This is a genomic window from Flavobacterium sp. SP2, from assembly GCF_057626655.1.
Genome location: NZ_JBVHBT010000001.1, coordinates 115,343 through 346,028 on the forward strand (window position 1 = coordinate 115,343; position 230,686 = coordinate 346,028).

General features: G+C 33.2%; 226 protein-coding genes, 5 tRNA genes and 1 riboswitch (2 of these 232 cut by a window edge). Of the genes, 127 read left to right on the forward strand and 104 right to left on the reverse strand.

Features of this window, described 5'->3' with window-relative positions; genetic code table 11:
- The 5 genes from ACZ098_RS00625 to ACZ098_RS00645 form a co-directional block, all read right to left on the reverse strand.
- Positions 1-456, reverse strand: partial view of an HAD family hydrolase gene (locus tag ACZ098_RS00625; RefSeq protein WP_487309794.1) — the 5' portion only. The gene continues 204 nt to the left of window position 1, outside the view; 456 of the gene's 660 nt are visible here — the first part of the coding sequence; it begins with the start codon at positions 454-456; the stop codon falls past the left edge of the window.
- On the reverse strand, positions 453-1,121 hold the full coding sequence (locus tag ACZ098_RS00630) for an HAD family hydrolase (RefSeq protein WP_487309795.1): 669 nt from the start codon (positions 1,119-1,121) through the stop codon (positions 453-455). The genes ACZ098_RS00625 and ACZ098_RS00630 overlap by 4 nt, the downstream gene beginning before the upstream one ends.
- 131 nt (positions 1,122-1,252) lie before the next feature.
- Complete coding sequence (locus ACZ098_RS00635; protein ID WP_487309796.1) at positions 1,253-1,969, reverse strand: tRNA threonylcarbamoyladenosine dehydratase; 717 nt, start codon at positions 1,967-1,969, stop codon at positions 1,253-1,255.
- 21 nt (positions 1,970-1,990) lie between these two features.
- Entirely contained in the window at positions 1,991-2,644 is a 654-nt protein-coding gene (locus ACZ098_RS00640; RefSeq protein ID WP_487309797.1) for a TatD family hydrolase, read from the reverse strand.
- Positions 2,644-3,246: a DUF1684 domain-containing protein gene (locus ACZ098_RS00645; protein WP_487309798.1), complete on the reverse strand. Its 603-nt coding sequence runs from the start codon at positions 3,244-3,246 to the stop codon at positions 2,644-2,646. Before ACZ098_RS00645 ends, ACZ098_RS00640 begins: the two co-directional genes overlap by 1 nt.
- A gap of 263 nt (positions 3,247-3,509) precedes the next feature.
- On the opposite strand from ACZ098_RS00645, the gene ACZ098_RS00650 reads away from it, so the two are divergent.
- The 6 genes from ACZ098_RS00650 (at position 3,510) to ACZ098_RS00675 (ending at position 8,578) form a co-directional block, all read left to right on the forward strand.
- On the forward strand, positions 3,510-4,730 hold the full coding sequence (locus ACZ098_RS00650) for an MFS transporter (protein ID WP_487310520.1): 1,221 nt from the start codon (positions 3,510-3,512) through the stop codon (positions 4,728-4,730).
- A gap of 339 nt (positions 4,731-5,069) precedes the next feature.
- The gene (locus ACZ098_RS00655; RefSeq protein ID WP_487309799.1) at positions 5,070-5,429 is read left to right on the forward strand and encodes a BlaI/MecI/CopY family transcriptional regulator; all 360 of its coding nucleotides are present in this window, start codon (positions 5,070-5,072) and stop codon (positions 5,427-5,429) included.
- Positions 5,413-5,583 carry a hypothetical protein gene (locus ACZ098_RS00660; protein ID WP_487309800.1) on the forward strand — a complete coding sequence of 57 codons (171 nt, stop codon included), beginning with the start codon at positions 5,413-5,415 and terminating at the stop codon, positions 5,581-5,583. Before ACZ098_RS00655 ends, ACZ098_RS00660 begins: the two co-directional genes overlap by 17 nt.
- A gap of 36 nt (positions 5,584-5,619) precedes the next feature.
- The gene (locus ACZ098_RS00665; protein WP_487309801.1) at positions 5,620-7,266 is read left to right on the forward strand and encodes a M56 family metallopeptidase; all 1,647 of its coding nucleotides are present in this window, start codon (positions 5,620-5,622) and stop codon (positions 7,264-7,266) included.
- Between the two features lie 187 nt (positions 7,267-7,453).
- The gene (locus ACZ098_RS00670) at positions 7,454-8,368 is read left to right on the forward strand and encodes a hypothetical protein (protein ID WP_487309802.1); all 915 of its coding nucleotides are present in this window, start codon (positions 7,454-7,456) and stop codon (positions 8,366-8,368) included.
- Between the two features lie 6 nt (positions 8,369-8,374).
- Positions 8,375-8,578 (forward strand): SsrA-binding protein, encoded by a 204-nt coding sequence (locus tag ACZ098_RS00675; RefSeq protein ID WP_487309803.1) that lies wholly within the window; start codon positions 8,375-8,377, stop codon positions 8,576-8,578.
- Here the strand turns inward: ACZ098_RS00675 and ACZ098_RS00680 are convergent.
- Complete coding sequence (locus ACZ098_RS00680; RefSeq protein ID WP_487309804.1) at positions 8,575-9,087, reverse strand: adenine phosphoribosyltransferase; 513 nt, start codon at positions 9,085-9,087, stop codon at positions 8,575-8,577. The genes ACZ098_RS00675 and ACZ098_RS00680 overlap by 4 nt on opposite strands.
- Positions 9,088-9,159: 72 nt before the next feature.
- On the opposite strand from ACZ098_RS00680, the gene ACZ098_RS00685 reads away from it, so the two are divergent.
- Positions 9,160-9,233 (forward strand) — tRNA-Arg (locus tag ACZ098_RS00685).
- Between the two features lie 523 nt (positions 9,234-9,756).
- Here the strand turns inward: ACZ098_RS00685 and ACZ098_RS00690 are convergent.
- Complete coding sequence (locus ACZ098_RS00690) at positions 9,757-11,607, reverse strand: tetratricopeptide repeat protein (protein ID WP_487309805.1); 1,851 nt, start codon at positions 11,605-11,607, stop codon at positions 9,757-9,759.
- A 114-nt stretch (positions 11,608-11,721) separates the two neighbouring features.
- Between ACZ098_RS00690 and ACZ098_RS00695 the strand changes: the two genes are divergently transcribed.
- Genes ACZ098_RS00695 through ACZ098_RS00705 form a run of 3 tightly spaced genes read left to right on the forward strand, consistent with a single transcriptional unit; the run spans position 11,722 to position 13,185 of the window.
- Entirely contained in the window at positions 11,722-12,213 is a 492-nt protein-coding gene (locus ACZ098_RS00695; RefSeq protein WP_487309806.1) for a hypothetical protein, read from the forward strand.
- Positions 12,203-12,658, forward strand: a complete 456-nt coding sequence (locus tag ACZ098_RS00700) for a hypothetical protein (RefSeq protein WP_487309807.1) — start codon at positions 12,203-12,205, stop codon at positions 12,656-12,658. The genes ACZ098_RS00695 and ACZ098_RS00700 overlap by 11 nt, the downstream gene beginning before the upstream one ends.
- Entirely contained in the window at positions 12,655-13,185 is a 531-nt protein-coding gene (locus ACZ098_RS00705) for a hypothetical protein (RefSeq protein ID WP_487309808.1), read from the forward strand. The genes ACZ098_RS00700 and ACZ098_RS00705 overlap by 4 nt, the downstream gene beginning before the upstream one ends.
- Here the strand turns inward: ACZ098_RS00705 and ACZ098_RS00710 are convergent, their stop codons facing one another.
- From ACZ098_RS00710 to ACZ098_RS00815, 22 genes are all read right to left on the reverse strand, one after another.
- Positions 13,186-13,668: a hypothetical protein gene (locus ACZ098_RS00710; protein WP_487309809.1), complete on the reverse strand. Its 483-nt coding sequence runs from the start codon at positions 13,666-13,668 to the stop codon at positions 13,186-13,188.
- 67 nt (positions 13,669-13,735) lie between these two features.
- The gene (locus tag ACZ098_RS00715) at positions 13,736-14,254 is read right to left on the reverse strand and encodes a hypothetical protein (RefSeq protein ID WP_487309810.1); all 519 of its coding nucleotides are present in this window, start codon (positions 14,252-14,254) and stop codon (positions 13,736-13,738) included.
- A 35-nt stretch (positions 14,255-14,289) separates the two neighbouring features.
- Positions 14,290-14,838: a hypothetical protein gene (locus tag ACZ098_RS00720; RefSeq protein WP_487309811.1), complete on the reverse strand. Its 549-nt coding sequence runs from the start codon at positions 14,836-14,838 to the stop codon at positions 14,290-14,292.
- Between the two features lie 24 nt (positions 14,839-14,862).
- Positions 14,863-15,705 carry a hypothetical protein gene (locus tag ACZ098_RS00725; RefSeq protein ID WP_487309812.1) on the reverse strand — a complete coding sequence of 281 codons (843 nt, stop codon included), beginning with the start codon at positions 15,703-15,705 and terminating at the stop codon, positions 14,863-14,865.
- Positions 15,706-15,792: 87 nt separating this feature from the next.
- The gene (locus ACZ098_RS00730) at positions 15,793-17,460 is read right to left on the reverse strand and encodes a hypothetical protein (RefSeq protein ID WP_487309813.1); all 1,668 of its coding nucleotides are present in this window, start codon (positions 17,458-17,460) and stop codon (positions 15,793-15,795) included.
- 295 nt (positions 17,461-17,755) lie between these two features.
- Positions 17,756-18,169 (reverse strand): hypothetical protein, encoded by a 414-nt coding sequence (locus tag ACZ098_RS00735; protein WP_487309814.1) that lies wholly within the window; start codon positions 18,167-18,169, stop codon positions 17,756-17,758.
- A 118-nt stretch (positions 18,170-18,287) separates the two neighbouring features.
- On the reverse strand, positions 18,288-18,752 hold the full coding sequence (locus tag ACZ098_RS00740) for a DUF6691 family protein (protein WP_487310521.1): 465 nt from the start codon (positions 18,750-18,752) through the stop codon (positions 18,288-18,290).
- 43 nt (positions 18,753-18,795) lie between these two features.
- On the reverse strand, positions 18,796-19,365 hold the full coding sequence (locus ACZ098_RS00745) for a YeeE/YedE family protein (RefSeq protein ID WP_487309815.1): 570 nt from the start codon (positions 19,363-19,365) through the stop codon (positions 18,796-18,798).
- A gap of 24 nt (positions 19,366-19,389) precedes the next feature.
- Positions 19,390-19,713, reverse strand: coding sequence for a rhodanese-like domain-containing protein (locus ACZ098_RS00750; RefSeq protein ID WP_487309816.1), 324 nt, complete (start codon positions 19,711-19,713; stop codon positions 19,390-19,392).
- A 21-nt stretch (positions 19,714-19,734) separates the two neighbouring features.
- The gene (locus ACZ098_RS00755) at positions 19,735-21,156 is read right to left on the reverse strand and encodes an MBL fold metallo-hydrolase (RefSeq protein ID WP_487309817.1); all 1,422 of its coding nucleotides are present in this window, start codon (positions 21,154-21,156) and stop codon (positions 19,735-19,737) included.
- A gap of 94 nt (positions 21,157-21,250) precedes the next feature.
- Positions 21,251-22,045, reverse strand: coding sequence for a sulfite exporter TauE/SafE family protein (locus ACZ098_RS00760; protein WP_487309818.1), 795 nt, complete (start codon positions 22,043-22,045; stop codon positions 21,251-21,253).
- Between the two features lie 72 nt (positions 22,046-22,117).
- Positions 22,118-22,744 (reverse strand): Crp/Fnr family transcriptional regulator, encoded by a 627-nt coding sequence (locus ACZ098_RS00765; protein WP_487309819.1) that lies wholly within the window; start codon positions 22,742-22,744, stop codon positions 22,118-22,120.
- A gap of 104 nt (positions 22,745-22,848) precedes the next feature.
- Positions 22,849-23,853, reverse strand: coding sequence for an LLM class flavin-dependent oxidoreductase (locus ACZ098_RS00770; protein ID WP_487309820.1), 1,005 nt, complete (start codon positions 23,851-23,853; stop codon positions 22,849-22,851).
- A gap of 110 nt (positions 23,854-23,963) precedes the next feature.
- The gene (locus ACZ098_RS00775) at positions 23,964-24,860 is read right to left on the reverse strand and encodes a lysophospholipid acyltransferase family protein (RefSeq protein ID WP_487309821.1); all 897 of its coding nucleotides are present in this window, start codon (positions 24,858-24,860) and stop codon (positions 23,964-23,966) included.
- Between the two features lie 19 nt (positions 24,861-24,879).
- On the reverse strand, positions 24,880-25,071 hold the full coding sequence (locus tag ACZ098_RS00780) for a hypothetical protein (RefSeq protein ID WP_487309822.1): 192 nt from the start codon (positions 25,069-25,071) through the stop codon (positions 24,880-24,882).
- Positions 25,072-25,138: 67 nt separating this feature from the next.
- Entirely contained in the window at positions 25,139-26,551 is a 1,413-nt protein-coding gene (locus ACZ098_RS00785) for an efflux transporter outer membrane subunit (RefSeq protein WP_487309823.1), read from the reverse strand.
- 502 nt (positions 26,552-27,053) lie between these two features.
- Positions 27,054-30,224 carry an efflux RND transporter permease subunit gene (locus ACZ098_RS00790; RefSeq protein WP_487309824.1) on the reverse strand — a complete coding sequence of 1,057 codons (3,171 nt, stop codon included), beginning with the start codon at positions 30,222-30,224 and terminating at the stop codon, positions 27,054-27,056.
- A 207-nt stretch (positions 30,225-30,431) separates the two neighbouring features.
- Positions 30,432-31,562: an efflux RND transporter periplasmic adaptor subunit gene (locus ACZ098_RS00795; protein ID WP_487309825.1), complete on the reverse strand. Its 1,131-nt coding sequence runs from the start codon at positions 31,560-31,562 to the stop codon at positions 30,432-30,434.
- 212 nt (positions 31,563-31,774) lie between these two features.
- On the reverse strand, positions 31,775-32,353 hold the full coding sequence (locus ACZ098_RS00800; protein WP_487309826.1) for a TetR/AcrR family transcriptional regulator: 579 nt from the start codon (positions 32,351-32,353) through the stop codon (positions 31,775-31,777).
- A 408-nt stretch (positions 32,354-32,761) separates the two neighbouring features.
- Positions 32,762-34,177, reverse strand: coding sequence for an MATE family efflux transporter (locus ACZ098_RS00805; RefSeq protein WP_487309827.1), 1,416 nt, complete (start codon positions 34,175-34,177; stop codon positions 32,762-32,764).
- A 998-nt stretch (positions 34,178-35,175) separates the two neighbouring features.
- Positions 35,176-35,466, reverse strand: coding sequence for a GIY-YIG nuclease family protein (locus tag ACZ098_RS00810; protein ID WP_487309828.1), 291 nt, complete (start codon positions 35,464-35,466; stop codon positions 35,176-35,178).
- Between the two features lie 1,117 nt (positions 35,467-36,583).
- Entirely contained in the window at positions 36,584-36,808 is a 225-nt protein-coding gene (locus ACZ098_RS00815; RefSeq protein ID WP_487309829.1) for a hypothetical protein, read from the reverse strand.
- Between the two features lie 616 nt (positions 36,809-37,424).
- Here ACZ098_RS00815 and ACZ098_RS00820 point away from each other — a divergent pair.
- The 11 genes from ACZ098_RS00820 to ACZ098_RS00870 all read left to right on the forward strand — a co-directional run bounded on the left by ACZ098_RS00820 (position 37,425) and on the right by ACZ098_RS00870 (position 51,096).
- Complete coding sequence (locus ACZ098_RS00820) at positions 37,425-38,177, forward strand: hypothetical protein (RefSeq protein ID WP_487309830.1); 753 nt, start codon at positions 37,425-37,427, stop codon at positions 38,175-38,177.
- A gap of 343 nt (positions 38,178-38,520) precedes the next feature.
- Positions 38,521-40,554, forward strand: a complete 2,034-nt coding sequence (locus ACZ098_RS00825) for a hypothetical protein (protein ID WP_487309831.1) — start codon at positions 38,521-38,523, stop codon at positions 40,552-40,554.
- Positions 40,555-40,702: 148 nt separating this feature from the next.
- Positions 40,703-41,554 (forward strand): DUF4328 domain-containing protein, encoded by an 852-nt coding sequence (locus ACZ098_RS00830; RefSeq protein ID WP_487309832.1) that lies wholly within the window; start codon positions 40,703-40,705, stop codon positions 41,552-41,554.
- Positions 41,555-41,707: 153 nt separating this feature from the next.
- A complete protein-coding gene (locus ACZ098_RS00835) occupies positions 41,708-42,046 on the forward strand; it encodes a nucleotide pyrophosphohydrolase (RefSeq protein WP_487309833.1) in 339 nt (112 codons plus the stop codon).
- Positions 42,043-44,247, forward strand: coding sequence for a DNA/RNA helicase domain-containing protein (locus ACZ098_RS00840; protein ID WP_487309834.1), 2,205 nt, complete (start codon positions 42,043-42,045; stop codon positions 44,245-44,247). Before ACZ098_RS00835 ends, ACZ098_RS00840 begins: the two co-directional genes overlap by 4 nt.
- A 137-nt stretch (positions 44,248-44,384) precedes the next feature.
- Positions 44,385-45,620, forward strand: a complete 1,236-nt coding sequence (locus tag ACZ098_RS00845; protein ID WP_487309835.1) for a hypothetical protein — start codon at positions 44,385-44,387, stop codon at positions 45,618-45,620.
- Positions 45,621-45,623: 3 nt separating this feature from the next.
- Positions 45,624-46,655 (forward strand): hypothetical protein, encoded by a 1,032-nt coding sequence (locus ACZ098_RS00850; protein WP_487309836.1) that lies wholly within the window; start codon positions 45,624-45,626, stop codon positions 46,653-46,655.
- A 7-nt stretch (positions 46,656-46,662) separates the two neighbouring features.
- On the forward strand, positions 46,663-48,525 hold the full coding sequence (locus tag ACZ098_RS00855) for a hypothetical protein (RefSeq protein ID WP_487309837.1): 1,863 nt from the start codon (positions 46,663-46,665) through the stop codon (positions 48,523-48,525).
- Positions 48,518-49,021 carry a CinA family protein gene (locus ACZ098_RS00860; RefSeq protein ID WP_487309838.1) on the forward strand — a complete coding sequence of 168 codons (504 nt, stop codon included), beginning with the start codon at positions 48,518-48,520 and terminating at the stop codon, positions 49,019-49,021. The genes ACZ098_RS00855 and ACZ098_RS00860 overlap by 8 nt, the downstream gene beginning before the upstream one ends.
- Before the next feature lie 2 nt (positions 49,022-49,023).
- Entirely contained in the window at positions 49,024-50,274 is a 1,251-nt protein-coding gene (locus tag ACZ098_RS00865) for a phospholipase D family protein (protein ID WP_487309839.1), read from the forward strand.
- Positions 50,275-50,292: 18 nt separating this feature from the next.
- On the forward strand, positions 50,293-51,096 hold the full coding sequence (locus ACZ098_RS00870) for a hypothetical protein (RefSeq protein ID WP_487309840.1): 804 nt from the start codon (positions 50,293-50,295) through the stop codon (positions 51,094-51,096).
- A 113-nt stretch (positions 51,097-51,209) separates the two neighbouring features.
- On the opposite strand, the gene ACZ098_RS00875 is transcribed toward ACZ098_RS00870, so the two are convergent.
- Positions 51,210-51,611, reverse strand: a complete 402-nt coding sequence (locus ACZ098_RS00875) for a helix-turn-helix domain-containing protein (protein WP_487309841.1) — start codon at positions 51,609-51,611, stop codon at positions 51,210-51,212.
- 172 nt (positions 51,612-51,783) lie between these two features.
- Here ACZ098_RS00875 and ACZ098_RS00880 point away from each other — a divergent pair, with 172 nt between their 5' ends.
- From ACZ098_RS00880 to ACZ098_RS00895, 4 genes are all read left to right on the forward strand, one after another.
- The gene (locus ACZ098_RS00880; protein ID WP_487309842.1) at positions 51,784-52,662 is read left to right on the forward strand and encodes a hypothetical protein; all 879 of its coding nucleotides are present in this window, start codon (positions 51,784-51,786) and stop codon (positions 52,660-52,662) included.
- Between the two features lie 326 nt (positions 52,663-52,988).
- Complete coding sequence (locus ACZ098_RS00885) at positions 52,989-53,645, forward strand: Yip1 family protein (RefSeq protein ID WP_487309843.1); 657 nt, start codon at positions 52,989-52,991, stop codon at positions 53,643-53,645.
- A 1,554-nt stretch (positions 53,646-55,199) separates the two neighbouring features.
- Entirely contained in the window at positions 55,200-55,808 is a 609-nt protein-coding gene (locus ACZ098_RS00890) for an outer membrane beta-barrel protein (protein WP_487309844.1), read from the forward strand.
- Between the two features lie 143 nt (positions 55,809-55,951).
- Positions 55,952-57,004, forward strand: a complete 1,053-nt coding sequence (locus ACZ098_RS00895) for a hypothetical protein (RefSeq protein WP_487309845.1) — start codon at positions 55,952-55,954, stop codon at positions 57,002-57,004.
- A gap of 257 nt (positions 57,005-57,261) precedes the next feature.
- Here ACZ098_RS00895 and ACZ098_RS00900 read toward each other — a convergent pair whose 3' ends face one another.
- On the reverse strand, positions 57,262-58,026 hold the full coding sequence (locus ACZ098_RS00900) for an XRE family transcriptional regulator (protein WP_487309846.1): 765 nt from the start codon (positions 58,024-58,026) through the stop codon (positions 57,262-57,264).
- A 103-nt stretch (positions 58,027-58,129) separates the two neighbouring features.
- Here ACZ098_RS00900 and dinB point away from each other — a divergent pair, with 103 nt between their 5' ends.
- The 7 genes from dinB to ACZ098_RS00935 all read left to right on the forward strand — a co-directional run bounded on the left by dinB (position 58,130) and on the right by ACZ098_RS00935 (position 66,309).
- A complete protein-coding gene (gene dinB, locus ACZ098_RS00905) occupies positions 58,130-59,293 on the forward strand; it encodes a DNA polymerase IV (protein ID WP_487309847.1) in 1,164 nt (387 codons plus the stop codon).
- Position 59,294: 1 nt separating this feature from the next.
- Positions 59,295-62,351, forward strand: coding sequence for a DNA polymerase III subunit alpha (locus ACZ098_RS00910; protein ID WP_487309848.1), 3,057 nt, complete (start codon positions 59,295-59,297; stop codon positions 62,349-62,351).
- A gap of 136 nt (positions 62,352-62,487) precedes the next feature.
- Positions 62,488-63,066: a YdeI/OmpD-associated family protein gene (locus tag ACZ098_RS00915; RefSeq protein WP_487309849.1), complete on the forward strand. Its 579-nt coding sequence runs from the start codon at positions 62,488-62,490 to the stop codon at positions 63,064-63,066.
- Between the two features lie 178 nt (positions 63,067-63,244).
- The gene (locus tag ACZ098_RS00920) at positions 63,245-63,967 is read left to right on the forward strand and encodes a sterol desaturase family protein (RefSeq protein WP_487309850.1); all 723 of its coding nucleotides are present in this window, start codon (positions 63,245-63,247) and stop codon (positions 63,965-63,967) included.
- A gap of 145 nt (positions 63,968-64,112) precedes the next feature.
- Entirely contained in the window at positions 64,113-64,616 is a 504-nt protein-coding gene (locus ACZ098_RS00925) for a DUF2911 domain-containing protein (RefSeq protein WP_487309851.1), read from the forward strand.
- A gap of 108 nt (positions 64,617-64,724) precedes the next feature.
- A complete protein-coding gene (locus ACZ098_RS00930) occupies positions 64,725-65,507 on the forward strand; it encodes an RMD1 family protein (RefSeq protein WP_487309852.1) in 783 nt (260 codons plus the stop codon).
- 85 nt (positions 65,508-65,592) lie between these two features.
- Positions 65,593-66,309, forward strand: a complete 717-nt coding sequence (locus ACZ098_RS00935; RefSeq protein ID WP_487309853.1) for a 3-ketoacyl-ACP reductase — start codon at positions 65,593-65,595, stop codon at positions 66,307-66,309.
- 1,234 nt (positions 66,310-67,543) lie between these two features.
- Here ACZ098_RS00935 and ACZ098_RS00940 read toward each other — a convergent pair.
- Positions 67,544-67,834 carry a GIY-YIG nuclease family protein gene (locus ACZ098_RS00940; protein ID WP_487309854.1) on the reverse strand — a complete coding sequence of 97 codons (291 nt, stop codon included), beginning with the start codon at positions 67,832-67,834 and terminating at the stop codon, positions 67,544-67,546.
- A gap of 679 nt (positions 67,835-68,513) precedes the next feature.
- Between ACZ098_RS00940 and ACZ098_RS00945 the strand changes: the two genes are divergently transcribed.
- Positions 68,514-69,008 carry a YfbM family protein gene (locus ACZ098_RS00945; RefSeq protein WP_487309855.1) on the forward strand — a complete coding sequence of 165 codons (495 nt, stop codon included), beginning with the start codon at positions 68,514-68,516 and terminating at the stop codon, positions 69,006-69,008.
- 146 nt (positions 69,009-69,154) lie between these two features.
- On the opposite strand, the gene ACZ098_RS00950 is transcribed toward ACZ098_RS00945, so the two are convergent.
- Positions 69,155-70,612: a MoxR family ATPase gene (locus ACZ098_RS00950; protein ID WP_487309856.1), complete on the reverse strand. Its 1,458-nt coding sequence runs from the start codon at positions 70,610-70,612 to the stop codon at positions 69,155-69,157.
- A gap of 88 nt (positions 70,613-70,700) precedes the next feature.
- On the reverse strand, positions 70,701-71,819 hold the full coding sequence (locus ACZ098_RS00955) for a vWA domain-containing protein (RefSeq protein WP_487309857.1): 1,119 nt from the start codon (positions 71,817-71,819) through the stop codon (positions 70,701-70,703).
- A gap of 108 nt (positions 71,820-71,927) precedes the next feature.
- On the opposite strand from ACZ098_RS00955, the gene ACZ098_RS00960 reads away from it, so the two are divergent.
- The 3 genes from ACZ098_RS00960 (at position 71,928) to ACZ098_RS00970 (ending at position 74,730) form a co-directional block, all read left to right on the forward strand.
- The gene (locus ACZ098_RS00960; RefSeq protein ID WP_487309858.1) at positions 71,928-72,500 is read left to right on the forward strand and encodes a pentapeptide repeat-containing protein; all 573 of its coding nucleotides are present in this window, start codon (positions 71,928-71,930) and stop codon (positions 72,498-72,500) included.
- A gap of 67 nt (positions 72,501-72,567) precedes the next feature.
- Positions 72,568-73,842, forward strand: coding sequence for a peptidase T (gene pepT, locus ACZ098_RS00965; protein ID WP_487309859.1), 1,275 nt, complete (start codon positions 72,568-72,570; stop codon positions 73,840-73,842).
- A gap of 21 nt (positions 73,843-73,863) precedes the next feature.
- Positions 73,864-74,730 (forward strand): alpha/beta fold hydrolase, encoded by an 867-nt coding sequence (locus ACZ098_RS00970; protein ID WP_487309860.1) that lies wholly within the window; start codon positions 73,864-73,866, stop codon positions 74,728-74,730.
- A gap of 66 nt (positions 74,731-74,796) precedes the next feature.
- Here ACZ098_RS00970 and yajC read toward each other — a convergent pair whose 3' ends face one another.
- From yajC to ACZ098_RS00990, 4 genes are all read right to left on the reverse strand, one after another.
- On the reverse strand, positions 74,797-75,072 hold the full coding sequence (gene yajC, locus ACZ098_RS00975; protein ID WP_487309861.1) for a preprotein translocase subunit YajC: 276 nt from the start codon (positions 75,070-75,072) through the stop codon (positions 74,797-74,799).
- An 8-nt stretch (positions 75,073-75,080) separates the two neighbouring features.
- Positions 75,081-75,506 (reverse strand): DUF1573 domain-containing protein, encoded by a 426-nt coding sequence (locus tag ACZ098_RS00980; protein WP_487309862.1) that lies wholly within the window; start codon positions 75,504-75,506, stop codon positions 75,081-75,083.
- 16 nt (positions 75,507-75,522) lie between these two features.
- Positions 75,523-76,431: a transcription antitermination factor NusB gene (nusB, locus tag ACZ098_RS00985; RefSeq protein ID WP_487309863.1), complete on the reverse strand. Its 909-nt coding sequence runs from the start codon at positions 76,429-76,431 to the stop codon at positions 75,523-75,525.
- A gap of 125 nt (positions 76,432-76,556) precedes the next feature.
- The gene (locus tag ACZ098_RS00990) at positions 76,557-77,660 is read right to left on the reverse strand and encodes a Glu/Leu/Phe/Val family dehydrogenase (RefSeq protein WP_487309864.1); all 1,104 of its coding nucleotides are present in this window, start codon (positions 77,658-77,660) and stop codon (positions 76,557-76,559) included.
- Between the two features lie 193 nt (positions 77,661-77,853).
- On the opposite strand from ACZ098_RS00990, the gene ACZ098_RS00995 reads away from it, so the two are divergent.
- From ACZ098_RS00995 to ACZ098_RS01005, 3 genes are all read left to right on the forward strand, one after another.
- A complete protein-coding gene (locus tag ACZ098_RS00995) occupies positions 77,854-79,611 on the forward strand; it encodes an ABC transporter ATP-binding protein (protein WP_487309865.1) in 1,758 nt (585 codons plus the stop codon).
- 67 nt (positions 79,612-79,678) lie between these two features.
- Entirely contained in the window at positions 79,679-80,056 is a 378-nt protein-coding gene (locus ACZ098_RS01000; RefSeq protein WP_487309866.1) for a PUR family DNA/RNA-binding protein, read from the forward strand.
- An 83-nt stretch (positions 80,057-80,139) separates the two neighbouring features.
- The gene (locus ACZ098_RS01005; RefSeq protein WP_487309867.1) at positions 80,140-81,051 is read left to right on the forward strand and encodes a hypothetical protein; all 912 of its coding nucleotides are present in this window, start codon (positions 80,140-80,142) and stop codon (positions 81,049-81,051) included.
- Here the strand turns inward: ACZ098_RS01005 and ACZ098_RS01010 are convergent, their stop codons facing one another.
- Positions 81,052-81,399, reverse strand: coding sequence for a tRNA-binding protein (locus tag ACZ098_RS01010; protein ID WP_487309868.1), 348 nt, complete (start codon positions 81,397-81,399; stop codon positions 81,052-81,054).
- 96 nt (positions 81,400-81,495) lie between these two features.
- Here ACZ098_RS01010 and ACZ098_RS01015 point away from each other — a divergent pair, with 96 nt between their 5' ends.
- Complete coding sequence (locus ACZ098_RS01015; RefSeq protein WP_487309869.1) at positions 81,496-82,389, forward strand: alpha/beta fold hydrolase; 894 nt, start codon at positions 81,496-81,498, stop codon at positions 82,387-82,389.
- 56 nt (positions 82,390-82,445) lie between these two features.
- On the opposite strand, the gene ACZ098_RS01020 is transcribed toward ACZ098_RS01015, so the two are convergent.
- Entirely contained in the window at positions 82,446-82,910 is a 465-nt protein-coding gene (locus ACZ098_RS01020) for an Mpo1 family 2-hydroxy fatty acid dioxygenase (RefSeq protein ID WP_487309870.1), read from the reverse strand.
- A gap of 125 nt (positions 82,911-83,035) precedes the next feature.
- Between ACZ098_RS01020 and ACZ098_RS01025 the strand changes: the two genes are divergently transcribed.
- Together ACZ098_RS01025 and ACZ098_RS01030 are read left to right on the forward strand one after the other, a co-directional pair.
- Positions 83,036-84,451, forward strand: coding sequence for a glycogen synthase (locus tag ACZ098_RS01025; protein WP_487309871.1), 1,416 nt, complete (start codon positions 83,036-83,038; stop codon positions 84,449-84,451).
- A 3-nt stretch (positions 84,452-84,454) separates the two neighbouring features.
- Positions 84,455-85,729 carry a glucose-1-phosphate adenylyltransferase gene (locus ACZ098_RS01030; protein WP_487309872.1) on the forward strand — a complete coding sequence of 425 codons (1,275 nt, stop codon included), beginning with the start codon at positions 84,455-84,457 and terminating at the stop codon, positions 85,727-85,729.
- A gap of 52 nt (positions 85,730-85,781) precedes the next feature.
- Here ACZ098_RS01030 and ACZ098_RS01035 read toward each other — a convergent pair whose 3' ends face one another.
- Together ACZ098_RS01035 and ACZ098_RS01040 are read right to left on the reverse strand one after the other, a co-directional pair.
- Complete coding sequence (locus ACZ098_RS01035) at positions 85,782-86,171, reverse strand: hypothetical protein (protein WP_487309873.1); 390 nt, start codon at positions 86,169-86,171, stop codon at positions 85,782-85,784.
- Positions 86,172-86,263: 92 nt separating this feature from the next.
- Positions 86,264-87,196, reverse strand: a complete 933-nt coding sequence (locus ACZ098_RS01040; RefSeq protein WP_487309874.1) for a peptidylprolyl isomerase — start codon at positions 87,194-87,196, stop codon at positions 86,264-86,266.
- Between the two features lie 110 nt (positions 87,197-87,306).
- Here ACZ098_RS01040 and ACZ098_RS01045 point away from each other — a divergent pair, with 110 nt between their 5' ends.
- From ACZ098_RS01045 to ACZ098_RS01075, 7 genes are all read left to right on the forward strand, one after another.
- The gene (locus tag ACZ098_RS01045) at positions 87,307-87,765 is read left to right on the forward strand and encodes a GNAT family N-acetyltransferase (protein ID WP_487309875.1); all 459 of its coding nucleotides are present in this window, start codon (positions 87,307-87,309) and stop codon (positions 87,763-87,765) included.
- Between the two features lie 20 nt (positions 87,766-87,785).
- A complete protein-coding gene (locus ACZ098_RS01050; RefSeq protein WP_487309876.1) occupies positions 87,786-88,229 on the forward strand; it encodes a DUF1569 domain-containing protein in 444 nt (147 codons plus the stop codon).
- A gap of 21 nt (positions 88,230-88,250) precedes the next feature.
- The gene (locus ACZ098_RS01055; RefSeq protein WP_487310522.1) at positions 88,251-89,051 is read left to right on the forward strand and encodes a class I SAM-dependent methyltransferase; all 801 of its coding nucleotides are present in this window, start codon (positions 88,251-88,253) and stop codon (positions 89,049-89,051) included.
- Between the two features lie 247 nt (positions 89,052-89,298).
- On the forward strand, positions 89,299-89,976 hold the full coding sequence (gene trmD / locus ACZ098_RS01060; protein ID WP_487309877.1) for a tRNA (guanosine(37)-N1)-methyltransferase TrmD: 678 nt from the start codon (positions 89,299-89,301) through the stop codon (positions 89,974-89,976).
- A gap of 32 nt (positions 89,977-90,008) precedes the next feature.
- Positions 90,009-91,019 carry a Gfo/Idh/MocA family oxidoreductase gene (locus ACZ098_RS01065; protein WP_487309878.1) on the forward strand — a complete coding sequence of 337 codons (1,011 nt, stop codon included), beginning with the start codon at positions 90,009-90,011 and terminating at the stop codon, positions 91,017-91,019.
- Positions 91,020-91,148: 129 nt separating this feature from the next.
- Entirely contained in the window at positions 91,149-91,505 is a 357-nt protein-coding gene (gene rplS / locus ACZ098_RS01070) for a 50S ribosomal protein L19 (protein ID WP_487309879.1), read from the forward strand.
- 278 nt (positions 91,506-91,783) lie between these two features.
- The gene (locus tag ACZ098_RS01075; protein ID WP_487309880.1) at positions 91,784-94,003 is read left to right on the forward strand and encodes an NADP-dependent isocitrate dehydrogenase; all 2,220 of its coding nucleotides are present in this window, start codon (positions 91,784-91,786) and stop codon (positions 94,001-94,003) included.
- Between the two features lie 91 nt (positions 94,004-94,094).
- Here ACZ098_RS01075 and ACZ098_RS01080 read toward each other — a convergent pair whose 3' ends face one another.
- Entirely contained in the window at positions 94,095-94,790 is a 696-nt protein-coding gene (locus ACZ098_RS01080) for a hypothetical protein (protein ID WP_487309881.1), read from the reverse strand.
- 143 nt (positions 94,791-94,933) lie between these two features.
- Here ACZ098_RS01080 and ACZ098_RS01085 point away from each other — a divergent pair, with 143 nt between their 5' ends.
- The 6 genes from ACZ098_RS01085 to uvrB all read left to right on the forward strand — a co-directional run bounded on the left by ACZ098_RS01085 (position 94,934) and on the right by uvrB (position 102,536).
- Positions 94,934-97,306, forward strand: coding sequence for a TonB-dependent receptor (locus ACZ098_RS01085; protein WP_487309882.1), 2,373 nt, complete (start codon positions 94,934-94,936; stop codon positions 97,304-97,306).
- Positions 97,307-97,316: 10 nt separating this feature from the next.
- Positions 97,317-98,132 carry a DUF4249 family protein gene (locus tag ACZ098_RS01090; protein ID WP_487309883.1) on the forward strand — a complete coding sequence of 272 codons (816 nt, stop codon included), beginning with the start codon at positions 97,317-97,319 and terminating at the stop codon, positions 98,130-98,132.
- 29 nt (positions 98,133-98,161) lie between these two features.
- The gene (locus ACZ098_RS01095; protein ID WP_487309884.1) at positions 98,162-98,824 is read left to right on the forward strand and encodes a thiamine diphosphokinase; all 663 of its coding nucleotides are present in this window, start codon (positions 98,162-98,164) and stop codon (positions 98,822-98,824) included.
- Between the two features lie 10 nt (positions 98,825-98,834).
- The gene (nudK, locus tag ACZ098_RS01100; protein ID WP_487309885.1) at positions 98,835-99,422 is read left to right on the forward strand and encodes a GDP-mannose pyrophosphatase NudK; all 588 of its coding nucleotides are present in this window, start codon (positions 98,835-98,837) and stop codon (positions 99,420-99,422) included.
- Positions 99,423-99,536: 114 nt separating this feature from the next.
- The gene (rlmF, locus tag ACZ098_RS01105; protein ID WP_487309886.1) at positions 99,537-100,481 is read left to right on the forward strand and encodes a 23S rRNA (adenine(1618)-N(6))-methyltransferase RlmF; all 945 of its coding nucleotides are present in this window, start codon (positions 99,537-99,539) and stop codon (positions 100,479-100,481) included.
- A gap of 60 nt (positions 100,482-100,541) precedes the next feature.
- The gene (uvrB, locus tag ACZ098_RS01110) at positions 100,542-102,536 is read left to right on the forward strand and encodes an excinuclease ABC subunit UvrB (RefSeq protein ID WP_487309887.1); all 1,995 of its coding nucleotides are present in this window, start codon (positions 100,542-100,544) and stop codon (positions 102,534-102,536) included.
- 134 nt (positions 102,537-102,670) lie between these two features.
- Here the strand turns inward: uvrB and ACZ098_RS01115 are convergent, their stop codons facing one another.
- Positions 102,671-103,072, reverse strand: coding sequence for an excinuclease ABC subunit B (locus ACZ098_RS01115; protein ID WP_487309888.1), 402 nt, complete (start codon positions 103,070-103,072; stop codon positions 102,671-102,673).
- 59 nt (positions 103,073-103,131) lie between these two features.
- Between ACZ098_RS01115 and ACZ098_RS01120 the strand changes: the two genes are divergently transcribed.
- Positions 103,132-103,932: an alpha/beta hydrolase gene (locus ACZ098_RS01120; protein ID WP_487309889.1), complete on the forward strand. Its 801-nt coding sequence runs from the start codon at positions 103,132-103,134 to the stop codon at positions 103,930-103,932.
- A gap of 11 nt (positions 103,933-103,943) precedes the next feature.
- Positions 103,944-104,402 (forward strand): DUF1456 family protein, encoded by a 459-nt coding sequence (locus ACZ098_RS01125; protein ID WP_487309890.1) that lies wholly within the window; start codon positions 103,944-103,946, stop codon positions 104,400-104,402.
- A 60-nt stretch (positions 104,403-104,462) separates the two neighbouring features.
- Here the strand turns inward: ACZ098_RS01125 and ACZ098_RS01130 are convergent, their stop codons facing one another.
- Positions 104,463-105,368, reverse strand: a complete 906-nt coding sequence (locus ACZ098_RS01130) for an FKBP-type peptidyl-prolyl cis-trans isomerase (RefSeq protein WP_487309891.1) — start codon at positions 105,366-105,368, stop codon at positions 104,463-104,465.
- Between the two features lie 80 nt (positions 105,369-105,448).
- Here ACZ098_RS01130 and ACZ098_RS01135 point away from each other — a divergent pair, with 80 nt between their 5' ends.
- Both ACZ098_RS01135 and ACZ098_RS01140 read left to right on the forward strand, forming a co-directional pair.
- Complete coding sequence (locus ACZ098_RS01135; RefSeq protein WP_487309892.1) at positions 105,449-105,823, forward strand: RNA-binding S4 domain-containing protein; 375 nt, start codon at positions 105,449-105,451, stop codon at positions 105,821-105,823.
- Positions 105,824-105,845: 22 nt separating this feature from the next.
- Positions 105,846-106,343: a phosphoribosyltransferase family protein gene (locus ACZ098_RS01140; protein WP_487309893.1), complete on the forward strand. Its 498-nt coding sequence runs from the start codon at positions 105,846-105,848 to the stop codon at positions 106,341-106,343.
- Here ACZ098_RS01140 and ACZ098_RS01145 read toward each other — a convergent pair.
- On the reverse strand, positions 106,335-106,853 hold the full coding sequence (locus ACZ098_RS01145; protein WP_487309894.1) for a shikimate kinase: 519 nt from the start codon (positions 106,851-106,853) through the stop codon (positions 106,335-106,337). The two genes, ACZ098_RS01140 and ACZ098_RS01145, sit on opposite strands and share 9 nt — an antisense overlap.
- A 126-nt stretch (positions 106,854-106,979) precedes the next feature.
- On the opposite strand from ACZ098_RS01145, the gene ACZ098_RS01150 reads away from it, so the two are divergent.
- The 7 genes from ACZ098_RS01150 (at position 106,980) to ACZ098_RS01180 (ending at position 111,144) form a co-directional block, all read left to right on the forward strand.
- Positions 106,980-107,052, forward strand: a tRNA-Lys gene (locus tag ACZ098_RS01150).
- Between the two features lie 26 nt (positions 107,053-107,078).
- Positions 107,079-107,151 (forward strand) — tRNA-Lys (locus ACZ098_RS01155).
- A 40-nt stretch (positions 107,152-107,191) separates the two neighbouring features.
- Positions 107,192-107,275 (forward strand) — tRNA-Leu (locus tag ACZ098_RS01160).
- A gap of 100 nt (positions 107,276-107,375) precedes the next feature.
- On the forward strand, positions 107,376-108,272 hold the full coding sequence (locus tag ACZ098_RS01165) for a MerR family transcriptional regulator (RefSeq protein WP_487309895.1): 897 nt from the start codon (positions 107,376-107,378) through the stop codon (positions 108,270-108,272).
- A 34-nt stretch (positions 108,273-108,306) separates the two neighbouring features.
- On the forward strand, positions 108,307-109,770 hold the full coding sequence (locus ACZ098_RS01170; protein WP_487309896.1) for a phytoene desaturase family protein: 1,464 nt from the start codon (positions 108,307-108,309) through the stop codon (positions 109,768-109,770).
- Positions 109,771-109,788: 18 nt separating this feature from the next.
- Positions 109,789-110,628: a phytoene/squalene synthase family protein gene (locus tag ACZ098_RS01175; RefSeq protein ID WP_487309897.1), complete on the forward strand. Its 840-nt coding sequence runs from the start codon at positions 109,789-109,791 to the stop codon at positions 110,626-110,628.
- Between the two features lie 72 nt (positions 110,629-110,700).
- Positions 110,701-111,144 (forward strand): sterol desaturase family protein, encoded by a 444-nt coding sequence (locus tag ACZ098_RS01180; protein ID WP_487309898.1) that lies wholly within the window; start codon positions 110,701-110,703, stop codon positions 111,142-111,144.
- Positions 111,145-111,199: 55 nt separating this feature from the next.
- Here ACZ098_RS01180 and ACZ098_RS01185 read toward each other — a convergent pair whose 3' ends face one another.
- Together ACZ098_RS01185 and ACZ098_RS01190 are read right to left on the reverse strand one after the other, a co-directional pair.
- Positions 111,200-112,021: an energy transducer TonB gene (locus ACZ098_RS01185; protein WP_487309899.1), complete on the reverse strand. Its 822-nt coding sequence runs from the start codon at positions 112,019-112,021 to the stop codon at positions 111,200-111,202.
- 103 nt (positions 112,022-112,124) lie between these two features.
- A complete protein-coding gene (locus ACZ098_RS01190) occupies positions 112,125-112,568 on the reverse strand; it encodes a DUF4268 domain-containing protein (protein ID WP_487309900.1) in 444 nt (147 codons plus the stop codon).
- Between the two features lie 54 nt (positions 112,569-112,622).
- Between ACZ098_RS01190 and ACZ098_RS01195 the strand changes: the two genes are divergently transcribed.
- Together ACZ098_RS01195 and ACZ098_RS01200 are read left to right on the forward strand one after the other, a co-directional pair.
- Positions 112,623-113,261 carry an NUDIX hydrolase gene (locus ACZ098_RS01195; protein ID WP_487309901.1) on the forward strand — a complete coding sequence of 213 codons (639 nt, stop codon included), beginning with the start codon at positions 112,623-112,625 and terminating at the stop codon, positions 113,259-113,261.
- Positions 113,262-113,305: 44 nt separating this feature from the next.
- Positions 113,306-114,115 (forward strand): lysophospholipid acyltransferase family protein, encoded by an 810-nt coding sequence (locus ACZ098_RS01200; RefSeq protein ID WP_487309902.1) that lies wholly within the window; start codon positions 113,306-113,308, stop codon positions 114,113-114,115.
- 36 nt (positions 114,116-114,151) lie between these two features.
- Here the strand turns inward: ACZ098_RS01200 and ACZ098_RS01205 are convergent, their stop codons facing one another.
- Together ACZ098_RS01205 and ACZ098_RS01210 are read right to left on the reverse strand one after the other, a co-directional pair.
- Positions 114,152-114,775: a hypothetical protein gene (locus tag ACZ098_RS01205; protein WP_487309903.1), complete on the reverse strand. Its 624-nt coding sequence runs from the start codon at positions 114,773-114,775 to the stop codon at positions 114,152-114,154.
- Positions 114,776-114,779: 4 nt separating this feature from the next.
- Complete coding sequence (locus tag ACZ098_RS01210) at positions 114,780-115,274, reverse strand: RNA polymerase sigma factor (protein WP_487309904.1); 495 nt, start codon at positions 115,272-115,274, stop codon at positions 114,780-114,782.
- Between the two features lie 300 nt (positions 115,275-115,574).
- On the opposite strand from ACZ098_RS01210, the gene ACZ098_RS01215 reads away from it, so the two are divergent.
- Positions 115,575-116,879: an NAD(P)/FAD-dependent oxidoreductase gene (locus tag ACZ098_RS01215; RefSeq protein ID WP_487309905.1), complete on the forward strand. Its 1,305-nt coding sequence runs from the start codon at positions 115,575-115,577 to the stop codon at positions 116,877-116,879.
- Between the two features lie 8 nt (positions 116,880-116,887).
- On the opposite strand, the gene ACZ098_RS01220 is transcribed toward ACZ098_RS01215, so the two are convergent.
- Positions 116,888-117,787: a Kelch repeat-containing protein gene (locus ACZ098_RS01220; protein WP_487309906.1), complete on the reverse strand. Its 900-nt coding sequence runs from the start codon at positions 117,785-117,787 to the stop codon at positions 116,888-116,890.
- 58 nt (positions 117,788-117,845) lie between these two features.
- Entirely contained in the window at positions 117,846-118,910 is a 1,065-nt protein-coding gene (locus tag ACZ098_RS01225; RefSeq protein WP_487309907.1) for a DUF3810 domain-containing protein, read from the reverse strand.
- A 170-nt stretch (positions 118,911-119,080) separates the two neighbouring features.
- On the opposite strand from ACZ098_RS01225, the gene ACZ098_RS01230 reads away from it, so the two are divergent.
- Positions 119,081-120,544, forward strand: coding sequence for an aminoacyl-histidine dipeptidase (locus ACZ098_RS01230; protein WP_487309908.1), 1,464 nt, complete (start codon positions 119,081-119,083; stop codon positions 120,542-120,544).
- 56 nt (positions 120,545-120,600) lie between these two features.
- Here the strand turns inward: ACZ098_RS01230 and ACZ098_RS01235 are convergent, their stop codons facing one another.
- Positions 120,601-121,467, reverse strand: coding sequence for an AraC family transcriptional regulator (locus ACZ098_RS01235; protein WP_487309909.1), 867 nt, complete (start codon positions 121,465-121,467; stop codon positions 120,601-120,603).
- Between the two features lie 91 nt (positions 121,468-121,558).
- On the opposite strand from ACZ098_RS01235, the gene ACZ098_RS01240 reads away from it, so the two are divergent.
- Positions 121,559-121,921: a DUF983 domain-containing protein gene (locus ACZ098_RS01240; protein ID WP_487309910.1), complete on the forward strand. Its 363-nt coding sequence runs from the start codon at positions 121,559-121,561 to the stop codon at positions 121,919-121,921.
- Positions 121,922-121,953: 32 nt separating this feature from the next.
- On the opposite strand, the gene ACZ098_RS01245 is transcribed toward ACZ098_RS01240, so the two are convergent.
- From ACZ098_RS01245 to ACZ098_RS01260, 4 genes are all read right to left on the reverse strand, one after another.
- Entirely contained in the window at positions 121,954-122,787 is an 834-nt protein-coding gene (locus tag ACZ098_RS01245; protein WP_487309911.1) for an alpha/beta hydrolase, read from the reverse strand.
- 87 nt (positions 122,788-122,874) lie between these two features.
- A complete protein-coding gene (locus ACZ098_RS01250) occupies positions 122,875-123,423 on the reverse strand; it encodes a PepSY-associated TM helix domain-containing protein (RefSeq protein WP_487309912.1) in 549 nt (182 codons plus the stop codon).
- A 4-nt stretch (positions 123,424-123,427) separates the two neighbouring features.
- Positions 123,428-125,629, reverse strand: coding sequence for a TonB-dependent siderophore receptor (locus ACZ098_RS01255; protein WP_487309913.1), 2,202 nt, complete (start codon positions 125,627-125,629; stop codon positions 123,428-123,430).
- Positions 125,630-125,819: 190 nt separating this feature from the next.
- Complete coding sequence (locus ACZ098_RS01260) at positions 125,820-126,317, reverse strand: DUF6265 family protein (RefSeq protein ID WP_487309914.1); 498 nt, start codon at positions 126,315-126,317, stop codon at positions 125,820-125,822.
- Positions 126,318-126,579: 262 nt separating this feature from the next.
- Between ACZ098_RS01260 and prfA the strand changes: the two genes are divergently transcribed.
- Positions 126,580-127,653, forward strand: coding sequence for a peptide chain release factor 1 (gene prfA / locus ACZ098_RS01265; RefSeq protein ID WP_487309915.1), 1,074 nt, complete (start codon positions 126,580-126,582; stop codon positions 127,651-127,653).
- Between the two features lie 54 nt (positions 127,654-127,707).
- On the opposite strand, the gene ACZ098_RS01270 is transcribed toward prfA, so the two are convergent.
- The 7 genes from ACZ098_RS01270 to ACZ098_RS01300 form a co-directional block, all read right to left on the reverse strand.
- The gene (locus ACZ098_RS01270) at positions 127,708-127,983 is read right to left on the reverse strand and encodes a YtxH domain-containing protein (RefSeq protein WP_487309916.1); all 276 of its coding nucleotides are present in this window, start codon (positions 127,981-127,983) and stop codon (positions 127,708-127,710) included.
- Positions 127,984-127,994: 11 nt separating this feature from the next.
- Entirely contained in the window at positions 127,995-128,147 is a 153-nt protein-coding gene (locus tag ACZ098_RS01275) for a lmo0937 family membrane protein (protein ID WP_487309917.1), read from the reverse strand.
- 17 nt (positions 128,148-128,164) lie between these two features.
- Positions 128,165-128,719, reverse strand: coding sequence for a hypothetical protein (locus ACZ098_RS01280; protein ID WP_487309918.1), 555 nt, complete (start codon positions 128,717-128,719; stop codon positions 128,165-128,167).
- A gap of 126 nt (positions 128,720-128,845) precedes the next feature.
- Positions 128,846-130,564: a sensor histidine kinase gene (locus ACZ098_RS01285; protein WP_487309919.1), complete on the reverse strand. Its 1,719-nt coding sequence runs from the start codon at positions 130,562-130,564 to the stop codon at positions 128,846-128,848.
- An 89-nt stretch (positions 130,565-130,653) separates the two neighbouring features.
- Positions 130,654-131,100 (reverse strand): response regulator, encoded by a 447-nt coding sequence (locus tag ACZ098_RS01290; RefSeq protein WP_487309920.1) that lies wholly within the window; start codon positions 131,098-131,100, stop codon positions 130,654-130,656.
- Between the two features lie 5 nt (positions 131,101-131,105).
- The gene (locus ACZ098_RS01295; protein ID WP_487309921.1) at positions 131,106-131,663 is read right to left on the reverse strand and encodes a helix-turn-helix domain-containing protein; all 558 of its coding nucleotides are present in this window, start codon (positions 131,661-131,663) and stop codon (positions 131,106-131,108) included.
- 109 nt (positions 131,664-131,772) lie between these two features.
- Positions 131,773-132,243 carry a Dps family protein gene (locus ACZ098_RS01300; RefSeq protein ID WP_487309922.1) on the reverse strand — a complete coding sequence of 157 codons (471 nt, stop codon included), beginning with the start codon at positions 132,241-132,243 and terminating at the stop codon, positions 131,773-131,775.
- 163 nt (positions 132,244-132,406) lie between these two features.
- Between ACZ098_RS01300 and pyrF the strand changes: the two genes are divergently transcribed.
- The 3 genes from pyrF to ACZ098_RS01315 are packed head-to-tail and all read left to right on the forward strand — an operon-like array spanning position 132,407 to position 134,847.
- Positions 132,407-133,225 carry an orotidine-5'-phosphate decarboxylase gene (gene pyrF / locus ACZ098_RS01305; RefSeq protein ID WP_487309923.1) on the forward strand — a complete coding sequence of 273 codons (819 nt, stop codon included), beginning with the start codon at positions 132,407-132,409 and terminating at the stop codon, positions 133,223-133,225.
- Between the two features lie 15 nt (positions 133,226-133,240).
- A complete protein-coding gene (locus ACZ098_RS01310; RefSeq protein WP_487309924.1) occupies positions 133,241-134,050 on the forward strand; it encodes an ABC transporter substrate-binding protein in 810 nt (269 codons plus the stop codon).
- A gap of 11 nt (positions 134,051-134,061) precedes the next feature.
- Complete coding sequence (locus ACZ098_RS01315; protein WP_487309925.1) at positions 134,062-134,847, forward strand: alpha/beta fold hydrolase; 786 nt, start codon at positions 134,062-134,064, stop codon at positions 134,845-134,847.
- Positions 134,848-134,860: 13 nt separating this feature from the next.
- On the opposite strand, the gene ACZ098_RS01320 is transcribed toward ACZ098_RS01315, so the two are convergent.
- From ACZ098_RS01320 to ACZ098_RS01335, 4 genes are all read right to left on the reverse strand, one after another.
- The gene (locus ACZ098_RS01320; RefSeq protein ID WP_487310523.1) at positions 134,861-136,015 is read right to left on the reverse strand and encodes an MFS transporter; all 1,155 of its coding nucleotides are present in this window, start codon (positions 136,013-136,015) and stop codon (positions 134,861-134,863) included.
- Positions 136,016-136,398: 383 nt separating this feature from the next.
- On the reverse strand, positions 136,399-137,424 hold the full coding sequence (locus ACZ098_RS01325) for an iron chelate uptake ABC transporter family permease subunit (protein ID WP_487309926.1): 1,026 nt from the start codon (positions 137,422-137,424) through the stop codon (positions 136,399-136,401).
- 179 nt (positions 137,425-137,603) lie between these two features.
- Complete coding sequence (locus tag ACZ098_RS01330) at positions 137,604-138,740, reverse strand: ABC transporter substrate-binding protein (protein WP_487309927.1); 1,137 nt, start codon at positions 138,738-138,740, stop codon at positions 137,604-137,606.
- 25 nt (positions 138,741-138,765) lie between these two features.
- A complete protein-coding gene (locus tag ACZ098_RS01335; RefSeq protein ID WP_487309928.1) occupies positions 138,766-139,608 on the reverse strand; it encodes a T9SS type A sorting domain-containing protein in 843 nt (280 codons plus the stop codon).
- Between the two features lie 65 nt (positions 139,609-139,673).
- Positions 139,674-140,053, forward strand: a riboswitch (cobalamin riboswitch).
- A 30-nt stretch (positions 140,054-140,083) separates the two neighbouring features.
- On the opposite strand from ACZ098_RS01335, the gene ACZ098_RS01340 reads away from it, so the two are divergent.
- Positions 140,084-141,913 (forward strand): TonB-dependent receptor plug domain-containing protein, encoded by a 1,830-nt coding sequence (locus tag ACZ098_RS01340; protein ID WP_487309929.1) that lies wholly within the window; start codon positions 140,084-140,086, stop codon positions 141,911-141,913.
- Positions 141,914-141,917: 4 nt separating this feature from the next.
- Positions 141,918-142,991, forward strand: a complete 1,074-nt coding sequence (locus ACZ098_RS01345) for a YncE family protein (protein ID WP_487309930.1) — start codon at positions 141,918-141,920, stop codon at positions 142,989-142,991.
- Positions 142,992-143,042: 51 nt separating this feature from the next.
- On the opposite strand, the gene ACZ098_RS01350 is transcribed toward ACZ098_RS01345, so the two are convergent.
- On the reverse strand, positions 143,043-144,458 hold the full coding sequence (locus ACZ098_RS01350) for a S41 family peptidase (protein ID WP_487309931.1): 1,416 nt from the start codon (positions 144,456-144,458) through the stop codon (positions 143,043-143,045).
- Positions 144,459-144,583: 125 nt separating this feature from the next.
- On the opposite strand from ACZ098_RS01350, the gene ACZ098_RS01355 reads away from it, so the two are divergent.
- From ACZ098_RS01355 to ACZ098_RS01390, 8 genes are all read left to right on the forward strand, one after another.
- Complete coding sequence (locus ACZ098_RS01355; RefSeq protein WP_487309932.1) at positions 144,584-145,093, forward strand: RNA polymerase sigma factor; 510 nt, start codon at positions 144,584-144,586, stop codon at positions 145,091-145,093.
- A complete protein-coding gene (locus ACZ098_RS01360; protein WP_487309933.1) occupies positions 145,080-145,565 on the forward strand; it encodes a hypothetical protein in 486 nt (161 codons plus the stop codon). The genes ACZ098_RS01355 and ACZ098_RS01360 overlap by 14 nt, the downstream gene beginning before the upstream one ends.
- 111 nt (positions 145,566-145,676) lie before the next feature.
- The gene (locus ACZ098_RS01365) at positions 145,677-146,192 is read left to right on the forward strand and encodes a DUF4252 domain-containing protein (protein WP_487310524.1); all 516 of its coding nucleotides are present in this window, start codon (positions 145,677-145,679) and stop codon (positions 146,190-146,192) included.
- Between the two features lie 5 nt (positions 146,193-146,197).
- Complete coding sequence (locus ACZ098_RS01370; RefSeq protein ID WP_487309934.1) at positions 146,198-146,740, forward strand: DUF4252 domain-containing protein; 543 nt, start codon at positions 146,198-146,200, stop codon at positions 146,738-146,740.
- A gap of 195 nt (positions 146,741-146,935) precedes the next feature.
- Positions 146,936-147,805 (forward strand): lipoyl synthase, encoded by an 870-nt coding sequence (lipA, locus tag ACZ098_RS01375; RefSeq protein ID WP_487309935.1) that lies wholly within the window; start codon positions 146,936-146,938, stop codon positions 147,803-147,805.
- A 10-nt stretch (positions 147,806-147,815) separates the two neighbouring features.
- Positions 147,816-148,685 (forward strand): cation diffusion facilitator family transporter, encoded by an 870-nt coding sequence (locus ACZ098_RS01380; protein WP_487309936.1) that lies wholly within the window; start codon positions 147,816-147,818, stop codon positions 148,683-148,685.
- Positions 148,678-149,676 carry a type I glyceraldehyde-3-phosphate dehydrogenase gene (gap, locus tag ACZ098_RS01385; protein ID WP_487309937.1) on the forward strand — a complete coding sequence of 333 codons (999 nt, stop codon included), beginning with the start codon at positions 148,678-148,680 and terminating at the stop codon, positions 149,674-149,676. Before ACZ098_RS01380 ends, gap begins: the two co-directional genes overlap by 8 nt.
- A gap of 39 nt (positions 149,677-149,715) precedes the next feature.
- Positions 149,716-151,893, forward strand: coding sequence for a tetratricopeptide repeat protein (locus ACZ098_RS01390; RefSeq protein ID WP_487309938.1), 2,178 nt, complete (start codon positions 149,716-149,718; stop codon positions 151,891-151,893).
- Here ACZ098_RS01390 and ACZ098_RS01395 read toward each other — a convergent pair.
- Both ACZ098_RS01395 and lpxK read right to left on the reverse strand, forming a co-directional pair.
- Entirely contained in the window at positions 151,890-152,702 is an 813-nt protein-coding gene (locus ACZ098_RS01395) for a purine-nucleoside phosphorylase (protein ID WP_487309939.1), read from the reverse strand. The two genes, ACZ098_RS01390 and ACZ098_RS01395, sit on opposite strands and share 4 nt — an antisense overlap.
- Positions 152,674-153,693 carry a tetraacyldisaccharide 4'-kinase gene (gene lpxK / locus ACZ098_RS01400; RefSeq protein ID WP_487309940.1) on the reverse strand — a complete coding sequence of 340 codons (1,020 nt, stop codon included), beginning with the start codon at positions 153,691-153,693 and terminating at the stop codon, positions 152,674-152,676. Before lpxK ends, ACZ098_RS01395 begins: the two co-directional genes overlap by 29 nt.
- A 70-nt stretch (positions 153,694-153,763) precedes the next feature.
- On the opposite strand from lpxK, the gene ACZ098_RS01405 reads away from it, so the two are divergent.
- The 5 genes from ACZ098_RS01405 to ACZ098_RS01425 all read left to right on the forward strand — a co-directional run bounded on the left by ACZ098_RS01405 (position 153,764) and on the right by ACZ098_RS01425 (position 158,981).
- On the forward strand, positions 153,764-154,858 hold the full coding sequence (locus tag ACZ098_RS01405; protein WP_487309941.1) for a Nif3-like dinuclear metal center hexameric protein: 1,095 nt from the start codon (positions 153,764-153,766) through the stop codon (positions 154,856-154,858).
- A 3-nt stretch (positions 154,859-154,861) separates the two neighbouring features.
- A complete protein-coding gene (locus tag ACZ098_RS01410) occupies positions 154,862-155,641 on the forward strand; it encodes a zinc ribbon domain-containing protein (RefSeq protein ID WP_487309942.1) in 780 nt (259 codons plus the stop codon).
- A 119-nt stretch (positions 155,642-155,760) separates the two neighbouring features.
- Positions 155,761-156,636, forward strand: a complete 876-nt coding sequence (locus ACZ098_RS01415) for an alpha/beta hydrolase (protein ID WP_487309943.1) — start codon at positions 155,761-155,763, stop codon at positions 156,634-156,636.
- A gap of 214 nt (positions 156,637-156,850) precedes the next feature.
- On the forward strand, positions 156,851-157,660 hold the full coding sequence (rluF, locus tag ACZ098_RS01420) for a 23S rRNA pseudouridine(2604) synthase RluF (RefSeq protein WP_487309944.1): 810 nt from the start codon (positions 156,851-156,853) through the stop codon (positions 157,658-157,660).
- A 115-nt stretch (positions 157,661-157,775) separates the two neighbouring features.
- Positions 157,776-158,981 (forward strand): NAD(P)/FAD-dependent oxidoreductase, encoded by a 1,206-nt coding sequence (locus tag ACZ098_RS01425; RefSeq protein WP_487309945.1) that lies wholly within the window; start codon positions 157,776-157,778, stop codon positions 158,979-158,981.
- A 13-nt stretch (positions 158,982-158,994) separates the two neighbouring features.
- Here ACZ098_RS01425 and ACZ098_RS01430 read toward each other — a convergent pair whose 3' ends face one another.
- From ACZ098_RS01430 to ffh, 3 genes are all read right to left on the reverse strand, one after another.
- Complete coding sequence (locus ACZ098_RS01430) at positions 158,995-159,486, reverse strand: N-acetyltransferase family protein (RefSeq protein WP_487309946.1); 492 nt, start codon at positions 159,484-159,486, stop codon at positions 158,995-158,997.
- Positions 159,487-159,488: 2 nt separating this feature from the next.
- Positions 159,489-160,376 carry a bifunctional 5,10-methylenetetrahydrofolate dehydrogenase/5,10-methenyltetrahydrofolate cyclohydrolase gene (locus tag ACZ098_RS01435; RefSeq protein WP_487309947.1) on the reverse strand — a complete coding sequence of 296 codons (888 nt, stop codon included), beginning with the start codon at positions 160,374-160,376 and terminating at the stop codon, positions 159,489-159,491.
- Between the two features lie 83 nt (positions 160,377-160,459).
- Entirely contained in the window at positions 160,460-161,788 is a 1,329-nt protein-coding gene (gene ffh, locus ACZ098_RS01440) for a signal recognition particle protein (RefSeq protein WP_487309948.1), read from the reverse strand.
- Between the two features lie 140 nt (positions 161,789-161,928).
- Between ffh and ACZ098_RS01445 the strand changes: the two genes are divergently transcribed.
- Positions 161,929-162,714, forward strand: coding sequence for a hypothetical protein (locus ACZ098_RS01445; RefSeq protein WP_487309949.1), 786 nt, complete (start codon positions 161,929-161,931; stop codon positions 162,712-162,714).
- A gap of 196 nt (positions 162,715-162,910) precedes the next feature.
- On the opposite strand, the gene ACZ098_RS01450 is transcribed toward ACZ098_RS01445, so the two are convergent.
- The 3 genes from ACZ098_RS01450 to ACZ098_RS01460 form a co-directional block, all read right to left on the reverse strand.
- Positions 162,911-163,270, reverse strand: coding sequence for a hypothetical protein (locus ACZ098_RS01450; RefSeq protein ID WP_487309950.1), 360 nt, complete (start codon positions 163,268-163,270; stop codon positions 162,911-162,913).
- A 191-nt stretch (positions 163,271-163,461) separates the two neighbouring features.
- A complete protein-coding gene (locus ACZ098_RS01455) occupies positions 163,462-163,977 on the reverse strand; it encodes a hypothetical protein (protein ID WP_487309951.1) in 516 nt (171 codons plus the stop codon).
- Between the two features lie 26 nt (positions 163,978-164,003).
- Positions 164,004-165,035 (reverse strand): hypothetical protein, encoded by a 1,032-nt coding sequence (locus tag ACZ098_RS01460; protein WP_487309952.1) that lies wholly within the window; start codon positions 165,033-165,035, stop codon positions 164,004-164,006.
- 111 nt (positions 165,036-165,146) lie between these two features.
- Here ACZ098_RS01460 and ACZ098_RS01465 point away from each other — a divergent pair, with 111 nt between their 5' ends.
- From ACZ098_RS01465 to ACZ098_RS01475, 3 genes are read left to right on the forward strand one after another with little or no spacing between them, the layout of a single operon-like run.
- Positions 165,147-165,653 carry an RNA polymerase sigma factor gene (locus ACZ098_RS01465; protein ID WP_487309953.1) on the forward strand — a complete coding sequence of 169 codons (507 nt, stop codon included), beginning with the start codon at positions 165,147-165,149 and terminating at the stop codon, positions 165,651-165,653.
- A 44-nt stretch (positions 165,654-165,697) separates the two neighbouring features.
- On the forward strand, positions 165,698-166,603 hold the full coding sequence (locus ACZ098_RS01470) for a FecR family protein (RefSeq protein WP_487309954.1): 906 nt from the start codon (positions 165,698-165,700) through the stop codon (positions 166,601-166,603).
- Positions 166,600-169,146, forward strand: coding sequence for a TonB-dependent receptor (locus ACZ098_RS01475; RefSeq protein WP_487309955.1), 2,547 nt, complete (start codon positions 166,600-166,602; stop codon positions 169,144-169,146). The genes ACZ098_RS01470 and ACZ098_RS01475 overlap by 4 nt, the downstream gene beginning before the upstream one ends.
- Before the next feature lie 37 nt (positions 169,147-169,183).
- Here ACZ098_RS01475 and argS read toward each other — a convergent pair whose 3' ends face one another.
- Positions 169,184-170,959: an arginine--tRNA ligase gene (gene argS, locus ACZ098_RS01480; RefSeq protein WP_487309956.1), complete on the reverse strand. Its 1,776-nt coding sequence runs from the start codon at positions 170,957-170,959 to the stop codon at positions 169,184-169,186.
- Positions 170,960-171,180: 221 nt separating this feature from the next.
- On the opposite strand from argS, the gene ACZ098_RS01485 reads away from it, so the two are divergent.
- A complete protein-coding gene (locus tag ACZ098_RS01485) occupies positions 171,181-175,758 on the forward strand; it encodes a T9SS type B sorting domain-containing protein (protein ID WP_487309957.1) in 4,578 nt (1,525 codons plus the stop codon).
- A gap of 48 nt (positions 175,759-175,806) precedes the next feature.
- Here ACZ098_RS01485 and ACZ098_RS01490 read toward each other — a convergent pair whose 3' ends face one another.
- Positions 175,807-176,814 carry a 3-oxoacyl-ACP synthase III family protein gene (locus ACZ098_RS01490; RefSeq protein ID WP_487309958.1) on the reverse strand — a complete coding sequence of 336 codons (1,008 nt, stop codon included), beginning with the start codon at positions 176,812-176,814 and terminating at the stop codon, positions 175,807-175,809.
- Between the two features lie 229 nt (positions 176,815-177,043).
- Here ACZ098_RS01490 and ACZ098_RS01495 point away from each other — a divergent pair, with 229 nt between their 5' ends.
- On the forward strand, positions 177,044-177,682 hold the full coding sequence (locus ACZ098_RS01495) for a DUF6705 family protein (RefSeq protein WP_487309959.1): 639 nt from the start codon (positions 177,044-177,046) through the stop codon (positions 177,680-177,682).
- Positions 177,683-177,749: 67 nt separating this feature from the next.
- Here the strand turns inward: ACZ098_RS01495 and ACZ098_RS01500 are convergent, their stop codons facing one another.
- On the reverse strand, positions 177,750-178,076 hold the full coding sequence (locus tag ACZ098_RS01500) for a YegP family protein (RefSeq protein WP_487309960.1): 327 nt from the start codon (positions 178,074-178,076) through the stop codon (positions 177,750-177,752).
- 85 nt (positions 178,077-178,161) lie between these two features.
- Entirely contained in the window at positions 178,162-179,430 is a 1,269-nt protein-coding gene (locus tag ACZ098_RS01505) for a T9SS type A sorting domain-containing protein (protein ID WP_487309961.1), read from the reverse strand.
- Between the two features lie 225 nt (positions 179,431-179,655).
- Here ACZ098_RS01505 and ACZ098_RS01510 point away from each other — a divergent pair, with 225 nt between their 5' ends.
- On the forward strand, positions 179,656-182,058 hold the full coding sequence (locus tag ACZ098_RS01510; RefSeq protein WP_487309962.1) for a S9 family peptidase: 2,403 nt from the start codon (positions 179,656-179,658) through the stop codon (positions 182,056-182,058).
- Between the two features lie 44 nt (positions 182,059-182,102).
- On the opposite strand, the gene ACZ098_RS01515 is transcribed toward ACZ098_RS01510, so the two are convergent.
- The 5 genes from ACZ098_RS01515 to ACZ098_RS01535 form a co-directional block, all read right to left on the reverse strand.
- Positions 182,103-183,023: an ABC transporter ATP-binding protein gene (locus ACZ098_RS01515; RefSeq protein ID WP_487309963.1), complete on the reverse strand. Its 921-nt coding sequence runs from the start codon at positions 183,021-183,023 to the stop codon at positions 182,103-182,105.
- Positions 183,024-183,123: 100 nt separating this feature from the next.
- Positions 183,124-184,434: an ABC1 kinase family protein gene (locus ACZ098_RS01520; protein WP_487309964.1), complete on the reverse strand. Its 1,311-nt coding sequence runs from the start codon at positions 184,432-184,434 to the stop codon at positions 183,124-183,126.
- 1 nt (position 184,435) lies between these two features.
- Positions 184,436-185,104 carry a TetR family transcriptional regulator C-terminal domain-containing protein gene (locus ACZ098_RS01525; protein WP_487309965.1) on the reverse strand — a complete coding sequence of 223 codons (669 nt, stop codon included), beginning with the start codon at positions 185,102-185,104 and terminating at the stop codon, positions 184,436-184,438.
- Between the two features lie 156 nt (positions 185,105-185,260).
- Positions 185,261-185,953: a YiaD family glycine zipper/OmpA-like lipoprotein gene (locus tag ACZ098_RS01530; protein WP_487309966.1), complete on the reverse strand. Its 693-nt coding sequence runs from the start codon at positions 185,951-185,953 to the stop codon at positions 185,261-185,263.
- Between the two features lie 16 nt (positions 185,954-185,969).
- Positions 185,970-186,440 carry a lipocalin family protein gene (locus ACZ098_RS01535; RefSeq protein WP_487309967.1) on the reverse strand — a complete coding sequence of 157 codons (471 nt, stop codon included), beginning with the start codon at positions 186,438-186,440 and terminating at the stop codon, positions 185,970-185,972.
- Positions 186,441-186,610: 170 nt separating this feature from the next.
- Between ACZ098_RS01535 and htpG the strand changes: the two genes are divergently transcribed.
- Together htpG and ACZ098_RS01545 are read left to right on the forward strand one after the other, a co-directional pair.
- Positions 186,611-188,497 (forward strand): molecular chaperone HtpG, encoded by a 1,887-nt coding sequence (htpG, locus tag ACZ098_RS01540; protein ID WP_487309968.1) that lies wholly within the window; start codon positions 186,611-186,613, stop codon positions 188,495-188,497.
- Positions 188,498-188,662: 165 nt separating this feature from the next.
- On the forward strand, positions 188,663-190,243 hold the full coding sequence (locus ACZ098_RS01545; RefSeq protein WP_487309969.1) for an NADP-dependent glyceraldehyde-3-phosphate dehydrogenase: 1,581 nt from the start codon (positions 188,663-188,665) through the stop codon (positions 190,241-190,243).
- Positions 190,244-190,252: 9 nt separating this feature from the next.
- On the opposite strand, the gene ACZ098_RS01550 is transcribed toward ACZ098_RS01545, so the two are convergent.
- Entirely contained in the window at positions 190,253-192,346 is a 2,094-nt protein-coding gene (locus ACZ098_RS01550) for an outer membrane beta-barrel protein (protein ID WP_487309970.1), read from the reverse strand.
- Positions 192,347-192,477: 131 nt separating this feature from the next.
- Entirely contained in the window at positions 192,478-193,248 is a 771-nt protein-coding gene (locus ACZ098_RS01555; protein WP_487309971.1) for an outer membrane beta-barrel protein, read from the reverse strand.
- Positions 193,249-193,479: 231 nt separating this feature from the next.
- Between ACZ098_RS01555 and ACZ098_RS01560 the strand changes: the two genes are divergently transcribed.
- Complete coding sequence (locus ACZ098_RS01560; RefSeq protein WP_487309972.1) at positions 193,480-193,884, forward strand: DUF2721 domain-containing protein; 405 nt, start codon at positions 193,480-193,482, stop codon at positions 193,882-193,884.
- 55 nt (positions 193,885-193,939) lie between these two features.
- Positions 193,940-194,827, forward strand: coding sequence for a hypothetical protein (locus ACZ098_RS01565; protein ID WP_487309973.1), 888 nt, complete (start codon positions 193,940-193,942; stop codon positions 194,825-194,827).
- A 195-nt stretch (positions 194,828-195,022) separates the two neighbouring features.
- Here the strand turns inward: ACZ098_RS01565 and ACZ098_RS01570 are convergent, their stop codons facing one another.
- On the reverse strand, positions 195,023-195,616 hold the full coding sequence (locus ACZ098_RS01570; RefSeq protein ID WP_487309974.1) for a murein L,D-transpeptidase catalytic domain-containing protein: 594 nt from the start codon (positions 195,614-195,616) through the stop codon (positions 195,023-195,025).
- A 98-nt stretch (positions 195,617-195,714) separates the two neighbouring features.
- Between ACZ098_RS01570 and ACZ098_RS01575 the strand changes: the two genes are divergently transcribed.
- The 9 genes from ACZ098_RS01575 (at position 195,715) to ACZ098_RS01615 (ending at position 204,161) form a co-directional block, all read left to right on the forward strand.
- Positions 195,715-197,112: a DUF1800 domain-containing protein gene (locus ACZ098_RS01575; RefSeq protein WP_487309975.1), complete on the forward strand. Its 1,398-nt coding sequence runs from the start codon at positions 195,715-195,717 to the stop codon at positions 197,110-197,112.
- Between the two features lie 25 nt (positions 197,113-197,137).
- A complete protein-coding gene (locus ACZ098_RS01580) occupies positions 197,138-198,304 on the forward strand; it encodes a DUF1501 domain-containing protein (protein WP_487309976.1) in 1,167 nt (388 codons plus the stop codon).
- A gap of 70 nt (positions 198,305-198,374) precedes the next feature.
- Positions 198,375-199,289: an EamA family transporter gene (locus tag ACZ098_RS01585; protein ID WP_487309977.1), complete on the forward strand. Its 915-nt coding sequence runs from the start codon at positions 198,375-198,377 to the stop codon at positions 199,287-199,289.
- A gap of 379 nt (positions 199,290-199,668) precedes the next feature.
- A complete protein-coding gene (locus ACZ098_RS01590; RefSeq protein ID WP_487309978.1) occupies positions 199,669-200,271 on the forward strand; it encodes an alpha-ketoglutarate-dependent dioxygenase AlkB family protein in 603 nt (200 codons plus the stop codon).
- 103 nt (positions 200,272-200,374) lie between these two features.
- Positions 200,375-200,653 carry a DUF2805 domain-containing protein gene (locus ACZ098_RS01595; RefSeq protein ID WP_487309979.1) on the forward strand — a complete coding sequence of 93 codons (279 nt, stop codon included), beginning with the start codon at positions 200,375-200,377 and terminating at the stop codon, positions 200,651-200,653.
- 53 nt (positions 200,654-200,706) lie between these two features.
- A complete protein-coding gene (locus ACZ098_RS01600; protein ID WP_487309980.1) occupies positions 200,707-200,988 on the forward strand; it encodes a TIGR03643 family protein in 282 nt (93 codons plus the stop codon).
- 84 nt (positions 200,989-201,072) lie between these two features.
- Positions 201,073-201,417: a hypothetical protein gene (locus tag ACZ098_RS01605; RefSeq protein WP_487309981.1), complete on the forward strand. Its 345-nt coding sequence runs from the start codon at positions 201,073-201,075 to the stop codon at positions 201,415-201,417.
- Between the two features lie 64 nt (positions 201,418-201,481).
- Positions 201,482-203,356 (forward strand): M61 family metallopeptidase, encoded by a 1,875-nt coding sequence (locus tag ACZ098_RS01610; RefSeq protein WP_487309982.1) that lies wholly within the window; start codon positions 201,482-201,484, stop codon positions 203,354-203,356.
- 91 nt (positions 203,357-203,447) lie between these two features.
- Positions 203,448-204,161 (forward strand): DUF4369 domain-containing protein, encoded by a 714-nt coding sequence (locus ACZ098_RS01615; RefSeq protein WP_487309983.1) that lies wholly within the window; start codon positions 203,448-203,450, stop codon positions 204,159-204,161.
- Positions 204,162-204,268: 107 nt separating this feature from the next.
- Here ACZ098_RS01615 and ACZ098_RS01620 read toward each other — a convergent pair.
- The 6 genes from ACZ098_RS01620 to idi all read right to left on the reverse strand — a co-directional run bounded on the left by ACZ098_RS01620 (position 204,269) and on the right by idi (position 207,187).
- Positions 204,269-204,342: transfer RNA gene (locus ACZ098_RS01620), tRNA-Thr, on the reverse strand.
- Positions 204,343-204,421: 79 nt separating this feature from the next.
- On the reverse strand, positions 204,422-204,688 hold the full coding sequence (locus tag ACZ098_RS01625) for a hypothetical protein (protein WP_487309984.1): 267 nt from the start codon (positions 204,686-204,688) through the stop codon (positions 204,422-204,424).
- Positions 204,689-204,743: 55 nt separating this feature from the next.
- Positions 204,744-205,712, reverse strand: a complete 969-nt coding sequence (locus ACZ098_RS01630; protein WP_487309985.1) for a type I phosphomannose isomerase catalytic subunit — start codon at positions 205,710-205,712, stop codon at positions 204,744-204,746.
- 63 nt (positions 205,713-205,775) lie between these two features.
- Complete coding sequence (locus ACZ098_RS01635; protein ID WP_487309986.1) at positions 205,776-206,234, reverse strand: peroxiredoxin; 459 nt, start codon at positions 206,232-206,234, stop codon at positions 205,776-205,778.
- On the reverse strand, positions 206,234-206,644 hold the full coding sequence (locus tag ACZ098_RS01640) for a 6-pyruvoyl trahydropterin synthase family protein (RefSeq protein ID WP_487309987.1): 411 nt from the start codon (positions 206,642-206,644) through the stop codon (positions 206,234-206,236). Before ACZ098_RS01640 ends, ACZ098_RS01635 begins: the two co-directional genes overlap by 1 nt.
- 15 nt (positions 206,645-206,659) lie before the next feature.
- Positions 206,660-207,187, reverse strand: a complete 528-nt coding sequence (idi, locus tag ACZ098_RS01645) for an isopentenyl-diphosphate Delta-isomerase (protein WP_487309988.1) — start codon at positions 207,185-207,187, stop codon at positions 206,660-206,662.
- Positions 207,188-207,535: 348 nt separating this feature from the next.
- Here idi and msrB point away from each other — a divergent pair, with 348 nt between their 5' ends.
- From msrB to ACZ098_RS01660, 3 genes are all read left to right on the forward strand, one after another.
- A complete protein-coding gene (msrB, locus tag ACZ098_RS01650) occupies positions 207,536-207,967 on the forward strand; it encodes a peptide-methionine (R)-S-oxide reductase MsrB (protein ID WP_487310525.1) in 432 nt (143 codons plus the stop codon).
- 3 nt (positions 207,968-207,970) lie between these two features.
- Positions 207,971-208,582 carry a peptide-methionine (S)-S-oxide reductase MsrA gene (gene msrA, locus ACZ098_RS01655; protein WP_487309989.1) on the forward strand — a complete coding sequence of 204 codons (612 nt, stop codon included), beginning with the start codon at positions 207,971-207,973 and terminating at the stop codon, positions 208,580-208,582.
- A gap of 83 nt (positions 208,583-208,665) precedes the next feature.
- Positions 208,666-209,448 (forward strand): hypothetical protein, encoded by a 783-nt coding sequence (locus ACZ098_RS01660; protein ID WP_487309990.1) that lies wholly within the window; start codon positions 208,666-208,668, stop codon positions 209,446-209,448.
- On the opposite strand, the gene ACZ098_RS01665 is transcribed toward ACZ098_RS01660, so the two are convergent.
- Together ACZ098_RS01665 and ACZ098_RS01670 are read right to left on the reverse strand one after the other, a co-directional pair.
- The gene (locus ACZ098_RS01665) at positions 209,445-211,007 is read right to left on the reverse strand and encodes an NAD(P)/FAD-dependent oxidoreductase (RefSeq protein WP_487309991.1); all 1,563 of its coding nucleotides are present in this window, start codon (positions 211,005-211,007) and stop codon (positions 209,445-209,447) included. The genes ACZ098_RS01660 and ACZ098_RS01665 overlap by 4 nt on opposite strands.
- Before the next feature lie 103 nt (positions 211,008-211,110).
- Complete coding sequence (locus tag ACZ098_RS01670; protein ID WP_487309992.1) at positions 211,111-212,625, reverse strand: T9SS type A sorting domain-containing protein; 1,515 nt, start codon at positions 212,623-212,625, stop codon at positions 211,111-211,113.
- A 117-nt stretch (positions 212,626-212,742) separates the two neighbouring features.
- Between ACZ098_RS01670 and ACZ098_RS01675 the strand changes: the two genes are divergently transcribed.
- On the forward strand, positions 212,743-212,982 hold the full coding sequence (locus ACZ098_RS01675) for a hypothetical protein (RefSeq protein WP_487309993.1): 240 nt from the start codon (positions 212,743-212,745) through the stop codon (positions 212,980-212,982).
- A gap of 17 nt (positions 212,983-212,999) precedes the next feature.
- Here the strand turns inward: ACZ098_RS01675 and ACZ098_RS01680 are convergent, their stop codons facing one another.
- Positions 213,000-213,818, reverse strand: coding sequence for a purine-nucleoside phosphorylase (locus ACZ098_RS01680; RefSeq protein WP_487309994.1), 819 nt, complete (start codon positions 213,816-213,818; stop codon positions 213,000-213,002).
- A 61-nt stretch (positions 213,819-213,879) separates the two neighbouring features.
- Between ACZ098_RS01680 and ACZ098_RS01685 the strand changes: the two genes are divergently transcribed.
- The 6 genes from ACZ098_RS01685 (at position 213,880) to ACZ098_RS01710 (ending at position 218,642) form a co-directional block, all read left to right on the forward strand.
- On the forward strand, positions 213,880-214,629 hold the full coding sequence (locus ACZ098_RS01685; RefSeq protein WP_487309995.1) for a DUF547 domain-containing protein: 750 nt from the start codon (positions 213,880-213,882) through the stop codon (positions 214,627-214,629).
- A 5-nt stretch (positions 214,630-214,634) separates the two neighbouring features.
- Positions 214,635-214,970 (forward strand): arsenosugar biosynthesis-associated peroxidase-like protein, encoded by a 336-nt coding sequence (locus ACZ098_RS01690; RefSeq protein ID WP_487309996.1) that lies wholly within the window; start codon positions 214,635-214,637, stop codon positions 214,968-214,970.
- Positions 214,967-216,034: an arsenosugar biosynthesis radical SAM (seleno)protein ArsS gene (gene arsS, locus ACZ098_RS01695; protein WP_487309997.1), complete on the forward strand. Its 1,068-nt coding sequence runs from the start codon at positions 214,967-214,969 to the stop codon at positions 216,032-216,034. Before ACZ098_RS01690 ends, arsS begins: the two co-directional genes overlap by 4 nt.
- A 34-nt stretch (positions 216,035-216,068) precedes the next feature.
- Positions 216,069-217,040, forward strand: a complete 972-nt coding sequence (gene arsM / locus ACZ098_RS01700) for an arsenosugar biosynthesis arsenite methyltransferase ArsM (protein ID WP_487309998.1) — start codon at positions 216,069-216,071, stop codon at positions 217,038-217,040.
- 57 nt (positions 217,041-217,097) lie between these two features.
- The gene (locus ACZ098_RS01705; protein ID WP_487309999.1) at positions 217,098-217,691 is read left to right on the forward strand and encodes a TIGR04282 family arsenosugar biosynthesis glycosyltransferase; all 594 of its coding nucleotides are present in this window, start codon (positions 217,098-217,100) and stop codon (positions 217,689-217,691) included.
- Positions 217,692-217,757: 66 nt separating this feature from the next.
- Entirely contained in the window at positions 217,758-218,642 is an 885-nt protein-coding gene (locus ACZ098_RS01710; protein ID WP_487310000.1) for a 1-acyl-sn-glycerol-3-phosphate acyltransferase, read from the forward strand.
- 1 nt (position 218,643) lies between these two features.
- Here the strand turns inward: ACZ098_RS01710 and ACZ098_RS01715 are convergent, their stop codons facing one another.
- The 4 genes from ACZ098_RS01715 to recQ are packed head-to-tail and all read right to left on the reverse strand — an operon-like array spanning position 218,644 to position 223,393.
- Positions 218,644-219,672, reverse strand: coding sequence for a VOC family protein (locus ACZ098_RS01715; protein WP_487310001.1), 1,029 nt, complete (start codon positions 219,670-219,672; stop codon positions 218,644-218,646).
- Between the two features lie 11 nt (positions 219,673-219,683).
- Positions 219,684-220,478 (reverse strand): SDR family oxidoreductase, encoded by a 795-nt coding sequence (locus tag ACZ098_RS01720; RefSeq protein WP_487310002.1) that lies wholly within the window; start codon positions 220,476-220,478, stop codon positions 219,684-219,686.
- A complete protein-coding gene (locus ACZ098_RS01725) occupies positions 220,468-221,172 on the reverse strand; it encodes a TIGR04283 family arsenosugar biosynthesis glycosyltransferase (protein ID WP_487310003.1) in 705 nt (234 codons plus the stop codon). The genes ACZ098_RS01720 and ACZ098_RS01725 overlap by 11 nt, the downstream gene beginning before the upstream one ends.
- 25 nt (positions 221,173-221,197) lie before the next feature.
- A complete protein-coding gene (recQ, locus tag ACZ098_RS01730) occupies positions 221,198-223,393 on the reverse strand; it encodes a DNA helicase RecQ (protein WP_487310004.1) in 2,196 nt (731 codons plus the stop codon).
- Between the two features lie 89 nt (positions 223,394-223,482).
- Between recQ and ACZ098_RS01735 the strand changes: the two genes are divergently transcribed.
- The 5 genes from ACZ098_RS01735 (at position 223,483) to ACZ098_RS01755 (ending at position 226,762) form a co-directional block, all read left to right on the forward strand.
- Positions 223,483-224,448 (forward strand): KpsF/GutQ family sugar-phosphate isomerase, encoded by a 966-nt coding sequence (locus tag ACZ098_RS01735; protein WP_487310005.1) that lies wholly within the window; start codon positions 223,483-223,485, stop codon positions 224,446-224,448.
- Positions 224,448-225,278, forward strand: a complete 831-nt coding sequence (gene tatC, locus ACZ098_RS01740) for a twin-arginine translocase subunit TatC (RefSeq protein WP_487310006.1) — start codon at positions 224,448-224,450, stop codon at positions 225,276-225,278. Before ACZ098_RS01735 ends, tatC begins: the two co-directional genes overlap by 1 nt.
- Positions 225,271-225,618, forward strand: coding sequence for a carboxymuconolactone decarboxylase family protein (locus ACZ098_RS01745; RefSeq protein ID WP_487310007.1), 348 nt, complete (start codon positions 225,271-225,273; stop codon positions 225,616-225,618). Before tatC ends, ACZ098_RS01745 begins: the two co-directional genes overlap by 8 nt.
- A gap of 167 nt (positions 225,619-225,785) precedes the next feature.
- A complete protein-coding gene (gene lptB, locus ACZ098_RS01750) occupies positions 225,786-226,526 on the forward strand; it encodes an LPS export ABC transporter ATP-binding protein (protein WP_487310008.1) in 741 nt (246 codons plus the stop codon).
- Positions 226,527-226,537: 11 nt separating this feature from the next.
- The gene (locus ACZ098_RS01755; RefSeq protein ID WP_487310009.1) at positions 226,538-226,762 is read left to right on the forward strand and encodes a DUF5808 domain-containing protein; all 225 of its coding nucleotides are present in this window, start codon (positions 226,538-226,540) and stop codon (positions 226,760-226,762) included.
- A gap of 8 nt (positions 226,763-226,770) precedes the next feature.
- Here the strand turns inward: ACZ098_RS01755 and ACZ098_RS01760 are convergent, their stop codons facing one another.
- Together ACZ098_RS01760 and ACZ098_RS01765 are read right to left on the reverse strand one after the other, a co-directional pair.
- A complete protein-coding gene (locus ACZ098_RS01760; protein WP_487310010.1) occupies positions 226,771-227,613 on the reverse strand; it encodes a glycoside hydrolase family 25 protein in 843 nt (280 codons plus the stop codon).
- Between the two features lie 10 nt (positions 227,614-227,623).
- The gene (locus ACZ098_RS01765) at positions 227,624-228,355 is read right to left on the reverse strand and encodes a CDP-alcohol phosphatidyltransferase family protein (protein WP_487310011.1); all 732 of its coding nucleotides are present in this window, start codon (positions 228,353-228,355) and stop codon (positions 227,624-227,626) included.
- Positions 228,356-228,507: 152 nt separating this feature from the next.
- On the opposite strand from ACZ098_RS01765, the gene ACZ098_RS01770 reads away from it, so the two are divergent.
- Both ACZ098_RS01770 and ACZ098_RS01775 read left to right on the forward strand, forming a co-directional pair.
- The gene (locus tag ACZ098_RS01770) at positions 228,508-229,575 is read left to right on the forward strand and encodes a putative type IX sorting system protein PorV2 (protein ID WP_487310012.1); all 1,068 of its coding nucleotides are present in this window, start codon (positions 228,508-228,510) and stop codon (positions 229,573-229,575) included.
- A gap of 9 nt (positions 229,576-229,584) precedes the next feature.
- Positions 229,585-230,686 carry the 5' portion of a lipoprotein N-acyltransferase Lnb domain-containing protein gene (locus ACZ098_RS01775; RefSeq protein ID WP_487310013.1) on the forward strand. The gene runs 20 nt beyond the window's last position, so only the first 1,102 of its 1,122 coding nucleotides appear in the window; it begins with the start codon at positions 229,585-229,587; the stop codon falls past the right edge of the window.

Consider the following 230,686-nt stretch of genomic DNA (forward strand, 5'->3'; position numbering starts at 1 on the left):
CGCTTTTAAGAAAATAGCTGGATGGGGTTTCGATTCAGGAAAATCGTTTCCACTTACTTTATATGAGAAATACCGATTCAAATCGAACCGTTCAAATACCTTATTGATAATTTGCATTTCAGAAGAAGATGCCACCACCAATTGCATTCCGTTTTGGTACAAATCAACAATTAAATCTTTCACTCCCGGCAACAATTGTAAATTTTCACTTGTATCGAATGCTTCAAGGAAGAGCGTGTTTTTTTGCAAGATCAACGCTTCAATTGCATGCGGAAGTCCAAATCGGTCTTTAATTTTTTGATAAATCATCTTGTTTGAATTACCTGTAAATGTCGAGTACAAGTCGTCAGTTACTTCGATATTCAACTCTTTAAACTGAACTAAGCTGACTTCGTGATGCAACGGTTCGCTATTTACCAACACGCCATCCATATCAAAAATTACCGTTTGTATCATGCTACTTCCGATTTTATATTCTGAATTCTTTTAAAAGACAATTCGTTAAAGTGGTTCACAATCAATTGTGCTTTCGATAAATCTTGCAATTTCGAATGCTCGCTGTTGTAACCAATGCAAAAAATTCCAGCTGCTACTGATGCTTCAATTCCGTTGGATGAATCTTCAATAACAATACAGTCCTCTTTCGGTGCAATTGATAAGGAAGCTGCATGTTCAAAAATTGCAGGATGTGGTTTTGACTTCGGAAAATCTTCACCACTTACAATATGTGTGAAATAGTGATGCAAATTGAAACGTTTAAAAACTCGATCAATAGTAACTTTCGATGCTGAAGAAGCTAAAATCAATTGCATGGCATTGTGGTGCAAATCTTTAATTACATCTTCAACACCTTCAAGCAAATACAAATCGGTTTTCGTATCAAAAGCATCATTAAATAGGTCTCTTTTTCTTTGAATTAAGTCTTCAACCTCATGAGGTAAATCAAAAAGGTCTTTCAATTTCTGAAAAACGTTTCGTGTTGAATTCCCTGTTAACGAAGTAAAAAGTGTCTCTGAAACCGAAATATTTAATTCTTCAAAATGCTTATAATAGGCATAACGATGCACCGGTTCGGTATCTACAATTACGCCATCCATATCGAAAATTACGGTTTGTATCATTTTTTTGGGGTTGTGAGTTTAGGAGTTTAGAAGTTTAGGAGTTATAGGAGTTTATAGGTTGTAAGTTCTAAGACAATCTCTTTTAAACTTTTCACCTTTTAACCACCTAAACTATTTTTAAATTTTAACTTCTAAACTTTTTTTATTAAATAACGAATCACAGTTTCGGCCATATACAATCCAAAAAGCCCTGGCATATAACTGTTGGTTCCATAAAACGATTTTTTATAATTGCTTCCATCGGTCATTTTCAAACTGCTTTCATCTTGAATTTCTGAAGAAAAAACAACTTTGAGTTTGTCAATTTTATGTTCTTTCAAACGTCTTCTGATGGTTTTGGCAAACATACAATTTACGGTGTTAGTAATGTCGGCAACTTTTACTTTTGCTGCTTCCATTTTTCCGCCTGCGCCCATACTTGAAATGATTTTAACACGTTTGCGTTTGGCCGCAATGATCAAATTTAATTTTGGTGTTACGCTGTCGATGCAATCCAAAACGTAATCATATTTTTCGTCCACAATTTCAAAAGCGCGTTCTGGAGATAAAAATTCTTGGACTTTCGTCAAATGTAACTCCGGATTGATATCCATCAATCGGTCGCCAACCACATCAATTTTAGTTAAACCAACCGTAGAGTGTAAAGCTGGTAATTGTCTGTTAATATTGGTAATATCCACAACATCACCGTCAACAATAGTTAAATTTCCAACACCTGCTCGAGTTAAAAATTCGGCTGCAAACGATCCTACTCCGCCAACACCAACTACTAAAACATTTGCATTTCTTAAATTGGTTAATCCTTCTTCTTTAAATAATAATGCTGCTCTTTCTTGCCACTTTGCCATTTGAATAGTATATTTTTGATATTAGATATTAGATTTGAAAACGGTGTTGAAATTGGAATTTACAATTTCAATCACGTTTTCTATTGTAATGTTTTTATATTTTGCTGCAAGCTGATAGACTTCTTCAAGACTTTCGTCGATGGTATCGGTTTCTAGGAAAAATTTATTGTTTGGAACCGATTTGAAAACGGCTTCTAGCTCGGGATTTTGAATTAAATATTTTCCAAACGAAAGATAAAAACCATTTTTAACTAATTCATTTGCCACTTGTTCGTTTTTTGAAAAACCGTGAATGATTATTGGAACTGAAATTTTCAACCGCTTTTTTATTGCTATCAATTCCTGAAAAGCAGCTACCAAATGCAAAACTAATGGCTTTTGGTATTGTTCTGCTAAGGCAATTTGCTTTTCGAAAACTTCAATTTGCAAACGCATTGGAACTTCAATTCGTTTGTCTAAACCACATTCTCCCAGAGCTAAACATTCATTCAGTTGCAGTTTTCCTTCAATAATTTTTAAATCTGACTGCAAGCGAGATTCGTCAATAAACCAAGGATGAATTCCAATGGAATATTGTGGAATAGTTGCATCAAACTCCCATGGATATTGATTTACCAACTCCAAAACATCAGAATTATTGGTGAATTTATGAGTATGTAAATTAAAGAATTTCATTAATCGTGAAACTTTTTTACACCTGCCAACACCGAAACATTCAAATCGTTTTCTAGCGGAACGATCGGACAAGAATACTTGTGATTGTAAGCGCAATAGGGATTGTATGCTTTGTTGAAATCGATTTTCCAAATGCTTCCTTTTTGAACTCTTAAATCAATATAGCGACCACCAATGTAGGTTTCTTTTCCCGAAGATAAATCAGAAAACGGAAGAAACAAATAGTCTTCGTAACCGGGCTTTTTGCTTAAGTCAATGTTTTTATAAACATTCAATTTGCAAGATACACCATCTAAAACAAACTGTAATTCGCCATATTTTACATATTCTGGAAGTCGATCGGTAGAGGTTTTCATTTTGAAAACTTTCTCTTTTTTGGTTCGTACAAATTGAGCCTTGACAATATAGTTTTCGTTGATGGGAAAAAAGTCTAAACTCTTAAATGCTTTAAAATCTTCTTCGGTTAACGGACTTTTAGCTTTGTCAGCATAATCATAATTGAGGTTGTCTTGAAATTCTTTTGAGCTTTCTTCAACCTGCGCTTTTTGACCTTGACCAAGTGAAAAACTCAAAACTAACAAAAAAGTAACTATTCGTTTCATGATTTATTTTTTGCAAAAATAATTGATTACAAACAGATTTCACAGATTTTCACCAACTTTAAATTAGCTAAAACTTACTAGACAGTAGGAACTAAATCAATTCAAAATATGTTTTTTCAATTTAAGTGCTGTACTCTTTGCTTACGATGGCTTCTTTTTTAATCATTACATGTCATTTTAATCTTATAATTTTTAAAAAAGATATAATAAAAAGCTGGAAATAGCTCCTGAAAAAAGTTTAAATTTGCGGCTTTAAACCTGCTATTATTTTGAACGCTTTTCAGAAATACATCAACAACTTTAAAGGATTTTCGAGAGAAATTTGGATTCTGACACTGATTACTTTTATCAATCGTGCTGGAACTATGGTTTTGCCGTTCCTATCGAAATATTTGAAAGAAGATTTGCATTTCAGCTACAGCCAAGTGGGTTGGATTATGGTGAGTTTTGGTTTTGGCTCAATGTTGGGTTCGTGGCTCGGCGGCAAATTGTCGGACAAGATTGGATTTTACCGCATCATGATTTTTAGCTTGTTTGTAAGTGGACTACTGTTTTTTGTATTAGAATTTATCACCTCTTTTATTGGTCTTTGTATCGGAATGTTTGTGATAATGGTGGTTGCCGATATGTTTCGACCAGCTATGTTTGTTTCGCTTGGCGCGTATGCCAAACCCGAAAACCGCACGCGCGCATTAACTTTGGTGCGTTTGGCTGTAAATCTTGGATTCGCAGCTGGACCAGCTTTGGGCGGATTGATAATTATGAATTTAGGATACCGTGGCTTGTTTTGGGCTGATGGTGGTACGTGTATTTTAGCCATTATAGTTTTTGCTGCATTGGTAAAAGAGAAGAAAAAATCGAAATATACCGATAAAAAAGATCCAGATTCGGTGTTGACCGACTCGGTTTTTAAAGACAGACCTTTTTGGATTTTCTTAGGAAGCTGTGTAATAACTGGAGTGCTATTTTTTCAGTTATTCACCACAATGCCGTTGTATTATAAAGAGCAATTTGATTTATCAGAACTCGAAACTGGATTGCTTTTAACCTTAAACGGACTGATGATTTTTGCCTTAGAAATGCCGATTGTAGGCTATATTGAACGCAATAAACTGAACAAACTTAAGATTATAAACTTAGGTTGTTTGGCAATGGCAATCAGTATGTTTTTGATGTTAATCAACTTTTGGGTTGGCATCTTAATTATTATGATGCTGTTTATGACGTTTGGTGAAATGTTTGCTTTTCCCTTCTCGAACTCGTTTGCAATTGGTCGCGCTCCAAAAGGTCATGAAGGTCGATATATGGCTATTTTTACCATGAGCTTCAGCATGGCACATATTCTTAGTGCTAAAATTGGTATGTCGGTTATCGAGAAGTATGGCTACCAAGTCAACTGGCTTTTTATGGGTGTTTTAGGATTGTTTGGCGTTTTTCTTGGCTATTGGGCTTTACTTTTAGTTCGTCGAGAGAAAATAGTTTAATTTACTCGACACGAATTTCACGAATTCTCACTAATTTAGTGCTTGTTATAATTTCACAAACTTTCTCAACGAGTCTATTCCCTATTCAGAAGTTTCGGAAGAATTAAATCATTTCAGCTACTGATTTTACGAATTAAACAGATTCGTACTCCTTATTTTCAATCATTTTTACTTCACTTAATAAAAATTGCAAGACAATTAAAATAAATACTATCTTTACTTTACGTATTGATTATAAGCTATTTATTTGTTTTAAACTTAAAAAATAGTTAAATAACTATAAAAATAGTTGCGTAACTAAAAATATAGTTATATGTTTGCTTCATCAAATAAGATACTATGCAAAAGTTAACAAATAAAGAAGAAGAAATCATGCACATTTTATGGAAGCTTAAAAAAGCTTTTGTAAAAGAGGTCATGGCAGAAATTACCGAAGAGCAACCGCATTACAATACCTTATCTACAATTATTAGAAATTTAGAAGAGAAAGGATATGTTGGACATAATGCATTTGGAAACACCCATCAATATTTTCCAGTCATTGCACTAGAAGATTACAGAAAGACATTTATGAGTACGGCAATTGATAATTATTTCAACAGTTCTTATAAGAATATGGTGTCCTTTTTTGCCGAAGAAGATAAAATTTCCGCAGATGAATTGCGTGAGATTTTGGATATTATTGAGAAGAGAAAATAGAGAAAAGAGCAAAGAGAAAAGAGAAAAGAGAAAAGAGAAAAGAGAAAAGAGAAAAGAGAAAAGAGAAAAGAGAAAAGAGAAAAGAGAAAAGAGAAAAGAGAAAAGAGAAAAGAGAAGAGAGAAAAGAGAAGAGAAGCAAGAAATAAGAAACTAGAGAAAAGACTTTAGATAACAATAAATAAGAGTACAGATGCAAGAACTATTAATTTATCTTTTGAAATCGAGTGGATTGATTACAGCTTTCTACCTATCATATCATTTTCTATTACGAAAAGAAACATTCTTTACTACAAATCGCTGGTTTTTATTAACAGGATTAGTAGCTTCTGTAACTTTACCGCTATTTTTTATAAAGAAAATTGTTGTTATTGACACTCCGCGAACAATTCCAACTTCAATTCCAGAGATAATTCCAAATGCAATTGAAACTAGTGAAGTAATCGAAAAATCATTCGAAATGGATTGGTTTCAAATCGGAATTTATGTGTATGGTATTATTGCACTTTTACTATTATTTAAAATAGTTATCAATTTGATTTCCTTATTTAAAATTTTAGGCAATAGACCAGTTATCAATCAAGAACAATTTCAATATATTGATGTTAAAGAAAATCTTGCACCTTTTTCATTCTTTAATTATATTGTCTTAAACTCCAGTTTGTACACCGAAACCGAATTGCGAAGTATCTTGTTACACGAGAAAATACATAGTGCTCAAAAACACTCTTTAGACGTTTTAGTAACCAATTTATTCGCCGTAATTTTCTGGTTCAATCCGTTTATGTACTTATACAAAAAAGCAGTTGTTCAAAATTTAGAATACATTGCCGATAGCGAAGCTATTGTGCAAATAGACGATAAAAAGTCCTATCAAATGGCACTTTTAAAGGTAGTTTCTCATCAAAATTGCCTTCCAATTACTAATCATTTTTATCAATCATTAATCAAAAAACGAATCGTTATGTTAAACAAAAATCAATCCAACAAGAAAAACTCTTGGAAGTACGCAGTGATCATTCCTGCTTTAGTAGCCTTTGTAATTTTCTTTCAAGTGCAAGTCATCGCACAAGAAAAAGAAGTCATCAATCAAGAAAAAAATGAAACGTATGCCGAACTAGTTTCGTTCACCATCGACAAAAATTCATCAGATGCAGAAATGAAAAGCGATGCTGAAATTCTAAAAAATCAAAGCGGTATTGAAGTTAAGTTTTCAAAAATTAAAAGAAATGCGCAAGGTGAAATTATTGCTATCAAAATTGACTACAAAGACAAAAATGGTAATAAAGGAAACAGTTATACTAATGGTGACACACCTATTCATCCGATTACTATTTTTAAAACCAATAACGCTGTAGGAATTCGATCTGACGAACCTAGAAATAGTAGAAAAACTGCAATTACGGTTGAAGCAGAAGATGAAAATGGAGCAGAATCAGATGAAGATGAAGTAGCGGCAGTAGCAGTGGAAGAACTATCGGATTTTCCAGTTCCTCCTACACCACCAACACCACCTACAGCGCCAATTATTAATGTAAATGTGGCTGCTTTTCCAAACATGCCGCAACCACCAACAGCGCCAACAAGTTCGCCACTAACCAACAAAAAAGAATGGGATAAGTTCGAAAAGAAAATGGCCGAATTCGAAAAGAAAATGGAAGCCATTCAACCCGAAATTGATGCTTATGCCGAAAAAATGGCCAATGTTGACGAACAAATGAAACCATTTGAAAAAGAAATGGAAGTTTTTGAAAAAAAGATGGAAGTTTTTGAAAAACAAATGGAAGAATACGGCAAAAAAGTAGAAGCTTACCAAGAAAAGAAGCATAGAAAAAATTAAAAAATACTAGTTGAGTTAGCTATTTTTTTACCACAGTTTACAAATTATCAATCACGGGATAATTTGTAAATTGTGGTTTTTACTTTCAAAAAAGTTAAAGATTTGTAAATGTAGTTTACTGTAAAACAAAAAAATATAATTTTGAAATAGAAATACAAACTAATAATAACCCATAAATTTAAACACTATGTCTTTTAAAAATTGTATTGCTTTAGTGTTGGTGCTACTTTTCAGCAACGCTACCATTGCTCAAGACAAAAAAGAGTTCCTTTCTACCAAAAATAACGATGATTTGGTAATGACTTGGAACAAGAATACGCCAGAAAGTGAAATGAAAGACGACATTAAAGCTTTGGCAGAAAAAGGAATTACCATCAAATATTCCAATGTGAAGCGCAATTCAAAAAACGAAATCACTGGTCTTAAAGTAGAATACACAGATCGAAAAGGAAACAAAGGTAACTTGAGTTACGAAAATGAAACTCCGATTGGAACAATCAAATTCTTCAAACAAGGTGATACTGTTGGTTTTGGTGAGCCTAATTTTGGTAACGATGCTTTTGCTGGCAATTCGATGCTTCGTGGTTTTGGTGCTGAAGATCTAATCAAACAATTCAAATTTAACGGTTCTGGAGGCGACGCACAATCTTTTAGCTTCAATTTTCCTGACAAAATGGAATTTGGTGATACCGTAACTCGAATTCAAATTCAAAAAGACGGAAAAAAACCACTGGTAATTCAAAATGGTGAAGTTATAGAAGGTGGTGACGATTACACACCAGAAGAATTGGAGCAAATAAAAAAAGAACACAAAGTAGAAAGCTTTAATTTTGATGGATCAAATGCAAAAATTAAAGAGTTTGATTTCAGAAATCAAGAAGGTTTGGACAATTTCAAAAAGAAAATGGACGAGCTAAAAAGTGAAATGGAACAAAAATTTGCTACTCCAAAAAGCCAAAGTAACGAACAAGTAGAACTCAATAAAACTACAGAAGATTTGCTTAAAGCAAAAGACGAAATGAACAAAGCCAAAGCCGAGTTGGAAAAAGCCAGAAAAGAACTTGAAAAAACTAAAGCCACAATGAAAACTAAAAAGGCTTAACAAAAAATGATAAAGAAGACCATTCTTAACGAATGGTCTTTTTTTATCTTTGTAAAAAATAATTACGATATGTTTAAATTTTTAGCGTTGGTAAACAAAGTAGTGTTGCCTAGTTTCACCAAACAGCGGTTGGATTTATCTAAAGCAGCAAAATGGCAATTGGCTATCATCGCCTACCGATACTACGTAACTTGCAGAGCTATTGACTAGTAGGTCACGGCTGCAAAAATAGGTTTTCCAGCAATTTTATCACGACCGTTTAAGAAGGTCAATTCCATAATAAAATTACACTGCACCACTACTCCACCAAGTCGCTCCACCAATTCGCAAACGGCTTTGGCTGTTCCACCAGTTGCCAAAACATCATCGTGTATTAAAACCCGATCACCTTTTTGAATTGCATCAGTATGAATTTCTAGTGTATCGGTACCATATTCTAAATCATAAGATGCTGCAATAGTTTCATAAGGTAGTTTTTTAGGCTTACGCACCGGTACAAATCCTACGTTCAATTCTTCAGCCAACAACATTCCGAAGAAAAAACCACGACTTTCGACTCCAATTACCTTATCAATTTGTTGTTCTTTAAGATTGGAAAGCAATAATTGTAGTGTTTCTGTTCTTGCAATTGGATTCAATAACAGTGGTGTGATATCTTTAAACACAATTCCTGGTTTGGGAAAATCCTGAATATCACGAATGTACTTTTTTAAAGGCATATTTTTTTAATTTAATAGTGATTTTGATTTGCAAGTTAAACATTTATTCCTATATTTGCACTCACAAAAAAAGGCCTTGTGGCGCAACTGAATAGCGCACTTGATTACGGCTCAAGAGGTTACTGGTTTGAATCCAGTCAAGGTCACTTAAGAATGGAAGCTCTGATGAAAGTCAGAGCTTTTTTTGTGTAAAAAATTGAGGTTGAGCTTGCTCAAAAATCAATTTTTTACACAAAAAAAGTTTTTCAATCTTGGATTGAAAAGTAGCTTTCATTTCCACTACGGAGTTTATTCTGGAAACTGCGGAGCAAAATCCAGTCAAGGTCACTTAAGAATGGAAGCTCTGATGAAAGTCAGAGCTTTTTTTGTGTAAAAAATTGAGGTTGAGCTTGCTCAAAAATCAATTTTTTACACAAAAAAAGTTTTTCAATCTTGGATTGAAAAGTAGCTTTCATTTCCACTACGGAGTTTATTCTGGAAACTGCGGAGCAAAATCCAGTCAAGGTCACTTAAGAATGGAAGCTCTGATGAAAATCAGAGCTTTTTTTGTATAAAAAAGTGATGTTGCGCTTGCTCATAAAATCATTTTTTATACAAAAAAAGTTTTTCAATCTCTGATTGAAAAGTAGCTTTCATTTCCACTACGGCGTTTATTAATGATTTTTTATTCTAATCCAATTTATAATTTCTAGAAATCGGAATTAAATCATTGTTTTTCATTAAGATTTCTTTTGCATTTTTACTTTTTATGTAATTTGTATTTATAATGTGTGATTTATGGCATCTTACAAAATTTGCTGGTAGTTGATCCTCCAGCTGCTTCAAACTGCCTCTCGTAATTTCCTTTTTTGATTTAGTAATTAATTCAAGATAATGATCATCAGAACGAATGTAAAAGATGTCTTCTAATAGCACTTGAGTTTTGTTTTTAAGCACAATATAATCAACAACTGCCTTCTTTTTCTCTGCTTCTAGTTCTACTAGTGTTTGTTCGTGCTGTTCTTCAATTTTATTTTTTTCCATAAGAAGCTCTTTCTTCTTATAGTCTAATTTTTTCCACCTTACAAAAGAATAAAGTGCTATCAAAAAAACGCCAAATAATAATAGAGCAAAAACCAATCGATTGATATTATATTTAGATTTAAAACTTTCTGCTTTTTGAATTTCTTCATCCTTTTTTTCTATCTGGTACTCATGGTTTTTAGATAAAACTTCAACAACTTCATCACTTTGCAACAGCGAATCTTTAAGATTCATCGCGGCTTGCTTTTCTGCAAGAGCATTTTCTAAATCGCCTTTTAATTTGTAATGATCTGAAAGTGCGTTCAAGAGAAACGCTTTATTTTCGGTCTTTTCATTTTTCACCAACGCTTTAGCTTTCAATAGATAGTGTTCTGCTAATGGATAGTCTTTTTCTTTATCCGCTAGTATTCCTAAACTAGTTTGAGTTGAAGCTATATCTATATCATTTTTAATCTTTAAACGTTTTTCTAAAGCTTTATTTAAATATTGCTTAGCTTCTGATAACTTGTTTTGTAGTAGGAAATAGTGACCTAAATTATGGTAGCAACGTGCTAAATTTTTCTCATCATTCAATTCATCAAATAATTTGATAGCCTCTTTTCTATACCAAACTATCGAGTCGCTTTTGTTAGTTAAATCATAGAAGTTCGCCAAATTATCATAACTAACAGCCATACTATTTTTTACACCATTTTTTTTGGATATTTCTAACGATTGCTTCGCGTAATAAATGGCCTTATCAAAACGCTTCGCTTTTTTAAACAAAACACTTAAATTGTTATAGGATTGCAACTTTCCTTTTTCATCGTTAAGATTTTCATTTATTTTTAGCCCAGCATAATAATTATCAGCTGCTTCCTCAAGCCGCATTAATTCACTTAAAGAATTACCTTTATTCATATAGATCAAGGAAAGTAACCTAGAGTTTTTAGTTTGTTTTAAGGCTTCATTAAAAACTTCTAAAGATTCATCAAATTGACCGTTTACGCGATACAATATCCCTAATGCATTATTAACTGAAGCATATTCTTGAGTTAGATTTTCTTTAAGCGCAATCTCTTTTGCCAAAATTGTTTTTTGAATAGCTTCTCCTACTTTTCCCAACGACTTTAAATTCCTTCCTATATTCCTGTAAGAAGTAACTTTGCCCAAAGCATCATCATTTCTTATGGATAATGTCAATGCTTCAGTATCATTTTCTAAAGCTTCTTCATACTTGTTTTCTCTAAAATTTACACCAGAAATCTGACTTAAGGCTTCTATTTGAATTTTATAATCATTAGCCTTCTTAGCTAAATCTAGTGCAAGAACCGCATCACTTTTTGGCTCGATAGTTTTAATTAAAGGATAGGCTTTGCTTCGTTTGAGAAGTAATTTGGCTTTTTCAATTGGGTTAGTAGCATCTGTAATTAATGTAGTTAGACTATCTATTTTAGCTTCTTGCGAAAAGGAATTAAGCGATACAAATAGAACAAAGGTAAAATAAAGGTGCTTCATACAAAAATGGTTTATGATTTTGCAAAATTTTTCTAAAATTACTAACTTTTTTACTATATTTAAATTCAAAACAAAGAGAAATCCATAAAATTAAAGATATCAATAAATTAATTTATGATAAGAGATATGAAATATTGGGAAAAAAGGTTGGGTTCAGAAACCACCGATTCAAGTTTTCAAGAACATATGGATTTTCGAGGAATTCCAGAATTAAATGATGCTGGCTTGGCGTACTATTTAAGAGATGTTTCAGGTGTAATCATGCTGGACTTAAATGAAACTGAGGTCACCAATGAGGCTATTAAAGAATTGACAAATTTGCTGTATGTAGATGAATTGCGATTAAAAGGTTGCACTGATATTGATGATGACTGCATAACCGATTTAAACAAATTAATCACTTTAAAATTTTTGCACCTAAAAGATACTAGCATTACGATTGATGGAATTTTGCAATTAAGAGATCTGACTGACCTTAACACACTTTTATTTTCAGTTGATGATATAAATGCAATAAAAGACAAAATGCTATTATTAAAAGAAATGTTGCCCGATTGTAATTTTGTTGTAAACGGAGTACCCTATGTTTTTACTGATGAGATTTAGTATTGGTACTACAACTCGTTATCCAAGAGTATTTAAGTACTTTTCACTACTTCTGTTTGCACTAAATAGTTCTTGCAATAATTTTGAAAACAAAAAGCAAGAAATTTATGCATTACCAGAAGGAAAGTGGAAAATTATTCAATTAAAAAATGGACATCAAAATAGTATTTTTGATTCAACAAGAACGTATCTTTTAGACCATAGCATACCAAGCAACATCACACTATTTGCAGAAGATAACAACTTATCTGGAAAATTAATTTTTATAAATAAAAACAGTTTTACATTAGAAAATAGTACGATTACAGATGTATGTTGCAATACCGATGCTGCGAAGTTGTTGTTTACTTTTTTGGATGACACGATCCACTACAAACGAGTAGAGGACAAGCTAATTTTATCGTCTAATAAAACGGTTGTAACGCTTGAAAAATCAATGAAATGAACTTAACTGAACTATATACCGCATCATTAAACAATCACTTGTTAACCAATGGTAATTGGGAAAAAGCGGATTTTTATGAGTTAGAAACTAGCAATTCTTTTTGGAATAAAGCTATAATTATCACTTTACATAAAGCAGTTGCAAAAACTAATGTTGAGGCACTTATTTATTTACTTCAGAAACAAACCAAAGAACTAGGAATTTGGGGAAATGAGTGGAATACAACCACGCCAACACTATCTCAATTCTTTAATTTTTTTATCACAGAACAAGGTTTTTCAAACACTATTGGCAAAAAAGTTCCAACAGAGCTATTCTATAAAAACTACAACGAAAATATAAAAGCTATCACCGCCGAACCTTGTTTTGAATTTTCAAAAAATGACAAGCCTGAATTTTATGTTGAATTGCTAGACCCAAAAACAATTCTAAATGTGATTTGCTTTGATGATGATTGGCAAGAACACAATTATTTAATTGAAACAGAAACGCATTGGGTGCTTTATCATTGGAGTTCAGTAACGTAACTAATTCAAAAACTCCAAAAACTTTACTAAAAGCTTTTCCAGTTTTTTTCGTTCTTTCCGTCCGTCTTTCAGTGGAGTTCCAATGTGAAAGTAGTTTTGTTTTGTAGTAGTTTCTATTGCACTGCTATTGGGCAGATAGTGCTGATTTGTTACTTCATCGGTTTCAAATTCTAAAACTAAATAATGGTCGTAATTAACGGATTTAATTTTATTTACTGGAGCTTGCAGGAGAACATTAGTAATACTATCACCATTTTTATAATTAATTGATACGCTTAAAATACCATTATTTATCGCAAAAGGTTTTTCGATTTTTACTGTTTCCGCTTCTTGCATAAAATAATTCCAATCATATTCTTTAGAATTTTGCAAAATACTATTTAACTCTTTTAAAAATGCTGTTTGAGCTTTTTCTTTAGATTGAGCTAAAGAAAGAGAACTACTAAATAATAGTAAAAATAAAAGTAGTCCAATTTTGCTCATGATAAGTTTGGTAAAATGGTTTTTAATAATAATCAAATATAATAATTTTGAATAGTTCCTGCTTAGTTTAAGGTTTCTTTTTTGGCTTTATGTAGGTAGCTTTTGGTTTTCGTATTGCCTTTTCGTACATAGTTTCTAACAACTTTTGTAAAGCCGCAGTTCGCTCCTCACCTTCATATAGAGGAATACCAACATTCCAATCTTGTGTTTTGTAAACCTCAGTTTTTCCAGTTGCAACCGCAGTTTTGTAAACAGTCGAATCAGTATCATTAAAACTCAAAATAGTATAAATATCAATATAAACTTTTATTATTTTATGAAAGGGCACTTCCATTTTTAGAGTATACAAAGTGTCATTTATTTTTTTTTGATACGTTGTTGATAATATGTTTTTATTAATTTCATAGGGTTTTACTACTACAATAGAATCGTGCTCGTTAAAATCGCTTTTTGGAACTTTGTAAGTATAAGTAGCGATATTGTTTAATTCTTTTAAAAACGCTGTTTCAAGATTTGGCTGCTCTTGTGAAAAGCATATAACAGAAAAACTTATAAAAAAGAATATAAGTAGTGTTTTGGTTTTCATTTGAAAATGATTTGTGTTTTTGCAAAAAATAGTTACTACATTTTATTTAATTTTCTAACAATTTCTTCGATACGATCTATAGTATTAACACTACAACTACCAATAGATATTTTTTTTATAACTGCTAATTTTTGCTCTTTAAAAGGAATGTCAGAAGATGGGCTATAATAGTTGGGAATATTTACCCATTCAAATTTAGATCCTACTTGTCTGCCACTAAATTGTTTTCCATTGTGATATATTTTCCCGTCATATTCCCAATCGATTCCAAGTGTAATATTCGAAACTATAGTTTCGTTACACAAACCGTTGAGTTGTGCACAAGTATAATATTTGCCCTTCGGTTGTGCGTAATATTTTTTAAAATAGCCTTTGTCAAAATTAATTTTCATTGATTTTAGCACTATTATGGTAGATTTGGAATCTGGTGTTAACCCTTGTGCTTCAAATTCAAAATCGATATAAAAACCGAAACCTTCATCTTTAAAACTTGTAGTGGGATCATAGGTTGCTTTGAAGGTTTGACTGTTTGCAAAATGGCTTACTAATAAAAATAGTACTATTCTAAAAATTTGTTTTTTCATAATCTTTGTTTTTAATAGTTTATTTTATCCTCTAACACCAACACCCACCATTTTTCCTATAGTGCCATCGGGTTTTTTGATATAATTTCTTATAATTTCTTTAGTCTTATCTATCAAGCCTTGTTCTTCTTTTGTGGGTGCTTTTTGTATAATTCGTATTTCAAAACCGCTCGCTTTATCAAAAGTAGTATTGGCTGTCCCACCTGGTTCTAATGTGATGCTGGTTTCGCCTGTTTTAATCATTTTACTCAGGTCGGTTTCATTTCCTGTAGTAACAGTTGCTCCTTGTTTATACTGCACAATAGTTACCTGCAGTGCTGCATCCTTGCGGGTATTTTTCATTTGTAAAAATTGCTTTTTGTCTAAAGTCTTCCATTGTACATCCAAATCGCTTTCGCTAATTGCAACAGGTGTAAGATTTGTAGGTTTGCCCCAGCGAAATACTTCTTTAAAACTGGTATTTTTATACTCGGCTTGGTAGTTGGCAAATGCTTTTTCGGCAGCTAACAAATCTTTCCCTTTAATACAACCATATTGTGTGTTGGTACAATCCCAACCGTCTTTTTGTGGTGTGTATGTTTTTTCAAATTCAAAAAATATAATTGCAGTAGTGGCAGGAATCAACTCTACGTAAATATTTGTGTGGTCTTTACCAAGGCTGTATCTAAAGTCTTTTTGCAATTTATCGCGATACAAAAGTGCTTCTGCTGGTTGTAGTACTATTTCTTCTTTTTTTAATATTATTTTTTGTCCACAAACAAGATTAATTCTCTTTTGACCGTAAGCCAAGAGAAGGTAGGTTTGATTTTGGGCAAACCCAGTAAAAAATGAGAATAAAAAAATAGTGAGTAAGATTTTAATTTTCATATTGATTTGTTTAATACATCGAGGCGTTCAAAAGCTTTAATAATACGCTCTTCTTGACCAAAGGTTACAAGTATAGAAATAAAATTATCATCGATTTTTTATGATAAAACTAAAACCAATAGAATTGTATTTTAGTCGATCTAAAGATGAATTATTACCAGGCCCTAAACCATATATGTCTTCTAATCCTCTTGATCGATCAATTACATCAACTAAACTTCCTTCTAGTAATTTCTCTCCATTTACACCATTCATGCAATAGTAAACACCAATGCCTATAGTTGTTTTTGGAATCCTATAGAAAATACCAGCCTTAAGCTTACTAATTGGAGTAGTTCCAAAGGCATCTTTAAAATCACCTCTGTATTCATAGCCAGTGGTATAAGAGGTCCCACTTAATACGAATGGAAAATAATACCCATACATTACGTAAAACGCTAAATTTTTACTGCCACCACCTAATCCAAGTAATAATTCCGGACCAAGTGTTGTATTACTAGCTTCCACATCCTTACCAATGTATTGCCCATTATTATCCTCTAATCCGAATTTATAAACAGGAGATTCTTGGTATTTAAGTCCAACTTCTAAAGCAAGTAGTCTATAAAATCCGTAACTGATCGAATATGCTTTTGGAACAATTACTTTCTGTGTTTCAAAACCTTTAAATGAAGGTGCTAAAGCTTCATAAGAAAAAGACGCTACACGCCATCGAGGCCAACCTGCATCATCAAATGTTTGTTGTGTATCTGATAAAAATTCATCTACTTTTTCCATACCCTCATTAACCAAATTAACGGCGGCCTTAATTCCATTTATTTTATCTATTTTGACTTGTACAGCTGCTGAATAATAAATAAGTTGTGCTTGATTGTATTTCTCTAAAGCGCTGTTAATAAATATACTACCTAAAGAATAAAACGTATCTCCTTCTGCTTCTAATGCTTTTGCTTGAGATTCTTTCTGGCGTCTTTCAAATTCTAATCGAGCTGCTTCTATTTCCGCATCAGTCTTTTGCTTTTCTACTTTTTTATCAGATTCAACATTTTGATTTTTTTTTGTTCTTTCAATTCTTTCTTGCTCTATTTTTTTTAATTCTTCAGATTTTTTAACTTCGTCCTCATTAAGTTCTACCCTATCTTCTCTTTTAGTATTTTCTTCTTTTGCTATTTTTGATTCCAATTCTTGTTTTTCTTTGTTTTCTTTTTCTTTTCTTAAATTATCTTCACGTTCCTTGTTTTCAGCTTCTTGCTTTGCAATTTTTTCTTTCTCTTTTTTTTCTTTCAGAACTTGTTGCTCCTTTTCTTTTTTGTCTCTTTCTTCTTTAATTCTGTTTTCTTCTTCTGTTAAATTTTTAAAAGATATAACTCTACAATACACAGATGAAATTCCAAATTTTTTATCTCCGTTGCTTTTTAACTCTTTACAAGAAGCCGCTAAAGCATAGATTTCATTCTCACTAGCTCCAGGTTCAAGTATTAGTCCACCGGGCCAGTATACTATTCTTGAATTCCCGCAATAATCGTTAATCGTAAATTCTATACCAAAAGATATAGTCGCATTTGAATAATTACGAACATATGAAGAAGCAAAATCATCTCCAAGCGATCGCCCTTTATCAGTAAATGAAATGTCTAGGTAAGTTGGGTAATCGTGTGAAGAATTCAAATTAAAAGTATTTGTATTTTGAGCTTCTAATTCATTAAAGAATGAAATAAGAATTATGGAGATACAGAATAATTTAAAATTTTTCATAGTTATTATTTTTAGTTATTAATTACAGGAAAAAGATACTTTGTTGAGTTAATAAATAAAGTAAAAACGACCTACTTAATAAATGATTGAAAATTATAAACTTTTTCTATCAGTTTAATCAAATACTTAAGTTCTTTTACGAAGCACGTTTTAACTTTACAAACAATAAAAATCTTTATCTCATATTATAAAGTTTTCCACCAAATATGCTACTATTTCTAATTTAACAAAAAAAAATGTCGTCAACGACATAAAAAACAACGTGAAATGCTACACTTTTCACATTACTTATTCCTTATTTACGGCTTTGGAAATAATCATCCTTTGAAAAATGGTTTATAATCAAGTAAAAAAAAACGTCTTCCGCTATCCTTTTTGCATTTTCAGCTTTCTCAACTTTTACATAGTTTAGAAATACTCGTTCCGATTTATGTCCACGTATTGCCATAATATGCTTAATAGCCATACCTGCTTTAAAGGCATTTGAACAAAAAGATTGTCTGGCACTGTCATGGTGCATATTTACATCAAAATTTTGTGACCGTTTTTGTGACCATTCTGCACATTTCAAGTCCATTTCTGTCCACTCAAATAAAAATTTGGTTTTGAAAATGTCTTTAAAAAAGTCGTGATGTGAGTAAAAGTTCGAAAAAACTATGCGTAAAAACACTTCAGTCAAGGTCATAAAACAAAAAAAGCTCTGATTCATTCAGAGCTTTTTTTGTGTCCAAACTAATTGGTACAAGATTTAGTAAATCAATCTTTAAGAATAATTAAGAAAATACATTTATCAATTGTTTTATCATATTTGACATTAATTTTTCAAATTAATGTGGCAATTTATCTCTAAAATAACCATAAACCCATGTTCCAACTATGGCGAAGAACAATGTGACTAACATAACCGTTACGCCTGTTCCAATTTGAGCAAAAATAGGTCCAGGACAAGCACCTGTTATTGCCCAACCCAATCCAAATAGAAAGCCTCCAATAATTTGACCTTTATTGAATTTTTTATCGTGGAATTCTATTTTTTCACCATAAATAGTTTTGATACCAAACCGCTTAATTATAAAAACCGAAATAGCACCAACCACCACGGCACTGCCAATAACTCCGTACATATGAAACGATTGAAATCGAAACATTTCCTGAATTCTGTACCAACTAATTATTTCAGCTTTGATGAATACGATACCAAACAGTAAACCAACCAGTAAATATTTACCATTATGATACCATTTATGTTCTAGGTGACTTTCGTTTACACAAACAGTATCCAACGAACGCATTTCGAAGTCGGTATTTTGATTTGTATTTTTCATTAGTATTTAATTAAAGTGATAAAATGATTGGTAAAATGACATTTGCCATAATTAAACCTCCAATAAAGAAACAACACGTAGCAATTAACGACGGCACTTGCAAGTTGGATAATCCAGAAATAGCATGCCCGCTGGTACAACCGCCAGCATAACGCGAGCCAAAACCAATCATAAATCCGCCTACTACCATCATTAAAAATCCTTTAAGTGTTAGTAGTTGTTCCCAAGAGAAGATTTGCGACGGCAACATACCATCAATTGCAGTAATACCGTAGGAAGCTAATTCTGATCGTAAATTTGCATCAATTTCAATTGGATTCGGATTGCTCAAAAACGAAAAGGCAAGAATACCGCCAAGTAAAATTCCAATTACAAAAAAAACATTCCAAATTTCTTTTTTCCAATCGTATTTAAAGAAAGAAATATTGGCTGGTAAACAAGCAGCACACGCATGACGCAAATTAGCGCTAATTCCAAAGTTCTTATTTCCTAAAATTAATAAGGAAGGTACGGTCAATCCAACCAAAGGACCAGCAACATACCAAGGCCAAGGTTGTGTAATAAATTCAAATGTAGACATATCTCGTTGTGCTGTTTGCTACTATTAATAGTAAAGTTTTACTAGGACTTGCACCTCTTGCCAAGTACCACCATTAGTCACATTGGTAAAACCATTTTGCTCTAAAATTGCCTTAGCTTGACCACTGCGGTTGCCGCTTTTACAAAAAACAATGATGTGTTCTTTATTTTCAAACTTTGCTACTTGTTGAGCAACTTGATCTAATGGTATGTTAGTTGAACCTACCACATGACCGTCTGCAAATTCTGCTGGCGTACGAACATCGACTAAAAAGGCGTTGTCATTTAGTATTGATGCTAAATTTTCATTAGCTTTTGTTCTTCCAAAAAGTGTGTTTAAAATTCCCATTTTTCTTTATTTATTACTAGTTTATTCTACTTTAAGTACTTTGCTTTGGCATACGAAATCGGTTTTAGGAATGCTAGTTTTACTAATTGCTGCAAATCCACCTTCAATTTCTGTAAAGTTGCGGTAACCTCTTGCTTGCAATATCGAAGCCGCCATCATCGAACGATAACCGCCAGCACAATGAAGATAAAAATGTTCTTCGGGATTGATGTCTTTTACCCATTCGTTGATTGCCGCCAAAGGACGACTGTAGGCTTCTTCCACATGTTCGGCTTGGTATTCACTTTCTTTCCGAACATCAATTACTTTGCTTTCTCCGATCTTTACTTCATTGGCAAATGTATCGGCAGTTATTTGGTTAATTGCATCGGTATCGTAACCTGCTTCTTTCCAAGCTTTAAAACCATTTTTCAAATGTCCAATGATGTGGTCAAATCCTACTCGAGTCAATCGTGTCACCGTTTCTTCTTCCATTCCTAAATCGGTTACTAATAAAATAGGTTGTTTTACATTACCAATTAAGGCACCAACCCATGGAGCAAAATCGCCATGAATTCCAATATTGATGGATTGTGGTACGTAACCTTTAGCAAAATCGGTAGTATTTCGGGTATCTAATATCAAAGCACCTGTTTCTTCTGCAATTGCTTCAAATTCGGTTGCATTTATTGCTGTCATTCCGTTATGAAAAACAGTATCAAAACTCGCTATACCGCTTTTATTCATGGCTACATTCATACCGAAATACGCTGGTGGTGGTAGCAAGCCATCGGTTACTTCTTTAATAAACTCCGCTTCGGTCATGTTGGCACGTAGCGCATAATTGGTAGCTTTTTGATCCCCTATGGAGCCTATTGTTTCTTTACTCATGTTTTTTCCACAAGCCGAACCTGCACCATGTGCTGGATAAACTATCACATCATCTGCCAAAGTCATTATTTTATCTCTTAAAGAATGGTACAACAATCCGGCTAATTGTTCTTGCGTCATGTGTGCTGCTTTTTGAGCTAAATCGGGTCTTCCCACATCGCCCAAAAATAAAGTATCACCCGAAAAAATAGCATGATCCTTGCCTGCAGCATCTATGAGCAAGTAAGTCGTACTTTCCATAGTGTGTCCTGGCGTGTGTAGTACTTTTATTTTTAGGTCTCCAATTTCAAAAATCTGATTGTCTTGAGCTGAAATGAATTCAAATTCGGGCTTTGCAGTTGGTCCATAAACTATTGCAGCGCCTGTCTTTTTGCTTAAATCCAAATGACCTGAAACAAAATCTGCATGAAAGTGTGTTTCAAAAATGTATTTCAATTGTACGCCATCTTTCTCTAGTCGGTCTAGATAAGGTTGCGTTTCGCGAAGTGGATCAATAATGGCAGCTTCGCCATTGGAGGTTATGTAATACGCTCCTTGTGCTAAACATCCGGTGTATATTTGTTCTATTTTCATGATTGTTTATTTTTTATACTGCAAAATTACTGCTTGCTTTTGGGTTGGTTTGTGACATTAGTTACATTGCAAAAAACTATTTCTAAATTGTACTTTACGAGTTCAGAAAAAACTCTTTTGCAACAATATACAAACCCATTACCAAAACAAAATATCCAAAGGCAGGTTTTAATTTGGCACCGTCTATTTTTTTGGATAATGCAGTTCCTAGTACCATTCCGATAATTGCAAGTAGTGCTATGGTAAAGAGCAATTGGTAATTAAGCGGTACATTACCTTCTAAATCACCCAAAAACCCAATAGACGAGTTCATAAAAATAATGAGTAATGAGGTACCAACGGCTTGCTTGATGGGAAGCTTTGCAAAGAATAGCAAAGCCGGAATAATTAAAAAACCGCCACCTGCACCTAAAAAACCGGTTATGAATCCGACTAGGAATCCTATGAAGGCAAGTTTATTATAATTGATTACAATAATTTTATCGGAAAGTACTGCTGTTTTTTTAATCATGAATGCGGATGCCGCTATCATTAAAATTGCAAAAACTAGCATGATTAATGTGTTCTTGGTTAGTACAAAATCACTTAGTGTAAAAATCTCACCAGGCAATACAGGAAGTACAATTTTACGTACAATCAACATCGATACGATGGATGGTAACGCAAAAACTAGAGCCGATTTTACTTTTAAATTTCCGAGTTTGTAGTGTTGTACAGAGCCAACTAAAGCCGCAATCCCTACTACAAATAGAGAATAGGTTGTAGCGTTTTCGGGATGTACTTTGAATAAATAAACTAATATTGGGATGATTAAAATACTACCGCCACCGCCAATAAGACCTAAAACAATTCCTATTACTAATGACGCAAAATAACCTAGGTATTCCATAATTGTAAAATTTAGAATACAAAGATTGTGTGTTTACTTTTTACCGTTGGTAACTTTTATCACACAGGTCGATTATTTTACCAATTCGATGTGGTTGCGGTGTAATTTTACAGCGCCGCGTTGCTCTAACTTCTTGAGTAGTCGCGAGATTACTTCGCGCGAAGTGTTGAGTTCGGTTGCAATTTCTTGATGGGATAATTTTAAATCATGGCAGCCGCACGCTTCTTGGTGTCGTTTTAAATAAAACTCCAATCGTTCGTCCATGGCGCGAAAAGCAATACTGTCAACCACTTCTAGCACTTCTTCAAAGCGGCTGCGGTAGGTATCGATAACAAATTCATACCAACTGCGGTGTTGCATCATCCATTTGTCCATAAGTGGCAACGGCACCATAACCACCTCTACATCCTCTACAACCTTAGCCATAATTTGACTTTGCTCGCTTTTGGTAGCGCAAATCATTGAAATAGCACAAGCCTGACCTGGTTTTAGGTAGTACATAAAAAACTCACCGCCGTCGTCGTCTTCACGATAAATCTTGATGCTACCGCTTAACACCAAAACCGTATTTTTGATGTATTGTCCAGTTCGCATAATAACATGACCCGCTCCAAAGGATTGCTCAATTGCCTGCGAGGCGATATCTTCTACAAGTGCTGGTGAAAACGAAGGGAAAAGTTTTTTTACGTCGGTTTGCATGGTATCAATGGTACTTTTTTTGTTCTGAAACAAAATTAGCTATAAATTTATAGTTCCGAGCAATCAAAAATAAAATTAGTTTTTAGCAACTTAACTATCTGAAATTATGCATTAATTTCCTCAATTACTTCCTTAGCAATAGTAAAACTTTTCAATTTGTCAGCGTGATCATAAATCGGACTCGTAATCATTACCTCATCAATGCGTGTGTAGTCGAGGAACTTTTTCAATTCCTTGACTAAATGGGTCTTATCACCAACAAACGAGCAAGCGGTCATTTGGTTGACATGAAAGCGTTCGGTTTCATTCATACTTTCGTAGAAACCGACAACAGGTGGTTGCAATGGCTTTCTATTATTGGTTACCAAGTTGCGAAACATTTGGTACAAACTGGTCGAAAGCAGTTCGGCTTCGGCTTGCGTGTCGGCAGCAATTACATTCACACAAGCCATCGTTTTGGGTTCCGAAAGGTATTCGGAGGGTTCAAAGTTTTCTCTGTAAAACTCAAAAGCTTGCAGCATTTGCTTGGGAGCAAAATGTCCGGCAAAGGCATAGGGCAATCCGTAGGCAGCAGCCAATGCGGCGCTATCCATACTGGAACCTAAAATCCAAATGGGTACATTCAAGCCTTCGGCAGGAAATGCTCGTACTTGTCCGGTGCTGTTTTCTTTAGAAAAATAGGTTTGTAACTCAGAAACATTTTTAGGAAATTGCTGCGACTCTGCCACAAAATCTTTGCGAATGGCTTGTGCTGTGAGTCCGTCGGTTCCTGGAGCGCGACCCAAACCCAAATCGATACGACCGGGATACAAAGTTTCTAGCGTACCAAACTGCTCGGCAACTATAAGTGGTGAATGGTTGGGTAACATAATACCACCAGAACCTACGCGAAGGTCTTTCGTTTGACTCGCAATGTAACCTATTAAAACTACGGTCGCCGTGCTGGCAACGTGTGCCATATTGTGGTGTTCGGCCAACCAAAAACGGTTATAACCCAAACTGTCGGCAAGTTGTGCTAGCTCTTTGGTTTTCGTTAAGGTTTCGCTGGCGTTGCTGCCTTCAGAAACTATGGCTAATTCTAGTAGGGATATGGGAATGTGTTTTGACATTTTTAGTAGTTGAATCTTGATGTAAAATTAAATTATTACGACGAATCGCAATTTTAAAAGCACGAACTTTAACAGAAATATAAGCTATTTTAAAAAGATAAAAAGTGTACTTACAGTTGCAATTCCATTTCGGAATCTATCCAACGTTTATTGTACTCGTTCTTGTATTGGTGCTTCCATCTTTTGTGGCTCCATAGGTAATTTTCGGGATTGGCTTTTATGGCATTCTCCAATTTTTTTGTAAAAATACTAGTAATGCTACCCAAATTATATTCCTGTGAAAAATCGAAGATTGGCGTTAAGACAAATTTATAGTACCCTCTTTTTTCTCTAATAATTTTAGCAAATAGTGTCGGTGTTTTGTGCGATGCCGTATACAGTTCAGAACCACTTATGAACGCTGTCGGCTGTGACAAAAACGAAGTCCAAAAACTTCGTTTCGGAATCCTCGGATTTTGATCGGCAACCAAAATTAATACATGCTGTTGTGTGGCAAACACGTCCATTTCATGCTTCATGTTTTTGGAAGAAACCATTTTAGAACCAAAACGACTTCGCACCTTAAGCATAAAATCGTTAAACAACTTGCTGCTTAAGGGTTTGTAAGCAACTGCAATATTGGTATTTTTAAAAGTCGATCCAATATGTGCATTCGCCCATTCCCAATTGAACTGATGCCCAAGATATATATGGCAGTTTTGATTTTCTGAAAGTATTCGTTCTAGTTCGGAATAATCGGCAGTAATGTGCGACTGCAAACTACGTTCTGACATCGATAGTAGTTTTACAGTTTCTATAAAATTGTCACAGAAGTTTTTGTAAAATTGTTTTTCGATGGTAATTTGTTCTTTTTTATCTAAATTGGGAAACGATTTTACGATGTTTTCTCTTACCACATTTCGTCTATATTTAAAAACATGATACAACAAATAAGCACAACAATTCGAGAAAAGGTATAAAATCCGTAACGGAATTAATGCTATTGGATATAATAAAACAGTAATCATTATAGCTTGGCTTTTAATTTTAATTCGCAAATACTTTATCTATATCAATCAAGTGAAAATTGAGTTTGTTATTTCCATCAATTTCCCTTACTTGATTCATAGTTCGTTCCTTTTCAATGTCCTCAGTAATTTCAGTTTTGAAAAAATCGGTATTGGTACACTTTCTTTTTCCAAAAAAAGCAAGGTGACTCGAGCAGTTTTCGTTTTTCATTTTTTATTGTTTTTTAAAGTTAGCATCTTGTTTGTAAACAAGTAGAAGCGTAAATTTTTTATTTTATTTATTCCCAACCACCACCTAAAGCGCGGTACAATGCAACATTAGCAACAAGTCGGTTCTTTTTGATTGAAGCCAATTGTAATTCGGCTTGCAAAAGATTGCTTTGTGCAATAATCACTTCAAGATAAGTTGCCATCCCATTTTTAAAAAGCATAGTGGCATTTACAACTGACTTTTTTAAGGTCTCGACACGCTCATTGGCTATAGTATATTCCTTTTCTTGCTTATCGATTTTTACTAAGGCATTAGAAACTTCTCCAACGGCAACCAAAACCGATTGCTTGAATCGTAAAACCGATTGTTCTCTAGCTACTTTTGCAATTTCATATCGGGTTTTAAGTTTTTTACTGTTTAAAAGCGGTGCCACCAATCCTCCTGTAATCGAACCAAATAAAGAGGCCGGAATGTTGAACCAATTATTGAATTCAAACGAATTTACACCAGTAACAGCTGAAATAGTTAATGAAGGATACAGACTTGCTTTGGCAATTCCTACTTGTGCATTAGCCATTTCCAATTCCAATTCGGCACTTTTAACATCAGGTCGCTTACTTAGCAGTTGCGATGGAATTCCCGCAGATAAATTGCCTCTTACCAGTAAGTTGTTCAGCAAACTTTTTCGTTTTTGTGCTTCTGGAAAAGTACCCGTCAAAATACTCAAGGCATTTTCTTGCAATTGAATATTCTGCTCCAATTCTTGAATAAGTTGCGCCGCTATTAATCGCTGTGCCTCAGTTTGCTGTTTAGCAAGCAAATTTACTTGACCCGCATCGTATTGAAGATTTACAACAAATACTGTACTGTCGTTTAAAACCAATGTTTTCTTAGCAATTTCCAGTTGTGCATCCAGCATCAGCAAATCATAAAAGCCATTAGATACAGCCGCAACAACCGAAGTTTGCACGGCTTTTTTGGCTTCGGCAGTTTGCAGATAAGATGCTAAAGCACTTTTCTTTTGGTTTTTAATTTTACCCCAAATATCGGCTTCCCAAGATAAATTGAATCCAGCAGAAAAATCTTCAATATGGTTTTTGCCAAGAAATTGATTTGTACTTAATCCGTTAAGACTATTTTCAGAAAGTCGATTGGTCGTAGCATTTGCGTAAGCGTTCACTTGCGGAATAGTACCCCATTTGGCTTGTTTGTATTGCAAATTGGCAATGGTAATGTTCTTTTCGGCAATTTGCAAATCGTTGTTTTTTGCTAAAGCAACATCGATTAAATCGATTAAATCGTTTTCCGAGAAAAACGACTTCCATTTTATATCAGCTATAGTTGTTGTGTCGGTTACAACTGAATTTCTGAAACTTTCGGGAAGTTCGAATTTAGAATTTTCTTGAGAAAAAATAGGCAATCCTGTTAATAGTAATACTACAACAACAGCGTTCTTTAGATAGTTAAGTATGTAATTCATTTTTGATGATTTTTATTTTTTTTTATGTAGCTCTGTCTAGGTTTTGAACCCTGACAGAGTTCTAGCTCTATTTAAAAACTACTTTTTAAATAGATAGTTATTTATGTACCTCATTTGAGATGATTTTATTTAATAACTCTGTCTAGGTTTTGAACCCTGACAGAGTTCTAGCTCTATTTAAAAACTACTTTTTAAATAGATAGTTATTTATGTACCTCATTTGAGATGATTTTATTTAATAACTCTGTCTGGGTTTTGAACCCTGACAGAGTTCTAGCTCTATTTAAAAACTACTTTTTAAATAGATAGTTATTTATGTACCTCATTTGAGATGATTTTATTTAATAACTCTGTCTGGGTTTTGAACCCTGACTGAGTTCTGGCTCTATTTAAAAACTACTTTTTAAATAGATAGTTATTTATGTACCTCATTCGAGATGATTTAATTTAGTAACTCTGCCTGGGTTTTGAACACTGACAGAGTTTTAGGGCTATTCCTAAATTACTCTTTAGAATGGTTTTCGTTGTTCACAACTGCTAACGGTTTTCCACTCACTTTTTCTTGCAAATATTGGAATACAATAAACAACACAGGAATGATGAATATTCCCAAAAGAACTCCAGATACCATTCCACCAGCCGCACCAATACTTATAGAGTGGTTACCTAAAGCCGATGGACCAGTAGCACGCATCATCGGAATTAATCCAACAACAAATGCAAATGAAGTCATGATAATTGGACGCAAACGTAATTTTGCCGCTTCCAATGCTGATGCCAAGAGCGATTTACCTGCACGTCGTCGTTGAATGGCATATTCTACAATAAGAATCGCATTTTTCGCCAACAATCCGATAAGCATAATTAAGGCAACTTGTACGTAAATATTGTTTTCAATTCCAGCTAAACCAATGGCAACAAACACTCCGAATATTCCTGTTGGAATCGATAAGATTACCGCTGCTGGAAGAATATAACTTTCATACTGCGCTGCCAATAAGAAGAATACAAACAACAAACTCAACCCGAAGATTACTGCTGATTGTCCAGACGAAGTAATTTCTTCTTTGGTTAAACCTGAAAATTCTATGGTATATCCTTTTGGTAATTGTGTTTCTGCTACTTCTTGTACCGCTTTTATTGCCGCACCAGAACTATAGCCAGGTTTCGCAATGGCATTTACACTAATCGAATTAAAAAGGTTGTATCTTGAAGCGGTTTCCGAACCTAAAATCGGTTTTAATTGTACTAAAGTGGCAACTGGAACCATTTCGCCTTGACGGTTCTTGACAAACACACCGTTTAAGGTTTCAGGCTTGTTTCTTGCATCGGCTTCAGCTTGAACTACAACGCGGTAATACTTTCCAAATCGATTGAAGTCTGACGCTTGCGAACTACCAAAATAAGCTTGCATGGTTTGTAATATATCGCGAACATTTACACCAAGTTGTTCGGCTTTTACATCGTCAACTTCCATTTCCAACTGCGGATAATCGGCTTTAAAACTTGTAAAAGCGACTGCAATTTCCGGGCGTTTCATTAATTCGCCGATAAATTGCATACTGATACCACTGAACTTACTAATGCTACCTCCTGTTTTATCTTTTAGAACGATATCCAAACCATCCACGTTATTGAACCCTGGAACTGTTGGAAACGTGAATACAAAGAAATTAGCGCCTTTGATGGAACTCAAGCGTCCTCTAACATCGTTCATTATGTCATTGATATCCATCAATTTGCCACGTTCCTTAGCAGGTTTTAGTAATATAAAAACCACACCAGCAGACGGACTACTCGATTGAGTTAGCAAATTAAATCCAGAAAGTACATTTAAGGTTTTTTGCGAAGGCAAGGTTCCCAAAGTTTTTTCCACTTCGGTCATGGTGGCTTTGGTTCGTTCCAAAGAAGCTCCTGCTGGCATCGACATTGAAATAGCAATAAAACCTTGATCTTCCGATGGAATGAAACCCGTTGGTGTAGTTTTTACCAAATAAAAAGTAGCTACAACAACTACAGCCAATCCACCAAGGCTTAACCATTTATTTTTGATTAAAAACTGAAGACTTTTTACATACTTTGTGGTTAATTTATCAAATCCGGTATTGAAACCAATAAAGAATTTTTCTTTGAAGTTCTTAGGTTTTTCAGGCGCTCCATGTACATCATGAGGAACGTCTTTTAAGAATAAAGCCGCTAATGCTGGACTCAATGTTAGCGCATTTACCGCCGAAATTACAATGGCAATGGCTAAAGTAAACGCAAATTGTCTATAAAATACGCCTGTAGAACCTTGCATAAATCCTACGGGAAGAAAAACCGCCGACATTACTAAGGTAATCGAGATAATCGCGCCAGTAATTTCGCTCATGGCAGAGGTTGTCGCTGCTTTGGCAGATAACTTCTTGCTGTGCATTTTCTCATGAACGGCCTCGACGACTACAATGGCGTCATCCACAACAATTCCGATGGCTAATACTAGTGCGAAAAGTGTTAATAGGTTGACCGAAAATCCGAATACTTGCATGAAAAAGAACGTTCCTAAAATAGAAACCGGAACTGCAATGGCCGGAATTAACGTGGCTCTAAAATCCTGAAGAAATAAGAAAACTACAATAAATACCAAAATAAAAGCTTCAATCAATGTAGATTTTACTTGCGCTATAGACAAGTCTAACGAGTCTTTGGTATTATACAGAATTAGGTGTTTGACATCTTTTGGAAAATCTTTAGAAGCTTTGTTCATCATTTCTTTAATCGCAATTTGAACATCACTAGAATTGGAACCCGGCAATTGATAAATTGCGATATTCAAACCCGCTTTTCCATCAATGCGAGTGCTACTTGAATAAGTGTACGAACCCAATTCGATGCGCGCGACATCTTTCAATCGCAACACAGAACCATCCGAATTGGAGCGAATTACAATATTTTCATATTCTTCGGGCTTATTCAGTTTTCCTTTATATTTTAGGACATATTCAAAGGCTTCGTTGCTGCTTTCTCCAAATCGACCTGGTGCAGCTTCCAAATTTTTATCCTGAATAGCACCCATGACTTCTTTGGGCGTTAGGTTGTAATTAGCCATTTTGGCTGGATTCAACCACACACGAAGAGAATAATCTTTACTACCTCCAAAAATTAGAGCCTGACCTACTCCAGGAATTCTTTTTAAATCGGGAATTAAATTGATTTGAGCATAATTGGCCAAAAACGTTTGATCGTATTGTTTTTCGTTTTCCGATAACAAATCTACTACCATCAACAAACTATTTTGCTGTTTGGTTGTTGAAATTCCGGCTTGAACTACCTCAGCGGGTAACTGACTTGTAGCTTGTGAAACTCTATTCTGGACATTTACAGCCGCTTGATCCGGATTGGTTCCCAATTTAAAATTTACAGTAATGACCAACGAACCATCGTTACTAGCGGTCGAACTCATGTAGCTCATGTTTTCTACACCATTGATCGCTTCTTCTAAAGATGGGGCAACCGAACGTAAAACGGTCTCGGCATTGGCTCCAGGATATAGGGCTACCACTTGAACCGCTGGTGGTGCAATATCAGGAAATTGTTGTAACGGAAGTGACGTCAGTCCTATAGTTCCTAGGATAACTATAAGAATAGCGATGACCGTTGACAGTACTGGCCTGTCAATAAATTTTTGTAACATAATGATTGTTTGTTAGGTTATTGTTTTAACAAATGGTGTTAGTACTATTCTAAACACATAGAAACACAGATTTAAAACTTTATAAAAAAGTGTTTCACTTTATTTTAATTGACATAGTGATGCGAATAAAGACCCGAGCAATAGCGAATTGGCGAAGCAATTGGTCTATCGAATTCTTTTTTTCTATTTGGTTAAATAGTTTTATAATTATAATTTAGCTATTACTTTCTTAGCGCTATCGGGAATAATAGTTGCGCCATCAGGCAGGTTTTCAAAACCTTTAAGTACAATTCGGTCGCCAGTTTTAATGCCTTCTTTTACCAAATAATTGGTTCCACTTTTTCCAGAAACTTGGATGGGTTGTCTTGCTATAGTGTTCTTTTTGTCTACAAGAACAACATACAACTTATCTTGAATTTCAAGAGTAGCCTCTTGCGGAATCACAATAGAATTATCGTGTTGCATGCTGATTTTTACCCTACCCGTATTTCCTGATCGTAACAAACCGTTGGCATTTGGAAATTTTGCTCGTAACGTAATTGCTCCAGTAGTTTTGTCAAATTGACCATCTACCATATCAATTTTTCCTGTTTGTGAATAAATAGAATTATCCGATAAAACCAATGAAACTGGAGGCAAGTTTTTCAACTTATCGTTGATGGTAGTACCTTGATAATTGGACTTGAAATTGATGAAATCGTTCTCACCTAAAGAGAAGTACGCATATATTTCTTTGGTATCGGATAATTTAGTCAGCGCTTCCGGATCGTTCTGACTGATTAAGCTTCCTTGTTTTTTTGGCAATCTTCCAATGTATCCACTTACAGGAGCTTTGATTACCGTATAATTTAAGTTAATCTGCGCAGCCTCTACTGCTGCTCTATTTTGAGCTACATTGGCTTTTGCAATACTAACATTGGCTTTTGCCGTTTTCAATTGGTAATCGGAAACAACTTTATTTTGAACCAGAGGCGTCAGCTTGTCAACTTCCAATTGGGCATTGATTAAGGCTGCTTGAGCGGCGTTCCAACTAGCGGCGGCGTTATTCAATTGTTGACGGTACGAATTGTCGTTGATTTTGAATAGTGGCTGACCTTGGTTTACATAGGCACCTTCATCTACATAAATCTTGTCTAAAGTTCCGCTTACTTGCGGACGAATTTCTACATCATTTTTACCTTGAATGGCTACTGGAAACTCCGTTTCGGTGGCAGCCGATTGGTATGCAATGGTTAAAACGGGTAGCGTGGCAGGCGCACTGGCAGGCATACCTTCATTTTTATTAGCACAACTTACTAAAAGTAAGGAAATTATGCTTAAATAGATACTTGTTTTCATGTTAGGATTAGAATTAAATTAATGTTAAGTTTTGGTTATTATTCTGAAACAATCGTTCCAGAATTAAGCGTGTTCTAGTGTATTTATGCTGTGCAATATTTTATGTAATTCTGAAACAATCGTTCCAGATAATAGGATGATTATGAATCAAATAGATTTATTTTATGTTCGAAATTCTGAAATAAACGTTCCAGAATTAGTTAAAAAAAAAGCTAACGTGTAATTTGTTTGATCAGGTAGGCTGCCATCTTTTTGATACGCATTGGGTTTCGGTCCAAAATGTACGATTGCTTCCAACCGGTGAACGAGGTCATGATGTATTCCGCCATCAAGATTGCATCTTCTGAATCGTCCAATTCTTTATCGTCGATAGCTTTCTGCACTACTCCAGCCAAAAATTGAAGAAAGATTTCATTGTTTTGACTCATCACACGTCGCACTTCATTGTCTTCAGGTGCAATTTCAAAAACAGTTTTAATTCCTAGACAGCCCTTTTCGCAATCTACAATCCAAGCTGCTTTATCGTTTATGATGTTGATGAGTGCTTGTTTGGACGAAGTCTGTTGGGCAACTTTTTCTTTTATTTCAACCATAGCGTTGTCAAAATAACTGCTGATGCATTTCATGAACAACTGGTGCTTATCGCCGATGGTATTGTACAAACTACTTCTGTTAATTTGCATGGCATCAACGAGATCTTGCATAGAAGTTGCTTGATAGCCTTTTTCCCAAAAGACATTCATCGCTTTTTCTATGATTTCACATTCGTTAAATTCGACCGTACGAGCCATGGTATTTTTAAATTATGAGGCAAAGATAAAAAACATTTTGAAACAGTCGTTCCAGAATTAACAATTATTTTTATTATTTTTTTAAAAATGCAGTAAAATCAATAGATGAGGAATAAAAAATAGTAAGAAATTGAAACGAAATAAAGTATAAACTAGTAAACGACACCGCTCTACTACCATCACTTTGAGTGATTTTGTGGAATGTATTGGAGCAAAATTAACCCGAGGTTTACCGAACAGAGCGAAGCTAATCGAGAACTTTCATAAAAAACACTAAAAGTGACGAAAATAGAAAACTGAACACTGAACACTAATTATTGAACACTGAACACTGATTACTGAACACTAATTACTGAACACTGAACACTAATTACTGAAAACTGATTACTGAAAACTGATTACTGAAACCTAAACCTCAACAACCTTCCATTTCCCTTTCTTAAAAAAATAAAACGCAAGAAATGCCAAGACCGTTTCTGCAGTAGGAATTGCAATAAATGCGCCAATTGGTCCCATTTTGAAATGCACGGCCAGTAACCAGGCAAGTGGAATTTGAATCATCCAAAAACAAAAGAAATTGATATAGGTTGGCGTTTTGGTATCGCCTGCTCCGTTTAGCGATTGAATTAAAACCATTCCCATTCCATAGAATACAAAGCCGAAGCCCATTATTCGGAGGGATTGAACGCCGTACGCAGCAATGACGTTATTCGAAGTATAGAAGCTGATTATCGTTTCTGGTAAAAAAACAAACAATAAGGATACCAATCCCATAAAAAGCATTGTATATTTAGTAGTTAGATAGACACTTTGCTCGGCTCTTTCGGTTTGTTGTGCTCCTAGGTTCTGCCCTACTAAGGTTGCAGCAGCATTACTAAATCCCCATGCGGGTAGAATAAAGAAAACTACATTCCGAATAGCTATTTGATAACCAGCACTAGCATCGGTGCTTCCTGTTATAGAAACTAGGTAGGTCAATACAATCCAACTGCCACTTTGTATAAAAAACTGTAACATAGCCGGTGTAGCAATGCCTAATAGTGATTTTATGATTGCTAAATTGGGTTTAAAATACGATTGAAAAATTTGAATAGTGCTATCTTTTAGAAACAAATGATAGCACTGATACATTACTCCTGTGGTTCGTCCGATAGCGGTTGCTATGGCTGCACCTGTTAATCCGAGTTCTGGAAATGGACCTACACCATAAATTAGAATCGGGCATAAAACGATATTGAGGATACTGGCAATCCACAGACTTCGCATGGCCATGGCGGCATCGCCAGCACCACGGAATATTCCGTTAATGAGGAATAATAAGATAATGGCTGGACTACTCGCGAAGATTATTCTTGAAAAGGTGGCACCTTCATCAATTACGGCTTGCTTTGCTCCCATCAATCCTAAAATATTGGGTGCAAAATAATAACCTAATAGGGCAACTACTATAGCGATCAAAACGGAAACAAGAATGGCTTGCGCACCTGATTGTGAAGCGCCCAAAACATCTTTCTCGCCTATTCGTCTTGATACTATTGCGGTTGCTCCAACGCTCAACCCGATTCCGATGGTGTACACTAAAGAGATTACGGCTTCAGTTAGACCTACTGTCGCGACGGCTAGGTCAGCATTGGGTAAATGACCTACAAAATAGATGTCGACCACGGCGAAAAGCGATTCTAAACTCAATTCTAATACCATCGGAATTGCTAAGAGTACGATGGCTACTTTTACGTTGCCTTGGGTGTAGTCGTGTTCTTCTCCCTTGATGGATTGCTTTACTAGCTTAAAAAAATGGTTTAGTTTGTTGGTGTTGAATGCCATTTTATTTTTTGTTTCTGTGTCAAAAATAGGATTTTAATACCTAATTGTTTCTTCTCTTTGCATTTTTTTGGAACACAAATAACAGGGTTACTTTATAATGCGATTTTTTGGGTTGTGGGTTGTGGGTTCTATGTTGTAGGTTGTGGGTTGTGGGTTGTAGGTTGTAGGTTGTAGGTTGTGCGTTGTAGGTTGTGCGTTGTAGGTTGTGGGTTGTAGGTTGTGCGTTGTGGGTTATTTTGAAATTGATTTTTGAAATTGACTTTTGAAATTGACTTTTGAAATTGAAGTTGAAATTGCTATTACTATTAAAATTGATATTGATATTGATATTGAAATTGATTTTTGAAATTGATTTTTGAAATTGAAATTGATTTTTGAAATTGAAGTTGATTTTTGAAATGTGTTAACTTTAATAGAACTGTAAGGTGCTTTTGGAATGCAATGGAGCATAATTAACCCGAGGCTTTTTTGCCGAACTGAGCGTAGCTAATCGAGAACTAACTTGCATAAAAGTTCTCGATACATTTTTTATAAAATGGCTGGACGCAATTTTATAAAAAACACTCGAAGTGACGGTGGTAGTGAGTTGAAATTCATTATTCAAAAGTTCTCGATACATTTTTTATAAAATGGCTAATCGCAATTTTATAAAAAACACTCGAAGTGACGATAGTAGTAAACTGTGACTGAAAACTGAAAACTGAAAACTGTGAACTGAAAAAACTACCGTCACTTCGAGTGATTTTGAGGAATGAAATGGAGCAAAATTGACCCGAGGCTTGCCGAACTAAGAGAAGCTAATCGAGAACTTTTGAAAAAATGAAACCTATGCTTCCATGTTCTCAATTAACTTCTTTTCACTACTACCGTCACTTCGAGTGATTTTGTGTTTTAAAAACGATAGTTTTTGAAATATAAAATTGTATCGAGAACTTATTTGCAGAACATTAAAGCTACAAAACACAAACGCTACACTACAATCAATTCGATTATCAAAACTATTTAAAGTTCTTTTTAGCAAGATTAGGTAGCTCGTCGTAAAGTTCGTTAATCAGAGCTTCTTTCTTCGCTCTAGACCATTTTTTTATTTGTTTTTCTGTTTCTATTGCCAAATTAATATCCGTAAACTCGCAGTAAAAAACCAATTCTAATGGTCTCCTTCTTGCAGTATAACAATCTGGATAAAAGCCTGTATTATGTTGAAACATTCTTTGTTCAAGGTTACTTGTTACGCCTGTATAATAACTATTATCAGCGCATCTTAAAATATAAACATAAGATTGTTGCATAAAACAAAAATAGAAAATAATTTATATTAGTTCTCGATTAACTTCTTTTCACTACTACCGTCGCTTCGAGTGATTTTGTGGAATGAAATGGATCAAAATTAACCCGAGACTTTTTTGCCGAACTGAGCGTAGCTAATCGAGAACTGAGATTTTCAGTAGCTCTCGATACATTTTTTATAAAATAGCTAATCGCAATTTTATAAAAAACACTCGAAGTGACGTTGGTAGTGAGTTGAAATTCATTATTCAAAAGTTCTCGATACATTTTTTATAAAATGGCTGAACGCAATTTTATAAAAAACACTCGAAGTGACGGTGGTTGTGAATTGATGATTAGAATATCAAAGTTTAAGTGAAATTTAAAGCTACAAAAGACCACTATACTACTAACGTCACTTCGAGTGATTTTGTGTTTTAAAAACGCTAGTTTTTGAAATGTAAAATATTATCGAGAACTAACTTACACAAAAGTTCTCGATTAGCTTCGCTCAGTTCGGCAAGCATTGGGTCAATTTTTATAAAATGGCTAATCGCGATTTTATAAAAACCACTCGAAGTGACGGTGATGGTGAATTGATGATTAGAATATTAAAGTTGAAGTGAAATTTAAAGCTACAAAACACCACGATACTACTACCGTCACTTCGAGTGATTTTGTGGAATGCAATGGAGCAAAATTGTATCGAGAACTTTATAGCACTAAACTCCTTTTCATTACTATCGTCGCTTCGAGTGATTTTGTGGAATGAAATAGATCAAAATTAACCCGAGACTTTTTTGCCGAACTGAGCGTAGCTAATCGAGAACTGAGATTTTCAGTAGTTCTCGATACATTTTTTATAAAATGGCTGGACGCAATTTTATAAAAACCACTCGAAGTGACGGGATAATGATAAATTGAATTGTGGTTTTATAAATGTAACGTTGCCATACGGTAGCGAGTTGCTTCGTGCTTATTTGATTTTAATCTTTTATAAAGTTGAAAAGCTTGTGACTAACCAATTTGTTAGTTGAATGATTTCGCTTTGCATTTTGGAGGTTTTACAAAACGCGAAATCGTAGCGATTTTAGAGACTAGTGTAGTAATGGAAAGGAAAATAGAAATGGTTTTAGCGTATTATGCTGCAGAAATTCTTGTTTTTGTTCGAAAAGGTATAAGGTCTTCAAGTGGAATTCCAGAATACAATGAGTACTCAGTGAAGGTGATTTTACAGCGCTTTTCTTCTTTTTTAAAGAAAACACGCATGTCGTTCATCCGCTGTGATGCGGTTCTTGCTGAACATTCTTCTATGTTACTTATGTCATTTGTAGTAATACAAATTCGTAATAAATGGTTTTTCATTCTTAACTCCCTTTCGATTTCTTGTTTTTCTGATGTAGTAATTCATAGTTATGGTTGGTTAATTTTAATTTGTTGATTATGGCAAATTTAGTTTAATAAAGTGCTTCTTAAAATTGATTTTTAAAAAAAACCACGAAAGTTTTTAACAAACTTATTAAATAATTAACAATTTAAAACCTACATTTTTTTGTAGCCCTTATTTGGCTTGGTTTCATCTTTATTTTAGGTAAATGGCTTGTTGTTTACCTTTTACAGGATTTGAAATGCGTTTTTGATACCTCACCTGTAATGCATCTATACTTCATCTATACTTCTGGCATACACTCGGCATACACTCTTCATACATTCGGCATACACTCCTCATACACTAAGGGATTCTTTTACTACAATTTTAGTATTTTTTTATTACTATCATCGAAAAATCTATTTTATTGATTTTAAATCACTTAAGCTTATATTTCGGCAAAAACGGCAACTTAATGCATTTTTGGAAGTATTCGGTTAAAAACTGTTATTAGAGCAAATTGATACTGGTTTGGTGCGTAATCGGCAAGTTTGACAAGTGCGGATTTGGATTGAAAATATCTTTGTCTCATAATTTTAAATATATATCATTATGGCAAAGTTGAGAAGCTTGATCAAGATGGAAGGTACGATGGATGATCTTACCTTTTACAAAGGAACCGATGGATTCTTTGTACGCACCAAAGGAGGTGTAAGTAGAAACCGCATTATGAACGACCCGGCGTTTGCTCGAACACGAGAGAACGGAACTGAGTTTGGTAGTATTGCAGGTTCTGGAAAATTGTTGCGGTCGGCACTAGGACCGATGTTGTTTAAAGCGAAAGACAGTAAACTGACGAGTAGGCTTGTGAAAGTTATGGGACAGATTAAAAATCTGGACACAGTGAATTTGCGTGGCGCTCGCAATGTGGCAACTGGATTGAATAATTCGTTTTCGGTGGCTTTATTGGAAGGATTTGACTTTAATGCTCGTGCTGGGTTGAGCACGGTATTGAACGCTCAGGTTAGTGTGGAAGTAGTGGATGGCAGTATCAGTATTGCGGAATTTGATCCATTGCAGCAGATGCGCGCTGCCGATGGTGCTACCCATTTTAGTTTGCAAGCAGGTTATTTGAAAGTTGATTTTGCCAATGCTGTTTATGAGTTGACGCAAAGTGCCGAACTGATTTTTCCTCTTGCACCTGGATTGATTGCACCTGTGCTTACACCAACAAGTGTTCCTACAGTAGCAGGAACAGGTTTTCATGTATTGTTGATTGAATTTTTTCAAGAAATTAACGGTGTGAAATACATGTTGAACAACGGTGCTTTTAATGTTTTGAATGTGGTGAAATTGAATTCGTAATGTTTTTTAGTGTTCAAAATTAAAATCACATTTGTAGCTTTTACAGCGTAAAAAATCTTTTTAGTAACTGCGAGAAGCGTCCTTTCTATATGATTGGACGTTTTTTTTATGCTTAATTCGAAACCAATTTTATGAATTAATCAAAACTTACTGCTTTTAAAAAATTTAAATACATCTTTTTTTCAAATTATTGAAAATTCCACAATTCTTAAAAAAAATACGTACTTCATTGAAAATCAGGTATAAATACGGGGTTAAAAATTAAAATTTATCATTAGTTTTGTTGTAGCTATGAAAATTTTTATTGAAAAATTAACAAATGTAAACCTTAACCTATTTACTTATGAGAAAATTTTTAGCTATTTTATTTCTTTTTACAATTACAGTACAGTCGCAAAACACTTTTGATGAAATTAAAAATTTAACCGTATCTAAAAAAAATGATATTGAATATAAATTGGGACGAATTAGGACCTTTGCCGCAGTTATACCCAATTATAAAAATTCGCAGTCTGAAAAAACTCTTGATAATTTGGGATTATTTATTAGAAATCCGTTTGATCCATCTATAACTAATTTTTCCTTGGTAGTTGCTTTGAAAACACTTGAAGAAGTGATTTTAATCACGCCAGAAGCGCAAGTAGCAGCAATGATAAAAGGCGATCCAAACAAGGGTACTTATTTTGATACTGATAAAGATGGGATAACCGACAATTTAGAAAAATTAGAGCCATTAACTTCCGTTCTGCCGACTGGATATTCATTAAGTACCAAAATGATTGATGCTGTTTCGAAATTCTTAGTGGAACGCACGAAACAAGAATTGACACTAACATTTTATGAAAATTTTAAAGGTGAATTAGAAAAAGACTATACTATTAAAATTGATGACACGCATTCCATAACATTCCAATTTAAAAATCTTTTCCCCAATACCTATTTACTCTTTAAGAGTAAAAATTATTTCGAAACTCCATCACTTGGTCAAACTTGGATCATCGCATTTAATAAAGATTTAAACGCTTTGCCTTTTAAAATTGAAGAACAAATTCGTTCAACAGCAGGACTTTCTAATCTAAAAGAGTTTCATTTTGCTGTAGTTTCTTATGATCTATTGAAAGAAATTAAAAATGGAGTTCATCCAAGTATCGTATTGATGGAATTAAATGAACGATACAATGTTACTACCAATTATGTATATGAATATGAAATAGACAAAATTATTGGGTTGTTGCACTTGCTATCAGAAAATCTATCTAAAGAGGAACCCATTGGTTTTAACAAAGTTCGTACATGGATTAACGCTACAGATTTAAGCAATTTAACTGAAGAACAAACTAAATATTTGATTGGCGCAATTTATCAAATGGGTAGAGCTAATGGATTGTTTTCAAAGTTGAAAATTAATACTATCCCTATTGAAAATTTAATTACACAAAACAATTACAAATTGTTATACACATTAATTAGAAAAACGGTAACCAATTTCACTAGTATTTCAAACAAATTAGATAGTTTAAAACAAGATTCACAAACTAATGAAGTAAAAAAATACATTGACTATCTTTCTGCCTTTTATAGTGTGTTTGATCAAGTACTTGAAAATTATTACACATCGATGAATAGTGCCGAATACTATAACTCTGATTATTATTTGAAGTATAAAAAAATAGCTGATGATATTATACTTTTTAATAAGGCGTCCAATGAAAACAATTATGCTGAATGCTTATTAATAACGACTAGTTTTCTACAGCATTTAATTCCTAAATTAGAAAATGACAATGAGATCATCAAGAAAATAACATTTTGTGGTAACTTTATGATTGATGTATTAAATACTGCAAAAAACAATGGTGATTTAAAATTAGTAATCGAAAAATATGTGATGCCAGTTAGTTCCTACAGAATAAAAAGACAATTCAAATCAAGTTGGGATGTCAATGCCTATCCCGGTTTGTATTTGGGCTATGAATTTTCTGGCAGTAATAGCCTGAGCTATGGAGTAACCACACCTATTGGTTTTTCTTATTCTTTCAAGAACAAAAATAAGTTGAATGCTGATTTAAAATCGAGTTCTTCAACTCTTTTTCTATCTGTAATTGATATTGGAGCTCCGTTTAGCTATCGTTTTACCAATGATGAAGCTGAAGGTTTACCGGAAGATATAAAATGGGAACAAGTATTTTCGCCAGGTTTCTTTTACATTTATGGATTATCTAAATCTCCGCTATCATTAGGCATTAGCGCACAATTTTCTCCATTACTTAGAAAAATTAGTACCAACAATGAGTTGGACAGTAAAAACATTTTTAGAATTGGTTTGTCACTTTTAGTTGATATACCTTTATTCAACTTAAAAACCAGTACTAAATAACTATAAGCACCAATTGTTTTAAAAACCGTAAAAGCAACTTTACGGTTTTTTAATTTTGTCAAAAACTAACTGTAACCAACAAAAACTAGAATTCTTGCTCAAACAAATTATTTTTGATAGGTTTGACAAATCGTAACCACCAATTGCTATGACCCACGCACAACTAGAACAATGTAAAGCTTGCCACAACAGAAAAAAAGGCACTTTTGAAGGCGATATCCTATGTTCCATCCCTGATTTTACTCCGAAAGACGATGCCGCTTGTATACATTTTGAACAAGACAAACTACGCCTTCCTTCACTCTCCTACCCAACTGCCGCTTTGAAACCCAACGCCAACAGAGCGAAATATGCCATGATCGCTATTGCAGTGGTCCTGTTTTTGGATGTAGTTTCGGCACTTGCGGACTATTACCAATACAACGTCCTGATTGATTTGCAAGACGGTATCTTTGTATCTGACGACAAGCTACAGAACAACGATTTGGTGCAACAAGGTATTGCTATTACCTACAGTGCAGCTTTTATAACCAGCGCAGTGTTTTTTATCCTGTGGTTTCGTAGAGCCTATTATAACCTTGGAGTTCGAACCGAAACTACGTATTACAGTGAGGGTTGGGCTGCCGGAAGTTGGTTTGTACCATTCATCAGCTTGATCCGACCGTTCCAGATTATGAAGGAACTCGATGAAGATACTAGCGAATTACTCGGTAAAGCGAGCAGCAATGAAGTCAACACCAATTCGTTCCTAATTGACACGTGGTGGACGCTTTGGATCATCACCAATTACATTGGGCATACCGTGATCAAACGGGTGTTTCAAGGAGAAACCATTGAAAATTACATCAATCTCACACTGCTTGACCTGACTACGAGTTGTTTTGGAATACCGCTAGCACTTGTTACGGTATACATGATTAAAAACTACGCCACCAAAGAAGCGGCCTTAGTTGCAGAAGAAAATAAAATACTGCAACCACTATCCAGAAATGCTTTTTAAACATTTTTTTAAATAATTTACCCCAATTACGGAAAACCGTAAAATGGTAGGAATTGCGTTTTTTATATTTGGTGCAAATCAGGTAGAACTACGTGGATATAACTTGCCTAAACCGATTATATTTGCTAGGTTTGAACTAATAAATAAATCCTTATGGAAAAATATAAAGAAGTTATTGACGAGTTAATAAAGTTTCGAGATGCTAGAGATTGGCAACAATTTCACGATTCTAAAAATTTAGCCTTAGCAATTTCCATTGAAGCGGCAGAACTAAACGAACTTTTTCTTTGGAAAAAAGGAGAAGAAGTTGAAAACCTTAAAATTGACCGATTGAAAGAGGAATTGGCAGATATACTTTCTTTTTCATTCCTATTGGCAGAGAAACATAATTTAGATGTTTTTCAAATTGTATTAGATAAAATAAAAAGCAACAACGAAAAATACCCAGTAGATAAAGCTAAAGGAAATGCAAAAAAATATAATGAACTATGAATATATCGTTCGAATTATCTATAGAAGTTTCTGAACAATATGACTTTAATAAAGCCTCATTGCATAAAATCGAACAAAATACTTGGGTTAAAAACCAATGGCCTTTAGTTTATTTTATTCAAAATGATACGCAACGAATTGCTTATGTTGGCGAATCAACAAACGCTTCAAATCGAATTAAAAACCATTTGGCAAACCCAAAAAAAGCCGATGTATTTAATAAATTATCTATTATTGGCAGTGATAAATTTAATAAATCAGCAACATTAGATATTGAATCTAATTTAATACAATACATCACGTCAGAAGGTACTTTTCAACTTCTTAATGGAAATTACGGATTAATCAATCATAATTATTATCAACAAGATTTATACAAAGACCTTTTTAAAGAAATATGGAATCAACTAATTGATAAAAAGATAGTCAGTAAGTCACTTTCTGAAATTGAAAATTCCGAACTATTCAAATATTCACCATACAAATCCTTAAATGAAGACCAATACGCATCTGTACTTGAAATTTTAGACGGGTTATGCGTGAAGGAAACCAATAGAATATTTATAAAAGGAAGTGCTGGTACAGGAAAAACGATACTTGCCACTTATTTAATCAAATTACTGTATTCTGATATTTACGAATCGGGTTTAGAAGAATTTAATGACGATGAATTAAAAGAGATAAATTATATAAGAGCTTTTCAATCCAAATATCCCAATGCAAAAATCGGATTAGTTATCGCTATGACCTCGCTCAGAGAATCGTTACAATCAGTATTTAGGAAAATCCCAGGACTCAAGGCTTCAATGATCTTGAGCCCATCTGATACTTTCAAAATAAATGAAAAATATGATTTATTGATTGTAGATGAAGCACATCGTTTAAGACAATACAAAAACATTGGCTGGCTAGGAGCATTTAAAAAGAATAATCAAAAACTAGGACTAGACGATACTGGGAATGAATTAGATTGGATTTTAGCAAACAGTAAAAATCAAATATTTTTTTATGATGCTGCGCAATCAGTGAAACCATCAGATATTGATGAAATTCATTTTGATAAATTGTTGAACGACTCAAACACATTAAATCTTGAATTAAAATCTCAGATGCGAGTAAAAGGTGGTAACAATTACATTTCATTCGTAGATGAATTGCTCCATGTAAAACGCAGAACTATCGAACCTTTTAAAATCGAAAATTATGAATTACTAGTTTTTGATTCAATGAAAGATTTATATGAAGAACTTGGTAAAAGAGAATATCTATATGGCTTAAGTCGCTTAGTTGCTGGATACTCCTGGCCATGGTTGTCAGACGCAAGGTTAAAGCCATCACCAGAAACAACAGACATAGAATTAGATGGACTAAAATTCAAATGGAATTCTACCCAAAAAGATTGGGTTAATTCACCAAATGCATTCAAAGAAGTTGGAAGTATACATACAATACAAGGTTATGACCTCAATTATACTGGAGTAATTTTTGGTAGAGAGATTGATTACAATCATGTTACAAGAGAAATTGAAATAAATCCAAAATTATATTTTGATAAATATGGAAAAAATGGAGCCGATGCATCTAATCTCAAAGCATACATTATAAACATCTACAAAACAATAATGTATAGAGGAATAAAAGGAACTTTTATCTATGCTTGTAACAAAAATCTCAGGGATTACTTAAAAGGAAATATGGAATCATTCAAAATCGAAAAAGTTCCTTTTAGAGTTTTGCCTTTTGACGATGTAAAACCATATGTAAATTCTGTCCCTCTGCTTGACATTACTGTGGCGGCTGGTAATTTTAGCGAATTACAAATTCATTCAGAAATGACTTGGATTGAACTACCCATGCACGTTAGCGCAAAAGAAGGCTATTTTGTATGCCAAATAGTTGGTGAATCAATGAATAAAAAAATTCCTAATGGTTCATATTGTCTATTTAAGAAAGATTTTGGTGGCACTAGAGATGGCAAAATTGTCTTAGTACAACATTATTCCATCCAAGATCCCGATTTTGGAGCTAGTTGCACTGTAAAAGAATACCGCAGTACAAAAAAAATAGAAGATGAATCTTGGAGTCATGAATCTATTACATTAAAACCGCTTTCAAACAATTTAGATTATACTGATATAGTACTGAGCAAAGAACAATTAGTTGAATTGAATGTTATGGGAATTTTTGAGTGTGTTTTATAATTTTTTAGTAAACAAGAAGAACTTAAAAAAAGTCATGTTTTTATTAATCTATAAAATATTAAAGTAACATATATTTTAGTTAATAATTAAGTCAAAATGAAATTTTTAAATTAAATGAAATTATACATAGTTTTTAAATGGAGAATATAATAAATATTACGCAAGAAAGTGAGAGTAAATTTACTTCTTTTAAATTTTACAACCGTCTTTTAAAAGAGGTTTCCTTTTATTATAGAGAAAATAAGTATTATAAAGAAACTAAAAACCCACCTGATTTTTCTTTTTTTGAGAAATCATTTATTGACCCTATTACTCTACCTTTGATAGTAACTTTGGGAGAATATTTAAAAAAATTTCATGAAAAAAGTAGTCCTGAAAACTCAAAAATCAAATTATGTTTAGATAATGATCTCCATAATAATGATATTCTTAAATTCTTGAATTCTTCAGATTTTTTTAAAATAGTTGGAAATGATCATAAATATGGAAGAGATATTTTTTCATACGATTCAAGAATGCTTGGTGCTTTTTCAAACAAAAAAATTCAAAATCCAGATCATAAAGTTAGAGGGTATTCATTAAATGATGACGATATATGGTTTAATTTAATTAATACAGAAGGTAATGAAAATAGAAGAGATTTTCTAATTCAATATTTTACTCATATTGTTAATGATCATTTCAAGCTACTACTAAATTCAACACATGCTATCGAATATAAGAATGAATTTATTGATATACTTTCAGAATTAATAACAAATGGATTAATCCATTCGGATTCTGATGCATTTGCAATGATGTTTACCAACCAGCATAAAACAACATTTTCAATATCAGATTGTGGCAAGGGTTTGTATAATACAATTTCAACAAAGCCCACTGACAAATTTTATGAGGCGTTGAATTTGTTCAATATTTTAAAGCAAAATAAGAATTGTAAAATTAATGAAGCATTTGAAAAATCAGCTTATTCTATATTTGAAACATTATACTTTTCAACATTAAAGCACAGAAGAGGATTAATAGATCTAATTATTAATGTGGTAAATAAATATAATGGGACTTTTAGACTTCATAATTTTAATGTACAAATAATTATTTCATCAAGAATGTTTAATGAAATAGAACCAATTATAGCAATACGGGAAGAAATACTTGAATTATGGAATACAAAGAAATTTAAAATGATTGAAGAAAAAGATTTTGAGAAAGAAATGATTGAAAAATCAGAATTAGCTTTAAATCTTTTTGTGGCACTAGCTGAAAGCATATTTAAGAAACATAGTGAAGACGTTAAATTTTCATCTGTAAGATTTTTTAATATTAATTTTAATGGCGTTCATTTAGAAGCTGAAATCCCTCAAAAAAAATAAGTTATGGTTATATCAGCAATTTTTGACCCACAGACTGAAGGTTTTTACATTGATTTGCATGCCGAACAATCTTTTACTGGAACTTTTTTAATATTTAATGAAATTAGTGAATTCAATATAACAGACGGAATTTATCAAAGTTTATTAATGGATGAAACCGTTGAGCATATAAATGAATTTTTTGACCAATTTCAAAAAAGCAAAATGATTGTTTTAGATTTTAAAGACATTAATGATGTTCAAATGAATAAATCCGATTTATTCGCTGAATTGATAGATAAAACTGAATTATTAATTTTTAAAAACGTAAGTAAAGAAATTATTGAAAAAATAGGATTAAAAATATTTAATTCCTCATCAAATACTTTAATCGATAATAAATATCCAAACTTTTTTTTAACCAAAGATTCAAGAGATGAGGTTGAAATAAATCATTATGAGGATTTATTCAACAATGAATTATTATCAAATATAATTAAATGTAAAATTGATAAAGCAAATGATAAAAAGCATCATTCTTCATCAGTTTATTTACCAGTTTTTATAGATTTAAAAATGATGATAGTTAACAACAAATCTTTTTTTACTTATGTTGTCTATAAACTTGCTATGAAGATGAAAGAAAAATGGAACTTAAATGATAATCCAAATAAGGAATTTAAAAATCCAGTTTTATTTTGTCAAAATTTGAATAGTTCCTTTATTACTTCGTTGTTATCTAGTTTTTTAAAATTAGATATTCTCTCAATGGATCATATTGGACCAATAAACAAAGTTTATAGTAACTTAAAAAACAGAATTCAAGAAGGTTCTGATTACATTGTAATTTCTGATTTTGTTTGTCTTGGCACAGAAGTGAAAATTTGCAAAAATGTAATTAATTATTCTGGAGGAAATTACATCGGTAATGCATCAATAATAAGGGTTGAAACTTTAAAACCTGAAGATGACTATACAGACTATGAGTATGTTTTTAAAATTACTAAAAAAAATAATACTGAGATTAAATATAAAATTAAAACTGCTTTAAAATAAAATAATTATGAAGAAGAAAGCAATTATTCATATCTCAGATTTACATGTAATGTTACCAACATTAAGGAATGGGGAACCAAAAAAAGTTATCAAATCTTGGTTTAATACAGACTCAAAAGATCAAACCGTTAATAATTATTTAAATGGACTTATTACTTTTATTCAAGAAGCATATAATAGTGATGAGTATGAATTTCATTTAATAATTACAGGAGACATAACTGATGAAGCACAAGACCAAGAATTTATAAAAGCAGCTGAAATAATTAACAAATTTAAGTCTGATTTAAAAATAAGAATTGAAAACTTGTTAATTGTACCTGGTGATCATGACATAAATAGAATTGATTCTGAAAATGCATATAATAACGATAATAAAAGACTGAATTCACATTTATACAATGAAAAATACAACCGATTTGCAATTTTTTACGAGAAATTTTTTAAAACACCATTTGTAAGAGAAAAAATCATTTTAAAACCCTTGGTAGTTGATAATGTAGTTTTTATTGGAATGAATTCTAATTTTAAAATTGATTTTACTGGTGGTCTGGGGTTTATTGATGTAGAACTGTTGAAAGAAGAGTTAATTAGTATTGAAGAAAAATATAAAACTCATTCTAAAATAGCTGTTTTTCACCACAATATTTCGGCATTTTTTGAGAATAATGTTACAGGTCAATGGGATAAGGAAAATAGAGTTATTGTTTTAAAATTATTAAAATCCTTTCAATACAAAGCAGTTTTATTTGGTAATGAACATACTTCAGGTTCAGTTGAGGAAGATCAATTTTATTTTATTGGAGTAGGCTCTATAGGGATGAAATATATAAGTGATAAGGATACACTACCCTCATTTAAAGTATATACAACTAATGAAAACACTAATAACATAACACTTGAACAAGATTTATTTCATTTAATCAATAGCAATAAAAATAATGCTAGTATTTATGGAAATTGGGGAGTACAAAACACAATTCAATTAGGTGAACTAAAACAGTTTAATTTATTGATAAAACCAACATTAACAGATACCAGCACTACTGTTTCGTTATTAGAAAATGACTTGCAAGAAGAAGAAAAGCCAAAAATTGAAGTAACAAAAACTGATGATAAATATCCATATCTTAATTATTTAGATAATGAATATCACCACAAAGTGTTTAATAGAGTTAAAGAATTAAAAGTTTTTCATTCGGGCCATTTTCATTGGAGTGATAATTCAAAAGCACACAATTGGATTGAGGTTGCAAAACTACTTAATGATAAAGAAGATGTTTTGTTTTGTAAAAAAGCAATATTAGACATTATAGAAAAAAGTGAAATTGATTTTGATTTTATCATTGGTTTGGGAATAGAAGGCAATATTTTAGCATCAAGAACAGCAATGGTACATGGTGAAGTACCGTATTCATATCTTCCTTATTCATATCGTTATGAAGATCATGCAGATTATGAACAAAGGTTAAGTGTTGAAAATTCAGGATTTAAAAAAGTTTTAATCATCACAGATGTTGTACATGACGGAAACACAATTAGAAAATTAATTAACGAAAAAGAACCTATCTTTTTTAAAGAGGTTGAAGAAATCTATGTAATTTCATTGTTTTACTCTGGAAAAGATGAATACAGATTTGATTTGATTAATATCACTGATGAAAGAAAAAAAATAGAGCGACAAAAAGGTATTCTCAAGTATGAACATCAACCAATTGAGGAAAGAATAAGATTTTATTTTGTTTCAAAAATGGTTGTCGAAACTTGTCCATATGGAGCTGATTTTAGAGAAACATGTATGATTGTGAAACATAAACTAGATTGTGTCCATGAGTTTTATGATGCAAAAAAACAAATAACCAATGATTAATGTAAATATTTTTAACAAAGCCTTAAGTGATAAAGGTTTATCAATTGTTTGTGCTGAAAGTATAACTGCAGGTTTACTCTCAAGTACAATTGCTTCAATACCTGGTGCATCAAGCATATTAAAAGGAAGTGTTGTTACGTACAATAGAGAATTAAAATCAGGTATATTAAAAGTTGACCCTAGAATTATTGACAAATATACTGCAGAATCTATGGAAACAACTATTGAAATGGTCTACGGTTTAATAAATGTATTCCCAAGTTCAGATATTTATGTTGCAATAACTGGCATTGCATCTCCTTCAACTCCTGAATATCCTATAAAAGGTAACGTAGGAGATATTTTTATAGCCATTTATTATAAACATGCCCCACCAAATAAAAGGCTAATCAAAATTAAGACTAAAATAAATGAAACAGATAGAAATAAAATTAGAGAAAAAGCTGTTTTAAAAATTTTTAAATCTATTCTAAAAGTCATTAATTCTAAAAATTAATTATGATAACTGAGAAGATTTATAACAATTTAAAAGAACATCTAACTAGTGCATGTGAAATATGGATTGCTGTTGCGTTGATGAAGGAAAGTGCTTTAAATAAAATACTTGAAGCAACTCCGGAAGATGCAATTCAGCATTACATTGTTGGAATTGATTTGCCAACTTCTCCAAATGTATTTCAATTACTTAAAGATAAAACACAAGTCAATTTTGAAGCATTTGTTTATAAAAACAGATACAATTTTCATCCTAAAGTATATCTAATTAAGAAAGACCGTTCTTATGTAGCTTTTGTGGGTTCTGCCAATGCCACACACGGTGGGTTTTCAAATAATATTGAATTAAGTATTGAAATTAATCAACAAGATGTTTGCGTAGATATATTAAATTGGTTTAACTCTTTAAAAATAGACAGCCATGATATAACACAAGATTTTATTGATAAATACAAACTAAGTTATGTAAAAAACTTAGCCTTGAGATCAACTCAGAAATCAAACATTGATAGTGTAATTCAAGTACATAATATAGGTAAAACAATTAAAATATCTCCACATCAATTTTTTAGGCAAACTGATTTTGATGCTTTTGGGTCTAGCCACCAAACAAATGTCAGTACTAATTCAATTAGTATTAGAAGTAAAGTTAGGAATAGATTGATAGAATTAAACAATAAAATTATTAAACGCTTTTCTGAGTTCGGTATTTCTGATTTACATTTGCCTCTTCGCAGTAACAATTATACTTCTCAACATTTCCATTCAAGAGGAAGTAGAGCTCCAAAAGATGCTATTTGGCTAAATTATGGAAAAAGCAATACTCAACTTTCCAAATCAATTGAAAAATCATTTACTGATAATGTTAGAATACAAATTATTCTTATTAATAGATCAATTGGAAATCTTATTGGAATTTGGTTGTTCATTGGAAAAGAGAATCGATCAATAGTCGATAGAAAAAAAATGCTTTCTAACATCAACGATGCAAATTTTTTATCATTATTCTATAAATACTTAATTGACCTAGGAGCAGAATATTATATCAATATTCACTCTTCAATAATTTTTTTATCTGATATAAAAAATGAAAAAGATTTGTATGATATAATGGTTAAAGATGATTTTAAGAAATCATATTTCATTGGTAAAAATTTTAACCCAAATGATGATTATTTATCAGCAGAAAATATTGAAGAAACTGTTTTAACGGAATTTTCTAAGCTTTATAAACTTTATAATTTAATTAGATAATTCATAAATATTTAAATCATGTTGGAAAAAAATATTTACAACGTAGGAATTGATTATCTGTTAAGTCATGAAGTCATCACTAAACAAGAAATAAATAAACATTTAATACCTATCCATCAAAAACCCAATGACTTCAAAATACTTTTTGAACGCTTATGTGAAACAGCTCAAAACAAACAAATGAGTGTTAAAGTGATTGGCGGCTCTATTGGTGAGATTCATAATCTTGGCAAAGTATTATTTGATTTCGATCCACATAAAGTAGCACTAACCTATTCGAAACAAGATAGTGAACTATTGCTTGATTCAATAAAAAGTACTTTAAAACCTACTGGAAAAATAAGAGATACTAATAGAAGTCTGTGGCCATTATATTGTAAAACAGTTATTGATTCTGCACATTTCTTAGCAAATTTTGAATCAATTGAAGCTTTTTATGATTGGACTATTTTTTTTGCAAATGATACGAAATCAAAACCTGCCTTACCATTGTTAATTAGTATGGAAATAGCTGGCATAGGATTTCCTTTGGCATGTGATTTTTTAAAAGAAATTGGTTTCGAGCAATATGGAAAACCAGATGTTCATATTAAAGAGATTTTTAAAGCATTAGATATAATTGATGCTAATGAAAAGTCAAGTTCTAAACTAGATTATGAATCATTAAAAGCTTTGGATAGAATTGCTATAATTAATAATGTAAGTCCCTATGCTGTCGATAAAGTGTTTTGGTTAATTGGTAGTGGGAATTTTTATCTTTCGAAAATTAATATTAAATCAAATAGAAATATTTTCATTGAACGCGTCAAAAGTCAATTATAATAACTTCAAAAATTTAAATGAAAGTTATTTTTTAACTTGAAAAAAATACTTCGTAGTTTTTAAAACCAAAATTTAAATAATATGCAATAAAAAAGAGGCAGGCGCCTCTTTTCTTATTTCTTCAATTGCTCCAAGTAAGCAACTTTTTCTTTTTCAGCCTGCAACAAACGTTCATATAATTTCTCCTTCTCTTCAAATAGAGCTACCACCTTATCTAGTGGATTAAAAGTACAACCATAATTTACAGCTGATGAATTATCAACATTATAAGTATTTCCAATAATATTCAGTACCGCTTCCTCACTAAAATTCTTAATCCCTTCCACACTAACATCCAAAGCTTGGGCTACTTTTTCCAGCAAAGCCTCATCAATCGTTTCACTATTCTCCAAATTACTCACCGTTTGTTGGCTCACACCAATTGCCTGCGCCAAAGCCTCTTGCTTAATACCGCGTAGTTCTCTAATCTTACTAATCTTGCGCCCTATGTGGCTTGGTTTGGTGGCTGTGCTCATAATGTAAAGATAATTAATAGTTGGGTTAGTGGTCGTCTGTAAAATACCAACCAATCGTGGTACGATACAAAGCATTGTGGTTCCATACAGCAAATGCCCTAGCTAACTTGCAGTTCTGATACTACAAAAATAGACAATTTTCAAATAAGTTGAACACCTAACAATCCAAATTATGAAAAACTTTCATACAATGCCAGAGGTAACCACAGTACTAGAGCAAGCGGCTGAGGTAATCAAACAATTTATAAAAACAAGCGCCATCTACTGCTTTGCAACCAAATCAGAAAATGAGATAAAAAGCAATGTGTTCAATCAAGAAAATACAATTGCATCGGCTAAAACCCACCTATTCTTGCTAGTAATTACAGAAGAAACAAAAAACAACGCCACCGCCGACCTAGCCGATCTAATTGCTGGCACAGTCCCAAACTGCAACGCAACACTACTACTCCACAAAGCAACCGCATTACGCCAACTAACGGCCAACCAAAAATGGTGCTTCAACCACATCATGACCAACACAACCCCAATTTGGATAAACAAAAATCAACCACCCTACCTCCACCTAGACAAAGAACCAACAAGAAAACCAGAACTCTCAGAAATCTACTGGAACAACCGTGTAAGAATAGCAAAAACATTCCTAGAATCCGAAAACCAAATTGAAGTATCAGGAATGGAATGCGTACAACACAGCATGCAACACATCGCCGTAGAGCAGATCTGCTTAGGTCTAATAGAAGTATTCCTAGGTTACCACCCCAACCACTATGCACTCGCCTACCTGTTCAACTTATGCAGTACATTCACCACACTCACCGAAGAATACTTCCCAACAAAAACCGAGGAAGACCAACTACTCTACAAACTCCTAACCACAAATTTCCACACACTAAGACACACTCAAACCAACTACCACAGCTTCACCTACACCGAACTACTATCAAAACGCTGCGGCGAATTCCTAGAAAACGCACAAATAATAGCCAATAAAGAACTAGTCAGACTAGCAACACTAAAAACCACCACAGAAGAAACACCCAACAAGTAAAACCCTAAAAAACCAAAAAGAAGCAGCACGGTAAAAGCTAAAATTAGAAAAAAACAGTTGTAGTAAATTTAGGATTAAAAATTATATTTGTATAATTATAATAGGATGTATTTAGTAAGCTGTATAGTTATTTTAGGACGGGTCATAGTGTAGGGATACTGTAGGGATCGTGTAGGGATACTGTACGGATAGTGTACGGATAGTGTATGGATAGTGTATGGATAATGCATGGATGGTGAAAGTAGGAACCAATGGTCAATTAAGCTAATACCGAAACAAAATTAAAGTAGACACAATCCTTCTAAGGGTTAAATTAAGAGAACAAGATGAGTGATTTCCCAGAATTTGTAGACGAAACAAATACCATTAACGCCGGTGCGGTACTAGAAAAAGTACTAACAGCTCCACAACGTGCCTTTGCCTTTATTGTAACCTACCAGTACCAAAGACACTTGCATGTGTTATTGATTCTTGCAGGTATAGCACGGTCGTTCGATCGGGCTGTGGGTAAGAACATGGGCGATACCATGTCGCTTTGGGGTATTATAGGTTTTTCGGTCGTTGCTGGCGGTTTGTTTGGGTGGATTTCCTATTATCTTTATGCGTTTTTCATGAGCTGGACAGGCAAATGGATTAACGGAACAGCGCCTACTTCTGCGGTACTTCGGGTCTTAGCCTACTCGACTATTCCAACGGTATTGGGCTTGCTTGTGCTGTTTGTACAAATTGCAGTGTATGGCAAAACCATCTTTATGGAAGAAGGAATTATTCTTGAAGAAGGTACTTTACAGCCTTTTGTTTTTTATGGGTTGGTAGCCCTTGAAATTGGATTGTCGCTTTGGAGTGTGGTGCTTTTGGTTATTGGCATTGCTGAGGTGCAACGTTTTTCGGTTGGCAAAGCAGTACTGAATGTCCTCTTGCCTTTTGTTTTATTAATTGGATTCATCGTTTTAATTACGGTTCCGTTTATGTTATTTGAATAATGTAAGTTCTTGATTAGCTACGCTTAGTTTGAAAAACATGAATTATTCTATAGTTCTCGATTAGCTTCGCTCAGTTCGGCAAGCCTCGGGTCAATTTTTAGAAATAAAAATTTGCATTTTTATCTCTAAAAATCACTCGAAGTGACGGTGGTGGTTAATTGAAGATTTGATTTTCAAAGCAATAGTTAAAGCTACTTAACGCCAAAACACTACTACCGTCACTTCGAGTGATTTTGTGGAATGTAATGGAGCAAAATTGTATCGAGAACTTTTGTGCAGGCTAGTTCTCGATACAATTTTTATAAAATAGCTAATCGCAATTTTATAAAAACCACTCGAAGTGACGGTGATATTGGATTGAAGATTTTCTCATTAAAGATTTAGTATCGAAATGGTGGTGGTTCATTGAAGATTTGATTTTAAAAATATAGTAAAAATTAAAACTACTAAACGTCAACACTCTACTACCGTCACTTCGAGTGATTTTGTGGAATGTAATGGAGCAAAATTGTATCGAGAACTTTTGTGCAGGCTAGTTCTCGATTAGGTTCGCTTAGTTCGACAAGCCTCGATACAATTTAATAAAAAATACTCGAAGTGAATTGTTGATACTAAATTTATCGCAAGCTTTTTTCAATAGTTCTCGATTAGCTTCGCTCAGTTCGGCAAGCCTCGGGTCAATTTTTAGAAATAAAAATTTGCATTTTTATCGCTAAAAATCACTCGAAGTGACGGTTGTAGTGAATTGAAGATTTGATTTTCAAAGCAATAGTTAAAGCTACTTAACGCCAAAACACTACTACCGTCACTTCGAGTGATTTTGTGGAATGTAATGGAGCAAAATTGTATCGAGAACTTTTGTGCAGGCTAGTTCTCGATTAGGTTCACTTAGTTCGGCAAGCCTCGGGTTAATTTTTATAAAATGGCTGAAAGAAGTTTTATGAAAAACACTCGAAGTGATGGTGGTGGTTAATTGTTGATACTAAATTTATTGCGAGCTTTTTTCAATAGTTCTCGATTAGCTTCGCTCAGTTCGGCAAGCTTCGGGTCAATTTTTAGAAATAAAAATTTGCATTTTTATCGCTAAAAATCACTCGAAGTGACGGTGGTGGTTAATTGAAGATTTGATTTTCAAAGCAATAGTTAAAACTACTATACATCAACATTCTACTACCGTCACTTCGAGTGATTTTGTGGAATGTAATGGAGCAAAATTGTATCGAGAACTTTTGTGCAGGCTAGTTCTCGATACAATTTTTATAAAATAGCTAATCGCAATTTTATAAAAACCACTCGAAGTGACGGTGATATTTGATTGAAGATTTTCTCATTAAAGATTTAGTATCGAAATGGTGGTGGTTCATTGAAGATTTGATTTTAAAAATATAGTAAAAATTAAAACTACTAAACGTCAACACTCTACTACCGTCACTTCGAGTGATTTTGTAGAATGTAATGGAGCAAAATTGACACTACCACTCAACTTAAAACTTAATGTAAAAAATAATTTAGAATTCCGTTTTCCTTATTATATTTAGACCAACTTTAAACACTATGAAAAAAATCAACTTACTTGTATTTGCACTTCTAACAGCACTTGCGACTCAGGCGCAACAATTGAGTTTCGGACCTGTTATTGGGTTCAATGCCTATGATATTGAAATTGATGGTCCGCTTGTAGGCGGTGGCGCCGTGAGCGGCTTGAACGTTGGCGGATTTGTAGACTATCAGATTCAAAAAGGTTTTGGTGCGCGCGGTGTGGTATCGTACAACAGCATCAAAGAAAACCAATATGCATTAAGTTCTGGAAATCAATTCAACGTACTGTTTGAAGATGCCGACTTGAATACGTTGCAATTGCATGGATTACTGCGCTTGGATACCGATGGACAATACAACAAAGGCTTTTATCTTATTGGCGGTTTTAGAATGGTGAACGTATTGAGTGCCAAAGTTCGGGACGAAGACGTGCAAGATTTTTACAAACAATCCAGTTTTGGCGCTTTATTTGGATTTGGTGTTACCATCAGCCGTCGTGTGGGTTTGGAATTGATGGGTGATGCCAATTTAACAAGTCCGTTATCCAATGATGCTAAGGCTAGAAACTATGGTATTTATGGAAATCTGACTGTGGATTTGGCTTCGTTTTTTAAAACCAAATAAATACAAACAGAGATACTTGCAATCGTTTAGTTTCCCAAGACATTTTATTACTATTGGGTTTGTAAATCTTTATTATTTAGCAAGTTTAGTTTTCTATTTACTAGTTGGCAGAAATTATTCCCAAAAACGACAGAAAAAATAAAATGGAAATAAAATACAAAAACACAAAATCTGACATTGAAAGCGCAATAAATTCCTTGTATATTAATTCATTTTACAGGATAAGTATTTTTTATATTCTATTTATAATTTTAGTAGTCGCAATCACTTTTGTAAAAGAAGCAAAACCATCTTTAAATATATTATACTTCATAGTAGCAATATTTTTAATTTTCTTTTTTAGATTTTATTTTATTCCTAAAACAAAGTCTAAACGCAATCTAAAAAAACAAATTGACATTAATCCTAATTATTTTTCTGAAGAAATACTGCGCATAAAAGAAGAAGGATTTGAAGTTAATTCAAATCGTTATAATGAAACTCAATTTTTTAATTGGCAATCAATAAAATATACTTATTCAACTGTTAAGTATTATTTAATAATCCTTCATAACGAAAAATTAATTTTAATAAATAAAACAAATTCTGAGCCTAATAATATTCTACCAAATATTATAGGAATAATTGAAGAAAAAAAAGTTAGTAAAAAAAGCAATTTTAATTCAAACCAACATCAAAATGAAATTAAAAACAACAAAACATTATATTGGATTGGATTGTTAGGAATAATACCAAATGTTGGACTTATTGTCGGAGTAATTTTATCTATAATTGGTGTTATAAGAAGAGATTTGAAACTCATTTTTATAGGAATAGCTGATATTCTGTTTACTATAATTTTTTGGACAATTTTGACACAAATTGATAAATTCGATTTTATCTCAAAATCTTTTGATAAACCAATGTCGGAAATGACGGAAAGAAATCTAAATGATTTAGTCAAACAAATTGAATTTTATAAAACAACAAATGGTAAATATCCAGAAAAATTAAAACAAATTGATAATAAAAAATCCTTTATATCTATTAATGAAATCTTTGAAACCGAAAAAAGTATAGAATTATATTATAAACAAGGAAATGGTAAATATATTTTAAAATCATTTGGTCCAGATAAAAAATTAAATACAAATGATGACATTTATCCTACATTAAAAATTGATAGCACAAAAATTGGATTACGAAAAGAATTATAACTTCTGCCAACAACGGTTTTAAGCCGCAAAACAAGGACCGAAATAGAAGTTTGAACGACCTCATCGCTGGAACTGTTGTGGTTAAAAGTCAGCTCCAACTGGAAATTGAAGAATGGGTTGAGCATAACGAAACTAGCAATCAAGAATTAAAAAATTAGTTATTGGAAGAGGGTGCTTTTTTTATATCTAAATGAACGTGTTGAAAATCTAAAAATAAGTAGCTTGGACAAGGCAATTCTTTCACTATAAAAATCGCTTTATTTCTTAAGTGCGTTAATCTCCAGTCGCAATTGCTGGAACATCTCTTTCACATTCATCACGCCCAAATCATCCGGTTGGTATTCTTGGGTGCAAAAACTACAAACGTGCTCCCAAATCTCTAGCATATCGTTAGCTTTTACCTCATAAGGTTGGTAAACAATATTGTCGGAATGGAAAATGAAAATTGTTTCCCGCTTGGGTTTTCGGTACAAGCGCTTGTAGACTATTCCGTCGTTTCTGGTCAATACAACATAGGTTTTTCCGTCTTTTACATCGGATAGTTTTTCGATGTACTTACCTACTACAAACGATTTGTCGTTGTGAGGTGGCATCGAACTGCCTTCTATTGGAAAGGCGCGGTACTTGCCTTTGGTTAAAAAAGGCAATTGCATCTGTTGGAGTTTTTCTATAAATTCTGGATCGCTGTACCCGCTTAAATAACCAGCCTTGGCTTTATAAGGCAAAATTTCGATGTAATCTCTACCCGACTTGTCGATGGTAATAGGCAACAACAAGCGGTTGTCTTCCATCTTTAGCATACTGTTGAGCGGAATTTTATTTAAATCAACATTAATCAAAATGTCAATACTGACGTGGAAATAATTGGCAATACGCTTTAAAATATCAAACGGTGGTTCGCTCTTGCCCTCTTCGTATTTTGCAAAACGAACTCGGGTAATAATCAACTCATCGGCTAATTTCTGTTGTGAAATTCCGGCTTGGGTGCGCAGCAATTTGATGTTCTCGGAAAAAATAGACATTGATATAATTTATATCAACAAATGTACTACTATTTGATACAAAATGAAATAATTTTGTAAAAAAAACAAAAAGTTATTTTAAAACATCCCTGAAATTACCCAAATGAGTCGTGCAATTGTACATATGGATTTAGACACTTTTTTTGTCTCGTGCGAGCGGTTGATGAACCCAAAACTCGTTGGATTACCTCTTATTATTGGAGGTAACGCCGATCGTGGTGTGGTGGCTTCTTGCTCTTATGAAGCCCGAAAATTTGGTGTACGCTCGGCAATGCCTATTAAGTATGCCCTACGCCTCTGTCCGCAAGCTTCCGTAATTAAAGGCGATATGGAATACTATTCGAATAAGTCGCACGAGGTAACTGCGCTTTTAAAAGAAGTTGCTCCAGTGGTTGAAAAAGCCAGTATCGACGAATTTTATCTGGACATAACAGGAATGGATAAGTTTTTTGGCTGCTACCATTGGACTAGCGAATTGGCGACCAAGATTCAAAAAGAAAGCGGTTTGCCTATTAGCTTTGCGCTATCGGTAAACAAAACGGTTTCCAAAATTGGTACTGGAGAAGCCAAACCACTGGGAAAACTAGAAATCAAAGCGCCCAATGTACAGCCGTTTTTAAATCCGCTACCGATTCAGAAAATACCTATGTTGGGTGAAGTTACCTTTCAATTGTTGTCGCGCATTGGCATTCGAAATATTCAAACGCTAGCCCAAATGCCTGTGGAAGTATTGCAACAAATGATTGGTAAAAATGGGGTCGAAATTTGGAAAAAAGCCAACGGAATTGACAACAACCCTGTTGAGCCGTACACGGAACGAAAATCGATTTCGACCGAGCATACCTTTGACCAAGACACTATTGATTTGACGGCCATCAAGTCGTTACTCACCAGAATGGTAGCACAATTGTCGTATCAATTGCGCACCGAAGTTCTTTTGGCTTCGACCGTGGTAGTGAAAATTAGATACAATAATTTTGATACCGAAACCAAACAACTGAAAATTCCCTACACCTCGTTTGATCATGTTTTAACAACAACAGCCTTAGATTTATTTACAAAACTGTACACGCGACGCATGCGTTTGCGACTTATTGGTATTCGCTTTACCGGTTTGGTTCGAGGTACCTATCAAATCAATATGTTTGAAGATACTACCGAAATGCTATCGCTGTATCAAGCCATTGACAAAATCAAAAACAGGTTTGGGATTGATGCCGTTTCAAGAAGCTCTTTGGGCACTATTTTAAAACAAAAAACAAAATAGCATGTACCTCAACTGCCACTCCTACCATAGCTTGCGTTATGGCACTATACCAATATCTGCACTTGTTGCACAAGCCAAAAGTTTAGGACTCACTTCGTTGGCATTGACCGATATCAACACTGTAACTGGTATTTATGAGTTTAAAAAACTTTGTGATGAAGCGCAGATTAAAGCAGTTGTTGGCATGGAGTTTAGACGCCATAACCAGCTGCTTTATATTGGTTTAGCCAAAAATCAAAAAGGCATTGGTGAACTGTGCCGCTGGTTGACGCAACACAATTTATCTAAAACTGATTTGCCAAACGAAGCACCGCTCTTTGAAAACGTTGTGCTGCTTTATCCTAGTCACAATGTTCCCGATATGCTACGACCTTATGAGTATGTTGGCATACAACCTCACGAAGTAATCAAACTATTCAAATCCGAATGGCAACGCTGGATACCCAATGCGGTTGTCCTGCAACCGGTAACCTTTAGCACCAAAAAAGAATACAACTTGCATCGTATTCTTCGTGCTATTGACAACAATACATTGCTCTCTAAATTAACTCCTACCGACATTTGTAGCACCACCGAAGTACTACAGCCTGTAGTGCAACTCGTAGCACATTATACCGATTATCCCGAACTCATAGCGCGCACCGAAGCGGTGATTGAAGCATGTAATTTTACTTTTGATTTTAAAACGCCACGCAACAAAAAGTTTTATACCAAAAGCAAAGAAGGTGATCGCTTGTTGCTCGAAAATTTGGCTAAAAGTGGCTTGCAAAAACGGTATGGTCCTAACCACAAAGAAGCACAAGCACGCATCATAAAAGAGCTGAAAGTAATTAATGATTTGAACTTTAGTGGTTATTTTTTAATTACTTGGGATATCATACAATACAGCAAAAGTCAAGGTTTTATGCACGTAGGCCGCGGTAGTGGTGCCAACAGTATTGTGAGTTATTGCCTTGGTATAACCGATATTTGCCCTATAGAACTCGATTTATACTTTGAACGATTCTTGAATGAAAACCGAAAAAGTCCACCCGACTTTGATATCGATTGGTCGTGGCGCGAGCGCGATTATATTTTGGATTATATTTTTAAGCGGTTTGATCCAAATCACGTAGCGTTTTGTGGTACTAATGTGGAATTCAAATACCGTTCTATTTTTAGAGAAGTAGGTAAAGTTTTTGGTTTGTCGAAAGAAGAACTCGACGGCTTGTCGAAAGCTAAAGGAAGAGCAATAGACACCAATTCGGTAGTAAAATATGTACAAGAATATGGCATGATGCTCGAAAAATATCCCAACCAACGCAGCATGCACTCGTGTGGTATCATCATTTCAGAAGAACCTATTACTAATTTCACGGCGCTCGAAATGCCTCCAAAAGGATTTCCTATTGTACAATTTGATATGCACGTTGCCGAGGATATTGGTTTTGAAAAATTTGATATTTTGAGCCAACGCGGTTTAGGAACTATTGATGAAGCCGTTAAAATTATTGCCAAAAACAGAGGCATCACTGTTGATATTGCCGATATTTCATTGTCTAAAAACGAGAGCAAGTGCAACGAGTGGTTGAGTATTGGCAAAACTTTAGGTTGTTTTTATATTGAAAGTCCGGCCATGCGGGGTTTGTTACGACGTTTAAAATGTGACAATTATAAAACTTTGGTTGCGGCTTCAAGTATCATTCGTCCGGGTGTGGCACAAAGTGGTATGATGCGCGAGTACATTTTTAGACACAACCATCCCGATCGCTTCGAATATTTTCATCAAGTTTTTCAAGAACAGTTGGGCGAAACCTATGGTGTAATGGTGTATCAAGAAGATGTGATAAAAATAGCATTACATTATGCCGGTTTAGAAGCGTCGTATGGTGACATCTTGCGTCGTGCTATTAGCGGAAAAGGTCGTTCGTTGCAAGAACTGCAAACGGTAAAAGATCAGTTTTTTGTATCGTGCGCAAAGAAAGGACATCCGCTACAATTGAGTCAGGAAGTATACCGCCAAATTGAAAGTTTTGCTGGTTATTCGTTTTGTAAAGCCCATTCCGCCTCTTATGCTGTAGAGAGTTACCAAAGTTTGTATCTAAAAGTCTATTATGGTATCGAATTTATGGTAGCTGCCATCAACAATGGTGGTGGTTTTTACCGAACTGAAATCTACATTCACGAAGCCAAAATGAGTGGTGCTACCATTCACAATCCGTGTATTAATCGCAGTTATTTCGAAACCACTGTTTATGGTACCGATGTGTATTTGGGTTTTGGACTGCTACACAATTTGAACAGTGAATTCATACAAAGTATTGTATCAGAACGTGAATTGCACGGTGACTTTACCTCTATTGACCAATTTATCAGCAGAGTACCCATAGGATTGGAAAGCCTTCAAACCCTAATTTTTATTGGAGCTTTTAGAAGTACGGGCAAAACTAAAAGCCAACTTATTGTTGAAGCGCGCATCCTTTTAATCCATCAAAAACCTGCAGCAAGTCCGATGCTATTGCTTGAAGAACCTGTTAAAGCATTTCAATTTCCGTTGATAGAACGTTCGGCTTTAGAAGACGCCTTTGATGAGATGGAATTGTTGGGTTTTCCAGTATCGTGCACACCATTTGACTTGTTAGAAACACAGTATAAAAGTGAGGTTGTAGCTCAAAATCTTGTGCAATATCTCAAAAAAGAAGTGAAATTAATTGCCTATTTGGTCTCAATAAAACAAGTGCCAACGAAAGCTGGAATGATGTACTTTGGAACGTGGATTGATGTTAACGGCGACTATTTTGACACCGCACATTTTCCTAAAAGTTTGATTAACTATTCGTTTAAAGGCGGTGGTTGTTATTTGTTGTTAGGTACTGTTGAAGTAGATTATCATTTCCCAACCATTACCATTTCTAAAATGGCAAAAATGCCTTTCAAACCCGATCCGCGGTATGCCAACTCTACTGCCTTGCAATTTAAAACCACCGAGCAACTTAGAGGCGATATCAGCACTACCGAACGTGCTCCCTATCCGCAAGCACACGAAATTAATTTACCCCGCATAAAAATGACCGAATAACCATTGACTCTTACTACATTATGTTTTACTTTTAAAAAACTTTTTTTAGAAACAGGGTGTGGCTTGCGAGAATGTAGCAACTATTTTGCAACTTAGTGCTACCAAAAAAGTGCAACCATAATAACCATTGATTGCTATGATATCCACAGAAAATTTTGAACAAGTACACATAACTTCTGCTGCCTCTTTGCGCGAATGGTTACTGCAACATCACACACAAACCAAAAGTGTTTGGCTAGTTACTTATAAAAAAGAGGTTCCAGAATACTACGTTTCGGTACAAGAAGTACTTGACCAACTACTGTGTTTTGGATGGATTGATGGCATTCGCAGAAAACTAGATGCTACCCGAACGATGCAACTAATTGCACCACGACGCGTTGAGCATTGGAGTCAAACCTATAAAGTACGCTATGCCAATTTAGAACAGGCTGGCCTAGTACATCGGTCTGGAGCACAGGCAGTAGCAGCTTCTAAAAAAGCTGGCTTATGGGATTTTATGGATGATGTTGATGCGCTAATCGTTCCCGAAGATTTACAACAATCGTTGGAGGCTATCCGTGCGGCAGAATTATTTTTTACACAATTATCGGCTTCCAATAAGCGGTTTGTACTACGGTATTTAAAGTTGGCAAAAACAGCTGCAACGCGACAGAAAAGGATTGCTCAAATTACTACGTTATCTGCTCAAAATAAAAAAATACCAGGGTTGTAAAACGAGACATTTATAGTATTTAAAGAATAATTTCTTACCTTTAAACCACTTTCGAATGGATCAATCAAGGATATAAAGTGTATAACAGCAAAGGCACTACAGAACAAGTGCATGCCTACAGCTCTTTTTGGGGTACGTAGTTAACAAAAAGGAATCAAAGTGTTCGACTAATCATCTTATGGAAGCTACATTACTGCACTTACTAAAAACAAGTACACCGCTGTTTTGTGGGGTTGTTTTTACCTTACTCTATTTTGCAGAACAAGTTTATCCGCAAAGGAACGAATTACTTGACCGCCAACACGATTTTAAAAACATTGCGATTGGAATTTTAAATCTTGTCATCATTTTTAGTGCAGGGTACTATTTTCAAAAACTAATTACTATCACTAATGCCAACCGTTGGGGCTTATTGCAACAATGGGAATGGAATTTTAGCATGGGTCTAATTTTAAATTTCATTCTCTTAGACTGTTTTCTTTACTGGTGGCATCGATTGAATCATACGATTCCTTTTTTATGGAAGTTTCATCAGTTTCATCACGAAGACCAAAAGATGAACACCACCACCGCACTCCGTTTTCATTTTATGGAGTTGCTCCTGTCTTATGCAATACGCTTTTTAATTTTCCCGTTATTAGGCTTCAGTTTAAGTGCGGTTATGTTGCATGGACTTGTATTGTTTCCAGTAGTATTGCTCCATCATTCTAATATTAAACTTCATCCTAAAGTTGATTACCTCTTGCGGTTTATCCTTGTAACTCCTGCTATTCACCGTGTACACCACAGTAAAGAAGTAGCCGAAACCAATTCTAATTACGGTGCGATTTTACCCTATTGGGATCGTATATTTTCCTCGCTCAATACCAACTACCGCAACAACATTACTTTCGGAATTTAATCTAGAAACCAAAACTTTTCGGAATGCACTAACACGACTTAACTACAAAAATAGCAGGGTAAAAAGTTAAAATAATGCTAAAAATAGTATAGAAGTACACATATCAAAGTACTTTTATTACTCTATTAACTTTAAATACTATCGAATGAAATCAAAATTCACTTTTTTATTATTATTATTTGTATCACTTGGAATTAATGCACAAGACAAAAAACCTGCAAGTCCAGCACAAACAACCAAAGCAACGGTAAACGGCAGTGAAGTTGTAATAAATTATGGTAGTCCGTCTGTCAAAGGTCGCTCAATTTGGGGAAGTTTAGTACCTTTTGGCAAGGTATGGCGCGCTGGCGCAAATGACGCAACTACATTTGAAACAAGTAAAGCAATCACTATTGAAGGGAAACAACTACCTGCAGGAAAATATTCTTTTTTTATTATTCCCGAGAAAGATAGCGCAATAATAATTTTTAATAAAGAGGCTAAACAATGGGGATCATATGATTATGATGAAAAGAAAGATCAGTTACGAGTGACGGTAAAACCGGTTGTAGCGAAAAGTCCATCGGAAAATTTAGTTTACACTATTGAAGATACCGCAGTACTACAAGTGAAATGGGACAATTGGATTATCCCAATCAATTTAAAATAATACAGTAAGGGTGAATTTAGGTTCACCCTTTTTTATTATCAATTCTTAGACCCTTGAAAAGTGTACTTTGTTTTGGTATTTGAATATATTTGTAAAAAATAATTCATTATGGACATCAAGATAGAAGCTATTCAACTAGCCGAATCGTTTAATATCAAAAAGTTTCGTGCCGACTTTCAAACCGAAGCCCATTCGGGTTCCACCACCGAATTGTTTTATTCCTTTCCAGACGATAATCGCTTTTTGTATTTGTTTGATTACGGCGTTGTTGTTTTTGCAAATTATGATACCTTGGGTAAAAGTGAACTGGTGCAATTTGTGAAAAATTATGCTTCAGAATTGGTCGATTTGAACCTTTCGGAAGAATACCGCATTGAAACCAACAGTGCTGTTGATAAACCTGTGGTCAAAAATAATTATGTTACCGTATCCAAAATCGATTCTTCAATGCTGCGTATTGTAATGCTCAATATTGGGCAATCGGTGGCATTGGATTATTATGAAAACCTAACGGATGATTTGATTTCGTCTTCCAAACACTACATTGTGCAATTGGAAAAGCAAGGAAAAATTAGTATTTCCAAAACCAATCTACTGAAATATATTGGCAAAGTACTGAACGTGAAAAACAGTATTATCGATAATTTGTATATTTTGGACGATCCGAATTTGGTTTGGGATAACGAAGAACTCGACGTGTTGAACCGGAACTTGAAAGCCAATTTCGACATCAATACACGTTTTAAAGATTTGGACTACCGACTCCAAATTGTAGAAGACAACTTGACACTTTTTACCGATGTGTTGAATGTACGCGAAAGCTCGAAACTGGAATGGCTGATTGTGATTTTGATTTTTATCGAGATTGTGATTAGTTTGACGTTGCGTTAATAGTTTGCTCAAGATAACACGACATAATGTATTGTTAAATTCTTTTCATCTAACATCTGTGTTGTAAATTTGCATAAAAAAACTCATGAATACTTTAAAAGGAAAAAAAGCCATTGTTACAGGCGGTGGAAAAGGATTAGGTAAAGCTACCGCTATTGCTTTTGCAAAAGAAGGAATTGATGTTGCTATTACAGGTAGAAACGAACAAAACTTAGTTGAAACGGTTGCCGAATTGCAATCGTATGGCGTCAATGCCATTTATGAAACTTTTGATGTTGGCAATCATGCTGAGGTAAAAGTTGGTATTGAACGCATCCTGCACCAATTTGAATCGGTAGATATTTTGGTAAACAATGCCGGAATTGCTGCTTTTGGAAGTTTTTTAGAAATGAGTCCTGAAAAATGGAACGCTATTATTCAAACGAATGTAATGGGAATGTACTATGTAACGAAAGAGGTTTTACCTTTTCTGGTTGCAAAAAATCAAGGTGATATCATCAATGTTTCTTCAACGGCAGGAATTACTGGTAATGCAAATACTTCGGCGTATTCCGCATCGAAATTTGCCGTTATCGGACTTTCGGAAGCTTTGATGAAAGAAGTTAGAAAAAATAACATTCGCGTTTGCACGTTAACACCAAGTACCATAGCATCGGACATGTCGTTAGAATTAGGCATCACAGATGGTAATGTAGAGAAAGTATTGCAGCCCGAAGACTTTGCAGAGCTTATTGTTATGGGGCTTAATTTGCCGAGACGAGCGATGTTGAAATCCGCTTCGTTGTGGTCTACAAATCCGTAGTTATAAAGTAAATCTCGAAGGGTTGTAAAATCCTAGATAATATCAAACCCTCGCAGCGTTTTGAACGCTGCGAGGGTTATTTATTGATACTGTATAATGAAGTTTATGTTTTATATAGTACTCGATTAGATTTCCTAAATCACAGTGAAAGTTTAAACTACTACACATCAACACTCTACTACCGTCACTTCGAGTGATTTTGTGAAATGAAGTGGAGCAAAATTGTATCGAGAACTAAATTGCACAAATAGTTAAAACTACTAAACGTCAACACTCTACTACCGTCACTTCGAGTGATTTTGTGGAATGAAGTGGAGCAAAATTGTATCGAGAACTAAATTGCACAAATAGTTAAAACTACTAAACGTCAACACTCTACCACCGTCACTTCGAGTGATTTTGTGGAATGAAGTGGAGCAAAATTGTATCGAGAACTTTTTTTGCATATTAATTCTCGATTAGCTTCGATTAGTTCGGCAAGCCTCGGGTCTATTTTTATAAAATGGCTGGACGCAATTTTATAAAAATCACTCGAAGTGACGGTGGTAGTGAATTGATGATACTAAATTTATAACGAGCTTTTTTCATTAGTTCTCGATACAATTTTTAGAGATAAAAATTTGCATTTTTACCTCTAAAAATCACTCGAAGTGACGGTGGTGGTTAATTGAAGATTTGATTTTCAAAGCAATAGTTAAAACTACTAAACGTCAACACTCTACTACCGTCACTTCGAGTGATTTTGTGGAATGAAGTGGAGCAAAATTGTATCGAGAACTTTTGTGCATATTAGTTCTCGATTAGCTTCGCTCAGTTCGGCAAGCCTCGGGTCTATTTTATAAAATGGCTAATCGCAATTTTATAAAAATAACTCGAATTACCGGAGGTGCTTAATTGATGATACTAAATTTATAACGAGCTTTTTTCAAAAGTTCTCGATACAATTTTTAGAGATAAAAATTTGCATTTTTACCTCTAAAAATCACTCGAAGTGACGGTGGTGGTGAATTGACAATTTACTTGTTTAAGATTTAGTATCGAAATGGCGGTGGTTAATTGAAGATTTGATTTTCAAAGCAATAGTTAAAACTACTAAACGTCAACACTCTACCACCGTCACTTCGAGTGATTTTGTGGAATAAAGTGGAGCAAAATTGTATCGAGAACTAAATTGCACAAAATGTAAAGGCTTTTACTCAAAAACACTCTATTACCTTCACTTCGATTTTCAATATTATTTAAACTTCTTTTTAGCTAGATTAGGTAGATCATCGAAAAGTTCGTTAATCAGGGCTTCTTTTTTCGCTCTTGACCATTTTTTTATTTGTTTTTCTGTCTCTATAGCTAAGTTAATATCCGTAAACTCACAATAAAAAACCAACTCTAGTGGCCTTCTTCTTGCCGTATAACAATCTGGGTAAAAACCAGTATTATGTTGAAACATTCTTTGCTCAAGATTACTTGTTACACCAGTGTAATATGAATTATCAGCGCATTTCAATATATAAACATAGGATTGTTGCATAAAACAAAAATAGAAAATAATTTGTATAAATTCTCGATTAGCTTAGATCAGTTCGGCAAATCTCGGGTCAATTTTATACTTTAAAAACTAGCGTTTTCAAAATAGAAAATCAATCGAAGTTAGGGTGGTAGTTAGTTCAAATATATTTTCAAAAGTTCTCGATTAGCTTCGCTCAGTTCGGCAAGCCTCGGGTCAATTTTTATAAAATGGCTGGACGCAATTTTATAAAAATCACTCGAAGTGACGGTGGTAGTGAATTGATGATACTAAATTTATAACGAGCTTTTTTCAATAGTTCTCGATACAATTTTTAGAGATAAAAATTTGCATTTTTACCTCTAAAAATCACTCGAAGTGACGGTGGTGGTTAATTGAAGATTTGATTTTCAAAGCAATAGTTAAAACTACTAAACGTCAACACTCTACTACCGTCACTTCGAGTGATTTTGTGGAATGAAGTGGAGCAAAATTGTAGCGAGAACTTTTGTGCATATTAGTTCTCGATTAGCTTCGATCAGTTCGGCAAGCCTCGGGTCAATTTTATACTTTAAAAACTAGTGTTTTTCAAAATAGAAAATCACTCGAAGAGACGATAGTAGTACCAAGTTTTTTAAATGAAAACCCATATGATTCAATCCTATTTTTATCTTTGTAACTACATCATTAAAAAAATAGATTTATGGGTATGATAGGAAACTTACTTCGAGTAACTAAGGATGAACTTGAAGATTATTTAAAAGATAGTTCTATACTTGAAGAACGAATTTACAACACTACTACTGAAGACGAAGATTTGGTTGATATTGATAAATCTTGGGAAGGAATTATCTATTTATTAACTGGAGAAAACATTCAAAATGCTACCGATGAATTAGTTAGCATTTTATTTAGCGGACAATTACTAGACGAAGAGCAAGATATGGGATATGGACCAGCACATTATCTAACTCCAGAGCAAGTAGCGTATTTTAATACTAAAATTTCACGAATTTCGTCAGAAGAATTAAAAGAAAAATACAATCCAAATCGGATGAACGAACTGGAAGTTTACCCAACAATCTGGGACGATGGTGCTGAGGCGTTTGACTATTTAGATGATAATTTTAAAATAATAAAAGTTACCTTTTCAGAAGCTGCAGCAAATGGCGAAGCATTAATAACCTTTATAAATTAAAACTTTATAGCTTATTGCTTTAGGTCTTAAATTGCCGAAACGAGCGATATTGAAATCGGCTTCTTTGGACTACTAATCCGTAATTATTTAAAAACCCTCGAAGCGTTTTGAACGCTGCGAGGGTTATATATTAATTTGAAGCTGTGTTACAATTTATTGATGTAACTGCTGTATAAATCCTTAAACTGATAGCCTACTTCTACTCGATCTTTACTAAGTTTGTCGTATTTTACCAATCCCCAAAGTACAAATTCTTTCAAGAAATAACGGTCTTCCGCTGGTGTTTCCGGTTGGTATTTCTGAATCAAATCTTCTAAAGGTTTTACTTCGTCCAATTGTTTTCTGTACTCTTCGTCGGTGGCATCGTCTAATAATTCGAAACCTGTTTCGGCGAAAAACCATTCTAGTATTTTGGCATACGGACTTGCATCTGCGTCGCGCTCCAGTTTTTCTATTTTCGGGAAAAAGGCTGGGAAATAGGTTTTGATGGCATCACTAATCAATTGTTCTGCAACGAAAGCAGCGCCTTCTTGTTCGCCTTCATAAACCAATTCAACTTTACCCGTAATGGCTGGAATAATTCCCATAAAATCGGATAGTCTAACTGCTGTATAATCCGCTCCAGACAACAAAGCTCTTCGTTCGGCCGTACTCAATAAATTTTCATAAGCCGTAATACTCATACGCGCACTTACACCACTTTTGGCATCAATGTATTCGCTTTCGCGGGCTTCAAAGCTAATTTGCTCTAATAAATCTTTCGCTAAATTAGGAACATGAACCGCATCCGATTGCTTTTGATCTAATTTCGCTTCTTGGTGCGTAATAGTTCTCGCGATGGCAACGGTTTCTGGATAATGTGTTAGAATTTGTGAACCAATTCTGTCTTTCAACGGCGTTACAATGCTTCCACGATTGGTGTAATCTTCTGGGTTGGCTGTGAAGACAAATTGCATGTCTAACGGCATTCGCAGTTTGAAACCACGAATTTGAATATCGCCTTCTTGCAATATGTTGAATAAAGCCACTTGAATTCGGGCTTGCAAATCGGGTAATTCGTTGATAACAAAAATGCAACGGTTGGCTCTCGGAATCATTCCGAAGTGAATTACGCGATCATCAGCATATGAAAGTTTCAAATTAGCTGCTTTTATCGGATCGACATCACCGATTAAATCGGCTACGGTTACATCTGGCGTGGCTAGTTTTTCAGAAAAACGCTCACTTCTGTGAATCCATGCAATTGGCGTCGCATCGCCTTTTTCGGCAATTATATCTTTAGCAAATCGTGAAATCGGATTTAATGGATCGTCGTTAATTTCTGAACCCGCAACAATAGGCATGTATTCGTCTAATAATTCAATCATTTTTCTTGCCAAACGTGTTTTCGCCTGACCGCGCAATCCAAGTAAATTGATGTTGTGTCGCGATAAAATGGCGCGTTCTAATTCGGGAATTACGGTATTTTCAAATCCGTGAACGCCTTCAAAAACAGGCTTACCCGATTTTATTTTCGTTCGTAAATTATCACGCAATTCGTCTTTGATACTTCTTGAAACGTATCCTGATTTTTTTAATTCTGCTAATGTTTTTATGTCTTTCATATAATTTTTTAATTTTAAATGCTAAATTTTAAATTTTAAATTCCATCGCTACAGCATTTAAAATTTTAAATTTTAAATTCATAATAATTTATTTAATCTTCTTCTTTCTATTTGATTCATAATCTTCAAAAATCATTTCTCCCAAACCTTTCAATCCGGTATAAAAGGCTTTACCTTGATTGGCTTCGGTAAATCGGTTTACGAATTTCTGCAAATACGGATCGTTTGCAATCATGAACGTTGTAATTGGAATGTGCAATTTTCTAGCTTGTGCCGCTTGGTTATAGCACTGTTCAACGATGTATTCGTCTAATCCGTTACTGTTCATGTAATACGTTCCATCTTTTTCACGAACGCAACTTGGTTTACCATCGGTTATCATGAAAATTTGCTTGTTGGTATTTCGTTTTCTACGCAGCATGTCCATTGCTAATTGTAATCCGGCAACCGTATTGGTATGGTATGGACCAACTTTGAGATACGGTAATTCTTTGATAGAAATAGGCCAAGCATCGTTTCCGAAAACCAAAATATCGATGGTATCTTTAGGGTAGCGCGTTGTAATTAATTCGGCTAAAGCCATTGCCACTTTTTTGGCAGGTGTAATGCGGTCTTCACCATACAAGATCATGCTGTGGCTGATGTCAATCATCAAAACCGTACTCATTTGAGCTTTGAATTGCGCATCTTCAACTACTAAGTCACTTTCCGTCAACTTAAAATCGTCGACACCATTATTGATTTGTGCGTTGCGTAAACTTTCGGTTAACGAGATGTTTTCAAGACCATCACCAAAATGGTATTCGCGGAACTCGCCTGTGAGCTCGTCGCCATTTCCAGAATACTTGGTTTTGTGGTTTCCAGTACCTGATTTTTTAAGATTTCCAAAAATCTGATCCAAAGCCGATTGACGGATTGCTCTTTCGGTTTTGGCTGTAATGCCAGTTCCCGAAGTTCCGTCGTCTTTGAGTTCTTCGCGGATGTAGCCTTTTTTCTTTAAGTCTTCTATAAAATCGTCGATGGTATAGTTTTCGTCGGTAAGTTTGTATTCGACATCCAATTGCCGTAACCAATCGATAGCTTCGTCAAAATCGCCTGAAGTATGGGTAATTAACTCCTTGAAAATCTCAAAAAGTTTATCAAATGGCGAAAGATTGGGCGCTTCGTATTTCTTGAATAAAAATCCTTTTTTACTGTTCTTTTCCATAGCATATAAAATTAGTATATAAAGTACAGAAGTCAACAAAACGAATACTAATTTTTAGTTAAAGTAGTCGTTGAAAATGTTTAATTTTACAAAATATAAAACCAATAGATGAGCGCAGATTATATTTTAGACCAAGAAATTGAAGGAAAAACATTTGAAGAAAAAGACATCAAATACAAAGATTTTGAAAATTGCAACTTCCACAATTGCGATTTCACTCAGTGTGATTTTATGGCAGTAACCTTTATTGATTGCAATTTTTTTGATTGCAATTTTAATGATACCAAGATAAATTATGTTTCGTTACGCGGCGCTTTTTTCACCAAATGCAATTTTACCAATGTGAACTTTGCTATGACCGATCAAGTGATTTATGATTTTGGATTCAAAGATTGCTTGTTGGATTATGCGAAGTTTTATGCCTTGAAATTGAAGAAAATGCAGTTCATCAATTGCAGTATGATTGCCGTTGATTTTATGAATAGCGATTTGACCGAAGCACTATTTGATAATTGCAATTTGCGAAAAGCCGTTTTTGAAAATACTATTGCCAACAAAGCCGATTTTAGCACGAGCTATGATTTTATTATAGATCCCGAAAAAAACAAGTTGAAGAAAGCACAATTTTCTTTAGAAGGTTTGAAAGGATTGCTCTTGAAATATGACCTTGTGGTAAAATAAACTCGCTACACAACTGAAAAATCCTACTAGCAAATTTGTATATTTGCTCCACTTAAAATTTAAAAACATGCAACACATTATAGACCGATTTATAAGTTACGTTATCATCGATACGGAATCTGATCCGAATTCGAAAACAACACCGAGTACCAAAAAACAATTGGTATTGGCAAACTTATTAGTTGAAGAATTGAATAAAATTGGAATGACCGATGTCACAATTGATGAAAACGGTTATGTTATGGGAACTTTAGAAAGCAATGTCGCTTATGAAGTGCCTACAATTGGATTTGTTTCGCATTACGATACGACACCAGATTTTACTGGATTGAATGTAAAACCACAAATTGTTAGCAACTACGATGGTGGCGATATTGTATTGAATGCTGAACAAAACATTGTGTTGTCTCCAAGTTATTTCAAAGATTTGAAACAGTACAATGGACAAACCTTGATTACTACCGACGGAACGACTTTGCTTGGTGCTGACGACAAAGCTGGACTGACCGAAATTGTGACTGCAATGGAATATCTGATTCAGAATCCAGACATTAAACACGGAAAAATTCGTGTAGGATTTACACCGGATGAAGAAATTGGTCGAGGTGCCGATTTATTTGATGTGGAAAAATTTGGAGCACAATGGGCTTACACCATGGATGGAAGTCAGATTGGAGAGTTGGAATATGAAAATTTTAATGCGGCAGGAGCTAAAATTATCTTTAAAGGAAAAAGTGTGCATCCTGGCTATGCTAAAGGAAAAATGATCAATTCGATGTTGATTGCCAACGATTTCTTAAACGAGCTTCCGAAAAAAGAAACACCTCAAGACACGAAAGGTTACGAAGGTTTTTACCACGTTCACCATTTGAGTGGAAGTATCGAAGAAACAGTCTTAGAATTGATTATTCGTGATTTTAACGCTAAGAATTTTAAAAAACGTAAAGACTACATTCACAAAATTACTAAGAAATTCAACAAGCAATTTGCCAAACAATTTGGTGAAGATATTGTCGTATCGGAGATTAAAGACCAATACTACAATATGAAAGAAATGGTACAACCGGTAAAATATATAGTAGATTTAGCCGAACAAGCCATGAAAGAATTGAACATTAAACCGTTGATAAAACCGATTCGAGGTGGTACTGATGGTTGTCGCTTGTCGTATATGGGATTGCCTTGTCCGAACATCTTTGCTGGAGGACACAATTTTCATGGTAAGTACGAATATGTACCAGTTGAGAGTATGCAAAAAGCCATTGATGTCATTGTGAAGATTGCTGAGTTAACCGCTACTACTGATTTTTCGAATACAGAAAACTCTAAAAAGAAAAAGTAAATGCTTTTCTAAATAAAAAATATGACTTGGAATTTCATCAAACACAACAAAATAAAAGTAGTACTTTTTAGTTTATTGCTTTTCTATATTTTAATTTGTCAATCTTGCATGACGATGCGCATGAGTGCGTCAAAAACCAAGTCGTTTTTTGAAACCTCCAAAACCGCCTATATTGATAGTACAATTGTATTGGGAAGTGATAAAATACATTATATTCAAACAGGTTCTAAAGACCTTCCTACCCTATTCTTTGTTCACGGTTCGCCAGGAAGTTGGGATGCTTATAAGGATTATTTAAAAGATAGTTTGCTGTTGAAAAAATACCGAATGATTGCTATAGATCGACCTGGATTCGGTTACAGCGACTTTAGAAAATCTAAAAACTTGTACGAGCAAGTCGCCATCATTGAACAATTTATAGATCGAATAAAAAATGAAAAGCCAATGTACCTAGTTGGTCATTCGTATGGTGGTCCGATTGTTGTAAAAATGGCAGTGAATCGTCCAAGTGCTTACAAAGAACTGATTATTTTAGCTGGTTCTATCGATCCTGAAGCTGAAAATCCAGAAAAATGGCGGCCGTATTTTATGTCCAATCCGCTAAAACAAATTGTTCCCGGTGCAATGCTTCCAGCCAATGACGAATTGTGGTGGTTGAAAAGCGATTTGGTGCATATGAAACCTACTTTAAATAAGATAACAACAGCTGTTTTAGTGCTTCATGGTACAAAAGACCAATTGGTTCCTTACAGTAATGTTGCATTTATAGAACGAGAGTTTGTCAATGCTGCATCTATTGAGGTAAAAACGATTAAAAATGCCGATCATTTTATTCCTTGGAGTCATTATGAAATTGTACGCGATGCGCTCTTAAAATTGAAAGAGTAAGCCATAAAAAAAACCAAATTCAAATAGAATTTGGTTTTAAAATTTACTGAAGAAGATAACTTTTACTTATGCTTTCTTATTGATTGCTGCGCTCATTTCCATAGAAATTGCAGAGCGTTCCATTTTCAGTTTACCAGACATTGTTTCTACTACAATTGTAGTTTCTGCTAGTTCGGATACTTTACCATGAAGACCGCTTTTTGTGATAATTTTATCGCCTACTTTTAAGCTACTTTCGAATTCTTTTTCTTTTTTAGCGCGTTTTTGTTGCGGTAAAATCATAAAAAAATAGATTACTACAAACATTAAGATAAACGGTAAAAACTGGGTAATTTGTTCCATAATTAGATTTATTTTTGTGAAGCTCCTTTTTTTCCTTCACCAATTATTGTTGCTGTGATTGTTAATTTTTCCACTCCCTCTGGTGTATTGGCTTTGATTACAACACCTTTTGAAACTTTTCCAGACTTCCCAGTCGAATCAAACGATACTTTGATTTTTCCTTCTTGTCCTGGTTTTATTGGTTCTTTGGAATATTCTGGCACCGTACATCCACAAGTTGCTTGCACATCAGAAATGATCAAATCGTTTTCGCCTGTATTTTCAAATTTAAAGGTATAATTCACTTTTGTACCTGGCTTAATTAATCCAAAATCATGTTCTTTAGAAACAAAATCCATGATGCCAAATTTCACTTCGCCATAGTTTTTGGTTTCTTTTTTACAAGATAAAATAGTGAATAACACTAAACTACATAAATAAATTTTTGTTTTCATACTCTTTTTTATTATTTTACATTAAACCTCTACCAACTTTTTTAATTCTGTCGTCGGCTTGAAAACTTTTAACTAAATTGTCTAAAATTCCGTTGATAAAAATACTGCTTTTTGGAGTAGAATATTCTTTTGCTAGCTCTAAATATTCGTTAATTGTTACTTTAACTGGAATAGATGGGAAGTTAAGAAATTCACCTATTGCCATTTTCAAAATTATAGTGTCAATTTCGGCAATACGCTCCATATCCCAATTGGGAGTTTTATCTATAAATTCTTTTGCAAGTTTGTCTTCGTTTAAAACAGTTTTTCTAAACAAGGCAATTGCAAAATCTTTGTCTTCGATATCTTTATACAATCGAGGCACTCTAAAATCGTCTTCTACTTTAGAAAATTTCTTCAATTGCTTTAAGATTTCGGTATTTACCATTGGAATATCATCAACCCAAGTTAGCTTGAAATCTTCTAAATACGAATATAATTTTTCATTAGGTGCGATAACTTCGGCAAATAAATCGGCGATAAAAAAACGATCTTGCTCAAACGTAGTTTCGGTTTTAGCCATGTAATTTGCATACAATTCGCTTTGTTTCACATCGCTCAACAATAACAAAATAGTATCGTCGTTGGCTTGCCAGTTGGTAACTTTATGTTTTTCTAATGATATGCTTAGCGAATTATTTTCTTCTAAAGCAATCAAAATTGGATTGTTAATAAAACGTAAGTTTGGATTTCGCTCTTCTGGTGTTGCTAAGTGTTTGTTTTTAGAAATTTCAATAAAATCGATTTCTTTTTTTCTGATTTCTACCAAGGTGGATACCATGATAAGATACAATTCGATGCAATTTTCGATACTTGCGAGTAGAAATTTTTCTTGTTTTTCAAGATTGTCTGAACTGTTTTGATGCATTGCGTAGATGGATTGCATCACTTTTACTCGAATATGTCGTCTGTTTAACACTGGTAAGAACTTTTTTTAATTATTATAAAAAACAGAGCGAAAGAAAATTTCTTTCGCTCTGCAAAATTAAAATTATTTTTTTAAACGCCTATTTATTTAGCGTTTTCTTTTTTTCTTTGTGCAATTCTGTTTTCAGCAATTGCCATAGCGGCTTTTTGCGGAGTTAATTTATTTTTCTCGGCGTAATCAAAAATTTCTAAAGTAGTGTTGTAGATATTTTCGGTTCTACGCATTGATTCTGCTTTGTCATAATGAGCAATCTCAGCATAAACGTTGATGATACCACCAGCGTTGATTAAGAAATCTGGCGCATAAGTAATACCTCTTTCCAACAATATTGGTCCGTGAATATCTTCGTTCGCCAATTGATTGTTAGCCGCACCAGCGATAACTTTCGCGTTTATTCGGTACACGGTATCGTCGTTAATGGTTGCTCCAAGTGCACAAGGTGCATAAATATCAACTTCAGCACTGTATAAATCTTCACCTTTGTAGATAGAAGCGCCGTATTTACCGCTAATTTCAACCAAGCGATTTTCATTAATATCGGTAATTTGTACTAACGCACCTTCTTTAGTTAAATAATCAACCAATGTTTCTCCAACATGACCAATTCCTTGTACTAAAATTTTCTTTCCGTCTAATTTATCCGAACCAAACTGATGTTTTGCAGCGGCTTTAATTCCCATATAAACGCCATAAGCCGTCACAGGAGAAGGATTTCCAGAACCACCACGCGATTCAGAAATTCCGCTTACGTAAGGAGTTACGTCGCGTACAATATCCATATCTTTGGTTTCCATACCTACATCTTCTGCAGTAATGTAACGTCCTGAAAGTGAATGAACAAATTCACCAAACTTACGCATTAATTCAGGTGTTTTTTGAGTTTTAGCATCGCCAATAATCACCGCTTTTCCACCACCAAGGTCTAAACCAGTGATAGCCGATTTGTAAGTCATTCCTCGAGAAAGACGCAAAACATCGTTCAATGCTTCCCATTCGTTAGCGTAATTCCACATTCTAGTTCCGCCTAAAGCTGGTCCTAAAACTGAGTTGTGAATTCCGATTATTGCTTTTAAACCAGTATCTTTGTCGTTGCAAAAAACAATTTGCTCGTGATTGTCAAATGATAGTTGTCCGAAGACCGGATCCATTTTTTGAAGCTCTTTAGCGCTAGTAATTTCTGTAGTCATAAATATTAATTTGCGTTGCGACTTTATCAATAAGTCAATACAAATTTAAGTTTTTATTCAAAATAATTCACTTATTTTAAATTAATTTAGCATATTGTTAATAAATTTAGTTTTAACTGCATAAAGTTAAAATACATTATTTATTATTTTTTAACAAAAATTAAAACTAATAACGTATATTTTACTAAAATAAATGAAAGAATTACAGTATTTAAATAAATATTTTATCAAATACAAATACCGATTTTTATTGGGTATTATTATTACAATTGTAGCACAAATCTTCTCACTTTTTACTCCAAAACTAATCAGTAAATCGTTTAAAGCTATAGAAGACGCGCATAAATCAAACATTACTACCGCAATTTTAAAAAACGGATTGATAGAAAACATTTTGTTGATAGTAGGAACCACCATAGTGGCTGGTTTTCTAACATTCTTGATGCGCCAAACCCTAATTGTAATGTCGCGCCATGTAGAATTTGATTTGAAAAATGAAGTTTTCAAGCAGTATGAAAATTTGGATCAAAATTTTTACAAGCGCAGCAGAACTGGAGACTTAATGAATCGCATTAGCGAAGACGTTGGTAAAGTGAGAATGTACGTCGGTCCGGCAGTGATGTATACCATAAATACTGTTATCCGTTTTGCAATTGTAATTATCTATATGTATAACGTTTCGCCAAAACTTACGCTTTACACCTTACTTCCATTGCCTATTCTATCGTACATCATATTTAAGTTAAGTGTAGAAATAAACATCAGAAGTACCATTTTTCAACAATATTTATCTAAAGTTTCTAGTTTTACACAAGAAGTTTTTTCGGGAATTCGCGTAATAAAAGCCTATTCGTTGGAGAAACAAAATCAGGATAACATTATCAATTTGGCTAACGAAAGTAAAGCTAAAAGCATGAGTCTTGCTAGAGTGCAGTCGTTGTTTGGTCCGTTGATGGTTTCGTTAATTGGCGTAAGTAACTTGGTGGTGATTTATTTTGGCGGAATGATGTACATCGAGGGTACTATAAAAAGTATAGGAACAATTGCAGAGTTCATTTTGTATGTAAACATGTTGACTTGGCCAGTCGCTTCAATTGGTTGGGTTTCGTCGATGATACAAGAAGCAGAAGCATCGCAAAAACGAATTAACGAATTTCTAAAAATCGAACCTGAAATTAAGAATACCAATTCGCAAAATACAGTTATCAACGGTGAAATAGAATTTAAAAATGTGTCTTTTACTTATGAAGACACAAACATACAAAGTTTGAATTCGGTATCATTCAAAGTAAATAAAGGCGAAACTTTAGCAATTTTAGGAAAAACTGGATCAGGAAAATCAAGTATTCTATCCTTAATAACTCGAATGTATGATGTAAAGAATGGAGCCATTTTGATGGACGGCATACCACTTTCACAACTGAATTTATACGACTTGCGAAACAGCATCGGAATTGTACCTCAAGATGCCTTCTTGTTTTCGGATTCTATAAAAAACAACATTAAATTTGGTAAAGAAGATGCCACTGATGAGGAAGTAATTGTGGCTGCAAAGCAAGCTGTAGTTCATAACAACATCAAAAAATTCAAACAGAAATACGATACAATTTTAGGTGAACGCGGCATCACACTTTCGGGTGGTCAAAAACAGCGTGTTTCTATTGCACGCGCTATTATCAAAAATCCTAAAATTTTGTTGTTGGACGATTGTTTGTCGGCAGTAGATACCGAAACGGAGGAACAAATTTTAAATAATTTACTAGAAATTACTAAAAACAAGACTACCATAATTGTAAGTCACCGCGTTTCATCTGCAAAAAATGCAGACAACATCATTATTTTGGAAGAAGGAAAAATAATCCAACAAGGTTCTCATAATCAATTGGTAAACCAAGAAGGCTATTATAGAGAATTATATTACAAGCAACTTTCGGAAAAAGAATTGAATTAAAATTTGGTTTATTACAGTATTTTTATCATTTTTGGTTAAAGAAAACCAACTAATTGATAGAACGAAAATGAGAGAAAATGATTTATTAGAAAAAGATGAAATCTTTTCTAAAGTATTGCGAGCCGGACGAAGAACTTATTTTTTCGATGTAAGATCGACCAAAGCAGAAGACTATTACATTACCATTACCGAGAGTAAAAAATTTACCGAAGAAGATGGTTCATTTCATTTTAAAAAGCACAAGATTTACCTGTACAAAGAAGATTTTGTAGCTTTTCAAGATATTTTAAACGAAATGACCCAATTTGTACTGAACAATAAAGGTGAAGAAGTAATTTCGGAAAGACATCAAAAAGACTTTAAAAAAGAAGTTTATACAGATGCAACTGATGAAGCACCGAAAGTAGATAAAAGTTTTACCGATATCGATTTTGACGATATTTAATATACTGAAACAACTGTTAAAAGTCTGATAATTACAATATTATCAGACTTTTTTGTTTACTTTTATACAGATAAAATTTAGCTATGACAGAAAAAATTACACTCTTCAATTATTTTTATGCTAAATTATTATCGGTAAATACTAAAAAAAAGACTGAAATAGTTTTTGTTTCCATTGCAATTATCAGCTTTATACTACATTTAGCACTTATAGCGTTGGTCGAGTTTAAAGTCTTAGAAAGCAATAGCAAATTACTAACCAATCCAATTGCGGCAATTTACACACCGTTTTCATTTATACTTATTTACGAAGTGTACCTGCTTGTTTACTATTTGCCAAAATCTACTACAATATATATAGGCAAACAATACGAAATTATTACCCTGATAATCATAAGAAGAACTTTTAAAGATTTAAGCCATTTAAAATTCAACACTGAAAATTATTACACCAAAGACAACTTCTTGTTTGCCGCAGATTTAGTAGCAACAATTATACTCTTTTATCTCATTTACATTTTCTATAAATTAAATAAAACTAGCGAAATGGCTAATGCGGTTATTCAGCCATCGGTTGAAATTAAAAAATTTATCGAATTCAAGAAAATAGTTGCCATGTTTTTGATTCCGTTATTTTTAGTACTATCGGTTTACAGTTTAGGATATTGGATTTATGAAAGTTTTACTATTACCGAAATGGTGAAAAATATTAAAGATATAAATAAGATTTTTTTCGATGAATTTTTTACCGTTTTAATTTTAATAGAAGTGTTACTACTCTTGGTTTCCTTTTTTTTATCAGATAAATTTAGCAAGGTAATTCGAAATTCTGGTTTTATAATTTCTACTATTTTAATTAAATTATCGTTTGGACCCGACGGTATTTTAAACACATTTTTGATTGTAATTGCAGTATTGTTTGGGGTTTTAATATTAATGCTACACAACAAGTACGAGGTAATGGAATCTAAAAAAATAACAAATTTAGAATTGTAATTATGCTATTCGCAAACCATTTGCCACTTTAAAATCAGAAGTTAAAAGCACAATATCATCTTCATTTACCGATGCTAAAACCAAGCATTCGCTTCTGAATTTCCCGATTTGTTTTTTAGGAAAATTTACTACAGCAATAATCTGTTTGCCAACCAGATCGTCTTTGGAATACCGCTTTGTTATTTGTGCCGACGACTTCATAATTCCTAATTCAGCACCAAAATCTATGGTAAGTTGGTATGCTGGTTTCTTTGCTTCTGGAAAATCATGAACTTCTAGAATAGTTCCGATGCGCAAGTCAACTTGTTCAAAATCTTCCCACGAAATAGTTTGCTTTACCTTATCCATTTTCTGCAATGTGTAAATTCTATAATATTGATGTTTATAAGTGTAATTAAACTCAGTAAGGAAAAAGTAATTTTATAAAAAATAAAAAGCTATACAATGGAAACATCACAAAACACCGCTACTAAATCGTTAAAAAATTCTTCTTTCTCTATTGCTCAATTAAACTCTGACAAATATATTGAAACGGCAGCAAACGTAAAACTATACGTTAAAGATTATGGAGAAGGAAAACCGGTAATTTTAATTCACGGTTGGCCGCTATCTAATGAAATGTGGGAATACCAAATGGAAACCTTAGTTCAAAATAACTTTAGGGTAATTACTTACGACAGAAGAGGTTTTGGTAAATCTTCACAACCATACGAAGGATACGATTACGATACTTTAACCACCGATTTGAAAGCAATTATAGATCAATTGGAATTGAAAGAGGTTACTCTTGTAGGTTTTTCTATGGGCGGCGGCGAAGTGGTTCGTTACTTCAGTAAATTTAAAGGTGAACATGTTTCTAAAGCAGTTTTGATTGGTTCGGTAACTCCTTTTAGATTAAAAACAGATGACAATCCAGGTGGAAAATCGAAAGAAGAAAATGCTGAAACCATCAAAGCTATAACTAATGATCGAATTGGATTTCTTGATGGATTTGGAAAAAATTTCTTCGGAAAATCATTTTTAAACGACCCAATTAGCGATCCACTTTTAGAGTACTACCGAATGCTGTGCTCTTTTGCATCGCCAAAAGCTACAACAGAATGTGCAAAATCATTTTCGGTAACCGATTTTAGAGATGAAATGTATAGCGTCAATGTACCCACATTAATTATCCACGGAGATAATGATAAAATTGTAGATATCGAAGTGTCGTCTAAAAAATCGGCAGCGTTGATTCCGAATAATGAATTCCTTATCTACCAAGACGCGCCTCACGGATTATTTTACACACACAAAGACCAATTAAATATTGATTTGATTACGTTTTTAAGATCATAACAACCAACTAACTAAAGTTGAAAATCTCATAAACAATAACTGTTTATGGGATTTTTTTATTTTTTAGAAAAGATGTTTTCGGCAACCCAAGCAGGACCAATTAATAAAAACTGTAAATCTTTTAGAAACGACGGTTTTTTACCTTCAATGTTATGTCCGTAAAATTGACCAATCCAAGCGACAACAAAAACACTTGTAGAAAATATCCAAAGTGGGACAATTTGAACTATGTAATAATTTAGGATCAAACACACCGCAGAAAATGTTGCTATTTTAAAAGCCATTGCAATCGATAATCGGATGTAAAATACCATTACAAAAAGTAACACTACAAAAGCCCAATTTTCGATAATAGGAAGTTGCAACTGCAATACATCGCTTAAAAAGCCGCTAGGAATACTCATAATTATTCCGACTATAGAAAAGAAAATCGCTGGAACACAGATGTAATGTATTGCTTTATTAGTCGGATTTTGATGACTTACCGCATATTCGTCAAACCATTGGTTTAGTGTTCTCATAAATTTGATGGTGTTTATTTTACTAAATTATAAAATTTTATTAGTTAAATTATTAAAATCACTTTTTTTTTGTAATTTGTGGCGAGAAAGGAACTAATACCAACCGTTACATTTACCTCAAATTCATGAATTTATTTCACATCAGTGCCGAATGTTATCCAGTAGCTAAAGTTGGCGGACTTGCCGATGTTGTTGGTGCTTTGCCTAAATATCTTAACCAAGCAGGTCATCAAGCTAAGGTCGTTGTACCTGGCTATGATAACAAATTTTCTTACGAAAATCAATTTGATACCGTACATCAAGGTCGTTTGAAAATGGGTTGGTTTGAGTTTTCCTATTCTGTTTTAAAAGAAAAAACAAACAAATTAGGTTTTGACTTGTACTTAATTGCGATACCGCACTTATTTGACCGACCAGAAGTATACTCGTATGAAGACGATACGGAGCGATTCACCGCATTTCAAATTGCTTTTTTAAATTGGCTAACCGAAACCAATCAGGTTCCAGATGTCTTGCATTGCCACGATCATCATACCGGATTAATTCCGTTTATGGTTCAAAATTGCTATAATTATGAAGCATTGCGCAATGTTCCTACCGTTTTAACTATTCATAACGGACAATACCAAGGTTGGTTTTCATTTGACAAGTTGCACTATATTCCTGAATTTAATCCTTCGAGAACCGGATTTTTAGAATGGAACGGGATAATAAATCCGTTAGCATCAGCAATAAAATGTGCTTGGAAAGTTACGACAGTTTCACCTAGTTATTTGGACGAAATTAGCCATTCGGCAAACGGTTTAGAAAATTTATTAAAATTTGAACGACCAAAGTCGATTGGAATCTTGAACGGAATTGACACCCAAGTTTGGAATCCGTATACCGACGAATTATTACAAGACAATTACCAATTATCATCTTTTGAAAAAGGTAAATTGGCCAACAAACAGTTTTTGTGCGAGCAATTTAATTTAGATGTAACCAAACCACTTTTCACTTTCATAGGACGACTAGTTGGAGAAAAAGGTGCTGAAATTTTACCCGAAGCCATGGATATAGTGTTGCACCGAAATCCGAATCAAATCAATGTTTTGATATTAGGTTCTGGAGACAAAACTGTAGAAAATCAATTTGAACAATTAAAATCTAGATACGACGGAAATTACAATTGCTATATTGGATACAACGAAAAATTGGCACACATAATTTATGCTGGCGCCGATTTCTTGCTGATGCCATCGCGTGTTGAACCTTGTGGATTGAACCAAATGTATGCCTTGCGTTATGGTACAATTCCGATTGTCAGACGAACTGGCGGACTAAAAGATACAGTTATTGATATTGGCGATGGCGGTTTTGGAATTTGCCACGACAATGTTACTTTGTATGACATCAATCATTCGGTAACGCGCGCTATTGATTTGTATTTAGATACTAAAAAATTTCAAACTACTATAAAAACTGCAATGCAAATAGACCATTCTTGGGATTCGGTTGCACAAGAATACATCAATGTTTATCAATCGTTAATGAATTAAATTATGAATAAAAGCACATTAGCCATCATTTTGGGTGGCGGACAAGGTTCGAGATTAGCACCTTTAACAGAAAGTCGTTCCAAACCTGCAGTTCCAATTGCTGGAAAGTATCGTTTGGTTGATATTCCGATTTCAAATTGTATCAATTCCGACATCAAACGAATGTTTGTTTTAACGCAATTCAACTCTGCGTCATTAAACCAACACATTAAAAACACGTATCATTTTAGTCATTTTAGTACTGCTTTTGTTGATATTTTGGCTGCTGAACAAACACCAGATAACCCAACGTGGTTTCAAGGTACAGCCGATGCGGTGCGCCAATGTATGAATCATTTTATGAATCATGATTTTGATTACGCATTGATTTTATCAGGAGATCAATTGTATCAAATGAATTTTAACGAAATGATTACGGCGCACGAAAAAAGTGGCGCTACAATTTCGATAGCCACGTTGCCAGTTACTGCCAAAGAAGCACCCGAATTTGGAATTCTAAAAACCGATTCGGAAAATTTCATCACTTCATTTATAGAAAAACCTAATGTTGATTTGTTGCCTGAATGGACTTCAGAAGTAAGTGAAGAATCAAAACAAGAAGGCAAGCATTACTTGGCATCTATGGGTATTTATATTTTCAACCGAGAGCTATTGGTCGAATTAATGTCCAATCCAGATACCAAAGATTTTGGAAAAGAAATTATTCCTCAAGCCATAGGAAAGCAAAAAATATTGAGCTACCAGTACGAAGGATATTGGACTGATATTGGAAATATTGATTCGTTTTTTGAAGCTAATTTAGGATTGACAGATGAGATTCCAAAATTCAATTTGTTCGATAATTCAAGTAAAATCTATACGCGTGCGAGGGTTTTACCACCATCAAAGATTACAGGAAATTCAAGCTTTGACAAATCGGTTGTAGCGGAAGGTTGCATCATCAATGGTACTAAAGTAGAACATTCGGTAATTGGAATTCGAAGTAGAATTGGTAAAGATTCTATCATCACAAATTCTTATTTGATGGGTAATGATTTTTATCAAAATCTTGAGGAGTTGAGTAATAACTATTCGCATCATATCATCAATATAGGAATTGGAGAGCGTTGCTACATCAACAATACCATTGTAGATAAAAATTGTAGAATTGGAAACGATGTAAAGCTCAATGGTGGCAAACATCTTGCTGATGCAAACACGCCTCTTTACACGGTAAAAGACGGAATAATTGTGGTGAAAAAAGGTGCCACACTTCCGGATGGATTTACCGTTCAATAAGTAACTTATTTCAAATAAAAAAATCGCCTTTGTTCGTTCGAAGGCGATTTTTTTATTGCATTGTTACGTAAGCATATATATTTTCTCGATCAACATCTTGAATTTCAGCTTGTACTTGCATGCGCAACAAGATTGGTTTCCATTCCTCTGCAGAAAAAGATTTAGGTTCGTGCAAATCGTGGCAATTACCACATTTACTTTCAAATAAATTTTTCCCGAGTTGCTGTTGCTCGTTTAGCATTACCATCATGAGTGGTCCAGCAACATTTTGCGTTACAACTTCTTTTGCTTTTGTTTCTTCAACCGCTTCAACAACTTCAACCGCTTCAACAACTACAACATCGTCAGTCTTTACAACATCGTTAGTTTTCCTAGATTTTAGACTATTACAAGAGTAAATAGCTAAAATTATAATTGTAAAAATACTGACTTTAAGTTTCATAATTCGGTTGATTAATTTTGTAAATATAAAAAAATATCCCAAAAACAAGAGCTTTTGGGATATTTAAAATCTACTATTTAAGATCTAATATTTTATTTAACGTCCATCAATTCAACATCAAAAATCAAAGTAGCATTCGGTGGAATAACTCCTCCAGCACCAGAAGCACCGTAACCTAAGTAAGATGGAATTACAAATCGTGCTTTATCTCCAACTTTCAAAAGTGCAATACCTTCGTCCCAACCTTCGATAACTTGACCTTGTCCTAATCTGAATTCGATTGGTTTTTTTCTTGGATAAGAAGAATCGAATACTTTTCCAGTTTCTAAAGAACCTTCGTAATGAACAGCAACTGTCTTTCCGTTTTCTGCTTGCTTTCCTGAACCAGTTTGAATCATTTTATATCGTAAACCGCTTTCAGTTTTTTCAAAACCAGCAGCCAATTCTTCCATTTTAGCTTCAGCCTCTTTTTTAGCGGCTTCGATTTTTTTTTGACGGTTTCCTTCAAATGTTCTGAACGCTTCTACTGCATTCCATTTTTCTGCCTCTTCTCCTACTCTAACAATTTCTAGCGTCTCCAAAACATCGCCTTGAGCGACAGCATCTACAATTTCTTGACCTTCTACAACTTCTCCAAAAACAGTATGTTTGTTATCCAACCAAGAAGTTGGAACGTGTGTAATATAAAATTGAGAACCGTTAGAAGCTGGACCAGAATTTGCCATAGCTAAAATTCCTGGCTTGTTGTGTCTTAAACTTGGATGAAACTCATCGTCAAAGCTGTAACCTGGACCACCAGTTCCAACACCTTGTGGACAACCACCTTGAATCATGAAATCGGGAATAACTCTATGAAATTTTAATCCGTCGTAGTAAGGATTTCCTTGTGGACGTGCTTTGTTTTCTAAATTTCCTTCTGCCAATGCAACGAAGTTTCCAACAGTTCCAGGCGTTAAATCGTGTGTTAATTTTACTAAAATCGCACCTTTAGTGGTGTTGAATTTAGCATATATTCCGTTTTCCATTTGTAAGTTTTTTTATTTGTGGTGCAAATTTACAAATTATAACCATAAAATAAACCTAAAAATATTTTATGAGCATAATTCTAAGTAATTTTGTTTAGAAAAAAAATGTGATGCAACCCAAAATAATTACTTACAATCCAAAATATAAAACCGATTTCATAGCTTTAAACACAGCTTGGCTTGAAGAATATTTTTTTGTTGAACGGCATGATGTTGAAGTCTTTAATACTATTGAAGAAACAATTTTAGCTACTGGTGGCGAAATTTTCTTTTGTATAATTGATGATGAAGTTGCTGGCACGGTTGCTATGCAACGATTAAATGAATCGACATTTGAAATGGCAAAACTAGCCGTAGACAAAAAATTTCAAGGTCGGCATTTGGGGAAATTATTAATTGAAAACTGTATCGAATTTGCTAAAGACAAAAAAGCTTCGACCATTATGCTGATGTCGAGCACAAAGCTGGACGTTGCCTTGCATTTATATCGAAAATATAATTTTGTTGAAGTTCCGTTAAGCGAAAATGACTACGCTAGAGCCGATATACAAATGGAATTGTACATTTAAAACTGCTAATTTTTCAAACTATGAATTCAATATTTGACAAAACAGGAAACAGTGAAATTGTTTCTAGAATCAATAAATTAACACCAGAAAGTAAAGCTTTATGGGGAAAAATGAGTGTTGACCAAATGTTAAAACACACCAACGAAGCTGTTATTGTAGCCTTTGGTGAAAATCAAGTAAAGGTGAACTTCTTAATGAAATTTTTAGGAAAAGTATTGAAAAATACAGTTTTTAATTCAGAATTTAAGAAAAATAGTCCCACCGCTAAAGAGTTTATTTTTACAGAAAAATATGATTTTGAAGAAAGTAAAAATGAGTTAATTAAAAATTTTAGTCGATTTGCCGATGGAGAAAAATCTATAACGCTTACCACACACCCATTTTGGGGAAAAATGACTTCGGAAGATTGGAATAAATTAATGTGGAAACACATGAATCACCATTTAGAACAGTTTGGAGTATAGATAATTTAGAATTCTAAAAAAATAAGTATGGATAACAATTACTTGACTATTAATAAAGCAACTTGGAACACTAAAACTGACGTTCACATTGCATCAGATTTTTATGATAATGAAGGATTTCTCAACGGAAAATCGACTTTACAATCGATTGAATTGGACTTATTAGGCGACCTTCCTGGAAAAAAAATCTTGCATTTGCAATGTCATTTTGGTCAAGATACCATGACGTTTTCTAGAATGGGAGCCAAAGCCACCGGCATAGATTTATCGGATAAAGCGATTGATAGAGCAAGAGAATTTGCTACAAAATTAAATTTAGATACCACTTTTATTTGCTGTGACGTTTATGATTTACCGAATCATTTAGACGAAAAATTTGATATCGTTTTTACAAGTTACGGCACCATTGGTTGGTTACCCGATTTAGATAAATGGGCAAAAGTAGTTTCGCATTTCTTACAACCAGATGGAAAATTTGTTATGGCCGAATTCCATCCTGTGGTTTGGATGTTTGACGATTATTTCAAGGAAGTCCACTACAATTATTTTAATGTAGAACCGATTGTAGAAGACGAATCAGGAACGTATGCCGAAAGATATGCTGCTATTGAAGCGCAAACCATTACTTGGAATCATCCAACAAGCGAAGTTTTAAACGCATTGATAAATAGTGGTTTAGAACTTAATTCGTTTAATGAATTTGATTATTCTCCGTACAATTGCTTTAAAGAAACCGAGGAATTTGAAACTGGAAAGTTTAGAATCAAACATTTAGAAAATAAAATTCCGATGGTGTTTTCTATTCTTGCTACCAAAAAATAAACATTATTTTTAGCAGTTAAGCCTAGCCCAGATAGTAATGAAAAGCCCGGAGTTAGAAAGTTGTAGTTGTTCTTGGTGTAAAAAAGCGACCAACGGAAGCTCTTTTTAGACCATAGAAAAACACAACTTTTAACGAGGACTTGCAATGGATAGCTGGATCAATGCTTCAAAAGCGAACCGTTGCAACAAATTGCTTTACATAAACCTTAGAAACTTTGTAACTTTGCATTTCAGATTTTAAAAAATTATGCGAATAGATATTATTACCGTTTTACCAGAATTACTTCGAAGTCCGTTTGAGGCATCGATTATGAAACGCGCCATTGACAAAGGTTTGGTGGAAGTTCATTTTCATAATTTGAGAGACTATACTACTAACAAACAGAAAAGTGTCGACGATTATCCGTTTGGCGGTGGCGCCGGAATGGTGATGAATATTCAACCTATTGACGATTGTATTTCGCATCTCAAAAGTGAACGAAGCTACGACGAAGTGATTTACATGACGCCTGATGGTGAAACTTTGAATCAGAAAATGGCAAATACCATGTCGATGTACGAAAATATTATTATTCTGTGCGGACATTATAAAGGTGTAGATCAGCGCGTTCGTGATCATTTTATTACGAAAGAAATTTCGATTGGCGATTATGTACTTTCTGGCGGTGAATTGGGTGCGTTGGTATTATCGGATGCATTAATACGATTGATTCCGGGCGTTTTGAGTGACGAAACTTCAGCCTTAACTGATAGTTTTCAGGACGGATTACTTTCTGGACCAATATATACAAGACCTGCCGACTATAAAGGTTGGAAAGTTCCGGAAGTCTTGACTAGCGGACATTTTGCCAAAATTGATAAATGGCGCGAAGATATGGCGTACGAACATACTAAAAATCGAAGACCTGATTTGCTAGAAGAATAGTTTTTTAGCTACAAATTTTCACAAATAAAAAAATGGATCAACCTATTGTAACTGCTTTATTGGCCTACGGAATGTCGGGTAAAGTTTTTCATGCGCCTTTTTTAGAGACTAATAAAGGGTTTGAATTTTATGCAGTTTTGGAACGCAATCAGCAAAAAGCGATAAACGATTATCCCAATGTGAAAAGTTTTTCGGATGTTTCCGAACTAGTAGCAGACGACAAAATCGAGCTTGTAGTTGTAAATACTCCGAATAATACTCATTTTGACTATGCGAGACTAGTTTTAAAAGCAGGGAAACATGTCTTGATCGAAAAACCTGCAACCACAACTCCAGAAGAATTTATTGAACTTTTAGAACTAGCCAAAACTGTTAATCGAAAGGTATTTGTTTATCAAAACCGACGATTTAGCAGTGATATTATGGCTACAAAATCGGTTATTGAAAGTGGCAAACTTGGAAATATAATCGAAATGCATTTACGATTTGATCGTTATAGACCAACAATTGGCGTAAAGGCTTTTAAGGAAAATCCGTTGCCGAGTAGTGGAATATGGTATGATTTGGGTTCGCATTTAATAGATCAAGCCATTTCAATTTTCGGAAAACCTACTTCACATTATGCTTACAAAAATAAGTACCGAAAAAATTCGCAGGTCGATGATTTCGCCTTTATGCACCTTACTTTCCACGAAAAAATTAATGTTTTTATAACTGCAAGCATGCTTGTTGCCGATGCGCAAGCCGGAATTGTGGTTCACGGTACCAAAGGAAGTTTTATAAAAGAATTTTGCGACGAGCACGAAAATCAATTGAGCGCTGGAGTGCTTCCATCCGATTCTAATTTTGGACATGAAAAGCCTAACAAGCAAGGAAAACTGACTTATATAAACGAGAAAAACGAAGCAGTAATTGAAAATATTCCATCTATAAAAGGAAATTTTAATGGATTATTTGATGCATTGTACGAAAGTATTCGCAATAACAAAACCTTTCCTATTGATAATGAAGATATTATAGAACAATTAAAATTATTGGTATAAGATTAAAATTATTTGCAATAGTTGATTTGTAATTAATAAATATTTTTTACTTTTGCAATCCATTAGACCAACCTCTGGCGAAAACCGTGAATGTTGCTCTGAGTTTAAACCATAATTAAAATAAATATCATGGCAGATTTAATGAAATTCGTTCAAGACGAAATTGCTATTAAAAAAGATTTCCCAAAATTTTCAGCTGGAGATACTATTACAGTATTCTACGAAATTAAAGAGGGTGAAAAAACTAGAACTCAGTTTTTTAAAGGAGTTGTAATTCAAAGAAAAGGTTCTGGAAATACTGAAACTTTTACAATTCGTAAAATGTCAGGTGCTGTTGGTGTAGAGCGTATCTTCCCAGTAAACTTGCCAGCTTTACAAAAAATTGAAGTGAACCAAAGAGGTAAAGTTAGAAGAGCAAGAATCTACTACTTTAGAGAACTTACTGGTAAAAAAGCTAAAATTAAAGAAAGAAGATACAAAAACTAATTCTTTTTTTATAATACATAAATCAAGTCTTCCTATTAATTTAGGAAGACTTTTTTTTATTGTGATAAATCAAGGTTTAAATTATCATATTCCTAATTTTAAAACTTTAAAATATCAATTTCATAATTCAATCGATTTCGTTACGACTTAACATCCTATTTTACATCAAATTCTTATATTTGCAACCGCGGTTTTTTCTAAGAAATCACAATTGGAAAACTACTTAATTACCAACACAAACGAAGTTTTCGTTTTAAATAAAATTAACAAACAACAAAATGTCAAAATCTAAAATTATCTACACTATTACTGATGAGGCGCCAATGTTGGCCACATTTTCTTTATTACCAATCATTCAATCATTTGCTGCAACAGCAGATATCGATGTTGAAAGTCGAGATATTTCGCTTGCCGGAAGGATTATTGCAAACTTTCCAGAATATTTAAAAGAAGAACAAAAACTTGGCGATGCACTTCTAGAATTGGGTGCGTTGGCAAATACGCCAGAAGCAAATATTATTAAATTACCAAACATATCGGCTTCAGTTCCACAATTAAAAGAAGCTATTGCTGAATTACAATCAAAAGGTTACTCGCTTCCAAACTTTCCAGAAGACGCACAAACTGACGAGGAAAAACTGGTTAAAGCAAAATATGCTAAGGTATTAGGGTCGGCTGTAAATCCAGTATTGCGTGAAGGAAACTCGGACAGAAGAGCGCCAAAAGCAGTAAAGAATTATGCAAGAAAACATCCACATTCTATGGGTGCTTGGTCGTCAGATTCTAAAACGCACGTTTCTAGCATGGACAGTGGCGATTTTTACGGAAGTGAAACTTCGGTAACCGTTGCCGAAGCTACAGATGTTAAAATAGAATTTTTTAACGCCAACGGAACTACTACTCTTTTAAAAGCAAGTACACCACTTAAAGCTGGAGAAATTATTGATAGTTCTGTATTAAACCTGACAAAATTCAAAGAATTTATAGCCAAAGAAATTGCAGATGCTAAAGCAAAAGGTGTTTTGTTTTCCATTCACATGAAGGCTACCATGATGAAAGTTTCTGATCCTGTAATTTTCGGAGCAGCTGTAGATGTTTTCTATAAAGATGTTTTCACAAAATACGCAACATTATTTGCTGAATTAGGTGTTGATACTAAAAACGGTTTGGGTGACGTGTACGCAAAAATTGCTGGAAGACCAGAACAAGCCGAAGTTGAAGCAGCTATTGATGCGGTTTACGAAACAAGTCCTGCAATTGCCATGGTAAATTCTGAAAAAGGAATTACAAACTTGCACGTTCCATCTGATGTAATTATCGATGCTTCAATTCCTGCCATGATTAGAACATCTGGTCAAATGTGGAATAAAGAAGGAAAAGGACAAGACACCAAAATTATTGTTCCAGACCGCGCATATGCTGGACTTTACGTTGCTACAATCGATTTTTGTAAAAAACATGGAGCCTTCAACCCTGTTTCAATGGGAAGCGTTCCTAACGTTGGACTTATGGCTCAAAAAGCTGAAGAATATGGTTCACATGATAAAACGTTTCAATTAGATGCCGATGGCGTTGTTAAAGTTACCGATGCTAACGGAACGGTTTTAATGGAACAACAAGTAAATGCTGGTTCTATTTTCAGAATGTGTCAAACGAAAGATGCACCAATTCAAGACTGGGTAAAACTTGCGGTAAACAGAGCAAGATTATCCAATACTCCAGCTGTTTTCTGGTTGGATGAAAATCGTGCGCACGACCGACAATTGATTGAAAAAGTAACTACCTATTTAAAAGATTTCGATACAACAGGATTGGACATCAGAATTTTAAATCCGATTGCGGCAACCAATTTTACTTTAGAGCGAATCATAGCTGGTTTAGATACAATCTCTGTAACAGGAAATGTACTACGTGATTATTTAACTGATTTATTTCCAATTTTAGAAGTTGGAACTTCTGCCAAAATGTTATCTATTGTACCGCTTATGAATGGCGGTGGATTGTTTGAAACTGGCGCTGGAGGATCGGCTCCAAAACATGTTGAGCAATTTATTGAAGAAGGATATTTACGTTGGGATTCCTTAGGAGAATTTTTGGCAATCGGAGTTTCATTGGAGCATTTAGGTCAGGTTTTTGATAATAAAAAAGCATTGGTTTTATCTGAAACGTTAGATCTTGCTACCGAAAAATTCTTAGATACTGATAAATCACCTTCAAGAAAAATAGGAAGTATTGACAATAGAGGTTCTCATTTTTACTTAACTTTATATTGGACGCAAGCTTTGGCAGCTCAAGATAAAGATTTAGAATTGAAAGCTAAATTTGAGCAAATAGCAAGAGAACTTACCGAAAATGAAGAAAAAATAAATTCAGAATTAATTGGTGCTCAAGGAAAACCACAGGAAATTGGAGGTTATTACAAGCCAAATCAAGACTTGATGTTTAAAGCAATGCGTCCGAGCGCAACTTTTAATGCCATTCTTGAAAAGCTGAAATAAAATAAATAGTATAAGAATTTAAAAATCCCAATTACAAAAGTAGTTGGGATTTTTTATTAATTTATTTTTAAATATTGAATAAAATAAAAATTTATTCTTCTCCCATAACGTCTTCTCTAAGAACAATTACTTTGGCTTTTACACCAGTTGTCAAGTTCCATTTGTTAGTAGTAATGATGTTACCTTTATCGTTTACAATTACAAACTGCGCAGTATTGGGTCCAGATTCACCTTGATTTAAAGCTTCTATTTCGATAGTATTAAATCCGTCAACAAGAGCTAAAAAGATTTCTCTAAAATTTACGTCCAGAACAATTTCATTCACAGCCACTTGACCATTAAGCCATATTCGAACTCGATCACCGTCTGGTGCTTCATGATCTCTGCATGAAATTCGTATAGTTTTAGAACCTGTACTAAATTGACCTAAGAACGTATCACTTTTAAATCGCTCTTGAATTTCTCCTTCTCGCTTTTTAAAACGATCTTCATAGAGTTCACCAGCACTTTTTACTTCATAATTTTTCTTTTCAGCAATTTCAATTTTGGGCGCTTTGGCAATTCCTTCTAAAATTTTATCTTCGGGTTTTTTAAAAAATTGACTTTCGTATTTAATTGTTTGTGGTTCTGGTTGCTTTGGTTTAACAGTTTTTGGCGCAACCAAAGGTGCTTCCTTCTTAGGAATAATACTAAGCTTTATCTTTTTCTTATTGGACTCAAATTGCGCTTGAGCTGAAACAGAAAAAATAACTAAAGGTGTTATGTAAATCCATCGAACAAATTTCATATTTGAAAACTATTTTTGATATATTATTTGTAAAAGTATTTAAAAAATAAATATTTTAACTTGATACTTAACCATACATTAACATTTGTAAACTAATATGGTATGAATTAATTTGTCACATTTGCATTTGAAATACTAAAACCATGATTCTAAAGAAATTTTTGCTGATTCTAAATTTAATTTTAATAGGACATCTTTCGTTTTCGCAAGAGAAATTCACTATTAGTGGTACCATAACCGACAAAAACAATAATGAAACCCTAATTGGAGTTAGTATCAATATCAACGCTACAAATTATAGTACTATAACGAACGAATATGGATTTTATTCTTTAACAATTCCGAAAGGTAACTATAAAATGTCCGTAAGCTATGTAGGCTATCAACTAGTAGAGCAAGAAATTGAATTGAATAAAAGCATCAAGCAAAATTTTAGTTTGATGGAAAGTAGTGAACAATTGGAAGAAGTAATAATTATTGAAAAAACCAAATCAAATACGCGCAAGGCAGAAATGAGCGTCAATAAACTTTCCATTGCTACCATCAAGCAAATGCCCGTGGTTTTGGGCGAAGTTGACATTATAAAATCCATATTATTTTTACCCGGAGTCACGAATGCTGGCGAAGGACAGTCGGGTTTTAACGTTCGTGGTGGTGGTGCAGATCAAAATTTGATTTTGTTAGATGAAGCCACAATTTTTAACTCTTCACATCTTTTCGGATTTTTCTCGGTTTTCAATCCCGATGCTATAAAAGATTTAAAATTATATAAAGGTGGAATTCCTGCTCGTTTCGGCGGTAGAGCATCGTCTGTTTTGGATATTTATCAAAAAGATGGTAATAGTAATGATTTCCATTTAAATGGAGGAATCGGTTTAATTTCCAGCCGACTACTTGCTGAAGGTCCAATTGTAAAAGACAAAGGTTCGTTTCTAGTTGGTGGTAGAGCTTCTTATGCGCACTTGTTTTTAAAACTTTCTAACAATGAAAACTCTGCGTATTTTTATGATTTAAACACTAAATTAAATTATAAATTAAATAAAAACAACAACCTATTTCTATCAGGATATTTTGGAAGAGACGTTTTTGACATCAATCAAAGTTTTACCAATACCTATGGTAATTCTACCTTGAACTTGCGTTGGAATCATTTATTCAACGACAAGTTATTTTCCAATTTATCTCTAATTTACAGTGATTATTATTACGGATTGAATTTGGATTTTGTTGGATTCAACTGGGATTCAGGAATAAGAAATTACAATTTAAAGTACGACTTTAAACATTATTTGTCTGATAAAATTAAGCTGAATTATGGAGCAAATGGTATTTACTATGATTTCAATCCGGGAACAATTGAGCCTAGTGGAAGCAATTCGGCGATAAATTTTAGACAACTTGAAAAAAAATACGCGTTTGAACCAGCAATTTATATTGATGCTGAACAAAAAATAAGTAGCAAAATCAACGTGCAATATGGTTTACGTTACAGTATGTTTTACCGATTGGGAAGCGCCACAATAAATCAATACCAAAATAATCAAGCCGTAGTTTTTAATGAAGAATTGGGAATTTATGAAAAAGGAATTCCGACTAGTAGTACATTTTTCGGAAAAAATAAAACCATTGCCGATTACAATAATTTTGAACCACGATTTGCTATTGCCTTTGAATTAAACGAAAACAAATCGGTTAAAGCAAGTTACAATCGAATGGTTCAGTACTTACAACTAATATCCAACACAGCATCACCAACGCCATTGGATGTTTGGACGCCAAGTGATAATTTTATTAAACCACAACGTGCCGATCAATATGCCATTGGATATTTCTCGAATTTTAAAAATGATGCCTATTCGCTAGAAATAGAAACCTATTATAAAACTGTAAAAAACAGAATCGATTACATAGATGGCGCCGATTTGATTGCCAATGAAGCTATAGAGCAAGTAATTTTAAATGGCGAAATGCGTTCGTACGGTTTGGAAGTTTTATTGCGAAAAAATACTGGAAAATTTACGGGATGGATTGCCTACACGTTATCGAAATCAGAACAAAGAACGCCGGGACGAACTGCTATTGAATCGGGTATAAACAACGGAAATTGGTACCGTTCAGGGTATGATAAATTGCACAATTTGGCCGTAACAAGTTCTTATAAATTAAATAAAAAGTGGATGTTTGGTGCCAATTTCACCCTACAATCTGGTCAACCAGTAACCTATCCTAACGGACAATATGAATACCAAGGCATCGTGATTCCGAGTTACGGATTGCGCAATCAAGATCGATTGCCTTTGTACCATCATTTAGATGTTGCAGCAACTTTAACCCCAAAACAAGATAAGAAAAAGAAATGGCAAGGCGAATGGGTTTTCAGTATCTACAATTTGTACGGACGTAAAAATGCTGCGTCGATAAGTTTCCGTGAAAACCAAGATACTGGCAACAATGAAGCCGTCAAACTATCTATATTTGGTTTGGTTCCGGCTGTTTCTTATAATTTTAAATTTTAAATTCCAACACATGAAAAATATATTCTATCTCTTATGCTTATTCACCTTAGTTTCTTGCGAAGATGTTATCGATTTGGACTTGCCTACAGCACAATCTAAATTGGTTATTGACGCGTCAATCAAATGGCAAAAAGGAACTATAGGCAACGAACAAACTATTAAGCTTTCGACCACTACAGGATTTTATGATTCGGTTATTCCAACAGTTTCAGGAGCAACTGTTTTTGTAACCAATAGTTCCAATACTGTTTTTACATTTACAGAAAGTCCTACCAATGCAGGTGAATACGTTTGTATTGATTTTGTTCCAACAATAAATGAAAATTATACATTAACCGTGCAATTGAATGGAGAAACCTATACTGCAACCGAAAAATTATTTGCCACTCCGACCATTGAAAATATTGAACAAACCACAGTTCAGGGATTTGGTGGTGATGAAATACAAGTAAAATTCTTTTATCAAGACAACGGATTGGAAGACAACAATTATTTGATTGGTTTTAAATATTCTGAAGTAGCCTTCCCAGAATTTGGGGCGTTAAAAGATGAATTTTTTCAAGGAAATCAAATGTTCGGTTTTTATACCAATCCAGATTTAAAATCGGGTGACGAATTGTTTATGAGGTTACAAGGTATATCGTTACGCTACTTCACCTACATGGATAAAATTATTAGCATTTCTGGAGGTAATGGAGGTAGTCCATTTGCAACACCACCGGCAACAGTACGAGGTAACATTGTGAATCAAACCAATTCTAAGAATTACCCATTGGGATATTTCAATTTATCTGAAATTGACACTCGAAATTATGTTGTAGAATAGTTATATTTGACAACTAAAACAGTTGCTTTATGTCATCACACCACATCGTTCGAGACGATCAAGAACCTGCATTAATCATTGCAAATGGTGCTTCCTGTAGTTTCGAATTATTAGGTCAATTACTAGAATGGTCGCCTATTGTAGTTGTTTTAGACAGTGCAATTGATCGGGTATTGCAATTGGACATTAAAGTCGATGTTTTACTTGGTGATTTTGATCGCGACTTTGATCCAGAAATCTATAAAGAAAAACAGTTTCCACTAGAAATTGTATATACACCAGATCAAAACAAAACCGATTTAGAAAAAGCATTTGAATACTTAATTGAAAAAGGTCACAAAGCAGTAAACGTAGTTTGGGCAACCGGTAAACGTGCTGATCATACTATTACCAATATTACCACCATTGTTCAGTATCGAAATCAATTAAAAATTGTACTTCTTGACGATCATTCTAAGATTTTTTTATTGCCTTCAAAATATGAAAAATGGTATACTAAAGCTACTCCTATCTCGTTAATTCCAATAGGAAAAGTAACTGGAATTAGCTCCTCAAATCTAAAATATCAATTAGATAATGACGAACTTACCATTGGATACCGAACCGGAAGTAGTAACGAAGTTGTCGAAGATGGAATCGTGAAAATAGAACATTCGCAAGGAGATTTATTACTAATGGAATGTTTTGATTAAATAAAAGAATATGACAAATCCTGAAATAAAAATTACTAACAACGAAATTCTTTCTAAAAATTGGTACGTTCTACGTAAAATCACTTACGAATACTTAAAGAAAGACGGTACATGGGAAACCCAAAATCGTGAAGCGTACGATCGTGGAAATGGCGCAACCATACTACTTTACAATGCAGAAAACAAAACCGTAATACTAACACGACAATTCCGAATTCCAACGTACCTAAATGGCAACGAAACTGGAATGATGATTGAAGCATGTGCAGGTTTATTGGATAAAGAAAACGCCGAGGAATGTATTAAACGCGAAACTGAAGAAGAGACTGGATACAAAATTTCAAGTGTTCAGAAAGTATTTGAAGTATATATGTCGCCTGGATCAGTTACCGAAATTGTCTACTTTTTTACCGCGGCCTATTCCAAAGAAATGAAAATTACCGACGGTGGCGGACTACAAGAAGAACAAGAAAATATTGAAGTTTTAGAATTGGATTTTTCGCAAGCATTGAAAATGGTTGAAACTGGTGAAATAAAAGATGCTAAAACAATACTGCTGTTACAACACGCACAAATCAAAAATCTTTTAAATATATAAATCATAATTTAAAAAAGGCACTCTCCTACTTGGTCAAAAAAAAGAAATTTTATTGCATATAGTATAAGTTACATTTAAAATTTATACTTACATTTGATTGAGAGAAATGAGCCGATGAAGTCTAAAAATACTACCGAAAAATTAAGTTTACATCCTAGAAATCAACACCGTTTACGATATGATTTTGAACTTTTAATTCATAATAATCCAGATTTAAAGAAATTTGTTTTTATAAATGAACATGAGATTGAAACTGTAGATTTTAGCAATCCCGAAGCGGTAAAATCACTAAATAAATCGCTTTTAATAACCTATTACAACATCCAAAACTGGGATATTCCGACTGACTATTTATGTCCGCCAATTCCAGGACGAGCAGATTACATCCATTACATTGCCGATTTATTGTCTGATTCCAACAATCACGTCATTCCCGAAGGTGATTCGGTATTTGGATTGGATATTGGTATTGGTGCCAATTGCATTTATCCAATTTTAGGCAATTCGGTTTACGGATGGAGTTTTGTTGGTACAGATATTGATGTCGATGCTCTAGACAATTGTGTCAAAATAATTGAACAAAACCCGCAACTTACGGATGTGGTAAGCTTACAACAACAAACCAATCCGCGCTATATTTTTAAAGATATCATTCTACCCGAAGATAAATTTTCGTTCACCATTTGTAATCCACCGTTCCACGCATCGGAAGAAGAAGCTACAAAAGGAACTGTTCGTAAAATTAATAACTTAGAAAACACCAAAACTACCAATCCAATTCTGAATTTTGGCGGACAAAACTCAGAACTTTGGTGTGAAGGTGGCGAATTGGCATTCATCACCCAAATGATTTATGAAAGTGCTAAATATCCATTACAAGTGCTCTGGTTTACTACATTAGTCTCCAAAAAATCGCATTTATCAAGTATTTACAAGACTCTTAATAAAGCCAATGTTGCAACCGTAAAAACTATTGATATGGCTCAAGGCCAAAAAATTAGCCGAATTGTAGCTTGGACATTTCAAACCGAACAACAACAGAAAAACTGGAAGTTTTAAGTTTTGTACAACCTATTTTTTCTGATTTACTTTGTAACTTTGTAGTTCAAAAAAAATCAAATGAATTTCCAAGTAATTTCAGATTATCAACCGAAAGGCGATCAACCGCAAGCAATTCAAAAATTAGCTCAAGGAGTTGTTGATGGCGAGAAATATCAAACACTTTTAGGTGTTACTGGTTCTGGAAAAACATTTACAATTGCCAACGTTATTGAAGAAGTACAACGACCGACATTAATTTTGGCTCACAATAAAACACTTGCCGCACAATTGTACTCGGAATTCAAGCAGTTTTTCCCTAATAATGCTGTTGAATATTTTGTTTCTTATTACGATTATTATCAGCCAGAAGCCTTTATGCCCGTAACCGGCGTCTTCATTGAAAAAGATTTATCGATTAACGAAGAGTTGGAAAAAATGCGAATGTCAACCGTTTCTTCGCTCCTATCGGGTCGTAGAGATGTATTGGTAATTGCATCGGTATCTTGTATTTATGGTATTGGAAATCCAAAAGAATTTCAGGATAATGTCATTCCGATTTCGGCTGGCCAAACTATTTCACGAACTAAATTTTTACATGCTTTGGTGCAAAGTTTGTATTCACGTACCGAAGCCGATTTTAATCCCGGAAGTTTCAGAATTAAAGGCGACATTGTTGAAGTATATCCTAGTTACGCCGATGATGGTTACCGAATTCACTTCTTTGGTGATGAAATTGAAGAAATAGAAAGCTTCGATTTAAAAACTTCTAAAGTTGTGGAACGCTTTGACCGACTTACCATTTATCCGGCAAATATGTTTGTTACATCGCCTGCTACCTTACAAAATGCCATTTGGGAAATTCAACAAGATCTGGTAAAACAAGTTACTTATTTTAACGAAATCGGAAAAAACTTAGAAGCCAAGCGATTGGAAGAACGTACCAATTTCGATTTAGAAATGATTCGCGAATTGGGTTATTGCTCTGGAATTGAGAACTATTCGCGTTACCTTGACGGACGTTTGCCTGGAACTAGACCGTATTGTTTATTAGATTATTTTCCAGAAGATTATTTGATGGTTGTCGATGAAAGTCACGTTACTGTTTCGCAAATTCATGCTATGTTTGGAGGTGATCGAAGCAGAAAAGAAAACTTGGTAGAATATGGTTTTAGACTTCCAGCTGCAATGGATAATCGTCCGTTAAAGTTTGAAGAATTTGAATTGATGCAAAACCAAGTTATTTATGTATCGGCAACTCCAGCCGATTATGAATTGCAAAAAACTGACGGTGTTGTCGTAGAACAAGTCATTCGTCCTACGGGATTGTTGGATCCCATCATAGAAATTCGTCCAAGTTTGAATCAAATTGATGATTTAATAGAAGAAATTCAGCAACGTGCCGAAATCGACGAACGTGTTTTAGTCACTACATTAACCAAGAGAATGGCCGAAGAACTTGCCAAATATTTGACTAAAGTAGACATTCGTTGCCGTTATATTCACTCTGAAGTGGATACTTTGGAACGTATTGAGATTATGCAAGATTTGCGAAAAGGAATATTTGACGTACTAATCGGAGTAAATTTACTGCGTGAAGGTTTGGATTTACCCGAAGTTTCTCTTGTAGCAATTCTCGATGCAGATAAAGAAGGTTTCTTACGAAATCATCGTTCGCTTACACAAAATATAGGTCGTGCCGCTCGAAATTTGAATGGAAAAGCAATACTGTATGCTGACAAAATTACGGCAAGCATGCAAAAAACTATAGACGAAACCAATTATAGAAGAACCAAACAAATTAATTTCAATACCGCGCACAACGTTGTTCCAATGGCGTTGAACAAAAAAATTGAAAGTGCTTTCACCAAAATTCCATTAATAGATTACGAATTAGGCAACACAACTACTAATTTAGCTGCCGAAGCTCCAACCGAATTTTTATCGAAAGCCGAAATTGAAAAACGCATTCGCGAAAAGCGAAAATCAATGGAAAAAGCTGCAAAAGATTTGGATTTTATGCAAGCGGCTAAATTTAGAGATGAAATTAAGGCGCTTCAAACCCAGTTAGCTTAATTCTTATAGGAGCGAATCGTTAGCGCATTTTCAACAATCCCTATTCCTGCTATCCATTAAATCATTGCAGAAAAAGCAATGATACCATTGCTATCAGGGCTAAATAATAATTGTCTTGTGTGAAATCTATAAATTTAATTCAATTGCTCCTGAAATACCTCCAATAAAAAATTTGGTGATACCATTCGCGTTGGTGATTCTTGCATGGCTTTTAAAACGCGCTTAATTGCAAACGGATTCAATCCCATATTTACGCCAATTTCATGAATTGCAATGCGTTCACGTTCGTGCAATATGCCGTCGCAATGCATTAACAAAGCCAATCTGTAAAATTGCTGAATGCGTTCAAACTCACTTTTTATAACTTCCGATTTGACTTCGTTATGAAAGAGTTGTTTAAATTCTTCTTTTTCAACCTGCAACTCTTCGGCAATCATGGAAAGAAATAAGTATTCTCTTTCGTGCAGTTTTCCGTCCACAATTGCAAAGGCAATCATGTCGGCTAATAAGCTCAATTTTTGTACTTTTGTTGGCATAGGCTAAAAATTTTAGCTAAAATAAACATTTATTTAGAAAAAATTAAAAAAATTGTATCTTGAAATCAATTCTGTTATTTGCATTCCTACTCTTCTTTTGCTACTCTTTCAGTCAAGAAAGTACTGCAAGTGAACGCGTTTCAACCTTTACCATTGCCGCTCCACAATTAAAAGTTACCAAAAAAATTTGGGTCTATTTGCCTAAAGATTATGAAAAAGGCAACCAAAAATATCCTGTAATTTACATGCACGACGGTCAAAACTTGTTTGATGCCAAAACCTCATATGTAGGCGAATGGAACATCGATGAAACGCTCGATAGCATTAATGCGCAAGTAATTGTAATTGGAATTGAACACGGAAATGAAAAACGAATGGAAGAATTGACACCGTTCAAAAACGAAAAATATGGCGGTGGAAATGCCGATAATTACTTAGATTTTATAGTCTCTACCCTAAAACCTTATGTTGATACAAACTATCGTACTAAAGTGAATGCTAAAAATACTGCTTTGTTTGGAAGTTCACTTGGAGGCTTAGTCTCGTTTTATGGCGCATTAAAACATCCAGAAGTTTTTGGTAAAGTGGGTTGCTTTTCACCATCGTTTTGGTTCAATCGTAAAGAGATTTTTGAACTGATGGAGCAAACTAAAACCTTCAAAACCAAAATTTATTTTTTATGTGGAGACAACGAAGGTGACGAAGATATGGTGCGCGATTTAAACGCTATGGAGTATTTGGTAAACACAAAACGCTGTGAATGCAAAATGCAAAACAAAAAAATCATAATTAAAAACGGACAACACAACGAAAAATTATGGCGTGAAGGTTTTAAAAAAGCGTACCTTTGGCTTTTCTAAATTAATAAAATATGAACAACAACGATATTTTCAAAAAACTACGTGTTGCCTTGCAATTACGTGATGATCAAATTATAGAGATTTTGGAATTGGTAGATTTTAGAATATCTAAAGGAGAAATTGGAAACATTTTTAGAGCCGAAGATCATGCCGATTTTATGTTGTGTGGCGATCAAATTCTTAGAAATTTCTTAAATGGATTAATCATTCACTTACGCGGTACAAAAGAAAACCCAAAAAATCCGCAAGAGGTTTTGAAACAAAATAAAGCTGCTATTCAGCCTAAAAAGGAATTTGTAAAGAAAGAATATTCGGCCGATTTTAATGCTTCTCGTGGCGATCAAACTCCTAAAGCAACTGCCAAGAAAAAGCCCGTTTCTAATTCAAAATACAAAGAGAAAAGACCCGCTAAAAAAATCGAAATTGTTGAAAAAGTAAAGTTCAACAACGGTAAAAATAAGAAAGCTTAATTTAAGATATAAAAAAAACCTGAATTTTGAATTCAGGTTTTTTTATGGTTATTTTTATTTTTAAGGACATGGAAATCCAATGTTTTTATCTAATTTATCTAAATAATTTGGAATACCATTTCCATTACAATCAGGGTACGAATAAGTTCCATCAGGGTTTCTTATGATTTCATTCTTAGTTAAAATTAAATCTCCATCGTCATCTACATCAAAGAAATTGGGAACATCATCACCATCGCTGTCGTAGCCTTCTATATCGCCTGTTAAATCACCAGGAGCAACTTCGTCTTTAGATAAAATTCCGTCACGGTCATGATCTTTGTACTGCAATTCCATTAATTTGAAATTAAAAATTAGCGGAGAATACGTAGCAATATTTCCTCCAGGAGGAACCGCATTGTAATACCCTAAACCTGATGGTAAAAACATAACACCAGCGCCATATTCTTGAAAATTCACCGGATTTGGACCTTCTACAGTATCGTAGAAACCTGTTTTAAATTCTGGAATAATTTCTTTCCAACCTGGAACTAAATCTTCCAATTGCAACCAAGTAGGCTGTTGTGCTAAGTCAAACTGCGTATTAGAAGTTACAATACCACGGTAAGCAACATGCACAGAATCTGCTCTCGAAGGACGTCTGTTATTACCTTCTTGAAGTTTTATGTAATACACTTTATAGTTAACCCCATGATCTTCATTTTCAACCATTTTAAAAGTAAGATCAGGATGTGAACTTACAGGTTGCTGGCTTCCTCCTGCCGGAATTGGTGTAAACGTTACATTAAAATCAGCATCGACATCCATATAATGTGTATCCATGAATTTTTCTATAGAATCTATATCTTTAAGATACTGTTCTGAATAATCTCTAAGAGGTTCAGTAGAACTGTCATCACTTTTTGAACAAGAACTCACAACGATAGTTAGAACTATGAAAGAAAAAATTTTTAAAAATTTGTTCATTATTATTTAGAATTTAGGTGTGCAAGATACAATATTGATTTATTTTTGTAAACTATTTAACGTTGATTTTAGAAAATAATATGAGAGTTGATAAATACTTATGGTGTGTACGTTACTACAAAACCCGAAATATGGTTACTGAGGCATGTAAAAAAAATCATATTACTGTAAATGGTCAAATAGCCAAACCGTCGAAGGAGGTTTTTCCGAGCGATAAAATTACTTTTAGAAAAGACCAAATTACCCACATTATTTCGGTGTTGGATGTTCCAGATAATCGTGTTGGAGCAAAATTGGTTGATATTTACAGAAAAGATGAAACTCCAGCAGAATCATTTGCCCATTTAGAACTTTTAAAATTATCAAAAGAGCATTACAGAAAGACTGGAACAGGACGACCAACAAAAAAAGACCGCCGAGATTTAGACGAAATAGAACTTGGTGAAAATGATTAATTAATATCTTTACAAAAAAAACATGAACAGAAATATTATTTTAAACCATCAAGAAATAGAACATAAAATAAAACGCATAGCCTATCAAATTTATGAGACGTTTGTTGACGAGCCCGAAATAATTATTGCCGGTATTGCAGATAATGGTTATGTTTTCGCACAAAAAATTGCTTCAGTTTTAAGTACTATTTCACCCTTAAAAGTGGTGTTGTGTGAAATCAATATCAACAAGAATAATCCAAACGAAAACATTACGACTTCAATACCTACTGAAATTTATCAAAACAAAGGAATTGTACTTGTAGATGATGTTTTGAATACGGGAACTACTTTGGTTTATGGTGTTAAACATTTTCTTGAAGTACCTGTAACCAAATTAAAAACTGCTGTATTAATCGATAGAAATCATAAAAAATATCCAGTAAAAGTCGATTTTAAAGGAATTTCGTTATCTACTTCTTCACACGAACACGTGGCTGTAATTTTTGAACCTAATAACGATTGTGCTATTTTACGATAATAAAATTGTAATCTCTGAAACTATTTCATCCACACTTTTATTATCAACCGTTACGACATAAGTTGCTTGATTGTAAAAATAGCTTCGTTCAAAAAGATGTTTTGCTATAAATTCTTTGGCTTCTTCTAGTTCTAGATTAGCAATTATTGGACGCGATTCGAATTCCTTTTTTAAACGATCGTACAGTGTATCTATTGAAGCTTTCAAATAAATAGAAATGCGTCCATCACCGTTTAATAGTTTGTGATTATTATAATAGCATGGTGTTCCTCCGCCAGTACTTATAATTACATCTTCTTTTGACTCAATGATTTCTTTGAATATTTTGTTTTCTAATTTTCTGAAATACAATTCTCCTTTATCTTCAAAAATGTTTTTTATAGATTTTTTTGCATTTTCTTCAATTAATTTGTCGAGATCTGTTACCTGAATATTTATTTTTTGGGACAATTTATCTGAAATAACCGACTTACCACTTCCCATATAACCTACTAATATAACTTTTTTCATAAAATAAAACCTTATAAATTAAGGCATTAAGAGATAATAATAAAAAAAGACAAATTTATAACAAAATTGCTTTGAAATATTAATAATAACGCCTTATATTTGCACCCGCATTCAAGAAATAAAAAAGACTCGATAGCTCAGTCGGTAGAGCACATCACTTTTAATGATGGGGTCCTGGGTTCGAGCCCCAGTCGGGTCACTTTTTTTTATTTTCTTATTTGTATTGACTCGATAGCTCAGTCGGTAGAGCACATCACTTTTAATGATGGGGTCCTGGGTTCGAGCCCCAGTCGGGTCACAAAAAAAAGTTAAGCTTAGCGCTTAACTTTTTTTGTTTAGGCTTCGTGGAGAAATTGGTAGACTTGCCACTTTGAGGTGGTGGTGTTCGAAAGAACGTGTGGGTTCGAATCCCATCGAAGTCACATTAAAGCAAACTTTTTAGTTTGCTTTTTTTATTTTTATCTTTTTTTGCAATTGTTTAGTTTTTTATTAATACTTTTGTTTAACAAAATTTGATAAACGATGAACAATGTTAAAAATACATTTAGTATTAAAGACTTAGAAAATCTTTCAGGTATTAAAGCGCACACTATAAGAATATGGGAAAAACGATACAATGTTTTGGAACCTATGCGAACTGATACCAATATAAGATATTATGATCTTGCCTGTTTACAAAAGTTACTTAACATCACCTTACTGCATGAATATGGATATAAAATTTCAAAAATATCCAAAATGCCTGAAGAAAAAATACCTGCTTTAGTTCGAGATATCATATCTGAAAAAAGTGCCAAAAATCATGCTATTAGCTCTTTTAAAATGGCTATGATGAATTTTGATCAAACCTTATTTTTTAACACCTATAATACACTGCTTTCTGAAAAATCATTTAAGGAGATTTTTCATGATGTTGTCATTCCGTTAATGAATGAGATTGGGTTTTTATGGCAAACTGATACTATTACACCAGCACATGAACATTTCATAAGTTATTTGATAAAACAAAAATTATTAATTAATACCGAAAAAATTCAGGTTTTAGAGCCTACTAAAACAGACAAATTGTTCATATTATACTTACCAATGAATGAGATTCATGAATTGGGTTTAATGTATTTAAACTATGAAATAATTCTTAACGGATACAAAACAATTTATCTTGGCGAAAGTGTTCCTACAGACAGTTTAAAAGATTTGAAAAAATATTTTGACAATATTGTTTATGTTTGCTACATGACTGTTGAACCTGAAAAAGCAAATTTACCTAGTTATATAAACGAAATTGAAACCGAAATACTAGATCAAACATCTGAATTATGGCTTATTGGTAGAATGACTGAATATGTTGAATCGAAAAAAATTAGCTCTAAAGTTAAAGTTTTCAGCTCTATTGAAAACCTAATGGAATCGATTTAAAACAACAAACCTTTAAAACATAGTAAGAATAACGATGAGTAAAAGCATAAAAATTATTGGTTCTGGATTTTCAGCTTTGGCAGCTGCATGCTATTTAGCTAAAGAAGGAAATGATGTAACCATTTTTGAAAAAAACAAAACTATTGGAGGACGCGCCAGACAACTAATTCGTGATGGATTTACCTTTGACATAGGTCCGTCATGGTATTGGATGCCAGATGTTTTTGAACGTTTTTTTGGAGACTTTGGAAAAAAACCATCCGATTATTATCAATTAACAAAATTGTCTCCTGCCTACAGAGTATTTTTCGGAATCGAAGACTTTGTTACCATTGCTGATAACCTTCCCGAAATTGTAACAACTTTTGAAAGTATCGAAAAAGGAAGCGGTGAAAAGTTAGCTTCGTTTATGAAAGAAGCACAAAGTAATTACAACATAGCCATCAAAGACTTAGTTTATCGACCTGGAGAATCGCCTTTAGAATTGATTACACTAGAAACGGCTACAAAAGTTAATCAGTTTTTTTCAAACATAAGTAAAGATGTAAGAAAAAAATTCAAAAATAAAAAGTTAATTCAAATCCTTGAATTTCCAGTACTTTTTTTAGGTGCAAAACCTTCGGATACGCCATCTTTTTACAGTTTTATGAATTATGCCGATTTCGGTTTAGGAACGTGGCAACCTACTGGTGGAATGTATAGTGTAATTCTTGGAATGGAAAAATTGGCTCTTGAACTTGGAGTTACAATAAACACAAATACACCAATTGAAAAAATACTAGTTGAAAATAAAAAAGCAACTGGTATCGTCGTGAACGGTACAAAAATTGAAGCTGATATTGTACTTTCTGGGGCAGATTACCATCATTCGGAAACACTATTAGAACCACAATACCGTCAATATTCTGAGAAATATTGGGAAAACAAGACATTTGCTCCTTCTTCTCTACTCTTTTATGTAGGTTTTGACAAGAAATTAAAAAATGTTGAACACCATAATTTATTTTTCGATGTTGATTTTGATACCCATGCATCCGAGATTTATGATCATCCCAAATGGCCCAAAGAACCATTGTTTTATGCTAATTTCACTTCGGTTACTAATACTAATTTAGCACCCGAAAATTGTGAAAATGGCTTCTTCTTGATACCAATTGCACCGGGCATTGAAGATACTCAAGAACTACGTGATTTATATTTTAACAAAATAATTTCAAGATTTGAAACTATAACACAACAAAGTGTCGTAAATAATGTTATTTTTATGGAATCTTTTTGTGTGTCTGATTTTATAAAAGAATACAATTCCTATAAAGGAAATGCTTATGGAATGGCGAATACGCTATTACAAACCGCTTTTTTAAGACCAAAGCTGAAAAGTAAAAAAGTAGAAAATCTATATTTCACAGGACAGCTAACCGTTCCTGGACCAGGAGTTCCACCAGCATTAATCTCTGGAAAACTTGTGGCCGATTTGATAAAAAAATATAATAAATAATAAGCATTTACGAATTCTATGAAATCTCTATTTGATAAAGTTTCTTTTGATTGCAGCAAGAATGTCACCAAGTCTTACAGCACTTCATTCTCATCGGCTGTAAAAATGTTAGCCCCAAGTATTCGTCAAGACATCTACAATATCTATGGTTTTGTTCGGTTTGCTGACGAAATTGTAGACACTTTTCATGATTACAATAAAGAAGAATTGTTTGAACTGTTTGAAAAAGATTTAACAGATGCTTTAAAAAACAAAATCAGTTTAAATCCGATTTTAAATTCGTTTCAACATACCGTTACCAAATATAAAATACCAACCGATTTGATTGATGCTTTTATGAAAAGTATGAAATTGGATCTTACCAAAAAAGAATACCAAACACACGAAGAATACAAAGAATACATTTACGGTTCGGCAGATGTTGTAGGATTAATGTGTTTAAAAGTATTTGTAAATGGAAACGAAGAATTATATAAAAGTTTAGAACACTCGGCGATGCGACTGGGTTCGGCATTTCAGAAAGTCAATTTTCTTAGAGATTTAAAAGCCGACTTTGAAGATTTAAGTAGAACTTATTTTCCAAATACCGATTTATCTAAATTAGATGAAAATTCCAAAAATGAAATCATCAAAGAAATTGAAGCGGATTTTGAAGCTGGTTACCAAGGCATTGTAAATTTACCAATCGAAGCTAAATTTGGAGTATATACAGCCTATGTGTATTACAAAAAACTCTTGTCAAAACTTAAAAAAACGCCTTCAATGGAAATTAAAAATTCTCGTATTCGAGTTCCAGATTATCAAAAATATGGTCTTTTTGCAAAATGCTATTTTTCGTATAAACTGAATATAATTTAAGATTAATTTAAAACTTGTTTCTTTTAACTAAACAACAAATTATCGAAATTTGTAATTAAAATTCAAAATATCATGTGGATTCATATAGTAGTTTTTATGCTCACCTTTATCATAATGGAATTTATGGCTTGGTTCACTCATAAATACGTAATGCACGGTTTTTTATGGAGTTTGCACGCCGATCATCACAAGAAAGATCACGACTCTTGGTTCGAACGTAATGATGCCTTTTTTATTTTTTATGCGGTAGTAAGTATCGGATGTTTTTTACTTTGGCAAAAAGGAATTTTAGAAATAGGAATTTCAATAGGTTTAGGTATTTTCGCCTATGGTTTGGCTTACTTTATAGTGCACGATATCTTTATTCACCAACGTTTTAAAATGTTTAGAAACGCTAATAACATTTATGCAAAAGGAGTTAGAAGAGCTCACAAAATGCATCATAAACATATTGGTAAAGGAGATGGAGAATGTTTCGGAATGTTATTTGTTCCTTTTAAATATTTTAAAAAATAGCATAAAAAAACTGTAATTTTTGGATTACAGTTTTTTTTTATCATAAAGTAAGATATTACATCACGACTGAAATTGGTAACGTAAAAAACGTTCTAACCGAATCGCCATCTTTCATTCCTGGCGTCCATTTTGTTTTCAACGATTTAAGAACACGTATAGCTTCTTTTGAAACTGCAGAATTCACATTTTCCATCACTTTGATATCGGTCATGCTACCATTTCTTTCGATGACAAACGATACATTAACTTTAACAACATCACCTTCTTCTAAATTATCTCTATCAAAATTATTGGCAACAAATTCATAAAAATTCTTCATTCCGCCTGGATAAGTTGGTAGTTTATCTAATTCCGAAGTTCTAACCGTTAGATTAGTTGGCTTTTTTACACCGTCTAAAGAATTTCCGCCAGAAGGTTTGCTATCTCCAGTGTCAGGTAAAGTTCCTGTAGGACTTCCGTTTGTAGGCGTTGGCAAAGAATTAACTGTTAAATCGGTTGGAATATCAACAATTGCTTGCGTTGTTTTTGTAACTACAAAAGTACCTTTATCGATAACAGGTTCTAAAACTTCTGGTTGTACTGATTTTACTTTTTCTTCAGCTTTTTCAATTTTTTCATCTGGTGGAGTTACTGTATAAGGTTCATCAATTTTTACAGTTACAACGGAACCATCTGTTTTGGGATTAGTCGCATCAGGCTTTTCGTTAAATGAACTTAAAATAAGAACAAATCCACCTAAAAGTAAGGCTCCAGACAAAAAGGCAAATGCACTAGTTTTTTCATTTTCTTGGCGCAATTTATAAGCACCATATTCTTTGTTTTTTCCTTCAAAAACAAGGTCTAGCCATTTTTTTTCATAAATACTAACTTTTGACATAATAATAAAAATTAAGGGTTAAAGTATTTATGTTACATAGTCTAATTGATTTATATAACAACAACGCTTAATTTTTGTTAAAATTGTATTGATTACAAAAAAATTAGGTATTCAACGTTAAATCTTTTATGTAGTCTTCATATTCATTAAAAAACAATTCAAACTGCGACATGTTTTCTGAAAAGAATGCAAATATTCTATCCCACGTTTTAGGATTATTCAAGCTAACCTCGGTAAGTTCAACCCATACTTTACTGATGATTTTGCCATTTTCCAAATAGTAGTTTCGTTCTAATATTGCGTCAGGCAAATACTCTTCCAACAAGATTGTTTTTAAAGACTCGATTTTTTCAAAATAAATCTTGCGATGCGCTTCATTATTAGGTTCAATATCTAAAAGTACTTGTGCCTTTTTGTTATCAACAAAAAATTTGAAAGTCACGTCTTTAATTTTGGTATCATACAACATCCATTTTCTAGGATTGTATTCGGCAAATGCTGTCCAAAATTGTTTTTTTAATTTAAGTGTTTCTTCTTTACTGTACATTTTGTTTATCTTCCGTATTTTTGGTAAATTTAGGAATAAATAAACTCAGATATAATGAATTTTGACATCTTTTTAAACAACATTTCTTCTGTAAAAAATTTGAATTTACCTGCAATTGATTCGCATGTGAAAATGGCACCTTCCGAACGAATTCGATTGATGAAGGAAGCCGAATCTAAATTTTCTGATGCTAGAAAAGCTGGTGTAATGATGCTTTTTTATCCCAAAAATGCAATAACTCATTTAGTTTTAATAGTACGAAATGCCTACCCTGGTGTTCATTCTTCACAGATTGCATTCCCAGGAGGAAAATTTGAAAATTCAGATCCAAATATACAGTATACCGCCTTGCGCGAAACTCATGAAGAAATAGGAATTCCATCAGATAAAATTGAGGTCATTCGAGCTTTCTCTGAAATATATATTCCTCCAAGCAACTTTTTAGTATCTCCTTTTTTAGGCATTTCTCAAACCGAATTGCAGTTTACACTTCAACCTGATGAAGTGGCAGGAATTATCGAAATGTCGCTTACTAAACTTTTAGACGATGCTATAATTACCAATCATACTTTAGATACTTCTTACGCTACAGCTATGGAAGTTCCTGCATTTCAGATAGACCAACACATCATTTGGGGTGCAACAGCCATGATGCTAAGTGAGTTAAAAGATGTGCTGAAAATGGTATTTTAAATTTTGATTTTGTATGTTTGCCATCCAAAAATAGGACAACAATTATGGGATTATTTAAAAGAAATCCTTTCGGACATATATTATTCATAAAAAAATGGCTTATTCGTATTTTCGGAGTCATCACGCATCGTCGTTATCGAGGTTTTAACGAATTACAAATAGACGGTTCTGAAATCATAAGAGCTTTACCCGATAGAAATGTACTTTTCATTTCCAATCATCAAACCTATTTTGCCGATGTAGTTGCCATGTTTCATGTATTTAATGCTAGTCTTTCTGGTCGTGCCGACAACATTAAAAATGTAGGTTATTTGTGGCAACCCAAGATGAATTTATATTATGTGGCCGCAAGCGAAACTATGAAAGCAGGTTTACTTCCAAGAATTTTGGCGTACGTTGGAGCGATAACTGTCGAAAGAACTTGGCGTGCTGGTGGAAAAGACGTGACCGAAAAACGCGAAGTCAACCCCAACGATACCGAAAATATTAAAATTGCATTAAACGACGGTTGGGTAATTACATTTCCACAAGGTACAACCAAGTCATTTAAACCCGTTCGTAAAGGAACAGCACATATTATCAAGCAACACAAACCTATTGTTGTACCAATAGTCATCGATGGTTTTAGAAGATCATTTGATAAAAAAGGACTACGATTAAAGAAGAAAGGAATTTTACAATCGTTTATAATTAAAGAACCTTTGGAGATTGACTACGAAAATGACACGATTGAAGAAATTGTAGAAAAAGTAGAATATGCAATCGAGCAACATCCATCATTTCTAAAAGTTATTCCAGTAGAAGAACTAGAAGAACAAGAAAAACTCAATAAATTACGACGTTGGGAATATTAAATAAAAAAAGTGCTGATAATTATATCAGCACTTTTTTTATAAATCAATTTTCTTTAACTCCTTATAATTATTTGATAATCGTCGTAATAATATTCCATATATAAGTCTGTAAAACAACCAAAATAATAATAAAAATACAACCAAGCAAATTATACAAAAAACAATCAAAATTATGAAAGCTTTCTGGTTTTCAATCAGTTTATGTATTTGAGGATTGATGTTAAAGGCAAGAACAAATCCCAAAACCATACTCAATCCCATCATTCCCAAATTATACCACACATAGTAATTAACTGTTCGTCGAGTTTTAAGAATATCGCTCATCAATTTTTTAGTGGATGTAGTGGTAGAAATTGCCGCATAATTTTTATAAAACAAATAAATAAACAAAGCAATCACAGCGTAGTTAAATATCGTTAAATACTTAAAGTATTCAATTAGATACTCACTGTGCATTTTCTTTAAATAATCATCAGTACTAAAACACAAACTAATGCAAGTCCACAACAAAACCTCTAAAACGCTAATAACCAAAATCCACTTCACAATCGAAGATGATTTTTTATGCAACATCTTATAAATATCCACTTCCGACACCTGTGTAAAAGAATTTGCATTCCTTTTCCAGTCTTTTTTCAATAAATCCAATTCATCCATCATAACCTTACGGATTTAATATTTTTTTCAATTTACCCTTAATTCTGTTCATTTTCACTCGTGCATTCACCTCAGTAATACCTAAAGTTTCCGAAATTTCGGTGTAATCTTTATCTTCCAAATACATGAAAATCAATGCTTTTTCAATATCATTTAACTGATAAACTGCTTTGTACATTAACTTTATTTGTTCCTCTTCTTCGCTATTATAATCTTCCTGCGAAATAAAAAAACTATGCTTTTCATATTCCACTGTTTTCACACTTCGAGTACTCTTTCGATACAAAGTGATAGCAGTATTCAAAGCCACACGATAGGCCCAAGTCGAAAACTTTGCATCTCCTCGAAACTTAGGAAAAGCCTTCCACAACTGAATCGTAATTTCCTGAAACAAATCCTTATGCGCATCAGCATCAGATGTATACAACCTACAAATCTTGTGGATTATATTCTGATTTTCCTTCAACTGCGCTACAAAAGACTGTTCCAAACTCGCACTCATACTTACGTTAGTAAACTAAATTTAGTTTTTGTTACAAGATACACTTTTTTTTCTTGAAGCAAATGGTATGCGCCTCTTCAATCCACCATTTTCCTGCTTTCATCCCAAAACTTTGCATAAAAATGCAAAGGTTTTTCCTTTCAAACAGGGCTAGATTAGTCATCATTTTTTCTAAACTCAAATGCACAAGAACATTTTTATTAAATGAACTTAAATTCCGTACACGGTTAAATAAAATCTTCACTAACTTTGTAGAAAGACTAAGTTACTATCCAACGCAGTCACTCAGAAACTAAGTACATGAACATACCACAATCAACCAAAAAAAGAGTAGTAATAATCGGCGGTGGTTTTGCAGGATTAAGCATAGCCAAAAAATTACGCAACAAAAATCTACAAGTTGTATTGATAGACAAACACAATTACCACACCTTTCAACCACTTTTATATCAAGTTGCCACAGGAGGATTGGAAGCTGGTTCTATAGCCTACCCTATCCGAAAAGTAATTCATTCCTATAAAGATTTTTATTTCCGTCTCACATCTGTAAAAGAAATTGATACCGCTAACCAAAAAATAATATCCGAAATAGGTGATTTACATTACGATTATTTAGTCATTGCTACGGGTTCCAAAACCAATTATTTTGGTAATAAAGAAATCGAACGCAATTCGATGTCCATGAAAACCATTCCGCAATCGTTAAACATTCGAAGTTTAATTCTAGAAAATTTTGAACAAGCCGTTCTCACCACCGATCAAGCTGATAAAGACGCTTTAATAAATTTTGTTCTAGTCGGTGGCGGACCAACTGGTGTAGAACTCGCAGGCGCGTTGGCCGAGATGAAGAAAGCCATTCTGCAAAAGGATTATCCCGATTTGAACATCGATAAAATGCAAATCAATTTGGTACAAAGTGGCGATAGAATTCTAAACACAATGTCGGAGAAATCGTCTACTGCAGCCGATAAATTTCTGGTAGATTTGGGTGTAAAAATTTGGAAAAATGTTCGTGTAACCAATTACGATGGACGAACAATCACAACCAATTCCGATTTAACTTTTGAAACCGCAACCGTAATTTGGACAGCTGGTGTTCAAGGCGCAAAAGTCGCTGGTTTAGATGCCACATCTTTAGTAGAAAAAGTAGATAGAATACGAGTAAATCAATACAATCAAGTTGTGGGTTACGATAATATATTCGCTATTGGCGATATCGCATCTATGGAAACTGAAAAATATCCGCAAGGTCATCCTATGATGGCACAACCAGCATTACAACAAGGCGATTTATTGGGAGAAAATCTGATAAAATTATTGAAAAACCAACCTATGAAACCTTTCGAATACAACGACAAAGGTTCGATGGCAACCATAGGAAGAAATCTTGCCGTTGTAGATTTACCAAAATATCATTTTAACGGTATTTTTGCTTGGTTCGTTTGGATGTTCGTGCATCTTTTTTCACTCATCGGATTCAAAAATAAAGCTGTTGTTTTCCTAAATTGGGTATACAATTACATTCGTTTTGACCGTGAAGGAAGATTAATTGTTAGACCGTTTAAAAAGAGAAGTTTTGTTACTTTTACTAGTGATGAAATGTAAAAAATTTATTAAGGTAAAGTTGCTTTTGCAATCTTAATATCTATTAGATTAGGAAATGGTGATACAAAATCGGCATAAGCAATATAGAGCTCATTATTAAGAACAGAAATTCCTCTAATGCTAATATTGTTTAAATTTAATGAAGTAACTAAATCGGTATAAGTTCCGTCAATTGGATTGTATAATCCAATAAATCCATCACTATGATTTATTTGTTTATTGCCACTTACAATGATTTTATTATCGTAAACATCAGTAAATGATTCAGATACAAAAAAAGGTAATATTTGTGAAGACCAGTTATCTGAAGAATAATTGTAAATGTTAATTTGATTTGAAGGAATTAGGACTTGATTAACCAATTCAAGTCCACCAAAAAAATATAATACATCATTTATTATTTCACCATCAGCTTTATATAGATAATTTTCATTAACAGTAAATGTAGGATAAGTAAAATTATCATTTATTACATCATATACCAAAATATTATCAATGCCTTTAATGATTTGAATTGTATTATTTCTCCCTACAATTCTAGGGTAATAAGCTTCAGTTGTCAATGAGTTCGTTGATACTAAATTTAAATTCAAGTCTAACTTCATAATATCGCTCGAAGAGTAAGAAAAAATATTATTCCCTAAAATTTCTATTTGCCTAGCTTCAGAAACATCAGGATAAACCATTTCTGAGATACTATTTGTCGAAGTATTTAATTTCAAAATATTTTCATTTAATCCATTATTTGCTGAATAGGATAAGAATATTGAGTTTTCAGATACATTGGAAACCATATCAATATCTAATGTATCAGCTTCAATGTTATAGATATCAGTAAAATTTAAGTTTTGTGTGCTAATTGAATTTAAATTTTCATTAGTACAAGAAGCTATGCTTAATATAAACAATACGCAAATAATTTTTCTCATTTTTTGTTTTTCTTTAAACGTTTACTATTTCTTTAAATTATAAAAACTCTTTTTTTTTATAATAATTGATCAATAAATCCACAAACTTACTATAACTTTCTATACCGTCTTTTTGCTGATTCATTTTTAAAAATTGGTCATAAAACGCATGAAAACCTTTATCTATAAAAGTGTCGTATTGTTTCCAAAATTCTTCGCTTTCTTTATAGTTTGCTAAAATTCCAGGATTGATTTTAGCTTTAAAATAATTGAATTTTGCTTCGTTTTTCAACCCAACGTTATTCATACAATAACGCAATGCATTCGAATAGGCCGAATATTGAAAATACAAATCGTCGTTTTTTATACAAGCCAAAAATCCTATGAAATTACATTCACTTTCGCTGGCAAAACCCATCTGATGTGCCATTTCGTGACAAATCACATTCGGAAAACCAACCATCGGAAGCTTATAATTTACCTGAGCTTCATTAGTAAACGGATTCAAATAACCACCAAATCCCATGTAAGTCAGTGGCAAACTAAATAACGATTTCTTTCTACTCGGAGTTTCATATTTAAAAAACGTAAATTGTTTAGCTAAAGCATCATAACCATTTTGCGTCATCTTAAAAATGGAATCCTGCGAATAGGAATTGGTAACTTTTAGTTTTTTATTAGTTGTAATTTGATACTGAATTTCATTAGTTTTCAAAATCAATTTTTCAGTAAAAGCATACAAATCTTCATCAGTATATTCACGGTTGATACTCATTTTTTCAAAAAGTGGCTCACGATAATAATTAAATGCCCATAGAAAATGAAATAGAAAATAAGCAACAGAAATACAACTCAAAACAGATAATAAATTATTTTTCCACTGTGTCTTCCACGTTTTTCTAGCGTTCCAAATTCGAACTAAAAGATAAACAATCAAAATTCCATAGAAAACATCACCAACCGAAAACGGAAATTTGCCAAAAATAGTCCTAGAAATTTTTGATATCCCAACATACAATCCGTTGCTGTAAAATCGTTCTACAACTTCAGGAAAAAAGGCAATGAGTTTCAGAAATAAAATCTGAAATACTAAAAATATTGGTAGAATGTATTTGCGTTGCATCTGTGATTTTTGAAATGTAAATATAATCACAATATCAATTCGTAAAGAAATTAAACTTTGTAACTTTGCAGTCAGAGTCGCTGAGTCGCTGGGTAACTAAGTTACTGAGAAACGAAGCCATAGAAAACTCAGAAACTTAGCAACTTAATTAACTCCGAAACTTAAAAATAATGAGCCAAGAAATTAGAAACCTTGAACCAAAAGATCTTTGGAACAAATTCGCCGATTTAAACGCAGTTCCGCGTCCGTCAAAAAAAGAAGACCGAGTAATTGAATTCATGAAAAACTTCGGAAACAGTTTAGGATTAGAAACTTTTGAAGACGAAATCCGCAACGTAATTATCAGAAAACCTGCAACTGCTGGAATGGAAAATCGTAAAGCGTTGGTTTTGCAAGGACATTTAGACATGGTGCATCAAAAAAATAACGACACTAATTTCGATTTCGACACGCAAGGAATTGATATGTACGTTGATGGCGACTGGGTTCGTGCTCGCGGAACAACACTTGGTGCTGATAACGGACTTGGAGTTGCCATGATTATGGCCATTTTAGAAAGTAAAACCATTGTGCATCCAGCAATTGAAGCACTTTTTACCATTGACGAAGAAACCGGAATGACTGGCGCATTGAACCTAAAAGGCGGAATTCTTAACGGAGATATTTTGTTAAATATGGATACCGAGGAAGATGATGAAATTGACATAGGTTGTGCTGGTGGAATTGACGTAACAGCCAACAGAAGTTACAATCTAGAAGAAACTCCAGAAAGTTCGGTTGGTTACACAATTACGGTTAAAGGTTTGAATGGCGGACATTCGGGAATGGATATTCACAAAGGTTTGGGTAATGCCAACAAAATCATGAACCGTTTATTGTTTGACGGATTTGAGAATTTCGGACTTCAAATTGCTGAAATTTCTGGTGGAAGTTTGCGCAATGCAATTCCAAGAGAAAGTGTTGCCAAAGTAATTGTTGCCGGAATGTATGACGAAGCTTTTGCCTTTGATATGCAAGAAATTATTGGAGATATTAAAGCCGAATTCAAAACTACTGAACCAAATCTTACTATTGAAATCGAAAGGTCAGATTTGCCTACTCACGTAATGGATTTGGGTGTTCAAGAAGGTTTGTTGCGTTCTATTTATGCAGCGCATAATGGCGTTTACAGAATGTCTGCCGATATGGAAGATTTAGTAGAAACATCAAATAATATTGCAAGAGTTATCGTGAAAGATGGCGAAATTTCTATCCAAAATTTAACACGTTCTTCAGTAGAAACGTCTAAAATGGACTTAGCAAATGCGCTACGTTCGGCTTACGAATTGTTTGGTTGCGAAGTTACTTTTGGCGGAAGTTATCCAGGTTGGACACCAAATGTTAAGTCTGAAATTCTAGATGTTTTGACTACAATCTACGAAAAACAAAACGGAGAAAAACCAAAAGTTGTAGCTTGTCACGCAGGTTTGGAATGTGGGATTTTAGGAACAAATTATCCAGATATGGACATGATTTCTTTCGGACCAACCATTCACGGAGCGCATTCTCCAGACGAAAGAGCTTCGATAAAATCGTCTCAAAAATTCTATAAATTTGTGTTGGAGATTTTGGAAAATATTCCTGAAAAAAAATAGAAAAAAGAGAATAGATAAAAGAATATAGAAACTCGTTTAGCAATAAACGAGTTTTTTTATGAATTCAAATTCCGTCTAAAATCACTGGGAGAAATTCCATTTTCTTTTTTGAAAAGTTTGGCAAAATAGGAATAGTTTTCAAAATTCAATTGGTCTGCAACTTGACTAATCGATTTGTTTTGATCAATTAAAAGTCGTTTTGCTTCCAGAATTACGCGTTCTGTAATTAATTGTGTTGCGGTTTTATTCAGTATTGATTTGCAAATTCTATTCAAATGTTTCAAAGTAATACTCATTTTGGAAGCGTAAAACGATGGCGATTTTTCAGTTTTAAAGTGTGCATCAATTAACTTTTCAAACTGATCGATTTTGTGGTTATAAACGGGTGTTTTATGATTGCTTTCAGGTAAATACTTTCTCGAAATCTCAATGTTTATAACATCTAACAAGTTTAAAATCTTATCTTTTTGTTTGGTCTTTATAGATTCACTTTCTGCTTTCATCAATTTAAAATACACTTCTATTTTCTCAAGTTCTTCTTCTTCAAAAAATAATTCAGGTTGCGATTTCACCGATTGATAAATGGAATACTCTTCAATTTTTTTGTTTCCAAAATACAAGTTGTACGTTTCCTGAGAATAAAAAACAATGAATCCATCAATGTCATTTGATAATTTCCAATTGTGAATTTGTCCTGGTTGTACTACAAATAAACTGCCTCTTTTTATATCATAACTATCAAAATCAATTTCATGAATTCCAGTTCCATGCGTGAATAAAACCAATAGGTAAAAGTTGTGACGGTGTGGTTTTTCAATAAAACTGTGTGCTTTTAAATGATTTTTAAACGTGTTTACATACAATTCACTGTTGGCAACATTATACTTAAAATTTGAAATATCATATATTGGAATTTTCTTCATTTCGTAAAATGTCCTTTTTGTATCAGTAATAGCGAATATATAAAATATTTTACAAACAACAATAATCTAAATTTGTATAAAAATAGAGATCATGTTAAATAGTTTGTATCACATCTTGAAAAACGAATGTCCGAATTGTAATAAAGGAAAAGTTTTTGCAGATAAAAGTTTCTTCTTTAGTTTAGGATTTCCAAAAATGAACAGCAATTGCAGTCATTGCAATTATAAGTTTGAAAAAGAACCTGGCTATTTTTTTGGAGCTATGTTTGTCAATTATGCCATTACAGTTGGACAGGCTTTGCTAACTTTTTTGGTTGCATCCCAGTTTTTTGAAAAAAATTTTGACTCAAGAATTCTATTCATCATCGGAATCGTAATTCTATCATTAAGCTTTTTCAATATTCGATTTTCAAGAATGATCTGGATATATGCTTTCAAAAATTATCAAAATTGAAATTATAAGCAGCATTAAAATATATTTTGAATCTATTTATTTTCTTTCATAAAATTGATAATCTCGTCAAATCGATTGTTCCAGGGAAAAAAGTACTGCAAAATCATAGGAACGTGCTTTTTATTTAGAACTATTGGTTTGACATTAGGTTGAAATTGATGTAGTTCCTTTAGAAATCGTTCGTTAGAAACTTTTATACTTTCGTACGTTTTGCTACCAGTATAAATCATAAATGGCGGTGTATTTTTATCAAGAAAATAAATTGGAGAAGCATCTTGCCATTTAACCGTATTATTGGTCCAAGTTGCCAAATAATTATCTTCATCTGTTGGCGGAAATTCTTCTAAGTAATGTTTCATATCCAAACCTGCAGCATCATTTAAAATAATTCCTTTTACTATAGATTTGTCTTTTAGATATTTTGGATTCGTACCAACAAGAGCAACCAAATGTCCGCCAGCAGAATGTCCAGTTAGAAAAATTTCATTTGGATTTCCTTTGTATCTAGATATGTTTTCTTTGGTCCATTTCACTGCGTCAGCAACTTCAATGGCCATTTCGTTATAGCTTGCATTCGGACTTAAAGTATATCCAACAATTATAGTAGTGATGCCTTTTTTGGCAAAATTTCTTCCGAAAAAACCATATAATTTTTTATCGCCCGAATTCCAATTCCCACCATGAACAAAAACCAAAACTGGATTGTTCTGAAATTTTGAATTTCGTGGAGAAAATATGTTCAATGTTGGATTTTGTTTTTCCGAATTATTTTCGGCTAAATAGGAAATGTTTTTATATTTTTTTGTGGCACAACTTGTACCTAATAAAAGTCCGAAAGTCAAAAACATGATAACAATAATTCTCATACTATTTTTTTAATAAATGTACGGATTATAACTCTTAAAAGTTTGTTTAATAAAAAAAGCTCCAATCTAAATTGGAGCTTTTCAATTTTAAACAAACAAAAGTATTAAAAGCGGCACTATCAATCCGGCTAAAGCCAGTTTCCAACCACGTCTTTTAAAAGTAAATTTTCCAGCAGGAATCATAATTGCACCAGTAAATGCAATGGTAATCAACGACAACCCGAAAATATCGGAATAATAAATCCACCAATTGGAAGTTGTTTTGTGCAATTTCATCGTTTGACTTATAATTGGCGTTTTAACAAACGATACAATTTCGCCTTTACCCGATTTTATATCAATTTCTACATCATGTTTTTCAAAAGAAATTTTGAAAGTACCTTTCTTTACATTGTGACGCCGCAATTTATCATCAATACCTAAGGTTTTCCCTAATTCTTCTGCATACTTTTCGTTTATGTTTTCTTCGGATGGAAGTTTTACATAAATAGCTTTGGTTTCGACAGTATATTTTTCAGGATGCCAGCTTTCACGGTGGTTCATTAAAATACCTGAAAAGGCGAACGACATTATTAATCCGATATAAAAATATCCTAAATCTCGATGAAGGTTTCTTGCTTTTAATGGAGAAATCATAGTTTTAAAATTTATATTTAAGCGATGTTACTACTTGTCTTGGAGCAATCGGATTGATGCTGTAATTTTCATGTACGGTATAGTTCAATTCGTTTGTAATATTAGATAATTTACATAATATAGAAAACTTTTTCCAAGAATATCCCATCGAGAAATCAACAGTTGTATATCCATTTATTGGAATGGTTCTGTCTGGAATAGTTTGACCGTTAGTATTGTTGTAACCACCTAGACGATCTCCAATATAATTTGCAATTGTACCAACTGACAAGCCTTTTAATTTTCCTGCTGGAATTGTATAAAAAGCACTTAGATTAGCCGTATTTTGTGGAGTTCTAACTAGTCTATCGCCTTCAATAAAACTTCCTGTTAATCCTGTAGTTTTGGTATATTCCATATTATTATAACTGTAACCTGCCATAATATTTAAGGATTCTAATGGACGAACTACAATGTCTATTTCGATACCTTTACTCGTAGTTTCTCCACTCAATTCCCTCAATGTACTGTCATTGTTAGGTGTTCCATCGGCTCTAAATTCAGCAATTTGCGATAAATTACTGTTCACAATTTGATACAAAGTTACATTTGTACTTAACATGCCGTTCCAAAACTCCTTCTTTACTCCCACTTCATATTGATCTATTATGGAAGGCTTCAACGCTTCATTAAAAATTGTTACTCCAGTATTTGGCGTAAACGAATTGGAATAACTCGTAAACAATGACATACTTTTAACAGGTTGATATACAATACCAACTTTTGGTGAAAACGCGCGGTCATTTCTAATAGTTTCTTCTTTTACAGTACCATCAACTAGATTATATGTAATAGGTTTGGCCTCCTGAATTGAATATCTAATTCCTGCTAAAACCTTGATCTTACTAGTTAGTGAGATTAAATCTTGAGCATAAATTCCATAACGATTGGTTTCGGTTTTTACAATTCTAGTATTGGTTGATTGTGGTCTATCTGTTCGTTGCGGATACAGACTCAAATCGAAAATATTAACTAAATCATAGGTTATTGGGTTGGTATTGAACGTTTCGCTGAAAGTAAAAGTATAAGCATCTGCAAATGATTTTTCAGAATCGATACCAGTAAAAAGTTGGTGTTTTACCTTTCCAGTTTTAAAAATTCCTTGCAAACTCGCTTGATTTGAAAAAATCTGTTCTAAAGCTTTATTTTTTCCTAACGGACGATTCCAATCACCATTTTCAGCTGGAAGTACACGTTCAGTTCCTTCAGAAGTTCTTACATAATCTTGAAATGAGGCATTGAAATTCAATCGCCAGTTCGTATTAAATTGATGATTTACTAAAACAGAAGCTGTAGCTTGCTTTGTATTTCCGTTGGACCAACTTGCACCTAAATAGGTATTTCGAGGTATATTTACAATGGTTCTTCCTATTGAACCAGTACCAAAATCTGGAATCCAATCGTCATTTAAGTAATCTCCTTGAACCACTATTTCGGTTTTTTTATTGATTTTAAAAAGAAACGATGGGTTTACATAATACCGCTTTTTAGCAACTACATCTCTAAAACTTTCAGAGTTTTCATAAGAACCATTAAATCGATAAGCTATGGCATCATTAAATTTACCATAAAAATCAGCAGATGGTTTATAGAAATTATAACTTCCCGTTTGCATTACGATTTCACCGCCTGTTTTAAAAGAAGGAGTTTTAGTTACCATATTTAAAATGCCACCTGGAGCGACATTTCCGAATAGTAAAGCCGAACTTCCTTTTAAAATTTCAACTTTTTCAAGGGATGAAACTTCAGGGATAGATCCGCTATTAAATCTAAATCCATTTTTGTACATATTGTTTGCCGACATATCATAACCTCTTGACCAAAATGATTCTTGTGCACCACCACGTGCAGAACCAACATAGACACCATTGGCATTTTTAACAACATCACTCAATCGTACAGCTTGCTGTTGCTCGATAATTTCACCGCTAATAACTTGAATACTCTGAGGTAAGTCGATGGCTTTTATGCCTGATCTTGAAACTGTAGCAGGATTTTTTTGCTGGCTTTTGGTTACAATAACTTCTTGAAGACGTTCAATTTTTTTCTTTTTTATAGTATCGTTCTCAACAAATTCTTCGTCGTTATATGACGAATAGTGATCTTGAGCATAATTGGAATTTGAAAAAGCTACGGCAAATAGTGCAAGTAAAATATATTTGTTCATTATGTTTTATTTAGAATAATTAAAAATAACTGTGCAAATATAGATACGAGAAATGAAACTACAAAGTTTATTTAGAATAAATATAAATAATTTTAAATGATAAAATACAATATATATGATATTCAATACTATACATATAAAAAAAAACTTGCCATTACTAACAAGCTTATTTAATAATTACTAAAAAATATTACTTCTTGATAAAATTATAACTTTCTGAACTTTCCTTTCCTCCTACTTTACCTGATACGGTTGCCAAAATAGATTGATCTGAAATCAATTTATATTTAATCTTTTTTGGATAATCATGCTTTACATTTTCAAAAACAAGTAGACTGTCGGTACTTTCAGTCATTAAAAACGGAATTGGATTATCATTATTCTCTCCTTTTATGGTAGCTGTATATATCAAATGTTCCTGATTTTCTGATAATTCTATAGCTTCAGAATGAATAGTGTCACCTTTTTTTGTAATAAAATAGGATGAACCAACCAAGGTACTGTCGTTTTGAACTGACCAACTTTCGAGTAAAATACCGGTACTATCCACTTTTTGCCAATTTCCAAGAAGCCATTTGGATTTATTCAACTCTTCATAATCTTTTATCAATTTACCATTAATATCATATTTCTTGCACGATACAACCATTATTGCAGTTAGGAACACAATCAATTTTAATACTTTCATAAAACAATGCTTTTAAAAAAAAGTAAAAATACTAAAAATAGATTCTAATTAACTCCAAATTTATTAAAAATGGTTCGCTTCGAAAGCACTTTTAAAATCACATAATTAACAAAGAATTGCCGTGAAAATAGGCATAATCATAAACAAAGTTTCTCATTTATAACCATAATTAGCATCAATATATTCATATAAAAATCTAATTGAGTAGTCTCATAAATATCAACTCTTTTTATTACTTTTGCACCTAAATAAAGAATAAACAATGTTAGAAAGACTTCAATATGTAAAACAGCGTTTCGACGAAATTTCGGATTTGATTATTCAGCCCGATGTGATTTCTGATCAAAAACGTTATGTTCAACTGAATCAAGAATATAAAGGATTAAAAGGATTAATTGAAAAGCGCGAAGAATACATTACGCTTGATGCTAACATCAAAGAAGCAAACGAAATTATTGCTGACGGAAGTGATGCCGAAATGGTAGAAATGGCTAAAATGCAACTTGATGAAGCTAAAGACCGACTTCCTGCACTAGAAGAAGAAATAAAATTTTTACTAATTCCTAAAGATCCTGAAGATTCTAAAAACGTAATGGTAGAGGTTCGTGCAGGAACAGGAGGTGATGAAGCTTCGATTTTTGCAGGTGATCTTTTTAGAATGTATACCAAATATTGTGAAGCTCGTGGTTGGAGAACTTCGGTTGTAGATATGAATGAAGGAACATCTGGTGGTTTTAAAGAGGTAATTTTTGAAGTAACCGGAGAAGATGTATATGGAACATTAAAATTTGAAGCTGGTGTACACCGAGTTCAACGTGTACCACAAACGGAAACTCAAGGTCGAGTTCATACATCTGCAGCTACTGTTATGGTTTTACCAGAAGCGGAAGAATTTGATGTTCAGATTGATATGAATGATGTTCGTGTTGATTTTTTCTGTTCTTCTGGTCCAGGTGGACAATCTGTTAATACAACTAAATCGGCAGTACGATTGACCCACATTCCAACGGGTTTGGTTGCGCAATGTCAAGATCAAAAATCACAGCACAAAAATAAAGATAAGGCATTAAACGTATTACGTTCAAGATTGTACGAACAAGAATTGGCTAAAAAAGAAGCTGAAGATGCTACTAAGAGAACTTCTCAAGTAAGTTCTGGTGACCGTTCGGCAAAAATTCGTACCTATAATTATGCACAAGGTCGCGTTACCGATCATAGAATTGGTATGGATATCTTTGATATGGACGGTGTTATGAATGGAAAAATTCAAAAACTAATTGATGAACTTCAATTGGTTAACAATATGGAAAAACTAAAAGAAAGTGAAGTTTTTTAATTTCAATTTTTCTTAAAAATAAAAAAGCTAGAAATAATTTCTAGCTTTTTTATTTTATAATTGCTCTACAATATCTTTGTTAATTTGTGATATTGTTGACTTTCCTTCTGCAATCAATTCGTCACCTTTTTCTTGAGCCGAATCAACTTGTTTAGCAAACTTACTTGACAAATTATCAATTTTTGATTTGATCTCATCTTTAAAACCGTTTCCTTTAGAAGCAATTTTTTTTCTAGTTTCTGAACCTTTATCTGGAGCGAATAAAATTCCTAAAACTGTACCAGCAGCAATACCGCCAATAAATCCTAATAATACGTTGTTAGCTTTCATAATTTTTATTTTTAAACACCTTTTCCTCTAATTAATCTTAGTAAAATTGCAATAACAGCAATAACTAATAAAATGTGAATGATATTACCTGCACTATAAACAAAGAAGCCTAAAGCCCATAAGATAACAAGAATAACTGCGATTGTGTAAAGTAAGTTTTGCATAGTTTTTTAAATTTAGTTTATTTATATAATTTGACTTTTAGTTGAGAAGCATCTTCCAAAATATTTTTTATTTGAGGAAGAAACTTGGTTTGAAAAGAAACAATTTCGCTATCTTTTGTAATCTTATGAATATTTTCAAATAATTGAATTTCAGCTTGTAATTCATTTATAAGTTGTTCTATAAGAGTCACTTCATCCTTCTTATTAAATTTATTTTTATCAAAATTTTTAAAATTTAATATTGGTAGTGTTACCAATTTATTTTCTGCAATTTTATTAATCTCTGATTGCAACAACACAATCTGCTTTTCTTGATTTATAAAAAAATATTTTAACTCGTGAGAAGCATCTATTTGTTGTGTAAAATTTGACAGCTGCAAAATTTTAAAATTTGAACTTGAAATTTTAACTAAAAATTGAGCGATTTTTTCTTCTTCTCTATCGACAGTTTCTTTAACAGGAAACACCGAATTATCTTTATTAAAAAAACGACATGAAGAGTAAGTAGCTAGAATTAAAACTATACCAATAAAGCTTAACACTAAGTTTCTAAATGATTTAAATTTTTTCATTTCTTTCTTATCCTTTTCACATTACAAAATTGCAAAAAAGCTAAGATTAGGTCGTTACATGATATTTATAAATCGTTATATTATTACCATGAATAACTTATAAATCAGTGCCAAATAGAAAAAAAATTACGAGTTTTTGGGTAAAAAAAGTATAAAAGTAGCACCTTCCTGTGGTCTGCCTTCGGCTATAAGAAAGCCTTTATGGTTTTCGGCAATTTTTTTACAAATTGTAAGTCCAATTCCAGTGCCAGGAAACTCATTTATAGGATGTAAACGATTAAACAAAACAAATATTTTTTCAGAAAACTCTGGTTCAAATCCCATTCCGTTATCTTGAAAGGCTATTTTATAATATTTATCGTTGTTCTTAGAATTTAAAATTGGATAATCGCTGTCGGTAACAACTTCACTTGTGATATGAATTTTTACTGGCACATTAACTTTAGAATATTTAAGCGAATTTCCTATCAAGTTATTAAACAACTGTTGAATTTGAAAGGTAATAACATTTGTAGTTGGCAAATTTTCACTTGTAATTGTAGCTTGTTTATCTGAAATAACTTGTGAAAATTCTTGCTTAGAATTTTCAAGAAGTTCATTTAAATTAGTTTCATTAAAAACTTTTTCTGATTTATTAGTTCTTGAAAACAATAATAAATCATCAATCAAAACGCGCATTCGTGAAGATGAATCTTCAATTTTAGTAAGATAACCGCGTGCATTTTCAGATAAATTGGCTTTATCAACATCTGAAAATCTAGAAATAAATGTTTGTATTTTTCGCAAAGGTTCTTGCAAATCGTGACTGGCAACATGGTTAAAAGAAGCCAATTCGTTATTACTTCGTTCGAGCTCGAGATTACGTTCTTGCATTTCTATACTAGCAAGATGTTCTGCCGTAATATCCGAATTAGTTCCAATGATGTTGCGCTGACCAAGACTGTTCAAAACCATCTTTCCAACTGATTTTAAAAATCTAATTTCGCCATTATCTTTTCGAATTACACGGTATTCTATAGTTGGTAAAACTTGTTTTTCGTGCACATTTTTTAAAGATTCTTCAATAAGCGGTAAATCTTCGGGATGTATATATTTTAAGGTTGATCCTGGAACTGGTTCAAACTCTTGTGGTTCACATCCTAATAATCGGTATTGGTTATCTGAAAAAATCATTTTTCCAGTGTCTAAGTTCCAAACCCAACTACTGTAATTGCCTATGATTTCGGCCTGATCGCTAGACTCTTTAGAAAACATAAGTAAATCGTTAGCGTCTTGTAGTCTTTTAACATCGGTATTGATTTTTATAAAAGATAAGATGATCAATACTAAAGTCAAAATTACTATCGTAATGGTAAAGATTGGCGTGATGTAAATTTGGTAGGCGTAGGCTTCATTTTTAGTTTTTAGAAACTCATTTTCAATAGCAATCATTTTGTTTATTTGATCACGAATAGAATCCATAACCACTTTACCCAAAATAAAATTTTTATCAAATTTATTGTCTCCTGATAATTCAAATCCAACATTATTCTTGATGCTGTAATTAAAATCTTCATATCGTTTGTTTATTAAAAGATATAAAGTACTTAAATTAGAATATTGCTGTTTGTTATTTTTAGTATATTTTTTTAATCGAATGAAACAATTATTCACTTTTTCTAAAGAGCCGTTGTAAGGTTCCAAAAAAAGTGAATCTCTTGTAATAATAAATCCTCGAATACCTGTTTCGGCGTCTTTAATATGCGACATCATTTGTTCAAGTTCTAACGTAATTTTATAACTGTGAACAACGTCGTCGGTAGATTTGGATAAATTATTTAAATGCTTGTAAGTTATAGATGACATAAACAACAAAATACTTAATGATATCACAAAAAGTATCTTGTAAAAAAGGGAAGAATGTATAAATTTTAATTTAACGATACTTCTTATCATTACATCTTAAGTAAAAAATTTTCTTTATTCAATCCAGAAGTTTGATACTGCCAATTGATTGTTACTACGTCGTTTAAAACTTTTTTTAGCGTATTAAAGTCGTTGGGCTTTTTGATATAAATATTGGCTCCATTTACAAAAGTTTCTTCAATGTCTTCATCCGATGCTGAAGTTGAATAAATCGCAATGGCAATGTCTTTTAAATGATCGTTTTGCTTTATTTCGTGCAGACATTCAATACCCGATTTTAATGGCATATTTAAATCAAGAAACAAAATATTAGGCAAAACACAATCTGTTTGAAGTAAATAATTCATTAGCTGTTGACCATCATTGAAAAGATTCAACTTGGTTTTGATTTTTATTTCTTCAAACGCTTCAGAAAAGAAATCTCTATCGTCTTGATCGTCATCGGCTAATATAATATGTACATAATCTTGTTGCATATAGTTTATTTTTTAGAGGCAATTTCTTTACGCTTTGCAATAATGCGTTGAAAAGCGGATGGTGTGATACCAGTTGTATTTTTAAATTGAGTACTCAAGTGGGCTACACTGGAATAACTTAACTGGTAAGCTATTTCAGTCAAACTTAACTCTCCAGCAATAATTAGCTGTTTGGTAAGCTCTATTTTTTGAATAATAATAAAATTCTCAATTGATGTGTAGGTTACTTCCGAAAATAAATTGGAAATATAGCCATAACTGTGGTTCAACTTTTCTGCAAGATATACAGAACTTTTGACATTTACAATTTCTGGCGAATGAACCATTTCAATAATTGTATCTTTTATTTTTTGTACAAGAATACTTTTTTGGTTCTCTACAATTTCAATGCCAGAATCGTTTAAGCTCGATTGTAATTCTGAAAAATTTTCATCTGAAACACGTTCCAGTACTTCAATTTCTCCAAATGAAATAGTTTTATATTTAATTTTATAGTGTTCTAATTGCTTTTCAAGCGCAATTTTTGCGATTTTATTAAAGTCAAATTTTAAGTATAGTTTCATCAATTGTTTTGTCTAAGTAAGGTGTAAATGTATTGAAATTTCTACAAAAAAAACTATCCAAATAAAAATTTAGATAGTTTGAAATTAAACAATTGTTAATTCTAATTCATTAACTCAAATACCTTCTTAATATCCAAGCATTTTTCTCGTGAGTCTTCATCAATCCAGTCAAAAAATCTGCTGTTCCAGCATCATCATTTTCATCACAGGTTCCGATATTTTCTCTTAAATATTGAATGATTTTCTCATTATCAGCTAACAATTCGTTTAGCATTTCTTTCTGATTTGGATAAACATTAGGGTTTTCAGTTAAATTCGTCAGTTCTAAAAATTCTTTAAAAGTTCCTATCGTTTTTGTTCCAAGCTGATTTATTCTTTCGGCAGTATCATCAATAATTACTTCAAGAGCAGTATATTGTTCTTCAAATAATTTGTGTAATTCCATAAAACTATTTCCAGAAACATTCCAATGAAATTTTCTTGTTTTGGTGTATAAAACCATTTCATCTGCTAATACTACTGATAATATGTTACTACTAGTATCTAATTTTTTTTGAGTCAATCCAATGTTTGGTTTCATAATAGCTTTGTTTTATGTTATTTTAAATTTAGTAACAAAATTATTTGAACTACGATGCATTGGTGTTATATAATTTCGGTTTTGATTTATATGATTACTTTGTATTTAATTTGCTTTACTAACAGGACAATCTTTCATACCTTTACACCACAACTAAAAACAAATGACAACACAAGAAATAATTGACCAAATTCGTTTAAAAAGATCTTTTTTATGCATTGGTTTAGATGTCGACATCAATAAAATTCCGAAACATTTATTGGCTTTAGAAGATCCCTTATTTGAATTCAATAAAGCCATTATTGACGCAACTCACGAATTGTGTGTAGCTTACAAACCAAATACCGCATTTTATGAAGCGTACGGAATAAAAGGTTGGCAGTCATTACAGAAAACAATTCAATACATTAACGAAAACTATCCCGAAATTTTTACGATTGCCGATGCCAAACGTGGTGATATTGGAAATACATCAACTATGTACGCCAAAGCATTTTTTGAAGACTTACAATTTGATAGTGTAACCGTTGCACCATACATGGGAAAAGATTCGGTCGAACCGTTTTTAGCATTTGATACTAAACATACCATCATGTTGGCTCTAACTTCCAATGAAGGTGCTTTTGACTTTCAGACAAAAAACAATGACGGACAAGAATTGTATAAAACTGTAATTGAAACTTCCAAAAAATGGAACAACTCTGAAAATTTAATGTATGTTGTTGGCGCTACCAAAGCAGAATATTTTGCAGAAATTAGAAAAATAATACCACACAGTTTTTTATTAGTTCCCGGAGTTGGCGCTCAAGGAGGAAGTCTTAAAGAAGTTTGTAAATCTGGATTGAACAAAGATATTGGTCTCTTAATTAATTCTTCACGAGGTATAATTTATGCTTCTACCGAAACTGATTTTGCAGAAAAAGCAAGAGAAGAAGCACAAAAAATACAACTTGAAATGTCTGGTATTTTGACCTCATTATAAAATCAATTCAAAAAAATGAGACAGTTAAAAGATCAATTTGGAACACTACACAATTTTGAAAATATTCCCAAAAAAATAGTTTCATTAGTACCTTCTCAAACTGAACTTTTATGTGATCTAGGTCTAGAAAATAGTATTGTAGGTATCACAAAGTTTTGTGTTCATCCCTTTCATTTAAAAGCAACCAAAACTATTGTAGGCGGAACTAAAAACATCAACTACGAAAAAATAAAAGCCTTACAACCCGATATTATAATTGCAAATAAAGAGGAAAACACTAAAGAAATAGTAGAACAATTACAATCAATTTGTACGGTTTGGGTAACCGATATTGTGACGATTGAAAGTAATTTAGAAATGATTGCTGATTTTGGTCAAATCTTTAATAAGCGCATCGAAGCACAAAAATGGATTGATAAAATTGAGTTCGCACTGAGCGATTTTAAACACTATATTGCAAACAAATCGCTCAAAAAAGTAGCGTATTTCATCTGGGCAAATCCGTATATGGTAGCAGGAAATAACACCTACATCAACGAATTGTTGAAGTTAAATAGATTCGAAAACATATATCAAAAAAGAGAAGAACGCTATCCTGAAATTATAATTCAAAAAATAAGAATCCAAGGCGATCCAGATTTGGTACTGCTATCATCAGAACCCTTTCCGTTTAAAGATGAGCATGCCTTCGAAATCGGTCGTTTTACCCATCATGCCATTACAATTTTTGTCGATGGCGAATACTTTTCATGGCACGGAAGTAGGTTATTAAAAGCGGTAGCTTATTTTAAAAATTTACAGGAAAGAATACATAACATGAATTAATAATCTTACGATTGATTGCCTACACTACTTACACTAACGAAAATTCATCTGAATGGGTAACCTTTATTCATGGTGCTGGCGGAAGTGCATCGATTTGGTTCAAACAAATTCGTGAATTTCAAAAACATTTCAATCTACTTATTGTTGATTTGCGTGGTCATGGAAATTCAGATCAAAAAAGAGTTCAAAAGCCGTTTCTACAAAAATATACATTTCAATCGATTGCCGAAGATGTACTAGAAGTCTTAGATTTTTTACAAATTACTAAATCTCATTTCATTGGTATTTCACTCGGAAGTATAATTATCAGACAAATAGGTGAAATGAAACCCGAAAAAGTACAAAGTATGGTACTCGGTGGTGCTATTTTAAAGATGAATTTTAGATCCCAAATTTTGATGAAATTGGGTACAATTTTCAAATACGTCCTACCCTATTTAGTACTTTATAAATTATTTGCATTTGTAATAATGCCAAACAAAAATCATAAAACATCTCGATTATTGTTTATAAATGAAGCCAAAAAATTATATCAAAAAGAATTTATTAGATGGTTTAAACTTACTTCCGAAATAAATCCGTTATTAAAATATTTCAGACAAAAAGAATTAAATATTCCAACATTTTATGTGATGGGCGAACAAGATTATATGTTTTTACCATCGGTCAAAAAGGTTGTTGCAGATCATTATACAAATTCTCAATTACTGGTTATCAATAATTGTGGTCATGTGGTGAATATAGAACAAGCGTCAATTTTCAATACGGCAACCATAGATTTTATTAAAAATCATTAAAAAATGTAATTTCTCACGAATTTTTAATCGCGTATTTCTTTAAGAAAACAAGTGATAACACAACTCCAAAAAATGCCATAAAAACACCAATTAAAACTGGAGAATTATAACCGAAACCCATAGCAATAGGAATTCCACCAAAAAAAGCACCTAACGTATTTCCTATATTAAAACTTGCTTGACCGGCTGCAGCTGCCAAGGTTTCAGCATCTTTAGCAGTAGTAATAAGCATCATTTGCAATGGCGATCCGATACTAAAAGCTACTAATCCAGTTAAAAATGACATAAAATAAGCCATAAATACTAAATGAGCTGTGTAATAAACTACAAGTAAGCAAACTACCATCATCGAAAAGCATAAAATTGCCGCTTTTGTAGGCGCTATGGTATCGGCTAATTTGCCGCCAATTAAATTTCCGAAAAACATACCTAATCCAACCAAAACCATTATCAAAGGTACATTATCAGGATTAACATGAGCAACATTGGTCACCATTGGAGCAATATAACTTATCCAAGCAAAAAGACCACCAGTTCCAATTGAAATTATTGCAACAAGTAACCATGCATCGATACGTTTAAAAAATTTTAATTGTCCGAATAAATTTCCGTGTTCATTTACGTTTATTTTAGGCAACCAATAATGAATGGAAACAAAAGTTACCAAACCCAATAAACTTATAAATATATAGGTGTAACGCCATGAAAAGTAATGTCCAATAAATGTTCCTAGCGGCACGCCAGCCAAATTGGCAACGGTCATTCCTGTAAACATTATTGAAATGGCTTGCGCTTCTTTTCCTTTATCAGCCAACTTTGATGCAACAACACTTCCGACACCAAAAAATGCACCGTGCGGTAAACCAGACATAAATCTAGATAATAATAGCGTATTGAAATTAGGTGCAATGGCAAACAAACCATTGAAAACTATGAACAAAATCATTAAAAACAGAAGTACTTTTTTGGGTGGATATTTACCCGTGAACAACACTAATATTGGAGCGCCAACAACCACACCAATTGCATAGACTGCAATCAAAAACCCAGCGGTTGGAATATCTATACTTAAGTTTTTAGCAATATCGGGCAAAATACCCATCATAGTAAACTCGGTCATTCCAATTGCAAGGCCACCAAATGCTAATGCTATAAGACTTTTTTTTATCATCGCTGTAATTCAAATTTTGCTTTAATTTTTTAGAATTCATTTCAAAAATTTGAAGCGGCAAAAGTACTACACATTTTAGAATAAATAGAAGTAATGCTAGGATAAAAATTAGTTAAAAAAAATATGTCACGCCCAAAAGACGTGACATTTTTTTCTAACTAACCTAACCAAATTAATAAATCCTCATTTATTACTTTGCAAATATCTAAAGTATAAACAAATAAATATGTTAAGGCAATGTTATTCTTATGTTATTGATTATTAAATTTTTACAGAATAAAATTTGTATAGAAAATATATTTAAAATTTGCTTTAATTATTCATTTACATTTATGAATAAAGAAATGATATATAATTACGTTCTATTGAATTTTAAATAATTATAGCAAACTTTTCTTTCTCAATAAAAGCCATATCACAACTGGCGCACCTACAATTGAAGTTATCGCATTGATTGGTAAAGTAAAATCCATACCAGGCATTTGCGAAACCATATCGCAAAACAACATGATTATTGCTCCAATTAAAATCGTCCCAAAAAATAATGTTTTATGATTACTGGTTTGAAAAAGTAATTTTGCCAAATGTGGAACTGCCAATCCAATAAAAGCAATTGGTCCGGCAAACGCAGTGATACTTCCTGCTAGAATACTGGTTGCGAATATGATCACCAGCCTTGATTTTTTAATATTTAAACCTAAGCTTCGAGCGTAGTTTTCTCCTAAAAGCAAAGCATCTAACGATTTAATTGAAATCAAACTCAATAGTAATCCGATTAAAACGGCATTGGACAAGAAAATAATATTGTTCCAAGATAAATTTCCAATGCTTCCTAAACTCCAAAAAGTGAATTTTTGTAATTGTTCAGCAGTACTAAAATAGGTTAAAACTGATACGATTGATCCTGCAAAACTGCTGAACATTAATCCAACAATTAAGACCGACATAGTGTCTCGCAATTTACTGGAAACCAGTAAAACAAATAGTAAAACAGTTAAACTACCAATACAAGAAGCGGTAATTATTCCGAAAGATGAAAGTACTATTTCAGATAAAAAACTAGGTAAAAGTGATGCTCCTAAAATCACAAAAGCAACGCCCAAACTAGAACCCGAACTCAAACCCAAAACATAAGGTCCGGCTAAGGGATTTCTAAATAAAGTTTGCATTAATAATCCAGAAATTGATAATCCAATGCCAACCAAAATAGCTGTAATTGCTTTTGGCAATCTAAAATTGATGATGATGTATTCCCAAGTTTCTTTGCTTGCAGGCGAACCCAACAAACTTTTAAAAACCTCATTTAATGGAATGGCAACTTGTCCCAACGAAATGTTCAATAGCAATGACACCAGCAAAAGCAAGGTCAATATTGAAAAAAGAATTGTATTTCGGGTTTGGAACATTTTTATTTTATTTCTTTGTCATTCCGAGGAACGAGGAATCTCATAAAGCGATTTTGATTATGTGATTTCTCCTGCGTCTAAATGACTAAGTTGGATGATTCGTGAACATATAAGCGCAATTTATTTCGTGAAAATTTGTGAAACCTGTCTGACGAAAGGCAGATTCTTGTCAAAAAAATCTATTTCAACTTCTCAAAAAAGAACGGTTCATAACCTACAAGCAATTCAGGATGTAAAATTTTAACCAAGTCTTTCAGTACTAAATCTGGTCGATTTGGAGCCAATTCATAATACAAAACACCGCCTGTTTTTCCTTTTTTTCTGGTAAACGAATATACATTTTTATTTTGAAACGCCTTAAACTGTTCATAATGTAGATTTGCTTCCGTCATTTGTTTCAACGATGAAAACTGTCCTGATGTAATCCAAAAATCGGCGTCTTTTGCTTTTTCTAAAACAGTTTCAAATGACAATGATAAACTTCCAGTACCAGAAGTTTCTTTCCATAAATAATCGCCTTTGGCTTGTGCCAAAAGTTGCGAACCCCAACTCGTTCCCTTAGGTAAATACCATTTGTCTTCAAACATATCACCAGCTAATATAGTAGGATTTGAAGTTGCCCTTTTAGCAATTTCGATTGTTTTTAGAAAGTCGTTTTCAATTTTATCAAAAATTTCATTGGCTTCTTTTTGTTTACCATACAACGCGCCAAAAAACTTAATCCATTCGGCTTTTCCTAGTGGAGATTCTTCGTTCCAATCACCGTTTAATAGCACTTTTAATCCGCTTTTTTGCAAATTATCTAAAGTTGGATTGTTGTTGTCAATGCCATATCCAATAATCACTTCGGGTTGTAAATCGATTAAAACTTCGGTATTTAAGGATTGATTATTTCCTAATTCTTTAATTTTCTTAGCATCAATTAAAGCACGAATTTTATCTGATGAAATAAGATTTAAATCTGGAAAACCAATTAATGAATTTTCTTCATTTAGCATTTCCAATGACGGAATGTGTGTTGTTGAAGTAACGACAATACTTTTTACAGGAACATTTATTTTTACCAATGAATTCAAACTATCCGGAACAATTCCATTGTTCTCTTTCAGAATGTACTGATAGGTTTTAGCAGCTTTTGGCCATGGATTTTTTACCGTGATTATTGAATATCCTTCAAAGTTTTCTATTGAGAAACCTTTGGCGTATTTTACCGTATTTTCAGCAGAAACTTTACTTGCAATTTCATTTTTTTGATTGCATTGAACCAATATTGAAAATGCAATAAAAAGATGTAAGATGTTTTTTGTGATTTTCATCAAATGATTTTTTCACAAAAGTAGATTATTTTTTTACTAATTTATGACTTGCTTTTTGTCCATTTTCAAAAGTAAGACTAAGAATATAAAGTCCACTATTTAAATTTTGACTTTTTGCATCCAAATCTTGCATTGAGTTCGCAGAAACAATTAGGTTTCCTAAAGTATCAAACATAGCATAATTTGCAATATCATTTTCTGTTTCTACCGTAAAATTACTTGTGAATGGATTTGGAGAAACAGCTGTTTTTGCATAATTAAACTTCTGATTTTCTAATAGATATGATGGTAACGCATATTGTGTCCCACTGATAAAAGCGGTATAACTATCTAAGGCAGTTTTTAGCTGGGAATTATCACAATTACACACAACATAATAACTTTGTGTTGAATATTGTGACAAATAGAATACATTAAAATTTTGAAATACCTGATTTAAATTAGCATCATTTGTAACAACGGTTCCATTAACAATTGATGAATTAGTTATAGTTCCTTGAGCTACTAATTGCATATAAAGCGTATTGTCAAAGGGAGCAGCAGGAATTGTAACTCTAGAACTACCTACAACGCTTGAATAATTTAATAAATCAGTTTTTAGCTGATTCAAATTACAACCGTTACAATTTATTTCGACATAATTATTAGCATAATTCGGATAGGGATGAGCCGCTTTTAAAATGTAGCTTATTACATTATGATTTTGTAGGATTGAATTTAAAGTTGCATCGTTAGATTCCGTCGTGTTGTTTACAGTAGTTACAGGCGTTTGCGGATAACCAATTGAAGTAGTAACCAGTCGTATTTCTACAACTTGTTGAGCAAAACCTAAAGAACATATAAACATGAAAAGTAAAGTTTTTTTCATAACGTACGTATTAACAGATAATTCAAAGATATTAAAATGTTTTGATAGTTGCTATTAAAAATTTATATTTGCACTCGAAATAAGGTTGTGGTTTAGAATCATTAAAATCACATTAAAAGGGAATCAGGTAACAGAAACCAGATTGCAGTTTTCAGATTATAAGATTGAAAAATCTAAAGTCTCAAATCTAAAGTCTCAAATCTAAAGTCCTGAGCTGTACCCGCAACTGTAAGCTATAAAGCTTGTTGTTACTACAAAACCATTGTTTGAAATATTAGAATTTAGATTTCAAATATTAAATATTTAAAAGTTTAATATTAAAATTTAAAAATTTATTTGGTACGATTTTTTAAATCTAATATCAAATATCAAAAATTTAATATGCGAATGAGAAGGTAAACAACAAGACGCAAGCCAGGAGACCTGCCTTTTTTATAACAAATATCGAATCTTCGGGAAAAAAGATTCTGAAATTATGACTTTAAAAAAGCAGTTTTTATTTGCAGTTTTGTTGCTGTGCCAATGTATTTGTGCACAACAGGATTCTATTACCATATTGAACGAGGTTTTAATTTCAGATCTTCAGCTGAAAAAATTCTCCAATTCGCAATCGGTTGTTAAACTTCCCGATTCAATACTTTCAAATAACAAAACTTCGTTAACTACTTTATTAAACTACAATTCGGTAATTTATTTTAAGGAAAATGGCCTCGGAATGGTTTCGTCTGCTTCATTTAGAGGAACAACGGCGCAACAAACAGCAGTTATTTGGAACGGAATAAACATCAACTCACAGCTTAATGGTCAAACCGATTTCAATACGATTTCTGCCAAAGATTTTAATTCCATTTCCATTCGTGCTGGTGGTGGAAGTTCTGTTTACGGCAGTAGCGCCATTGGTGGAAGCATACATTTGAACAACGATTTAAACTTCGGAAACCAACTTGAAAATACACTTCAAACCAATTATGGAAGTTTTAATACGCTTGGTGTAAATTATAAAATGCAGTTGGCATCGGCTAAATTTAGTTTGCAAATTAGTATTTCTAGAAATTCTTCTGATAACGATTATGACTATTTAGATACCAATAAAAAGAACGAAAACGGACAATTTTACAACACCAGTTTCAATCTAAACTTAGGTTATAAATTGGATGCTAAAAATGTTTTGAAATTATACAGTTATTTATTTGATGGAGAACGTCATTTTTCGGGAACACTAGCTGCGCCTTCAAAAAGTAAGTACAACGATTGGAATACCCGAAATTTATTGGAATGGATTGGAAGTTATAACCGATTTACATCAAAAGTAAAAGTGGCTTTTTTGTCTGAAAAATATAAGTATTTTGAAAATGCTGCAACTTCAGTTTTTAGCGATGCCAAAGCCGAAACAGTAACTGCAAAATATGATTTATCATATCAATTAAATTCAAAAGTTGAAATAAATTCAATTCTAGACTTTACTCAAACCAAAGGTTCTGGAAGCGATATTGGCGAAAATAAAAGACAAATTGGCTCGGGAATTTTATTATTAAAACACCAACTTTTCGAAAAGTTTTTATATGAAATTACAGTTCGAAAAGAAATTACCGATAATTATAAAAGTCCGGTTTTGTTTTCTATTGGAACCAATTATTCAGCATTTTCATTTTATCAATTAAAGATTAACGCTTCACGAAATTACAGAATTCCGACCTTCAACGATTTGTATTATCAAGGAAGCGGCAATTTAAATCTAAAACCCGAAAGTTCTTATCAAGTTGAAGTTGGTCACGAATTCAAATTCAAAAACACCACTTTTTCACTAACCAATTATTACATAAAAATTCAAGATTTATTGCGTTGGTCGCCAGGTTCTGGTGGTAATTGGACACCCAATAATGTAGCAAAAGTTACTACTTATGGCGCTGAATTTCTATTAAATTACAATAAGAAAATCGGTAAAAATCATTTTGACTTTACGACAACTTATGCTTATACTATATCGGAAGATGAACAAAAAAAGAAACAATTAATTTATGTTCCGTATCACAAATTCACAGCAGCTTTGGCCTATTCATTAGATAAATTTTCGGCGCATTATCAGTATTTATATAATGGTGCGGTATTTACTTCATCCGATAATTTCTACAAACTCAATGATTACTTTGTTTCTAATATAGGAATCGATTATCAACTTGGAAAAAAGAAATTCTTGCAACTTGGTTTTGATGTACTCAATGTTTTCAACGAAAATTATCAAAGTGTTAGTACACGTCCGATGCCTGGAAGAAATTATACAATAAATCTAACCTTTAATTTTTAATAGAATGAAATTCAGTAAACTTCTTATTTTGGCTTTAGTAAGCTCTATTTTTTTTGTCTCTTGTAGCGATGATGATGCTATAAATGATACTCCTTTAGGTACTTACGACAATGGCGTGTTGATTTTGAATCAAGGTGGTTTTGGTAACGGAAATGCTTCGATATCGTATTTGTCAGAAGACTTTACTGTGCAACAAAACAATATTTTCGCATTGGTAAACCCAACGATTACGCTTGGTGATACCGCTCAAGATATTGGTTTGTATCAAGATTTAGCATTTGTAGTTCTGAATTATTCTAATAAAATAGAAGTTGTAAATCGTTACACCATGGCGCATGTTGCCACAATTTCAACAGGATTGAACAACCCAAGGTATATTGCTTTCGCAAATGGAAAAGGATTTGTAACCAATTGGGGTGATGGTGGAAGTCCTTCAGACGACTATGTTGCCGTTTTAAATCTATCTACCTATGCAGTTTCGAGCACGATTTCAGTAGCTGAAGGTCCAGAACGTATTGTAGAAAATGAGAACAAATTGTATGTCGCTCACGGTGGTGGATATGATTATGAAAATATAATTTCTGTAATTAATGCTTCCACAAATATACTAACAACTACTATAAATGTTGGTGATGTTCCCAATTCATTAGAGGTTGAAAATGGTTCGTTGTATGTAATTTGTGGTGGAGTACCCTATTACGGACCAATAGAAACAGCTGGAAGTTTGGTGAAAATTAATTTATCAAATAATACAGTTTCAAATACGATAAATTTTCCATCGGCAACGCATCCTTCTAACTTAGTGATTGAAGACAACAAAGTTTTTTACACTGTTGACAATGCTATTTTCTCAAAAGGTTTGAACGAAATTAGTTTACCAACAACGCCATTATTTACAACTTCAGCGCAAGGAGATTATGGTATTTATAGTTTTGCAGTGGAAAATAATAAAATTTATGTTGGTGATGCTGACGATTATAGTTCTAACGGAAAAGTTTACATTTATTCATCTACCGGAACTTTCGAACATGAATATACAGTTGGAGTAATTCCTGCAGGTTTTTATTTTAATAACTAGTAATTTAAATCTTACAAAAATGTCCAAAACTAATAAGTCTTGGACATTTTTTTATTTGAATTCGGTATACATTTCGGTTTGTAATGAATTCATTTCCTTAGAATTTTTAAAATCCTGTAAATTTGGAACTGCTTTCTTTTGCGATTGCTTTCCGCTAGCTATGATCTGATTAATTGCTGTATTTAACAATGGCTCATCTGGACTTCCTAGAATACCAAGATTTCCTAAATCTTCAATTTGCGAAAATGTAGGTTGCAAACCTTGCTGATAATCGCCAAAATTATCTTTGTTAGCAATTTTAAGTACTAAGGGTTGCATAGCATATTTGTGCTTGGAACTTCGATTTGCTCTACTAAAATTTGGTGAATCATATAATGTAATCGAACCCACATTTTTTCCAGTTGTAACATCACCAATTTGCACTACTTGAATATAGGGTTTGAGTCCATTAATAACTAATTCGCTAGCAGATGCGGTACTTTTTGATGTTAGAATATATATATTTGATAAATTCAAACTTGAAATAGCTGATCCATTACCAAGTGTATTTGTAAAACTATTGATCAATTGACTCGGATTGGTTTCGTTCCAATATTTATTTAGTTTGGCATTCCAAATTTCTTTAGCAAAAACTTGATTCGTAAACTGTCCTGTAATCATACTAGCCAAGCGTGTCGCAGTTGCAATTGAACCACCTGAATTGTATCTTAAATCTAAAACTAGATGCGTTATCTGTTGCGCTTTTAAATTATCAAAAGCAGCATTTAGTTGCGATTCAAAATTTGGAAAAAATCCGTTATAAACCAAATAACCTATTTTACGATTCCCTTGATTGATTACGTTGGAAATCAATACTGGATTTTCAGATAAATTGGTTTTTGTCAAATTTACCGATGCTCCGTTTGGTGTAATTGCTCCGTTATTATAATCTGCTAAATTTAGTGTGTAATTCGTATTTGCTAGCAAAGATTGATAATTTGAAATTGTTAACGGAGTTCCATTTACTGCATAAAAAATAGCGCCTCGCTGGATGTTTTTGGTTGAAGCGTCAGAATTGGGAATAATATAGCGAACCCAACCAAAAATTTCGGTAGTACTTCCTGATTTAAATTTTAGTCCATAATCAACTCCGTTATTTAATGTTGTACCCGACAAAACACCCTCTAATGTTTCGTAATTGCTGAAGATTACACTAAATCTATCTAAGGATGGAACTGTTCGTAAATCATTAAACAAAGTAGAAGGATTGGAATATTGCGTTAGAAAATCGTTCAACTGACTTTGATTTTCGAAACGATTATCGGCTAAATTTTGAACATCATTTTGCCACAAATAATACAAATTCATTCCTTTCCATACAAAATCGTTTATCTGCACCGATTCTGGTACTTCAAGATCGTCTTTAGTATCGCAATTCGTTGTTAAAAAGAAGGTTAAGACTAGAATTAAAGCAATTTTAAATCTCATTGTGTGATAGATTTATTGTATTTTTATTCAAATTTAAGGAAAATTACAGAAATATAATTTTTTCTTGTAACAAATAGTAAGGTGCTTCGTCTTTACTATATAAGCATCAATCAACCCAATCAAAAATGAATCAAAACGAGTTTATAACTGTAATCAATCCGTTTAAGGATAAGCTCTTTAGACTGGCAAAACGGTTACTCGTAAGTACAGAAGAAGCGCAAGATGCAACACAAGAAGTTCTTGTGAAATTGTGGACGAAAAACGAAAGTTTGGATGATTATAAAAGTGTCGAAGCTTTGGCAATGACCATGACAAAGAACTATTGTTTGGATCAGTTGAAGTCCAAACGCGCTGGAAATATGACTATTGTTCATAATAATTATACCGACAGCGAAGCAAACTTACAAGTAAAACTAGAAGATCAAGACAGTTTGAAATGGGTTGAAAAAGTGATTAATGAATTGCCAGAACAGCAAAAATTAATTATTCAAATGCGCGACATTGAACAGTACGAATTTGAAGAAATTGCTAAAATATTAGACATGAACGAAACGGCAATTCGAGTTGCGCTTTCAAGAGCTAGAAAAACGATTAGAGAATATTTGACCAAAACGCATAATTATGGCATTAGATAGAATAGAAAATTTATTAGAAAAGTACTTTGAAGCCGAAACAAGTATTGCCGAAGAAAACGAACTTAAAACTTATTTTTCTTCTACCAATGTTGCGCAGCATTTACAGCAATATCAATCGCTTTTTGTACATTTTATTAATGCAAAAGAAGAACAATTTAGCTTCGATCAGTTCGGCTTAAAGCCTCGGGTTTCAGGAACAATACCATTAACAACTAAGAAACGTAACTATGTAGCGTGGTTATCGGTTGCAGCAAGTGTTACCCTTTTGCTTGGTGTTGGAAGTTTTATGTATTTGAACAATCAGCAAGACGCGATTCCATCAGAATATGGAACTTATGACAATCCTGAAGAAGCTTTAAAGGAAACTCAAAAAGCGTTGGCAATGATTTCAGAACATGTAAATACAGGCATCGAAAGTGTGAATTACATTACAGAATATCAAAATTCTAAAGAAAAAATTTTTAAAGAGTAAAAGAGTATCAATCAAAAGATGCTGAATTGAATTCAGCATAAATCAATCAACTAAATAATAGAAACAATGAAATCAACGATTCAAGAATACCAAAAAAACAATTTAACCATCATGAAAAAATTAATTTTAATTGCAGTTTTTGTATTAACCTCTAATACATTTTTCGGTCAATCAGTTTTTGACAAATTTGACAACCAAGACGATATCACAACCATTATTGTAAACAAGAAAATGTTTACCTTGATGAGTAAAGTGGATACTAAAGACAAGGAAACACAGCAATACTTAGCATTAATCAAAAAGCTAGATAACTTAAAAGTGTTTGTAACTCAAAGCGACAAAAAAAGTGATGAGATGAAAGTAACAGCCGATAAATTTGTGAAAACTGCCGGCTTGGAAGAGTTAATGCGAATTAATGAAAAAGGTAAAAACGTAAAAATTTATGTAAAAAGTGGCGCTACCGATTCTCAAATTAAAGAACTTTTAATGTTCATCGAAGGTTCTGGAAAAGAAGAAACAGTCTTAATGTCGTTAACTGGAAACTTTGATTTGGATGAACTTTCTGTTCTAACCGACAAGATGAAATTACCGGGTGGTGATGATTTGAAAAAAGCATCTAAAAAATAATTGTGATGACGAAGTTTATAGTTTTCATAGCAATTGCCTTGAGTTTGTTCTTTACAAGTTGTAACTCAGAACCAAGTTTGCAAAAATACTTTGTTGAAAATCAAGAAAAACCAGGGTTTGTTTCCATTGATATTTCTCCTAGTATTTTAAATGTTGACAAATCTAAATTAACAGCTGAACAAAATAAAGCATTGGCCTCTTTTGAAAAAATGAATGTTTTGGCTTTCAAAGTGGATCAAAAAGACAAAGGAAAATACGATACTGAAAAGCAAAAAGTAGTTGAAATTTTGAAGGATACTGTTACGTACAAACAGTTAATGAAATTTGGATCAGGAAAACAAGGCGCGTCAATAAGTTATATTGGCGATGATGATCACATTAATGAGTTTGTAGTATTTGGCAATCAAAAAGAAAGTGGTTTTGCAGTAGTTCGAATATTAGGAAACGACATGAAACCAGAAGATGCAATGACAATGATTTCGGTTTTACAACAATCTAAAATCGATATGAAACAGTTGGAATCACTTACAGGATTACTAAAAAAATAAAAGGTTGGGTTAGTTATAAATTGAAAAATGTCTCGAGAAATTGAGGCATTTTTTTTACTTGTACTATTTAAAGTTAACTAAATCAGTACAATTTTAATTCTAAAAAAGTAGTCCTAAACAAATCATAAATGTACCTTTTTAAGTTTAAAATCTAAATTGATAATTCGTATCTTTGCATCTCAAAAAATTACTTCTATGGAATCGGTTTTAGAAAATACATTACCTGTCGGAAAACCAAAATGGCTTAAAGTAAAATTGCCAATTGGTCAAAAATATACTGAACTTCGTGCTCTTGTCGACAAATATAAACTTAATACTATTTGTACCTCGGGAAGTTGCCCAAATATGGGCGAATGTTGGGGTGAAGGAACTGCAACTTTCATGATTTTAGGTAATATTTGTACACGTTCTTGCGGTTTTTGTGGTGTAAAAACAGGTCGTCCAGAAACAGTAGATTGGGACGAACCAGAAAAAGTGGCACGCTCAATAAAAATTATGAACATTAAACACGCTGTTATCACAAGTGTTGATAGAGATGATTTGAAAGATATGGGTTCTATAATTTGGCTTGAAACGGTCGAAGCTATTAGAAGAATGAATCCTGGAACAACGTTAGAAACCCTAATCCCAGATTTTCAAGGAAATACTAGAAACTTAGACCGCATTGTAGAAGCCAATCCCGAAGTTGTATCGCATAATGTTGAAACTGTTAGACGTTTGACTCGCGAAGTGAGAATTCAGGCAAAATATGACAAAAGCCTAGAAGTATTGCGCTATTTAAAAGAAAAAGGAATTAAAAGAACTAAATCTGGAATTATGCTTGGGCTTGGAGAAACTGAGGAAGAAGTAATTCAAACCATGCAAGACTTACGTGATAACAATGTAGATATTGTAACTATTGGACAGTATTTACAACCTAGTAAAAAACATTTACCAGTTAAAGAATATATCACTCCAGAGCAATTTGAGAAATACGAAAAAATTGGTAAAGAAATGGGATTTCGTCACGTAGAAAGCGGCGCACTAGTTCGCTCCTCTTATCATGCTGCCAAACATATTTTATAAAAAAAATTAAATGACCAACGAACAAACGGCCATAAAAGCTACTTATTTTAGTATAATTGGTAACACCAGTTTGGCCATAGTAAAAGGTCTTGCAGGATTTTTTGGAAATTCTTACGCGCTAATTGCCGATGCAATCGAATCTACAACAGATATTTTTTCATCATTTTTAGTACTTTTTGGTATAAAATATTCAAACAAACCAGCAGATGAGAATCATCCCTACGGTCATGGACGAGCCGAACCTTTAATAACATTTTTAGTCGTAGGATTTCTCATCACATCGGCAACAATTATTGCTTATGAAAGCATTTTAAACATTCAGAAACCACATGATTTACCCAAATCTTGGACACTAATAATTTTAGGCTTAATCATTATTTGGAAAGAAATCTCGTTTCGATTGGTCATGAAACGAAGCATAGAAACAAACAGTTCTTCATTAAAAGCCGATGCTTGGCACCATCGTAGTGATGCAATAACATCAGTTGCAGCGTTTATCGGAATATCTGTTGCCTTGTATTTGGGCAAAGGCTTTGAATCGGCAGACGATTGGGCAGCTCTTTTTGCCTCAGGATTTATTTTATACAACAGTTATTTAATTTTTCGTCCGGCACTTGGCGAAATCATGGACGAGCATTTGTATGATGATTTAATCGAACTCATACGCACCGAATCCAAAAAAGTAGCTGGTGTAATTGATACCGAAAAATGCTTTATTAGAAAATCAGGCATGAAATATCATGTAGACCTTCATGCAATTGTTGACGGAACCATAAATGTGAAAGAAGGTCACGATATCTCACATAAATTAAAAGACACGTTACGTGAACGTATACCCGAATTAGGTCACGTTTTGATACATATTGAACCCAATGAATAAAACTCGAATTGCCATAAACGGTTTTGGCAGAATAGGTAGAAATCTTTTTAGATTAGTATTAAATCATCCTTCCATAGAAGTTGTTGCCATAAATGATATCGCTGATAACAGAACGATGGCACATTTAATAAAATACGATAGCATTCATGGAGTTTTACCATTCAATTGCGGCTATGATGAAGAATCAATTATAGTTGCTGGAAAACACTATACGTTTTTTCATGAAAAATCAATTTCTAATTTAAATTGGGAATCGTTAAATATCGATTTTGTTGTAGAAAGCACTGGAAAATTTAAAACATTTGAAGAAATTAATGCACACCTACTTGCTGGTGCTAAAAAAGTGATTTTGTCTGCGCCATCCGAAGTTGATTCAATTAAAACTGTAGTCTTAGGTGTAAATGAACACATACTAGACGGAACAGAAAAAATAGTTTCCAACGCAAGTTGTACCACCAACAATGCGGCTCCAATGATAAAAGTGATCAATGATTTGTGTGGCATAGAACAAGCCTACATTACAACGGTTCACTCGTACACTACCGATCAAAGTTTGCACGATCAACCACACAAAGATTTACGTAGAGCGCGTGGTGCAAGTCAGTCCATAGTGCCAACAACTACTGGAGCTGCCAAAGCATTAACCAAGATTTTTCCGGAAATGGAAGGAAAAATTGGAGGTTGCGGGATTCGAGTTCCAGTTCCAGATGGATCGCTAACCGATATTACTTTTAACGTAAAAAAAGCAGTGACAATAGAAGAAATAAATGCCGCTTTTTTACTTGCCTCACAAGGAAATCTTAAAGGGATTTTAGATTATACCAACGATCCAATTGTTTCAGTAGACGTTATTGGAAATAAAAATTCATGCTTATTTGACTCTCAATTGACATCGGTAATTGACAAAATGGTTAAAGTTGTTGGATGGTATGATAACGAAATAGGATATTCATCAAGAATTATTGATTTAATTAACTTATTATCTAAATAATTTCTTTATTTTGTAGTCCTAACTAATTCAGCAATACCAATGAGGCAATGCCTTTTATTTATCTGTATATTGTATTCATCATTGCTATTTTCTCAATCTTCAAAACTTGAGAAAAACGATAGTGTAACCTATTATTTGGCTTTAGTTAAATATAATAAAACACTTAATAATTATAAAAATTGCTTGAATTATTCTCAAAAAGCATTAGACATTGCAAAGAAGAATAATGATCAAAAAGCAATTGCTAACAGCTATTCAAACCTTGGTGTCGTATATCTTGAAATTAAAAAGTTTGATGATGCATTAGAAGTTTTAGACAAAAGTATTTCTGTTTTTTCTACACTTGAACCATCTCCACAACAAGCTTTTACCTACTACAACTTAGGAATTTGTTATCTGGAAAAAAATAACTATTTGATGGCTGAAAAAAATTTTGAAACATCAAAATCCATTTATGAAAAATTAAAAATATCGGTTGCAAGCGAAATGATCAACCTTCAAGAAGCAAAAGTTTACTTTAAGAAAGGAAAATTCAATTTAGCCAATAACATCTTTGAAAGCTTACTTATAACCGAAAATCCTGACGGAAATAGTAAAATAAAATCAGAAGCGCTATATTATATTGGGAAAATAGAAATTGAGAAAAAGAGATACAACTTAGCCTTAAATTATCTTGAAAAAGCTTATAAAATTTCGAACGAAGATAAAAACATCGACTTGAAGTCAAAAATTTTATTGTCGTTAAGTGTGGTTTACGAAAATTCAAATAACCTTAAAAAATCAAATTCTTTATTAAAGCAACATCTTAAACTTAGAGATAGTTTGCTTGAAATTAACAACAATAAAATTGATGTACAGGATTTTGAATCGTTTAAAAATTCGGAAAAACTAAGGCTTATTGAACAAATTGATAGAGATAATAAAAATAACGACAAAGCCAACTCATTTGCTAAATTGATAAGCATTTTAGCCATTGCTTTAATTTCGATATTATCACTTCTAAGTTTGTCTTTATACAAAAACAACATACTTCGAAATCAAAGTAACTCACTACTTCAAGAAAAAAATAATGAGTTACTAAAGGCTAAAGAGGATGCAGAAAAAGCGTCTAAAGCAAGAACTGAATTTTTATCAACCGTGAGTCACGAATTGCGTACACCATTAAATGCAATCAACGGAATTACACACTTATTATTAGAAGAAAATCCAAAAAAAGAACAATTAGAATATCTAAATTCTTTGCAGTTTTCAGGTAATTATTTACTAACTTTTATCAACGATATCTTAGAAATAAACCGAATAGAATCGAATAATATTCCGGTAGAAGGAATTTCGTTTAACTTAAAATCGTTACTTTTTAATATTCAAAATTCTTTAAAAGAAATTGCTTTAGAGAATAAAAATACATTTCTACTTGAGGTTGATGAAAAAATTCCATCAAGTTTAATTGGTGATACCACCAAACTTTCGCAAATTTTTATGAATTTAATCAATAATTCGTTGAAATTTACTAAAAATGGTTACGTTAAAGTTGAAGCTAAAATTAATAGTTTTGAACAAAATAATTTGCGAATAGACTTTAAAGTTTCGGATAACGGAATTGGAATTCCTGAAGATAAACAACAAGAAATATTCAATAGTTTCTCACAAGGATCAATTGAAATTAATAGAAAATACGGCGGTACAGGTTTAGGACTAACCATTGTAAAACGATTGATAGAACTACTTGGCGGAACAATTTCGTTAAATAGTAAAGTTGGTCTTGGTTCTACATTTTCATTTTCATTACCATTTCAAATCGATCAGGAAATAATTGCTCCTGTTAAGAAAATAGAGTTCGATCAAAGTATCGTTTACGACAAGAAAATTCTGTTGGTAGAAGACAATAAAATCAACCAAATGATTACCAAAAAAATGCTTGAAAACAAAGGCATGTTTTGTAAAATTGTAGATAACGGAGAAGAATCGGTAGCATTATTAAAAGAAATAAACGATTACGACTTAGTCTTAATGGATGTACATTTACCTGGAATAAACGGTACCATTGCAACCCAACAAATACGAGAATTTAATACTTCATTACCGATAATTGCTTTAACCGCAATCTCCTTAAATGAAAACCGCGAAATGCTTCTTTCTTACGGAATGACCGATGTGATTACCAAGCCATTCGAACCAGAAAAATTCTACAAAATTATTTCTGAAAATTTATCTTAATAATTTAGAATCAATTCTTTAATTAAAATTCGAACTTTAGGCTCAGCTTCTTTAGCTGCTTCAAGAACTTCAGCGTGTGTAATTGTATCGATACTTTCTTCATCACCCATATCGGTAATTACTGATATCCCAAAAGTTTCTAAATCCATGTGTCTTGCCACAATTACTTCGGGCACGGTAGACATTCCAACACAATCGGCGCCAATCGTTTTTACCATTCTATATTCCGATAAAGTTTCAAATGTTGGTCCTTGCAATCCAAGATAAACACCGTCGTGAATTTCAATAGTGTGCTGTTGCGCCAAATCCTTAACCTTTAAAATCATTTTTCGGCTAAAAGGTTCACTCATATTTACAAATCGAGGTCCAAATCGTTCGTCGTTTTTCCCTCTCAATGGATGTTCAGGCATCATATTAATATGATCTTTCAATATTACAATCGAACCCACTTTATAATTTGGATTTACACCGCCAGAAGCATTAGAAACAATCAGTTTCGAAACGCCCAAAAATTTCATGACACGCACAGGAAAGGTAACTTGCTTCATGTCATACCCTTCATAAAAATGAAATCTTCCTTGCATGGCGACCACATTTTTATCTCCAATTGTACCAAAAACCAACGCGCCTTTATGCCCTTCAACAGTAGAAACTGGAAAATTAGGAATATCAGCATAAGGCAATGTATGAACAATGGTAATATCATCTGTAAAACTACCTAATCCTGAACCTAAAATAACACCGTATTCAGGTGTGAAATTGGTTTTCTGTTTGATATAATTAACGGTTTCTTGTACTTCTTCCCACATAATTTAAAATGATTTTATCAAATATTTCTCGCCCAGTAACAAAAGAACTTTTTATGGGTAAATAATATAATTTTTTAGTTTGTAATTTATCGTTTAGCCTCACAAAATCTTTTTCGGTAGTAACAATAATTTTGTCGTTAGCTTTATCTTTTATAGTTTTAATATCCGCATTTGAAAACTCGTGATGGTCAGAAAATAGTAAAGTATCAAAATCACTTACTTTTAAAAAATCAAAAAAAGGTTGTGGTTTCGCTATTCCAGCAACTGCAATTTTATTGCTTTCGAAAACAGTAGTTATATCCAACTTTTGTGTATTAGAATAAATATAGTCATCGTACTCTATAAAAGTAAAAAAGACCGGTTGCTTGCGTCCAATTTTAGCCCTTATTTCTTCTTGTGCAATTTCTGATAAATCTTTCGGACATTTTGTGACAATTATCATGTCGGCACGTTTTGCACCTTTTCTACTTTCACGTAGCATTCCGGTTGGTAACAAATAATCATCGTAAAAAAAATCATCGTACGCTGTCAGTAAAATATAAAATCCAGCTTTAACTTTTCTATGCTGAAAAGCATCGTCTAAAAGAATTACATCGGGTTTTTGAGTCAAAGAAAGTAGTTGTTCAATACCATTCTTTCTATCGGCATCAACAGCAACTTGAACATTTGGAAACTTTTTGTAAAATTGAAACGGTTCATCACCCAAAATTGAAGCATTGGAAGTTTCATTTGCCAAAATAAATCCTTTCGAATTTCTTTTATAGCCTCGGCTCAACGTTGCTATTTTATGTGTATCGGATAACAACCGAATCAAATACTCAATCTGTGGCGACTTTCCAGTTCCTCCAACGCTCAAATTTCCTACAGCAATAATTGGAATATCAAATGAATACGATTTTAAAACTCCTGTATCATAAAGAAAATTTCGTAAATCAGTTATCCATCCGTACAATACGGCAAACGGAAAAAGTAAATACCTAAAGAAAATCATAGTACGAAAGTAGTATTATTATTTTAAAGTTAATTTGTTTATTCGTTAATTTGTTACACAAATCCGCACCATGAAAATTAAAGAGCTTTTACCGATACTTGAAGAATTAGCACCATTATCTTATGCCGAAGATTTTGATAACGTAGGCTTACTAGTTGGCGATAAAGAAGCTGAAGCAACAGGAATATTAGTATGTCACGACGCATTAGAAAGCGTAATTGATGAAGCTATTGCTCAAAATTGCAATCTAGTTGTTTGCTTCCATCCTATACTATTTTCAGGATTAAAAAAAATTACTGGGAAAAACTATGTAGAACGCTCCATTATTAAAGCCATAAAAAATGATATTGCTATTTATGCCGTTCATACCGCTTTGGATAATCACATGAATGGTGTAAACAAAATTTTTTGCGATGCTTTAGGATTGATAAATGCTAAAATTTTAATTCCGAAACCCAATTTCATTCAAAAATTAATTACCTACACAATTCCAGAAAATGCTGAAAAACTGCGAAATTCGCTATTTGAAGCTGGAGCAGGAACTATTGGAAATTATGAAAAATGCAGCTTCAATTCAGATGGTTTTAGCACGTATCAAGGAAATGAAAATAGCAATCCTGTAGTTGGAACTAAAGGTGAACTTACGCAAACCAATGAAGTAAAAATCGAAGTCACATTTGAAAAATACTTACAAAGTAAAATTCTTAAAGCATTGTTTTCAAATCATGTTTATGAAGAAGTTGCATACGAAATTTATGACATTCAGAATACACATCAAAATATAGGTTTAGGAATGATTGCCGAACTGGAAACGCCTTTAAACGAAACTGATTTTCTTCAAATGGTAAAAGAGAAAATGCAATGCGGCGGAATAAGACACAGTGCTTTTACAGGTAAAAAAATTCGTAAAGTCGCTGTTCTTGGTGGTTCAGGTAGTTTTGCGATACCAAATGCTATACAACAAGATGCCGATGCATTTTTAACCTCAGATTTAAAATATCATCAATTTTACGAATCTGAAAATCAAATACTTATAGCCGATATTGGACACTTTGAAAGCGAAAGATATACAAAAAATTATATTGTTGATTTTCTTAAAGAAAAAATTACTAATTTTGCAATCGTTTTATCGCAAGAAAATACAAATCCTGTTAAGTACTTTTAAACTATGGCTACTACAAAAGAATTAAGCGTTGAAGAAAAATTAAGAGCGCTATATGATTTACAATTAATCGACTCAAGAATTGACGAAATAAGAAACGTAAGAGGTGAATTGCCTTTGGAAGTGGAAGATTTAGAAGATGAAGTTGCTGGTTTAACCACTCGTTTAGAAAAATTACAGAGTGATTTAGTTACTATCGAAGACAGTATTAAAACTAAAAAAGTAGCTATCGAAAACCACCAAGCTGCAATTAAAAAATATACTGAACAACAAAAAGATGTTCGTAACAATAGAGAATTCAACTCGTTGACTAAAGAAGTAGAATTTCAAGAATTAGAAATTCAATTAGCAGAAAAACATATTAAGGAATTAAAAGCTTCTATTGAGCATAAAAAAGAAGTCGTTGCTAACTCTAAAGAAAAATTAGAGCAAAAATCGAATCACTTAAAACATAAAAAAGCAGAGTTGAACGACATCATGTCAGAAACTCAAAAAGAAGAGGCTTTTCTTTCTGAAAAATCATCTGAATACGAGGCACAAATCGAAGAACGTTTACTTGCAGCTTACAAAAGAATTCGCAGTAGTGTAAGAAACGGTTTAGCTGTTGTATGTATAGAGCGTGGTGCTTCTGCAGGATCATTCTTTACAATTCCTCCACAAATACAAGTAGAAATTGCTGCAAGAAAAAAAATCATTACCGACGAACATTCGGGAAGAATATTAGTTGATGCCGCTCTTGCTGATGAAGAAAGAGAAAAAATGGAACAACTTTTTGCAAAAATGTAAAAATATAAAACCACGTTAAAAGCGTGGTTTTTTTTTGTTTAAAACCCAAATTCATAGTACATTTATCAAAACTAAATTTGTAAAAAAAAAATAATTTAGTGCAATAAAAAACGTTCGATTTGAAAAAAATTCAATACTTCATAATTACCAAATCCATTGGATTATACATCAATATTTTAAGCCTCTTTGCTCCACAAAAGGCAAAACACCTTGCCTACTCACTTTTTAGTCAACCTCGAAAAGGTCGAATCAAACTAGAAAAATTACCCAAAACCTTATCGCAAGCTGTACAAGAAACATTACACTATAACGAACACAACTTCCAAACTTATACTTGGACTCGAGGTATAAACGAACTGAGCGAAGCTAAAGGCAATGACGAAGTAATTCTACTAGTTCACGGTTGGGAAAGTAACGCATCGCGATGGAAAAAAATGTTGCCGCATCTAAAAAAGTTAGGTAAAACTATTATTGCAATCGATGCACCAGCACACGGTTTAAGTTCCGGAAAAGAATTTAATGTACCGCTTTACACCGAATTTTTGGAAATTGCGGTTCAAAAATACAAACCCAACTATTTAATTGGCCATTCCATCGGTGGCGCAGCCTGCGTATATCATCAAAAAAAATATCCCAATTCAACCATCAGCAAGATGGTTTTGCTTGGCGCACCATCAGATTTACGCATTATTGTCCAAAACTACATCGCTATGTTGAGTTTGAACAACAAAGTACATCACCTAATGCAAAATAAATTCATAGAAAAATTCAATATCAACATCAATGAATTTTCAGGTCACGAATTTGCCAAGAACATACCCATAAAAACCCTAATTGCACACGACACACACGACAATATTGTGGCAGTTGCCGAAGGAAAAAAGTTTGCTTCAGGATTTAAAAACGTAACCTACATCGAAACCAGCGAACTTGGACACAGCTTGCATAACGACGAATTGTACCTACAAATCAATACTTTTTTAGAAGAAGCATAAACGCTTGGGAAGTATCTATAAATTCTTCTTTAAGCTTTCCAATTTATCGTTTTTAAACCTAAAATAAGTTATAAAAAAGGATGTCACTGCAATCTGCTTTTCGGCAAACAGGTATAGGCTACTGACCAACTTCAGGTAAATTTAGAATCATTTTCAAATCAATTTCCGGTTGCAAGAATCGCCTTCAACTTTAAAAAAATCCTATCTTTGCATTATGGAAGACAAACTCACAAGACTAAACAAGTTTTTATCAGAAACAGGCTATTGTTCGCGCAGAGAAGCCGATAAACTCATTGAAAATGGTCGAGTAACCATCAACGGAATTGTACCTGAAATGGGAACCAAAGTCACGCCAACCGACGAAGTTCGAGTAGACGGAAAATTAATACGTGAAAAAACCGAAAAACCAGTCTATCTTGCTTTCAATAAACCACCAGGAATCGAATGCACTACCAACTTAGATGTTCGTGACAACATTGTAGATTACATCAATTATCCGCAACGTATTTTCCCAATTGGACGACTCGACAAAGCCAGCGAAGGACTTATCTTTATGACCAATGACGGCGATATTGTAAACAAAATTCTTCGCGCAAGAAACAACCACGAAAAAGAATATATAGTAACGGTAAATCGTCCGATAACCGATAGATTTATAGAAAGAATGGCAAACGGAATTCCGATTCTAGATACCATTACGCGTAAATGTAAAGTAGAACAAGTAAGCAAAAACGTTTTTAGAATTATATTAACCCAAGGTTTAAACCGCCAAATTCGTAGAATGTGTGAGTATCTTGATTATGATGTAACCGCTTTAAAAAGAACACGAATTATCAATATTTCATTAGACGTTCCGCTTGGACGTTATCGCGATTTAACTGATGAAGAAATTACCGAATTAAACCAGTTAATAGAACCATCAAGTAAGACAGAAGAAGCCAGTTTTCCAAAGGTTAAACCCAACGAAAACAGCTTTAACGGAAATAACAACAGCAACTTCAATAATAGAAATTCCAGAAGATAAATTCATAAATTATAGAACATTAATCCTCAATTGTGTAAAAACAGTTGGGGATTTGTTGCTTAAATTTGGTAACTAACAAAAAAAAATACTTCTGTAAAAAAATACTCCATTCACTATGAAACTAAAATCCAATGAACCCTTTTGGTTAGTAAAAAATGGAATTCTGAATTCGTATCCATCTTTAAGAGAAGACATTTCAGTTGATATTTTAATAGTTGGTGGCGGAATTACAGGAAGTTTAATTGCGCATCAATGCATTAAAGATGGACATAAAACCGCACTCATCGACCGTCGAGAAATCGCAAACGGAAGCACCTCCGCAACAACATCCATGTTACAATATGAAATTGATGTAAAACTGTTTGAACTTATAGATTTAATTGGTGAAAAGGCGGCAGTTGCTAGTTACAAAGCATGTTATAAATCGATAGATGATTTAGGTACAATTGTAAAAACTGTAAAATCAGATTGCGGCTTTGTAAAAAAAGATTCGTTATACTATGCAGCTTTTAAAAAAGATGTTTCTAGTTTGAAGAAAGAATTTGAAGCCAGAAAAAAATATGGTTTTGGTGTAAAATGGTTGGAATCAAAAGAAATTGAAGCCCAATTTGGGATCAAAACTTCGCATGGTGGCATTTTATCTTCTCAAGGCGGAAGCATTGATGCATTTAAATTAGCACACGATATATTGGCTTACAATCATCAAAAAGGATTGGAAATTTATGATAAAAATGACATTGAAATCGTAAATTATTCTAAAAATGGTGTAGAAGTTACAACAGAATACGGAAGTAAAATCAAAGCCAAAAAAATAATTTATTGCAACGGCTTTGAAAGTGTAGAACTCATAAAAGATAAATTTGTAAACTTGCTTTCAACATATGCCATGGTTGGCGAAATAAATGAAGACAATCAGGCAAAATTAAAAGATACTTTATTTTGGAATACCGCCAAGCCTTATATTTATATGAGAACAACAGACGATGGACGATTGTTAATTGGTGGTGAAGACGAAGATTTTGTAAACCCAGAAAAGCGAGATAAGTTGCTTCCAAAAAAATCTGAAAAACTCAAAAAATACCTCAAAAAAATACTTCCCGATTACGATTTCAGAATTGATTTTAATTGGGCTGGAACCTTTGGAGAAACCAAAGACGGATTGCCTTATATTGGTAAGCATCCTGACTTTGAAAACACACTTTTTGTATTGGGATTTGGTGGAAATGGAATAACGTTTTCAGTAATTGGAATGGAGTTGATTTCTGAATTATTAAAAGGAAATTCTCCCGAATTGGCTGATTATTTTAGATTTAGAAGATAAATTTTAGTCCATCCTAAAACTTCAATTCCATAACATAATCTTCCATTAGATATCCATTTCCAATTTCAATATCAACGGTTTCTTTAATTGTGTAGCCGTATTTTTCGTAGAAACCTAAGGCATTATTGTAACGATTTACATTTAAAAGTAAGCCATCATTATCACTTTCAATGGCTTTATTTTTTATAAAATCCATTAACTTTCTTCCTAAACCTTTTCCTTGCGTTTCAGGCAAAACATATATCTTTTGGATTTTAGTTTTATTAGAATTTTCGTAATTTAATTCGTAAGATGCATAACCAAGAAAAACAGCATTTTCTTCCAACAGAAGAAAATGCTGTCCATTAATTCTAAGATTTTCTAAAAAATCTATGTCATAGAATTTATCCAACATAAATTTTAATTGCGCTTCCGAAAGTATTTCACCGTAAGTTGACGGCCAAATTCTATACGCTAAATCTCTTATAATAGAAAGTTGAGCTATGTTTGCTTCAAAAATAATCATACTTATTTTGTTTTCAAACGCTTTTGTTCTCTAGCTAATAAGGTGTTTTTTAATAACATAGCGATAGTCATTGGTCCAACTCCACCTGGAACTGGGGTTATGTACGATGCTTTTTTTGATACCATTTCAAAATCTACATCACCTGTAATTCTATAACCTCGTTCGGTAGTTTCATCTGGAACGCGCGTAATTCCTACATCTATTATTACGGCACCGTCTTTTACCATTTCAGCTTTTAAATAATTAGGAACGCCTAATGCGGTGATAATAATATCGGCTTGAGTGGTTATTTGAGCAATATTTTTAGTATAACTGTGCGTTAAGGTAACCGTTGAATTACCTGGAAAACCTTTTCTACCCATTAAGATACTCATTGGTCGACCTACAATGTGACTTCTTCCTATAACAACAGTATGTTTTCCTTTGGTTTCTACATTGTAACGCTCTAGCAATTCCAAAATTCCGAAAGGTGTTGCCGGAATAAAAGTGGTCATATCCAAAGCCATTTTACCAAAATTTTCTGGGTGAAAACCATCCACATCTTTGCTTGGATCGATTGCCATTAGAATTTTTTGAGTATCAATTTGTTCAGGTAACGGCAGTTGTACAATAAAACCATCGATGTTATCGTCTTCGTTTAATTGCTTAATTTTTTTTAGTAATTCGGTTTCCGATGTTGTACTTGGCATTTTCACCAAAGTAGATTCAAAACCAACCAATTGACATGATTTTACTTTACTTCCAACATAGGTCAAACTTGCACCATCGTTTCCAACAATAATTGCAGCAAGATGGGGTACTTTTTCGCCGTTGGCTTTCATTTGATTTACTTCTGCCGTGATTTCAGATTTGATATCATCGGATACTTTTTTTCCGTCTAATAATTCCATTTTCTTGGTTTGTAGTTATTTGTAAATTGTTGTTGTATTATTTTTAGATAAAAAAAAGACGCGATAAATCGCGTCTCAACTTTTTATTTCATACCGCCCATCATTCGCATCATATTTTTTCCGCCTGGACCTTGCATCATTTTCATCATTTTGCTCATTTGCTCAAACTGCTTTAACAGTTGATTAACTTGCTCTATTTTAGTTCCAGAACCTTTTGCAATTCTAGTTTTTCTTTTCATATCTAGCAAAGCTGGTTTAGATCGTTCTTTTGGTGTCATGGAATGAATGATGGCCTCAATATGTTTAAAAGCATCGTCTTCAATCTCTACATCCTTCAATGCTTTTCCGGCACCAGGAATCATACCAACAAGATCTTTCATGCTACCCATTTTCTTGATTTGTTGTATTTGAGTAAGAAAGTCGTCGAAACCAAATTCGTTTTTAGCAATTTTTTTCTGTAATTTTCTAGCTTCATCTTCATCGTATTGCTCTTGAGCACGTTCTACAAGTGATACAACGTCACCCATACCCAAAATTCTTTCAGCCATACGAGATGGATAAAAGACATCAATAGCATCCATTTTTTCACCAGTTCCGATGAATTTTATAGGTTTGTCAACAACCGATTTGATAGAAATTGCTGCTCCACCACGAGTATCACCGTCTAATTTTGTTAAAATAACTCCATCAAAATTCAATCTGTCGTTAAATGCTTTAGCAGTATTTACGGCATCTTGACCAGTCATAGAATCTACAACAAATAACGTTTCATGCGGTTGAATAGCTTTGTGAACATTGGCAATTTCGTTCATCATTTCCTCGTCTACTGCCAATCGACCAGCGGTATCTACAATTACAACATTGAAACCATTGGCTTTTGCATACGCAATTGCTTTTTGAGAAATATCAACTGGATTTTTATTTTCTGGCTCTGAGTAAACCTCTACTCCTATTTGATCACCAACAACATGCAATTGATTGATTGCCGCTGGACGATAAATATCACACGCAACAAGTAGCGGTTTTTTATTTTTTTTCGTTTTTAAATAGTTGGCAAGTTTACCAGAGAAAGTTGTTTTTCCTGAACCTTGTAAACCTGACATTAAAATTACTGTTGGATTGCCCGAAAGATTAATTCCGGCTGCGTCGCCACCCATAAGTTCGGTAAGTTCGTCTTTAACGATTTTTACCATTAATTGTCCCGGTTGCAACGTAGTCAATACGTCTTGACCAATAGCTTTTTCTTTAACTCGTGTTGTAAAATCTTTAGCGATTTTAAAATTAACATCGGCATCAAGCAAGGCACGACGCACTTCTTTTAGTGTATCGGCAACGTTGACTTCGGTGATTTTTCCATGACCTTTTAGGATATGGAATGCTTTATCTAATTTATCGCTTAAATTATTGAACATAGTTTTTATTTTTATTGAAGTGCAAATATAAGATAAAGGAATAGAGCATCAAAAAATGATGAATGTAATTTTTTTAAATTTTTAGGTAGGGTATTTTAATCCTTACTTGTTTCATATCTGTAAACAAAAAATAAACTATTATGAAAAACAGAAAAATTTTATCAGGATTTCTTGCTGTATTATTAGCAACAGCTACCTCTTGTAGCAATGATGACAATCAACCATCAGAAAATTTGAAAATTCAGGCAAAAGCTACTTACACTGGAGCTTCGGCAAGAGCTGTAAATGCTGTTAGTATTACAGAATTTCAAATCAATTTGAAAAATATTGAATTTGAATTGGATGATGATTTTTATGATGACGACGATGACAACTATGGTGATGGTTTTTATGGCGATGACGACGAATTCAGACTTAGCGGTCCATTTGAATTGGATTTATTAAATGGTCCAGCTACAATTACATCGTTAAACATTCCGAACGGAGTTTATGAAGAAGTACAATTCAACATGCATAAAAGTATCAATGCTGCTAGCCCTTTGTTCAATAAATCGGTTCAAATAAAAGGTACGATTAATGATACACCTTTTGTTTTTTGGCATGACATTAGTGAAGAATTCGAAATTGATTATGATGATGCTAATCAAAATCTGACCATTACAAACGGTAATGCTACTATAGTTTTTGATTTTAATTTAGATGCTGTTTTAGCTTCTGTAGATTTAACAACTGCTACTGATGGTAACAATGATGGTCTTATCGAAATTAGTCCGGTTGATACAGATGGTAATAACGCTTTAGCTAATTTAATTAAGAACAAAATTAAAGATGCAACCGATTTGTATGATGACAATGATGATGACGGAAACGATGACGATGATGACGATGATAGTGATGATGATGGCAGAATAAAATCAGTAAAATAAATTACTTTTTTAAAATTTATAAAGGTTCAAATGACAATTCATTTGAACCTTTTTTTTATGTTTATTTATAACAAAGACGCAAAATTAAACAGCACTGATTACCTGCACTATAATTTATTTTAAAAAAAGTAACTGCAATTCAAAAGTTAGAGCTTAGGCAACATGCGATACAATACGAATAAAAAGACTATTTAAATCACGGTTGGTTAAAGTTGACTGTAATAGGAAATCTAACTGATTTCTTTTCTGTAGAAGTGCATGGATAATTTTTAAACCACTCGCGAGTAATGACATCTGATTCCTTTTTTGCCCATTCACTAAATGATTTTAATTTGCCTTGCGATACTTCAAAATCATGAACTTGGCATTTTTCATCAACTGTGAAACTAATAATTATCCTGTCACTTACTATATTTTGTACTTCAGCATCATTATAAACGGCAGGTGCAATTTCAAAATTAAATACAGATGGTTTTATCCACTTTGCCTCGCCTCCTTGTGCATGTACTTTACAACTGCAGATTAAAAATAAAATTGAAATTTTGAAGTATTTCATCGACTTATATTTTTTAAATTTTCACCAAATGCTAAGGTAAATTTTTTTCAACAATTAACTTGTATAAAATATTTAATTCAGATTTCAATTACGCCAAGATCATAAAAAAAAATAGGTATCAAAAGAAATTTGTACACAAAAAAACCATTCAAATTATGAATGGTTTCTTGGCATGCGTAATGTAGGTTAAATTAATTTTTTTCTAAAGTCAAATAATCGGTTCCACCGTTTCCTCCACTCACATCAATCAATTCGATTTTGGTTGAAGTTCTTGACACAATATCCCAATCATCTGATAAATCTGCAAAATTAGCTGGCGATGTAAACAAAATGTTGAAATCTAAATCACTACTTGGATTATCATCATCGCTATCATCATCATTTGTTACCGACCACGAACCTGTATACGTATTGGTTCCATTAGAGGCCGTTAACACATTTGATGAACCAAATGTGAAATTATATCCCGTAAAATTGTTAGTTTCGTCGGAATCGGTATCAAAATAATACGTTACACGCCATGTTCCTGAAGTTACCGTATTGATAACTGGAGTTGGGTCGGAAGATGAATTATTGTTATCATCGTCGCTGCTGCAAGTCGATGCCATACTCATAAAAAATACGACTGATAAAAAAGGAATTAAGGCTATTTTTTTTCCTCTTTCTAATAATGTGTTGCTTCTCGTTTTTGTCTTCTTTGTGTTCATAATATTGTTTTATTTGTTGTTGGTTTCTAATTTTTGGTAAAATATAAATAATCGGTTTCTCCGCCGCTAACGTGTTTTAGTTTGACTACAGTTGAAGAGTATTCTGTAATCTCCCAATCTTCTTCTAATTCATCTAAATTGGAATCGTTAAAATCTAGTTCCATTATATCATCGCCATTATCAACATAATTACTCCAATTTCCGCTAGTTGTCGCCGAAGCTTTAACTACCGTAATACTACCTGATGCAGAAAACGTAAAATTATAGCCTATGTAGTCGCTTGTATCGTTATCATCGTCTTCGAAAAAATAGGAAATATACCATGTTCCATTTGTAATAACATCAGAAAAAGCTGCGCTTCCACCACCGCCGCCGGAATTATCATCACAATCATCTATGGATTCTTCAATAACATCTTCTAACTGGCTGTTACTCGAAATTACCACATTGTTTCCATTGGAATCTGTAACGGAAATTGGAAAGTTTATAGCAATAAATTCGTTATCATCTAAATCTTCTATAAAATTATAAAACTGAGTGTCGCTATTTATAGTCAAAGTGCTGGCTAATTGATTATTACTATCATAAATATTCAATACAACAGGATAATTTATGGTAACGCAATCTATTTCATTAAAATCATCGTCTTCATCGCAATCGTCTAAAACATCATCTAAAGCATCTGCATTATTGATGACTTGTGTAGAAAAATTTTGATATTGAATCGTTATTGGATAAATAAAATTCACAATATCATCATCGTCAGAAAAGGCATCAATGGCATCTTGAACCGTTTGATAATCGGCTTCGGTAGCTACAACTACATTCGCACCATTCACAATAACGGTTACTGGCAATTGCACACTAAAACAACTAGAATTATCTAAAACATTATCTTGTGAAGTCGTATTTTGTGACACTCTAGATAATAAATTTACCAATGGAGAAGTTTTATTTAAATTTTGCGCTGGATCTTGAATCACTTCGTTTTCTTCCTTTTGACAAGAGAAAAATAGAATAGATAAAAGTCCTAATAAAATATATTGACATGTTCTCATAATGTATACTTATTTGATGTAAAACAATCGGATCAATTAAAACCCTACCTAAAATAAAAAAAATAATTATATTTACGCTACGTTACAAATAATAAAATTCCAAAAGAAAAAATGACGGATACGTGCCAAGAAAATGTTTTTTCAGAATTCTTTAAAAATCATGTAAAACAATTACGAAATTTTTTGCTTTATAAATTTGGAAATCAAGATCAAGCAGAAGATGCCACACAAGAAGCTTTCATCAAACTTTGGCAAAATTGTGCTGATGTTCCTCTAGAAAAAGCCAAATCTTATATTTACACCATTGCAAATAATACTACTTTAAATGTTATTGCGCATCAGAAAGTGGTTGTGAATTATCAAAAAAATAATGCTCTTAATGACAGATCCAATGAAAATCCAGAATTTTTATTAGAAGAAGAACAATTCAAATCGAAATTATTACATGCCATTGATCGATTAAATGAAACGCAGCGTGTAGCTTTCTTAATGCATCGAATTGACGGAAAAAAATATGCTCAAATTGCTGAAGAACTAAATATTAGTGTAAAAGCGGTTGAAAAACGAATTCATTTAGCCTTAGTCGAATTGCGTAAAGAATTTGAAAACTTTAAGTAGGGTAAATTTAAAGTAGCTTGTTATATTGAAGTGATACTGAAATTATGGAAGAAAATTACAAATTAGCCAAATGGCTTGAAGGTGAAATGAGCGATGCAGAATTGAAAGAATTTCAAACTGATCCTGACTTTCCATTGTATGAAAAAATAAAACTATATTCATCACAATTGGAAACACCTGCATTGGATGAACACAAAATATTAAACTCCGTTTTAGAAACTAAAAAACAAACTCCAAAAGTAGTTGCAATACAACCAAATTGGTTTATGCGAATTGCAGCTGTGTTAGTAATTGGATTCGGATTATTTTTTACTTACAACACAATCACGCCGACTACGCAAACCGCAGAAAACGGAAAGCAAACTACCTTTTTATTACCCGATAATTCTGAAGTAGTATTAAACTCGGGTTCGCAAATTGATTATAAAAAATGGAACTGGGACAATAATAGAAAATTGGACTTAAATGGCGAAGCCTACTTTAAAGTTGCCAAAGGAAAAAAATTTGAAGTCAATACCAACTTGGGTAATGTAAGTGTTCTTGGCACACAATTTAACGTGAAAGCAAGAAAAAATCGCTTTGATGTAGTGTGCTTTGAAGGTAAAGTAAAAGTCAAAATCAATACGCAAGAAGTGATTTTAACTCCAGGTCAAATGGTTTCTTTTGATGGAAATCAGAAGATTATAAGCAAAACTATTTCGGATGCCAAACCACTTTGGCTTTCTAACGAATTATCATTTGAAAAAGAAAAAATAACAGCTGTTTTAGAAGAAATTCAAAGGCAATACAATGTTACAATTGACACTAAAAGCATCACATCAGACCAATTATTTACTGGTAAAATCCCAACCAATAATATTGATGTAGCCTTAAAAACAATAACCTCAATCTATCACTTAAAATATTCAAAATCTACTAATTCCAACTATGTCATTGAAGAAATAAAGTGAAAGTAACTAAGTTTTTGTCTTCATTTTTAATGTCTTTAGTTTTTGTTTTGAGTGCATTTGCTCAAGACAAAAATGAGGCGATGTTATTGACAAAAATTCTTGAAAAAATTGAGCAAAAACACAATGTTAAATTTAATTATATTGACGACGAGCTTGCTATATTCAAAATTATTCCTCCCAAAAACTCTTTAACATTAATCGAAAAGCTCGATTATATTTCTGATAAAACGCGGTTAAAATTTCAATTTACTTCTAAAACTTATATTGCAGTAATCAATAATAAAGAACTTGACAAGCCTCTTTGCGGATATCTTCTAGACGCCGAAACTAATCTGCCAATTGCGTATGCTAATGTCAAAGTAATTGGAACAAATTATGCGACTTCAACTGCTGAAAATGGCTATTTTGAATTGAATATAAAATCGATAAACCCACTTGAATTTACCCATGTAAATTACGAGAAACGAGCTATTCAATCTATTGATTTATATACAAATACTTGCCCGAATTTATCGTTAAAACCGTTGTTAAATGAATTATCAGAAGTGGTAACCCAGACTTATTTAACCAAAGGTATTACAAAAAAACTAGACGGAACTTTTGAAATAAAACCCAAAAAATTTGGCCTTCTTCCTGGTCTAACCGAACCCGATGTATTTGAAACTTTAAAACAAATTCCCGGAATTACTAGCACCGATGAAACCATTTCGAACCTCAATGTTCGTGGCGGAACACACGATCAGAATTTGTTTTTATGGAACGGAATTCGGCTTTTTCAAACAGGGCATTTCTTTGGATTGATATCTGCTTTAAATCCGAATTTAGCCAATACCATTACAATTACTAAAAACGGAAGTTCTCCTTTTTACGGAGAAAGTGTTTCTAGTGTTGTCGATATTTCTACCCATAAAAATACATCCGAAAAAACCAACGGTTCTATAGGAATTAACATGATTAGTGCCGATATTAATGCCAAGTTTAAAACCTCTAAAAATTCAAATTTCGAACTAAGTGCACGCCGTTCACACACCGATTTTATCAATTCGCCAACGTATAAAAATTACTACAATAGAATTTTTCAAAATACAGCTGTAACCAATCTTACTAATGATCAAGTAATTAATTATACTAATAATGAAGATTTTTATTTTTACGATTTTTCATTACAATTTGACCAGAAAATCAATTCGAAAATAGATTTGAATATCGATTTAATTTCGATAAATAATTTATTGGAATTCAATGAATCCAAAGAAGAAAATGCTATTTTAATTACTAAAAACAGTTCGTTGGAACAACATACTTTGGGCGGAAATGTCACGTTAAAAGTGAATTGGAATACCAAAAATCAATCGGAAATAAATGTCTATGGTTCGTATTACACGATTGAATCTGAAAATGAATCGATACAAAGTAATCAAATATTGAATCAAGAAAATACCATTTTAGATACTGGAATTAAAATCAAAAACAGCCATCAAATTACAACAAATTGGAAATTCAACAACGGGTATCAATTCAACGAAATCGGAATTAGAAATTTTGATCGAATCAACAGTCCCATTTTTTCAAGAAAAATTAAAGATGTTTTACACAGTCATTCTGTAATTGGAGAGTTGCAATATTCTTCTGAAAACAATAAACTTCGAACCGCTTTTGGATTACGCCAAAGCTATATTACCCAACTTGAAGAATATTTAGTTGAACCTCGATTACAATTTAATTATTCGTTTTCTAAATTCTTCTTTGCCGAAATTTTAGCCGAAAGAAAAAGTCAAGTAACTTCACAAATTGTCGATTTGCAACAAGATTTTCTTGGTGTCGAAAAACGCCGTTGGATTTTGGCAAACAAGGAAACGATTCCTGTGGTAAAAAGCAATCAAGTTTCGGTTGGATTCACGTTTAAGAAGAACAATTGGCTGCTAACTTTAGACAATTTTTATAAATCGGTAAACGGAATTACAAGCATGAGTCAGGGATTTCAAAACCAATTGGAATTTTCAAGAATAAACGGAAAGTATACCGTTGTTGGATCTGAATTTTTAATTCAGAAGCAGTTGCGTAATGTTACCGCTTGGCTAAGTTATACGTATACCGATAACAAATATAATTTTGAAAGTTTTTCAACCAATGCTTTTCCTAATAATTATGAAATCAATCACAATGTAGGAATGGCGCTGATTTATGATTATCAAAAATTAAAAATGGCGCTGGGTTCACGATGGTTTACAGGAAAACCCAATACATTGCCGTCAAATTCATTGCCCATCTTTAATACACCTGATAATCCTGAAATTGGCTATCGAAATCCAAATTCTACCAATCTTGAAGATTATTTTCAGCTGAATTTCTCAAGCAGTTATAAAGTTGCAATCGGTGAAAAATCGAATTTACTTTTCGGATGCTCTGTTCAAAATTTATTGGATTCAAAAATTATAATCAATCAAAATTTTCGAGTAAATACCAATACGAATTCTATCGAGCAAGTAAATACGTTTGCGTTAGAAAGAACGTTTAATGCGTTCTTAAGGTATAATTTTTAAATAAAAAAGGTTGAACTTAATCAACCTTTCTTTGTTTTTACATTCGTTCTGGAACTTCAATTCCTAATAATCCAAAAGCAAGTTTTATAGTATCGGCAACTTTTTTAGACAATTGCACTCTAAATACTTTTTTATCTTGATTTTCCTCACCAAGAATAGATACATTTTGGTAAAACGAATTGAATTCTTTTACCAAATCATACGTATAATTGGCGACTAAAGCCGGACTATGATTGTAAGCCGCATTCTGAATAACTTCTGGAAACAACTCAATTTGCTTGATTAATTCTTTTTCTTTTGGATGCAACTCAATTGTTACTTTTTGAGTAGTATCAAAGTTGGCTTTACGTAAAATCGACTGAATTCGAGCATAAGTATATTGAATAAATGGTCCAGTATTTCCAGCAAAATCAACCGATTCTTCAGGATTGAACAACATTGATTTCTTAGGATCTACTTTCAGCATAAAGTATTTCAATGCACCTAGTCCGATGGTATTGTACAAATTGGCTTTTTCGTCATCGGTATAACCGTCTAATTTGCCTAATTCTTCCGAAATTGATTTTGCCGTGCTAGTCATTTCTTCCATCAAATCATCGGCATCAACTACAGTTCCTTCTCGAGATTTCATTTTTCCCGAAGGCAATTCTACCATTCCGTAAGACAAATGATACAAGTTTTCTGCCCATTCGAAACCAAGTTTTTTCAGAATTAAAAACAAAACTTTAAAGTGGTAATCTTGTTCGTTTCCAACGGTGTACACCATTCCGCCAACATCGGGAAAATCTTTTACACGTTGAATTGCAGTTCCAATATCTTGCGTCATGTAAACCGCAGTTCCATCTGAACGAAGTACGATTTTTCTATCCAATCCGTCTGGCGTTAAATCAATCCAAACCGAACCATCAGCATCTTTTTCGAAAATTCCTTTTTCCAATCCAAATTGAACTACTTCTTTTCCTAACAAATACGTATTGGATTCGTAATAATAACTATCGAAATCAACACCTAAACTTTTGTAGGTTTGCGCAAAACCGTCGTAAACCCATTGGTTCATCGTTTTCCAAAGTTCCATAACTTCTGGTTTTCCAGCTTCCCAATCGAGTAGCATTTGTTGCGCTTCAAGAATAACCGGAGCTTGTTTTTTGGCTTCTTCTTCGGTTTTTCCTTCAGCCATTAATGCTGCTATTTCAGATTTATAGATTTTATCAAATTCTACATAATAATTACCAACCAACTTATCGCCTTTCAACCCAGAGTTTTCTGGAGTTTGTCCGTTTCCGAATTTCTGCCAAGCCAGCATCGATTTACAAATATGAATTCCTCTATCGTTGATGATTTGTGTTTTGTATACTTTTTTTCCTGATGCTTTGATGATTTCAGCAACCGAATAGCCTAGTAAATTGTTTCGAACGTGACCTAAATGTAAGGGTTTGTTAGTGTTTGGAGAAGAATATTCTACCATAACTGCTTTAGCATTTGCGGAAGCTGCAACAAATCCGAAAGTGTCATCAGATTGTATTTTATTAAAGAAATCTACATAGTAACGATCTGAAATTACAATATTTAGAAATCCTGCAACTACATTAAATTTTTCAACCTCAGCAAGATTTTCAACTAAATAATCTCCAATTTTAGTTCCTAACTCAACAGGATTTCCTTTGATAAGTTTAAGCAAAGGAAAAATTACAAGCGTAATATCGCCTTCAAAATCCTTCCTAGTGGCTTGAAACTCTAATTTTTCGATAGTAATTTCGAATAATTCTTGAATGGCTTTTTTAATACTTGGATTGAGAATTTCTTGTAGTGACATTTTAAAAAAATTTTATTAGTGCAAAGATATACTTTAATTAGAAAATGTTCTTGTTTTTTTGTGGTAGGGTATTCGTTTGTTTAAATGTTATTATAAGAGTACAATAGTTACTTATTTTTGTAAGTTTTTATTTTCAAAATAAAAAAAATTAACACTTTTAATCGATTTTATTTGCTTTTCATCGATTTTTATTTTAATATTTGCTGAACAATTGATCGTCAATGAAAAAAAAATTTACTCTGTTGGTTTTTCTTTTGCAAACAGCTCTGTTTTCGCAAAGCATTTCTGTAGATACTTCTACCTATACTGTACCTGAATTAGTTAACACTGTTCTAATAAATTCACCTTGTATCAATGCTACTAATGTTACTTGGAGAACAGGAACCAATTTTGGATCAGTAAACGGAATTGGTTATTTTCAAAATAGTAACCCAAACTTTCCGATGCAAAGTGGCGTTATTTTGAGTACTGGAAATGTACTAAACGCTGGTGGACCAAATTCTTCAATTTTGGCCGATGGTACGTCAAATTGGACTGGCGATTCCGATTTACAACAAGCGCTTGCCAATGCTGGAATAACCATGAATTCTACAAATGCTACAGTTTTAGAATTTGATTTTACTCCAATTTCTCCAAACTTTGATTTCGATTTTTTGTTTGCTTCAGAAGAATATGGTAACTTTCAGTGTCAATTTTCAGACGCATTTGCATTTCTATTAACCAATGTAGCTACTGGTGTTACAACAAACTTGGCAATAGTACCTGGAACTTCCGATCCTATTTCGGTTGTAACAATCAGAAACTTTCTTTTCAATTCTTCTTGTGCATCAGTGAATTCGCAATATTTTGGAAGTTTTAACGGCGGTTCTAATGCGGCTGCATCGGCAACTAATTTTAATGGACAAACTGTAATCATGAATGCTTCGGCTACGCTTACACCAAATGTTCTTTATAAAATAAAATTAGTTATCGCCGATCGTGGTGATTCGCAGTCTGACTCAGCGATATTTTTATCATCAAATAGTTTCAATATTGGGCAAGAAGTTTTAGGCAACGATTTAACAATTGCAAATAATGCAGCTATTTGTGCAAATACTACAACGTTACTTGACTCTGGTTTAGATCCAAACACGTACTCATTTGTATGGAGAAAAGATGGAGTAACGCTACCATCAGAAACTAATGCCACATTGTTGGTTTCACAACCAGGAATTTATGAACTTACTTATACTAATATTGCGTTTCCGTGTCAAACAATAACCGATTCAATTGTTGTAGAATTTCTTTCAGGATTTACAACTGCTGATCCAAGAGACTTGTACAGATGTGATAGTGGTCAATCTAATTATTCGTACAATTTGTCCGATAATACCACACTTATAAATGCTGGAACAACAACACCGTATACAATTTCATACCACTCAAGTGTAGCTGATGCAAGTTCAAATTCAAATGCATTAGCCACTACCTATTTTAGCAATGGAAACCAAACCATTTATGTAAGAATAGTTAATCCTAATACAGGCTGTTTTATAATAAAATCATTTCAATTATTGCTTACTAATCCGGCAGTTGCAGCAGCACCAACTGATTATACCGAGTGTTCTACAGACACTACGTCTGGAACTGCTATTTTTGATTTAAGTACTTTAAATGGTCAAGTTCTAAATGGATTAGACCCTGCAATTTATGGCGTATTTTATTATGCTTCAGTAGCAGATGTGTTGTCAAATTCCAATCCGCTTCCTAATTTCTATAATGTTGCCACAACAACTATTTATCCTGCTATACGACTTTTAGATGATGCGAGTTGCTTTGACTATACAACCGCAAATCTTATTGTATCGCAAATCCCATTAGTCGATACGTTACAAGAAGTAATTACTTGTACTAGCTATACGCTACCAGCACTCACCAATGGAAATTATTTTACACAATCTGAAGGAAATGGTACTGCTCTTTTCGCTGGAGATGTAATAACAGAAACACAAACCATATTCATCTATAATGTTAATACTACAACCCCTTTTTGTGATAACGAAAGTAGTTTTAATGTAACAATTATAGATCCAGATGATATTACTGATTATTCTGGAACTTATTGCGACGGATTTGTAATTCCTTCTGTTTTATTCGGAGATTATTTTACAGCGGCTGGTGGAAATGGAACGATACTTCCTGCCGGAACTCTACTTACTACCTCACAAACCATTCATTATTATTTTGAATCTACTGTTGCGCCTTTTTGCGTAATTGACTTACCTTCAGACTTAGTGATTTCTATTACGCAACAAGTTCCTACTTTACCAAATGGATTTGATTGTTCATCATTTGAATTACAACCACTTTCCTACGGCAACTATTACGACGCACCAGGAGGAACTGGAAATTTATTACCTGTCGGAAGTTCCATTACAAGTTCACAAACCGTTTATGTATACGGAATAACAGGAATTTGCTCCAGCCAATCGAGTTTTCAAGTAGTTATCGGTCTTGATTTTCCTACAGATGTAACGGCATGTGCCAACTATCAATTGCCTCCACTTGCTGTTGGAAACTATTACACAGGACCAATGGCAACAGGCAACCTCCTTCCTGTAGGAACAGTGATCAACACTACTCAAACAATTTATGTATTTGCTCAAAGTCAGTCGTCACCCAATTGTACCGACACTTATAATTTTACAGTAACCATTATACTCCCGGTAATTCAAGTACCTACAGTAACTAGCGGATGCGAAAATTATACACTACCAACACTACCAGTTGGAAATTATTACACAGGTTCGGGTGCAACAGGAACGATGCTGAATGCTGGTGATGTAATTTCAAATTCTCAAAACTTATACATTTATGTAACGGACAATAACGGTTGTGCAAATGAAGTTATTTTTTTCGTAACAGTTTTTCAACGACCAACAGTCGATTCAAGATCGGATATCGATGCTTGTCATTCGTACACACTAACCAATTTACTAAACGGAAATTATTTCACCGGACCAAATGGAACTGGAACAATGTATTCTGGTGGAACTGTGCTCACCACTTCGCAACAATTGTACATATATAATATTCAAAATGGTTGTAGTGCCGAAACGAGTTTTCAGCTCACAATATTTACAATTACTGCTCAAGTTGAGCAAGATGTGACACGATGTGACAATTATGTTTTACCAACTTTAACTGGAAATAACAAATATTACACACAGCCAAATGGATCATATGGAACTGGCAGCGAAATAGCAGCAGGAACCACAATTACAAGCACGCAAACCATCTATATTTTCATAGAGTCGGGTGCGCGAATCAATTGTACCGATGAAAGCAGTTTTGTTGTAACTATTATTCCAACACCATTTGTAGACAATGTGAGCAATGTTACAGCTTGTAATTCGTACACACTTCCAAATCTTACTGTTGGACGGTATTTTACACAATCGGGAGGAAATGGCACAGAGCTTTTTGCTGGTGGATTAATAACGGCCAATCAAACAGTTTATGTTTATGAAGAAACTGGAACCGCAACTAATTGTTTCGACGAAAAAAGTTTTGCGATTACAATTTATAATGTAGATGAATTACAGGACATCACTACTTGCGAAAGCTATACCTTACCAACATTAGTAAACGGAAATTACTACAATGCTAGTGGAGGAACTGGAGGAATGCTACCGCAAGGAAGTACCATAAATGCGAGTCAAACCGTTTATATTTATGGTACATCAGGATTTAATCCAAATTGTTTTGATGAGTCATCATTTGATGTAACTATAATTTCGACACCATTAGCCAATTCTGTTCCAATACAGCAAAGAACTGTATGCGATGAAGACGGAACGAATGATGGAATTACAGCATTCAATTTATCGCAACTTGATAGTACGGTATTAGGAACACAAACTGGAACTGAATTTTCGGCTACTTATTTTGCTAGCCTTACTGATGCTAATGCCAATGTCAATTCCATTACAACAACTAGTTTAAGTCTTGTGTATGTTAGAGTTAGTAACAGTTTAACTACAAATTGTTACGATATTAAACCAATTCAAATAATAGTAAACAAACTTCCAGAACCCAATGCAAAAGACGGCATTGTATGCATCGAAAGTGCTACTGGAACGGTTTTAAATCCTTATACGTTCAATAGTGGTTTATCGACTTCTAATCATACTTTTCAATGGTTTGACGCTACTGGAACAATTGTTGGAACAGATTCTAATTATCAAACAAATGTAGCTGGAACATTTAGCCTGATTGCTACAAATACGATGACAGGATGTTCCTCTGAAGAATTATTTGTAACTGCTAATCCATCAGAACCAGCTATCGTAGCCTACACCGTCAATGAAGATTTTGCAAACAATCAAGTGCTAACAGTACAAGCAACTGGATCCGGTGGAAATTACGAATACCAATTAGACAGCGGTAATTTTCAAAGTAGTCCGATTTTTGAAAACGTTGCTTCAGGAATGCACACAATAACGGTAAGAGATTTAAACGAATGCGGTTCGACCACTATCGATGCCATTGTAATCAATTATCCTAAATTTTTCACTCCGAATGGTGATGGTGCAAATGAGACATGGAACATTGTAGATTTAAGAGATCAAGATTTTTCCAGTATTTCAATATTTGACCGATTCGGAAAATTGATTAGTGTTATAAAACCTTCAGGAAATGGTTGGAATGGATTGTATAAAAATCAAATGTTACCATCAGACGATTATTGGTTTTCGGTAACCTATCTTAAAAATGGTAAGTCAAAAGAATTTAAAGCCCATTTCGCATTAAAACGATAAAAAAAAAACTCAAAAGAAATTTTGAGGTTTTTGTTATCTGTTAAAGAATTACCATTTAATAATTGCACTTGCCCAAGTAAATCCGCTACCGAATGCAGCAAGAACTACAGTATCGCCACTTTTAATTTTTCCTTGTTCCCAAGCTTCGGTCAACGCTATCGGAATAGAAGCCGCTGTTGTATTTCCGTATTTCTGAATATTGTTAAACACTTGATCGTCATTCAGTTTGAATTTTTGCTGAATAAACTGTGAAATTCTTAAATTGGCTTGATGTGGAACCAACATATTAATATCGGAAACTTGCAAGTTGTTGGCAGACAAACCTTCCATGATAACTTCACTAAATCGAACCACGGCATTTTTAAATACAAATTGTCCGTTCATGTAAGGAAAATAACTATCATCAGTAGGATCGTTATCAGCAATAATATCAGTTACCCAACGGTCGCCCATTCCTGGAGCTTTTACGATCAATTCTTCGGCATGCAAGCCTTCTGAATGCAAATGAGTAGATAAAATTCCTTTAGATAAATCTTCCTCGCGACTCAAAACCGCAGCGCCAGCGCCATCGCCAAAAATCACTGAAACACCACGTCCTCTATCAGTCATGTCCAATCCAGTAGAATGTACTTCTGAACCAATAACCAAAATGTTTTTATACATTCCCGTTTTAATATATTGATCGGCAACCGACAACGCATAGATAAATCCAGAACATTGGTTTCTAACATCCAAGGCGCCAACCGTTTTTAAACCCAAATCACGTTGTACCAAAACTCCTGGACCAGGAAAATAATAATCAGGACTAAGTGTAGCAAATACAACAAAATCTATATCTTCGTTGGCAACACCCGAACGCTCAATTGCAATTTTAGCTGCTTTCACACCCATAGTGGTTGTGGTATCTTCGCCTCGGATAATATGACGGCGTTCTTTAATACCGGTACGTTCCTGAATCCAAGCATCATTAGTATCCATAATTTTGGATAAATCATCGTTGGTCACTACATTTTCTGGAACATAAAAACCTAGTCCCGCTATTTTTGAATGAAACATATAATTAATTATTTAGCAAATTTAATACTACAAATTTACTAATCTTTTAAAAAATACCGACTCTAAAATCAAATTAATATTAATTAGGGAAAATGGTGTTATAGAATTTAAAATTAGTTATAAAAACAACTGTTTTATTTGAACGTTTTTTCTTAAATTTATACAAATTATTACTTTGCTATTATAAATATTTTAAATGCAAAATTTGAGTAATGTAAACTTAATACCAATGAAAAAGATATTTATAATAACATTTATTACTGTATTAAGTTTTGGATGTAAAGTACAACAAGGTAATCAAGCACCATTAAATATAATACCAATACAAGATCATCAATTAGGTACTGCTGAGTCTAACGATTACTTAAAGGACACCGACAATCTTTTAAATCCATATGTAGGTACATGGTTGTATACAAATGGAACGACTTCTTTAAAAATAATTCTCAAAAAAGCAGTAAATCACAACAATGAATACTTTCGTGAAGATATACTTTATGGTGAATACCAATATATAGAAAATGGAATCACTAAAATTGATGGTTTATCTCGTATAAATATGTTTAAAAATAAGGAGGAAAATAGTATAAATGGCAACCAAATATTATTAAAAAATGATGTTGGATTTCCATGCAAGGAATGTAATGCCGGTGAAACGAGAGTTCAACTATTTATAATAAATCCACATTTTGAAAACTCAGGAGGTTCCATATATTTAAGAAGTATTGCAGTAAATAATCAAACTGCAATTTCAGCTTTTATTTATTTTGATGGTAGAAGTGGTTATCAAGATCCCAACTTAAATATTATAAATCAAGAAGCTCCAATACCAATACCACAAGCTTTTTATACATTAATAAAACAATAACCCAAAACTAAAAATCCAAACTTTTTACAGTTTGGATTTTTTTTAAAACAATATAAACTAGCTTTTTTTACAATTCTTCAACAGTTGCATCAGCTGCATTTTTCTTAACCGATTCTATTCCGTTATCTCTGGCAATAGCACTTTCATACATTTCGCTGTTGCCAATAATTTGTCCGTTACCGGCTTTCAAATTAAAATAAGGCTGGCCACTTTTGCTTTCTAATTTTTCAAATTTCGAATCATCTTGAGCGTTTTTTCGCACCGATTCTATTCCGTTTTCACACGCTGCTTTGGTCGAATAACCTTCGCTAGCCAAAATTGTTTGTCCGTTTCCTGCTTTTAAGTTAAACTGAAATTCTCCGTTTTTTCTAGTTGAAATTACAAATTTTCCCATAGTATTACAATTAAGTTGTTGGTTTAAAGTAAACTAAAAGTACTAAATTATTTTAAATGAAATCAATTTACGTCTTAAAAAATATCTATTTCACGATTTTAACCGACTGTCGTCCGGTGTTGGTGTGTAAATTCAAAATGTAACTTCCTTTAGGATAAGGAAAATCAAAAGTATAGCTTTGCGTTCCAGCCGTCGTAATTAGAGATCTTGTCAGTTGCGAAATCAATTGTCCTGTAACCGAATACAAACCCAAGACTAAATTATCATTACCAATAAAATCAATCGCAACATGCAGTTTATCTGTAATCGGATTGGGCGCCACAACAACTTTCAAAGGCGTTCGTTCTTGCTCTGTAAATGGCGTAACCGATAAATTATTGGTCATCTTATAAATTGTGGTGCCACAAGCATACGCCAAATTATCATTTATAAACTGAATACGGTTCAAATTACTACCTACCGTAGTGTTAGTCCAAGTTGTACCGCCATCCAACGTTTCATAAAAACCAGTGTGATGACCGCCTATCCAACCATGATTTTCGGTTACAAAACCTATTGCTTGCACATCTACATCTGGTACATTTTTAGAAATCCAAGTTGTACCACCATTAGTGGTTTTAATCATTCGTCCCGGATTGGGCGCAATTGATTCTACCGAACCAAAAATAGTAGCATTATTGGTATTCGGTAAAATTTGTAATTTCCACACGTATTCTCCAGCAATCGTTCCGTTGTATAAAGTTGTCCATGTTGCGCCACCATCAGTAGTTTTTAGTACGATTGCTCCAGTGGCATTGTTTCCAGATGCATAACCTGTGTTTTCATCAATAAACAAAACTTCTACCAATGCATTGGCATAGGCACTCATATTAATGTATTGCCAAGTTGCGCCACTATCTACCGATTTGATGATGTATGCTGGCGAAAAATAAGCGCCACATCCATAAACAGTTGTACTTCCTACACAATCAATACCACAAATGGCTTCGGGATTTGTAGTGAAATTGGTCACCAAATTCCAAGTTGTTCCACCGTCTATACTTTTATAAAAAGTTCCACTCAAGGTTCCTAAAAAACCAATATTTTCATTTAAAAATTCTATATTTCTAAAATACTGAAATCCGCCAAGACTACCACTAGCTATTTGCTGCGTCCAAGTTGTACCTCCATCTGTAGTTTTATATAAGGCAGAATAATAACCTTTAATTGCCCAACCCAAATTGGCATTTAGAAAAAAAACATCGTCAAAACGTTGTCCGTTAATATCAGTAGGAATTGAGGTTATTGGAGACCAAGTAAGTTGTGCCGAAGCCATTGAAGAAATAAACACAACCAAAAGGTATATTTTTTTCATTTATTTAAATTTTTATTTTTTTAGTAGAACCATTTTATTTCGCTTTATAATCATTTGAATTTGTTTACAACAAACTTTCGATAGCAACGATTTGAAAATATTTTCCATTACAAAAATAAATCATTTATCAATACAAAAATTGATGTTAAATAGAAGATTTGAAAGTAATTTGTAACAACTTTATAGTATTTTAGTCCAATAAAACATACTATAACCTTCTTATTTATGAAAATAAAATTTTTATTCTTTTTACTGTTCGGATTTTCGGTCGTTGCACAAGAAAATGTAACGTATCAAAAACCACCAAAATCAATTATGGATTTGGCCGATTACGAGCGCGCACCATCAGTTTCTATGGATTCTAAAAAGCAATACATGCTTTTATCTTACAGAAATACTTACAAAACTTTAGACGATTTAAACCAAGAAGAAATGCGACTTGGCGGTTTACGCATCAATCCTATTACGAACATTTCAAGTACGGCATCGTATGTAAACAATCTAAAAATTAGAAAAGTTGCTGGAAAAGAGGAAATGCAAGTGATTGGTTTACCGCAAAATCCAAAACTTACCAATATCTCTTGGTCGCCAGACGAAAAGAAAATTGCATTTTCGAATACCACCGCTACCGGAGTTGAACTTTGGATTATCGATGTAGTATCGGCAAAAGCAACCAAACTTACAGATGCAAAGGTAAATGCAAACCTTGGAAGCCCTTTTAGTTGGTACAACGACAGTCAAAGTATTTTAGTAAAAATGCTGCCACAAAATAGAGTTCCACTTTTAGACACCAAAAAAGATTTGCCAACTGGACCAATTATTTCAAATGCCGATGGCAAGAAATCACAGAATAGAACCTACCAAGATTTGTTGAAAAACAAAACCGATGAAACCAATTTTGAAAATTTAGTAACTTCTGAATTATACAAAGTAAACCTTGACGGAAAAGCAACCTTGTACAAAGCAGCCGATTTATTTTCTGGACAAGGCTTTTCACCTGATGGGAATTACATCATGATTACAACCATTCAGAAACCGTTTTCTTACATTGTGCCTTTAGACCGTTTTCCTTTAAAAACGGTGGTTTATGATTTGAGCGGAAAAGCTATAAAAACGGTGAATGAAGTTCCTTTAAACGAAATAATCCCTAAAGGTTTTATGGCAGTTCGAAAAGGAAAACGAAACATGAGTTGGCGTTTGGATAAACCAGCAACTTTATATTATGTGGAAGCTTTAGACGAAGGAAATCCATCGAACACAGTTGCTTTTCGTGACGAAATCTTTGTTTGGAATGCACCTTTTACCGAAAATCCAACAAGTCTTGCTAAAACAGTGCAACGTTTTGGTGGAATAATTTGGGGTAACGAAACCACCGCAATTTTATCGGAACAATGGTACGATACTAGAAACGAAAAAACATTTTTATTCAATCCGTCCAATCCTTCAGAAGCACACAAAGTTTTATTTGATAGAAATTCACAAGATATTTATTCAGATCCGGGAAGTTTTGAAACCAAGAAAAACGAATTTAACAGATATGTCTTAGCGATAGAAAACGGCAATGCCTTTTTAATTGGTGATGGATTTACTAAAGACGGTCAATTTCCATTTATTGCCGAATACAATTTAAAAACATTACAAACTAAGCGTCTTTACACCTCAACGTATAAAGATAAAAAAGAAGATATTTTATCGATCGAAGATTTCAAAAAAGGTGACGTTTTGGTCATGATGCAATCTAAAAATGAATATCCAAATTACTATTTTAGAAATATTAAAAGTAAAAAATTAACGCCTATTACCAGTTTCAAAAATCCATTTGAAAGCATCAAAGATGTTTACAAAGAAGTGATAAAATACCAACGCAAAGATGGTGTTGCACTAAGCGGAACATTATACTTACCAGCAGGTTATGATCGTGCTAAAAAGGAGAAATTACCATTGCTGATTTGGGCTTATCCAGCAGAATATAAAGACAAAAACAGCGCTGGACAAAGTAATCAAAATCCAAATGAATTTACAGCGCCTTATTACGGTTCATTTGTATATTGGGTAACACGTGGTTATGCGGTTTTAGACGATGCGGCGTTCCCAATTATCGGAGAAGGAACTACAGAACCTAATGATAATTTTATTGCGCAATTGGTTGATAATGCCGAAGCTGCTATTGATGCTGTGGATAAATTAGGATACATCAATCGTAAAAAAGTGGCAGTTGGAGGACATTCTTATGGTGCGTTTATGACTGCAAACTTACTAACCCATTCCAACCTATTTGCCTGCGGAATTGCTCGTAGTGGTGCATATAATAGAACATTGACGCCTTTCGGATTTCAAAGTGAACAACGAAATTATTGGGAAGCTACCGATGTGTACAACAAGATGTCGCCTTTTATGAATGCCGAAAAAATGAAAACACCACTTTTATTAGTTCATGGTGAAGCCGATAACAATCCTGGAACGTTTACACTACAAACCGAGCGTTACTTTCAAGCATTAAAAGGCCTTGGAGCGCCGGCAAGAATGGTAATTCTTCCTAAAGAAGCGCACAGCTATGTTGCTAAAGATAATATTTTGCACTTGCTGTGGGAACAAGATCAGTTTTTGGAAAAATATTTGAAAAACTAATTTGAAAAACGCTTATAATAGACCTTTGAATATATTTTAAAGGTCTATTTTATTTTTAAAGCTACTTGTGATTTTAAATCCAATGCTACATCGTGCTCAAAAAAAAGAATTTGATTTTCAAATGTTGCTTCTATCAAATAATGATTGCCTCGATAGTAACATTTTAAAACAATTACTTTAAAATCGGATTCTTCAGTTACAGACAATTGATGCGGATAAATAAATTGTGTAATTCCGTCGATAATTAGTTCATTCACATCACCAAAAAGTGAGGCAACGTAATGATTCTTCGGATTTTTATAAATATAATTTGGAGTGCCTTTTTCAATTATGGTGCCTTTTTGCATAACCAAAACTTCATCTGCAAACGACAAAACATCAGTACTGTCGTGAGTAGCAATAAGCGTTGTAATTTCTTGTTGCTTAAAATAAGCAAACAGCTTTCTTCGCAAACTATTTTTTCTGAAATTATCAATGTGACTAAATGGCTCATCAAGCAATAAAACTTCAGGTTCTAAAGCCAAGACTCGTGCTAATGCTACGCGCTGCATTTGACCACCACTAAGATATTTTGCTTTGATAGTAGCAAACTCAGTCATTTCAACAACATCAAGAAGTTCTCGGATTCTAGATTGCTTTTTATGAGAATCTAAATTTGAAAGGTATTTACCAACATTTTCGGCTACGGTTATAAATGGCATTAAATCGAAATCTTGCGCTAAATATTTCATGAAATCCATTCCTGGAATAAGATGGTATTTCGGACCTAAAACTTCGGAATCATTCCAAAATATTCGACCTTCATTCAAATCGTACAAGCCATAAATAAGTTTCAACAAAGTGCTTTTACCACAACCACTTTCTCCAATTATTGCAAGACTTGATCCTTTTGGTACTAATAAATTGGTTTTTGAAATGGTGAGCTCTTGGTTGTAACCAAATGAAATATTGTCTAATCGAAGCATGAGTAGTTATTGTGATGCAAAAATACAAAAAGAAAAGAGCAACTTTGTAATAAAATTGCTCTTTTCAACCTAACCAATAAAACAAACAAAACTAGTTTTGTTACTGTAAATATTTTTTAAACGATTTGGTTTGCACTCGTGCTTTCAAGTCGTGTAATAAATTGTATAGACCAAAAAAGGTTCTATTGATGTATAAAAAATGTTTGGATCCTCTGTTACCATTCATTTTTCTTAGTTGCGTATCTTTAGTCAACTCTTCTCCCATTTTGGCAATATTCCCAAAGAATTCTTCATCAGAAAAGTCAAAGAAATCACCGTGGAATGGTTTAGTGAAAAGGCTTAAAAGATTGTGAAACATTTTGGTAAAATATTTTATCTCTTCTGGTGAATCGTCTTTTCTTAAAATTTCCAATTCGTACAGTTTTTCATTGAACTTTATCGGGTTATCAATCACTTCAACCGATGCCAATTCAAAATAAGGGATGTAAAATTCCTCAGGAACTTTTTTAATACAACCAAAATCAATGGCTACCAAATTATCATCTTTATCAATCAAGAAGTTTCCTGGATGCGGATCGGCATGAACTTCTTTTAACCCGTGCATTTGAAACATGTAAAAATCCCATAATGCCTGACCTATTTTGTCACCTTTTTCTCGGTCTTCATTTATTTTAGTAAATTCAGATAAGTGAATTCCATCAATCCACTGCATGGTCAAAATTTTATCAGAAGATAATTCTGGATAATATTCAGGAAATCTTAAATTGTCAATTTTGGCACATTTTTCAGAAATAGAAACACTTTGCTTCAACTCCAAGTTGTAATCGGTTTCCTCTAACAATTTGTCTTCAACTTCTTTAAAATATTTTTCAGAATCTTTACCTCTCAAATTAAACATTCGAGTTGCAAATGGCTTTACCATTGTCAAATCCGAACTTATACTTTCCGCAACACCTGGATATTGGATTTTCACAGCAAGATTTTTCCCATCTTTGGTTGCCTTGTGTACCTGACCGATACTTGCAGCATTCATAGCATCTGGCGAAAACGTGTCGTATAAGTTCTCTGGATATTGACCAAAATATTTTTTGAACGTTTTTCTCACTAATGGCGCAGAAAGCGGAGGAACCGAAAACTGCGATAGCGAGAATTTATCTACATATTGTTGTGGCATAATGCTCTTGTCCATACTCAGCATTTGAGCAACTTTCAAAGCACTTCCTTTTAAATTTTTTAATCCATCATAAATGTCTTCTGCATTATTCTCATTCAGTTTATCTTTACTCAATGATGGATTTACAATTTTTTCTCCGTAATAAGCAATATAATTACCTCCTACTTTGAAACCAGTTTTAACAAGCTGACTTGCTCTGTCTATTTTATTGGTCGGAATTCTATCAATGGTTTTCATATTATTTTCTTTCTTTCCAAAGGAATTTCCCTAAATCCAATAGACTTTCTAATGGTTTTGTGTCTAATAAATCAACTACTGTATTCACTGATTTTTCAATTAACACATCTGTTTTTTCGAATCCTTTAGAACTGTCATCAATCCAAAATTTCAATAAAAACAAAAACTGTATCCATGCGCCTTCTGAAAATACTGGTTTGGCAATCTTATTTATTTTACCCGTATTATCCGTAACATTTGATTCTATGATAGATACGACAAATTCTTTAAATTGGTTTCTAAAATCTTTTAACGCTGTTAAATTTTTTAATCCTTTGTCGTTTTCTTTTAATGAAAAAACAACATAACTTCGATTAAGCGTAAGTATTTCAAATAAAGTAAAATACAAAGTTAGCAGCTTATTTTTATCGGAATAACCTTCAAAAGACTCGTCTTTATTAATTGTAGTTAGAGCATTTTCTAAAAATTTGACCCAAATATCTTTTTTTACCGCTTCTAAAGTTCCGTAAAACGAATAAAATTCTGATTCATCAATTTTGTTTTCTTTACAAAATTTGAATACATTTTTTAGTTCTTGATTGTGCTCCAAAACCGTATCCATGTATTTCGAAATAATAAAATTATCGTCAATCAACTTCTTTTTAACTGTGGTTTTTTTAACCGTATCCATGGTGATTTAATTTATTGAGTGTAAAGTTAATTATTGTTTAACTTATTTCAAAATTTAATAAACAAAACTTTTGTTAATGTTCGTTCAAAAAAATTGAAAGTAAAAAAAAACGACTCCAATTGAAGTCGTTTTAGAATAATGTATGATTTTAAAAAATTAGTTTCCTTCTTTTTTAGCTTGTTCAACCATTTTTTCATTAGCTGTAATTGCAAATTCTACACGACGGTTTTGAGAACGTCCTTCTGGTGTATCATTTGTTGCAATTGGATCAGCAATACCCAAACCAGTAGTTGAGAATCTTGAAGTATTCAAACCTTTTCCAGCTAAATACGATTTTACAGAAGCTGCTCTTTGCTCTGATAATGTTTGATTAAATTCAACGCTACCAGTACTATCAGTATATCCATAAATTACAATATCAGTATCAGCATAACTTTGAAATACAGAAACCAATTTATCCAAATTGGCTTTTGCAGCAGGAGTTAGTGTAGATTTACTTGTATCAAATCGAACTGCATTTTCTCCCAATACCAAACGAATTCCTTCGCCAACACGCTCTACTTGCGCACCCGGTAAAGCGGTTTGAATTTCGCGTGCTTGCTTGTCCATTTTTTTACCAATAACACCACCAGCAACACCACCAACTACTCCACCAAGAACTGCTCCAAGAGCACCGTTACCACCTTTTCCAAGATTGTTTCCAAGTACAGCTCCAAGTACACCACCAGCAACAGCACCGATTCCGGCACCACGTTGTGTATTATTAGTATTTTTAACCGATTCGCAACTTGACAAAACGATTCCGAAACTCAAAATTGTTACAAGTGTATATAATTTAATATTTTTCATCTTTTTATTTTTTTAATTAATTTTTTGAAAATTGGTATACAACATCTACAGATTTTCCACCAACATTTATATTGTCTATCAATTGGAATGAATTTTCAGACAGATTAGCCAACTTCAATACATAACCAGTCAGTACTTTTTTAGATTTTGTATCGTTGATAATTTTTAATACAACTTGTCCTTCTTCGTTTACAAACCATGTAATTGGCGATGAAAAACTTGTACAACTTGGACTATTCAAAGCCATGTTTCCTTTATTATTATTCGAAATAAATTTCCATTGGCTGCCTACGAAACATTTAGAATCTGCAAGGTCAAAAGAATTTACTTTAATATAATCTGAACCTGGGTAGCTTACCGACGATATGCTCCACTCGCCTTTCATGATAACTTCAGCTTTATTGTTCAATTTAGTGTTCGTTGCCGATTTCGATTTGCAACCTAGTGCAAAAATTGCAAGTAGTAAAAGTAAAATGGATTTTTTCATTATATTTAAATTTAAAATTATGTTACAAAGATACTTTACATTGAATACACTACATTATATAATTTTTAAAAAAAATTGTAGAAATTCCACTACGTCAATTTGTCAGCTACTACTATTTGGTACTTAATTTGCAATAGTGTTGTAACAAGTTTAATTTAAATATTTATACTATGGCATCAGGAAAAATTAATGTTTCTGTAGAAAACATTTTCCCTTTAATTAAAAAATTTCTTTACAACGATCACGAAATTTTCCTACGCGAATTGGTTTCAAATGCAACCGATGCAACGCTAAAATTAAAACATCTAACGAGTATTGGCGAAGCCAAAGTTGAATATGGCAACCCAATTATTGAAGTAAAAATTGATAAAGAAGGTAAAAAACTGCACATCATAGACCAAGGTCTAGGAATGACTGCCGAAGAAGTAGAGAAGTACATCAACCAAGTTGCGTTTTCTGGAGCTGAAGAATTTTTAGAAAAATATAAAGATTCTGCCAAAGATTCAGGAATTATTGGTCATTTTGGATTAGGATTTTACTCTGCTTTTATGGTTGCCGAAAAAGTGGAAATTATCACTAAATCATTTAAAGACGAGCCAGCTGCGCATTGGACCTGCGACGGTAGTCCAGAATTTACATTAGTACCAAGCGACAAAACTTCTCGTGGAACCGAAATTATTCTTCATATTGCCGAAGATTCTTTAGATTTCTTAGAGGAATACAAAATTCGTGAGCTATTGAACAAGTACAATAAGTTCATGCCTATTCCAATTAAGTTTGGAACCAAAAAAGAAACACTTCCAAAACCAGAAGATGCTGCAGACGATTTTGTAGCCGAAGAAATAGAAGTTGACAATATTATCAACAATCCAAATCCTGCTTGGACAAAACAGCCAACTGAGTTAACGGATGAAGATTATAAAAATTTCTACCACGAATTGTATCCAATGCAATTTGAAGAACCATTGTTCAACATTCATTTAAATGTGGATTATCCGTTTAACCTGACTGGAATTTTATATTTCCCAAAAATGTCCAACGACATGCAAATACAAAAGGATAAAATCCAAATGTATCAAAATCAGGTTTTTGTAACGGATAATGTAGAAGGAATTGTACCTGAATTTCTAGGCATGTTAAAAGGTGTAATTGATTCGCCAGATATTCCGTTGAATGTATCTCGTTCAGGATTACAGGCTGATAGTAATGTGAAGAAAATTTCAAACTACATTACACGAAAAGTTGCTGATAAACTAAAAGCATTATTTACAGAAAACAGAGAAGATTTCGAGAAAAAATGGAACGATATCAAAATCGTGTTAGAATACGGAATGTTATCGGAACCAAAGTTTTATGAAAAAGCAGGTTCGTTTATTTTGTATCCAACAGTTGATGACAAGTATTTTACACTTGACGAACTGAAAGAAGCTTTAAAAGACAATCAAACCGATAAAAACGGAAAATTAGTAGTGCTTTATGCTTCAAATAAAGATACACAACACAGTTATATTGCTGCTGCAAAAGAAAAAGGATATCAGGTTTTACTATTAGATTCGCCAATTATTTCGCATTTAATTCAAAAATTAGAGTCGGATAACGAAAACCTAACTTTTGTTCGTGTTGATGGTGATTCAATCGAAAAATTAATTCAAAAAGACGAAGTTCAAATTTCGAAATTATCGGATGATGAAACAGAAAAATTAAAAACTGTTTTAGAAACTTTGGTTCCAAAACCAACTTACAATGTGCAATTGGAAGCTTTAGACAGCACTGCTTCACCATTCATTATCACACAACCAGAATTCATGAGAAGAATGAAAGAAATGAGTCAATCTGGCGGTGGCGGAATGTTTGGAATGGGTAACATGCCCGAAATGTACAATTTAGTAGTAAATTCTAATTCGGAATTGGCAACAACTATTTTAAACACAACTGATAAATCGACTCAAGAGCATTTGGTAAAACAAGCATTAGATTTAGCCAAAATCTCTCAAGGTTTATTAAAAGGTGAAGATTTAACTGCTTTTGTAAAACGAAGCTTTGAATTGATAAAATAATATTTTACAAATCAGTATAATGAACCTGCAAGTGACAATTTGCAGGTTTTTTTTATGTAAAAAATTGAAAACTAATTAACTACAACATTATAGTTACTATCTTTTTTTATGAATTTTAATAGTGATTGAATAAAATAGATTAGTTTTATCATAAAAAAATTCAAGATGTCACAAATACCAAGTCAATTCGTTATTGAAAAACCTTTACAGCAAACCACTTACCTTATTGATGGTGAGTTAAAGCATTGGCAAGGAGAAACTACAGATGTGTATTCAACCATTTCTTCAACTGAAAAGTACCAACCCACACTTTTGGGTTCAATTCCATCGATGGGCGAAAAAGAAGCTTTGGAAGCTATTGAATCGTCAGCACTAGCCTACAATAATGGTCAAGGTTTATGGCCAACAATGAAGGTTATTGATCGTATAAAATGCATGGAAAACTTTGTCGTGCAAATGAAAAAAACGCGCGCCGAAGTTGTAAAATTGATGATGTGGGAAATCGGAAAATCACTACCCGATTCTGAAAAAGAATTTGACCGAACCATAGAATACATTAACGATACTATTGAAGATTACAAGCAATTAGACCGAGATTCTGCACGATTTACCAAACATCAAGGTGTAAATGCTATTGTGCGTCGCGGTCCGCTTGGCGTTGTTTTGTGTCTCGGACCTTATAATTATCCGTTAAACGAAACCTTCTGTTTGCTAATTCCGGCAATAATTATGGGAAATACCGTAATTTTTAAACCAGCAAAATTGGGAGTTTTATTACTTTCACCATTATTAGAAGCCTTTCAAAACAGCTTTCCGAAAGGCGTAATCAATATTGTTTACGGTCGTGGACGCGAAGTAGCTTCGCCAATTATGAAATCGGGTAAAATTAGTATTTTGGCTTTGATAGGAAATAGTAAATCGGCAATTGCTTTGCAAGATCAACATCCTAATAAAAATAGATTGCGACTGGTTTTAGGGCTGGAAGCTAAAAATCCTGCTATCGTGTTACAAGATGCCGATTTGGATTTAGCAATTCAAGAGTGTATTTCAGGTACACTATCTTTTAATGGTCAGCGTTGTACTGCATTGAAGATTTTATATGTCCACGAATCCATTTCAGACGAATTCAATAAACGATTTGCCAAAAAAGTTGACGAATTAAAATACGGTAATCCGTGGGAAGAAGGTGTTTTTCTAACACCATTGCCAGAAGTAGAAAAACCAGATTATATTCAAGGACTAATTGATGATGCACTGCAAAACGGCGCTAAAATCATCAACGAAAAAGGTGGAAATAGAACCGAAAATTACATTTATCCTGCGATTTTATATCCAACTAATAAAAACATGAGAATTTATCATGAAGAGCAATTTGGTCCAGTTATTCCGATTATCAGTTTTAAAGACATTCAAGAACCTTTAAACGACATGGCAGAATCCAACTACGGACAACAAGTGAGTCTTTTCGGAAAAGATATCAAAACCATTGCGCCATTAATAGATACACTAGTAAATTTAGTTTGTAGAGTAAACTTAAACAGTTCTTGCCAACGCGGTCCAGACGTGTATCCGTTCACCGGACGAAAAGATTCAGCTGTTGGAACATTAAGCGTTCATGATGCCTTACGTTCGTTTTCGACAAGAACATTTGTGGCAAGTAAAGACAACGAATACAATAACGAAATTTTACAAGCACTACTTAACAACAAACTTTCCAATTTTATTAATACAGATTATATCTTGTAGCAAAACTAATTAATTGGTTAAAGTGGAATTGGTTTCTTTAGTATCATTATTAAGGATAACCGGTTCTTCTTTAGCCAGTTTATTTTTAGTCGGTAATTTATAATTTAGCGTAAAACCAAATTTTCGGGTATCGCTTTTATTGTAAGCCAACAACGGTGCGTTTGCCGTTCTAAAAGAGCTTCGATTCATATTGAAAATATCATCGCCAAAAAGCGTAATGGTTAAAGCATCTTTCATGAATTTTTTACTAAAAGTAATGTCGACATAATTACTGAAAGGCTTGTCGGCTACAAAATAAAAATAATTTCCACCTGCCGTATTGATGCCAAACTCGGTAATAAATTTTATGTTTTTTGGCAAAATAACTTGCGACATCAAATTGATATTCCAAAATCCTTTAGTGTTGAGATTCGGTATTTGGTGGTATTGATAGCCCGTATAAATATATAAGAAATTGATTTTATCTGGATTGAAATCAAATTTCATCGTTTCTTTTAAACCTTTAGTAAACAGCATATAAGGCAACGGAATGGCAATATTGAAATTGTGAATTTTAATATCTGATAAATTCAAATTTGTATTCTGAACCTGATTCGAATTCAAACTCAATTGTTGTACCACTTGGTTTTGAGCAACGCTCAAATTATAGCCAATGTACGCATAATCAAAAGCACTTATTTTCGCTTCAAAATTATCGAAAATTGTAGGTTGCAAATTAGGATTTCCGACGGTATTCACGTTTGGATTTTGATACGTAGTGTTGTTCGGATTCAATGCAGAGGTTGAAGGTAATGTGATTTTCTTATTGTAATTCATATTGAAGAAAATCTGATTGCTTACATTGTACTGAATAGTCGCATTGGGAAACAATCGAAATTGATCAAACGGAATCAAATTAGCAGTTTCTGTAGTTCCGCTGATATTGTAATTCTCGGCACGCGAGCCTAAAATAAAATCGAAATTGGAATATTTCGCTTGGAATTCTAAATATCCAGCAGTGGTTTTTCGTTCATAATCCAAATTCGTGGTTCCAAAATTTTGAGCTTTAAATTCCAACTGATCGTAAATGGCACCAAAACTCACTTTTCCGTCGTCAAGAATTTTCAAACCTTGAGAATAATCGATTTTACCACTGTAAAAATTCTGATTTGAAACATTCTCCAACGTAGTGCTATTCATTAAAACCGAAAACAAATTAAAATCGTTTTTGTTATTACTATAGTTCAAAACAGCCTCTAGTTTTTTAGTTTTATCGCTAAACTTTTTTTGATACGTTACCGTGGCATCTTGTCGATTAGATATGGTTTTGCTGTGATCTACAGTGGTAAATCCTGTTCCAAACCCATCAATAAATCCATCGCCATTTCCTCGATACGTATCATAATTTAATAAAATTCGATCTTCCTTGACATAAAAAGTGATTCCTGCTTTGACAAATTGATTCCTATTAATTCTATCGGTCTTGGTATTCGATAAAAAAACATTGGTATCCGTTCTAGAAAATTGATTCCATAAGGCATTTTCGCGGTAATTTTGCCCCACATTCAATTGCCAACCAAAATATTTATTTCTAGCATTTAACAAGATACTATTAAAAGTTTTAAAACGTGTTTTGTCGTACGCATTTACCGAGTTACTAGTCGTATACGTTGCGCTTACATATTTTTTGGCGTTTTTATTGGTAATGATATTCAAAATTGCACCTCCGGAAGTGGCAGGAAATTCGGCACCCGGTTGGGTTATTACTTCAATTTTTTCAACTGAATTAGCAGGTAATCCTTCCAGAAAAGCATTCAATTCGTTACTCGAAATATTCAAAGGTCGACCGTCTAAAAAAACATCCAATAGTTTTCCTTGATACATCATTCCGGCCACATCAGACGAAATTAAACCCGGAAGCTGTTTTATAGTCTCCATCAACGTACCAGAATTCAAATTGGGCTGATCGGCAATATTAAAAATAGTTCGGTCGGGTTTTTGCTCAATAGCTTTCTTTTCGGTCTTGATCACCACATTGTCTAACTGAACCGAATCTTTAGTTTTTTCTTGACTTTGCATTATAAAAGTCGAAATTAAAACCAAAAAAAGACTGTAACTCTTCATGAATTGAATATTTTTGTAATACAACGAATGTACTATAAATAGTGTTAAAGTAAGTAATTAAAATAAGCGAATTTTTCTCATTTGTAGTATTTATTCAAATCATTCCGTTTAAAATAATACTGAATAATAAATTAATAAATTTTAATAGGATTTTTGTTGAAGCGATCTCCGATGGAGAAGTTATACTGTATACCAAATTCTAAACCAATTCTAAAATTATGTATATTGGTATCTACCCCTTGATAATAAGGTGTTTTGTCTGGATTCGTTAAATCATATTCATACCTAATATTTGCTGAATATGAAAAATTTGTCGAAAAAAAGTTCTTAAGGCCGACTGAACCAATCAACCCAAATAGATTTTTAGTATGATATATACCATTATAATCTCTAAAAATAATATCATTATTTTCTGGAGATTCAAAAAATATTCTCTCTTCATAATCGGAAGAATAAGTAATTCTTTGAGAATTCGTTAGAAAAACACTTTTAAAATACTTTAAAAGCGACAACTGCACGCCTTGGTTAAACGTTAAAAATAATTTTTCATTTAAAGGATGATAATACTGAATAGTCAACGGTATTTTGTAATATTTAAAATTGGTAGAAAATCGAGTATTATCTTCGCTATTATCATTCACCAAGTATTTCTCGTTTTGGTTGGTACTTTCAAAACCTGTTTTAAAACCCCAACGTTCGTTCCAGTTTTTTTCTATAGTAATGCCGAAACCAAATCCATTAGGAAAATCTTGTTTTTCTCTTTCAAAAAAAGATACAGTATTTAATTTATAAAATAAGAACGGATTTACATTTACGCCAACTTGCCAATTGGTTAACTCTTGTGCTTGTGCAACAACAAAATTCAAAATAAGTAGTAAATATAAGGCGTATTTATTTTTCATGATAATCATAATTTTAAGGCTAATAATAAATTAAAAAAGTACTAAAAAGTAATACAATTGTTTTGCTAAAATAAATAATAAAATTATTCCACAACAAGCGCTATTTTAATTTATGTAAATCTTAACGAAAGAATACTTATCTAATCAAATTTTAAACAAATAAAGCAACTAATTATTTGCAAATTGAGTATTTTTACTAAGTAATAAATGTATTAAATACAATCTCATCTAATGACTATAGATATCGCTACGCCTGCACTATTATTTTCGGCTACTTCCTTAATTCTTTTGGCGTACACCAATCGCTTTTTAACGATTGCACAAATTGTACGAAGTTTAAAAAAATATTACGACGAAGACCACAGTAAGAGTATTTTATTTCAGATTAAAAACCTTAATCTACGACTTTCACTCATCAGATACATGCAATTATTTGGCGTATTGAGTTTGTTTCTTTCTGTATTCGCTATGCTTCTCTTGTTTTTAGATCAAGAAAATTTCGGAATTTACTTATTTGGCTTAAGCCTGCTTTCGCTGCTCATTTCCCTCGGAATATCATTTTGGGAAATAAGTATTTCCGTGTCGGCACTTCGAATGCACTTGAGCGATTTGGCCGATGAAGAAGAAAAAAAGTAAACCATTTTAAACCCTACATAAAAATGATAGTCTAATTTCTAAAACTTATTTGATTATGAAAAAAATAACCACCATGCTATTTGTTGTTCTAGGAATAACGGTAGGATTTAGTCAAGAAGATGATCGACCAGAAAACACTGGAGAAAATTTTAGTTTAGAAGGCGCCTTAGCTCTTTTTAAGAAATCCAATTCATTGGAAGAATTCGAAAAACTCATTAATCAAGAAGATAACAATGTAAACAACCTCGACCTCAACAACGATGGTAAAACCGATTACGTAACCGTGACCGACATTAAAGAAGGCGACACACACGTTTTGGTTTTAAGTACCTATTTATCTGAAAAAGAAAAACAAGATATTGCCACTATCGGAATAGAAAAAACGGGCAACGAGCAAGCCACTTTACAAATAGAAGGTGACACCGATTTGTATGCCGAAAATACCTTTGCAGAACCTTTAGAAACTACAGAAAATGTTTCTGGCGGAAAAGGCGGACCATCTGTTTCAGAAATTGCAATTATGCCAGTACTAGTTAATGTTTGGTTTTGGCCAAGCGTCCGATTTCTTTACGCACCAAGTTATGTAGTTTGGGTTTCACCCTACCGTTGGGCATATTACCCACGTTGGTGGCGACCATGGCGACCATTTGCCTACCGCACATTTTATACACGTTGCGCACCACATAGAGTATACTACCACCGAGTTCCGGCACGAAGAGTTGTAGTGGCACATCGCGTTTATACACCACGAAGAAACCAATCTACGCTAGTGGTTCATAACCGACGCGGAAGCACAACCGTAATTCGAAATAATGGTAGAAAAACAACAACCAAAGTGCGTAGAAGTCCGAGAAATACAACCACAGTACGAACCAACAGCAATAGAGGAACAAAAACCGTTAGAGCCAATCGAAACCAGCGCTCCACATCGGGAAGACGATAAGAAAAAAATTAGCCAATACGTACTTGTATTGGCTTTATTATTTAGGAGCAAATGGCTTGCGCATTGCAACATACCTGATTCCTGCTGTACACTACAATCTTTTTAATTGATTTGGGTATAAACCCTAATTAATCAAAAAGATTTCCATTGCCATCAGGGCTAAATGAGTAAGGCAATTACCAAAAAATACGTTTACTAATCGACAATCCATAACAAAACAGGCTTTTTCGAAACCTTTAATTTGGCATCCAATTGCTTCATAAACTCATTAGAAACCGCTGGACAACCCCAACTCAACGGACTCACTTTTGGATACACTTCTTCATTGCCAACGGCATCCCAAGAATGCAAAACCACTACTCTATCTACTGCATTTTTATTAGAGTTTTCTAAACCATGCAACCAGTATTTCACCTTAATTCCCCAAGAACTATAATCACGCTTTCCAATTTTAAACTTCCCTTTCATGCTGCAATGACTGTCTATCTTATTGCTAAACTTAGCTTTTTCCCACTTGGTATCGTTACTTTCAAACACATCACAACTGCCATGAGTAACCAAGTTTTGAGCACTAATTTTCTTCTGAGTAAAATCATAAACAAAAAAACGATTTTTGCCGGGATGCAAACTCATATCAATTAAAAAGTAATAGTCTTCGTTAAAACCATTATTCTTACAATAAGTAAGCGCTTCGGCATGTTGGACATCATAATTTTTAGTAGAAACTACTTTAGTATCGTTATTACAACATACAAAACTCAACATTAAAAGGAGTAGTCTTATTTTCATTATTTTGGTACATAAATTAGTTTCAATTATAACAACACTTTCGATATTTTATTTTAAACCATTTGTAAAAAAAGAAGTCCTATATAAAAATGGAAAATATGGAAAAGAGCAATTTATGGTCGTTACGATTGGGTTTTTCGAGTAAAGAAGCACCACTTATAGAACAACTTGGCATTCAAGATTTTCTAAAAAAATCATTTGCATCTCAATATGATTCGCAACTTCCAAAATTTTTAGAAGACGATCCCAAAACATTGGCGGAACTTAAAGAAATGCGTCAAACGTTAAAAAATGCTACTTCCGAAGATCAAAAAAAATTAATAACCAAGCGCATTCGCAGCGCAATCGAACTGAAACGTTGGTGGATTTCCAAAATGCAGTCCGAAAATTTTCCCTTACGAGAAAAAATGGTCTGTTTTTGGCACAATCATTTTGTAGCAACGTCGCAAAAAGTACAAGTAAACTATTGGATTTACCAACACAACATGATTTTGCGCGAACATGCCTTCGGAAATTTTAAAGAACTTACCAAAAAAATCTTGAAGTCGAATGCTATGGTTCGATATCTAGATAATGTAGATAATAAAAAAGGCAACCTAAATGAAAATTTAAGTAGAGAATTATTAGAATTATTTACCATCGGTATCGGAAATTATACTGAAAACGACATTAAAAATGGCGCTAAAGCTTTGGCAGGATTACATCTTGGACAAGAAACCGCGATATACAGACGCATTTGGGAAGACAACGACGAGAAAACCTATTTCGGCAAAGTAGGCAATTGGAAAGCCGATGATTTGGTCGATATTATTTTCGAACAAAAAAACATTCCTTACCTCATAACCCGAAAAATATTAAAATGGTTTTTGTATGACCAACCATCAGATGAGATAGTAACGTATTATGGCGATTATTTTAGAAAAGTTGATTTCGAGATTCAACCATTATTAACCAAAATTTTTACCGAAGAATATGCCAAAAACAAACTTGGTAACAAGATCAAAGATCCATTAGTGTATATTTTACAAATGATTCATGAGTTGCAAATCTCTGATTTTAACGAAAATTTAGTAGCGTATTTTTTGAAACAACAAGGGATGGATTTGTACAACCAAGTTAATGTAAAAGGTTGGGATGGTGGCAATTCTTGGTTGACTTCTCAAATATATTTACAGCGTAACAATACCTCAGATTTACTTTGTAATGGTAGAAGTTTGTCACGAAAAGTGGAGGAAAACATGAATAACGAAATGGAAATGCCCAAAAAATTGAAGGATAAATTAGACGTAACTGTCAATTTTGATACTAATGGAACTAATAAGAAAATTATTGCTCAATTATCCGACAGATTACTATTTAATGTAACTGATGCCATGCAAAAAGACATGGAAAACATACTAAAATACGATTTCAATCCCAAAGAACAAAATGCCAATTTTGCAGTCCTTCGATTATTCAATTACATAACCAAACTACCAGAATACCAATTAATATAAAGTTCCAAAATTAAAATTAAACCGTATGAACAGAAGAAACTTTCTATCGCTTACAGGAACATTCACTGGTGGAATGCTAGTGCTTCCCGAATTTTTACATGCTTTTGGATCTAATAAAAATTTGATTTCCAGAGAGCAATGCATGGTATTCGTACAACTCAATGGTGGCAATGACGGACTGAACACGTTCGTACCCTACGAAAATCCACTTTATTATGATTTACGCACAAAAATTGCCTTAAATAAAGACGCTGTAATTGGAAAAAATAAAGGCATGGCGTTTCATCCAGCGTTGAAAAGTTTTGCACAAATACAACAAAACGGTGACTTATCGGTAATTCAAAACGTGGGTTATCCCGAACCGGTACGTTCGCATTTTAGAAGTCAAGAAATTTGGCAAACCGCTACCGATTCTGGCAAATACATCAACGAAGGCTGGTTGGGAAGGTATTTGGATTTGCAATGCAACGACCACCAACCTACAGCAGGAATTAATCTAGACAGTATTGACAATCTTGCTTTAAAAGGAATGGAACCTAACTCAATAACTGTAAAAGATCCGTACCGATTCAAAATCAAAAATGATACCGACGAAACGGTACAATTATCTGATAATCCTCAGTTGGATTTTGTTCGAAAAATTGCAAATTCAGTAACCGAAGGTTCTGATGAAATTCAGAAAGCATTGACACAATCGAAGTCAGAAGTTAGTTATACTGCTACTGGATTATCTAAAAATTTAGAGTGGATTGCAAGATTAATTAAAGGAAACTTAAATTCTAAGGTCTACTATACGTCGCTTGGCGGATTTGATACCCACGATAACCAGTTGTCTATTCACGAACGAAAATTGACTGAATTGAACGATGCAGTTTTTAGTTTCTACACCGATTTAAAACAAGCCAACTTACTTCAAAATGTAACAATTGTAGTTTTTTCTGAATTCGGAAGACGTGTAAAAGACAATGGAAGCGGAACCGACCATGGAACTGCCGCGCCACTATTTATAATTGGTGGAAACACGAAAGGAAAAATTATTGGTTCCAATCCTGATTTGAGTAATTTAGAAAACGGCGACTTAGTACATCAAATAGATTTTAGAAGCGTATACGCCACATTATTACAAGAAAAAATGAATTTTGATTATTCCAAAATTGGAATTAAAAACCAACCACTTAACGGATTATTTTAAAAAAATCCACTATTAATCTTTCTACTTTGCAGTAAAGAAGTACCTTTGTCGGCTTTTTAAAAAATAAAAAATGACAAAGAATACTGTTCTTAAAGGAGTAATTTTAGTAGCACTTGGTGCCACAAGTTATGGTATGTTGGCCACTTTTGTAAAATTAGCTTACGAAGAAGGATTTTCTACTGCCGAAGTTACTTCATCACAATTCATACTTGGTATTATTGGTGTACTAATAATAAACGCTTTTCAAAAATCGCAAAAAAAGGAAACAGTCCTGAAAGCATCAACAAAAAATATTTTTCATTTAATGTTGGCAGGAACTTCACTAGGCATGACCAGTGTATTTTACTATTTATGTGTAAAGTATATCGATGTATCGATTGCGATAGTTCTATTAATGCAAACGGTTTGGATGGGCGTTTTATTGGAATGGATTTTAGATAAAAAAACACCATCAACACAAAAAATACTTTCGGTTGTAATTGTTTTAATTGGAACATTATTTGCAACTAATTTATTAAACAATCAAAACCCTATTGATTGGCGTGGTATTTTTTGGGGATTACTTGCAGCAGCATCATTTACAACAACCATGTTTACAGCTAACAGAATTGCAACAGGAATTTCAACAGCGCAACGCAGTTTATATATGCTTTTGGGTGGCGCAATTATTGTATTTGGATTTGGGCTGTATACTCAAACTACTCCTTATAATTTCGATATCTTCATTAAATGGGGAATTTTCTTAGCTTTATTTGGAACTATAATTCCACCACTTTTAATGAACTCAGGATTTCCTATTACAGGAATCGGTCTGGGAAGTATTGTATCTGCATTAGAATTACCAGTTTCAGTACTAATGGCCTTTTTAATACTAAATGAAACAGTTATTCTGTCGCAATGGATCGGTATTTTTTTAATTTTATTAGCAATTGTGATTATGAATATTGACATCCCACTTTTGTCAAAAAAGAATAAAATAGACTAAATAGTAATCAAAAAAGTAAGTATAAAAGCATTATAAACTGTTAATTATGCATCAATAGTTAGCATTTTAAACTAATAATAGTACTTTTGCAGTAAATTAAAGATTTATAATTACGATTTATTTAATCTAATATTAAGTTTTTAACGTAAGTAAGATGGTACAGTTCTTGTTATCTTTACCAAAAAATAATAAAACTATAATACATAGATAAAACATCCCTACTTTTTTATCTAAACTTAAATAGAAAGTAGTCAAAAGAAGCTGAAAAATGCTTGTTTTGAAACCCAAACATAGTTTGCCAGGACTATGTTTAAATTTATTTTGGTTAATAAATTGGAAACGGTGGCTTAAATGCCGCCGTTTTTTAAATTACGAAAGTATGAATTCATTATTTCCTGTCGAAAAAATAAATTTTGATTTACCCAACGCTGAAATCGAATATTATCCTAACTTTTTTGATTCTGATAAAGCAACAAAACTCTTTAACCAACTGCTTAACGAAATTCCTTGGCAGCAAGACGACATCACTGTTTTTGGAAAAACCCATCCACAGCCACGACTCACAGCTTTATTTGGAAATGAAGGCAAACCATATTCCTACTCCAACATTGTAATGCAACCTCATTCTTGGAATGCAATTCTAACCTTCATCAAAGAAGAAATTGAAACCGTTTGTAACGAACAATTCACCACTGTCTTATTAAATTTATACCGTAACGGACGTGATAGTAACGGTTGGCATGCCGACAATGAAAAAGAGTTAGGAAGAAATCCAACAATAGCATCGGTGAGTTTTGGAGCCGAACGAGTTTTTCATTTGCAAAATAATGCTGACAAAACACTGAAACAAAAAATCAATCTTCAGCACGGAAGTTTGTTGATAATGAAAGGTGAAACCCAACATTTTTGGAAACACCAAATACCCAAAACTACACAACAAATTGGCCCTCGAATCAACTTAACATTTCGAATCATAAAATAAATATTCTTTTTTGCGCACAAAAATGTACAAGTAATTCTTTTTTTTATTAATATTGGTATATAATTTTTACTAAATATTTAAAACAATAATTGTTTTTATAGCAATGAGAAAGAATAAGATTACCGAGTTAAGTTACGAAGAAAGAGAACGCGTAATTACGATGGCATTAGAGGAGCGAAATCCTTTTGAAATTATTAAAAAAGATTTTAATCTTAGCGAACAAGAAGTGCTTGAGATTATGAAAAAAAAACTTACCGCTGATAAGTTTGACATTTGGAAAAAGAAAGCTATGGCAAGTAAGCCGAAACCTAAAGCTCCCAAAATTGACGACTTTGATGAAGACTTAGAAGGAAAATACTATATTAAAAATAAATTTGATTAAAATTTAACTCTTGTTGAACAAGAGTTTTTTTGTTTTATGATGAAATTTGCACAATGAGCAATAAAGTTTTTAACGAAATCGAACTCGACCGAATTATTGAAATGGCATGGGAAGATAGAACTCCTTTTGATGCCATCACCTTTCAATTTGGAATTTCCGAACAAGAAACTATAGAAATCATGCGTCGTGAAATGAAACCCTCGAGTTTCAGAATGTGGCGCGCAAGAGTTCAAGGTCGTGCTACCAAACATGCAAAGTTAAGAGTTAATGGTATAGACCGTTTTAAATGTACCTTACAAAGACAAATAACACACAATAAAATCTCAAAGCGATAATTTTTTATCGCTTTTTTTATGCCTAAAAACGTAACTATTTTTCAATTCACTCGTATAATTATTATAACTTAAAAATTGTGTCTTATGGTAGCTATATCTAAAATTAACGATAAAATTGTCTTTAAAATTAAAGGATTACATCAAATATGGGCATTACAAGATAAGATAATCGTATCCAAAAATGACATCGTAAATGCCTATCAAGATCGTGAAGAGTTGAATAATTGGAAAGGTTTACGAATTGGAACTCACATTCCGTTCTTAATTACCGCTGGAACCTATACTTGGAAAGGAAAAAGGAATTTTTGGGATGTCATGAACAAAAAAAATACAATTATTGTAGAACTTCAAAATCATGTGTATCACAAACTTTACCTCGAAGTTGAAAATCCAGAAGAAGCTTTGAATATAGTATCGAATGCACATTAAATTTTTTATTTGTAGTGTAACAATATCAATATAATGGAGTCTTATGAATAATAAAAAGTAAAAAATGAAAAAAATAATTACCTCTATTGCGGTACTTGCAGTTTTAATAGGATGTAAATCATCAAGTTCAACAACTTCAAAAAACACAACTAGCAACAAAACAGACGAAATTGCCATTACTTTAAATCTTAATACTATTCAAGATGACAAAGTACTGGTGACTGTAAAATCACCTAAAATTACTTCTGATAAAATCGTTTATCAATTACCTAAAATAATCCCAGGAACTTATTCTGAAGACGATTATGGTAAATATGTAGATAATTTCCAAGCATTTGATACTAAGGGAAACTTACTAGTTGTCTCTAAAACAGATGAAAATTCATGGACAATTGACAATGCAAAAAACCTAGATAAAATTACGTACTTGGTAAATGATACATTTGATAGCGAAAAAGGTGGTGGCTTTGGACAAGAAGATATTTTTTCTCCAGCTGGAACAAATATCGCAGAAGGAAAAAATTTCATGATTAACAACCACGGATTTATAGGTTATTTTTCTGATTTAAAAGACATTACCTACAAACTAACTGTTCTACATCCTGAAGGTTTGTTTGGTGCAACTTCATTAACTGATACAGACGCAAGCACAACTACTGATCTTTTTGAAGTACCTCGCTTCAACGATTTAGTAGACAATCCAATCATGTATTCCAAACCAGATTATACTACTTTTAATGTAGATGGAATGGAAATCTTATTTAGCGTATATTCTCCAACAGGAAAGCACTCAGCACAAGCATTGTCGCCAGATTTAGAAAAAATGATGCGTGCACAAAAGAAATTTTTAGGTCCGATAAACAACAATAAAAAATACACAGTTTTATTATACTTATCTGATTTAAAAACAAAAGATGCGAAAGGTTTTGGTGCTTTAGAACACAATACTTCTACAACCGTAGTTTTCCCAGAAATGATGCAGCCTAAAGTATTAGGAAAACAAATTATTGACGTTGTATCACACGAATTTTTTCATATTGTAACACCGTTAAGTGTACATTCCAAGGAAATTCATAACTTCGATTTTAATACACCGAAGATGTCTAAACACTTATGGATGTACGAAGGTGTAACCGAATATTTCGCCAATCTTTTCCAAGTAAATCAAGGGTTAATAGATGAGCAAGCATTTTACAAAAGAATGGCCGACAAAATAAAAACCGCCAATTCTATGAACGACAAAATGTCTTTTACAGTAATGAGTGAAAATGTGTTGAAAAAACCATATAAAGATCAATACTTAAATGTTTATGAAAAAGGTGCGTTAATAGCAATGTGTATTGATATTGAAATCAGAGAAAAAAGCAACGGACAAAGAGGTATTTTAGATTTAATGCAAAAATTATCTCAAGAATTCGGATCCACAAAACCGTTTAATGATGACGAACTGTTTTCTAGAATTACCGAGATAACCTATCCAGAAATAGGAGAATTTCTAAAAAAATATGTAGAAGGAACAGATCCAATTCCATACGATATGTACTTAGAAAAAGTAGGCGTTGTAAAAGGTAAAATAAAAAAAGTAGCCAATCCATTTACAAATGGAAAAGAAATACTAATAAGCGCCAACCCTACTACTAAAGAAATTATTATTAAAAAAGAGGCGCAATTAAATGACTTTTTAAAAACGTTAGGATTACAATCTGAGGACGTAATTCTTGCAATAAATGATAAAAATTATACTTTAGAAACCATCTCAGAAATGATGAACTCAGTTCAAGATTGGAAACAAGATCAAAATGTAATACTAAAAATCAAACGAAATGGTAAAGAACAAACCTTATCAGGAAAGGCAGTTCTAAGATACAATGAAGTTGATGGTTATCTTACACCAGATGAAAACAAAGCTAATTTAAACAAAGCTTGGTTAAAAGGATAAACTTGAATATATCCATTTTTAAATCCTCAATTTATGCCATAAATTGGGGATTTTTTTATTATTTTGCTGCCTTATTCAAATAAATACAAATATGTACAAAAAAATCATAGCATTAGTCGCATTGGCAGTAATTGCCTCATGTAATGAAAAAAAATCAGAGAAGAACTTACAGATTACAGGAAACATTAAAGGATTTAAAAAAGGAACGCTATACATTCAAAAAATTAAAGATACTGCATTTGTTGCTTTAGACACTATTAAAATCGATGGAGATTCGCACTTTACAACCGAATTAGACTTGACGTCACCAGAAATGTTATACCTTTTTATTGATCGTGGAGTAACTAACTCCATTGACAATAATTTGCCTTTTTTTGCTGAACCAGGCAAACTAAATATTGAAACATCACTAGAGTTTTTTACATCAGATTCTAAAATTACAGGCTCCAAAAATCAAGAGCTTTACGATGAGTATAAATATGTAGTTTCTAGATACAACGATCAAGATCTTGACTTAATTAAAAAGAAATTTGAAGCGCTGAAAGCCAAAGATATGGCTGCGGTAGAAAAAATAGAAACCCAACAAAAATCGATTTTAAAAAGAAAATATCTTTACACTACCAATTTTGCAGTGAATCATTCGGATTATGCCGTTTCACCCTATTTAGCAGTAGCTGAAATTTATAACATCAATCTAAAATATCTGGATACTATTGACAAATCTATGACACCTGACGTTTCAAAGTCTATCTATGGTAAACAATTAAAAGAACTAATTTCGGAACGAAAGAAAACTGAAAAATAATATACTAGAGAAATTATAAAACCGTCAAAAAATTAAAATTTGACGGTTTTTTTATTTAAATATCTTACAAAAAAAAACCATCACAATTAAGTGATGGTTTAAAAATGAGCCGGCGGAGGGACTCGAACCCACGACCTGCTGATTACAAATCAGCTGCTCTAGCCAACTGAGCTACGCTGGCGTCTCATTCAGTGGTGCAAATATAATACTGAAATTTAAATTTCCAAAATTTATTTACACTTTTTTATTGTTTTTTTTTCTTACAAAGTATTGATTTTTTCAATCAATTGATTTGCAGCTTGTTCAAGTTCAACATTAATTTGCTTAAAGTGTGATTTCTTGTTTTCAACTTTCTTTGCGTTAACTTTTACGATTAAATTATCGAAGGTAGCAATAGCTTCGTCAATAACTGCATTCGTTTTTTCTGTAGGTTTTCCGGTAGTTGACATTTCATAAATGTAAACCGCTTCGATAATATCACCTAATACAAAATTGATATCCTTTTTTAAATTCTTAACACTTGGCATTTTATTCTATTTTTAAAATTCGATGCAAAATTACGTATAATCTTTAGAATAACGACTATGAAATGTAAATTTCTAAGACAGAAGCATTTCCACTGATACTCAAATTGGTCATTTCTGCAGGAATCAAAACAGTATCACCTACTTTATAATTGTATTCAACATTTTCATAATCCAAAACAAAACTACCTTCTACACACATAAAAACTCTAAAGCTTTCAGAAGTATAATTCAAATGAAGCACACCATTTAATGGAATATAATTAGTTGTAAAATACTGACAATCAACAATATTATTAGATGTATTTTCTTCTCTACTGTATTTTTTATGAGCTGATACTACATCGTAATTCAGTGCTTCTAATGCTAAACCGTTGTGCAATTCTCTTTTATTACCATGAGCATCGACCCTATCAAAATCGTAAACGCGATAAGTAATATCTGATGTTTGCTGAATTTCGGCAACCACTATTCCTGCTCCAATAGCATGAATTGTTCCTGTTTCCAGAAAAAAAACGTCGCCTTTTTCTACTTCTTTAGTATCTAAAATTGAAACTAAAGTTGCATTATGTAAATGCTTCAGATAGTCTTCTTGTGATGATTTTTCTTTAAAACCTACAATCAAATTAGCCTTTTCATCGGCTTGCATCACATACCACATTTCGGTTTTTCCGAAGGAATTATGTCGTTTTTTAGCTAATTCATCATTAGGATGCAGTTGAATAGACAAATCTTCGCGAGCATCTATAAATTTAAAAAGCAAGGGAAACTGTTTACCAAATTCTTTGTAAACGGAACTACCCAAAACAGCTTCTGGAAATTCGTTGACAAGATCATTCAGGGATTTTCCTTTATAAATGCCATTTGAAACAATACTTACATCGTTTTCTACGGTAGATATTTCCCAACTTTCACCAGTAGTAGGAGATGTAATCGGCTTATTTAAGTAAGATTTTAATTTGGTTCCACCCCAAATTCTTTCTTTAAGAATGGGTTGAAATTGAAGTGGATATAAGTTAGCTTTCATGTTTTAATATTTGCAACAAAAATCAGAAAAAAAATAAAACCGACGTAATACTATTTTGCTAAATTATGATGACATTTTTTTTACAGCCTTCAACGCATTGGCTATATGATTAGTAGGCAGCATACTGTCAAAAATAAGTCTAATAATGCCTTGTTTATCGGCTACATAAGTAACTCTTCCTGGAATTAAACCAAACAATCCAGATGGAACACCAAAAAGTTTTCTAAGTTTTTTATCAGAATCTGATAATAATATAAAAGGCAGTTGGTGCTGTTTAGAAAATTTTTCATGTGACGATACGCTATCACTACTCACACCAATTACTTCGGCTCCTAAATCTTTAAAATCTTCATATTGATCTCTAAAACTGCAGGCTTGCGCCGTGCAACCTGCGGTATCATCTTTGGGATAAAAATATAAAACTACTGGCTTTACGCCTAGTACTGAATCACTTTCAAATTGGTTTCCGTTTGTGTCTTTTAAAGTAAACTTAGGTATCTTGTCTCCTACTTTTAGTGCCATTATTCGCCTTTATAAGTTACAAAATTTCGAGGTGTTTCGTACAAAACAACTTCTAAATCAAGTTCGGGTTTAATTTTTTTTCTTAGTTTATTCCAAATTACAACTACAATATTTTCGGCAGTTGGATTTAAATCTTGAAATTCAGGAACATCTAGATTTAAGTTTTTATGATCAAATTCGTTTTCAACATCTTCTTTAATCATATCCGTTAGAAATTTAACATCCAAAACATAGCCAGTTTCTGGATCAATTTCTCCTGTAACACTAACAATTAATTCGTAATTGTGTCCGTGAAAATTGGGATTATTGCATTTTCCAAAAATAGCATCATTTTGTTCCATTGTCCAATCCTTACGATACAATCTATGCGCAGCATTAAAATGTGCTCTTCTTGATAGTGTGACTCTCATATTTTTTTAGGGTTGTTATAATTTGTGATCTTCTAAATAGTGGTAAAACTGATCAAATATAATTTTGAACCATACCGTATAAATATCTGGATTTTCTTGCATATCGGTTCTTACTCCTTCAATACACATCCATTTCCAACTTTCTACTTCGTCTAAATTTATTTGCGGTTCATCGTCGTAATATCCAATCATCACATGATCCAATTCGTGCTCGGTCAATCCGTTATCAAATGGAGCTTTGTATATAAAATGAAACAATTCTTTCAGTTCCGTTTTAAATCCCATTTCTTCAAAAAGACGTCTAGTTCCAGCTTGAATATTAGTTTCGCCTTCACGTTGATGACTGCAACATGTATTAGTCCACAACAACGGCGAATGGTACTTATGATGTGCTCGTTGTTGCAACATTATTTCGTTTTTAGAATTCAAAACAAATACCGAAAAGGCGCGATGTAAAACAGCTTTTTCATGAGCTTCTAGTTTTGGCATCAATCCAATTTGCTCATCGTTTTCATTAACTAAAATTACTTTTTCTTCCTGCATAAATAAATTTTACTTGGTAAAAATACGAAAAAAGTTACAGTTATGAATTGAATTTCTTGTTTGAAAAAACTTTTAACTTATGTTCAACTACTAGAAAATAGTGCAACCGTTAAACTTAACTTAATATAATCCTAATTGTAAACTGTAGGACATTTTAAAACGTAAATGATTAGTAAATTTGTATTATCAAAATTGTAAAAAATGAGAAATTTAAAAGTAGTAATAACACCAATAGCTTTGTCTTTATGTTTTTTCTTTACTGCATGTGCTCAAAATAAAAACAAGAAAAACGAAACTAAATTAGAACAAACCACAACATCTAAAACAACTTTAAACGAAACGACAAAAATGGAAAATCCGTATTATTCAAGAACAAGTAAAGAAAAATTAAATGTCTCTGATGCAGAATGGAAAAAAGTCTTGCCTGCAGATTTATATGCTACTGCACGAGAAGGTGATACTGAGCGCGCCTTTACTGGAAAATTATGGGATTCTGATGCAAAAGGAACGTATTATTGCGCCGCATGCGGGAATTTATTATTCCGTTCCGATCAAAAATTTCAAAGTAGCTGCGGATGGCCTAGTTTTTTTGAACAAGAAAACAAAAACAGTGTGGTTTACAAACTAGACAAATCTTACGGAATGATAAGAACAGAAGCTCTTTGTGGTAGATGTGATGCGCACCTTGGACACCTTTTTGATGATGGTCCAGCACCAACTTTTAAAAGATATTGTATGAATTCGGTTTCGCTAGAATTTGTACCAGACGAGAAAAAATAAATTATGAAAAAGATACTTTTTTTAGCAGTTATTAGTTGTAGCATGGCATTCGGTCAACAAAAAACTATAAATTCAAATCTTGAAACGATTACACTTGGTGGTGGATGCTATTGGTGCGTGGAAGCGGTTTACGAAAATTTAAATGGTGTAACTTCGGTTGTTTCCGGATTTTCTGGAGGAAAAGTAAACAATCCAACTTACGAGGAGGTTTGTACCGGTAAAACAGGTGCAGCAGAAGTTGTTCAAATTACCTACGATAAATCAGTCACCAATTTAGACGAAATTTTTAAAGTCTTTTTTACGGTTCACGACCCTACAACGTTGAACCGTCAAGGTGCTGATGAAGGAACACAATACCGTTCAGTTATTTTCTACAAAAATGTAGCACAACAAAAGGCAGCACAATCTATCATTGCCGAACTTAAGAAAGCTAAAGTGTACGATGATCCAATTGTGACTACTTTAGAGCCGTTTACCAAATTTTATAAAGCAGAAGACTATCATCAAAATTATTATGCCAACAATAAAAACAAACCGTATTGTCAAATGGTAATTCAACCTAAAATTGAAAAATTTGAAAAGGTTTTTAAAGACAAATTGAAAAAGAAAAAATAGTTATTAATTCGAAGAAACCGCTTATGAAAATGAGCGGTTTTTTTATTGAAAAATATTGTCTATGTTTGGTAAAAAATCCAACTATGAAAAATTGTTTTATCCTTTTTTTTCTATTTACAATTTCATTGTGTAATGCAAAATTTTTAGAAGGAACCATTGTATTTAAAGACGGACATTCTGAAACAGGATATATAAAGTCCTTTCTAGAAAATAAATTTTTCGATTATACACTGTTTAAAAAATTTGAACAAGAATTTAATTTAGATGATAAATCCATAAAGTTCAAGAATAGTACAGAAGGAACTGTAATAAAGTACAATATGGACGATATCGCAGAACTTCAAATAAAAGCTGGAACAATATATGAAATTTATGTACCACTAAATCTTAAAACACTGAGCAAAAAAGGCGAAATTATAGATAAAAAAATTAAAGTCTGGTTGCCATTAATCAAAAAAGGAAAAATAAATCTTTATGGATATGAGTATTTCATATCCAGTTATCGAGGTGATTTTCCAGAACATGGCTATCAGTTTTATTATCACATTCAGGGTTCCGATTTTGCACTTAGTCCATATGAAAATCTTACAATGCTAGGAAAGAAAGCAAATATTAAAATCTTTACTTCATTTTACAAGTACTTATTTGATGCATGCTCGGATTTTACAACAAAGCATGCTGTAGAATTACAAAAGGAAATCGATTCCAACTACAGCAAAGAAGAACAAAAACAAATGGTTAGAGAATATGTAAAAAGAGAAAAAGCATTTCAAAATAAGAAAGACAAAACACTTATCGATGCTTTTGAAATGCAAAATTTTGAACTATCTAAGTTTATTAACGACTATAATTCAGAATGCAACTAAGCTTTCAAAACTTCAGCAATCATTAAAGCGCATTTTTCACCATCAATTGCAGCAGAAATAATTCCGCCAGCATAACCGGCACCTTCGCCACATGGATACAAACCTTTTATTTGCAAATGTTCGTAGGTAATTCCATCTCTAGGAATTCTAACCGGCGATGAAGTCCTACTTTCTGGCGCATGAAGAATGGCTTCGTTGGTTAAATAACCACGCATAGATTTACCGAATTCTACAAATCCTTCTCGCATTATTTGAGTTAAAAAACTTGGGAAAACTTGTCCTAATTCGACCGAAGTTGTCCCTGGAACATAAGAAGTTTTGGGAATATCTGACGAAACTTTACTTTGTGTAAAATCGACCATTCGTTGGGCTGGGACTTTTTGAGTTTGTCCAGCCAAATGCCATGCTTTTTGTTCAATACTTTTTTGAAATTCCAATCCGGCAAGTGCTCCAAATTGGGCAAAGGCTTTGAAATCTTCCAATTTTAACTCTACTACAATTCCAGAATTTGCAGTGGCTTGATCACGTTTTGATGGCGACCAACCATTGGTAACAACTTCACCCGGACTTGTAGCACAAGGCGCTATTACACCACCTGGACACATGCAAAACGAGTACATTCCGCGACCATTTACTTGTTTCACAATACTGTATGGCGATGGTGGTAAATAATCACCCCGGAAATCACAACTGTACTGAATTTTGTCTATTAATTCCTGCGGATGTTCAGCTCGAACGCCTAAGGCAAATGGTTTAGCTTCGATAAAAATTTTCTTTTTATCTAACAATTCAAAAATATCTCTGGCCGAATGTCCTGTAGCAAGAATCAATTTATTGGCTAAAATGGTATCACCTTTTTGAGTAACAACACCTTGAATTTCGTTATTTTTTATAATAAAATCGGTGACTTTGGTTTCAAATAAAACTTGTCCGCCACATGCAATTATTTTATCTCGAATATCCTGAATAATTTGAGGTAATTTATTAGTTCCAATATGTGGATGCGCTTCTACAAGAATGTCTGGAGTTGCACCGAAAGCGACTAATAATTTCAAAATTCGGTCTACATCGCCACGTTTTTTAGAACGGGTATACAATTTTCCATCAGAATAAGTTCCTGCACCGCCTTCTCCGAAACAATAATTGGAATCTTCGTTTACAATATGATCAACATTTATGGCTTTTAAATCTCGTCTTCTTCCGCGAACGTCTTTACCGCGCTCTAAAACTATTGGTTTTAAACCCAATTCTATAAGTTGTAAAGCTGCAAACAATCCTGCTGGACCAGCACCAACAATAATTACTTCTTGCGAATTGGTAACATTTTTATATTCTGGAAAATCTATTCTTTCTTCTGCAACTGTTTCTCCTGTAAAGTAAACGTTAGCTTTTATATTAAACTTTATAGCTTTTTGACGTGCATCAATAGAACGTTTCAAAACAGTAACCTTCAAAATTTCTTTTGCAGAAGCATTTAATAAGTTAGCACAATGTTCGTTTAGCAACCATTCATTATGTGCAACTTCTGGTGAAACTTGGGTTTGAATTTCGCGAGGCATAAAAGTAATTTTTGGCAAACTTAAAATAATTTGGGCAAAGTCTAATCATAAAAAAAGGTTTAGCATAACTAAACCTTTATTGTTTGATGAAATTAATGAAAATTTATCTTTTTATGAACTTATAGTTTTTAACATTTCCGTTACTATTTAGTTTTACGAAATACATTCCAGTTTGTAAATCCGAGACTGAAATTGATTCGATACTACTTGTAGATTTCACCTCTTTAATCAAGGCACCACTAATAGAATAAACAGAAACATTCAATATAATTTCATTAGTTTTATTATCAATATTTAATATATCTGATGTTGGATTAGGGTACAGATTAATAGAATTATTCATTGTATTCGCTTCTAAACCAAGGGCTACAGCAAATTCAAGATAATCTGGCATTCCATTAGAATTTGTGTCGTCATTTGCAGGGTTTCCATCTTGATTGTAATCTTCTAAACTAGTTAAAACACCATCTCCATCGTCATCGTTGTCTAAATAATTTGGAATACTATCGGAATCGGTATCTAAAATTGAGGTAGTAGCACTTCTGTTAAAAACATATTCTAAGTTTGTCAAAATAAAATCGCCGTCATCATCGTTATCCAAATAATTTGGAATTCCGTCTTGATCTGTATCATCGTTTGCTAAATTGGTGTCGCCATTTATATCTTCCAAATCAGTACTAACCGTATCATTATCACTATCTATTGAACAATCAATGGCGCTTAATATAACTTGTTTAATAACTCCGTTACCGCTTGCATAAATCGTTTGAGGATTGGATGTGTTGGTATAATTTAGGTTGGAGATCGGATTAACTTGCGCCTGAGCATCCGCTTGTGTTGAATATAATGTAATTGCTGATGGATTGGAAGGCGACAAATCATTTTTAACCAATTGCAAATTAAATTCTTCAAAACCATTAGTATTTACATCACATTTTACAAAGGAATAAACATTCAAATAACCAGGTCTTGAGAACCTCCATCCTTCATTAGTTGCTGTCCATGCTCCGGTATTTCTGCCTGGAGCAGCAATGCCCAAAGTTCCTGTAGAATTTATCAATCCGATTACAGCATTTCCACTATTCCATGCAGTACAAAGTTGTTTGTTAATTATTTGTACCTCTATAATATTAGAAGTTTCGCACAGAATCATCTGAAAACTAGATTTGACAGTAGTGCAAGAAAAGTGCGAATTGTTATAAAAACTTACTATAAACTTTCTATAAGGTGCCGTACCGTAAACACCATAATTAACTGTTCCTTGAGCATTAGAATTATTCAAATCATGATAACATCCTAAAATTGAATTTTTGACTGGAAAATTTGCATTTGGAATAGGCATAGTAAAACTCCAAGGTGAAGAAGTGCCTGCAGAACTAGTTCTAAAATCTATATAACCATTAGTACTAACTACAACTTGATTGTAAGCTGTGCCATAAAAATCAAAATTAAATGGCAGATTAATTAATTGCGAATTATAATCATCACTCGTTGCTAAAACTGGTAATGTACCTGAATAAGGTTGAAAGGGAATTGAAGTAACTGTATAATTACTTTGAGCAAATGCTTGAAAAGAAAGCAACAGTAAAAAAATGGTTTGAAAGTAGTTTTTTATCATAATGTAATTGTTTGGATGTGTGTAACTTATAGTTATATAAAAAACAAGTTATACAAATATAACAAAAAGTTGTGTATTACATGGAAAACAAAGTAAATTTGGAATTTATTATAAATCATGTCTAGAAAAATTAAACTCATTTGGGATTTTCGTGGTCCAGCATCCGAGAAAACGGCGCAACATCATGAAATTCATTTGAAAGAATTTAGTATCGCTGAAAAATTACCATTAAACATAACAGGCTTCGAAGTAGTAAACGAAATGTATGCTATTGCTTTTATGGTTGTAACCGATGAAAATATGATTTCAGTTCGTGATGCACTGAAACCACATCGCGGTGAAATTTATCAAGAATAAATAGTCTGTTGATGATTTTATAAATGCTGAATAGTTTCTACAAATAACTTACTCAGTTTTTCATCCGATTTTCCTGCAATTTCAATAATTTCAGCAATATTTACGGGCATCAAATTATCAGGATCACATTCGTCGGTGATCACACTCACTGCAGCACAAGGCAATTGCAACTGATTGGCCACAATAACTTCGGGCGTGGTACTCATTCCTACCATATCGGCACCAATTATGCTCAAATAGCGGTATTCTGCTCTAGTTTCCAATTGCGGACCATAAACTGAAGCGTAAACACCTTTCTTTAAATTTATCTCAAGTTCGGATGCACGTTGGTTTAAATTAGAATTCAATTCCTTGTCATACGGCGCACTCATGTCAGGAAAAATACCTCCATAATCAAAACTATTCAAGCCAGAAAGCGGACTACCTCCTTGTAAATTTATATGATCGTCTAACAAAATTAAATCGCCTTTTTTAAAGTTTTTGTTAATACCGCCAGCAGCATTACTCAACAACAAAGACTGTATGCCTAACTTTTGTAAAACTCGAATCGGAAAAGTTACTTGCTGCAAGTTGTAGCCTTCATACAAATGAAATCGTCCTTGCATGGCTACTACTTTCTTAGATCCAATGGTACCAAACAACAACTTTCCTTTATGAAACTCTACCGTTGAAATTGGAAAATGCGGAATCTCTGAATAATCAATTGAAATTTCTACTTTCAAATAATCCAAAAACTTTCCTAAACCTGTTCCTAAAACTACTCCTACTTCAGGATTTAGTATTCCTTTCGAAGTTAAAAAATCTGCCGATTGCTTAATTTGCTCTAAATATGTCATATTATTAAAAAACTATTGTTGGTAAATTTCGTAAATAGTAATAGATTTACAAAAACAAACTATGAAATATCTAATAATTCTATTCATTTTTTCTCAAAGTATCTTTTCACAGACTACAGATTACGTGAAAATTTCTCAGGAATTCATCGAATCTGCCAAATTTGAAGAAGGTGATACGAAAGGATTAATGGAAACTATTGCCAATGCAAATGAAGCCGAATTATTAAGTCAGCTGAAAACAGACGATTTAAAAAAGGCATTTTTCATTAACCTTTATAATGGATTTACAAATTATGCACTTAAAAAAGATCCAGACAAATACAAAAGTAGGAATGCATTTTTCAAGTCAAAACAATTTGTTGTGGCTGGAAACAAACTCAGTTTAGATAATATAGAGCATGGTTTTTTAAGAAAGTCAAGTGTGAAATGGAGTTTAGGAAAACTGAATAAAATTTTCCCTAGTAAACTTGAAAAAAAGTTTCGTGTTGAAAAAGTAGATTACCGCATTCATTTCAGCTTGAATTGTGGTGCAAGAAGTTGTCCACCTATATCATTTTACGATCCCAAAACCATCAACGAACAACTGGATCAAGCAACAAGAAGTTATTTAACCGGCGATGCCAGCTATGATAAAGAAAAAAATGAACTATCGTTGCCTATACTCATGAGTTGGTTTCGAGGCGACTTTGGAAACAGAAAAGGCATTTTAAAAATCTGTAAAGAATTAAAAATAATTCCAGAAGATGTAAATCCTAAATTAAAATACAATAAATACGACTGGAGTTTGTATTTGGAAAACTTTAAATTATAAGAACAATGGATAAAAATTATTACAATTCCGACGATTTAAAAAAATTTGGCAATATCGTCGAATTTCAAAAAGAAATGGGCGAAAAATTCTTCGGATACTATGGCGAAGTTTTTAAAGAAGGTGCCTTAACTGCTAGAGAGAAATCACTTATTGCACTTGCCGTTTCTCACGCAGTTCAATGTCCCTATTGTATCGATGCTTACAGTTCTGATGCCTATGAAAAAGGATATAGCGAAGCACAAATGATGGAAGCAGTACATGTTGCCGCAGCCATCCGTGGTGGTGCAAGTTTGGTACATGGAGTTCAAATGATGAATAAAGTTAAGAAAATTAGTTTATGAGCGAATTCAAAAAAGTAAAGCTAAAATCGCTAAAGGCCAACCACAATTCGCTTTCAAAAGCAGAGAATCAAATTCAAATTTTGGAACAAAATCCAGAAGAATTTACTCCTTTCAGAAACAACTTGCAGACTATTGGATTGCTTCCGTTGCAACCTACAAACTTGGAGATTTTTCAAATCAATTTAGGTAAAATGTGCAACCAAGTTTGTACGCATTGCCACGTAGATGCTGGTCCAGATCGTAAAGAAATCATGACCAAAGAAACTATGGAAGTGATTTTGGAAATCTTAAAGTCAAATCCAAATTTCAAAATAGTAGACATGACTGGTGGTGCGCCAGAAATGAATCCGAATTTTAGATGGTTTGTTGAAGAAATAAGTGCGCTAGGTATTCAAATGTATGTTCGATGCAACTTGACTATCATTACAGCAAATAAAAAATATTATGATTTACCCGATTTTTTCAAAAAACATAAAATCGAAGTCATATCGTCGTTACCATTTTATTCTAAAGATCGAACAGACAAACAACGTGGAGATGGCGTTTTTGAAAGTTCTATAAAAGCTTTAAAAATGCTAAATGAAGTTGGTTATGGACTTGAAGATTCTGATTTAAAACTAAATTTGGTATACAATCCAGCCGGTGCTTTCCTACCACCAGACCAAAATGCACTCGAAAAAGAATACAAGGCAGCACTTCTTAAAGATTTCGGAATTCACTTTAATAATTTATTTGCAATTACCAACTTACCTGTAAGTCGTTACCTAGATTATTTAGTTTCTTCTGGAAATTACGAAGACTACATGACTAAACTTATCGAGGCATTCAATCCAACTGCAGCTTTTAATGTTATGTGCAGAAACACCATATCAATTGGTTGGGACGGTTATATTTACGATTGTGATTTCAATCAAATGTTGGAATTGAAAGTAGCTTGTAAAAGTTCGCAACACATAAATGATTTTGATACCAACGCATTACTGAGCCGAAATATCATTGTAAGCAATCACTGCTACGGTTGTACTGCAGGTTCAGGAAGCAGCTGTGGTGGCGCTGTTGCTTAACTTTTTAACACAACTATAAAATAAACTAAACAAAATGGAAAACTATTTAGACGCTACCGTTAATCTTTATCGTGATGCAGCCTTAACACCTGATGTTGGATTATGTTGCACCACTACTCCGATATGGAAATTCCCTGGTTTGGAAATTCCAAAGATAATGCAAGAAATGAACTATGGCTGCGGAAGTACAATTTCGGCACAAGATCTTATCAACAATCCTAAAATTTTATATGTTGGTGTTGGTGGTGGAATGGAATTACTGCAATTCGCCTATTTTTCACGTCAAAAAGGTGGTGTTATCGGTGTAGATGTTGTTGATGAAATGTTGGAGGCATCCAAACAAAATTTCAAAATTGCCGAGCAAGAAAACGACTGGTTCAAAAGCGAGTTCGTAGAACTTAAAAAAGGTGATGCACTAAACTTACCTATTGAAAACGAAAGTATTGACATTGCAGCACAAAACTGCTTATTCAATATCTTTAAGACAGACGATTTAAGAAAAGCATTACAAGAAATGTACCGAGTGTTAAAACCTCACGGAAGACTTGTAATGAGTGATCCAACTTGTGAGCAAGAAATGAATGAAACACTGCGAAACGACGATCATCTTCGCGCACTTTGTCTTAGTGGAAGTATTCCAATAAAAGAATACATTAAAATGCTAACTGATGTTGGATTTGGAACTATTGAAATTCGAGGTAGAAGACCGTATCGAATTTTAGATCCAGAAAATTATGCTACCAACGAATTAATTTTTATTGAAAGCATAGAAGTTTGCGCAATAAAAGATCCAATGCCAAGTGATGGACCTTGCGTATTTACAGGAAAGGCGGCTATTTTTTATGGTAAAGAAGATTATTTTGACGATAAAAAAGGTCATGTATTGATGAAAAATCAACCGCTAGCAGTTTGCGATAAAACAGCCCAAGCACTTGCCGACTTGAACCGTAATGATATTTTTATCAGCGAATCCACGTTTCATTACAACGGCGGAGGTTGTTGTTAATTAATAATAAAAGCTGCAACAATCTAGTAAAGTTGCAGCTTTAAGTACTATTTTTCTATGCAGAATAAAAAAGCGCTACTACTTTTTACAAAAAATCCCAAGTTAGGAAAAGTCAAAACACGACTGGCTAAAACTATTGGCGATGAAAAAGCACTTTCAATTTACAAAATGCTACTCAACCATACACAAGATATTGTTACACCAGTGAATGCAGATAAATTTGTATTTTATTCGGATGCAATAACTATTGATGACCAATGGAATGCTAGCTCTTTTTACAAAAAATTACAAAAAGGAAGCGATCTAGGAGAACGAATGGCCAATGCTTTTAAAGAAATTTTTTGTTTAGGATATCAATCCGTTTGCATTATTGGCAGCGATTGCTATGAACTTCATTCTGAAATTATTGAAAATGCGTTTCTAAAACTAGAAAAATTTGATAGTGTTATTGGTCCAACTTTTGATGGAGGATACTACTTATTGGGAATGAATACATGGCAAGAAACTCTGTTTCAAAATAAAACATGGAGTACAGAAAGTGTGTATTCGGAAACCATTCAGGATTTTGAAAATTTACAATTATCGTATTATAATTTGCCAAAATTATCCGATATTGACGAAGAGAAAGATTTACCACAACATTGGAAATAAAATAATTTGTACACCATCTTTAAAATAGCGGCAACCTTAGCTCTAAAAATCTACTGTAAAAAAACAGTGGCCAACTTTAAAGAGCCGTTACGTGAAAATGTTCCTACAATTATGGCATCAAATCATCCCAATTCTTTTTTTGATGCGATTGTAATTGCAGTACACTATCCCAAGCCAATTTATTTTCTTGCGCGTGGTGATGCATTTAAAAAACCTTTGGTAGCAAAGTTTTTAAAAAGTTTGCACCTCATTCCGATTTACCGCTTGAGTGAAGGAAAAGAAAATTTAAACAAAAATACAGCAACATTTGAAACGTGCATTTCACTATTAAAACAAAACAAAACCATTCTGATATTCTCAGAAGGAATATGCAAAAACGAATGGAATCTAAGGCCGCTTAAGAAAGGAACCGCACGATTGGCTTTGATGGCGGTGCATGAAGGAATCAATAATTTAAAAATTCAACCTACCAACCTCAACTACTCGTCATTTGATAAAAATCCGAAAGAAGTTGAAATCAATTTCAATGCTACTTTTTCGGTAACTTATAATGATCAAGGTAAAGAATCTAGTTTTTATAATTCGTTCAATGCAATTCTTAAAACGAATATTTTAAAAGGAATGATTGTAAAGGAGGATTTGAAAGATATTTCTCTATTTGGTAAAACAAAAAGTAGAATTTATAAAGCTTTGATTGCAATTCCAGCGTTAATAGGATTCATCACTAATTCTTGGTTTTATAATTTTTTCAAAAAAATAGCACAAACGAAAACTAAAAATACGGTATTTTATGATTCAGTACTTTTTGGGATGTTGCTCCTATTTTACCCAACATTTATAATTGTACTATCGATTATAGCAACAATACTATTTAATTTCAAAATCGGATTACTTTTGTTTGTTGCAATGCCGCTAACAGGATGGTTTTATAAAGAGTACAAAACGCTATAAATCATTTTACCTTGCTCAATGCAAGCATTTTAATTATCCAATCAGGAAGTGGTTTTTCCTGGTTTCGTTTTCTCAAATCCAAATACCAACCGACTTTTTTAAGAATAGGAACTTTATGAGTTTCTACCAATTCTATCAAGGTGCCATCAGGATCTTCAATGTAGCAGAAACGACCCGAAGCATTATCCATGGCAAAAGTATTATTACTATCTACAGAAAATTGCAACCCTTGACTTTCAACATGCGTTTTTAAATCATCCATCGAATTTACATCGAAACACAAGTGAATAAATCCGCAATCACCCCAATACCGTTTCTCATATATTTTGGCTGCTTTTCTAGAAAGATTTTGAACCAATTCAACAGTCACATTTCCTAGTAGTTTATTAAAAGCACCTTTTCCAGTTGCCCGTTTAAATAAACCTACTTTTCTAAAATTTTCATTGTTTTCAGAACTTGTAAAATCATAAAGAATTGTATCCAATCCCAGTATTGATTTATAAAAGTGAATGGACTTTTCCATATCAGAAACTCCAATTACTGCGCCAACTACACCACCTAAATCATACTTCTTCTTCTGAAACCATTCATAAGAAGGAATAATTTTAAAACTTCTACCGTCGGTATCGGTAACATAAAAATAATTACTGCCACTGAAACAAATTTCCATTTCTGAAACTGAAAGACCATCTATTGTTGACAAGCGCATGTGTGATTCAATAATATCTGTCGATTTAAGTATAGCAGCATAAATTCCGAGATCTCCAAACTGCACCGATGGCGTTTTGGCTGGAACTCGATCTAAAAATTGCCATAGTTCGAAACCACCGCCACCTTGAAGATTCATGGTTAAAATGGCTCTTCGCTTGTATTCTTGATTGCCCGTGTATTGCGTCATCAAACTGGCTTTAGCGACATCATCAAAAATTAAAACATCCATACCAAACAAATGTTTGTAAGTATGCATAGCAGTTTCGGCGTTACAAACTCCTATTCCAACCTGTTGAATTCCTGATAAATATCGATGCATGGGCAAATAAATTATTTATTTTGTAAACCTTTTGTGTAGGCTATTTTATAATAAATTGAAGGAATAAACCACCAAAGCCAAAAAAGTAAACGCTCTGCTTTAACAATTAGCACCGATTTTTTATTCAAATACAAACCTTTGATAATTTTTTTAGCACAAACGTCAACCTCCATTCCTACTTCATTATTTTCATCGGTGTTGCCAAATTGTTGACCATCACCAAGTAAGGCATTTTTTGAAATATTGGTGTTTATTCTGCCAGGATATACGATAGAAATAGTGATTTTGGTTTTATACAATTCACATTGTAGTGTTTCTAAATAACCTTTAATAGCATGTTTAGATGCAGCATAACCCGACCGTAATGGAAAACCTATTAAACCTGCAACGCTACTAATTACAGTGATATTTCCTTTATTGCGCTTTTTAAAATGTGGTAAAAGTGCTTGAGTAATAGCTACTGGTGCAAAATAATTGAGATCCATCAATTTTTTATAAACGGCCATCGAGGTATCTTTGGCTTCTGCACGTTGACTAATTCCTGCACTTTGAATAACGTAATCAATGGTTCCTTCTATCGCTAAAGCCTTTTCTACAAGCCCATTCAATCCATCTAAATCCAATAAATCAAATGGTAAAACATGTACTTTTGAAGTGTTCAATTGATTTTTCAATTCTTGCAATACTGAAGCATTTGAAGAAGTAAGTATCAAGGTTGCTCCTAGTTTTGCTAACTGTATAGCTAATTCTTTTCCAATACCAGATGAAGCGCCAGTAATCCATATAATTTTGGAATCAAAACGCATTTTTTCGATAGCTTAGAAGTTCTTTGTATTTATGCACCATATCAAATTGGGAAGCGCCTTTCTTATACATTCTAACAATTTTTAAATTAGCTAATTGAACAGTCAACCAAGAATTATCTTCATACTTTCGTGCCGAAATTAAAGTAGCTTTCGGAATTAACGTAAACGAACCTTGCTCCCACAATCGAGCAATATAATCATAATCTTCCATGATAAACATTTCCTCTTTGTAGGTGCCAATCGTATTCCACAACTCTTTAGTAACAAAAATTCCTTGATCGCCACCGCGAAAGAAAAGGTAATTGAATCGTGTAAAAAAAGCATTTATTTTTAGTAAAAAACTAGAACTGTCGAATTGGGTTCTAAAACTACCGCAATTAAACCCTTTTGCCAGTGATGCCGCAATCAAATCATAAAATAAAGGTGCTGGCAAACTATCGGCGTGTAAAAAGAAATAAACATCGCCTATGGCATTCTTTACACCATGATTCATTTGACCAGCTCTTCCTTTTACGGGAGAAACTAAAACCTTTACGCCTAATTCTTGTGCTATCTGAACTGTTTTGTCTGCACTACCAGCATCAGAAATGATAATTTCATAATCCTTATTCAATAGATTTTTTTGCAAATGCTCTATTGTCTTTTTAATACCGAAGGCTTCATTATAGGTGGGAATGATGATGCTTAGTGTCATAAAAATATATTAATATCGAGTCAAATTAGTTGGCTACTTCGCTAATAAATTTGATTCGCATCAATCGCAATTCATCCAAATCGTAATCGCCATCAAATTCTTTCAAAGCTTTCTCTATATTATCTGTTTCCGATTCCATGAAATAATCGTGAATTTCTTCTTGCTGGTCGTCGTCCAACATTTCATCAATCCAATATTTTATGTTTAATTTAGTTCCTGAATATACAATTTGCTCCATTTCTTTAATCAGTGCATCCATATTCATTCCTTTACCTGATGCAATATCGTCTAATGATAATTTTCGATCTATATTTTGAATAATATACAACTTGTTAGCAGAATTAGCACCGGTAGATTTTACAACCAAATCATCAGGACGAATAATATCATTATCATCTACATAACGATTAATAAGTTCTACAAATTCTTTACCATATTTTTTAGCCTTTCCTTCTCCAACTCCATGCACATTACCCAATTCATCCAAGGTTATGGGATATTTTAAAGCCATATCCTCCAACGATGGATCTTGAAAAACCACAAACGGTGGAACGCCAAGTTTTTTAGCAACTTTTTTACGTAAATCGCGTAACATAGCCATAAGTGCTTCGTCTGCAGTTCCAGAGGATTTTGCTGCCGTTACAATTGCTTCATCTTCGCTTTCATTGTATTCATGATCTTCCGACATCATAAATGAAGTAGGATTTTTTATAAATTCTAATCCTTTTGGTGCAACTTTTAAAATTCCATAAGTCTCAATATCTTTAGTAAGATAACCATCTACCAATACCTGACGAATTAAAGCCATCCAATACCGCTCTTCAAAATCTTTTCCTGCTCCGAAAAACGATTGCGAAGCGGTTCGATGTGCCTTAATCATTGCGTTTACGCGACCAATTAAGGTATACACAATTTCTTTTGATTTGTACAAATGTTTGGTATCTCGCACCACTTCCAGCAATAATTTAACTTGATCTTGCGCCTCAACTTTTGCTTTTGGATTGCGAACATTATCGTCCATATCGGCACCATCGCCATTTTCACCGTCAAATTCTTCACCAAAATAATGCAGTAAAAATTTACGTCTAGACATGGATGTTTCGGCATAAGCCACAACTTCTTGCAACAAGGCAAATCCAATTTCTTGTTCAGCAACTGGTTTACCCGACATGAATTTTTCTAACTTTTCAACATCTTTATAAGAGTAATACGCCAGACAATGACCTTCACCTCCATCACGTCCTGCGCGACCTGTTTCTTGATAATAACTTTCTAGCGATTTTGGAATATCATGATGAATTACAAACCGAACATCGGGTTTGTCTATTCCCATACCAAATGCAATGGTTGCGACCACAACATCTACATCTTCCATAAGAAACATGTCTTGGTGTTTGGCTCTAGTTTTGGCATCCAAACCAGCATGATAAGGAACCGCAGAAATACCGTTTACTTGAAGAACTTCGGCAATTGCCTCTACTTTCTTTCGACTTAGACAGTAAATAATTCCTGATTTTCCTTTGTGCTGTTTTATAAATCGAATGATATCCGACTCAATATTTTTAGTTTTGGTACGTATTTCGTAATATAAGTTCGGACGATTGAACGATGCTTTAAAAGTGGTAGCATTGCTCATATCCAAGTTTTTAAGAATATCTTCTTGGACCTTTGGCGTAGCTGTAGCAGTCAATCCAATAACAGGAACATCGCCTATTAACTTTATAATATTTTTTAAATTTCTATACTCAGGTCTAAAATCATGACCCCATTCAGAAATACAGTGTGCTTCGTCAATGGCAACAAACGAGATGGGAACACTTTGCAAAAACTCTACATATTCCTCTTTTGTTAACGATTCGGGAGCAACATACAATAATTTAGTAATACCAGAAGTAATGTCTTTTTTTACTTGATTAATTTCAGTTTTAGTCAACGAAGAATTCAATACATGAGCAATACCGTTTTCTGAAGATAAACTGCGTATGGCATCGACTTGATTTTTCATCAAGGCAATCAAGGGCGAAACAACTATGGCAGTTCCGTTTTGAATTAATGCAGGCAACTGGTAACACAATGATTTACCACCACCAGTCGGCATGATTACAAAAGTATTATTTTTGGCAAGGATACTTTTAACAACTTGTTCTTGTAATCCTTTGAATTGGTTAAAGCCAAAATATTTTTTTAATTCGTGGTAGATGTCAATTTCGTTTGAATTCATTCTTAGTTAATAGTATTTTTACATAAATTTGCACAATATAAAGATATAACATTCTTTTTAAAAAAAACAAATTTTATACCAATTCTATTTTGACAACACACGAAAATATAATTGCTACAGCTAAAAATACCGTTTTATCTGAAAGCCAATCTATTGCAAATCTTACCAATTTTATCGACGATAGCTTTGCGCAAGCAGTAGAGGTAATTTACCAATCAAAAGGAAGACTAGTTGTTACAGGAATAGGAAAAAGTGCCATCATTGCCCAAAAAATTGTTGCCAGTTTAAATTCTACTGGAACTCCATCCTTATTCTTACACGCTTCAGAAGCTATTCATGGTGATTTAGGAATGGTACAACCTGGCGATGCCGTAATATGCATTTCTAAAAGTGGCAACAGTCCTGAAATTAAAGTTTTAGTACCCTTATTAAAACGTGATGGTAACAAACTAATTGCAATTACAGGCAATCCAACTTCTTTTTTAGCAAAAGAATCGCATTATGTTTTAAATACATTTGTAGAAAATGAATCGTGTCCTAACAACTTAGCGCCAACCAACAGCACTACTGCACAATTGGTAATGGGTGATGCATTGGTAGTTTGTTTGATGCAAATGCGAAATTTCTCAGCAGAAGATTTTGCCAAATTCCATCCCGGTGGCGCTTTAGGTAAGAAATTATTATTGCGTGTTGGCGATGTGCTCGATGGAACGCACAAACCGGTTGTTACACCAGATTCAAGTATCAAAAACGTGATTATGGAAATTTCAGAAAAACGTTTAGGTGTTACCGCTGTCGTGCAAGATGAAAAAGTAATCGGAATCATAACCGACGGTGATATCAGACGAATGCTTAATAAAACAGAAACCATAACGGGCTTAACTGCTAAAGATATCATGACGGCAAACGCCAAATCAATCAAATCTTCTGCTTTAGTAAGTGATGCACTGAATATTTTAGAAGATTTTTCAATTACACAACTTGCCGTAATTGATAACGAAGAGTACAAAGGAATTATTCACTTACATGACATTTTAAAAGAAGGAATCGTATAATGGCAAAGAAAAAAGTAGCGAAAGAAGAAATGTCATTTATGGATCATCTTGAGGAATTAAGATGGCTGTTGGTTCGCGCCACAATTGCAATGCTAATTGGTGCTACAATTGTATTTTTTGTAAGTGATTATGTTTTTGATTACATTATTTTAGGTCCAACCAAACCCGATTTCATTACGTACCGTTCGTTTTGTGATTTGTCGCATTGGTTGGGATTCGCAGACAGTATTTGCGTAAGCGAAATGGATTTTACAATTCAAAATACCGATATGGAAGGCCAAGTTAATATCTTAATTTGGACTTGTATTTCGGCAGGATTCATACTTTCATTTCCGTACATCTTGTATTTATTATGGGGTTTTATAAGTCCCGCATTGTATGAACATGAACGTAAAAATGCCAAATATTTCATCTTCATATCTTCGTTATTGTTTTTTTTAGGAGTTCTTTTTGGCTATTTCGTCATTGTACCGATGTCAGTTAACTTCTTTGCCACATTCAAAGTAAGTGAAATAATTAAAAACGACTTCAACTTTGATTCCTACATCGGAATGATTAAAACATCGGTTATTGCCTGCGGACTATTTTTTGAATTGCCTATCGTAATTTTCTTCTTAACCAAATTAGGGCTAGTTACACCGCAATTTCTGAGAAAATACCGAAAATACGGAATCGTAATTATCCTTGTTGTTTCGGCAATTGTAACGCCACCAGATGTAGTGAGTCAAATAATCGTATCCATACCCATGTTATTAATATATGAAGCGAGTATTTTCATATCAGCATACGTACTAAGAAAACAACTTAAAGAAGCAGAAAAAAATGGCTAATATTGTAGAAGAATTTAATGAATACCGTTCTAAAATGAACGAAAAATTGTTGGCAGACAACAATAAAATTGTAAAAAGAATATTTAATTTAGACACCAATGCTTACGCAGAAGGCGCGCTAGATGTTAAAACCAAAGAGCTTTTAGGATTAGTAGCATCGGCTGTTTTAAGATGCGATGATTGTGTGAAATACCATTTAGAAACATCCTATAAAGAAGGAGTTACCAAAGAAGAAATGATGGAAGCTATGGGAATCGCCACTTTGGTTGGTGGAACAATTGTAGTACCGCATTTGCGTAGAGCGTACGAATTTTGGGAAGCACTTGAGGAAAATAAGTAGTATACAGTTTGCACATTTCAGTTTACAGATTTCAGATTTTAGAACGTACATTGCAACTTTCCAAAATTGAAGTTAAATCAATAATATTATGCAAAGGATTTTTGTTTATTTGCAACAAATAAATCGTAGTTACTTAGCAACTTTGCAAAACTTAGAACCTTAAAAAAATGAAATTAAGAGCCGAAAATTTAATTAAAACCTACAAAGGAAGAAGTGTAGTAAAAGGTATTTCTGTTGAAGTAAACCAAGGCGAAATCGTTGGATTACTCGGTCCAAATGGTGCCGGAAAAACAACTTCTTTTTACATGATTGTCGGTTTAGTTAAACCCAATGCTGGTAATATTTATCTTGACGATATGAATATTACCGAATTTCCGATGTACAAACGTGCACAAAACGGTATTGGTTATTTGGCTCAAGAAGCATCCGTTTTTAGAAAATTGAGTATTGAAGATAATATTTTAAGCGTTTTGCAACTTACCAAATTATCGAAGGAAGAGCAAATCGCTAAAATGGAAAGTTTGATAGAAGAATTTAGCCTAGAACACATTCGTACCAATCGTGGCGATCTACTTTCAGGTGGTGAACGTCGACGAACCGAAATTGCACGATGCTTAGCAACCGATCCAAAATTTATTTTACTTGACGAACCATTTGCAGGTGTCGATCCAGTGGCGGTTGAAGACATTCAACGAATTGTGGCCCAACTAAAAAATAAAAATATCGGAATCCTGATAACTGACCACAACGTTCAAGAAACACTAGCAATTACAGATAAAACTTACTTAATGTTTGAAGGTGGTATTCTAAAAGCAGGAATTCCAGAAGAATTGGTTGAAGATGAAATGGTTCGTAGAGTGTATCTTGGTCAGAATTTTGAACTTCGTAAGAAAAAATTGGAGTTTTAGCAATACACAAAATGGAAAGCCCAGAAACTTTAAAAGAGTGGAACGAAAATCCTAAATATTGGAAATGGGGATTGTTTTATTTTAATAAAGAAGACCAACGCTTAATTGTGGACAAGCAAAATCCTAATTATGGTTCAACATTTAACTTTGCGCATCCAAAGTCTTACCTATTTTTTATCGGAATGTTATGCTTTTTTCTTTTTGTGATAAGCATGATTACAATTTCAAAAAAATAATTGTAAGACTAGTTAATGGTCATATAATTCAACATCTTAGGCGTACCATTATAAATATTCAAATCCACTTTATCTTCGATACCTTCAATTGAAGCTTTTTCGGTAAATTGCCAAAACAACCAATCGTCTTTAATATTTTCAACCCAAAAATTGTAATTGGCAACCCAGAAGGTGTATTCAGAAAATTCATCTTTCAAAAAGTCTTCATAATATTTCTCACCAGTATAAATGATAGGCTTCACTTTATAATGTGCACTAACTTTTTTTAACCATCGTTTTAAACCTACTTTCAAACTATCAACTGATTGACTTTTTGGCAATTGTTCGATATCTAAAACTGGTGGAAAATCACCTTTCTGAAGTTGTACCGTTTTAATAAAATTTTCAGCTTGTTCTAATGAATTTTCGTTTGGACGATAATAATGATAAGCACCGCGAATAAAGTTGTGCTTTTTTGCCGATTTCCAATTGACTTTAAAACGCGAATCGACTTTATCAGTTCCTGCTGTGGCTCGGATAAAAACAAATTGTAAAGGAAACAAACTTTCTACCGAATCAATTACTTTCCAATTAACTTTTCCTTGATATTCCGATATATCAAAGCCAATCACTCGGTCGTTGTGCTTTTTTAAAACCTGAAAAATTCGGGCTTGAGCAACCTTGTCTTCTTTGTAAATTTTATCGGATTTAAAGCTAAAATAATACAAAATGGCATTTCGGTAATGATAAACACTTCCAAAAAGTAACCCTACTAAAATTACAATTATAAACCACTTTAATGAAAAAAAGGAAGACTTCTTTTTAGTACCTTTTCTTCGTGCAGATGGTTTTCGAGTAACGGTTTTTGCCATGTAAAGTAAACTACTTTTTTGAAATTTTATTATTTACAACCGATAATAAAACATAACTCACAATGATTAAAGGAATTGCGGTAACTTGAAGTAAAGCAATCATTAAAATTGAGAAAATCAAAAATCCGATTTGCAGTTTGTATTTCTGAACACTAAAATTCTTAATTTTTAAAGCAAATAATGGAATTTCAGCATTCAAAATGTAGGCGCTAAAGAACGTAATTAATAGCAAAATCCATTGATTGGTAAGCATTCCTAAAACAACCAAAGAATCGGTATTTTTTAAAATTAATGGCAAACTCAAAATAAACAAGGTATTGGCAGGCGTTGGCAAACCAATAAAAGAATCTGTTTGGCGCGTATCAATATTAAAATTGGCCAAGCGATAACACGAACCTAAAGTGATGATAAAACCCAACAATGAAAACCAAAATCTAGAATCGGAAAGTTCAAAAACATGATTTTCTAATCCTTGAGAATTTGTTAGCATGAAAAACATAATTGTTCCAGGAGCAACACCGCTCGTAACCATATCGGCAAGTGAATCCAATTGCAATCCTAGCGGACTGGAAACATGAAACAATCGCGCGAAAAAACCATCAAAAAAATCTAAAAAAATACCCAAACTTACAAACAGAAAAGCCAGTTCAAACTGCTGATCGAAAGCAAAAACAACGGCAATACATCCGCAAAATAAATTTAAAAGTGTAATACAATTAGGTACGTGTTTCGTAATGTTCATCAAATATTTATTTTAGCATAGTAGAAGAAACAAATTTAATACAATAACTTCAAGAGATGTACGTTTTATAAGAGTTTTTTATTTACGCTTATTTATGAATTAGTTAGTAAAATTCTTCAATAAAAATTTCTATTTTTGACAAAATATTTGCTTTGAAAAGAATTCTATATTTAACCCTTATTTTAGTTTCTACAACCGTTAACAGTCAAGTAGTTAGAAAATATTCTAACGAATTCATGAATATCGGTGTAGATGCTGCTGCATTGGGAATGTCCAACGCTGTGGTGGCGCATTCTGCTGATGTAAATTCTGGTTATTGGAATCCGGCAGGTTTAATTAATCTCGAAGACGGTCAAGCAGCATTGATGCATGCCAGTTATTTTGCCAACATTGCTCAGTATGATTATGCAGCATATGCCAAGCCTATTGATGATCGAAGTGCTTTCGGATTTTCATTAATCCGATTTGGTGTTGATGACATATTAAATACCACACAACTTATTGATGGCGAAGGAAATATAGATTACAACAGAATCAGTAAATTTTCTACAGCCGATTATGGATTAACTTTTTCCTATGCTAGAAAACTACAAGTTCCAGGTTTTCAATATGGTGTAAATGCCAAAATAATTCGTCGTGTAATTGGAGAATTTGCCAATTCATGGGGTTTTGGATTTGACTTTGGACTTCAATTTGAACGCAACGACTGGAAATTCGGTTTAATGCTTCGCGACATTACCACAACCTATAATATTTGGAATATCGACGAAGAAGAGTACGACAAGATTAAAGATGCCGTAGCAGGACAAAATCAAGAATTACCAGAAAGTACCGAAATTACTTTGCCAAAAGCACAATTGGGAATGTCCAAAAAGTTTGAATTTCACAACGAAACCAGCTTACTCGCATCTGGAAATCTAAACATGCAATTTGCAAGAACCAACGATATTGTATCAACTGATTTCGTAAGTATTGACCCGGCTTTAGGCTTTGAATACAGTTACATAGATTTAGTATTTTTACGAGCTGGTGTAGGAAACTTCCAAAATATTACTCAACTCGATGGTAGCAAAAAAGTGGGATTTCAACCCAACATCGGACTCGGATTTAAATACAAAGGAATTCAAGTTGATTATGCTTTAACTGATTTGGGTGACCAAAGTGCTGCTTTATATTCCAACATATTTTCGGTAAAAGTAGATTTAAGTATCTTTAGATAAAAATAAATCATGATTAAAAAAGTACTTACGTTACTCCTATTATTAGTTTATTGTACTATATTTTCCCAAAGTTCAACATTATCTGAAAAGGCTACTGTAAGTGTCTTTACTTGCGGCAAAGGAGGCGAATTGTACACCGTTTTTGGCCATACTGCCATAAGAATAAAAGATGCGGTTAACAATTTGGATGTCGTTTACAATTATGGCGCTTTCGATTTTAGAACTGAAAATTTTTATTTGAAATTTGTTAAAGGAGATTTACAATATTTTATTAATGCTAGTTCTTACGAAGATTTTGTTTACGAATACCAACAAGAAAACCGAGAAGTAATTGAACAATTTTTAGATTTACCACTACTAAAAAAACAAGAACTTTTTGATAAATTGAATGCGTCGCTGTATTCTGAAGAACGCAATTATACCTATAAATTTATAGATAGAAATTGTACTACAATGGTAGTAGATAAAATAAATGAAACGGTAGGATCAAAACTGATTAAAAAAGTAGACGATACTACGATTTCTTACAGAAAAGTACTGTATCCTTACTTCGAAAATCATTTTTGGAACAAGTTAGGCATCAACATCATTTTTGGAGCTAAAACCGATAAGAAAGCAGAAAATCTTTTTCTTCCTGTAGAATTATTGCACAGTTTAGATCAAGCTTCTAACAATGGAAAACCTCTGGTTTACTTGAAGCAAACAATCGTAAAAGGAATAGAACCAACGGAAAACTTTAGTTTTATAAACAGCATTTATTTTGTAACGGTTTTGCTTTTACTAATCGCAATTACTAATAACAAATCGGTATTTACAATCTATTTTATATTTTTGGGAGTTTTGGGTTTATTTTTCTCTTTAGTTGGATTTTACTCGTTTCACAAAGAATTGCTTTGGAACTACAATGTTATGCTATTCAACCCGTTGTATCTAATTTTACCCTTTTTAAGAAATACTAAAATCAAAAAAAATATAGTTCTATTTAGTGCGATAATCCTTGGAATTTATTGTGTGGTCATGATTAACAAGCCACATTTACCATTGGTTGTTCCTTTTATTGTGCTTACTTTTTATGGACTTTGGAAAAAACACAAGTGGATGAATAAAAGTC

Coding starts and splice junctions, on each gene's coding strand:
- ACZ098_RS01610 (WP_487309982.1), top strand. CDS start 201,482: ATGAAAAAAATAATTACCTCTATTGCGGTACTTGCAGTTTTAATAGGA.
- arsS (WP_487309997.1), top strand. CDS start 214,967: ATGAGCGAATTCAAAAAAGTAAAGCTAAAATCGCTAAAGGCCAACCAC.
- ACZ098_RS00670 (WP_487309802.1), top strand. CDS start 7,454: ATGTCTTTTAAAAATTGTATTGCTTTAGTGTTGGTGCTACTTTTCAGC.
- nusB (WP_487309863.1), bottom strand. CDS start 76,431: ATGCAATCCATCTACGCAATGCATCAAAACAGTTCAGACAATCTTGAA.
- rluF (WP_487309944.1), top strand. CDS start 156,851: ATGGAAGACAAACTCACAAGACTAAACAAGTTTTTATCAGAAACAGGC.
- ffh (WP_487309948.1), bottom strand. CDS start 161,788: ATGTTCAATAATTTAAGCGATAAATTAGATAAAGCATTCCATATCCTA.
- lipA (WP_487309935.1), top strand. CDS start 146,936: ATGGAATCGGTTTTAGAAAATACATTACCTGTCGGAAAACCAAAATGG.
- ACZ098_RS00760 (WP_487309818.1), bottom strand. CDS start 22,045: ATGGAATACCTAGGTTATTTTGCGTCATTAGTAATAGGAATTGTTTTA.
- ACZ098_RS01500 (WP_487309960.1), bottom strand. CDS start 178,076: ATGGGAAAATTTGTAATTTCAACTAGAAAAAACGGAGAATTTCAGTTT.
- htpG (WP_487309968.1), top strand. CDS start 186,611: ATGGCATCAGGAAAAATTAATGTTTCTGTAGAAAACATTTTCCCTTTA.
- ACZ098_RS01555 (WP_487309971.1), bottom strand. CDS start 193,248: ATGAAAAATAAATACGCCTTATATTTACTACTTATTTTGAATTTTGTT.
- ACZ098_RS01125 (WP_487309890.1), top strand. CDS start 103,944: ATGAACAACAACGATATTTTCAAAAAACTACGTGTTGCCTTGCAATTA.
- ACZ098_RS01755 (WP_487310009.1), top strand. CDS start 226,538: ATGGAAAGCCCAGAAACTTTAAAAGAGTGGAACGAAAATCCTAAATAT.
- ACZ098_RS01075 (WP_487309880.1), top strand. CDS start 91,784: ATGTCAAAATCTAAAATTATCTACACTATTACTGATGAGGCGCCAATG.
- ACZ098_RS00805 (WP_487309827.1), bottom strand. CDS start 34,177: ATGGCATTCAACACCAACAAACTAAACCATTTTTTTAAGCTAGTAAAG.
- ACZ098_RS01430 (WP_487309946.1), bottom strand. CDS start 159,486: ATGATTATTTTTGAAGCAAACATAGCTCAACTTTCTATTATAAGAGAT.
- ACZ098_RS01210 (WP_487309904.1), bottom strand. CDS start 115,274: ATGAGTGCGAGTTTGGAACAGTCTTTTGTAGCGCAGTTGAAGGAAAAT.
- ACZ098_RS01230 (WP_487309908.1), top strand. CDS start 119,081: ATGAGCCAAGAAATTAGAAACCTTGAACCAAAAGATCTTTGGAACAAA.
- nudK (WP_487309885.1), top strand. CDS start 98,835: ATGACAAATCCTGAAATAAAAATTACTAACAACGAAATTCTTTCTAAA.
- ACZ098_RS00690 (WP_487309805.1), bottom strand. CDS start 11,607: ATGAAGCACCTTTATTTTACCTTTGTTCTATTTGTATCGCTTAATTCC.
- ACZ098_RS01445 (WP_487309949.1), top strand. CDS start 161,929: ATGAAAAACAGAAAAATTTTATCAGGATTTCTTGCTGTATTATTAGCA.
- ACZ098_RS01330 (WP_487309927.1), bottom strand. CDS start 138,740: ATGAAAATCACAAAAAACATCTTACATCTTTTTATTGCATTTTCAATA.
- rlmF (WP_487309886.1), top strand. CDS start 99,537: ATGAAGTCTAAAAATACTACCGAAAAATTAAGTTTACATCCTAGAAAT.
- ACZ098_RS00940 (WP_487309854.1), bottom strand. CDS start 67,834: ATGCAACAATCCTATGTTTATATATTGAAATGCGCTGATAATTCATAT.
- ACZ098_RS01095 (WP_487309884.1), top strand. CDS start 98,162: ATGTCATCACACCACATCGTTCGAGACGATCAAGAACCTGCATTAATC.
- ACZ098_RS00720 (WP_487309811.1), bottom strand. CDS start 14,838: ATGAAAAAACAAATTTTTAGAATAGTACTATTTTTATTAGTAAGCCAT.
- ACZ098_RS01630 (WP_487309985.1), bottom strand. CDS start 205,712: ATGAAAGCTAACTTATATCCACTTCAATTTCAACCCATTCTTAAAGAA.
- ACZ098_RS00645 (WP_487309798.1), bottom strand. CDS start 3,246: ATGAAACGAATAGTTACTTTTTTGTTAGTTTTGAGTTTTTCACTTGGT.
- ACZ098_RS00915 (WP_487309849.1), top strand. CDS start 62,488: ATGATATCCACAGAAAATTTTGAACAAGTACACATAACTTCTGCTGCC.
- ACZ098_RS00820 (WP_487309830.1), top strand. CDS start 37,425: ATGGCAAAGTTGAGAAGCTTGATCAAGATGGAAGGTACGATGGATGAT.
- dinB (WP_487309847.1), top strand. CDS start 58,130: ATGAGTCGTGCAATTGTACATATGGATTTAGACACTTTTTTTGTCTCG.
- ACZ098_RS01565 (WP_487309973.1), top strand. CDS start 193,940: ATGAAAAAAATAACCACCATGCTATTTGTTGTTCTAGGAATAACGGTA.
- ACZ098_RS00740 (WP_487310521.1), bottom strand. CDS start 18,752: ATGCGTTCGTTGGATACTGTTTGTGTAAACGAAAGTCACCTAGAACAT.
- ACZ098_RS01115 (WP_487309888.1), bottom strand. CDS start 103,072: ATGCCAACAAAAGTACAAAAATTGAGCTTATTAGCCGACATGATTGCC.
- ACZ098_RS01015 (WP_487309869.1), top strand. CDS start 81,496: ATGGAAACATCACAAAACACCGCTACTAAATCGTTAAAAAATTCTTCT.
- ACZ098_RS00955 (WP_487309857.1), bottom strand. CDS start 71,819: ATGGAAAAGAACAGTAAAAAAGGATTTTTATTCAAGAAATACGAAGCG.
- ACZ098_RS01595 (WP_487309979.1), top strand. CDS start 200,375: ATGAGAAAGAATAAGATTACCGAGTTAAGTTACGAAGAAAGAGAACGC.
- ACZ098_RS00790 (WP_487309824.1), bottom strand. CDS start 30,224: ATGTTACAAAAATTTATTGACAGGCCAGTACTGTCAACGGTCATCGCT.
- ACZ098_RS01245 (WP_487309911.1), bottom strand. CDS start 122,787: ATGAGAATTATTGTTATCATGTTTTTGACTTTCGGACTTTTATTAGGT.
- uvrB (WP_487309887.1), top strand. CDS start 100,542: ATGAATTTCCAAGTAATTTCAGATTATCAACCGAAAGGCGATCAACCG.
- ACZ098_RS00730 (WP_487309813.1), bottom strand. CDS start 17,460: ATGAAAAATTTTAAATTATTCTGTATCTCCATAATTCTTATTTCATTC.
- ACZ098_RS01715 (WP_487310001.1), bottom strand. CDS start 219,672: ATGCATCGATATTTATCAGGAATTCAACAGGTTGGAATAGGAGTTTGT.
- ACZ098_RS01035 (WP_487309873.1), bottom strand. CDS start 86,171: ATGAAACTTAAAGTCAGTATTTTTACAATTATAATTTTAGCTATTTAC.
- ACZ098_RS00870 (WP_487309840.1), top strand. CDS start 50,293: ATGTTGGAAAAAAATATTTACAACGTAGGAATTGATTATCTGTTAAGT.
- ACZ098_RS00990 (WP_487309864.1), bottom strand. CDS start 77,660: ATGACTACAGAAATTACTAGCGCTAAAGAGCTTCAAAAAATGGATCCG.
- gap (WP_487309937.1), top strand. CDS start 148,678: ATGAATAAAACTCGAATTGCCATAAACGGTTTTGGCAGAATAGGTAGA.
- ACZ098_RS01335 (WP_487309928.1), bottom strand. CDS start 139,608: ATGAAAAAAACTTTACTTTTCATGTTTATATGTTCTTTAGGTTTTGCT.
- ACZ098_RS00880 (WP_487309842.1), top strand. CDS start 51,784: ATGAAAAACTTTCATACAATGCCAGAGGTAACCACAGTACTAGAGCAA.
- ACZ098_RS00950 (WP_487309856.1), bottom strand. CDS start 70,612: ATGAAAGACATAAAAACATTAGCAGAATTAAAAAAATCAGGATACGTT.
- ACZ098_RS00665 (WP_487309801.1), top strand. CDS start 5,620: ATGCAAGAACTATTAATTTATCTTTTGAAATCGAGTGGATTGATTACA.
- ACZ098_RS01030 (WP_487309872.1), top strand. CDS start 84,455: ATGAATAAAAGCACATTAGCCATCATTTTGGGTGGCGGACAAGGTTCG.
- ACZ098_RS00885 (WP_487309843.1), top strand. CDS start 52,989: ATGAGTGATTTCCCAGAATTTGTAGACGAAACAAATACCATTAACGCC.
- trmD (WP_487309877.1), top strand. CDS start 89,299: ATGCGAATAGATATTATTACCGTTTTACCAGAATTACTTCGAAGTCCG.
- ACZ098_RS01280 (WP_487309918.1), bottom strand. CDS start 128,719: ATGAAAAAATTTAAATCATTTAGAAACTTAGTGTTAAGCTTTATTGGT.
- arsM (WP_487309998.1), top strand. CDS start 216,069: ATGGAAAACTATTTAGACGCTACCGTTAATCTTTATCGTGATGCAGCC.
- ACZ098_RS01690 (WP_487309996.1), top strand. CDS start 214,635: ATGGATAAAAATTATTACAATTCCGACGATTTAAAAAAATTTGGCAAT.
- ACZ098_RS01085 (WP_487309882.1), top strand. CDS start 94,934: ATGATTCTAAAGAAATTTTTGCTGATTCTAAATTTAATTTTAATAGGA.
- ACZ098_RS00710 (WP_487309809.1), bottom strand. CDS start 13,668: ATGAGCAAAATTGGACTACTTTTATTTTTACTATTATTTAGTAGTTCT.
- ACZ098_RS00810 (WP_487309828.1), bottom strand. CDS start 35,466: ATGCAACAATCTTATGTTTATATTTTAAGATGCGCTGATAATAGTTAT.
- ACZ098_RS01300 (WP_487309922.1), bottom strand. CDS start 132,243: ATGAAACCAAACATTGGATTGACTCAAAAAAAATTAGATACTAGTAGT.
- ACZ098_RS01205 (WP_487309903.1), bottom strand. CDS start 114,775: ATGATGGATGAATTGGATTTATTGAAAAAAGACTGGAAAAGGAATGCA.
- ACZ098_RS00795 (WP_487309825.1), bottom strand. CDS start 31,562: ATGAAAACAAGTATCTATTTAAGCATAATTTCCTTACTTTTAGTAAGT.
- ACZ098_RS01470 (WP_487309954.1), top strand. CDS start 165,698: ATGGAAGAAAATTACAAATTAGCCAAATGGCTTGAAGGTGAAATGAGC.
- ACZ098_RS01510 (WP_487309962.1), top strand. CDS start 179,656: ATGAAAATAAAATTTTTATTCTTTTTACTGTTCGGATTTTCGGTCGTT.
- ACZ098_RS01605 (WP_487309981.1), top strand. CDS start 201,073: ATGGTAGCTATATCTAAAATTAACGATAAAATTGTCTTTAAAATTAAA.
- ACZ098_RS00735 (WP_487309814.1), bottom strand. CDS start 18,169: ATGAATCAGAGCTTTTTTTGTTTTATGACCTTGACTGAAGTGTTTTTA.
- ACZ098_RS01065 (WP_487309878.1), top strand. CDS start 90,009: ATGGATCAACCTATTGTAACTGCTTTATTGGCCTACGGAATGTCGGGT.
- ACZ098_RS01310 (WP_487309924.1), top strand. CDS start 133,241: ATGAGACAGTTAAAAGATCAATTTGGAACACTACACAATTTTGAAAAT.
- argS (WP_487309956.1), bottom strand. CDS start 170,959: ATGTCACTACAAGAAATTCTCAATCCAAGTATTAAAAAAGCCATTCAA.
- ACZ098_RS01670 (WP_487309992.1), bottom strand. CDS start 212,625: ATGATAAAAAACTACTTTCAAACCATTTTTTTACTGTTGCTTTCTTTT.
- ACZ098_RS00935 (WP_487309853.1), top strand. CDS start 65,593: ATGAATACTTTAAAAGGAAAAAAAGCCATTGTTACAGGCGGTGGAAAA.
- ACZ098_RS00640 (WP_487309797.1), bottom strand. CDS start 2,644: ATGAAATTCTTTAATTTACATACTCATAAATTCACCAATAATTCTGAT.
- ACZ098_RS01130 (WP_487309891.1), bottom strand. CDS start 105,368: ATGAACAAATTTTTAAAAATTTTTTCTTTCATAGTTCTAACTATCGTT.
- ACZ098_RS00770 (WP_487309820.1), bottom strand. CDS start 23,853: ATGTCAAAACACATTCCCATATCCCTACTAGAATTAGCCATAGTTTCT.
- ACZ098_RS01435 (WP_487309947.1), bottom strand. CDS start 160,376: ATGGAATTATTAGACGGAAAAAAAGTATCCGATGATATCAAATCTGAA.
- ACZ098_RS01260 (WP_487309914.1), bottom strand. CDS start 126,317: ATGAAAGTATTAAAATTGATTGTGTTCCTAACTGCAATAATGGTTGTA.
- ACZ098_RS01570 (WP_487309974.1), bottom strand. CDS start 195,616: ATGAAAATAAGACTACTCCTTTTAATGTTGAGTTTTGTATGTTGTAAT.
- ACZ098_RS01410 (WP_487309942.1), top strand. CDS start 154,862: ATGGCTACTACAAAAGAATTAAGCGTTGAAGAAAAATTAAGAGCGCTA.
- ACZ098_RS00745 (WP_487309815.1), bottom strand. CDS start 19,365: ATGTCTACATTTGAATTTATTACACAACCTTGGCCTTGGTATGTTGCT.
- ACZ098_RS01350 (WP_487309931.1), bottom strand. CDS start 144,458: ATGAGATTTAAAATTGCTTTAATTCTAGTCTTAACCTTCTTTTTAACA.
- ACZ098_RS01465 (WP_487309953.1), top strand. CDS start 165,147: ATGACGGATACGTGCCAAGAAAATGTTTTTTCAGAATTCTTTAAAAAT.
- ACZ098_RS01170 (WP_487309896.1), top strand. CDS start 108,307: ATGAGTAAAAGCATAAAAATTATTGGTTCTGGATTTTCAGCTTTGGCA.
- ACZ098_RS01255 (WP_487309913.1), bottom strand. CDS start 125,629: ATGAACAAATATATTTTACTTGCACTATTTGCCGTAGCTTTTTCAAAT.
- ACZ098_RS01020 (WP_487309870.1), bottom strand. CDS start 82,910: ATGAGAACACTAAACCAATGGTTTGACGAATATGCGGTAAGTCATCAA.
- ACZ098_RS01215 (WP_487309905.1), top strand. CDS start 115,575: ATGAACATACCACAATCAACCAAAAAAAGAGTAGTAATAATCGGCGGT.
- ACZ098_RS01590 (WP_487309978.1), top strand. CDS start 199,669: ATGAATTCATTATTTCCTGTCGAAAAAATAAATTTTGATTTACCCAAC.
- lptB (WP_487310008.1), top strand. CDS start 225,786: ATGAAATTAAGAGCCGAAAATTTAATTAAAACCTACAAAGGAAGAAGT.
- ACZ098_RS01505 (WP_487309961.1), bottom strand. CDS start 179,430: ATGAAAAAAATATACCTTTTGGTTGTGTTTATTTCTTCAATGGCTTCG.
- ACZ098_RS01635 (WP_487309986.1), bottom strand. CDS start 206,234: ATGGCACTAAAAGTAGGAGACAAGATACCTAAGTTTACTTTAAAAGAC.
- ACZ098_RS01050 (WP_487309876.1), top strand. CDS start 87,786: ATGAATTCAATATTTGACAAAACAGGAAACAGTGAAATTGTTTCTAGA.
- ACZ098_RS00850 (WP_487309836.1), top strand. CDS start 45,624: ATGGTTATATCAGCAATTTTTGACCCACAGACTGAAGGTTTTTACATT.
- ACZ098_RS00715 (WP_487309810.1), bottom strand. CDS start 14,254: ATGAAAACCAAAACACTACTTATATTCTTTTTTATAAGTTTTTCTGTT.
- yajC (WP_487309861.1), bottom strand. CDS start 75,072: ATGGAACAAATTACCCAGTTTTTACCGTTTATCTTAATGTTTGTAGTA.
- ACZ098_RS00750 (WP_487309816.1), bottom strand. CDS start 19,713: ATGGGAATTTTAAACACACTTTTTGGAAGAACAAAAGCTAATGAAAAT.
- rplS (WP_487309879.1), top strand. CDS start 91,149: ATGGCAGATTTAATGAAATTCGTTCAAGACGAAATTGCTATTAAAAAA.
- ACZ098_RS01140 (WP_487309893.1), top strand. CDS start 105,846: ATGAACAGAAATATTATTTTAAACCATCAAGAAATAGAACATAAAATA.
- prfA (WP_487309915.1), top strand. CDS start 126,580: ATGTTAGAAAGACTTCAATATGTAAAACAGCGTTTCGACGAAATTTCG.
- ACZ098_RS01345 (WP_487309930.1), top strand. CDS start 141,918: ATGAAATTCAGTAAACTTCTTATTTTGGCTTTAGTAAGCTCTATTTTT.
- pepT (WP_487309859.1), top strand. CDS start 72,568: ATGCAACACATTATAGACCGATTTATAAGTTACGTTATCATCGATACG.
- ACZ098_RS01515 (WP_487309963.1), bottom strand. CDS start 183,023: ATGCTTCGATTAGACAATATTTCATTTGGTTACAACCAAGAGCTCACC.
- ACZ098_RS01200 (WP_487309902.1), top strand. CDS start 113,306: ATGGGATTATTTAAAAGAAATCCTTTCGGACATATATTATTCATAAAA.
- ACZ098_RS01190 (WP_487309900.1), bottom strand. CDS start 112,568: ATGTACAGTAAAGAAGAAACACTTAAATTAAAAAAACAATTTTGGACA.
- ACZ098_RS01295 (WP_487309921.1), bottom strand. CDS start 131,663: ATGAAACTATACTTAAAATTTGACTTTAATAAAATCGCAAAAATTGCG.
- ACZ098_RS01145 (WP_487309894.1), bottom strand. CDS start 106,853: ATGAAAAAAGTTATATTAGTAGGTTATATGGGAAGTGGTAAGTCGGTT.
- ACZ098_RS01340 (WP_487309929.1), top strand. CDS start 140,084: ATGACTTTAAAAAAGCAGTTTTTATTTGCAGTTTTGTTGCTGTGCCAA.
- ACZ098_RS01520 (WP_487309964.1), bottom strand. CDS start 184,434: ATGAAAACCATTGATAGAATTCCGACCAATAAAATAGACAGAGCAAGT.
- ACZ098_RS01490 (WP_487309958.1), bottom strand. CDS start 176,814: ATGTTTCATTCAAAAATAGCGGGACTAGGTTTTTATGTTCCAGAAAAT.
- ACZ098_RS01325 (WP_487309926.1), bottom strand. CDS start 137,424: ATGTTCCAAACCCGAAATACAATTCTTTTTTCAATATTGACCTTGCTT.
- ACZ098_RS00800 (WP_487309826.1), bottom strand. CDS start 32,353: ATGGCTCGTACGGTCGAATTTAACGAATGTGAAATCATAGAAAAAGCG.
- ACZ098_RS01455 (WP_487309951.1), bottom strand. CDS start 163,977: ATGAACACAAAGAAGACAAAAACGAGAAGCAACACATTATTAGAAAGA.
- ACZ098_RS00890 (WP_487309844.1), top strand. CDS start 55,200: ATGAAAAAAATCAACTTACTTGTATTTGCACTTCTAACAGCACTTGCG.
- ACZ098_RS01575 (WP_487309975.1), top strand. CDS start 195,715: ATGGAAAAGAGCAATTTATGGTCGTTACGATTGGGTTTTTCGAGTAAA.
- ACZ098_RS00635 (WP_487309796.1), bottom strand. CDS start 1,969: ATGGCAAAGTGGCAAGAAAGAGCAGCATTATTATTTAAAGAAGAAGGA.
- ACZ098_RS00775 (WP_487309821.1), bottom strand. CDS start 24,860: ATGATTACTGTTTTATTATATCCAATAGCATTAATTCCGTTACGGATT.
- ACZ098_RS01525 (WP_487309965.1), bottom strand. CDS start 185,104: ATGGATACGGTTAAAAAAACCACAGTTAAAAAGAAGTTGATTGACGAT.
- ACZ098_RS01045 (WP_487309875.1), top strand. CDS start 87,307: ATGCAACCCAAAATAATTACTTACAATCCAAAATATAAAACCGATTTC.
- ACZ098_RS01360 (WP_487309933.1), top strand. CDS start 145,080: ATGGCATTAGATAGAATAGAAAATTTATTAGAAAAGTACTTTGAAGCC.
- ACZ098_RS00695 (WP_487309806.1), top strand. CDS start 11,722: ATGATAAGAGATATGAAATATTGGGAAAAAAGGTTGGGTTCAGAAACC.
- ACZ098_RS00655 (WP_487309799.1), top strand. CDS start 5,070: ATGCAAAAGTTAACAAATAAAGAAGAAGAAATCATGCACATTTTATGG.
- ACZ098_RS00960 (WP_487309858.1), top strand. CDS start 71,928: ATGAGCGCAGATTATATTTTAGACCAAGAAATTGAAGGAAAAACATTT.
- ACZ098_RS00895 (WP_487309845.1), top strand. CDS start 55,952: ATGGAAATAAAATACAAAAACACAAAATCTGACATTGAAAGCGCAATA.
- pyrF (WP_487309923.1), top strand. CDS start 132,407: ATGACAACACAAGAAATAATTGACCAAATTCGTTTAAAAAGATCTTTT.
- ACZ098_RS01185 (WP_487309899.1), bottom strand. CDS start 112,021: ATGTCAAAAGTTAGTATTTATGAAAAAAAATGGCTAGACCTTGTTTTT.
- ACZ098_RS00930 (WP_487309852.1), top strand. CDS start 64,725: ATGGACATCAAGATAGAAGCTATTCAACTAGCCGAATCGTTTAATATC.
- ACZ098_RS01225 (WP_487309907.1), bottom strand. CDS start 118,910: ATGCAACGCAAATACATTCTACCAATATTTTTAGTATTTCAGATTTTA.
- ACZ098_RS01460 (WP_487309952.1), bottom strand. CDS start 165,035: ATGAGAACATGTCAATATATTTTATTAGGACTTTTATCTATTCTATTT.
- ACZ098_RS01485 (WP_487309957.1), top strand. CDS start 171,181: ATGAAAAAAAAATTTACTCTGTTGGTTTTTCTTTTGCAAACAGCTCTG.
- ACZ098_RS00980 (WP_487309862.1), bottom strand. CDS start 75,506: ATGAAAACAAAAATTTATTTATGTAGTTTAGTGTTATTCACTATTTTA.
- ACZ098_RS00680 (WP_487309804.1), bottom strand. CDS start 9,087: ATGCCTTTAAAAAAGTACATTCGTGATATTCAGGATTTTCCCAAACCA.
- ACZ098_RS01270 (WP_487309916.1), bottom strand. CDS start 127,983: ATGAAAGCTAACAACGTATTATTAGGATTTATTGGCGGTATTGCTGCT.
- ACZ098_RS01135 (WP_487309892.1), top strand. CDS start 105,449: ATGAGAGTTGATAAATACTTATGGTGTGTACGTTACTACAAAACCCGA.
- ACZ098_RS01720 (WP_487310002.1), bottom strand. CDS start 220,478: ATGCGTTTTGATTCCAAAATTATATGGATTACTGGCGCTTCATCTGGT.
- lpxK (WP_487309940.1), bottom strand. CDS start 153,693: ATGATTTTCTTTAGGTATTTACTTTTTCCGTTTGCCGTATTGTACGGA.
- ACZ098_RS00765 (WP_487309819.1), bottom strand. CDS start 22,744: ATGCAAACCGACGTAAAAAAACTTTTCCCTTCGTTTTCACCAGCACTT.
- ACZ098_RS01285 (WP_487309919.1), bottom strand. CDS start 130,564: ATGTCATCTATAACTTACAAGCATTTAAATAATTTATCCAAATCTACC.
- msrA (WP_487309989.1), top strand. CDS start 207,971: ATGAAAAAGATACTTTTTTTAGCAGTTATTAGTTGTAGCATGGCATTC.
- ACZ098_RS01560 (WP_487309972.1), top strand. CDS start 193,480: ATGACTATAGATATCGCTACGCCTGCACTATTATTTTCGGCTACTTCC.
- ACZ098_RS01180 (WP_487309898.1), top strand. CDS start 110,701: ATGTGGATTCATATAGTAGTTTTTATGCTCACCTTTATCATAATGGAA.
- ACZ098_RS01535 (WP_487309967.1), bottom strand. CDS start 186,440: ATGAAAAAATCCATTTTACTTTTACTACTTGCAATTTTTGCACTAGGT.
- ACZ098_RS01040 (WP_487309874.1), bottom strand. CDS start 87,196: ATGGAAAACGGAATATATGCTAAATTCAACACCACTAAAGGTGCGATT.
- ACZ098_RS00785 (WP_487309823.1), bottom strand. CDS start 26,551: ATGAATTACATACTTAACTATCTAAAGAACGCTGTTGTTGTAGTATTA.
- ACZ098_RS01390 (WP_487309938.1), top strand. CDS start 149,716: ATGAGGCAATGCCTTTTATTTATCTGTATATTGTATTCATCATTGCTA.
- ACZ098_RS01745 (WP_487310007.1), top strand. CDS start 225,271: ATGGCTAATATTGTAGAAGAATTTAATGAATACCGTTCTAAAATGAAC.
- ACZ098_RS00825 (WP_487309831.1), top strand. CDS start 38,521: ATGAGAAAATTTTTAGCTATTTTATTTCTTTTTACAATTACAGTACAG.
- ACZ098_RS00830 (WP_487309832.1), top strand. CDS start 40,703: ATGACCCACGCACAACTAGAACAATGTAAAGCTTGCCACAACAGAAAA.
- ACZ098_RS00725 (WP_487309812.1), bottom strand. CDS start 15,705: ATGAAAATTAAAATCTTACTCACTATTTTTTTATTCTCATTTTTTACT.
- ACZ098_RS01765 (WP_487310011.1), bottom strand. CDS start 228,355: ATGAACATTACGAAACACGTACCTAATTGTATTACACTTTTAAATTTA.
- ACZ098_RS01725 (WP_487310003.1), bottom strand. CDS start 221,172: ATGACACTAAGCATCATCATTCCCACCTATAATGAAGCCTTCGGTATT.
- ACZ098_RS01685 (WP_487309995.1), top strand. CDS start 213,880: ATGAAATATCTAATAATTCTATTCATTTTTTCTCAAAGTATCTTTTCA.
- ACZ098_RS01080 (WP_487309881.1), bottom strand. CDS start 94,790: ATGAAATTTGTTCGATGGATTTACATAACACCTTTAGTTATTTTTTCT.
- ACZ098_RS00845 (WP_487309835.1), top strand. CDS start 44,385: ATGGAGAATATAATAAATATTACGCAAGAAAGTGAGAGTAAATTTACT.
- ACZ098_RS01380 (WP_487309936.1), top strand. CDS start 147,816: ATGACCAACGAACAAACGGCCATAAAAGCTACTTATTTTAGTATAATT.
- ACZ098_RS01090 (WP_487309883.1), top strand. CDS start 97,317: ATGAAAAATATATTCTATCTCTTATGCTTATTCACCTTAGTTTCTTGC.
- ACZ098_RS01395 (WP_487309939.1), bottom strand. CDS start 152,702: ATGTGGGAAGAAGTACAAGAAACCGTTAATTATATCAAACAGAAAACC.
- ACZ098_RS00875 (WP_487309841.1), bottom strand. CDS start 51,611: ATGAGCACAGCCACCAAACCAAGCCACATAGGGCGCAAGATTAGTAAG.
- ACZ098_RS00860 (WP_487309838.1), top strand. CDS start 48,518: ATGATTAATGTAAATATTTTTAACAAAGCCTTAAGTGATAAAGGTTTA.
- tatC (WP_487310006.1), top strand. CDS start 224,448: ATGGCAAAGAAAAAAGTAGCGAAAGAAGAAATGTCATTTATGGATCAT.
- ACZ098_RS00995 (WP_487309865.1), top strand. CDS start 77,854: ATGAAAGAATTACAGTATTTAAATAAATATTTTATCAAATACAAATAC.
- ACZ098_RS01545 (WP_487309969.1), top strand. CDS start 188,663: ATGTCACAAATACCAAGTCAATTCGTTATTGAAAAACCTTTACAGCAA.
- ACZ098_RS01005 (WP_487309867.1), top strand. CDS start 80,140: ATGACAGAAAAAATTACACTCTTCAATTATTTTTATGCTAAATTATTA.
- ACZ098_RS01760 (WP_487310010.1), bottom strand. CDS start 227,613: ATGGCAAAAACCGTTACTCGAAAACCATCTGCACGAAGAAAAGGTACT.
- ACZ098_RS01675 (WP_487309993.1), top strand. CDS start 212,743: ATGTCTAGAAAAATTAAACTCATTTGGGATTTTCGTGGTCCAGCATCC.
- ACZ098_RS00945 (WP_487309855.1), top strand. CDS start 68,514: ATGGGTATGATAGGAAACTTACTTCGAGTAACTAAGGATGAACTTGAA.
- ACZ098_RS00780 (WP_487309822.1), bottom strand. CDS start 25,071: ATGAAAAACGAAAACTGCTCGAGTCACCTTGCTTTTTTTGGAAAAAGA.
- ACZ098_RS01530 (WP_487309966.1), bottom strand. CDS start 185,953: ATGAAAAATATTAAATTATATACACTTGTAACAATTTTGAGTTTCGGA.
- idi (WP_487309988.1), bottom strand. CDS start 207,187: ATGCAGGAAGAAAAAGTAATTTTAGTTAATGAAAACGATGAGCAAATT.
- ACZ098_RS00910 (WP_487309848.1), top strand. CDS start 59,295: ATGTACCTCAACTGCCACTCCTACCATAGCTTGCGTTATGGCACTATA.
- ACZ098_RS01010 (WP_487309868.1), bottom strand. CDS start 81,399: ATGGATAAGGTAAAGCAAACTATTTCGTGGGAAGATTTTGAACAAGTT.
- ACZ098_RS01240 (WP_487309910.1), top strand. CDS start 121,559: ATGTTAAATAGTTTGTATCACATCTTGAAAAACGAATGTCCGAATTGT.
- recQ (WP_487310004.1), bottom strand. CDS start 223,393: ATGAATTCAAACGAAATTGACATCTACCACGAATTAAAAAAATATTTT.
- ACZ098_RS00675 (WP_487309803.1), top strand. CDS start 8,375: ATGATAAAGAAGACCATTCTTAACGAATGGTCTTTTTTTATCTTTGTA.
- ACZ098_RS01550 (WP_487309970.1), bottom strand. CDS start 192,346: ATGAAGAGTTACAGTCTTTTTTTGGTTTTAATTTCGACTTTTATAATG.
- ACZ098_RS00815 (WP_487309829.1), bottom strand. CDS start 36,808: ATGAAAAACCATTTATTACGAATTTGTATTACTACAAATGACATAAGT.
- ACZ098_RS01425 (WP_487309945.1), top strand. CDS start 157,776: ATGAAACTAAAATCCAATGAACCCTTTTGGTTAGTAAAAAATGGAATT.
- ACZ098_RS00840 (WP_487309834.1), top strand. CDS start 42,043: ATGAATATATCGTTCGAATTATCTATAGAAGTTTCTGAACAATATGAC.
- ACZ098_RS01660 (WP_487309990.1), top strand. CDS start 208,666: ATGAAAAATTGTTTTATCCTTTTTTTTCTATTTACAATTTCATTGTGT.
- ACZ098_RS01405 (WP_487309941.1), top strand. CDS start 153,764: ATGAAAATTAAAGAGCTTTTACCGATACTTGAAGAATTAGCACCATTA.
- ACZ098_RS01585 (WP_487309977.1), top strand. CDS start 198,375: ATGACAAAGAATACTGTTCTTAAAGGAGTAATTTTAGTAGCACTTGGT.
- ACZ098_RS01195 (WP_487309901.1), top strand. CDS start 112,623: ATGAATTTTGACATCTTTTTAAACAACATTTCTTCTGTAAAAAATTTG.
- ACZ098_RS01025 (WP_487309871.1), top strand. CDS start 83,036: ATGAATTTATTTCACATCAGTGCCGAATGTTATCCAGTAGCTAAAGTT.
- ACZ098_RS00705 (WP_487309808.1), top strand. CDS start 12,655: ATGAACTTAACTGAACTATATACCGCATCATTAAACAATCACTTGTTA.
- ACZ098_RS01165 (WP_487309895.1), top strand. CDS start 107,376: ATGAACAATGTTAAAAATACATTTAGTATTAAAGACTTAGAAAATCTT.
- ACZ098_RS01355 (WP_487309932.1), top strand. CDS start 144,584: ATGAATCAAAACGAGTTTATAACTGTAATCAATCCGTTTAAGGATAAG.
- ACZ098_RS00865 (WP_487309839.1), top strand. CDS start 49,024: ATGATAACTGAGAAGATTTATAACAATTTAAAAGAACATCTAACTAGT.
- ACZ098_RS01000 (WP_487309866.1), top strand. CDS start 79,679: ATGAGAGAAAATGATTTATTAGAAAAAGATGAAATCTTTTCTAAAGTA.
- msrB (WP_487310525.1), top strand. CDS start 207,536: ATGGAAAATCCGTATTATTCAAGAACAAGTAAAGAAAAATTAAATGTC.
- ACZ098_RS00855 (WP_487309837.1), top strand. CDS start 46,663: ATGAAGAAGAAAGCAATTATTCATATCTCAGATTTACATGTAATGTTA.
- ACZ098_RS01235 (WP_487309909.1), bottom strand. CDS start 121,467: ATGAAGAAAATTCCAATATATGATATTTCAAATTTTAAGTATAATGTT.
- ACZ098_RS00970 (WP_487309860.1), top strand. CDS start 73,864: ATGACTTGGAATTTCATCAAACACAACAAAATAAAAGTAGTACTTTTT.
- ACZ098_RS01275 (WP_487309917.1), bottom strand. CDS start 128,147: ATGCAAAACTTACTTTACACAATCGCAGTTATTCTTGTTATCTTATGG.
- ACZ098_RS01450 (WP_487309950.1), bottom strand. CDS start 163,270: ATGAAATACTTCAAAATTTCAATTTTATTTTTAATCTGCAGTTGTAAA.
- ACZ098_RS01370 (WP_487309934.1), top strand. CDS start 146,198: ATGACGAAGTTTATAGTTTTCATAGCAATTGCCTTGAGTTTGTTCTTT.
- ACZ098_RS01705 (WP_487309999.1), top strand. CDS start 217,098: ATGCAGAATAAAAAAGCGCTACTACTTTTTACAAAAAATCCCAAGTTA.
- ACZ098_RS00700 (WP_487309807.1), top strand. CDS start 12,203: ATGAGATTTAGTATTGGTACTACAACTCGTTATCCAAGAGTATTTAAG.
- ACZ098_RS01665 (WP_487309991.1), bottom strand. CDS start 211,007: ATGCCTCGCGAAATTCAAACCCAAGTTTCACCAGAAGTTGCACATAAT.
- ACZ098_RS01600 (WP_487309980.1), top strand. CDS start 200,707: ATGAGCAATAAAGTTTTTAACGAAATCGAACTCGACCGAATTATTGAA.
- ACZ098_RS01365 (WP_487310524.1), top strand. CDS start 145,677: ATGAAAAAATTAATTTTAATTGCAGTTTTTGTATTAACCTCTAATACA.
- ACZ098_RS01250 (WP_487309912.1), bottom strand. CDS start 123,423: ATGATTTCTCCATTAAAAGCAAGAAACCTTCATCGAGATTTAGGATAT.
- ACZ098_RS00925 (WP_487309851.1), top strand. CDS start 64,113: ATGAAATCAAAATTCACTTTTTTATTATTATTATTTGTATCACTTGGA.
- ACZ098_RS01290 (WP_487309920.1), bottom strand. CDS start 131,100: ATGCAACAAGATTATGTACATATTATATTAGCCGATGACGATCAAGAC.
- ACZ098_RS00835 (WP_487309833.1), top strand. CDS start 41,708: ATGGAAAAATATAAAGAAGTTATTGACGAGTTAATAAAGTTTCGAGAT.
- ACZ098_RS01175 (WP_487309897.1), top strand. CDS start 109,789: ATGAAATCTCTATTTGATAAAGTTTCTTTTGATTGCAGCAAGAATGTC.
- ACZ098_RS01640 (WP_487309987.1), bottom strand. CDS start 206,644: ATGAGAGTCACACTATCAAGAAGAGCACATTTTAATGCTGCGCATAGA.
- ACZ098_RS01615 (WP_487309983.1), top strand. CDS start 203,448: ATGTACAAAAAAATCATAGCATTAGTCGCATTGGCAGTAATTGCCTCA.
- ACZ098_RS00630 (WP_487309795.1), bottom strand. CDS start 1,121: ATGATACAAACCGTAATTTTCGATATGGATGGCGTAATTGTAGATACC.
- ACZ098_RS01680 (WP_487309994.1), bottom strand. CDS start 213,818: ATGACATATTTAGAGCAAATTAAGCAATCGGCAGATTTTTTAACTTCG.
- ACZ098_RS01495 (WP_487309959.1), top strand. CDS start 177,044: ATGAAAAAGATATTTATAATAACATTTATTACTGTATTAAGTTTTGGA.
- ACZ098_RS00900 (WP_487309846.1), bottom strand. CDS start 58,026: ATGTCTATTTTTTCCGAGAACATCAAATTGCTGCGCACCCAAGCCGGA.
- ACZ098_RS00920 (WP_487309850.1), top strand. CDS start 63,245: ATGGAAGCTACATTACTGCACTTACTAAAAACAAGTACACCGCTGTTT.
- ACZ098_RS01580 (WP_487309976.1), top strand. CDS start 197,138: ATGAACAGAAGAAACTTTCTATCGCTTACAGGAACATTCACTGGTGGA.
- ACZ098_RS00755 (WP_487309817.1), bottom strand. CDS start 21,156: ATGAAAATAGAACAAATATACACCGGATGTTTAGCACAAGGAGCGTAT.
- ACZ098_RS01625 (WP_487309984.1), bottom strand. CDS start 204,688: ATGCCAAGTGTTAAGAATTTAAAAAAGGATATCAATTTTGTATTAGGT.